The sequence below is a fragment of the Streptomyces sp. NPDC002742 genome (assembly GCF_042888885.1).
GTDB lineage: Bacteria > Actinomycetota > Actinomycetes > Streptomycetales > Streptomycetaceae > Streptomyces.
Genome location: NZ_JBIAQF010000001.1, coordinates 293,887 through 522,548 on the forward strand (window position 1 = coordinate 293,887; position 228,662 = coordinate 522,548).

The window sequence follows — 228,662 nt, forward strand, 5'->3', positions numbered from 1 at the left end:
CGCGACGGGCGGGGTGTAGGCCTAGGGGTGCCTCCCCGCGCCCCCGAGTGAAACTTTCGGGGGGGGGCCCGGCCCCGGCGCCCCCCCCCCCGGGCCGCCCCCCCCCCGCCCCGCCGAAGACTCGTCGGATTTCCGGTGTGCTCTGTGCCGGGTGCCGGGTGCCGGGTGGCGTCTGTCCGTTCCGGTCAGGCGCAGAGCACCCGGGCCTCGGGGGTGTACACCGGACCGCCGTTGGTGTTCGTGCTGTCGCTGAACTCGGCGTAGTAGTACGAGTAGAAGCCGATGTTGCCGTTGCAGCCGGAGTCGGCGGCGACCTGGAGGCCGAGCGTGACGGTTCGGCTCTCGCCGGGCGGGATGGTGGACCCGTAGTTCGGGCCGAGGTCGGTGGGGCCCGTACCCGAACACGGAACGCCGCCGGTGGCCGAGGCCAGGGTGCAGCCCGTGAAGGCGTACTTCAGGTCGGGACGCTGGGTTGTCAGCCAGGTCGGCTCGATCGTCTGGTAGACGAACCAGACGTCGTACGTCCTGTGGTTGGTGATCGTCATCGACAGGTTCACCGTGCCGCCGGGGAGGACCGTCGCGCTGTCCGTGGTGAACGTCAGGTCGGCCGGAGCCGGGTCGGTCGCGCTCGCGACGGGGGCCGGGCCGAACAGGGCGAGGGCGAACGCGAGGACGAAGGCGAGGGCGGGGGCGAGGCCGAGACGTCTCAGCTGTGTTGATCGCATGGCCCGGGAGGCTAGGCAAGCGGCGAAGGCACCGTCTGCCCGGGGGCGGACACGGAGGGTGACGTCCGGCCGGAAGCGGATGTCCCGTAGGGAGCGGGGAAGGGGTGGTGCGGAGCGGCCCTCTCCCCGGTTCCCGCACGGCGATGCGGAGTCGGAGAAACGGCGCGGTGGTGCGAGGCGGCATCGGACGGTCGCGCGGTCGTGCTCACTGCTATTGGCGGATACCGGACGCACGGCGCTCCGCACACCGCTCACCGGTGCACGGTCCGCTGCCGTCGAACCGGCCAATCCGGTCTTTTCAGGCCGAGCCCACGCTTTCCCCGGCTGTACCTCGTTGCCCGTCACGAACACCCGTGCGTGAACCGGGGGAACGTGGGCACCAGGAGTCGCAGACCGCTCGTGGATGCCTCCCCGGCAGCCGCGAGCTCTCGGCCCCGCCCGTGATTCCACTCCCCCCGGGACCGCGAGGCGGGGCCGCCGCGTCCTCTCCGGGCCGGATCCGCCGCGTTCTCTCGGGGCCGGATCCTGAGGTGGGCGCGGGGGTGAAGCCCCGTGGTGTCGACGCCCTCGAGGGGAATTCGAGGAATTTCCGGGGATCGGGTGTCGGCGGCCCGGAAAGGGACACCCGTCGGCCTTCAGCGGAAAACACACCGAGGAAAAGGTGACCGTGGTCCGGTCATCGAAGCGCGCACCCGCATACCCATGTGAACTGCGGCGCGCATCCGCGGACGAGTGGAGGACTTCTTCGTGAACGAGAACCTGTGGGGTTACGGACCGACCAGCGGTCACACGGCCGACGACGATCTCACCGGCTACCGGGTGGAAGCGACCGACGGTCACATCGGGAAGGTCGACAAGCACTCCGACGAGGTCGGTTCTCAGTACATCGTCGTCGACACGGGCGTCTGGATCTTCGGCAAGGAGGTTCTGCTGCCCGCCGGCACGATCACATCGATCAGCCACGAGGACAAGACCGTGCACGTCGCCCGGACCAAGGACGAGATCAAGTCGGCACCGGAATTCGACAAGGAAAAGCATCTCGGAGATCCGCATTACCGCGACCAGCTCGGCGGCCATTACGGCTCCGGCCACTGACGTGACGGGAACCGCCGGTTCCGCCCGTATTCCGGGCGGCACCGGCGGTTTTCGCCGCTGCCGGGCGCCATGGAAATGCGGCGCGCCACGATAAGGGACCCCGGCTGGACGGGGGAGACCAGCCGGGGCCGTTCATGCGGTGTGCGGAGGGCGGTCGCCGCCAGGCGAAGCCGCAACGGGGCTTCAGCCGGACGATCATCCCCGTGTGCTGTGGGGAGGCCCGGGGAACACTGTCCCCTCCGCGCCACACTCCATTGAACGGCCGACCGCCACGAATTGTTCCGCTGCTGGAGCTGCTGGAGCTGCTGGAGCTGCTGGAGCTGCTGGAGCTGCCAGGGCCGCCGGAGCTGCCGGAGCCGCCAAGGCACCCGGAGCCCCCGGGGCCCGCGCCGTGCGACGCACAGCCCCGGAGCCCGGAGCCCCCGGGGCCCGCGCCGTGCGACGCACAGCCCCGGAGCCCGGAGCCCGGAGCCCGGAGCCCGTAGCCCGCGGCATGCGGCATGCGGCACGCGGCACCGTCTTCCGGCGTGGCCCCGCATCCGCCCGGCGCGCCCGAGGGGAAGATCGGTTCGGGAGGGCGCGTGCGACGGCGCGGGGCCGTCGGCCCGCGCCCGGACCACCCCGGCGCGCTCACCGGCGCCCGGACGGACCGGCTGCTCGGAGGATGGTGCCCATGACCGCGAAACGCGGCGTGTCCGATGTCCTGGTCGTCGGCGGCGGGCTCGCCGGTCTGGCCTGTGCCCGCGATCTCGCCGGGTACGGTTTCGGAGTCCGCGTTCTCGAAGCGTCGGACGGAGTGGGCGGCCGGATGCGCTCCGACCCGCACGAAGGGTTCGTCGTCGACCGGGGCTTCCAGGTCTTCAACACGTCCTATCCGCAGGTCCGGCGCCGGCTCGCGCTGCGCGACCTGGGACTGCGGCCCTTCACGCCCGGCATCCTCGTTCACACGGAGGGCGGCCCGCTGCGCTTCAGCGACCCCACCCGAGGCCCACGACGCCTCGGCGACCTGCGTCCGGGGCGGCTCGCGGGAACCCGTGACCTGATCGCGCTGGCCGCCCTGTCCGGCCGGGACATGCTCGCTCCCGCACGATCGCTCAAGCGCGGGGAGGACCGTACGACACGTACCGCGCTGGCCGCGGCCGGATTCTCCGAGGAGTTCGTCGAGCGGTTCTTCCGGCCCTTCCTCTCGGGTGTCTTCCTGGAGGACCAGCTGGAGACCTCGGGCCGGGTGTTCCATCTCGTCTGGCGCAGCCTGCTGCGCGGCACCCTGTGCCTGCCCGGCGCCGGCATCGGGGCGGTGCCGCGTCTGCTGGCCGAGGCGCTGCCCCGGGACGCCGTACGCCTGGGTACCCCGGTCGCGCGGCTCACGGACGACGGGGTCGAACTGGACGCCGGAGACGAACTCGCCGCGCGGGTCGTGGTGGTGGCCACGGGGCCGGGCCCCGCCGCCCGTCTGCTGCCCGGGCTGGATCTTCCGCCCTACCGCGTCGTGACGACGTACTACCACGCCGCGACCCGTTCCCCGCTGGCCGAACCCATCCTGCTGACGGACACGAGGAGGCGTTTCCTCAATACCTGCGTACTGAGCGAGGTGGTCCGCGGCTACGCCCCGCCGGGGATGTCGCTGATCGCCACCTCGGTCCTCGGGCACGATCGGGAGGGCCGGGAGGTATGGCTGCGCGAGGCGCTCGCCGAGGTGTACGGCACCGACACGGCGGGCTGGGACCTGCTGACGGTCCGCACCGTTCCCGACGCCCTGCCGGCGATGCCGCCCCCGCAGCCCCTCTGCCGGACCGCCCGTGTGGCCCCGGGCCGCTATGTGTGCGGGGACCACCGGGCCACGGGCTCGGTGCAGGGTGCTCTGGCGTCGGGCGCCCGCGCGGCGCGCGAGGTCGCGAGCGATCTGGCGCGGTAGACGGGCCGCCGCGAAGCCCCCGTCTGGGGCGTGATCCGAACAACTGCCTCTAGGGCAGCGTCTGTTCGGTCCAGATCGTCTTGCCCTGTGCGGAGTAGCGGATGCCCCAGTTGTGGCTCATCTGCGCGCAGATGAACAGGCCGCGTCCGCCTTCGTCGACCGTGCGGGCGTGGCGCAGGCGCGGAGCCGCTCCGCCGGCGTCGTCGACCTCGCAGGTGAGTGTCGAGTCCTTGATGAGGCGCAACCGGATCGGTGGCGCTCCGTACCGCAGGGCGTTGGTCACCAGCTCGCTGACTATCAACTCGGTGGCGAAGGCGGTCTCTTCGCTCACGCGCCACATCCCGAGCCGTATTCGGGCGTGGTGCCGGGCTGCCGCGGCCGCGGCGGGGACGGAGTCCAGGGTCCAGGTGGCCACCTGATCCGGCGGAAAGGCGCGGGTGCGGGCCAGCAGGAGAAGGACATCGCGATGGCCCGAGGTGTCGCGCAACCTGTACAGAATGTCGTCCCGCACGTCCCGCAGCGGGCGGTCCAGCCGGCTCAGCGCTTCCCGCAGCGGGTTCGACCGGTCCCCGTCCGAGCCGTCGGAGACAGGGAACGACGTGGTCCGCAGTGCGAGAACGCTGCCGTCGGGCATGGGGACGGAGGCGGTGGCGAAGGGGGCTCCGTCCCGGCTGCCCAGGGCAGGGCCCGCGGGAATCTCCGGCATGTGCACGACACCACCGGGATGAGCGACGACGGGCGCGGGATGACCGGCGGAGGCCATGACGCAGATCCCGTGGAGCGGGTCGTGGACCGCGTAGACGCAGCTCGCGCTGAGCGGCTGCTGGTGCAGTGGATCGCTCGGTGGCAGGGCCGCCCGCTCGTGGGCGAGCCGTACGACCGCGTCGTTGAGGCGGGCGAGCAGTTCGTCGGGTTCCAGGTCGAGCGCGGCGAGCGAGTGGATCACCGTCCGGAGCTGCCCCATGGTGGTCGCGGCGTCGATGCCGCTCCCGCTGACCTCACCGATCGCCATGGCGGTGCGAGCGCCCGGCAGACCGAAGGCGTCGTACCACGTGCCCGCTCCCGCCGCGGCCGGGACGTGCAGCGGCGCGAATTCGATGGCTGTCTGCGAGGGAGGCTCCGGCGGCAGCAGGTGGCGTTGCAGAGCCGCCGCGACCGTGTGCTCGTGGGTGTAACGGCGGGCGTTGTCGAGACTGAGCGCGGTGTGCGTGGCCAGTTCGTGGGCGACGGAGACGTCGTTCTCGTCGAAGGCGTCGCTCGGCCGTACGCGGTAGAGGTTCAGGAGTCCGAGCACGGCGCCCCGCAGCGCCAGCGGGGCGGTGAGCAGCAGGCGGGCGCCGGAGGCGCGGATGGCGCGGGCCCGCTCCGGATCGGCGTCGAGCCAGGGGGTGCCGCTGTCCAGTGCGACGGCGCGCGGTTCGAGATCGCTGAGTACCTGTGAATACGGCGTCGGCGTCGGTAGGGCGCGTACGTCGCCCACGGGGTAGGCCTGCGCCATGAGTGAGGGCGTCCCGTTGCGGAAGGCGGCGCGGCGCAGCGGGATGTCCCGCCCGAGCGGGCTGAGGGGAGGATCCTCGCCCCGTACCACCGCGTCGACCACTTCGACCACCGCTATGTCGGCGAAGCCGGGCACCAGCGCGTCCACCAGTTCCTGGCAGGTCGTGACGACGTCCAGGCTTCGCCCCACCCGCTCCCGCACCGAACCGAGCGCCTCCAGGCGCCTCGTGGTCCGCATGGTCTGCGTGACCTCGGTCATGGAGACGACCAGGCCGCGCGCGTTGTTCAGCGGGAACGCCGAGAGCTTCGCGAAGCGTTCCGGCGACGAGTCGTCCAGTGGGCCGAGCCGTACGACGTAGTCGGTGACGGACGTGTCGCCGGTGAGTACGCCCCGCAGGACGCCTTCGAATTCCTGTCGACGCGAGGGACGGCACACATCGGCCACCGGGCGGTCGAGGGCCTTGTCCGCCTTGAGGTCGCACAGCGCGCAGGCCGCTTCGTTGACGCTGAGCACGCGCAACTCGGAGTCCAGGACGAAGAACGCCTCGTGCGTGTTGGCGCGCAGAATGTCGAACACCGCGGTCCGTGTGCCCTCGGGGGCCGCGCCGTCCGCTTCGAAGACACCCCACGCGACCGCGCCGTCGGAGAGCGGTACCACCTTGACGCGGAGATCGACCGGGTTTCCGCCGACGTCATGGATGACCAGGGGGCCGGATCCGGGTTGAGTGCCGGTGCCGGTGCCGGTGCCGGTGCCGGTGCCTGCGCCCGTGCCTGCGCCCGTGCCTTGCCCGGAGTCGCCGTTGCCGGAGTCGCTGGTGCCGGTGTCCCCGGTGCCGGTGTCCCCGGTGTCGGGCGCGACCATGGTCAGGGCCGTTCGTCCCACGGCCTCGGAGTCCGACCGCAGCCAGATCTCGCGGGCTCTGCGACTCCATCTGACGACGACGCCCGAGCCGTCCACGACCATCAGCGGAGTAGCACCAGTCACCGGAAATCACCTCTGCTGTGCGTCCGGCTGGGTACCCCCGCGTCATGGGACGACTTCGACGGCTGAATCACCGGAGGAGGTCTTCTCGCGAACCATGTCCTTTTTGGTCCGCAAAGTCATAATTCTACGGCGGGGCCGGGCCCGAGGGCGATGCGGCCGGGCGTGGCGGGCGCCGGAAGGCCATGTGGCCGGGCGTGAGGGCGACGTGGCCGGGCGTGCTGGCGAAGCTTCCCGCGCGTGCTCCGGGAACGGGGATACGCACTGAGACTCCCGTGTCACGCGCCGGGCGGTTGATCGCCTTCCTGGTGTTCCGGGGCGTTCGCGTCACCCGGGGGCAGCAGTGACCGCAGTGCCAAGTCGGTCAATTGGGCCTCCACGGCGGCCCGGTCCGGCATCACCGAGGTGCGCAGCGGGCGTCCGGCGAGCAGCGAGATCAGCCACCAGGCGGCGGTGTCCGCGCTGATGTCGTCGCGGATGTCACCGGCACTCTGTCCGCGGCGCAGCAAGCCCGCGAGGGCCTCGGCGAAGTTCTGGTGGATGTGCCGGGCCGCCTCGCCGAGGGCCGGGTCGTGGGCGAGGGCCGCCGCGTCGGCGAAGAGGAAACCGTGGGCGCCGCGCTGGTGGAAGCGGTCCATGTGGGCCGGGTCCAGGAAGGCGGCCAGCACTTCGGGGACCGGGCGTCCGGTGTCGGCGGCCTCGGTCAGCAGGGCGGTCACAGCGCTGGTCACATGGTCCAGGGCGGCCTGGTAGAGGGCCGACTTGGAGCCGAAGTTCTGGAAGACCACCGGTTCCGTGACCCCGACGCGCCGGGCGATGTCGGACACCTTGCCCCGCTCGTAGCCGGTCTCGGAGAAGACCTCGGTGGCCGCGGCCAGGATCGAGGCGCGCCGCTCGGCGGCGGGCATCCGGGTGCGGGTACGGGCCTTGCCCTGGCGGGCGGGGGTCTTCTCGGTGCCGGTCACACACGCCATCGTAGGCCCCTTGCGGGTTTTCTTAGTCGGGACTAAGTTGAGACCGTACTTAGTCATCGCTAAGTTAAGGAGTGTGGCCGCCATGTCCATCGGGCGTCTCATGCAGGGAAAACCGCACGCGGACACCCCAGGGGTGACGATCGGAGCCCCACGCACCTACGAACTGTGTGGCGCGTTCTGTTTCGCGGGTCGGCGGAACCGCGCCTTCTCCCGTCTGGCCGTGCTGAGCGGGGCCGAGACCGGGGACCGGGTGCTCGACGTGGGCTGTGGCACCGGGTACCTGACCCGGCGCATGGCCGCCGCCGTCGGACCGGAGGGGACGGTGACGGGAGTGGATCCGTCGCCCTCGGTGCTCGCCTACGCGCGGCGCAGGAACAGGGCCGGACGGGGCGCCGCGTGCACGTACCGGGAAGGGGTCGCGGAGGCCCTCGACCTGCCGGACGGGTCGTTCGACACCGTCGTCACCAGCTTGATGCTGCACCACCTGCCGGAAGAGCTCCGGCCGGCGGCCCTCTCGGAGATGTGGCGCGTCCTGCGGCCCGGCGGACGACTGCTGGTCGTCGAGTTCCGGCCGCCGAGGAGCGCCGTCGGGCGACATCTGGTGCACGGCGGCCTGGGGCACGCCATGTCCCACAACCGGACCGACCTGCTGGACGACTTCGTCACCGGCGCGGGCTTCGAGCTACGGGGGAGCGGCGACGTCCGCCCGTGGCTGACGTACGTCCAGGGCGTACGTCCGCTGCCCGAGAAGCCCAAGGAACCACTGGGTTAGGACCGGTCGGCCCGCGTGAGCGGCCGCCGCCCCGAACGCCCCGGCCGCGTGAACTCCCGCACACCGCCGGGGCGGACGACGACGACTAGTCCTTGGCCATGTCCGACTCGGCGGAACTCGCCGCGGACTCCGCGCCGTCGACCATCTTCTGCAGATGGGCGAGGTCCGTCGAGGCCGGGCCGGGCGAGGCGGGGGCGTTCGTGGCGTCGGTGGGGCCGCCGCACGCGGTCAGGAGCAGCGCGGTCGCGGCGAGGGCGAGGGCCAGGTTCCTTGCGCGCATCAGGAGTTGGCTCCGTTGTCGTGGCTCGCGCACCACTTGTTGACGTCCGCCAGGTCCTTCTGGCGGCCCTCCAGGGTCGGGACGAGTGAACGCCGGAAGGTGAGCCGGTCGTTGAGGTACGTCTCGATCTGCGTGTGCCCGGCGGACTTGGCGTTGGCCACGCGCTGTTCAAGACGGGCGACGGAGCCGCGCTGCGAGGCGTCCCCGTTCAGCCGCTCCAGAATGCGGTCGATCCGTTTGCCGATCTTCGGCGCGCGCTTGCAGATCGCCTTCGCGCCGTCACCCGTCGGCGCGCCCGACGGCTGCGACCCGCCGCCGTCGGCCGACGCGGCGCCCGCGGCGCCGAGCAGCGCGCCGACCGCCATCAGCGAGACGACGGTCGTCCTGGTCCTCGATGCCGCCGGCGTCCGCGTCCTCGACGTACTAGACATGCTGAACTCCTCTTCGTTCCGGGGGCGGTTGCCCGCACGTCCGGAAAGCTAGGAGTCCTCTTTGTGGAATTCTTGTGGCAGGACACCGGCGGTCGTGATCATCCAGTTGCGCTGCAGGGGGAGCGTCGCCTCCGTGTCGGCCCCGCCGCCCAGGAGCGGGAGCACGACCTCGAACCGGGTCCCCGTTCCCCCCGGCGCGTCGAGGACGCGGATACGGCCCCGGTGCAGGTCGATCTGCTGGGCGACCAGGGTGAGTCCGAGGCCCGAACCCGGACTGTCCGGGCGCCGCTCGAACCGTTCGAAGACCTCCGCGCGGCGCTCGGGCGCGATGCCCGGCCCCTGGTCGTCGACGAACAGGACGGCGTGGTCGCCGCTCGCGCGCAGCGTGACGCCGACGTGCGCGGGACGGCCGTCCGTACGGCCGCCGTGCACCAGCGCGTTGATCAGGAGATTGTCCAGGACCGTGCGCAGTCCGGGCTCCCAGCCGTACACCCGCAGCCCGGGCGGACAGTCCCCCGCGATGTGCGCGAGGGGATGACGCCGCCGCTGCTCCCGCACGCTCGCCTCGACCACGTCCGCGAGGTCCACCGGACCGAAGGCGTCCGCCTCGACCAGGTCACCGCGGCCGAGCTCGCGCAGCATGACCAACAGCCCCAGCAGCCGGGCGTGTTCGCGGTGCAGGTCGTCGAGGACCTCGTCGCGGTCGGGGGCGGGAAGGGCCGGATGCTCGCTGAGGATCTCCAGATTGGTCTGCATGCTCATCAGCGGGGTGCGCAGTTCGTGTGCGGCGGCCGAGGCGAAGGAACGGGCGGTGGCGAGCGCCTCCTCGGTCCTCGCGGCCTGTTCGTCGTAGCGGCTCAGGACGGTCTGGAGGGTGTGCGCCAGATCGTCGACCTCGGCGATCCGGGCCGGCGTGTGGTCGAGGCGGGCGGCGCTGGTCCGCGGATCCAGACCGCTCGCACTGTTCCGCAGCCGCCTGAGCGGCCGGCTCGCCCGCCCGGCCACCGCCCCCGCCAGCAGCCCGGACAACGGCGCGGCGAGCAGCGCCACCGACACCACGCGCCTGCGCACCAGGCGCAGTTGGGTGTCCGCGGCGGTGTCGGGCGCGAACAGCCAGAGCGTGCCGCGCACTCCGGGCCGCCCACCGGACACCCGCGTCGACAGAACCCGCCAGGTGTCCCCGCCCGCCCGCAGGGTGACCGGCACCGGCGTGCTCGCGGGAAGCGGCACTCCCTGCTCCGGCTGCGGGCCGCCCACGAAGGTCCCGCCGGGACCGGTCAGCCGTACACCGACGTCCAGAGCGGAGGTGAACAGCCGCCGCTCACGGGCCTGTTCCACCGCCGCCGACCGGTCGGCGGCGCTCGCGCGCAGCAGCCCGCGGGCGTCCTTCGCCACGGCCGCCGCGCTCTGCCGCAGGTGCGCGTCCTGCTGGTCGTGCAGATCGGCCGCGACCAGCCGCAGCAGCAGCCAGCCGGTGGCCAGCACCAGGATCGGCACGGTCGCGCCGACGGCGAGCGCGATGCGGGTGGAGAGCCTCATCGTCCGGCCTCCGGCCCGTCGTCACGCAGCACGAAGCCCACTCCTCGTACGGTGTGGATGATCCGGGGACGGCCCGGTGCCTCCAGCTTGCGTCGCAGGTAACTCACGAACGTGTCCACCGCGTCGGTGCGCACGTCGAAGTCGTAGCCCCAGACCCGGTCGAGGAGCTGATCACGGCTGAGCACGATGCCCGCGTTGCGCGCCAGGACGTGCAGCAGCTCGAACTCACGTCGTGTCAGCTCCAGTTGTCGCCCGTCCAGGCTGACAACGCGGGCCGAGGGATCCAGCGACAACCCGCCCACCCGTACGGTGTCGGTGTCTTTCGGCGGCCGGCGCCGCAACAGAGCCTGGAGCCGGAGCACCAACTCCTGCAGGGCGAACGGCTTCACCAGGTAGTCGTCCCCACCTGCCTGCAGCCCCGCGATCCGGTCAACGGTCTCGTCGAGCGCCGAGAGCATCAGGACCGGTACGTCGTTGTCCTCCGCGCGCAGCGTCCGGCACACCTCGATGCCGCTGAGGTCGGGCATCGAGATGTCCAGCACGATCGCGTCCGGCGGTGTCCGCCGGGCCACGGCCAGCGCGGGCCGGCCGCCGTCGGCGAGGTCCACCGTGAAACCGCCCAGTCGCAGACCGCGTTCGAGTGACCGTCGTATCGCCGCGTCGTCGTCGACGACAAGGATCCGGCCCCGATCTCCGCCCATCACCCACACCCCAGCTCGGAGGAACAGGCCGGTCGGCCGGCCTGTTTCGTCGCCCATGGTGCACCAGCCGCTTCGTCGACGGACTCGCGCGCTCCCCCTCCGTGGCGCCGCGGGCAGGCACGAAACGGTAACGAAGGACTTTGTGGCAGGTAAGGGGGCGACCTTGCGGCGTAATGTCCCGCATGTCCTGGGCGCTCGTGGGGGAGTGGCCCGGTGTGGGGAGGGGAGTGTCATGCCCGCCATGACGCGTGTTCGAAGAATGCCCGAGAACGGCCGAGTGCCCAAGAACGGCCGAGTGTCAAAGCCCAGACGAATGCCCAAGGGCATTCGAGGCCACGTCATCGCGGTGGTGTGCACGGGACTCCTGTGCGCTTCGCTGACCGGGTGCGGGAACGACGGCGCGGCAATGGCCGATGCGTCGACGGCCTCCGCGAGCACCCTGGAATCCGGCCCGCCGCCCCAAGCGGTCCGTACCCGCCCCGTCACCGTCATGTCACAGCCCCGTGCACGGGTGAACCACGGGAAGCCGCTCGGCGATCTCTAGCGGCGAGCGCCGGTGAGCGACCGGCGCCTGAACATCTCAATCGGGGGACTTCATGCAGTACGGGATTCACTTCGGGTCGCGTGTCCGCGGAGCCGCTCTGGCGATGGCGACCCTGTCGGCGGCCACACTTCTCATGACCGCGTGCCAGCCGGGCGCGGACGCCGCGGGCTCCACCGCTTCTCCGTCGGGCGGGACGGCCGGGCCGACGGCTTCGTCCGGGGACTCGTCGGGGGGCTCGTCGGCGGGCTCACCGACGCCGGCCACGTCGTCAGGCGGGGCGGGAAGCTCGGCCAAGCCCGCGGGCGGCTCCACTCCCAAGACGCCGGTTTCGGCGTCCGCCACCGCGACCCCGGCTCCGAGGACGAAGTCGTGTGCCGGGAAGTCCCTCAAGGCGTTCATGTACCAGGCCGATGTACGGCCCAAGGGCACCGGAACCGGCGCGGCGATCGTCGAGTTCACCAACATGTCCGGAGCGTCGTGTGCCGTCCAGGGGTATCCGACGGTGGCGGGGGCGGCCAACGGAACCCCCGAGAAGAACCACCCGCTGGCCGTGACCCCGACGGGCTCCGCGCCCGAGGTGGTGCTCGCACCCGCCGCGAAGGCCTGGGTCAAGGTGACGTTCGTCCAGGTCCAGGGTGAGGGCGACGGCTACTGCGTGTCCGGGGCGACGCCGGTCACCTACCCGACCCTGGTAGTGGCTCTCCCCTCCGGCGGAGCGCACCAACTGGCCCTGGAAGACGGCGTGTTGGCCGAGTGCGACGACACGGCGACGGTCACCGCCGTCACCGCGACGAAGCCTTCCTGACCACCACCGGGGTGCTGTCACCGCCGCGAGCCGGCGACCACACACCAGGAGCGGGACCGGAGCCGGCTGACCGCAGTCGGCTGACCGGTACCCCTGGACCGGTGCCGGGATCAGTACGGGGTCGGCATCGAGGGCCGGGGCCGGCCCCGCGCGGGCGAGCGGCAGCGGGCGGTGTCCGGAGAAGCCGTCCGTAGGCTGCCGGTAAGGAGCCGCGCCCTTCGTGGCACTGCGGGTGGGAACCGGAAGCACCGGCCCGGCCTGACCTATGGCACAGGCTCAGCCTGGACCTATGGCTCAGGTCGGGCCTCCTCGGCCGTATCGACCGGACGCCGACGTGGACCCGCTCGCGCTCGCGCTCACGCTGATCGGGGCCGTACGCGAGGTGTGGCCACGCCGGGGCGACGGGCTGCATGCCGTGTCTCGCGTGTCGCGTACGACCGCGTGCCGCGTGCCGCGTGCCGCGGGTCGGATGAGGCCTGTGGCGTGTCGCCTGCCACGTGCGGGGCCCGGGAATGCGGACGCCGGGTGTGCTGTTACAGCTCACGTAACTGATTGGCATGCGCGAGTCACGGCTCGCGTGTGGTGGGCGAAGGAGGGCCTCATGGCACGCAGTACCGCGCGCCCCGTCGTCACACTGAGGTCGACGGCCGGGACCGGCGCCACGTATGTGACGCGCAAGAACCGCGGGAACGACCCCGACCGGCTCGTCCTGCGGAAGTACGACCCGCTGGCGGGAAAGCACGTCGCGTTCCGGGAGGAGCGCTGACCCCACGCCGGGCGCACCTGGCAGGCGTACCCGGCGTATCGGCGAAAGTACCTGCCGTAACCGAGGAGGGAACAGCATGAGGACCGGCATTCACCCCGAATCGCGCCCGGTCGTCTTCCGGGACCGTGCCGCCGGCGTCGCCTTTCTGACGCGATCCACCGCGCACCCGGCCAGGACGATCGAGTGGGAGGACGGCGCCGTCCATCCGCTCATCGACGTCGAGATCTCGTCGGCGAGCCACCCGTTCTACACCGGGACCGAGCGGGTCCTGGACACCGCCGGCCGGGTGGAGCGCTTCGAGCGCCGTTACGGCCGCACGGCGTCGAACCGGCCCTGAACGCCGGAGCACGCCGAGTTCGGCAGGAGGAGAACAGAGCCATGAAGGTACGCAACTCACTGCGCTCACTGAAGACCAAGCCCGGGGCCCAGGTGGTCCGTAGGCGCGGCGTGGTCTTCGTCGTGAACAAGAAGAACCCGCGCCTCAAGGCCCGCCAGGGCTGACGGCGTATCAAGTGATGGACATCCGGTCCGGCCGGCGCCCCGCGCGCCGGCCGGCAGCACCATGATCAGCCCCGACACTCAGAAGCAGCGGCTCACCACGCCCCCGAACCCCATCCCGGGAGCCGGCTACGGCCTCGGCATCTCCGACGTCCAGAGATGGGGCGGACACAACCGCCCCTGGCGGGTCACGAGTCGCTGACCGTCTACTTCCCGCCGGCCAAGGCGACCCAAGTCGTGCTGCTGAACACCGACATCGACTACAAGGGTTCGGAGCCCGGCGCCCCCTTCGGAGACGCGATCACGAAGATCGTCACGCCGCAGCATGTCTTCAACCTGCCGGCGCAGCCCGCGGCTCACTGACGCGCCGGCCCGTCGGGAGTTACGATCACGATGGTGACGTGCCTCTTCTCCGCGGGCGACCGGTTTGCCCGAGGACGGCGGTGCGGTGGATGTGTTGGATCCGATGCGTGACGGTCGCGCCGGGCGAAGTACTCCGAAGGGAGCCGTTCGTGACCACGGCCAGGGACTTGTTCATCATCACGATGGACAAGGAGCCGGAACGTCCTGTCGGGCAGGGCGACCTGTCACTCGTCCTCGCCGGAGCGGAGGTGATCGATCTCGTCGCCGGCGAGGTCGTCACACTGGACGGTGACCGGATGGTGCCGGCGAGACAGCCGGCGACGGACGACCGTCTTCTGGGCGAGGCGGCGTCCTCGCTCGTGCGACAGGTCCCCTACGAGCGGGTCGAGGACTGGCTGTGGCGCAGGGGCCGCGACCTGTCGGCGGCCTATCAGAGCGATCTGGAGCAGGCGGGTCAGCTGACCCGGCAACGGCGGGGCCGACTGCCGTTCGGCGCCAACCGCGTGGAGCTGGTGGACTCACCGGCCCGCAGCCGGGCGATGCACCGCTGGGCCGCGGACGAGCCCGTCCTCGCCGCGCTCGCCGCGGTCGTCGGGATCCCCGCCGAGCAGACCGAGGACAGCCCGGCCGTCGAGGACGAGGCGGTGACGACCGTCCTGGTCGCCGTGCACGACGCGGTGATGGAACTGGAAGCCGTGCGCCAGCGCCGGGCCATCGAGAACGCGGCGTTCGCCAACATCTGGCGGGGCGCCTGACGGAACGCGTGCGGGCCGCGTGACGGAACTCCCGCGGGGCGCCCGGCAGATCCCGCGCGGGGCACCTGACGGAAAGCTGCGCGTGGGGCGGGTCCGACGCGGTACGCGTGGCCGGTCCGACAGCACGAGGAGCCGCTCCGACCGTACGGCAGCCGGTCCGACCGTATGGGGATCGGGTCCGACGGTACGAAGGCGGGCGGGCGCGAGTCGGTGAGGCGCGCGCCGCTTCGGATCGGCGGGCGCGCCGTTCCCTGCCCACAGGGGTCACCCGGAAGCCTCGCGGGCCCGTTCCTCGCTCTCGCGTGCTTCCTGGAGACGGGCGTCGACGCGTGGCGCCCGCCGGGACAGCAGCGAGTCCGTCACGCGCTGGAGGGTCTTGGACAGCGGATGTTTGTCCTGTCCCGATGATCCCTGCGCGGTACCCCGCACGGCGGACGCCGCGTCGCGGTACTCGGCCATCTCGGCGAGCGCCGCGTGGGCGAGTTCGGTCGCCTCGCGGTACAGGTCGCGCGACTTGGTCATGGCGTCGAGGGCTTCGGAGTACGAGGTCACCAGGGCGCGCGCGTGGGCGAGTTCCTCTTCGAGGGTCAGCAGGTGCCAGTCCTCGCGGAGCGCGGTGAGGACCGCCGCAGCGTCGTCCGGCAGCGGCCAGGGCAGCGCCGCGAACTGTACGATTTTGTCCAGGAGTTCCGTCGGTTCGGAGCCGTCGAGGAAGACACTGCGCACCCTGAAGGCCTGCTCGTCGAAGCCCACCCGGGCGGGTGTGCCGGACAGGATGACGGCCCCGCCACGCGGCACGGACGTCCCGAGGTCGCCGAGGGCCCAGTTGACCGCGTGGAACTGCTCGGGCGTGGCGCGGTGTTCCACGACGCGATGCCGCAGGGCGGGCGGCAGCAGCCGGGCCAGCGGCAGGCGGCCGTCGGCGTCGGGCGTCATGGCCTCGTGCACGACGACGTTGATGCTCCAGCTGCGCCGGGCGCTGTCCTTGATCAGGCGGCGCAGTGCCGCGTCGTCCTTCGGCAGCGGGTTGATGTCCTGGAGCCGCAGCCCGGCCGCGGCGTCACGATCCCAGGAGAAGTCGTCCTGCTCGGGCCAGAGCAGGGCGGCAGGGGAGGGCCACCCGGGATCCCAGGGCCGTTCCGCCTCGGCCGCAAGGGTCCAGCGCCGCTCGCCGTCCACCTCCTCACGTCCGTCGGTGACGAGCCTCGCCCGCACCGTGACGTCGTCGTCGACGAACCAGCGCGCCTCGAAGACGTGACCGTCCGGCGTCGCGGTGTTCTCCTTCTCCAGGAAGTCCTGGATCCGTGCGCTGTTCTTCAGTTCCCGCAGATGCTCCCGGAGAGCCTTCTGCGGAGCGGGGCCGCTATGGCGCCCGGCGGCCAGCCAGACTGTTTCCGGGGCGGTGGGACGGTCTGTGGAGGACTTCGGCATGAGTCACTTTGCTGGTGGGGTGTGGTGTGCCCTCCCAGTATGGTCACCTTTGGCCGCGAGCCGGGAGCCGAGGCCCCCTAGGATCACGGACCTCCGCCATCGAGTGACTATGCGCATTTCGTTGACGATTGGCCGTATTGAGGTCATTGCGAAGGATGTGAACGGGGCGCGTGTCGCTGAAGGGGCTCGCCGGATGGTCCCGGTGGCCGGGTTCCCGACATGCGCGTGGCCTGCGGTGACGGCGAGAGCGCCCGCCTGGTGCGCGGCCGGGACGGCGGGGTCCGCAAAGCGGGGAGAGGCACACGAAGCCAGGCGACAGTCGGTGACTTTTTGTCAAATGTCGCCAGTAGAAGGGTCACTGGTGATCACTCTGTGGCAGCGAAAGGGCGTACCTACCCCTTTCGGCGGTGTAGCTTCTACCCGTCAGTAGAGGCTTGAGCAAGGGTGGTTGTGTGGTTGCCTCTCCGCATGCCGAAAAGTTCGCCGCGTACCTTCGGATGCTGAAGGACCGCAGCGGCCGGGGTTACGACCGTCTCGGCAAGGAAGCGGGCGTCAGCGGTTCCAGTCTGCATCGGTACTGCTCCGGCCTCAGCGTTCCCGCGGACTACCGGGCGGTACACGCCTTCGCCAAGGTGTGCGGTGCCGGCGCGGAGGAACTTCGCGAACTCCACCGGCTGTGGGCGCTGGCGGACACCGACCGGGACGCACCGGCCGTGACCGCCAAGGACAACCCGGCACAGGCACCAGCGCCGGCACAGGCACAGACACAGACACCAGCTTCGGCGTCGGCTCCGGCTCCGGGTCCGGACGAACCTCTCATGCCCGCGCAGGCGAATCGCGGGCCCGACGAGCCCGTGGTGCACGCCCAGGCGAGCCCCGGACCGGACGACGTCACCCCGTCGGAGATCACCCCCGTCGAGACCGGGACACCGCGACGGCCCCGGGTGCCCGAGAAATGGTCCTCGCGGTTGGTGGTACTGGCCGCCGCGGTCACGGTGGTCCTGGTGGCCGGCTTCGTGTGGATGCCCGGCAGCGGCCCCCTCGGTGCCTCACCCGGGGAAGGCGACAGCCTGCTGTACTCCTCCGCCTGCAAGTCGGTGAGCATGGGGCAGCACGACGAGTGCGTGCGTGAGCTCCAGAAGCTGTTGGTGCGGGCGAAGGGCAGACTCGCCGTCGACGGGGACTTCGGTCCGGAGACCCTGCGCCAACTGACCGCGTTCCAGGTGCTGGCGGGAGTACCGGCCAGCAGTGCGGTCGACGAGGCCACCAAGGACGAGCTCGTCGCGCAGAAGGTGAGCATGTCGACCTGGTCGCAGGCCAGGGTGGCGAACCGGATCCGTGAGGTGTTCGTGGAGGATCCCGACGCCGCGGTGGCCATCGCCCGCTGTGCGTCGTTCCTCGACCCGCTGTGGGTGCTGCCCAACACCAACGGCAGCCGCAACTGGGGTGTGTTCCAGATCTCCGACGCCCGCCTGCGGGAGCTCGACGGCACGCCGCTGCGGGCGTTCGATCCGGAGTGGAACATCAAGGCGGCCCACCGGCTGTGGAGCGCCCGGCACGACTTCCACGACTGGCCCTCCTGCGGGGCGGCGTTGAAGGACGGACCGAAGAGCTGAGGCCCGGAGCCCCCGGGTACCGCCGCAGCGCTACCCGGGAGCTCCGGTTCCCGCCCCCGCCCCCGGCGGCGTCAGATCGTGCCGTCCTCCCACCACCAGGCGCGGCCGAGGCCGGCCCTGCTGTCGACGTGCTGGTGGTCGACCGTGGAACGTCACGTCGTGCACGTCGGTGTCATGGGCGTGGACCCGGCGCGCCGAGCGCGGCGACCAGGGACGCGCGTGCGAACCGCAGGGGCGTGGGAATCCTTCTCGGCAGGTCCCGGGTCACCGGTTGGCCAGCCGGTCCAGATCCGCCTGGGTGCCGTTGAACACGTCCCCGGTCGCCGGTGCCTGGATGCCCGGGAAGATCGCGGCGTCGGTGTACTGCCACATGGCCCAGGTCGTCGAGCCGTCCGGCAGTGGCGGCTGGGTGATCGACTGGCGGTAGTCCGCGAGTTGCAGCGGATACCGGGCGAAGGCCGTGGTCGAACCCAGGCAGTCGTCCAGGAAGGACTTCTGGGTGTAGATCATCGGGACGCGGCCGAAGGCGGATTCCACCCGGTCGAGCCAGGCCTTGGCGTCGGCCACCGTGCCGTAGGTGGGGCAGCGCCCACTGCCGTCGTCCATGCGTTCCAGGTCGAATATCGGCGGCAGGTCGCCCGCGCGCTGCCCGGTGTAGCCGGTCGTCCGCACCGCGGCGATGAACCGGTCGGCCTGCGCGGCACCCGTGTCGGACGACGTGCCCGTGTAGAAGTGGTAGGGCGCGACGGCCAGCCCTGCGGCCCAGGCCCCCTCGAGGTCGGCGGCGAGGTATTCGTCGGTGACGTTCATGCCCCGGGTGGCCTTGACCGTCGCGAACTCGGCACCCGAGGCCCGCACGGCCTTCCAGTCGATCGGCGCGCCGTCCGGGTGCTGGTACTTGGCCGTGTCCAGGCCGTCGATCGGATAGCCGACCGGGCGCGGTGGCGTGCAGTACGTGTTACGGCTGGACCAGTCCACCAATTTCGCCCAGGTGTTCGGGCCCACCACGCCGTCGGCGCTGAGGTCGGCGCATTGCTGCAGCTCGATGACCCGGGACGCGGTCCCGCCCCCGAAGTCTCCGTCGATCGTCAGCGGCGGATAGTGGAACGCGTCCATGGCCAGGTTCAGACGGCACTGCAACTCCTTGACCTCGGTGCCCTTCGCGCCCTGTTGCAGCGTCGGCCGCGCGTCGGTGTGGCCGCACACGGTCGTCTGCGCGGCGCTCGACGTGCCCTGGGTCGAGCAGGTGTGCGGGTGTGCGGCCCAGATGTTCAGCGCCGTCCAGGTCCCCGGGCCGAGCACACCGTCCGCTCCCAGGCCCGCGCACCGCTGGAACTCCTTGACGCGCGTCTCCGTCCCGGCCCCGAACGAGCCGTCCGCCGCGATCGGCGTGTACCGGCTCGGCTTCGTCGCCAGATTGAGTTCGCACTGCGCCTCGACCGCCGGGTCCCCCGTCGATCCCCGCTGCAGCGTGGGCTGTGCGCTCGTGTGCCCGCAGACCGCGACCGCCGCGGTGGCCGCGGATTCCGCCGCCTGTACCGCCGTCGGCCCGCACACGGGCAGGACCGCTGCCACGGCGAGGGTCAGACCCCGCAGGAGCGTCCTTCGTCCCATCTGTGTTCCCCCATCATGTGAGTCGCCGGGAACTCCCGGCAGCGCCATGTTGGCAGCGGCTGTCGCGAAGGCCGGATCCTCTTGCCCGGATTGGGACGCCGGGACGGTCGCACGTCTGTGACCTGCGGGGACGGATCACAGATGGGATGAACGCGGGATACGGGCGGTGGAGGCGGAGCTTGACGGGAGGTGCCCCGGGGGGCGGCTGCGCGTGCGGCGGATCCGGTGCGGCGCGGTCCCGTCCGGAGCGGCGGTCCGCGTTCCTCCGCGTCGGTGCGCACCGGTCCTTGCGCGGCCGGGGCGCACCGCGACGGGGTCAGCGGACGGGCAGTACGGCGGTGTGCTCCTCGCGCACGGCCTTCAGGGAGCGGGGGTCGAGACCGAGCAGGCTCAGGATGGTGGGGGCGATCTGCTTGGTCCGCACGCTCGCGGAGTCGCGTACGCCGTCCGGAACCGCGGCGCCGGACACGACCAGCGGGACGTCGAGGTCGTCGGAGTGGGCGCCGCCGTGCTCGGCGATCTTCTTGGTGCCGCCGGTGTAGACGACGCCGTACTGCGTGAGGCCGAAGATGTCCGGGACCCGGGCGTCACCGGCCGCGACGTGGAAGTAGCGGGCCGCGGCGCTCCCGGCGTGGACCTTGACGAGCCCGCTGCGGGTGAAGGCCTTGGGCGCGGCGTCGATGTCGGTGCCGGTGCCGCTTCGGGCGAGCAGGTACGCCTTGGCGAACTCGGTTGCGGCCTTGGAGCGGTCGGTCAGCCAGAGCAGCATCGCGTCGTCGTCCACGCTGTGCGCGACCAGGTCGCCCGCGGCCGGGTGGAGCTTTTTCCAGGCGGCGTCGAGGCCGTCCAGCAGCGGGCCGTCGTCGATCCGGGTGAGCGCGGCGGGGTCGGTGGGCGACTGGCCGTGCTTGGCGGAGAGGATGATCGTGGTGCTGCCGGTCAGATGGCGCTCGGAGATCTCCGAAGTCAGGGCGCCGATCCGCTCGTCGACGAAGTCCAGGTTCTTCGTCAGCAGCGGTCCGGGCACGTTCTTGGAGGTGTAGCCGCCCTTGAGGCCGTCGGAGGCGGGCAGCTTCTGCGCGGTGGACACCGACTGGAAGTTGAGGCCGAAGACCGCCGGGGTGCCGACCTTGTGGGAGCGGCCGTGGTCGTAGCCGTCGATCTCGTTGAGGACGGCCTTCACCTTGTAGCCGTCGTACTGCTCGGTGGCCAGGTTGTCCTTCGTCCAGTCGGTGCCTGCCGGGTAGCCGAGGGCGTCGCTGTTGATCTCGGGTGTGAACAGGTCCTGGATGCCGTTGCCCGAGGGCCCGTCGAGGATCTCGTACGCCGCGTGCTTGTCCGACCACGCGGTGCGCAGGCCCGCGCTGCGGGCGACCTCGAAGACGGTGTTCACCTTGAGGTACGAGTGCGGGTAGACCGGCTCGCAGGTCCTTGGGCCGACCGGCAGTTTCGAGGCGTCGATCAGGCTCGTCGGGTTGCCCGTCATCGACAGGATGCCGTCCGGCAGACCGGTGAGGCCCTGTCCGGCGTCGATGGAGGCCTGGTTCTTGTCCAGGCCCTCCGTGAGATTCACCTCGGCGCCGGGCTCGACGCCCGCGCAGGCCGTGGTTCCGGCCGGGAGCAGCGCGGCGTCGTAGGTGTCGTCGTAGTAGACGCCGGTGGTGCCGGGGCCGCCGCCTGTCGTCTGGGCGAGCATGCCGGGGAACGAGTCGGACGGCGTGGTGGTCCTGGCGTGGGTGTACTCCACGCCACCGGCCACCAGCCGCGCCAGGGCCGACCGCGGGTGCCGGGCGACGTACCAGGCGAGGTCCGACTGGTGCAGTCCGTCGACGGAGATCAGCAGTACGTGCCGGGTGTCGGCCCTGCCGTGGGAGGTGGCGAAGGCGGCGGGTTGGGCGACCGTCACCCCGGTCAGGACCCCGGTGGCGGTGAGAAAGACTGCTGCGGACCTGACGTGGCGTCTGGACATACGTGTCTCCCGGGCATTCAGGGTGAACTGCGAGTGGCGGACCCATCAGAGTCGTGCCCTGTGTACCGGAAACGGCGTATGTGTGAACCCGTACGGAATGGGCGGTCGGTTCTTCGCCAAGGAGGGCTGGATTTCCCCGCCCGTGGTTCTACGAGGAGAGCGGCCAGGGTGTCGTGGCGGGCCGAGTCGGCCGCGTCGCTGCACAGCGGCCCAAAGGCCTCTCCGTCAGCGGAAACTGTACGGAGGGAGCGGGCCGTCGAGCCGGAAGTCGAAGCCCTCGCCCATCTGGTGGGCGAGGCTCAACTCCGTTGCGAGGAACAGCTCGTCCTGCTCTTCGTTCACCAGGAAGGAGACGCTGAGGAAGTCCGCTCCGTCCGGCCGGGTGGAGTCGATCTCCCGGGCGAACGGGCGGAGCGCCTCGATCACTCCCGAAGCCAAGGCCTCCTGCCGTGCACGCGTTTCCACGGCGACCAGTTCGCGGAGCCGCGGAGCCGCGGTGGGGTCCGACGTGCCGTCGCGGACCCGGTCGTTGAGCCGTCGGGCCGCCTCCGACTCCGAGAGGATCTCACCCAGCAGCATCTCCTCGTCCTGCGACGCCTTGAGGTCGTACTCGACACAACCCTCCAACTGCCCCAGCCTGTCCGTGAACTCGTCCGCCCGCGCCTCCAGCGCCAACCGGACCGCTTCGTCGTCCGGGGCGCTGCAGCCGAATGTCAGCGGCAGTACCGTGCCGTCCGCCATCAGCCGCTTCTGGACCTCCTCATAGGCGCCGAACTCCCGTTGTCCGAGCGGCAGTTCCTCATCCGGCGCGTCACTCACCACCGCGCAGAGCGGGCCCGCGCTCACCGTGCGCAGCCGGGTGGGCGGTGTGCCGACGCCGTCGAGATCGCCGAGGCGTAGGGGATGGTCCTTGAAGGTGATCGAGTAGACGTGTACGGCCATGGCTCACTCCTCCGCGTGAGACGTGTTGCTCTCCCGCTGGGAGGAGTGCCGGGCCGGTCGCCGGCCTCGCGTGGATGTCTCCTCCTGGCCCCCGTCGCACCCCGGGCCCGCATCTCGCGGCGATCCCGGCCCGTCGGCACTCCTCGGAACCGCCTGGTCGACCGCCCCGGGATGACATACAGGGTTCCCTGGGGTGCGCCCCGTGCTCCCGATTCCACTTGGTGGCCGGTGAGGTAGGCCGGCATGGGCCGCGCTTTCCCGGAACACCGGTGCGTGACCGCCTGCGGCCCGCGGCGTCACCGTCACGGGGCCTCCCTTCACCGGCTGTGATGTCTCACGCCGGTCGACCTGCCCGTATGTCGACCTGCCCGTATGGGGAGCGGTGCCCGTCGTCGCCGGTCCGACGACCGGTCGGCGGGTTCCGCCGCCGCAGGGTGTCTCCGGTCGTGGCGGCGGACGCCACAACAGCGGACGCCACAACCCTGGGGGGAAACTCCCGATACCATCATATAGGCGCTATTTGTGCTACCGGGGATTGCGGACTCCGCATCCGGAGGCCGTCTCTTCGGAGCACGCCGGCCCGGGGGAGTCGCGGGCCGGCGTGCTCCGACGGCAACCGGATCCGTGCGGGGCACGCCAAGATCGTGTGTGTGATCCCTGAGCCACCGGATCCGATGATCGCCAGGTTTAGTCCTCCGCGCGGAGCCGTTCCACGGCGAGCCCTGTGAAGTGCCCGGCGACGGTGGGAGACCGGACCGACGCAGCCCGCGAAGAAGACCGGCGACCGGTGAACCTCGACCCGGACCCGGCGAGCCGCTCGAACCGGCCGAGTCCGTCGCCACCGCGGTCGGCGGGATGCCGAAGAGCCACGCTCAGTGCTTGGTCCAGCCGCGCACGCGCGCCGTGGTCTTCTCCGTCATCTCCTGGGCCTTGCCGCGCAGTTGCTCACGGCGCCCCGCTCTTTGCACCGACGTGTCGCCCAACGCCTTCCCGACGGACTCCTTCACCTTTCCCTTGAACTGCTTCGCCTTCGCGTTGCCCTTGAACATCGTCGTCGCCGTCCTCTCGGGGCGCTCCGTGCCGCGACGCGGCAGGCCACGCCTCTCCTCCTCACCGTGTGGCCTCGCGAACGGCATCGCAAACCGGCATGTCCGTCCGCGCCCGGCACCTCGCGGTGTGCGGCGGGGTTTCCCCGCGCGGCCGCGGGGGACCCGATACCGACAGCCCGGAGCCGTAGGAGAGGCCGGACCCGGCAGGGTCCGAACACAGAAGAAGCCGGGGTCGAGCAGAGAAGGAAGATGAAGAGCCGTGACCGCGGACATCGGTACCAGGACGACCACACGCCCCGAGACGGGATGGGCCATGGCGCGCCGTCGGCGAGAGAGCGGTCCGCGGACCTGTGTTCCGGCGACGGCCGACCGAACGGCCCGCACGGAGCGGTTCGCACCCGAGTGGAACATCGTGAGGGGTGAGGACTGACCAGCCGTCACCTCGGCTCCGTACGTCCGCCTCGGCTCCGTACGTCGCCTCGACTCCCTGTGTCCGCATGTCCGCCCCGGGTCCGAGCGCTGCCCGGTCGGTTGGGCTCAGTACCATCCACGGGTGTCCTGGATACGACGTCGTACGCGCAAGGAGAAGCCGCCGGCGAACCGGCTGCCCGACCTGGAGTTCCTCGCCCTGGTGAGGGCCGGGCTCGAAGAGTTCGCCCCCGGCGTCACGCAGGGAGCCCAGCTCAAGGGGAACTCGTTGATCAGCCCACAAGGTTGGGCCGTGGCTGTAGCCCCGCCGCACCACGGGGGCGGACACCACTACGACCTCGTCGCGCTACCGGACGTCGGCCTCCAGCCGGACGTGCCGTGCTTCATGGACTGCGTCGTGTCGATGTCCGCCGATCCACAGGACGCAGCGAACACGTGGGTGCAGACGACAGGCACCTGCCTGCTGGAACTCCTCGACCGCCGCGAGCACTTCGCGGACCACGCGGGCCCCGACGACGAGCGCGGCGTGCCCGGCTGGCACATGATCACGTCCGGCGCGGTCGGCCTCGGACGCGACGTCGACGAGAACCGGCGGCTGCAGGGCGCGCTGCTGGAAGCGAACGTGCTGCGCCGGATCGCGGACTCGTTCACTATGGACCTGGAATCGCCCTTCTTCAACGGCATCAAGGTCTTCTACGGCGGTAGCCCCGGCGCGATGCAGGCCGAGATCCGCGTCAACGGTGAGCGCCACGAGGCCGCTTCGGCGGCGATGGCGGCGCTCGGACTGCCCGAGCCGACGACGTTCACGGCAGTGCGGTTCTACGCGCTGCTGCTTCCGCTACCGACGGGCGGGGGCGAGCCGAGCTACCCGACGGCCCAGCTCGATCTCGCTCCCGCCTCCGTGCAACAACCAAATGCCCACGCCCATGGTGCCGCCTGCGACTGCGGCGGCCACCTCGACCCGGAGCACCCCGGCTTCGACCTGGCCCTGCCCCACCTGGTCGCCGAGCTCTCGGAGGAGGAGCGCAAGCGCCGGGTGGAGTCCGACACGGGCGCGATCATCATCGCGGAGGGCGTCGGCAACTTCCTCAAGGTCCGCCTCCCGATCCGTCTGGACGACGGACGCACGGTGGTCTACCTCGCCTGGGTCTACCTCCAGGCGGCCGTGATCGACGACTTCGTGCGGCGGGCCCACGACGACGACCTGGCCGGCCACCGCTTCGAAGGCCTGCTGTGCAACGCCATCGGTCCCTGGGGTGAGGACGTCCTGCGCGCACCCGTCGTCCTCGGCGGCCAACGGATCAACGAGGACGGCTCCGTCCGCCTCAGCGAGGTTCTGGAGTCCGGCCACCCCCTGCTCAGCAAGGTACTGAGCGAGACCTGGCCCGCCGCCCTCGTCCTCGGCGACCGCTTTCCCCGCTCGCCGTCAAGCTGAGGTGCCGGCAGGGGAAGCGGACCCGAGGGCGCGGAGCTCTACCCGGTAGGACGGGCGCTGGGCGCTCCGCAGCCACGGCAAGCACCCGCCGTGCACCCGACCGATCGAAGTGCAGAGAAAGATGCGGTGGACGGCCTTGCCCGAGTACGACATCCGGAACGCGAACAAGTAACAGGTGACCAGCTCGCCGGCCGGCTTGACCGTGACGTGCCCGGAGTCGACGTCGGCCTCGGCGCCTGGCCTGTGGGTCTGCGGGACGAACGCGTCAGCCACACCCTTGCAGGCCTCCAGCCGGATCTGCTGTCGGCGGGCCGCGACGTAGCCACGGACCCTGTAGGGGGCCGGCCGCCTATGACGCCAGGCCGCTCAGGACGGCGTGATCGACACCCTCCGCGAATTCCTGCGGGTCAGCACTAGGGAGCGGTGTCCGCCTCGGAGCGCAGTCGGCGGACCTCGTCCTGCGGGGGCCGGCGCACGTCCTCGTCCGGCATCCGCTCGGGCATGTCGTCGTCGGGAATCAGGTGGCCGGCCTCCTCCTCCGCGGAGGCCCCGCCGCCGCCGTCGGAGCCGACGTCCTCGGCGATCATGTCGTGCTCGGCGTCCTGGTGGGCGCCCTCGTCGAGGGCCAGGATCCGGTCCGCACGGTCCACACCCAGCTCGTCGTCCGGGGCTTCACCTTCACCGTCCTCCAGGCCGCCCGTGCCGTCGTCCTCGTCGGGCTCCTCCAGGGCCGGATCCGTCCGTTCCTCGGCCAGTTTCTCGTCCAGGCTCTCCCCTTCGCGCTGCTCGCGCGCCGTAGTGCCTCGATGGTCCACGGCGAGCGGGCGCTCGGGCGGCGACCACCCTTCGTCGAAGGGGTCCGAGCCCCGGTCCTCAAGGGTGTCCTCCGGGTCGAGGATGCCCTCGTCCTCGCGGACATCGGGGCCTCCCGGCTGGTAGACCTCATCACCCATGACGTCGTCCTCGCTCTGGCTGCCCAAGACGGGCGTGACCCTCCGGACGGATCGAAGTGTCATCGGCCCATGTATCCAGGCTGGCCCAGCCCACCCGTTCCGGCACGCCGGAGCCGCACGCGACCACGGAGGGTCACCGAGCGACCGGGTACTGATCCTCGACCTTCACGTTTGGCGCGGGCCGGACGGGTCACTCGATGTCTAGACACCCGAAGTCGATCGTGATGGGGAAGTGAGACATCGTGGGTGGCGAGCAGAAGGCCAAGGCCAAGATGGAGCAGGCCAAGGGCAAGACCAAGGAAGCGGCCGGACGTGCCGTCGGCAACGAGCGGATGACCGCCGAGGGCCGGGCCGAGAAGGCGAAGGGCGACGCGCGGCAGGCCAAGGAGAAGACGAAGGACGTCTTCAAGGGCTGACAGCCGACGCTCAGGGAGTCGGTGCGGTCGTTCGTCATTTCGACCGTACGGCGTGGGGTCCGTTCCGGAGAACGGGCCCCACGCCCATGTCCCCATAGGGGCTCGCGGTGGTCGTCCCGGTGGCCGTACTGGCGCGGATCGTGACCGAGGACCGGGTGTCGGCGGCGATCATCGTCGGTACCCTGCCGCGGACGGCGCCCGACCGCCCCTCGCGGTGAGCCGCGCTGTGAGGCCCCGTAACTCGGGGTGAGCCGCAGGATCTCGTGTTGCCGGATGCCCGCGCGGGCCGAGGATGGTGGGGGAGCGGTGGAGAGGAGCCCCTGGCGTGGGAGCGGACACGCACGCGGACGCACGCGGGGACAGGACGCCGGCGGCGGCCGAGGGCGCCGATCCGCGGCGATGGCGCGCCCTGTGGGTCACCCTGGCGGCCGGGTTCATGAGCCTGCTCGACGTCACCATCGTCGCGGTCGCCCTGCCCTCGATGCAGCGCGACCTGCACGCCACCGCCCCGTCCATCCAGTGGGTCGTCTCGGGCTACGCCCTCACCTTCGCGCTCGTTCTCGTGACGGCCGGACGCCTGGGCGACGCCGTGGGCCGCCGGCGGATCTTCCTGTCCGCGCTCGCCGCCTTCGTCCTGTGCAGTGCCGCGGCGGGCGCCGCCCCGACCATCGCTCTCCTCGTCCTGGCCCGGCTGGCGCAGGGCGCGGCCGCCGGCTGCCTCGCACCGCAGAACTCCGCCCTCATCCAGCAGATGTTCCGGGGAGCCGAGCGCGGCCGGGCCTTCGGGCTCTTCGGCGCCACGGTCGGTATCTCCAGCGCGGTGGGTCCGGTCATCGGCGGGCTGATCCTCATGCTCGCCGACGGGCCCCAGGGCTGGCGCTGGATCTTCTACGTGAACGTACCGGTCGGAGCCGTCGCCTTCCTGCTGGGCGCGCGTCTGCTGCCCAAGGTCGCACCGGGCCGCCGCGAACGACTGGACCTGCGGGGCGTTCTGCTGCTCGGCTGCGGTGTGCTCGCGGTGATGCTTCCACTGGTCCTCGCGGAGTCCGGCGGAATACGGAAGCTGTGGTGGCTCTTCCCGGTGGGGCTGGGCCTCCTCGTGGCGTTCGCGCGGTGGGAGCGACGGCTGGCGGCGGGCGGCGGTCAGCCGCTCCTGAATCCCCGCCTGGTGACGCGCACGCGGGGCTACGCGGCCGGGGCGGCCATCGCCGCCCTGTACTTCGTGGGGTTCAGCGGGGTGTGGCTGGTGTTCGCCCTCTACTACCAGAACGGTCAGGGCTACTCCCCCCTGCGCTCAGGACTCGCGGTGACCCCCTTCGCCATCGGTTCGGCCGCGGCGGCGGTGGTGGCCGGGCGGCTGGTGGAGCGGCTGGGCCGGCTGCTGACCGTCTGCGGTCTGGCGGCCGTCGCCGCCGGGCTGGGCGGAGCGGTGCTGGTGCTGGGCCTCGCTCCCGGCGACACCGCCCTGTGGTTCGCGGCTCCAGCCCTGTTCGTCGGGGGGCTGGGCAGCGGCTGCGTCATCTCGCCCAATGTCACGATGACACTGCGGGACGTGCCGGTGCGGATGGCGGGGGCGGCCGGTGGCGCGTTGCAGACGGCCCAACGGCTCGGCGGCGCCGTCGGTACGGCCGCGCTGCCGGGTCTGTTCTACGTGGTGCTCGGCACCGGCCGTCACGACTACCGTTCCGCCGTGGTGATCGCCATCGGCTCCGGGATCGTGTTCATCCTCGGCGCCCTCGGCCTCGCCGTTCACGACTGGCTGCGCGACCGCAGACCTCCACCCTGCCCACCTGAACCCTCGCACGGCCACACCCGCGCGAGTCGGCGCTGAGGGACGGCCCTCCGCGGGTCGATCCTCGGAGGACAGGTCCACCGGAACCGGCCGAGCAGCCGAACGACTCCGAGTCGCCGAATCACCGGGCAGCGGAGCGTTCGGGGCCCTCCGAGCGCACCCTTCTCCGCCAGGGGACATACCGATGCCGGGCCGTGCGCGTCGGCGATGGCAGCCGCGCTCACAGCCATCTCACAGGGTCGGAAAAGGTCTGACAGAGGCGAAGAACTCGCGGTAGGCAATGGTCAGTTCAAGCCGATGTTTTGTCGCCTCCATGACAAGACCATCGCCGGGATGTCACTCTGCTGTCGAACGTTCACGCTTCGTTCACACCCCCCGCCCGTCACCCCCGTCCGTCACCCCCCGCCCATCACCCTCATCGGCGCACCGTCCCGAGCTCACCGTCCCGAGCGCACCCTCCCGAGCTCACCCCCATCGGCGCACCCGCACCCTCGCGATTCGCACGCTCACGATCCGCCCCCTCACGATCCACGCGCCGCCGAGTCCGCGAGCGCTTTCGTGCGGGCACTTCCTGCGGCGCTCGTTCCAGCCCAGCTCCCCGCGGACCGGCCGTACCCCGCCGGTCCGGGCGCCCGGGGTCTCCACCCGGGCCACCCCCCGCAGAAGGAGATGACCTTGAACCGGCAACACCCTTCCGCCCGTAGGCGCGGACGCGCCGCTGCCCTCGCCCTCACCACCGCGAGCTCGTTACTGGCCCTCGCCGTCCAGCCGGGTTCCGCGTCCGCCGCCGTGGACCCCGTTCCCGGCAGGAGCGTTGCGAAGATCGTCGCCCAGCCCCGGTCCGGTGCCGCCCAGGTCCCGCTGTCGCCCGCCAGGCGTACCGCCCTCATCAGGAGCGCCGGAGCGGCCGTGGGCGCCACCGCGAAGCGGCTCGGACTCGGAGCGCGGGAGAAACTCGTCGTCAAGGACGTCGTCCAGGACGCGGACGGTACGACCCACACGCGGTACGAGCGCACCTTCGCCGGACTTCCGGTGGTCGGCGGTGACCTGGTCGAACACCTGAGGAACGGCCGCAGCACCGTGTCCGAGGCCAGTCGGTCCTCCATCGCCGTGCCGAGCGTCAAGCCGAGGACCACCGCCGCCGACGCCGCGGCGAAGGCACTCACGGCGGGCAGGAACGCGGCCGTCGGGCGAGCCCGGGTCGACGGGACACCCCGGCTCGTCGTCTGGGCCGCGGGCACCCGCCCGGTCCTGGCCTGGGAGTCCGTGATCGAGGGCTTCCAGCGTGACGGCACGCCGAGCGAGCTGCACGTCGTCACCGACGCGGCCACCGGCAAGGTCGCCTCCCGGTACGAGGGCGTGGACACCGGCACGGGCACGGGCCAGTACGTGGGCACGGTGCCGCTCTCCACCACTCCGGCCGGATCGACGTACCAACTGGTCGACGCGGACCGCGCGGGGCACCGCACCTACGACCTCAACCAGGGAACCTCCGGCACCGGAACCCTCTATACGGATGACAACGATGTCTGGGGCGACGGCACCCAGGGTGACCGGCAGACCGCCGGCGTCGACGTCGCCTACGGAGCTGCCGCGACCTGGGACTACTACAAGGACGTCTACGGCCGCAACGGCATCCGCAACGACGGTGTGGCCGCCTACAGCCGGGCCCACTACGGAAGCAACTACGTCAACGCCTTCTGGTCCGACAGCTGCTTCTGCATGACCTACGGCGACGGCTCCGGCAACGCCAAGCCGCTGACGGCGCTGGACGTGGCGGCCCACGAGATGAGCCACGGCGTCACCAGCGCCACCGCGAACCTGACGTACTCGGGAGAGTCCGGCGGCCTCAACGAGGCGACGTCCGACATCTTCGCCGCGGCGGTGGAGTTCCACGCGAACCTGGCCGCCGACGTCCCCGACTACCTCGTCGGCGAGAAGATCGACATCCGCGGCGACGGCACACCGCTGCGCTACATGGACAAGCCCTCAAGGGACGGCTCCTCCCGCGACTACTGGGACTCCTCGCTGGGCGGCATCGACGTCCACTACTCCTCGGGACCGGCGAACCACTTCTTCTACCTGCTCTCCGAGGGGAGCGGCCCGAAGACCGTCAACGGCGTGTCGTACGACAGCCCGACCCACGACGGCCTGCCGGTGACCGGAATCGGCATCGAGAACGCGGCCCGGATCTGGTACCGCGCGCTGACGACGTACATGACGTCGACGACCAACTACGCCGGTGCCCGGGTCGCCACCCTCCAGGCCGCGGCCGATCTCTTCGGGGCCTACAGCGGCACATATCTGGCCGTGGCCGACGCCTGGGCCGGCATCAACGTCGGCGACCGCGTCGCCCTGGGGGTCAACATCGCCCCGGTCGCCGACCAGACCTCGGGGGTCGGCCAGGAGGTGTCCCTCCAGGTGAACGCGTACACCACCAACACCGGCGCCGGCCTGACCTACACGGCCACCGGCCTTCCGGACGGCCTGGCCATCAGTGACACCGGGCTGATCTCCGGGGTCCCGACCACGATCGGGACCAGCGACACGACGGTCACGGTGACCGACGGCACCGGCGCGGCCGTGTCGGTGGCCTTCCAATGGCGGATCGCGTACATCTACGCCAACGCCACCCGCGTGGACATCCCCGATGTGGGACCGGCGGTCGAGTCGCCCATCACGATCACGGGCCGCCCCGGCAACGCCTCGGCGACCACCGAGGTCTACGTGAACATCGTCCACACCTACCGCGGTGATCTGAAGGTCGACCTCGTCGGCCCCGACGGCACCGTGTACTCGCTGCTGAACCGCAGCGGGGGCTCGGCCGACAACGTGGACCAGACGTTCACGGTGGACGCCTCGGCGCAGCCGGTCGACGGTACCTGGAAGCTGCGCGTCCAAGACCTCGCGTCGATCGACGTGGGCTACATCCAGCAGTGGCGGATCACGCCCTGACGCGGGACTGAACCGGGCCCGCCCGGACCGCCTTCGCGGTCCGGGCGGGCCCGCTGTTTGCGCCGAGTGCCCGCGGTCGTCCCGCCGTTGCGACGGCGGGCGTCCCCGGACGCTTTTCCGGACCAAGAGGTCGTCTCCAGCGGTACCTGGCGCAGGGCCCGGACGGCTTCGAGGGTTCGCCTGCCGTTGCCGGTGACGGGCTGCAACGTCGTCATTTGTGATCGCGCAGGAAGGTAGGGATCTCGTCGCGGGTCGGGGAGTTCGGCAGGGGTGCCGGCTTGTCCTGAAGGAACGCAGTGATGACGGCGGCGGCTCGGTCGTTGTTGTCGTCGAGGCCGTTCCACATGTGGTGTCCGACTCCTGGCATGTACTGGGTGCGTTGGACGGCGGGGTCATCGGCAAGGATGGCGGTCTCCCATTGACGGAGCTGGGAGGAGCACTCGGCGATCATCAGCATCGCGGGGGTCCGGGACTGCCTCAGTTGTGAGGCGATGGAGGGTGAATCCTTGACCGTCTGCTGGATACGGAGGCTGGCGGCGGGGCTGAAGGAGAAGTTCTGTGCGCTGTCCTCGGCGGGGATGCGGTGCGCGTCCCGCGCGCAGTAGGCGGATGCGGTGTCGCTGCCGAGGTCCGCGGCGGTGAAGGCGTTGTCGCCTTCGGCCTGTCCGATCAGTCCGGTGTCGGGGGTGAGGAGTCCGAGGCGCATGAGGCCGAATGCCACGGCGTACCGGGGGACGTGTGTCGATCGCGGTCCGGTCATGGCCGGCGCGAGGCCCCGTGCGGATTTTCGGCCCTTGTGCCCGGTGATGTGTGCCGTGGGGCCGTCCATGGGACCGGGCTCGGCGATGATCGCCCGGTGCAAGCGTGCGGCGACGCTCGGGTCGGCCAGGGCTCGGGTGAGCGTGGTCCCGCCTGAGGAGAATCCGAGGATGTCGACCCTGCCCTTGCTCAGGCGGTCGATGAAGGCGGCGAGGTCGCTGGCCGACCGGGAGATCGTGTACTGGCCCATGGGGAGCAGGTCGCTTCGTCCGCCACCGGCCTGTTCGTAGGCGTAGACGTCGTAACCCTGGCGTGCCAGGAGTTGCAGGAACCGGTGGTCGAGCACCGAGATGCCACGGACCGGTCCGCCGTTGAGGTACACGAACGGAATGGGATGCCGGGTGCCGGGGTTCGCGGGCGGGTAGTGATACACCGCGACCCGGCTGCCGGTGGACAGGCTCCAGTGCTGCGTAGTCACGAACGGCGGGGCGGGCGGGTACCGCCGGGCCGTCGGCACGGCCGGAACGCAGACCGCCGCCGTCAATGCTGCCGCGACAACCACCGGCAGGAACGGCACGAGCCGCGTCGGCCAAGTGCGGCGCCGACCCCGCCACGTGGCGAGGGCAGCCCCGGCTCCAAGGGTCGTCAACCATGCGGCGAGCCCCGAGCCTGCCCCGTCTGTGAGGACGATCAGTGCGAGAAAGGCGACGACCAGCATCGCGACGGCGGCCAGGGCCGGCAGTAAGCGTCCGGTGAAGCGGACGAGACGTATGGCGGATGTGAGCACGGCGGACCCCCAATTTCAGAACGCTGTTTCAAAACGACGTTATCAAAGACGGTAGGCTGCTGGTCGTGGGTAGGCCGAGAACAAACGACGAGGCCGTCAAAGAGCGGCTTGTGGTGTGCGCGACCGAGATGCTCGCCACCCGTCCGCGGGAGTTGCTCACGGTCCGCGCCGTGGCCGCTGCTGCCGAGGCGTCGACGACGGCGGTGTATTCCTTGTTCGGTGGTAAGGACGGGCTGATCGGTGCGGTGCGCGACAGGGCCGTCGCCGGCCTGTTCCAGGACCTGTCGGCGGCGCAGACCTCCGCGGACCCTCTCGCCGACCTCTACGCGCTGGCCGTCGCCTACCGTCGTTGGGGGCGCGGACACAGCCACCTGTACACGGTGCTGTTCGGTGGTGTGCAGTCCTTCGACCCGTCGGGGGAGGTCGGTGCCGGTGACCCGATCCGTCCACTCCTCGCGGCGATCGATCGCGCCTTGACGGCGTCCGTCCTCGTCGGTGAGGCAACGTCGATCGCCCTGTCGGTCTGGGCCACCCTGCACGGGCTGGTGACTCTCGAACTGGCCGGGGCCCTCGACGCCGCCACGGCCGAGGCCGCATTCCGATCGGCGATTCACGCCACGTTGCGCGGATGGACGACCCCGGCGGTGTTCCGCAGCCTTCGCCAAGCCGAACTCGCCCTTTGACGCGATCAGGGCCGGTATTCGGGCCCTCCTGGTCCCTGCTGGGGCGGGGGTGCGTGGTCGGTGAAGACCGGCATGCCAAGGTCGACCGGCTGCGGCCGACCATCGGTTGCAGATCGCTTGAGGCTGTTGAGCTTGGCCATCGCAGCGTCGAAACTGACCTGGAGCGGTCTCGATGACGGCCGAGGCCCGGAACGCCTCGTCCTCGGCCATGCTCTGGTTGATCCACGGCCTTGAAGTTGCCCGCACCGTCGCCGCGGCGGATCGGGCTCGGGCAGGCCCACTGGGCCCAGATCGGATCTTCGGGCCAGGTGCCTAGAAGACGTCTTCGGCGGTGAGCTGGTCGAGGTCGCGGCCGGTGCGCAGGATCCAAACCCTCCCGAGCCTTCAAGTCTTGACGGATCAGAGCGGCCTCCGGACCGTCCGTGACGACCCCCGTCCAGGTCAAACCCCATGAAGTGGCCACCAGCGGGGTCTCCGTGCGCACGAATTGAAGAAACTCGTGTCGCGGGGCTTGTCACCTTGATGGTTCATTACTTAAATCAAAGCGTGAACTAAGAGCGCCGGAAGGCCAGTTCATACCCCTCCCTCTCACATGGCAGAGCTGTGTCCTCAGCTCCCGATTCAGTGTGTCCGCTCCGCTCGTCACCCCACCCGCATGGAGTCACGGCATGAAACTCAGAACCCTGGGTGTCGCGCTGGCCGCAATGGCCGCGCTCATCACCCTGCCCTTGCAGAGACCGGCCGCCGCGGCCGATCTCCCGCTGTCCCAGGGCAAGACGGCCACGTCCTCCTCGGACGAGAACGGGGGCACTCCCGCCGCCTACGCCGTCGACGGCGACACCGCCACCCGGTGGTCGTCGGGCGCCACGGACACCCAGTGGCTCCAGGTCGACCTCGGCGCCACGGCCACGATCACCAAGGTCGTCCTCAACTGGGAGGCCGCGTACGGCAGTGACTACCGAGTCCAGACCTCCCCGGACGGCAGCACCTGGACCGACATCAAGACCGTGACCGGCGGCGACGGGGGCACCGACACCCTCGACGTCTCGGGCCAGGGCCGCTATGTGCGGATGTACGGCGTCCACCGTGCCACCCCGTACGGCTACTCCCTCTGGGAGTTCCAGGTCTTCGGCACCAGCGGCACCACCACGCCCGGGACCTGTGGCTCGGCCAACGCGGCCCAGGGCAAGGCGGCCACCGCCTCCTCCACCGAGAACGCGGCGAGCCCGGCCTCGGCGGCCTTCGACGGCAACACCGGAACGCGCTGGGCCAGCGCCTTCGCCGACCCGCAGTGGGTCCAGGTCGACCTGGGAGCCACCAGCGATCTGTGCCGGATCGACCTCAACTGGGAGGCGGCGTACGGCAAGGCCTTCCAGATCCAGGCCTCCGCGGACGGCCAGAACTGGACCGTCCTCAAGACCGTCACCGACGGCACCGGGGGCACCGCCTCCTACGACGTCTCCGGCCAGGGCCGCTACGTACGGATCTACGGGACGACCCGGGGCACCGCGTACGGGTACTCCCTGTGGGAGGTCGCCGTCCACACCGGTACGGGAACCGGCACCCCGCCCGTACAGGGCGGCGGAGACCTCGGGCCCAACGTCATCGTCGTGGACCCCTCGACGCCCGATCTGCAGGGCAAGTTCGACCAGGTCTTCGCCCAGCAGGAGTCGAACCAGTTCGGTTCCGCCCGCTACCAGTTCCTGATGAAGCCGGGCACGTACAACGGCATCAACGCCCAAGTCGGCTTCTACACCTCGATCTCGGGCCTCGGCCTCAACCCCGACGACACCCACATCAACGGCGACGTCACCGTCGACGCGGGCTGGTTCAACGGCAACGCCACCCAGAACTTCTGGCGTTCGGCGGAGAACCTGTCGATCACGCCCTCCAACGGCACCGACCGCTGGGCGGTGGCCCAGGCGGCCCCCTTCCGCCGTATCCACGTACAGGGCGGCCTGAACCTGTCCCCGAACGGCTACGGTTGGGCCTCCGGCGGCTACATCGCCGACTCCAAGATCGACGGCACGGTCGGTCCGTACTCGCAGCAGCAGTGGTACACCCGTGACAGTTCCGTCGGAGGCTGGACCAACGGCGTCTGGAACATGACCTTCACGGGCGTCCAGGGAGCGCCGGCGACGAACTTCGACTCCGGCCCGTACACCACCCTGGACACCACCCCGGTCTCCCGCGAGAAGCCCTTCCTGTACCTGGACGGCAGCGCCTACAAGGTGTTCGTGCCCTCCAAGCGCACCAACGCCCGCGGTGTCTCGTGGCCCAACACGGCCGGCACGTCGATCCCGCTCGACCAGTTCTACGTCGTCAAGCCCGGCGCGACCGCGGCGACCATCAACGCGGCGCTCGCCCAGGGCCTCAACCTGCTGTTCACCCCGGGGGTCTACCACCTCGACCAGACCATCAACGTGACCCGGGCCAACACCGTCGTCCTCGGCCTCGGGCTGGCGACCATCGTGCCGGACAACGGCGTCGACGCCATGCACGTGGCGGACGTGGACGGGGTCAGGCTCGCCGGATTCCTGATCGACGCGGGCCGCTCCAACTCCGGCACCCTGCTCCAGATCGGCCCGTCGGGCTCCTCCGCCGACCACTCCGCCAACCCCACCACCATGCAGGACGTGTTCGTCCGGATCGGCGGCGCGGGCCCCGGCCTCGCCACCAACTCGGTCGTGGTCAACAGCGACGACGTCGTGATCGACCACACCTGGCTCTGGCGCGCCGACCACGGCGAAGGTATCGGCTGGGACACCAACCGCGCCGACTACGGCCTCGTGGTCAACGGTGACGACGTCCTGGCGACCGGCCTGTTCGTCGAGCACTTCAACAAGTACGACGTGCTGTGGAACGGCGAGAACGGGCGCACGATCTTCTTCCAGAACGAGAAGGCGTACGACGTGCCCAACTCCGCCGCCATCACCCACGACGGCATCGTCGGATACGCGGCCTACAAGGTCGCCGACTCCGTGGCCGTGCACGAGGCATGGGGTCTGGGCAGCTACTGCAACTTCACCACGGACTCGTCGATCGTGCAGGCGCACGGCTTCCAGGTCCCGGTGAAGACCGGGGTCAAGCTGCACGACATCCTGGTGATCTCCCTGGGCGGCAAGGGCCAGTACGCCCACGTCGTCAACAACACCGGCGCGCCGACGTCGGGGACGGACACGGTCCCGTCGAAGGTCACGCAGTTCCCGTGAACCTGAACGGCGCCGACTGACAGGCACGCGGGTGCCGGGCTCCCCCTCTTCCGGGGGAGCCCGGCACCCGCAAGTCGTTTCGCGCCGGGCCAGGGGCTCTCCGGGGCCGTCGTCCGCTCAGGCGGAGCGGTGTCCGGAGCGGGAGCCCGACGCGGCTCCCGTCGTGTCGAGAGGCATGGCGTGAGCCCGCGGCGCTTCCTGATCGGGCGGTCCCGCCGGTTCCACCAGGGCGGCGTGGGCGAGGAGACGCCGGGCCAGTTCGCGCGCCTCGGCGGGAGTGAGAGAGGCCCACACCCCGTGCTCGTCGCCCTGGTCCGGTCCCACGTCCAGGGTGACGCGGCCGATCGGCCGGTCCGGCGTGGCCAGCCGCATCTCCTTCACGGAGATCCTGCGGCCGCAGGACGTCACCAGGGGCGACTCACCCGCCCCGGCCCCCCGAAGCAGCCGCTGTCCGGACGCCGTCATCGCTCTCACGCCTTTCCACGAATCGAGCCGCCGGGCGGTCCACCACACCCCGCGACACTCCGCCTCCCGGCACCTGCCGGGGTACTCGGATCAGCGTCGAGAGGTACGGGTTTGTTCCCGCCCGCGATCGTCACGCGCCCGCACAACGGGTCGCGCCGAGCCGCCTGTCGGGCCCGGGCGTCTCGAACGCGCGGCGGTGTCCACGCGTTTGACGGAACCGACGGCCGCGAGTCCGCCGCCGCGGGACACGCGGCCGGTGACCGGCCGGTTCAGCGGCGGGTGGAACCCTTGGCGCGCAGGGCCCCGAGGCGCTCCAGAAGCAGGCCCTCCCTGGTGGACCAGGGGGAGATCTCCACGCTCGTGGCCCGGCAGGCCTCCATCAGGGCCTCCGCGACCAGCGCCCCGGCCAGCGACTGCCCGGCCCGGTGACGCGAGATCCCGGGCAGCCGAGCGCGGCCCGTGGACCCGTTCTCGGCCAGCACGCCCACCGCGGCCCGTACGTCGTCAAGGGTCAGGCGCTGCGGGGCCCCGGAGCGGTCGCGGCCGGCGGTGGTGTAGCGGGCGAGCTGGGTGAAGGTCTTGGAGCAGGCCAGCACCCGCCCGTCGGGCTCGGCCCTCGGCAGGTCGGCCACCTCGGCGAGGCGGTCGCTCAGGTGGTCGCGCACCTCGGCCAGTCGCCGCTTCGAGGACACGGCCTCCCCGAGTTTCCAGTCACGGGTGACCGTTCGCGCGCCCAGCGGCAGGGACAGGGCCGTACACGGCTGCTCGGCCGTGCCTGACGCGATCTCCACGGTCCCGCCACCGATGTCCAGCACCAGCAGGGAACCGGCCCGCGCGCCCGCCCAACGGCGTGCGGCCACATAGGCCAGGCGGGCCTCCTCCTCGCCGGACAGCACCCGCAGCCGGGTGCCGGTGGCGCTGGCCACCTGGGCGAGGACCTCCTCGCGATTGGGGGCGTCGCGAATCACGGACGTGGCGAACGCGTAGACCTCCGGCAAGGGCTCCCGGTCCTCGGCGAGTGTTTCGGCCACCGCCCGCTGCACACTGCGTACGCCTGACTTGCGCAGACGCCCCTTCGCGTCGAGCGTCTCGTGCAGTTGGAGCCGTACCTTTCGGGACAGCACCGGTTCCATGTCCACCCCGGCGCGTCGCCGCGCCACGGTGAGGAGCGCGCTGTGACACCCGACGTCTAGTACACCTGCCTGCCGCACTGTGTTAACCACCCGTTTCCTTGCCGAAGGAGATTTGCGAACTCGCCATTGTCCCGCAGGCCGGCCGCATTGACGCGACACGATTTCGTTTCGGCTCTTCAGGGCGCTCTTCAGGGTGCCACGGCTGCTCCGCGTGGCTCCCTGCGGCGACTTCGCGCGATCGGCCGTGTTCCCCGCTGTCGCACGGGTGACGGTGCTCGGCGTCAGGTGACCGGGTGGCCCAGATCACTGTCCGGCGTGTCGGCCAGCGTCACCACGGCGGTGATCCGCTTGCCGACGGGTTCCCGGTGCATCTCGAAGGAGTGGCACACGGCCATGACTATTTCCAGCCCGTGCTGGCCGACCCGGCCCGCGTCGGCGGCCCGCGCCACCGGAAGGGTTGGGTCGGAATCCCAGACGGTCGCCTTCACGGCACCCTGGTCGACCTCCAGAGACAACAGGCAGGGTCCGGCCGCGTACTTGACCGCGTTGGTCACCAGTTCGCTGACGACCAGGGGCACCACGCCCATCACCCGTCCGGAGACGGGCAGCCCGGCGACCGCCTGCACCCGCGTCAGGAAGTCACGGGTGAACGCCCGCGCCTGGGCGATGCACGCGGAGTCACCGTCGTACGCGACTGATGCCTCGATCAGTGCACCCCGCTGTTCCTGCTGTCCCGCTTCGCTCACCCGTCGGCCCATACGATCCGTCCCGCATCCACGCTCTTCGACGTTCGGCGTCTGCCCCGAAAACGCCGCTTCACTCCACCCGGCCGCGTCATCGTTCGCCGGGGCCCGCCGCGGGTCCCGGCGCGGTCAGTCGGCGGCGATCGTCACGGTGACGGGGGTGCCGGCCTCCACGGTGCGGCTGACCGTGCAGAGCTTTTCGTGGGAGGTCTTGACGGCCCGGGGGAGGATCGCACGCGCGCGGTCCCCGGGTTCGCCGTCCGGGAACGCCACGGAGAAGGTGACCGCGAGGTCGGTCATCCGGTTTCCGAGCTCGTCGCCGATCTTGTTGCCGGTCACGGTCAGGGTGAACGTCGTGGGCTCGGCGTGGCGGGCGGTCGCGACATCGACGTCGGCGGCGGTGCAGCCCCCGATGGCGGCGAGCAGCAACTCGACCGGGGTGAACGCGTCCTCTCCCTCGGGATCGGAGCTCGTACCGAAGGCGATCGTCCCGCCGCGCGCGTTCGTCGCGGTGAAGTGCCCGGTACCGGTCCGCTCCACGGTGACGAGACGCAGGTTGTTGTCGGTCATGTCGCCGACCCTAGTATCGGGTCGCGGTACCCGCCTCGGATGCGCCTCGGCCGGTCACCGGCCGAGGCCACGCCGGCCGGGTCGTCCGCCGGCTGACGCGCGCGCCGGTCCACGAGGGGGAGTTCGCGCGACCCTCGACGGCCCGGGGAAGTCAGTCGGGTGGGTTCGGGCGGACGACGCCGAGGTCGTAGGCGAGGATGACGGCCTGGACGCGGTCGCGGGCTCCGACCTTCGCCAGGACACGGCCGACATGGGTCTTGACGGTGGATTCCGCCACGACCAGGCGCTCGGCGATCTCGCTGTTGCTCCAGCCCTCGCCGATGGCGACGAAGATCTCGTACTCCCGCTCGGTGAGGGCGCGTACGCGCGTGTCGTCCTGCGGTTTTCCCGTCACGGGATCGCGGGGGAGGTGCTTGGCGTAGGTGTCCAGGAGGCGGCGGGTCAGGGCGGGGGCGATCACCGCGTCGCCCGCGGCGACCGCGCGGATGCCGGCGAGCAGTTCCTCCGGATGGGCGTCCTTGAGGAGGAATCCGCTGGCTCCCGCGCGCAGCGCGGCGTAGGCGTACTCGTCCAGGTCGAACGTGGTCAGGATCAGGACGCGGGACCGGCCGCCGGACGCGACGACCCGACGGGTGGCCTCGATGCCGTCCATGCCCGGCATCCGTACGTCCATGAGGATCACGTCCGGGCGGAGTTCGGCCGCCCTGCGGACGGCGTCGCCCCCGTGGGACGCCTCCCCGACGACATCGGTGTCCGGCGTGCTCTCCAGGAGCATCCGAAAACCGAGGCGCTGAAGCGGCTGGTCGTCGACGATGAGCACACTGGTCATGCGGCACCCCCCGCGGCGGCCGACGGAGCGAGATCGGTCCCGCCCAGAGGGGTGAGGTCGAGGGTGGCCCGCAGCGTCCATCCGCCGTCGGGGGCGGGGCCCGCGACGACCGTCCCGTTGTAGAGGGCCGCGCGTTCTCTCATGCCGGGGATTCCGTGTCCTTCGTCGTCGTGCGGCCGGGAGCGGGAGGTGGCGGTACCCGGGCCGGTGTCGTGGACGTCGATGTGCAGCAGGGTGTCCTCGACGCTCACCTCGAGATCGACGCGGGTCTCGGGGCCCCCGTGCTTGAGGGCGTTGGTGAGAGCCTCCTGGACGATGCGGTAGACGGCCAGCTGGACGCCGCGGTCCAGGGTGCCCGGTTCGCCACTGCTGCGGTGGACGACGTGCGGGCCGGCGGCCCGTATCCGCTCGCACAGGCCGTCGATGTCCCCGATGCCCGGCTGAGGGCTCAGCTCGGGGGTGGCGGGAGTCTGGGTCTGCTCGCGCAGGACGCCGAGCAGGCGGCGCAGTTCGCCGAGTGCCTGCCGCCCGGTGTCACCGATGAGCAGCAGGGCCTGCTTGCCGCGTTCCGGCGCGAGGTCGGCCGCGTACGCGCCGCCGTCGGCGAGGGTGATGATGACGGAGAGGTTGTGACCGACGATGTCGTGCATCTCGCGGGCCACACGGGTGCGTTCGGCGGCGGCGGCCAGCTTGCTGCGCTGGTCGCGTTCGACCTCCAGCCGGGTCGCGCGGTCCCGCAGGACGGCGAGCTGGCCGCGCCGGATACGCACCGCCAGTCCGAGCGCGACGGCCGCCGTTATGGTGCTGAACAGGAAGAACAGCGCGTCCAGGACGTGCACGTCGGACGGCAGGCGCACGGCGACCAGCCCCAGCGCGCCGGCCGTGACCGCGCAGGCCACGGGCAGCCGTCGCAGCTCCCCGTGGAGCACGAGGCTGTAGAGGGCGATCAGTACGGCGACGTCCGCGCGCAGCCAGACGCCCAGCGCGAGCTGGAGGATGAACACCGCGGTGATCACGGCGAAGGCGAGGGACGGCCTTCTGCGCCGCCACAGCAGAGGAAGGACCAGTCCGGCCTGCAGCGCGAGCGTCCCCGGCCAGGGCAGGTGGGTGAACTGGGTGTCGAAGCCGTGGTGTCTGCCGTCGTCGTCGTGCACCAGGTCGGGCACGCAGAACAGCAGCGCCACGACGGCCGTCACCGCCGAGTCGAGGAGCCACGGACGCTTCCGGTCGCCCTGCTTGAGCCGACGGCCGAGACGGGACAGCGCACGGGCCAGCGGGTGGTTCCACGGCAGGTCGGCCTCGGCGAAAGGCCGGTCGTCCGCCGGTTCGGGCAGGGCGGTGTCGTCGATGTTCATGGGAGTCACCGGTCCGCGCTCATGGGTCTCACCTGTCCATTGTGGGTCCGGCCGCGTCCTCGTACGCGCCTCCCCGTGTCCTCGTACGGGCGTCACCGCGCGGCTCGGTCGTGACGCCCGGTGCCCGGACGGCACGACACCGGACCGGGTGAGTCCGGTCGGGTGCCGTGCCGGTCGCGCGGCGCGGTGCGCGGTGGGTCAGGCGTCCGAGCGGACGAGACGGTAGGCGGCACCCGCCAGGGCGAGCACGGTCCAGCCGAGGAAGACCACGAGCCCGGCGGTCGGCGACAGGGTGGTCGAGTCGTGGGTCAGCGCGAACATCGACTCGCCCGCGCTGCTCGGCAGGTACGGGCTGATGTTGTCCTGCCACGAGCTGGGCAGCAGCGAGATCAGACCGGGCACCAGCATCAGCGAGGCGACCAGGACCGAGATGCCACCGGCGACCGAGCGGAGCAGGGCGCCCAGCGCGGTGCCGATCACGCCGACCAGACCGAGGTAGAGGCCCGCGCCCAGCAGGCTGCGGACCACGCCGGCGTGGGACATGGTGAGGGCCGCGGGGGTGCCCGAGACGATGCCGCTGTCGATCGTGAACGCGACGAAGACACCGACGGTGGCGACGACGAGGGCGACCAGGCCGAACACCGAGGCCTTGGACCACAGCACCGGCAGGCGGCGGGGCACGGCGGCCAGCGTGGAACGGATCATGCCGGTGGAGTACTCACCCGCGGTGATCAGCACACCCAGCACGCCGAGGGCGAGCTGCGCGAAGTTCGTGCCGAACACGGAGAGGCTGAGCGCGGTGGCCGCGACGTCGTCGCGGTGCATGGGCCGGCCGGAGTTCAGCTCGGACTTGTAGTGCGCGGCGGCGATCACGCCGAACGCGACGAGGAACAGCAGTCCGAGGCCGAGGGTGATCCAGGTGGACCGCAGCGACCAGAGCTTGGCCCACTCGGAGCGCAGCACACGGCGGCCGGTGACCTTGTACGTCGGACGGGCCTCCCGCACCGGTGCGGGCGCGGGGCTGTCGGTGACGGTGACGGTGCTCATGCGGCCCTCCCGGAGGACTCGACGGTGGCGCTGGCGTGGTACTCGACGGCGTCGCGGGTCAGGTCCATGAACGCCTCTTCGAGAGAGACGGTCCGGGAACTGAGCTCGAACAGCGGGATGCCGTGCTCGGCGGCCTTGAGACCGATCGCGCGCGGGGTCAGACCCGTCACCTGGAGCTCTTCGGATCCGGCCGCACCGGTGATCTCGACGCCGGGACCGGCAAGCACCTCGCGCAGCCGGGCGGCCTGGTCGGTCGCCACGGTGACCGTGTCACCGCCGGCCTGCTGGATCAGCTCCCGCACGGTGGTGTCCGCCAGCAGCCGTCCTCGTCCTACGACGATCAGGTGGTCGGCGACCAGCGCCATCTCGCTCATCAGGTGCGAGGAGACGAAGACCGTACGGCCGTCCGCCGCGAGCCCGGTGAGCAGGTTGCGGATCCACAGCACGCCCTCGGGGTCCAGTCCGTTGACCGGTTCGTCGAGCATGATGGTGGCCGGGTCGCCGAGGAGTGCCGCCGCGATGCCGAGGCGCTGGCCCATGCCGAGGGAGAAGGCGCCAGCGCGCTTCTTGGCCACCGTCTGGAGGCCCGTCAGCTCGATGACCTCCTCCACCCGGCGGCGCGGAATGCCGTGGGTGTAGGCCTGAGCCATGAGGTGGTCGAACGCGGACCGGCCCGGGTGGATCGACTTGGCCTCGAGCAGCGCGCCGACTTCCTGGAGGGGCGCGGTGTGCTGGGCGTAGTGCTTGCCGTTGACCGTGACGCTGCCACCGGACGGCGCGTCCAGGCCGACGATCATGCGCATGGTCGTGGACTTGCCTGCGCCGTTCGGGCCCAGGAAGCCGGTGACGGTACCGGGCTTCACGACGAAGTCCAGCTGGTCCACCGCCGTCTTCTCCCCGTACCGCTTCGTCAGCTGATGTGCCTCGATCATCGATGTTCCCTTACGTTCGGGGGCAGGCCCCCCACCTGACTGCTCACCCTCAACGCTAGGAGGCCATTTCCCCGGATCCGTGGCACCTGGGAGCCGGGTTGCCGCGAGGCCCGTAGTACTCCGGTATCACTCGGCTCGGGCGCTCGGATGACAGGGCGGTCGAGCCCGGCGGTCACCGCCGGCCGTCGCCCGCGCCCGCGGCCGGGAAGTACCGATGATGGATCTCGCCGCCAAGGCCGTTATCATCCGATAGATATGTTTTCTTAATATTTCTTTCGTTCTGTGGCATTTCTCCCGGGGTGGTCGATGTCCCGCAAGCCCCCGACGGACGACGACGACGAGCTGCTGGCCAGGCTCGGGTCGCTGACCGCCCAGGCGCGTGAACGCGCGGAGTTCCAGCGCTCGCAGGTCGAGCTGGCCATCGCGCTGCAACGCGGCATGCTTCCCGGAGACATGCCGACCGCCCCGGGATTCGATGTGGCCGTCCAGTACGCGCCCGCCTGCTACGGCCTCAACGTGGGCGGGGACTGGTACGACGCGTTCAAGCTGCCGGACGACCGCATCGGCCTGTCCATAGGTGACGTGCAGGGCCACAACATCGAGGCCGCCGCGTTCATGGGGCAGGTCAGGGTCGGCCTGCGTGCGCTGGCCTCCGTCACGAGCGACCCGGGAGAGCTCCTCGCCCGGACCAACGACCTCATCCTCTCCATCGGCACCGACCTCTTCGCGACCTGCACCTTCATGCGGCTCGACCCGGCCACCGGCGTGCTGGAGAGCGCGCGGGCCGGACACATACCCTGCGTCTGGGCGACGGCGGACGGGAAGTCCGGCATCACCGAGGACGAAGGCGGGCCGCCGCTAGGCATCGAGGCGGGGATGCGGTACCCGGTGACCCGGCACCGGCTCACCACGGGCGGAGTCTTCGTCCTGTTGACCGACGGCGTCGTCGAGGGCCCGTCGATGACCGTCGACGAGGGGCTCGACCAGGTCGTACGGCTCGCCGGGATCGCGGCCGTCGCGGGCCTGTCGGCCGGTTCACTGGCCGCCGCGGTGATCAGGGGCGCGGAGAGCGTGGGACACGAGGACGACGCGGCCGTGCTCGTGGTCGGGCACGGCGCCCCCACCACCCGGTCGTAGGGAGGCGACCACTGCCTGGCCTCGGGGAGACAGGCGACCACTGTCCGGCCTCGGGGAGACAGACCACCCCTGTCCGGCCTCGGGGAGCCACGCATGTGCGGCTCTGTGGGAGGCCACGACAGTCCGGCCCTCGGGGCGTCACCATCGCTGGGTCCCAGGGGCTGCCCATCCGGCCCCAGGGCCGGATGCCGCTCGCCTCGCCTGCGGGGCCCCGGCGGTGTCTCATGGCTGTGTGGTGGCTACACACGAGCTGCGCCGACCGGCCGTCGCCGCTCTTCAGACGCTGGTGATCGCCGCCTGCTATTACGGAGCAGGGCGGCTGGGACTCCTGCGGCGCCTCTACGTCGAGGGAGCGGTGTTCACACCCATCTGGCCGCCCACCGGCGTGGCCGTCGCCGCCCTGCTGCTTCTGGGGATCAGATCGTGGCTCGGGATCGCGATCGGGGCCCTTCTGGTCGTGTTGTCCCTCTCCTCGTTCTCCTCGTTCCAGCTCTCCGCGATAGGCATCGTCGCGGGCAACACCGTTGCCCCGATCTGCGCCTACCTCCTGCTGAGATCGGTGCGTTTCCGTACCGATCTCAGCCGTTTGCGCGATGGCCTCGCCCTGGTGTTCCTGGCGGCCCTGGGCAGCATGATGATCAGTGCGACGGTCGATGTCGGCCTGCTGGTGCTCACCGGCAAACTCGCCCTGGGGGGCTTCTGGGCGGTCTGGCTGGCGTGGTGGGTGGGTGACGCGATGGGCGTCCTGATCATCACCCCGGTGCTCCTGATGCTGTACGCCGTCCGCGCGCCGCTGCGCCTGACCCGGTGGAAGGAGGCCGTCCTCCTGCTGGCCGCGGTCTGTGTGATGGTGCCGCTCGCCACGCGCAATTCCATCAGCCTGCTGTTCCTCGTCTATCCGCTGCTGATCTGGGCGGCGCTGCGTTTCGAGCTGCCGGGCAGTCTGGCGTGCGCGCTCTTCGCCTCCGTCATGGCCACGGTCGCGGCCACGGACGAGGTCGGTTCGTTCGACGGGCTGAGTCATACCGAGATCATGATCAAGCTGCAGGCCTTCAACGGAACCATGGCACTGACGGCGCTCCTCCTGTCCGCCGTGATCACCGAGCAGCGCAACACCAGACGTTCCGTGGAGCTGGCCTGCCAGGAGCTGGTGCAGGTGCTGGAACACCTGACCGCCGGGAATCCCACGCCCAGACCGCCTCCCCGGGACGAGGGCGGCCAGGGCTGAGGGCGGGGAGGGGCGAGGATCGCCGTCGCCGCGGGCCGCCCGCTCGCTCCGTCGCCGCCCGCTCCTGCGGGTGCCCGGCCGCTCTCCCGAGGGACGCGGCCCGGTGCCGCCTTCGATCGACGCCGCCTTCAGCCGACGCGACGGCTGCCGTGCCGCGGCGGAGCCCGGTGGGGAAAGATGGGACCACCAGCGAAGAACCACCGATGTGGAGGTGCGGGCACATGCAGCACGAGCGAGCGGGCCGTACGGCCGGTCCCGAGGACCTCGTCGACGTAGCCCGGTTGGTCACCGCGTACTACGCGCTCCACCCCGACCCGGCCGAACCCGGCCAGCGGGTCTCCTTCGGTACGTCCGGACACCGCGGCTCGTCCCTGGCGACCGCCTTCAACGAGGACCACATCGCCGCGACGAGCCAGGCCATCTGCGAATACCGCGAAGGCCAGGGCATCGACGGCCCGCTCTTCCTGGGCGCCGACAGCCATGCGCTCTCGGAGCCCGCGAAGGTCACCGCCCTGGAGGTGTTCGCGGCCAACGACGTGGCGGTGCTCCTCGACAGCGCGGACGGCTACACACCCACTCCGGCGGTGTCGCACGCCATCCTCACCCACAACCGCGGACGGTCCTCGGGCCTCGCGGACGGAGTGGTGGTCACCCCCTCCCACAATCCGCCGGCGGACGGCGGCTTCAAGTACAACCCGCCGAACGGCGGCCCGGCCGGCTCCGAGGCGACCTCCTGGATCCAGGACCGGGCCAACGAACTCATCAGGGACGGCCTCAAGGACGTACGGCGCGTCACCTACGCCAGGGCGCTCGCCGCTCCCGGCACCGGCCGTTACGACTTCCTCGGCACCTATGTGGCCGATCTGCCCCAGGTGCTGGATCTGGACGCGATCCGAGCGGCCGGCGTCCGCATCGGCGCCGACCCCCTGGGCGGGGCCTCGGTCGCCTACTGGGGGCGTATCGCCGAGCAGCACGCGCTCGACCTGACCGTGGTCAACCCGCTCACCGACCCCACCTGGCGGTTCATGACGCTGGACTGGGACGGCAAGATCCGGATGGACTGCTCGTCGCCCTACGCGATGGCCTCACTCATCGAGCGGCGCGACCGTTTCCAGATCTCGACGGGCAACGACGCCGACGCCGACCGCCACGGGATCGTCACCCCGGACGGCGGACTCATGAACCCCAACCACTACCTCGCCGCCGCCATCGCCTACCTCTACTCCCACCGGGAGCAGTGGCCCGCGGACACCGGGATCGGAAAGACCCTGGTGTCGTCGGGAATGATCGACCGGGTCGCCGCCGACCTCGGCCGTCAGCTGGTCGAGGTGCCCGTCGGATTCAAGTGGTTCGTGGACGGGCTGGTCGACGGTTCCATCGGATTCGGCGGCGAGGAGTCGGCGGGCGCGTCCTTCCTGCGCCGCGACGGCTCGGTCTGGACCACCGACAAGGACGGCATCATCCTGGCCCTGCTCGCCTCCGAGATCACGGGAGTCACCGGAAAGACGCCCTCCGAGCACTACGCCGGGCTCACCGAGCGCTTCGGCGAGCCCGCCTACGAGCGGATCGACGCCCCGGCGTCCCGCGACGAGAAGGCGCTCCTCGCCAAGCTCTCGCCCGCCCAGATCACCACCGACACCCTCGCCGGGGAAGCGGTCACCGCGGTCCTCACCGAGGCCCCGGGCAACGGCGCGCCCATCGGCGGGATCAAGGTGACCACCGAGAACGCCTGGTTCGCGGCCCGCCCGTCGGGTACGGAGGACGTCTACAAGATCTACGCGGAGTCGTTCCGAGGAACCGATCATCTCCGCCAGGTGCAGGACGAGGCGAAGGCGGTGGTCTCGGCGGCACTGTCCGGCTGAGACCACGCCGCCGGCGCCGTGGTCTCGTCGACACGGCGCCGGTACCGCCAGGGGGTGTCGTTCGGATCACCCAGGATCGGCCCGGCCGCCGGCCGCGGATCGCCCGATGCCGGACCGAGGGCGGACCGTCGTCGCCGACGGTGGTCGAACCGTCCCCGGAGGCCTCGCGAATCTCGGTGCCGGGCGGTTCGGCGGCATGATGGCCCGCATGCGCATCCGTATCGACGCCGTCGACCTGCCCGGCCTCACGTGCCCGGCCCCCGAGGGCCGCACCGTCTCGGCGTACGACAACATCCACGTGGCCGTGCAACGCCGCGACCGCCCGGCCGAACTGCTCGATCCCCAGCCGGGCGACGGCGTGTCCGCGACCTGGACCCTCGAATGCACCGCGGCACCCTCGCCGACGGGTATCGAGCTGAAGGGTCCCTATGTGCAGGACCGGCTGGGCCACCGGTTCATCTATCTGTCGTGGGGCACCGTCGACGAGGCGGGTGTCTTCAGCATGTTCCGCCGCGCCAAGCTCATGCTCGACGCCGTCCCGTCGGACGTGCTCGCCGCGGCCGCGCGCGAGGGTCTCCTCGTCGGGCACCTGGGCCTGACCGACGATTGCGGCAACCCCAGGTGCGCACGCGTCGTGCCGCCGCAGATCGAGTGGACCGCCGAACCCGCCGCGTAGCGCCTGCCCCGCCGCTCATGCGTCGGTGCGTCGGTGCGTCGGCCGACGATGTGCCCTCCGACATGGCGACACGTCGATGCCACCGTAGTTAGAACCTATAACGAAAGCTCTTGACGTTCACGCCTGCGAGTTATAGCTTCTAACTAAAGCGATAGTTGATAACTCACGCAGAGCGCAGTGGAGGTCGTCATGAACGCCGAAGGGCTCGTCGAGGTCGTCCTGCCGGGCAAGGTGGAGCCGGAAGGGCTGGAGATCCGGCACGGCGCCGTCCCGGTCGCGGGCCCCGGCCAGATCGTGATCCGGATGGAGGCGACCGGCGTCTCCTTCGCCGAGCAGCAGATGCGCCGCGGGCGGTACTACGACCAGCCGCCGTTCCCCTTCGTCCCCGGCTACGACCTGGTCGGCACGGTCCTCACCACCGGCCGGGGCGTCGACCCGGGGCTGGCCGGCACGCGGGTGGCCGCTCTCGTCAAGGTCGGCGGCTGGGCCAGCCATGTGCGCGTGGAGGCGGCGGACGCGGTGCCGGTGCCCGAGGGGATCGGGGCGGCGGAGGCGGAGACCTTGGTCGTCAACGGCATCACCGCCTGGCAGATGCTGCACCGCAAGGCGCGGGTCCGGGCCGGACAGACCGTCCTCGTGCACGGTGCCAACGGCGGTGTCGGCTCGGTCCTGGTCCAGCTCGCTCACGCGGCGGGCGCGAAGGTGATCGGTACGGCCTCCGCACGCCACCACGACGCCCTGCGGGCACAGGGCGTCACCCCCGTCGACTATCGCACCGAAGACGTCCCGGCACGCGTGCGAGAACTCGCCCCCGGCGGCGTCGACGCGGTCTTCGACCACGTCGGAGGCCGTAGCGCCGTCGACTCCTGGCACCTGCTCGCCCCCGGCGGCACGCTGGTCGCCTACGGCAGCGCCTCCACCCGCGACGACACGGGCTCCAAGCAGGGGCCCGTACTCAAGCTCCTCGGCCGGGTGTGGCTGTGGAACGCCCTGCCCAACGGCCGTCACGCGTACTTCTTCAACGTCTGGGCGGGCCGGGCCCTGTCCAAGAACCGCTTCCGGGCCCGGTTGCGCGCCGACCTCACGCAGGTGTTCACCGCCCTCCAGCGCGGTGAGGTCACCGCCCGCATCGCCGCCCAGCTGCCGTTGACCCGTGTCGCCGAGGCCCTTCGGCTGGCCGAGTCCGGCACCGTCGCCGGAAAGGTCGTCCTGAATCCGTAGTCGTCCTCGGCGACGGCAGTGCCGTCCGGGGTGCCGACGGCCTCGTGGCCTGGATCGGACAGACCCGTGCCCCGTTCCCGGACCTGCGCTTCGCGATGCAGGTCGCTCACCTGGTGGACGGCCGGTACGTGTCAGTGCGGTGGACGGCCACCGGCACCTACGCGGGCGGCTTCCCCGGAGCCAAGGCCGGCCCCGGCACCGAGGTCGTCTTCACCGGCACCGACACGCTCCGCATCAGTGACGGCAGGTTCGTCGAGTACTGGGTCGATTCCGACACCTTGCGGCTTCTCACCCAGCTCAAAGTCCTTTGAACCACGCCCCCGTTCCGAGGTGCCCGTGAACGGGTCGCCACGGGCTTGCCCGCGCGGGCCCGGCAGCCGCGTGTCAGTGTGGTTTCAGGGCCGCGTGGCCGCGAGATCATCAGGACTTCGGGCGCCAGGCCCTCAGACCGCCGAGCCGTCTGACCGACGAGGCAGAAAAGGAGACAGCGCGTGGAGGAGAGGGAATTCATCCAAGCGGTGTCGGAGCGCACGGGCCTGTCGCGACAGGAGTCGGCCGATCTGACGCGCGCCACGCTGGAGACGCTTGCCCACCGGCTCAGCGGGAGCAAGGACCGGACCCTGGCGCTGGAGCTCCCTGAAGGCCTGGCCGAAGCCGTTCAGCGAGGTGCCACCTCGGCCATCGAGGTCTTCGGCTACGACGAGACCGTACGGCGTGTAGCCGAACGCAACATGCTCAAGAAGGACGAGGCCGACAGCGGGGTACGCGCCGTGCTCGTGACGCTGCGCGAGGCGATCAGCGAGAAGGAGTTCGGCAACATGATGTCCCAGCTCGGAGCCGAGTTCTCCGACCCGGTCGAGGAATTCGTCGGCTGACTCGCCGGACTCTTCTCGCTGGGACACGATTCGGCGGGTGCGGCATCCGCGTCCGGCCGAGGTCGCCGGTCGAGACGGACAGCTCCGACGCCCCGCCGGGCGGACAGCCCCGCGGCCCCGCCCCGCCGCCTTCACCCGCCGTCTCCTCGCGGCAAGGGTCCGCGTCGCGGGCAGCGCGGCCAGTGGCCCACCCGGCAGTCCCGGCGCAGTGTGTGCCGGGACTGCCGGCACGTTGATCCCGGCCGCTGTGGCGCCCTGCCGTCCCAGCGGTCCATGGCCGGACACGGCCGTACCCGTCGGCGCCCCGCCGCACCCCCGATATCCTTCAGCTTCCTCCTCGTCTCCGAGTTCGGGTGCCCCCACCTGGAAGGGATCGCACCCGTGGAGTTCCGGCTGCTCGGCACGGTGTCGGTCGACACCCTCGTGGGACCGCTGCCACTCGGCCCGGCCAAACGCCGCAGCCTGCTCGCGGCGCTGCTGCTGTCGGTCAACACGCCTGTGCCGGTAGCCCGTCTGACGGACTGTCAGTGGGACGACGCACCGCCGCTGCACGCCCGTAGCGTCATCCAAGGGCATGTGTCGCGGCTGCGTGCCCTGCTGGCGGGCGCGGACGCCGCCGCCTACGGGGTCGAACTGGCCACACTCGGCGACTCGTACGCCCTGCGGTCGCCCGAAACCCTGCTGGATTCCCAGCGGTTCGAGGAACTGCTCGCGCTGGCCAGGAAGCAACAGGACGCGCACGACGCCGTGCTGATGCTCAGGGATGCCCTGTCCCTGTGGCAGGGGCCGGCCCTCGCCGGCGCGTTCCCCGGCCCGCCGCTTCAGGCCGCCGCGCACTCGCTGGAGGAATCACGGCTGGCGGCCGTCGAGCAACTGGCGAGCGCCTACACCGTGCTGGGAGAGCACGACCGAGCAGCGGCCACCCTGCGCACGGAAGCCGTCGTCCACCCCATGCGGGAGTCCTTGGCGGCGTCCCTGATGACCGCACTGTACCGGGCCGGGCGCCAGTCGGAGGCACTGGCCTGGTTCCACCGCACCAGGCGGCTGCTCGTCGACGAACTCGGCGTCGACCCGGGGCGTGAACTCGCCCAGGCGTACGCACTGATCCTGCGGGGCGACCCCCTCCAGCCGGGCGGACCGGACGCTTCGCCGGACCAGGGTGCCCCACCTGCCGAAGAGATACGCGACACGGCCGGCCAACGCCTTCCTCCGCAGGGGCCGAAGACCCGTAACGACGACGTCTCCGTTTCAACGCCCGGGCGCTCCGGGCCTGTTGCCCTCCCGCCTCTGGTCGGCCTGCCGTACCCCACGGATCTGCTGCCGCGGGCGCCCCGGGGTTTCCAGGGACGGGAGACCGAACTGGCCGCGCTCACCCGGGCCGCCGCAGCCGAGGCACCCGTCTGCCTGGTCACCGGGCTGCCGGGGGTGGGCAAGACCGCGCTCGCCGTGCAATGGGCCCACCGCAACGCCGACATGTTCCCGGACGGGCGGCTCTTCGCCGACCTGCGCGGGTTCAGCGACACCGGCGAGACCACTCTCACGGAGGTACTCCGTGAGTTCCTGCCGACGCTCGGCGTACCCCCGCGCCGCGTGCCCGAATCGCCGTCGGCCGCCGCCGCGCTCTTCCGTTCGCTGACCCACCGGCGCCGCCTTCTCGTCATCCTCGACAACGCCCGCGACTCCGCCACCGTCCGCGCGCTTCTTCCGGGCGGCGCCGACTGCGTCACTCTGGTCACCAGCCGGCACCGGCTGGACGGCCTCGTCGCCTCCGAGGCGGCCAGCGCCGTCCCGCTGGACAGTCTCGAACCAGGGGACGGCACCGCCCTGTTGGCCGGCGTCCTCGGCAGGGAGAGTGTTCTTGCCGAACCGATGGCGGCGCGCAGGCTCGCCGAACTGTGCGGCGGACTGCCTCTCGCCCTGCGCGTCACCGCCGCACGGCTTGCCGGACGCCCGCAGCGGACGCTCGCCGACCTCGCGGACGAACTCGCCGACGAACAGAACCGGCTGGCCTATCTCGACGTGGACGACACCAGTGTCTCCGCCGCCCTGCGCCTGACCGTGCAGCAACTCCCGCCCGACGCGCTGCATCAGTTCACCAGGCTCGGCCACCATCCCGGTTCGCACTTCGACCCCTTCACCGCCGCGGCACTGGCCGACACGGACCCGCTCGTCGCCGCCGCGGCGCTGGAACGCCTCGCCGCCGCCCACCTGGTGACCGAGACGGCACCCGGCCGGTGGGAACTCCACGATCTGGTACGCCTCTACGCCCGCACCCTCGATCCCGGAACCGGACGCGAATCCCTCACCGGCGTCCTCGACCACTACATCGCCACCGCGCTCGCCGCCGCCGACACCGCGCAGCCGGGGGGCGAGCCCTGCTTCACGCTGCCGGACGACTTCCATCGCCCCGCAGCCGTACGGGACTTCACCGACCGGGTGGCCGCCATGCACTGGCTGGCCACCGAACGCGAAGACCTGGCCCTGGCCGTCGCCGCGGCCCGAGCCGCCGGCCTCGACGACCGTGCGTGGCGCATCATCCTGCTCCAGTGGCCCCAAGTGGTGTGGCGGGTGAGGGACAACTGGGTCCCGCTGCTGAACATCGCGCTGGAATGCGCACGCGCGGAGCGTGACCCGTACGCCCAGTCACGTGTACTCACGCTGCTCGGCTGGGTGCTGAGCGAGGAAGGCCGGCCGACCGAGGCCCTCGCTCTGCTGGAACTCTCGCCACCACTCGCCCGGCAGGCAGGCGACCGGCTCGGCGAGGCGACCGCGCTGATCAACCTCGCAGTGGTCGAAGCCGCGCAGGGCGACCCGGCGGCCGCACTGGAGAACTGCACCCGGGCCATCGTGCTGGCCCGGGAGGAACGCGACGCCCACACCGAGATGCTCGCGCTCCAGCATCTCGCCCGGATACAACTCACCGCGAACCAGCCCCGAGAGGCGCTCCTGTCGGCTCGTACGGCACTCGATCTCGGCCCCGAACACGAGGAGGCGGCGCGCCGCGCGCTGCTGCTGACCATCTGCGGCGAGGCCCAACTGGCGCTCGGCGCGCACAGCGAGGGAATCCCGCTGCTCGACCGGGCCGCCGAAGAGGCCGAACGCGCCGGTTACGACGAGGGCGCCGTACAGGCACTGGCGGCGTTGCTGCGGGTGAACCCGGGGGCGGACTACCGCGAACGGTACGCGGAAGCGGTACGCCGGATCGCCGACGACGGCTGACATCCGTGTGCGCTCGGTCACGGCGCGGACGTCAGCGGCACGCCACCGCAACGTCAGCACGACGTGAGGGGCACACCCGACACTGATGCATGTCAGCAGTTCAGGGACGGCACGCCAGGTGACCGGGCGTTGGCCGCACTCATTCTCGGGGGATCCTTCGTGAGCACCATCCGTAACCGCACCACGCTTCTCGCCGCCACGACCACGGCCGTGTTCGCCCTGGCCCTCACCGCCTGCGGGCCGGACGGATCCGGCACGAGGTCGTCGGGCCCGGAGACCGGCAGCACCTCGCGGGCCGCCTCGCCGACGGCATCCGCCGAGAACGCCGGCGACACGACGGACGGCGGCGCCACCGGCGGTACGGCCGGTTCGAAGAACCCGACGGGTTCCGGATCGGCTTCGGATGCGAAGTCGGCTTCGGGTTCCGGCTCGGGTTCAGGGCCGGCGTCCGGCTCCACGCCCGCCTGCACCACCAAGGACGTTGCCATCAGCGCGGGCTACCAGGGCGGTCCGCCCTACACCCACATCGTCCTCACGGCCAAGAACACCTCGGGTCACAGCTGCCGGATGAACGGCTTCCCCGAGGTCCAGTTCCTGGAGAGCCACCGTGAGAACGTGCCCGCGGTCGCCAAGAGCAAGCCGGGCGCCCCCGTGGTCCTGTCCGCCGGGGCACCCGCCTACGCTCTCGTGAGGCTGTCGGACGGCGGAAAGGACGCGGACACCGAGCCTGTGTTCGCCTTCTCCGTGGGACTTCAGGGCAGCAGCGCGCCGGCCACCGTCAAGGCCCCGGGCGCCGAAGGCATCGCCGTCGACTCCACGAAGTGGGCCACCGGTTACTGGACCTTCGAACTCCGCAACGGAGCCGACGACTTCTAGTCACCGGAGCCCGTCACCCGCTCAAGGCCGCACGACCACGGTCGCCTCCACCCGCCCGAGGCCCGCCCGCCTCGGGCCACCGGATGCGACCGTACGTCGTGGGGGCGGACCGCGCGCCTACGGATCGGTGATGACGGTGCCGAGCCCGGCGGCTGGTGGGCCGGACCCGGGGTCCGGGACGGGTCCGGGACCGGTCGACGACGGGTGCGCGAACCTCAGGACCGCTCCTCGACGACCATCTCGCCCAGGAGGGACCAGTCGTCCTGGGGGATCTTCATGTTCACGATGCGCGGTGTCGCGACCAGGTGCCGGGGCAAGGTCTGCCGGGCGGCCTCGAAGTGCGCGGACTGGACGTGGGACGCTCCGGCCTCGTCGTCACGGAAGGCCTCTACCAGGACGTACTCCGTCGGGTCGTCGATGCTCCTGGACCAGTCGAACCAGAGACAGCCGGGCTCGGCGCGGGTGGCGGCGGTGAAGTCGGCGGTGATCTCAGGCCACTTCTCGGCGTCTTCGGGGCGGACACGGAACTTGACGGTAATGAAGATCATGAAGGCTCCTCAGGTGTGTGTCGAGCCATTCTGTGCCGTCCGCGGCGGTTGAACACCATGGGCCCGCGGGCCGACCGGGGGACCTCCACGGGGAGGTTCGTCCCGTCCGCCGGCGGACCCTGTCTCCGCGGCCCCGGCCCGGGTTCCCCGCATCCCCGGCGGGCGCGCGACGACAGCTACGGCACCTCGCTCGCCGCGTCGTCGGAGGGTCCGGACGCGTGGCCCGGACGCGCCTCGTGCGAAGACGGTCCTCCGCCGTGCGGCGCACCGCGTCCGACACCGCGCGCTGATCCACCGGGGGATGACGGACAAGCCTCAGTCGCGGTCGACCGCCGTGCAGACGCAGACCCTGTTTCCCTCCGGGTCGGCGAGGACCGTGTACGACGGGGAGTGGGAATCGTCGACCACCGTGCTCCCGGCGGCGACGGCCGCCCGAATGCGCGTCCCCGCCGCCTCGGGGGCCAGCCAGAGGTCCATGTGCCAGCGCTGGCGCGGGGTCCGGTGGGCATCGGCCCGCTGGAACCACACGCTGGGGACACGGTTCCTCGGGTCGAAGACCGTGTCGTGCACGGTGTTGCCGGCCTCTCCCGTGAGCAGCGCTGCCCAGAAGGGGCCCGCCACCGTGTCGTCGGCGGTGTCGAGGGCGACCTCCAGCTGTGTCACCTCTTCAGGGGCGGCCGTGAGCCCGTGCTCATGGGCCGGCAGCGTGATGACGCGGGCCAGTCCAAGGTCCTCCGGGGTGATCCAGCGGGCGCCGCTCCCGTCGACGGTGAACAGGCTCACGTCGACGAGACCGGGACCCAGCCTGATCTCCGGTACGTCATGTCCGGCGACGGCCGCCGCGTGCGCGACCGCGCTCACGAACGCGGCCCCCGAGGCCGTGTCGGGGGTCCGGTAGCGGGCGGCGAGGGGCTGAGCGAGCTTGCGCCAGTCGTTCAACCCGTTCGCGATCGATTCGAGGATCTCGCGGTTGCCGACCTTGTCCATGGGCCCATGCTTTCAGGCCGTCTCCCACGCCACGAAGCGGACAAGCCGCACGAAGGAACTGTTACGCGCCGGGGCGCTCACCTTTCCCGCCGGACGGCCCGGGTTCGGGCCGCTCGCCGGTGAGTTCGGGCTCCAGACCCTCGCCGACCGCGGTACGCGCCCGCCCCGCGTCGACACGCCACGCCTCGAAGGCCCAGGTGGTGAGCGCGACGACGGCCAGGCCGAGCAGCCAGCCGCCCACCACGTCACTGAACCAGTGCACGCCCAGGGCGACGCGGGTGAAGCCGACCCCGAGGACGCAGAGCACGGCGGCGTACCAGCACAGCGCTCGCCACGCGCGCGGCACCAGGGGCAGCAGGACCAGCAGGAGGACGGCGAACGAGGTGGTGGCGGTCATCGCGTGGCCCGAGGGGAAGGAGAAGCCGGGAGCCCGTGCCACCGGATCCTCCAGCGACGGACGTGCCCGCTCGACGACCGTCTTCACGAGGAGTCCGATGACTCCGCCGGCCACGGCTGTCACCGCGGACCAGGCGGCCAGCCGCCATGCCCGGCGGTACACCAGCCAGACGGTGAGCAGCGCGACAGCGGCACGCAGGGTGAGCGGATCCCAGACCCGGTCGGAGAGGAAGCGCAGGGTGCTTGTCCAGGCGGGATGGTCCAGGGCGACGCCGTGCAGCCGGCGGGCGGCACCCGTGTCCAGTCGGCGCAGGGGCCGCCATCGCCCCTCGACGAGGACGAGGAGCAGACCGAAGGGCACCGCCGCGATCGCCGCGACGGCGGCCGAGCCGAGGAGGCGGACGCCGAATCTGCGGTCGGCCACCCGGCGGCGACGCTCTTGCAGGCTCCGGACCGCGACGCGCGCCGTCATTCAGACTCCCGGATCGGGGCGGATCGGACCGGGGCGCCGCGCACGGGAGGCCTCCAACTGCGCGGCGAAGGACAGCCCGAGGAAGAGGGCTATCGAGGTCAGGTAGGCCCAGAGCAGCAGCGACATGAAGGCGCTGAGAGGGCCGTAGACCGTGTCGAAGGAGCCACTGACCCCGAGGTAGAGGCTCAGCAGCCAGGTCAGCGCCGTCCACAGCACCAGGTACACGGCGGCGCCGAAGGCCAGCCAGGTGTATCCGGGCTGCCGACGACGGGGCGAGCGACGGAAGATCGCGCTGGCCGAGAGGAGGGCGAGAAGCAGACCGAAGGGCCAACGCATGATGTCCCAGGCGGTCTTGGCGCCTCCGTCGAGGTGATAGACGGTCACGACCGAGGACGCCAGGTCGCCGCCGGCCACCATCAGGACGAATCCGAGGCCGAGTGGGATTCCCGCGCTCAGGGACATGACCAGACCGCGCAGATACTTCCGGTGGAAGACGCGGTCGCGCTCGTTCCCGTAGATCCGGTTGGCGCCGCGCTCTATCTGGCACATCGCCGTGGTCACGTTGACCAGGGAGAAGGCCAGGCCGAACCACAGGGCGACCTGTGCCCCGTCGCCCGCCGTGCGCCTGCTGCGGCGCAGCGCGTCGTCGACGACGTCGGCGCTCGGGCCCGCGGCGATCCGGCGGATCGTCAGTTCGGCGACCCTGCCGACGTCCTCGGTGTGCAGGGCCGAGGAGAGACCCACGAACGCGATGGCGAGGGGGATCAGGGCCAGGACCGTCTGCAGGGCGAGTGCGCGGGAGTGGCTGAACCCGTCGGCGTAGCGGAACCGGATGAACGCGTCGCGCAGCAGGGGCCAGCCGCCGTAGCGGCGCAGGGAGGCCAGTGCCTCGTCGGCGGAGAGCTCGTCCCCGGTCATCGCACGGGTCTCGGGGACCTTGGACGCGGTACCCATTCACTTCTCCCGGGAGGGCAGCAGGACGGTCAGCGCGCCGGGCTCGACCTCGGCGGTGAGGCGGCGGCCGTGGCCCACCGGATCCCCGTCGAGTTCCCGGGACTGAAGGGTGTCGAAGGTGAGTTCAGCGCGCCGGAAGGTGAAGAACTCCACGGGGACCGCGCGTCGGCCGGCGCCGTCGGCGGTGATGGTGTGCGCGGCCGACGGCCGGCGTGACTCGGCACGGCCTCTCAGGAGCGTCCGCGCGGCGCGCAGCCAGCCGATGGCGCCGCGGGGGTCGAGGACCAGAAGGTCGAGGAGGCCGTCGTCGGGACGGGCCTCGGGCAGCAGTGTCACCCCGCCCTGCACGGTTCCGACGTTGGCGACGAGCACCATACGGGCCGTGCGGCGGAAGGCGGGGGAACCGTCCAGCCGGACCGTCACGCGCATCCGGGGTGTCCTCAGCGTTCCGATCCCGGCCAGAGCGTAGGCCGGCCAGCCAAGGTGGGCCTTGGCGCGAGGATCGGCGTGCTCCATCATCGCGGCGTCGAGGCCCGCCCCGGCCATCGCGGCGAACCGGGTGGCGGTCAGGCCGTCGCCCTCGATGCTTCCCAGATCGAGCCGGTGCGGACCGCCGTCAAGAGCGGCGTCGAGCGCGGCGAGGGGGGAGAGCGGCAGACCGAGATTGCGTGCCAGCAGATTGCCGGTGCCGCAGGGGACGATGGCCAGGGGAACACCGCTTCCGGCCAGGGCGTCGGCGACGGCGCGGACGGTTCCGTCCCCACCGCAGACCACGACCAGTGCCGCGCCCTCGCGGACCGCGCGGTCCGTCTGTCCGGTCCCGGGGTCGTCCGCGGTGGTCTCCAGGAACACGGGGTCGCGGTGGCCGTGCCGTTCGAGGGACCGCCGCAGATCGTGGCGCGTGGGCTCGTGGGCCACCGTGGGATTGAGGATCACGACGGTCGTGCCGGGCCGGCGCTCACCGGCGGTCCGTCGGGCGGATACGCCGACCGCGGACGGCACCGCGGTCACGGACCGGTCGACGAGCAGGGCGCGGCCCACGATGAGCAGCGACAGCCCGCCGTTGGCGAGGCCGCCCAGGACGTCCGTGGGGTGATGCATGCCCCGGTAGAGCCGGGCGGCGCCCACGAGCAGCGGCAGGAGCAGCAGCAGTCCGGCCACGACCCTGCGCCACGGCCCGCGGATCCGGGACAGCGCGACCACCGCCAGCCCCGCGTAGAGGGCGGTCGCCGCCCCGGTGTGTCCGGAGGTGTAGCTGGAGGTGGGCGGCGAGGCGTCGAGGCGGTCCACGTCCGGCCGGTGCCGGTCCACCGACTCGGTGATGGCCAGGAAGACCAGCGACTGGAGCGATACGGCCACGGCGAGGAAGATCGCTTGGCGCCACATCGGCAGACGGGGTATCAGCAGCAGGCCGAGGCAGGCCAGAAGCGTGACGGTGATCACCGTGAGGGTGTTGCCGGCTTCCGAGGCGATGGACGACAGCGTGGTGAGGGTGCCGGTGCGGGCGCGTTCGAGGCCCTCGTTCACGGCGTCCTCGGCCGTCAGCGGCCACAGCCCGCGGGCGGGGCCGGTGATCAGGAGTCCGAGGCCCACCATCGACGCCGCCTGGCAGGCGGTCAGCGCGGCGACGCGTGCGGTGGTCCGGCCGGTGCCCCGGGGCAGCGCCGACGAGCGGGCGGGGCGCACGGCTTCGGTTCGGCCACCGGACCCTCCGGGTTCGGTTCGGCCACCGGACCCTCCGGCGGCTCTGTCCGGTACGGCGGTCGGCATCGGGACTCCCGGGGGCAGCGCGGTGTGGCCGGATTCCGCCCGGGCCGCGCTTCCTCCCGGGTCCACCGCCGTGTGCCCCGGAACGCCGCGGACAGGCCTGTCGTGGGCCTGGAGTCAGGGGAATGCCCTGTTTCTCGGGCGGAGCCCGGCTCCCGTCCGAAGAGCGGTCACCGGGCTCCGAGAGCCGGCTCAGCCGTGATAGGAGATGTAGCCGTTGCCGTCACGGTCGTTGGCCGACTTGGTGTACGAGTGGGCGTCGGCGCGGGCCCCGGACGACTTGTACAGGTAGATGCTGTCCTTGTCGTTGTTCCAGATGAAGTTGCAGTTCTGGCGGTAGACGACGTTGCCGGCGTCCGAGTCCGTGCCGTGCCCGCCGCGGAGCTTGATGTGGTCCCCGGGCTCGAGGTAGTGGTTCGCGGGGAAGGTGAACTTGTTGCCTACGGCGTCCTTGACGACGTAGCCCTTCAGGTTCACGGTCGTGCCGGACGAGTAGTTCTTGATCGTCAGGTACTCGTCTCTGCTGTTGCCGCTGGAGCAGTTGTTGGAGTCCCGGCCGGGCGCGTCGTACTGGACGCCCTTGATCTTCAGCGAGGACGAGTACTCCGTGGCCTGTGCCGGGGCCGTGGCGATGGCGGCGAGCGTGCCGGCAGCGGCGGCGGCGACAGCCAGGGCGTTGCGAATACGCATGAGGAATCCCCCCTCAGTGGTGCGGATGAAGCTCCAGGAGCATACCGATGGTGTGATCAGCGGATGGCGGAAATGTGTGGGACACGTAAACGCCCTGTTGAGGGGAGTGCCTCGTGCCGCCCGGCGGACGGACCCCGTCGATCGGCCGAGGGACCCGTCGTCGTGGTCGCCGACCTGCTGTGACTTCCCCCACCTCCTCTTGTCCCGGCAAGGAAGGCATACCTAAGTTCTGTCTCATGGCCCCACAGAATCCACCGCTCCCCGAAGGCCCCGGCGAGGCTGACACCCCGAACTCCCCGGGTGCCGGTCGGCCGGACGCCCCCGCGCTGTTCGAGTTCGCCGTCGACCTCACCGCTCAGGAGGTCCTGCGCCAGGCCCAGGTCCTGGCCGCCCTCGGTCCCGACTGGGACCCGATGGAGGTCATGCGCGAGGAGGAGGCGGCGTACGCCCTCCTGTACTCCGGTCTCGACGAGGAACAGCAGCGCGTGTACGACGGCCTGGTCGCGTCCGGCGTGCTTCCCCGGCGCGGAGACGGCAGTGCTGCCGCTTGACCCGCAGGCGGACATCGGGCGCCGTGCCTGGGTGACGTGTCCGAACTGCGCCGACAGCCACGGGTGCGCGTCGTGCGAGCAGCGGCGGTCCTGCTCCGACCACTGGCGCTACCTGCTCTCCACCACTGGGAGCCTGCTCCATCTGCAGTGTCCGTCGTGCACCCATGTCTGGGTCCACGAGACCGGATTCGGTGCCACGCGCTCCCTCTGGGACCGCATCGCGGGCGGCCGCCCCGGACGCTGACCGGCGGACAGGCGCCGCGGGCACCCGTCTTCGCCCACCCCCCAGGACCCGCGTGTCACGGCGGGGATATCCTCAAGGGCCCCAGGCGGGTCGAACCTGTCCGACGCGCCGCTGTGGGAAGATCGCAACCCCGCACGACAGCAGTCCGGGCCCGCGCACGCCATCGCTCGTAGATTCGACGACGCTCGCGGCCCACCGGTGGATGACGGACCGGCCCGCGCGGGTAAAGAAACTATGCGCACCAGCGCGAACATCCCACTGCCGAAGGACTGCCGGTCTTGGACCTCCCACACTCCGAATCTCCTGCCGCGCGACGTCCTGGACGCACCTGGACCGTCCGCATCTCCGGCCACAGCGACCGCACCGCGTCGGTCTCGTGCTCCTCTCCCTGCGCCATGCCGCCGCGGTCCCGTGACCTCGCCGCGCTGCGCCGCTTCGCCGAGGCCCACGTAGGGGCTCATGCCCGTGCGGCCACCGTGCACGCGGACGCCGCCTGCGCCTGCCGGCAGACGCAGTGCGCCTCGCACGAGGGCAGCCAGGTGCACTGCATGGGCAGTGTGCTGCTGGTGCTGCGCCATGATCCGGCCATTGCCCAGGTGTGGACCCTGATGGAAGTCTGCGCGGCCTGTGCCCCGTTGATGACCCACACCCGCGTCGTGGGCCGTGCCGTGCCCCGCACCCGCACGCCTTCCGCGCCCACCACGCCGCCGGCCACCGCCGGTGCCCCGGCGACCGCCCCCGCGGTCCCCGGCGGGTTCAGTGCCCCGAGCGGGCCCGGTTTCAACAGCGCGGACGCACCCCCGGCACCGTCACGTCGCCGCGCCGGCGGCCGTGGCCGTCCCCAGCCCCGGCAGGGCCGGCGGGACCAGGGCAGATCTCGCGGCTGACCCCGTCCCGGTCGGCTGACCGCGGGACCACCCGTGCCAGGCCGACGGTGGCCCCAGCCCGCTGACCACGGCCTGAGCGGTCGGCCGACCACGGATCACCGCGGGCGGCCGTGGTCCCACCGCGGCCGCCCGGGGCACGGCCGACTGTCGTCGACCGGACGTCGACGCGTCCTGGGCGAAGGTGAAGCCCAGGTCCCCTTCCGCCCCTCGGCGAGAGTGCGTCGTGCGCCGGTCCGACCGGCCGACGCCCGGACGGCCCGGCCGACGCCCGGACGGCCCGGCCGGCGTCCCCGTCCCTGCCCGGGGTTCCCGCCGGTCCGCACCCGGCCCGCGCGTGAGCGCCGTCGCCCACACCTCGGTCCGCGGTGGCCGGCGACGTGCCGAACGCGCATGTCGCTCGGGAGACGGCACAAGGACCGGTTCGGGGCGTTTTCGTGAACGGCATTGATTCGGTTGAGAGTTCATCATCGACTGAAAGCCGTTGCAGGATTTTGCGCAATTCTTTCAGGCGTTGCAGGGTGGCACCGCGCGGCGGCTTTGTGGCCGCCGCTCCGCCGACATGAAGGACGCCACCATGTTCCCCGCCAGCCGCTCCGTACCGTCCCGCCGGCTCAGGACGGTCCTGGGTCTGTCCGCCGCAGTTCTGGGCCTGTTGGGTGTGACCGGCGCACCCGCCGCTGCGCGAGACGCCGGCCGGGGTGCCCCCGCCGGCGATGTCGTCCGTGCGGCAGCCGTCGAGGACTGCGTCCACTACTACAGCGACTGGCGCTACACGACAGTCGTCAACGACTGCGACACCACCGTGGACGTCACCGTCGAGTACACCGACGGCCAGGGTGCCCCGTGCCGCACCCTGCTTCCCCGGGCCATCGCCACCTTCGCGGGCTACGGCCCCCAGCTCAACTACGTCACGGGCTTGAACACCTGCACGCCGGCGAGCGCCTGAGGTCCTCGCACCTGTGCCGACCCGGGTGACGGGCTCCTCCCCCCACCCGGGTCTCCGGTCCGTGCGGGCCAGGCGCCGTCACGCGGCGGGGCTGTCCAGGGGCCGCAGTTCGTCGGCGTACGAGACGGAGACGCGGCGCATCAGACCGTCCTCGGTGATGTCGTACTGCCCCAGGCGCCACAGCGGCGGCGAGTAGGCGTGCAGGGAGACCGCGTCGTCCGTGGCACCGGTGAGGCGGTGGATGTGGTCGGGGCCGAAGCAGAACGAGTCGCCCGCGCCGACGCCGACGGACAGGTGGCGGCCGCCGATACGGGGGTTGGACTCGGTCAGGGCGCCCTGGACCACGCGGACGGCACCCGAGGAGACGTCGTGGTCGTGCCAGCCGGTGTCGTTGCGCCGGGTCCAGCAGAGCAGCCAGACGTCGACGTACTCGTCGCGGTGCAGGCAGGCGTAGTGCCGCTCCTCGTGGGAGAAGGCGATCCGGTCGCGCCAGAGCTCGGGCCGGGCCGCGAGGTCGTCGACGAGCCGTCGGAGTTCGTGCTTGTCGAGCGTGCGGTCCGGCAGGGACGAGTACGTCACGGCGAGGTTCCCTTCCAGAGGTGGTCCGCCGGGCGGCTCAGGTGCGGCCGTACAGCAGACGGGCGGGGTTGACGGTGCGCAGGGCGTGGACGGCGGCGTCCGCCCCCAGGCCGGGGATGACGGGCCGCGCGTACGGGCGGTCGCTGCCACTGACGACGACATCGATGCCGACGGCCCGGACGAGGGCGTCCACGGCCCGCGTGCCGTAGGAGGAGGTGTCGTAGAAGACGCCGAAGTCGACCTCGCCGCGGCCGCCGCCCCGGGCCCTCAGCCGCTCGCCGTGCAGAGGGGCAAGGCCCGCGAGTGCGGCGAAACAGACACGCAGTCCCGGATGGCGGGCGCGGCCGAAGGCGCGGAACGCGAACCACGCGCCGTGCGACTGCTGTTGGTAGGGGACCAGGGCCGCCCACCAAGGCGGGGCCTGGGGGGCGGGCGGAGCCTTGCCAGGGTGGACGAACAAGGGCTTGTCCAGGCGGGTGAGGAGGTCGAGGAACGGGGCGTGGTCGCGCCAGCCCGCCGCGTCCAGCAGTGCGGTGGCCGGGAGTTGAAGACCCACGCAGCCCCGGCGCAGATCGCGCTCCACCGCCGCGGGGTCCGGCTCGCTCAGACAGGGGGAGGCCCACACGCCGAAGGGTGCCGGGAGGGCGAGCGCCCCTTCGTGGAAGGCGTTCAGCAGCGGCAGTGCTTCCTCCGCCGGCAGGTGCTCGATGCCCAGCGGGCTGGAGAGGGAGACCAGGGCGAGGTCGAGTGTGTCGGCGGCGGCCAGGCGCGTGCGGGCGTCGACGTCGTGGTCGGCAGGGTCCACCTCGTAGGGCGGCTCGCCCGCCAGGCGCAGCGTCCAGCCGTCGAGGTGCGGCGGTGTGGTGCGCGCACGCAGCAGATCGACGAAGTCGGGGGGCCAGATGTGCTGGTGGACGTCGATGGGCACCCTGAAGTCCTGAAGTCCTTGAGGAGTCCGTGCGGTGACCGTGCTGGGAATGTCATTGGTTAAGCGCTTCAGTGATGCGTTTAACTTAAGCGGTTGACAACAAGGCGTGTCAAGCATGGGCCCGCGATCCGGAAGCGGCCCGGTAGGCTTCCCGGCATGGTCAGGCCTCAGAAGCGCACCACCCTCAGGGAGGTGGCCGAGGCCACCGGCCTCTCCACCGCCGCCGTCTCCTACGCCCTGCGCGGCAAGCACGTCTCCAAGGAGACCGAGGAACGCGTACGCAAGGCCGCGGCCGAACTCGGCTACGAGGCCGACCCCATCGCCCGAGCCCTCGCCGGCGGCCGTACCAGCATGGTCGGCGTGCTCGCCGGAGATCTCCAGGACCTGTGGCAGCAGCAGCTCATGGCGGCCATCGGCCGGGAACTGCTGGCCGGCGACCGCTACGCGCTGATCCTGGACGCGGGCGGCGATCCCGACCGGGAGCTCGTCCTCGCCAAGCAGCTGCGCGATCAGCGTGTCGACGCGCTGGTGGTTTCCCCGGTGAACCCGGCGGCGGAGGCGTGGGCGGCGATCGCGGACGCGCTGCCGGTCGTCGCCGTGGGCGACTCGCTGAGCCGGGCGCGTACGGCCGGGCAGGTCATCTTCGACAACCGGGCCGGGATCGACGCCGTACTCGAGTATCTCCACGGTCTCGGCCACCGCCGGGTGACCGTCCTCACCCCGACCAGGCCGAGCACACCCGACCGGCCCGCCGACGTGTATGTGCGCGAGGCGGCGGACCGGATAGGACTGCGAGCCGAACTCGTGCCCTGCCCACAGGAGTTGGGTGCGGCGACCGTCGTCGCACGGCGGGTCCTCGAAGGTGACCGGCGCGCCACGGCCGTCTTCTGTTTCTCGGACTCGCTGGCGTACGGGGTGTACGCGGCTGCGGCGGAGGCGTCACTCGTCGTGGGGCGTGACGTCTCGGTGGTCGGCTTCGACGACCACCCCGTCTCGCGGGTCCTCACACCGCCGCTGACCACGGTGGGCTGGGGGCTGACGGAGATCGCCGCGGAGGCCGCCCGGTTGACCGCTTCCGCGATCGAGGGAAAGCGGGCGCGCAGAAAGCGGATCCTGTGCGCTCCGATGATGTGCGCGCGTGGATCCGCCGTGGCCGTCTGAAGGCCACGGCCGTGTCATGAGGCCACGGCCGTGTCATGGGCCGACCGACCGCCGGGCCAGGTCATGGGCAGTTGTACGTGAGCTCCGTCGAGACGGTTCGGCGCACGGGCGAGAGCAGACGCAGCTCGGCACGGGCTTCGTAGCGGCCGTTGCCCTGGAACGTCCACAACAGGTGCAGCCGAGCCTGTTTCTGACCACGCGTCATGTCCTCGTGCAGGACGTCCGAGGACGTGCCGTCGCTGCGGACCCAGCGGTACGCGAGGTCACCGGACCTGCCGTTGGTGGTGACCGTGCCCGTGATGTCGGCGGTCTCGTCGCATCCCGGGGAGGACGACGCGGCGGAGACCGCGACGGCGTCGACGGCGAGGGAGGGCGCGGAGCGGTGCCAGAGGAGGAAGGCGACGACGGCCAGCAGCACCACGGTGGGCAGCGCGTGTCTGCGCCAGGTCCGGCGACGTACCGGGACCGCCGCTGGAACAGCGGTGACCCGACGCATGGTGTCGGCGTTCACGCCGGGTCCGAAGCGCAGCAGGGTGCCCTCGACCCGGTCGGGATGTGTCTCCCCGGTCGTGGAATCCGGCAGTGCCACCGTCGCGGCCGTGGCACCCGACAGCGCCATCGTCGCCGTGTCCCCCGAGAGGGGAAGCGTGTCGGGATGGTCCGGCCGCTGGATCCAGTGGCTGGACAGCACGGTCGCGCTGTAGTCGTCGTCGGCGGAGTGTGCGCCCGCGGGGTTGGGGTGTTCGGTCATGAGAGGGAGCACCGCCGGGTCAGTAGCTGTTGGAAGGCGCCGCCGTCGGCGGAGGCCGGCTGGGTCCTGGCCTGGACCCCCCAGTAACAGCCCGCTCCCAGGAACGTGTGGTCGAGGGCGATGGTGTATTGGGTCGAACCACTGCGCTGGTATGTGTCCGCCGCGCTGTCCTGGGCCCCGGCCTGACCGCTGACCTCACCGGTGAACCACGCGACCGTGATGGTGACCGGTCCGGTTCCGTCGGTGGTGACGGTGGCCGTCGCCGCCGCGGTCGCCGTGCCCGTCTGCCGGAAACCGCTGAACGTGACGGACTTGACGTTGACGGTGATGGTGGGCGACGGGGAGGCCGTGGTGGGCTCGGCCGTTGTCGTCGCCGGTGCCGTCGGGGGCGCGACCGTGGCGGACGCGGAGCCGGTGGCGCTCGCGGACGCCGACGTCGGCGGTTGCGCGGTGGAGTCCGTGGCCGAGCCGGAAGGCGTGGGCGCGGGGGAGGTGGATGACGAGGGGGACGGCGTCGGCGACCCGGGGTCCGTCGTCGTCGTGGGGCCGCTGTCACCCGTCGGCTGCGCGCTGGTGGTGGCGAGTGCCTGGGCCGCCCTGCGCGGCGTGCCGAAGGCCGGAGCGTGCCGGTCGATGCCGTACGTCAGGAGGAGGGCCGCGACGAGCGCGGCGCCCGACACGAGCAGCGCGCGGAGGCTCGGCCGCCAGGCGCGGAGCCAGTCGGGGGTCCCGCCGAGGACCGTCCGCGCCGTGTCCGTGGCCCGGCGCGGAACGGAGGGGGCGGGGGAAAGCAGCAGCAGGGACAGTGCGGCGAGCGCCGCGAGCCGCCCGCGGCCGCGCTCCTCCCAGTCGGGGCCGTACGCGCCGCCGGCCGTGGCCTCGAGTTCCGCGACGAAGTCCTCGGCACGGGCGGGCCGTTGGTCGGGCGACTTGGCGAGGCCGCGCTGGACGAGGGAGCGCACCGGCTCGGGGACCTCGTCGGCGGGGATGGCCCCGTCCACGTGCTGGAGGGCGAGTTCGGCCAGGTTCTCGCCCGTGTAGGGCTTGCGGCCGGTCAGGCACTCGAAGAACGTCGCGGTCGCGGCGTACACGTCGGCGGCCGGTGAGGCGGGGGCGCCGGTCCACTGCTCGGGAGCCATGTACGACGGAGTGCCCGCGATGCCCGCGGTGGTGCCGTCGGTGGCGGCGATCCCGAAGTCGACGAGCTTCGACGTGCCGTCGTGACGGACGAGGACGTTCTCCGGTTTGTAGTCGCGGTGGACCACGCCGACGCGGTGGGCGTCGGCGAGGCCGAGCAGCGAGCCCTTGAGGAGGACCAGAGCGGCCTCCGGATCGAGCGGGGCCTCCCTGGTGAGCAGGGTCCGCAGCGACACGCCGTCCACCAGCTCCATCACGATGGCCGCGCCCTCCGGCCCCTCCACGTACTCGTAGAGGCCTGCCACGTGGTCGCTCCGCAGCCCGCCGAGCAGCCGGGCCTCCGCCCGGAACTCGTGCACGAAGCCCGGACGGGTACGCAGCGACTCGCTGAGGTACTTGACCGCGACCGGATGGCCGGTCTCCTCGTGAACCGCCAGCGCGACGCGCCCGCTCGCCCCCGAACCGAGCTCGCGGGACTCGGTGTAGCCCGGTACCGCCCATGTGCTCATGACCCATGCCTCCCCATGACGTGGGGCACGTGAGGTATTCGTTCCCCACGCGCTCCAGTCGCGTGCTGTGAGACACGATCGGGGCCGCTTCGGTTGCAGGCGTCGTCCGTACGGTCCGCGTACGAGGCCCCGTCCACCCCGTCGGCATACGAAGCCTCGTCCGCTTCCTCCGGACCGGCTCTCCCAAGAGGTATGCGCTACCCCAGCTCGGCGAGGTCCTCGGCACTCAGTTCGAGTGCTCCGGCGGCGATGTTCTCCTCCAGGTGGGCCAGGGAACCGGTACCGGGGATGAGGAGGATGCCGGGCGACCGGGCCAGCAGCCAGGCCAGCGCCACCTGGGGTGTGGTCGCGCGGTGGCGGGCGGCCACGGACTCCAGGTGTTCGGCGGTGACCGGCTGGAAGCCGCCCACCGGGAAGAAGGGGACGTAGGCGACGCCCGCTTCCGCGCAGGCGTCGACGAGGGGGTCGTCATCGCGCTGGGACAGGTTGTAGAGGTTCTGGACGCAGGCGATCGGCGCGATCTTGCGGGCCTCGGTGAACTCGTCGGCCGTGACGTTGGAAATTCCCAGATGCCGGATCAGGCCCTCGTCGCGCAGCGCCAGCAGGGCTTCCAGGGGTTCGGCCAAGGACGGCGCCCGGGTTCCGTCGACATCACCCAGCCGGAGGTTCACCACGTCCATCCGGTCCAGACCGAGCGAGTTGAGGTTCGCCTCGATGCCGCGGCGCAGATTGTCGGCCGTGAGGCCCGTCTTCCCGGCCGCGGGCAGGGCGATGTCGGAGCCCTCGACCAGCGCGCCCACCTTGGTCACGATCACCAGGTCGTCCGGGTAGGGGTGCAGCGCCTCCCGGATCAGCTCGTTCGCCGACACCCCGTCACGTGCGTAGTAGTACGAGGTGTCGATGTGGTTCACGCCGAGTTCCACGGCGCGGCGCAGAATCCCCAGCGCGGTGTCCCGGTCCGGCCGCTCGCCTCTCGGCCAGCCGGTCAGCTTCATCGCGCCGTAGCCGATTCGCGCGACGCCCAAGTCGCCGCCGAGTGCCCATTTTCCAGTCGTCACGGTGACCACCCTAGGCAGTCTCGGCCAGATCAGCCGGTCATTTCATCCAGGAGATGGCCTACCCAGGTGCCTTCGACGCCATGGCCCCGGGCCGATCACGAACCGGACCGGTCACGCGGATGGCGCCCACCCGTTCTGAGCGGCCGGTCGCCGGTACCCCGCCGGCTGCCCGCTCCCGTTCCGGACGGGGGGCCGAGACACCCGTCCGGCGCACGTCGGACGGCGTAGGGGCTCGGCCCGCGGGGCGCGACGCACCCGCGCGCGACGCACCCGCGCGAGCCACGCGTCCCGCGCGCCCGTGCGTCGTTCGGGGACAAGCCGGGGCGCACAGGGGACGCTGCTCCTGAGCAACCGACCCGTCGGGCCCGACGCCGGGTCATCCCGTGTCCCGGCCCGCACCGCCGCAGTCCCGCACGAAGGAGTCCCCCGTGACCGAGTCACCGTCGACCTCGGCAGCCGACGACGCGTTCCGCTTCGACGATCTGCGCGCGCTGTTCATCAACTGCACCCTCAAACCGGCACCCCAGCGGAGCCACACCCAGGGACTGGTCGACAAGAGCAGCGAGATCATGGAGGCGCAGGGAGTCACGGTCGAGGAGGTACGCGCCGTCGACCACGACATCGCGCCGGGCGTCTACCCGGACATGACCGAACACGGCTTCGCCACGGACGACTGGCCGGTCATTCAGGAGCGGGTGATGGCCGCCGACATCCTCGTCCTCGCCGGGCCGATCTGGGTCGGCGGAACACTCTGTCAACCGCGATCGCGTGCCATGATGGCCCGCCCCGAACGGAAGCCGAGTGATGTTCGACCAGCCCTACGTCGACCTCTACCTGCGCAAGTCGCGTGTGGTTCGCGATGAAGACCCCCGAGACCTGACCTCCATCCAGGCCCAGGAAGACAGTGGGCGGGCGTGGGCCGCCCGCGAGGGCTACCGCGTTCGCCACGTGTGGGTGGACAACCTGTCCGCGTGGAGTGACAATGAGCGCCCGGAATTCGACAAGGCCCTCGCCGCGGTTCTGGCCGGTGAGGTTCCCGGCCCTGTGGTGCGCCTACCCTGACCGCTTCACCCGCAAGGGGATCGACGACATCGGCCCGATCTTGGGCAAGGCCAGGGTCATCTTCGACTACGACGGCCTCGACAGCTCGATCGAGCGGGACCGCCGCTGGATCATCGACCGCGCGGAGCAGGCGCGCGAATACTCCATGCGGCTCTCCTACAACGTCAAGACCACGAAGGCGGCGAAGCGCGCGGGGCCAGTGGACCCAGGCCGCGCCGTACGGTCTTCGTGCCGACGCATCGAGGAAGCTCCACCACATACCCGACGAGTGGCGGATCGTGCGGCACATCGTCGAGAGCGTCGCACTGGGATTCGCCGAGCGCATGGTCGCGAAGGCACTCAACCGCGGTCCTGCGCCCGTCCCCGGGCCGGGTGGCGGTGCCTGGCAGGCCAACGCCATCTCCCGGATCCTCCACAACCCCGTCTACGAGGGCTGGCAGGTGGCCCTGCGGCGTGGGAACCCGAAGGGCCGCTTCCAGCCCTACCGCGACAACGAGGGCAACCTTGTCGGTGTCTTCGCCGAAGGCGTCGAACCGATCCCGGCAGACCTCATCGCCCGAGCTCGTCAGGTCGCGGCCGGCCACGCCTTCGCGACGCCGGAGCAGGCCGCTCGAATCGGCACGGTGACGCAGCTCCTCACGGACAGCGTCAACTGCAGGGGCTGCCGTGGAGGAGCCTCACCTGACTCGAAGAACTACCGTTGCTGGCGCGCGATCCAGGGCGTTCCGTGCGATGCCCCTGTTTCAGTCACTCGCTCGATCCTGGAGACGTACGTCACCGAGGCCTGGTTCACGAAGATGAACACGGCACAGCCCGACGACTCCATCCTGCAGATCGCCGCGGAGCGTTGGGCCGGACTCCAGCAGGAACCGGCGGACGCCGAGCGGATGGCGAAGGCCGTGGCGGCCCTGAAGGCTGCCGAAGCCGGTGTCGAGCGTCTCGCCAAGCAGCAGGCCGACGGCCTTTTCGACCCTCCCTTCGACACCCACCTTCCTCGCCTGCAGGTCGAGGCCCGGGCTGCTCTGGCGAAGGCGCGGAAGGAAGTGGCAGAGGCGACTCCGAAGAAGCTCGACGTCTCCTTCCTCATGGAGGACGAGACGATCCGAGCCGCCTGGGAGGAAGCCGGCCTCCCTCTTCGATGCGACCTTCTGCGGCTGTCGTTGCGGCGCGTGGTGGTGACCAAGGGACGGCGTGGATACAACGTCTTCGACGGTGATGAGCGCGTCGAGATCCACTGGCTCGACGCACCCGATCCGTGGGCGTCTGTGCTTTCTCCTGACGATCTGGATCAGGCAGCCTGACCACTGAGCGGGGGCGGGCCGTCACCCGGTGGCGGCTCGCTCCCTGCCGGCGTGACTAGGGATGTGTGCGGCGTATAGCCCTCTTCGACGGCCGGACCAAACCCGGACCTGTCCGGACCATGGAGGCCTTGCCCACGAGCCTCGGAGCCGTAGATGTCCGTATGCCCGCCCCCGCCCTCGCCTCGGCCGTATTGCCGATCGGCCCCCGACTCAGGGGCCGACCTTGCCGGGGTGCTCAGCCCGGCGTGTGCCCATGGTGCTCTCGCAGATGCCACGGGAACCTGGCACATCGGGGCTTCTGACAGTGAGATGACCTCACGCCTCGCTGCTCTGTTCGGAAAGCGGCCGGACCGTCTGACAGTGGGCTGCTCGTGCGGCCTCTGCGTCGACTCCGGGCTGACCGTGCTGCCGATCGTGATCGAGGACCCGGCGTCGATCACGGTCTGGATGGTCCGGCGCGGTGGCCGTCCGGTCGAGCACATCTGCGACGGCGGATACCGGGTGGTCCCAGCCGCCAAGGAGGGTGAGCTATGCGGCTGTCCGCGAACGATGGCAGAACGAAGGGCCGTGGCGCGGTCGGGGCTCGGCCCGAAGCCCGATATCACCGTGATCTTCCGGCTTGCCGATGCTCCCGAGGTCGGACGCTTCGCATTTCGGACGTCGTCGTGGGACCTCGCCGGCGAGCTGGAACGAGTCGTGGCGGCATCCAGCCCGACGGGCCTGCCCGGTCGCTTCCATCTACTCCTGACCACGGGCGAGTTCGTGGGCAAGGGCGGAGTCCGGGTGCGCTACGCACGATCTGGAATCGACTCCGGGTAGACAGCCTCGGCCGATGGGCCAGGCGATGTGCTGTCAGGCAACCGGCCCAGCTCCACGAGCGCCCGGGGAGACGGCCTGGTGAGCTGTACTGGGAGATCTCCGGGGCCTTCCCGGCCGGACTCCCGGACCGTATGGAGGAGGAATCCGTGCCGGACCCGACGACGTCGTACGCCGACCTGCGCGCCCTGGTAATCAACTGCACCCTGAAACGCTCTCCGGAGCGCAGCCACACCCAGGGCCTGATCGACGTCAGTACCGGCATCCTCGAGCGCCAGGGTGTCGAGGTCGAAGTCCTGCGCGCGGTGGACCTCGACATCGCGACGGGTGTCTGGCCGGACATGACCGAGCACGGGTGGGAGACCGACGAGTGGCCGGTGATCTACTCGAAGGTGATGGCTGCCGACATCCTGACCCTAGCGGGGCCTGTGTGGTTGGGAGATAACTCGTCAGTGATGAAAAGGGTGATCGAGCGGCTGTACGCATGCTCGTCGATCCTCAACGAAGATGGCCAGTACGCCTATTACGGGCGGGTCGGGGGCTGCCTGATCACCGGGAACGAAGACGGTGCGAAGCACTGCGCAATGAACGTGCTCTACAGCTTGCAGCACCTGGGTTACGTGATCCCGCCCCAGGCGGACGCCGGGTGGGTCGGAGAGGCCGGCCCTGGCCCGTCCTACCTCGACCCCGGCTCCGGCGGCCCAGAGAATGACTTCACCAACCGCAACACCACGTTCATGACGTGGAACCTGCTGCACCTCGCCCGGATGCTCAAGGACGCCAGCGGCATCCCGGCCCACGGCAACCAGCGGTCCGGGTGGGACGCCGGCTGCCGCTTCGACTTCGAGAACCCCGAGCACCGCTGAGATCGGCGCGGCCGACGACCTCGAGCGGACCCCGGGCCGACCGAGGCCAGGGCTGCCCTAGGCGTCGGCGCGGCGGGGCAGCTTCCAGCCCGGGCGGGGGAAGTGGCAGGTGTACCCGTTCGGGAACTTCTGCAGGTAGTCCTGGTGCTCGGGCTCGGCCTCCCAGAAGTCCCCGGCGGGGGTGACCTCGGTGACGACCTTGCCCGGCCACAGGCCCGAGGCGTCGACGTCGGCGATGGTGTCCTCGGCGACCCGCTTCTGATCGTCGGTGAGGTAGAAGATCCCCGAGCGGTAGCTGGTGCCGATGTCGTTGCCCTGGCGGTCCTTGGTGGACGGGTCGTGGATCTGGAAGAAGAACTCCAGCAGGGCCCGGAAGTCGGTCCGGGCGGGGTCGTAGACCACCTCGATGGCCTCGGCGTGGTCGCCGTGGTTGCGGTAGGTGGCGTTCGGGACCTCGCCGCCGGTGTAGCCCACGCGGGTGGACACCACCCCGGGCTGGCGGCGGAAGAGCTCCTCCATGCCCCAGAAACAACCCCCGGCGAGGATGGCCTTCTCGGTCGCCATGGTTCCACTCCCTCAGTGACGGACATCGGCTTTCGCTGCTACTGACAACCTACGAGGTCGCCGTATTCCTGTGCACGCGCCGGCCGCTCCTCGTCCGGGTTCCGTAAGGACGCAGGACCGGCCGGTTCAGGGCGTGAACGACGGTCGCGGGCGCAGGACGGCGTTGAGGGAGGTTGCCGCCGTCGCGTCAAACCCGGCCTGGCACGCGACTCCCAGCTGCTCCGCGACCTTGCGGATGTTGAGGTCGACCGTGCTCTCGGCCAGGGTGGCGAGTGCGTCGATCGCGGCGCGTGCCCGCAGGACGGCCGTGCCGACGAGGACGGCGCCGATGAGGGAGGCCGGCCACCAGCCGGTGGAGACGGTGACGAGCAGGTAGGCCGTTCCCCAGGCGGCGAGCCGACCGGCGTCGGCATAGCTGTCCCGAACGCCCTGGATGTCCTTGCGGGCCTCGCTGTCGGCGACCGCCCAGATGTGCGGCCAGATCTCCGCGAGTTCGACGTCGTAGCGTTGCCGGACCCGACCGATGGCGGTGGCCATGCGCTGGGCCGTCCAGGTCGGCCGGTCCGGTGGGCCGTCCGGGAAGAGCCGCTCCTGCTTCGCGCGCAGTCGGGCTTCGGTCGGACGACGACGGTTCGGCGGCGTCCCGTGGAGGTGGTCGTGAACGCGCTGGTCACGAGCCTCCTGGATGGCGCGGGTGAGGGTGGTCCAGCGACGGATGCGCCGATGGGTGAGCACCGTGACGTACCAGTGCGGCCAGTCCGGGATCCAGGCCCGTTCGAAGGTTCGGCCCGCCGAGGCCGCAGCTGCCCCGGCGGCGGTTGCGAGGGCGGTCACGAGCAGCACGACGGTGAGGAGTTCGGCCGGCTGCTTGTCTGCCTGCGCGCCGGCGAACGCGTTCAGGTAGGTGCGGAGGTACCGGAGGTCCACCGCGTGCCGGAAGCCCGAGTGTCGCGCGATCACCAGGCACATGACGAAGAGCAGGCCGGGGCCGAGCAGCAGCGCGGCCCAGCGCTCGGCGGCCTTCTTGGAGATTCCCAGGAGCAGTGTGGTCACGGTGTCACGGCAGGAGGGTGAGAGGGCGGTCGACCAGGGCGCAGCTGGCCGCGCTCTCCTCGGCACGGGGGCACCAGCGGACCGGGCAGACCCGCAGGGGTGGTGCCTCACGAGGGGTCCGGACTCCCGGCAGCGGGCTCCACGTCCGGTCCGGCCGGGTCAGACCGTGAAGACCGTAGGTGGTCGCCGCCGCGTCGAGCCGGTCGAGGAGGTCCGTCATCCTGTCCAACGGGCGGTCGCCCGAGGTCATCAGTTCGATCACCTGTCGGAGGAGGTCGTCTGCGCCAGCCGCCGTCAGCAGGTCGGCCAGTTGATCATTGCGGCCATACTCCCGGCAGAGCTTCTCCACCCGCTCGGCGAGTTCGGTCAGCGCGTCGTTCGAGCGTCGGCCCGTCGGGGTACCTGGCATACCATCAGTTTAGGCTAAAACGGTGGTAGTTGGTGCCTGCTGTGAGGGCTGGGGGCGGTCGGATGCGTGACGAGTTGGTGGCGAAGGTCTTCGCGAGACTGGGCGCTGCCCGGGGCGGTTCGGGCCGGGAGATACTGCTGTCGATGGACGCGTTGGCTGAGGTGGTGGCACTTCTGGGGCATCGTCGAAAGGGGCAGTTCGATCTGCAGGCCATCGGGCTCTCCGCCGGAATGTTCCTGGAACGCAGCCTGGTCGGACCTCCCGGACAGGACATGCTGGAGTTGGAGATAGCGGGCCAGTTGTTCGGACCGGTCTACGCCGTGACGCCGGATCTCGTCCCCGAGCAGATGAGCCGCGTCTACCGGGCCGGTCACGACCCCCTGGCGACCTTCTCCCGCCAGACCGGGTTCGTCACCGATCCCACGGTCTGGCTGGAGCTGCACGGCGGGCCGCTCCTGAGCTACGCCGACACGGGTGACCTCGCCACCCTGAGGCTCGCCGTCGACATTCTCGAGCTGGCCCTCGTGGCTGCCACTCCGGATCATCCCGAGCTGACCAGGGTGCTCAAGCAACTCCTCGTCGTCCTGAGTGTCCTGCGCGCGGCCTCTCACGAGCGGGACGTCTGCATGCGGGCCGTCGACGTGGGCGGCCTCGTGCACGTTCGTATGCGCCCCGAGGAGGCCGACCGTCCCTTGATGGACCACCACCATGACACGGCCATGTATGACTTGGCGGGGCGCGACAGGCTACGCGCGATGGCTTCGGGAGAGGTGGACCACCGCTTCGCCCTGATGAATGCGTTGATGCAGCTCGGCCTGCTGATTGATGAGGTCCAGCCACTGCTCAAGGCACTCGACCTGTACGGAGAGCTTCCGGAGGAGTTGAAGAGCCTGGCGGTCGGGCATCTGTCGGCCGTGCTGACGAGACTTCTGGCCTCCGGCCGGGGCGAGCGGGCCACCGCCGTGGCCCGCTGCCACGACCTCCTGGCCTCGTCGCCGCCGCACCGCCCGACCGAAACCGCCGTGCTCCTGGTCCTCTGCCAGGCGGCACTGGAGGATCTGGCCGAGGAGAGTGACATCGACGGACTCCGACGGGCCGTCGGACTGAGCCGGCGCCTGCTGACCGTGGCGCAGGACGGCGGCACACAGACTTTGGCGAGGATCTATCTGGCGGCCAAGCTGGGCAGGCTCGCCCAGCAGACCCATGACCTGGACCCGGCGCGGGAGGCGGTCGCGCTGGCACGCACCGCTGTCGAGTCCATTCAGCAATCGGATCCGGCGAAGGCGAGACTCGTCAGGATCGCACTTTCGGAGGCTCACCGGACCGTCTACGAGCTGACCGACGACCTGGAAGCACTGCACGAGGCGGTCCATGAGAGCAGGCTCGCGATCGAGGTCGTCAACGACGCCGATGCCGTTGCCGCCTCGGGGACCTATCTGAGCCATGCGAAGGCCGTTCATTACGACGGCGGCCGCCGCCAGAGCCCGGAGCTGCTGGAGGAAGCACTCACCTCCCTCAAGCGGGCCAATGAGTTCCCGGACCTCCCGGCGGCGCAGCGAATGGCGATCCTGCATCTGCTGACCAGGGTTCTGGGTGACATCTTCCGCCGCTCCCCGCACCGGTCGGTGGCGACGATCGACGAGGCCGTCGAGTACGGCGAACAGGCGCGGGCGCTGGTACCACCCGGCGGCCCGGAGGAGCCGATGGTGCTGTGCGAGCTGGCTCGTGTCCAGGTCCTGCGGGGCGTGGCCACGGGCGACGTCGAGCGGCTCCGGGCGGCGATCGGACTCGCCGAGCAGGTGCTGGCCCGCGCCGACGTCGCCATGCCCGGGACCCTGGTCGCCGCGGAACTGGAACGCGTCACGGCGCTGGGAAACTTGGCAAGGGTCACCAAAGACCCGAGCCATGCCCTGGAGGCGCGCGCCGGGTTCGACCGGGTGATCGACTCGCCGTACGCCCGGCTCGACGTCAGGACGACCGCGGCGGTGCTGCGCAGCCAGCTGCCGGCGCCGACAGCCGGCCGGACCCTGGACGACCTGGCGGAGATGATTGACCTCCGTCGGCTGAACGTCGCTTCCGGCCCGCTCCGGGCCGACCGTGAAAACGTCCTGCGCCGCTACCGCGGGTTCACCGGGCAGCTCATCGAGGCCGGGATCGCGGCCGAGGACCCGGTGCGGACAGTCGAGTTGATCGAGCGAAGCCGCGGCCTGCTGTCGCAGGACGTCATGACCGTCCACCCGGGTGCATCCGGAACAGACCCGTCACAGACCGCCGAACTGCTGCAGCTGACCGCCGCGTTGCGGGCCCTCGATCTCCGCGACAGTGCGACAGGGACGAGTTCCCGGCGTCGCGAGCTGGAACGGGACATTGCGCAGGAACGGCGAAGGCTGATGGACCGCTGGCGGAACCTGCACGCCACGGCCGCACCGGACGCGCAGCACTCCCTCGCCGATGCGGCGGCACAGGGCCCGATCGCCCTGATCGCCACCGGCGACGAAAAGGGGTACGCCGTCCTGGTCACCGCCGACGCCGACCGGCCCGTCCGCATCCTCGAACTGCCCGAACTGGCCCACGAGCCGACGCAGGAACGGGTGCTGACCTTCCTGACGGCCCGGCACTACGCGCTGACGGCCACCTACACCCTGCGGGTCCGCCTCCAGGCACAGGCAGCGGTGCGTGACACGTTGGCCTGGCTCTGGACGGCCGCCGCCGAGCCGATCCTCGCCGAGCTCGGGCTGGAACCCGTGTCCCAGGGCGGCGACTGGCCGCGCATGTGGTGGTGTCCGCTCGGATTCCTGAGCCACCTGCCCTGGCACGCGACCGGCAACGGGACTGCGGACGGCGTGCTCGACCGAGTGGTCTCCTCCTACACGACGAGTCTGCGCGCCTTGCACTTCGTACGGCAGATGCCGGAGAGCACCGGCCCGAGCCGGACGGTGATCGTCGCGCAGGCGCAGGCCCCCGCTACCGTCCCGCTGCGCGGCGTCGACACGGAGGTCGCCGCGATCCGGCACTGGCTGCCCGACGCGAGCCTGCTGACCGGGACCGAGGCGACGAAGCAGGCCTTCCTGGCGGCGCTGGAAAGCCACGCGAACGTCCACCTGGCCTGCCACGCGGTGACCGACATCCACTCTCCGGGCATGAGCCGACTCCTGCTCGCCGACCACGAGGGGAACCCGCTGACGATGGCCGAGCTCGCCGCGCTCCAACTGGCCGGCCGTGAGCTGGCGGTGTTGTCGGCCTGCAGTACCGCCGAGACCGGCTCGGACCTGACCGACGAAGGACTGCACCTGACTGGCGCCCTCCAACTCGCCGGATTCCGCCACGTCATCGGTGCGCTCTGGCCGGTCAGCGATGCGACGGCCGGGGAGATCTTCGACACCTTCTACTCCCACCTCACGGATGCGGGGAGTCGGGAACTCCGGGTCGAGACCTCCGCCCACGCGCTGCACCTCGCCGTCCGCCGGTTGCGCGAGCACTGTCCCGCGACGCCGACGGTCTGGGCCTCGTTCGTGCACACCGGAGCGTGATCGGGGTGGGCGACTTCGATTTCGGATCACTCCCCGGGACGGCGCTCGCCGTCCTCGCGACCACCGCCTGGTTGGCGCCCGACCGCATTCCGGTCGAGCTGCTCCCGTCGACGCCGGATCGCGATGCGGACCTGGCCGCGCTCGTCAGGGCCGGGCTGTTGACGCGAGGTTCGGACGGCACCTGCTCCGTCGCGCCCCGGGTCCAGCAGAAATTCCGCCGATTTCTCGGTGAGCGGTGGCAGTTCACCGCGATCGCAGGCATCGCCGGCTACCTCGGCGACCCCGGGGCTCCGGGCGAGACCGCGCGCTGCATCACACTCACCCCGCACCTGTCCGCCTGGCTGGGCTGCACCAGGGCCGAGGATCACGGCACGGACATCGCCCTTCTCCTCGAACGCATGATTGACATGCTGTTCGAAAGCGGGCTGTGGCGTGCAGCCTTGCCCCTGTGCGAGCGCGTCAACGAGGTGATCGAGCTGTGGTTCCCACCGGACTCACCGGCCAGCCGGCAGAGCAGGAGCAGGCTCGCGCGCGCCTGTTGTGAGGTGGGGCAGTACCGGCGTGCCGCCCGGATCTGGGAGGACCTCATCGCCGTCCAGGTGGAGATCAGCGGCGCAGGGCATCAGTTGGTGTCAGACCTGGAGACCGGGCTCGGCGAGACCCTCCTGGAGGCAGGTGACCACCGACGGGCACTGGAGGTCGTCGAACGGGTCGTCGCCGACCGGACGGCGAGCCTGGGAGCAGCGCACCGCGACACCCTGAGAGCCCGGAACAACATCGGAGTCGTCCACGACAGAGCGGGTCGCCGGGACGAGGCCGCGCGCGTGTGGGCCGCGCTTCTTCCGGAGTTCGAGTCGGCCCTGGGACCGGACGACCCCGACACCGTCCTGGTGAGGACGCGGTTGAAGAGCGCTCAGAGCGCTCAGGGAGGTGCGGACGGTCCGGCGGTCGAACCGGAGGAGCCGGCGCAGGCCCGGTCGGAGGAGGAGCTCACCGCGGAGGCGATCTTCGACGAGCTGGGTCGATGGCACGCGCTGCTGGCCGACCGAGACCCGGAGCCGGACTCGGACGCGGTCGAACCGGAGGTCCGGCATCTGCTCGAACGCGGCGAGGCCGCCCTCGGCGCCGGCCATCCTGCCGTTGTCGCAACTCGGCGGCTGCTGGCGATCGTCTACTTTCGGCAGGAACGGTGGGACGACGCGGTCGAGGAGGCCAGGGAGACGCTGGACACAGCAGACCGGTATCTGGGCCGGTCCGACGACCGCACCAAGAAGTCGGTGGCCCTCCTCATGGAGGCGCTGGTCCTGGCCGGGCGCTTCGACGCTCTCGAGCCCCTGCTGGAGGAGAGGCTCGAGGACGTGATCGAGCTCCTCGGCTTCGGCGATCCGCTGGTGCGCGCACTCGCCGCTCGCCGGGCGTTGGACGACCTGAAGCAGCCGCGGCTGTGGTGACCGCGAGTACCTCCTCGCCGTGCATCGGGCCGACGCTCAGGCGGCCTGCGTCGCGCGCACAGTGGCCGCCGACGGCATGAGGTGAGGGATGGTCAGGGCGGTGGTGGACTGCAGTGGATCGCTCGCAGCGGGCCCCCGGACGACGGACGGGTGAGAGCTGCCCGGCTGACGCGTCGCAGCCGCTACCGGCGACGACCTTCCGTCCCCTGAAGAGTAGATCTCGAAGTCCCACTCGAGTGCTTGGTGGCGTGGGTTCCGCTTCGCTGTCTCGCCCTCGACCTCCAGCGGCGAGCTGGTGGGACGCCATGACCGCAGGTGATTCGTGCATAGCGGTATCCAGGCGCGGACGCTGAGTCAGGTTCTTCCGATCATCCTCGCTGGTCAAGTAGGGTGCCAGAGTGTTCCGCCGATCTGGCTGGGTGACAACAGCTCGGTCACCAAACAGGTCGTCGAACGGCTCTACAGCGGCTCGGGACTGCTCAACTCGGCCGGGCAGTACGCCTATTACGGGCGGGTCGGCGGCTGTCTGATCACCGGCAACGAGGACGGCGTGAAGCACTGCGCGATGAACCTCCTCTACAGCCTCCAGCACCTCGGATACACCATTCCGCCGCAGGCCGACGCCGGCTGGATCGGTCCGGCGGGCCCCGGCCCGTCGTATCTCGACCCGGGTTCGGGCGGGCCCGAGAACGACTTCACCAACCGCAACACCACCTTCATGACCTGGAACCTGATGCACATGGCGGCCCTGCTGAAGCGGTCCGGTGGCATTCCGGCCCACGGCAACCAGCGTTCGCTATGGGACGCGGGCTGCAGTCCCGACGCCCCGAACCCCGACTACCGCTGAGTCACAGACTCCGCGCGGGCCAGTCCAGCAGCCGGGCGCCGATGACCGCGGTCTGCAGCGTGTAGCGCTGCGCGGGGTCGGCGGGATCGGCCCCGGTGAGCTGGTGGATGCGTTCCAGGCGGTACGTCAGGGCGCGCACGCTCAAGGAGAGGTGGCGGGCCGCCGCGGCGGCGACGCAGCCGGTGTCGAAGTACGCGGTGAGGGTGTCCAGGAGTGGCTGGGCGCCGCCGCGGGCGCCGGTGAGCGGGCCGAGCGCGGCGAGGACCAGGTCGGCCATCGCCTGGCGGTCCCGGGTGAGGACTGGGTAGACAAGCAGGTCGGCGGCGTGCAGCACGGGAGCGTCCAGGCCGAGCCGCTCGGCGAGTTCGAGAGTGTTCAGCGCCTCCTCGTAGGACTGGACGACCCCGCCGGGTCCGGGCTGGGGCCTGCCGACGGCCACCTGCCCGCCGTCGGTCGCCGCGTGCGCCTGCTTGGCGAAGTGGGTGAGGACGTCGTCCTGGTCGCCCGGTGCGACGCACAGCATCCTGCCGTCCTTCGTGGTGAACAGGATGTTGCGGTCGCCGAAGCGGGCGATGAGGGACTGTTCCACCCGGCGGGGGACGGGCGCCGACTCGTCGTAGGCCGTCGGGCCCTGTGCGACGGCGACGGCGTGCGCGTGGGAGAGCCGCAGACCGAAGCGTTCCGCACGCTCGGCGAGGCGGCCCAGGTCGCTGCGCCCGTAGAGGAGGTCGTCGATGAACTCGCGGCGCGCGGCCTCCTCCTTGCGTACGGCGAGGAACTGGGCCCGGCCGTAGCCCTCGGCGAATGCGTCGATGACCTGCTGGACGGCGGCGAGTGTGCAGTCGGCCGACCCCGGTGAGGCGGGCCAGGCGGCGCGGGTCGCGGAGAGGTGGGCACTGACGAGGGCGGGCAGTCCGTGACCGGCGTCGGCGGCCCGTTCGCCCAGGGCCCGCCGGGACTCGATCTCGTCCCGGGTGAGGCGCCTGCCGGTGACGGAGACATCGGACAGTATCCGGGCATAGCCCTCCAGATACTGCTCGGGTATCTGCCGATCCATCACATCGTCCCCCGGTTTCCTGACGGCCCGGTGACGACTTCTTGGCGGTGACCGGCACGCAGAGACTAAGCAACACTGCCGGGAACCGGCAATGCGCCTGTCACGCGACCCGATGCACGATGTGGCAGGGGAGCACGGCGGATGGTCCTGTGCCGGACACCGGCAGAGTCGGCGGTGGTCGGCACAGGACCGGAAGACACGCCGGTGCCGGCGGTGTCCGGCCGGTGGAGGCGCCGGTCTCAGGCCGCGGGCCAGTTCCGCAGCAGGGCGTCGAGGGCGTCCAGGACGCGCGACCAGCTCTCCTGCGAGTCGGGGGAGCTGTGGCTGAAACCTCCGCCGATCTCCAGGCTGACGTAGCCGTGGAAAACGCTGCCCAGCATCCGGACGGCATGGGTCTGATCCGGTTCCGTCAGGTGGTAACCGCGCAGGATCGCCCGCATCATCCGCGCGTGCTTGACGCCGGCGCTTGCCGCCGCGGTCTCCGGGTCGAGCCTGAGCTGCGCGGCGGCGTAGCGGCCGGGGTGTTCCCTGGCGTAGTCGCGGTAGACGTTCGCGAAGGCGGTCAGCGCGTCCTTGCCGGCCCGTCCGGCCAGTGCGGCGGCCCCTTGGTCGGCGAGTTCGTCCAGAGCGAGCAGGGCGATACGGGTCTTCAGGTCGTCGGAGTTCTTCAGGTGCGAGTACAGACTCGCGACCTTGACGTCGAACCGCCGGGCCAGCGCCGACACGGTCACCTGGTCGAAGCCGACCTCGTCGGCCAGCTCGGCCCCCGCCCGCGTCAGGCGCTCGGCGTTCAGTCCCGCGCGAACCATGGCCTTCCTCTCCCTCGACCTAGTCGATTATGCATTTGCCTAATACCTTTAGGCAAATTACCGTGAGCTTTATGAAGCCGTTGACCGAGCAAGAGATCCGCGCCGCGTTCGTGAACTGCACCAAGGGTGAGGCCAAGCGTCTGTCCGTCCCGCGCGACCTGGCCGACCGGCCCTGGGAGGACCTCGACTACCTCGGCTGGCGGGACCCGCAGGCGCCCGAACGGGCGTACATCGTGGCCGAACTGGACGGCGGCCCGAAGGCCCTCCAGCTCCGCTGCCCCAGTACGACCTCGGGCCAACTGCGGCGCAGCATGTGCTCGATGTGCGTGACCACCCACACCGGCGGTGTCTCCCTGATGGTCGCGCCCAAGGCGGGGAAGGCCGGACAGCAGGGCAACTCGGTCGGCGCCTATCTGTGCAGCGACCTCGCCTGCTCGCTGTACGTACGGGGGAAGAAGGACGCCGGCGTCGGAGGGCGGCTCCACGAGTCGCTGACCCTGGAGGAGAAGATCCAGCGGACCATGGCGAACCTCGCCGCGTTCATCGCCAAGGTGACGGCCTGAGGCGACTTTCCGGGTGTACGGCCGCCGAAGGCAGGACGAGTCGGTCCGTCGAAGCCCGTCACATGGCGCTCGGCCGCGGTGAGCCGGGCCGCCGGGATGTGCGGGATCCCGGCGCGGGACCGGATCGCCGTGTCGGCTGCGGGCCGCGGCGCGGACGCCGCGGCCGTGGCACCGGACTTCACCATGTTCTCGAAGGGGCGGAGGCCACCTACGGGAGAGGGCACATCAAGGTGTTCGGCGCGGAGCGGTGCCGGACACATGGGCGACTCTCGCGAGTGCCCCACCGTTTCGTCCACGGCCTCGGAGCGCGTGTCCGAGTCCCGTGCCAGGAAACGAGGTTGACCGGTTCAGTTGCCGGACGCCACTGCCTCCGACTCCGTCGGCCGGTCCGTGTTCGACGCCGACGCCGACGGCTCTTGAGCGCCGACGGCCGTGTAGAACACGGAACTTCCCTGCTTGGCGCGGTGGGCATGGCTCTTGGCCACGAGGTTCTCGAGCGTGGTCCGGACGACGTTGGTCTGGATGCGACGGTCGGGGTGTGTCTGGCCGAGCGCCGTGGACACCTCCGCGGCGGAGCGCGGTTCCCGCTGTTCCGTGAGGTAACGGCGGATGAGATCGATGAGTGTGGGCTGCGCCGAGGTGGCCTCGGCCGCGGGCTTCCTGGCCGCCGAGGTCCGCGCCGCCGTCTCCTTCGGGGCGTCGGCCTTCCTGGTCCGCTGGCGCTTTCCGTCGGCGGACTTGCCGGAAGTCTTCTGGCGGGGCACCGAGGACGGCGCCGCCGGCTCGGGTTCGGCCTCGATGGGCGCGCCCGTGACCTCCAGCGCCCGGTGCAGATTGGTGAGGACCGCGTGGTCGTGCCGCAGGGCGTTCAACTGCTCCTGCAGCGCGTCGATTTCCGCACCGACGCGCTCCTGCTCCTTGGCGTTGCGCTCCAGGTCGCCGACCACCTGAGCGGTGTACTGCGATGTCAGTTCGGTGGGAGTCTTGGTGTCGGGCACGATGGAGACCTCTCTTCGGTGCGCGGTCGCCACATGAACACACCGGGAAGGTGTCGCGGGGGCGGGCGTGTTCCTGCTGACCGGGCTGTGTGACTGGGCGGCCGCACTTGATGCGTATGCCCCGGCTTACAGATAGTACGGACACTGTTGGCCTGTTGTTCCCTTCGCGTGCTGGTTCGCCCCAAAGGGGAGCTCGGGTCGTGGTGCCGGATTGACTCCCACAGGTGTCGTCCGCGTTCCCCGCCGAGCGCGTGACATCCCGCTCGGACTCGTCGGCGGAGCATGCCTGGAGCGTCGCCGCGATGTCTCCGACGCGTTCGCCGCGGTGCCGACTGGGTGGGCGGCTTGCGGGTACCCGGCCGGTACGAGGGGGCACGGGCGAGTCGATCGGGAGCGAGGTCGGGCGATGGCGGTCAGGGCGATGGGCTGGGCACATTCGTTCCCGGTCTCCGGAGGGGTGAGCGCCGGGCGACGCTGGACCCGCGGACACCTGGAGTCCCTGGCCTGGACGGCCGAGGAACCCGAGACGGTGGACGCCGTCGTGCTGACGGTGTCCGAACTGCTCACGAACGCCCACATCCATGCTCACAGCGACGCGTCTCTCGTTCTCACCTGGGACGGCGACTGCCTGCACGTGAGTGTCCACGACGAGGACTCCACGCTGCCGCTCCAGCGCGATCCGGAACCGGGCGCGGTGTCCGGCCGCGGGGTCGGCATCGTGCGGATGCTCGCCGACGAGTGGGCCATGAAGTGTCAGCGGCACGGGAAAACGGTCACGGCGTGCTTCCGCCCGGCCGGCGCCCGACGGCGACAGCGCGGTGACGATGGCTGAGGCTCCCCGCTGTTCGTGGGCGGAGCGCGCGCGTGACGCTCGACGTGCCATGCCGACGGGATGGTAGGGCGCCACGAGACCGGTCCCGAGACCGGCACACAGACCGGCACACAGACCGGACCCGAGACCGGTCCCGAGACCGATCGGCCTCGGACAGGCGAGGCTCAGCCGTGCCGAACGGCGGAGAAGCTGTGTGTGCCCGCGCGCAGGCCGGAAACGGTGATCCGGCCGTCGGTGACCCGGACGTTGTCGCCGGCCGACGCCCGGTGCCCGCCCCAGAGCACGCGCCCGCCCGTTCGAACCGTCACATCACGACTGTCCGTCGGGATCGCGACCGCACCTCGGGTTCCCGCGGGCACATGCACGGTCAACGTGAAGACCGTAGCGCTGTTCTCCCACGAGACCTCCAAAGGTCCCTGAGGTGTGGGCAGTTGTCCTTGAGCCCAGGCGATGCCGCCGGGATGCGGCCGTACTTCCCAGGTTGCGTATCCGGGGGATGTCGGCACGGCGCCCAGCAGTTGGTGCGTCAACGCCGGGAGAACGCCCGTGGACCAGCCGTGCGCCATGCTGGTGTAGGCGCCCTCGTACAACGACCCGCCGGGACCGATGCCCTCCCAGTTCGTGATGCCGGGGTCGTGGCTGTCCATCCAGCCGTATGTGCGCCGGATCTGGTCGATGGCCGACTCCGCCCGGCCGGCCTCGAAGCGTGCCACTATCTCGGGGTACGAGGTGAAGGCGTACACACGCTGCGAGGCATCGCCGAAGATGGTGTCGTTGTCCATGAACGCGTTGCCGTAAGGCCGTTGTGTGGTGGCGTCGAGATGGGCGAGGGCCGAGGCGGCGCGTTCGCTGCCGGCGACCCCCGCCGTGATGGCGATCGAGTTGCCGTCCTGAGCGTGTCTGACCGGTCCTGTCGCGGAGTCGAGGTAGGCGCCTGCGGTCTCGTCCCAAAGATGGGCGTTGATGGCGTCCTTCACCGACGCGGCCCGCTGGGTCCAGCGGTTCGCATCGTCCGCACGGCCGAGCCAACGTGCCAGCAGCGCAGCGTCGTTGAGGGCCTGGACGTAGTGGGCGTTGTAGTAGGTGATGCGTCCGGTGCGGTCCAGGAAGGCGTAATCGCCGTATCCTCCAGTGCCGTTGAGGCCCTTGCTCAGGAGACCGGCGCTGTCGGTGACGCTCGGATACCAGGTGTCGAGCACCTTCAGCAGGTTCGGGTAGTAGCGGTTCGCGTAGGACCGGTCTCCCGTGTAGAGCACGTAGTCCCAACTGCAGGTCACCCACCAGAGCGGATAGTCGAACAGGGGCAGTGTGTAACCGGCGATGGAGGCGGGAGGGATCCAGCCGTCGGCCCGCTGATGGTCGGCCAGGTCGGCCAGGACGTTGCGTGCGGCGGCGGACGCGTCGTCATGTGTCAGGTAGAGGGTGCGTGCCGACACCGCCAGGTCACCGACGTAGGGGTCCCGGTCGCGCTTGGCGCCGTCGTGCAGCACCGGCTTGCCTTCGAGTGAAGGGCTCCAGGCGTTGCGCGGGTCGACGTCGTCCTGTCGGAAGGTGTCCGTGACCAGCTCATTGGTGTACGAGGCTCCGTACCAGTAGCGATTGAGGTCGTCGTCGGAGCACAGGAACCACCCCCGGTAGGTGCTGGGCGTGCCCAGGTAGGCGCTGAAGTCGAGGCCGACCGAGTCGATCTCGACCGTTCCCCACGGCTGGGCGGCGGGTGCGTCGCCCGCCAGCGCGTCGAGTGTGATCCTGAGATAGCGGAAGCCGTGCAGTCCGTCCGCGTAGACCTTGTCGCCCGCCTGATAGCCCTTGTGGTCGGTCCAGTCCGCGCCCGCGGCCGGTACGGCGAACTGGTCGGTTCCCCGGCCCGCCCCGCCGGACTGGTCGGAGCGGGTGAAGTCGGAGCGGTCGGTGAGGAACTGCAGGGTCTCGGAGAACGCGAGCCGCACACCGGGCGAGTTGTCCGACGCGGAGGTGAAGCGGACGCGCGGATATCCGACGACCACTTTGCCGAAGTCCACCGTGACACTGGGTGCCGTCACGGGTTCGACAGGCTCCGGCCACACCTCGTTGACCCGGGTGAAGGCCCCTCGCGGGGTGTCCTGGACACCGGTCACCGTGACGCGGACCTTGGTGGTGGACACCTTGGCCGCGAACGGCACGGCTCGCTGGATGACATCGTTGTCCGAGACGGTGGCGGCCGTCTGCCACGCGCCGTTCTGCCACACGTCGACCGTGAATCCGGTGGGGACACCGTCGCTGTTGGAGATCAGCGTGATGCCCGACAGTTCGCGCGCCGCCGGAAGTGTGATGGTGAGGGTGTCGGGAAACACGCCCAGTGTGTCGTCGTTCCAGAAGGTGCCCGGATCGCCGTCGATGGCGTTCTTGGCGTCGTAGGTGCGCGGTTGTCCGTCGTTGCCGTTGTTGCCCGCGTGAGCGGAGGACGCCTCGGCCACGGTGCCGTCCGGCCAGCGCGGGGCCGCCGCGGGCCGGGGGCGCCGCAGGACGGTCCGGGGGCCGCCGGGCCGCAACAGGCCGTCGGGGCTGCCGACGTCTCCGCCGGCGGCGATGACGCGCACGGGCTGTACCGCACGCGATGCCGGAGCCTGTACGTAGCGCTGCCAGCCTGTTCCCAGGCGGGGCGCGGACGAGGGGGCCGCCGTACGGGCCGAGACCTCGACGGCGGAGGCGGTCCCCGCGGCGGGAAGGCCCGTGGCGGACACGGCCAGGACGCCGGCCCCGGCGGCGATCACCGACCGCCGGGGGAGACCGGACTGCGGGGCGTTCTCGGAAGTGCTGTTCGACGGCATGGCGCCTCATTCCTCACTGATTGAAACGATTCAATCCTGGTGGGCGAGGTGACGTTATCTCAGGAGCGGGGCTGCGTACAGAGATTGGACGGGGCCCGGCTGCGCGGATCGATGGCCGTCGGGCCGAGCGGGTGCCGGCCCGGGTTCGCCGCCGAGCCGGAGTTCCGTCCGGCGGTCGACCCCACCGATCTCGCCCGATCCCACCCCATCCCATCCCACCCGATGCATCCGATCCATCCGATCCATCCGATCGGCGTCGGCCGGACGCTTGTGTGATCGCAGGCCTGAGCCGGCGACATGTCAGCCCAGCACCCCATGTACAGATATGTCGACGGAGAGCAGCTACCCGGCACCACGCGGCACGCCTTCATTCGGAACGGCGGCGGCTACTGCCTCACCGGCCTGGTCGTCCACGCCGACGGACGGACCTGGCCGACGGCTCCTGGAACTGATCGGTGGCCAACTCGTCGGCGGGGCGGCCGGCATCGGGTCGGCCCTGGGCCGACCGGCCTTGAACCGGAGGCCGTCTGCCGTGCCCTACCCGGCGGCCGCCACGACGCGTACGCGGTCGCTTTCCCGGCCGGAGAGGAACGACGACAGTTCCTGGCCCTGTCCGGCGACGGCGGCCCGTTCGGACGGGGACAAGGAGCGCAGCGGGGTGACGACCACGGTGTCCGCCTCCGTCTTCCAGGTCGCGGCCACCCGGCCGTCGAGCAGAACCGCGCGCTCGCCCGCGACGGAGAGCCCACGATGGGCGGTGTCGACGATGCGGCCGCGGTCCTGGTAGCCGAGGATCGCGTTGTCGAACGCGGGAAGGAACCGCACCGGGGCGGGTGTGTCGGGATCGGGGCGTGGCGCGTCGGGGAGGTCCAGCAGTTCCCGGCCCGACTCGTCGCGGAAGGTCACCAGTTCCTCCCGTACGGCGGCCACCGCGGCCGGCAGCCCGGCGAGGCCGCACCATGCGCGCAGGTCGGAGGACGTGGCGGGGCCGAAAGCGGCCAGGTACCGCCGGACCAGGGCCTGGCCGACCGGGTCGGAGCCGTCGGGGGCGGGCGGGTCCACGTCCTGGCCCAGCCAGCAGGAAAGGAGCACGTTGCGCACGCCCGCCCTGGTGCGCCACAGTCCGCGGGGCGGTGTCTGTGCGACCGGTACGAGTGCGGCGACCAGCATTTCGCCCAGGGCCCGCCGTCCTGGCGCGGGCCAGCGCGTGGCCAGTACGCGCACCATGTCGGCCGCCGTGCGCGCTTCGCCGTCGGCCATCAACGCCCTTCCAGCCGCGGCCAGTTCGTCGAGATCGACCCCGCTGAGTTCGCGGCGGTAGGTCCCGAGCACCTTCTGGCGCAGCATGGCGTCGTGGCGGTCTCGCCAGCCCCGGACGTCGTCTGCGGCGAGGAGGTGCACCGTGCGGCGCATGAGGTGGGTCCGCACCACGCCGCGCCGGATCAGCAGGTCGTCCAGGACCGCCGGGTCGAACGCGCGCAGTCGCGACCAGAGCCCGACGAACGGTTCCTGCGGTTCCTGGGCCTGCAGGCCGCACAGGTGCGTCACGGCTTCGAGGACCGGAACGTCCGCGCGGTCGAGCAGCAGCTGACGGGCGAGGGCCGCGCGGTTGAGCGCCCGGCCGCCGAGAACGGTCATCGTGTCACCGCGCGGCGCTCGCCAGGGGTGCGTGCCTGTCCGGAAGGGGGTGCGGAACGGCGTCCGCGGGGGCTGGTGTCCGGCGCGGACAGGGCGGCGCGCGGCACGGCCGTCGAGCTGCCGCGGTGACGGCTGCCGTCGGCGTGGTCGGCCCGTTTCCCATCGGGTATCGAGGCAGACGCGGTCGGTGTGGTCACGGTGATCGGGTCCTTCCGGTCGGTCGGGCTGTCCGGTGCGAGATCACCCTTGCAGGGGCAGAGGTCAGGATGTGTCCGCTGCTCGGGGACCGTATCGGAGCCGTGCCGGAACTCTCGAACCGTGAGTGGCGGCGCGTCTTCGAACCTGCCGCGCGGCGACCCGGACGGCATACTCGCCGGGCGTGGTCGTGACCCGCCGCCTATCTTGAATTGGTGAGTGGCTCCAGCGTTCCACCTGAGGGTGGGGATCGTGCAGACCAGCCGGCACACCGTCGAACCGACTACGCGGGCGCCATCTACGGCTCGATCCTGGCCGCCTCCGTGGTGGCCACGGCCGGAACCGGAGGGGAGTACCCACGGCTCCAGGCCGTCGCACTTCTGATGATCACCGGCCTGGTCTTCTGGGCGACCCACGTCTACGCACAGCTCGCGGGCGAGCGCATCGTCGGTCAGGTCTGGTCCTGGGGGGAGATCCGCCGGATCGGTGTGCACGAGTGGTCCATCGTCGAGGCCGCCACCCTTCCCGCCGCCGCCGTGGCCCTCAGCGCCGTGTTCGACATGAGTGTGAACACGGGCCTGTGGATCGCTCTGGGCATCGCGGTGGCCCAGCAGGTCATGTGGGCGTGCCTCGGAGCCGCCCGAGCGGGCGCCTCCCGCGGCCTCGTCATCGCCGAGGGCTTCGTGAACCTGGCCCTCGGACTGATCATCGTGGCGGCGAAGGTCGTCCTCAAGCACTGATGGCAGGGCCGCACGACGGTGTGGCCCACAGCCGTGTGCGGAGGTACGAGCGCCCGCGAGCCCGGATGACTCGTTAGCCTGGAGCGGAGGGGGAGGCTCGGGTGACGGCCCAGAGGAGGCCGGTATGGCTGATGTGACTTCTGAGGCCAGAGGGGACGACAGGACCCGGGGCGCGCCTGGTGGACCGCGTGGCGCGGGCACCCCTCGCTATCTGCCCATCGCCGACCACGGTCTGATCGGCGACCTGCGCAGCGCGGCTCTGGTCGGTACGGACGGCACCATCGACTGGTACTGCTGCCCGCGCTTCGACGCTCCCAGCGTTTTCGCCTCGATCCTGGACGCCGACCGCGGCGGCTCCTTCGAACTCGCCGCCGACGTCCCGGCGCGTACGAAGCAGTTCTATTTTCCTGACACGAATGTGCTGATCACGCGGTTCTTCGCGGACGACGGGGTCGGTGAGATCCAGGACTTCATGCCCGTCCTCGACGACTCGCGAGAGGCCGCGCGGCACCGTCTGATCCGCCGCGTGGTGTGTGTCCGCGGCACGCTGCCCTTCCGTGCGCGGGTCGCCCCCCGCTTCGAGTACGGGACGGTCCCGCACACCGCGCGCGTGGAGGCCGGCCAGGCCGTCTTCGCCTCGCCCGCGCTCAAGCTGGCCCTGACGTCCACGGTGCCGATCGAGGTCGCCGGACAGGACGTGTGGTCGCTGTTCAAGCTGCACGAGGGTGAGACCGCGGTCTTCGCCCTCGACCAGATCGACGACCAGGTGGGCCCGCGCTTCTGCGCCGTGACCGAGGCCGAGAGGGACTTCAACGCCACCGTGCGGTACTGGCGGCGCTGGCTGTCCCAGTCGCGGTACCGCGGCCGCTGGCGGGAGATGGTGCACCGGTCCGCCCTCACGCTGAAACTGCTCACGTACGCCCCCACCGGCGCCATCATCGCCGCGCCGACCACCAGTCTGCCCGAGCGAATCGGTGGCGAGCGCAACTGGGACTACCGCTATGTGTGGATCCGCGACGCCGCGTTCTGCGTGTACGCGATGCTCCGGCTGGGTTTCACCGACGAGGCCGAGGCCTTCATGGGCTTCCTCGCCGAGCACGTCCAGAGCGACATACCCGAGAACGTCGGACCGGACGGCCCGCTGCAGATCATGTACGGCATCGACGGGCGTCGTGACCTGCCCGAACGCGAGCTGGCACACCTGGAGGGGTACCGCGGATCCGCTCCCGTGCGTATCGGCAACGGCGCCGTCGGCCAGCTCCAGCTGGACATCTACGGAGCCCTGATCGACTGCCTCTACCTCTACGACAAGTGGGGCCAGCCCCTCTCCAGTGCCCACTGGGACACCGTCAGCGGGCTCGTCGACTGGGTGTGCGACAACTGGGACCAGCCGGACGAAGGCGTGTGGGAGACCCGCGGGGGCCGCAAACCCTTCCTCTACTCCCGGCTCATGTGCTGGGTGGCCATCGAACGGGCCATGCGGCTGGCCCAGCACCGCGGCCTGCCCGCCGACATCATCCGCTGGGGCGCGGCCCGCGACACGATCTACCGGCGGATCATGAGCCAGGGCTGGTCCACCGCACGCAACGCTTTCACCCAGACCGAGAACAGCGACATCCTCGACGCGTCGCTGCTGATGATGCCGCTCGGGAAGTTCATCTCCCCGACCGACCCGAAATGGCTCGCCACCCTCGACGCCCTGGGCGAGGACCTGGTCTCCGACTCACTGGTCTACCGCTACGACCCGCAGGCGAGCCCCGACGGCATCGAGGGCGAGGAGGGCACGTTCTCGATCTGCTCCTTCTGGTACGTCGAGGCGCTCACCCGCGCCGGCCGTCTCGACGAGGCCCGGCTCGCCTTCGAGAAGATGCTCACGTACGCCAACCACCTCGGCCTCTACGCGGAGGAGATCGGCCACACGGGTGAACAGTGCGGCAACTTCCCCCAGGCCTTCACGCACCTGGCCCTGATCAGCGCCGCCTTCAACCTCGACCGCAAGCTGGGTTGACCCCGTCCGGAGCGCGGCCGAACCTCCGGGGACCGCCGCGGAGAGCGATCCGCGTGCTCAGGGCGCGGTGAACAGGCCCGGGAAGCGGGGCGCGAGCCAGGGCTTGCGGCCCCGGACGAGGATGCGGCCGCGGACGATGGGGCCCACCTGTCCCTGGCGGCCGAGCGCCATCAGGAGGAAGGTGACCGGCTCGATGGAGATGGTGCAGTCCGGTCTGGCCGGTGGCTGCGGGGCGACGGTCAGTACGCCGTCGGCCAGTGTCACGCCGAACCGGCCGCCGCCCCACAACCGGATGTCGTAGCGGGCGTTCATCCCGGCCGTGCGGAGCGGATCGGTCACGCGTGGCATCGCAGTGAGCATGAACGGCAGGGTCAGCCGGACCCGGGCCCGGTCGAGCATGTGCGCCCGGCCGAGCGCGCGGGCGAGATCGTAGCCGTGGCCGAGCATGTGCGTGAGCAGATACGAGCCCAGCTCCTGGGGACTCATCGAGCCCAGGGGAGTGACGACGGTCCCCTCCGCCGCACCCTCGTCCAAGGCCCTCACACAGGCATCGGCGTGGTTGACGATCATCGCCGCCAAGGGTTCGGCCCGCCGCTCCCCGAACTCCGCCAGCGACCGCTCGTTGGCCTCGGCGAGGCTCTGCGGGGTGCCGTCTCCGTAGGGGCGCGCATGACCTGCCGCGAGCTCGGCCATCAGCCCGTTGGCCAGGGCCAGATGAGCCGCCGCCTCGCCGACACTCCACTCCGCCCCGGGAATGCGGCGTTCCATGTCGGCATCGGTCCGCAGCAACGCGGCGATCTCCTCGGCGGTCTCGTGTATCGCCGCACCCAGCCCTTCGGGCAGCGACCTCCGCATGTCCTGCCCAGCCACTGAGTCCACGTTGTCGCCTCTCCTGTGGGCCCCGCCGCCCCGGGCTGCGGGCAGACCGTGGTGCGGCGGGGCGCTGTTCGCTCACCGGGCGTACAGAAGACCAGGCAACGGGAGCAGCGACAAGACCCTGAGCAGGGAGAACGCGCGTCAAGGGCGGGTGATCGGGGGCAAAGCGGGCATTCGTTCCCGTGGTGATGGTGTGAGCGCGGCCGACGGTCACCGTGACGCGTCGCCGGGGACGCGGTGGAGGTGTTCATGGCGGCTCAGCCGTCCGTGCCGGCTGAGCCGAAGCAGGAACGGTTGTTCGTGGCCGGCAACCGCTGCCGCTCGGGTGATCAGGAGGTGGGTGGTACTCGGCGAGTGCCGTGAGCGGCACGGTTTGCCGGGGTCGCGATCTGGGCGGTCCTCAAGCCGGGGACTGCGGCAGGACCTGCTCGCCCTCACCCTTCGGTTCCTCGAAGTCGGTCAAGTAGCGGTGGAGCAACTCCTTGTTCACGGTGACGGAGTTGGCGCCTTCCGCGCCGTTGCGGACCTTGAGCCGGCGTTCCACCGTCGTCCGGTCGGCTTTGAGGTGGACCAGTTCCCAGCGGCAACCGTGGCTCTCGACCAGTGCCTTGTAGTCGTCACGGGCGGCGCGACTCCAGAAGCTGTAGTCCACCACCACGTCGCGTCCCGCGAGCATCAGCTCGACCAGTTCTTGCCGCTGCTCGGCGCGGACCTCCTCCTTGAGCCGGTCGAACGCCGCCGCTTCCAGCACCAGTCCGGCGTCGCGCCGCCCGAGTCGTCGCCAGACCGCCTCGTCGATCGAGAGCCGGACATGGCCACGGCGCACAAGTTCCATCGCGTAGGTGGTCTTGCCCGACCCAGGAAGACCGCACATCAGGACAACGGTGCCCACATGCTGCGTCACGGAGCCAGGGTACTGGCCATGCATCCTGATGTCGTCGTGCGCAGGGTGCGGATGAGATCTCCCCCGGCTTCGACATCTCGACGGGCGGTGAACCGGGCACCGGTCACGTCCCGGGCCCCCTGTAGTCAATGTCATCAAGGTGATTCCGGGAAAGGCGTGAAAACGGCCGGGACTCCGAGGGCCACTGCCAGGGCGATGCGCGAGGCCCTGTCGGCCGAGTGGCGCGTGCGCCGGCCTCGGGGTACGCGCTGAGGGGACGGCGCCGCCCGGAACGCGGGTGACGTCATCCCCTCAGGGTTACTGCTCGGCGCGAAGCCGGGAGCTGACGGAGCCGGACGGAGCACCCGTTGGGCACCCCGTCCGGAGCCGGTCAGGTGTCAGCAGGCGCCTTCGTCCTGCCACGGACCCCAGTCGACGCCGGTCGGCGTCTCGTTCTGGGTCCACCACTTGGCTTTCCAGTTGTGGTTGTTGTACGAAGCCTCGTTGCCGGCGGTGTAGACCGTGGTCGAATTCCAGGCCGCCTTGCAGCCGCCGCCAGGCGGCGTGGGCGTCGGGGTCGGAGTCGGCGTGGGCGTCGGGGTGGGTGTGCCGGTGGGCGGGGTCGCGCCGGCGAACTTCACCGAGTACTTCGCGAAGTCCCAGGAGTTCTGGGCCACGCTGGAGCAAGTGCCCGACGTACGGCCACCGTTGTCGGCGGGCGAGCACTGACGGTCCCGGTTGAGGGACCAGAAGGTGAAGCGGTCCATGTTGTGGCTGGTGGCGAAGTCCAGCACCGTCTGGAAGTCGGCCTGGGAGAAGTACTCGCCACTGTCGCTGCGGCCGTTCATGCCCGAGAAGCCCTCATGGGCGTACGCGGTCGCCTGGTCCCAGCCGAAGGTCGACTGGAGGATGGTGTTGAAGTTGGCGAGCGCGCTGGTCTGGGACGCGGCGCCGTTGAAGCCGCCGTCGAACGGCATGATGGAGAAGTTGTTCGGAGTGAAGCCCTGCGACTTCGCCTCCAGCAGCATCTGCTTGCCGAACCAGCCGGTTCCGTCCGCCGTTCCCGGCGTGGTGACGGACACGTACAGACCCGGGTTGTTCTGCTGAAGGATCTTGGCGGCGCCGATCTCGTTCTTGATGGCCGCCGTGTTCTCGTACTCCGGCTCCTCGAGGTCGAAGTCCACCGCGTGCAGACCGTACTTGGTGATGACCTGCTGGTACGCGGCAGCCGTGGCGGCCGGGTCCGAGCAGGTCTGGCCGAGCTTGGTGCCGCCGTAGCCGCCGATGGAGATGGAGACGTCGCCGCCCTTGGCGCGGATGGTGCTGATGACCGACTGCACGGCGGTGTCGGAGGAGACCGCTGCCGTCCCGCCCCAAGTGGGCGAGCATCCGCCGCCGTTGGGGGCGAGGACGAAGGCGAGCTGGAATGCCTTGAGACCGGTCGCGTCCATGATGGCGCCCGCGTCCGGCGGATCGTTGTCCAGCGGCATCAGGTAGGGGGCGGCGGCGTACCACCGGTTGCTGAGCGCGGTGGTCGCGCCCGAGGCGCTGCCCGCGACGAGCGCGGTCGTGCCGACCGCGGCCAGGCTGACGGCGGCCGCCGCGCCCAGACATGCGCGAAGACGTCTCACTGTGCCTCCAGAGGGGTGGGGGAGTCCCAGCTTCCGGTCTCTGTCGCGATCACGTCAACATGTTGGACTAGACCAGATAGGTCTTTGGACTAGACCAGGTGAACTCTTTACTCGGCCGCCGTTCCCTTCTCGTCGCTTGTGGGGCGCGAGGGGGCGATTCGCTCTTCACGGGCCCGGGTGCCCTTGCGTATTCGGGTACCGCTCTCGGTGCGGGCCGACTCCGACTGGCCTGTCCCGATGGGCCGTTGTCAGTACGGCAGACCCTCCGAAGCGGCGTGCAGGGCGGCGTGCATGCATGCGGCGAGATCCTCTTCCGAGACCTTCGCCTCGTCGGCGAAACGCACGGCGAAGTCCTCCGCCGCCGCGCGCAGCGCGCCGTTGATGGTGGCCGCGTGCACCTTCACCCGCAGATCGTCGGCGCTGCTGCCGGAGCGCCGGGCGAGGAGTTCGGTGAGGACGGGCAGGGCGTCGTCGTGTGCTTGGAGCCAGACGGCGCGCAGTGCCGGTTCGGTGGGGGTCATGCGGATCAGGTCGAGCACCGCCGGGTCGGCGGACGGCAGTCTCCCGTGCCGGCAGGAATGGGTGAGGAAGTCCAGCAGGCCGGTCTCCGGCGGCCAGTTCCGCAGCTGGTCCGTGGCGGCGTCGAGTCCCGCCGTGAGCAAGGGGCGTACGCAGCTCTCCTTGGTGGGGAAGTGGCGCCACAGGGTGCGGGTCGAGACGCCCACCGCCTCCGCGATCTGGTCCCCCGTGGTGCCGGTGACGCCCTGGGAGACGAACAGGCGGACGGCCTCTCGGGCGATGTCCAGGCGGAGAGCCTCCTTGCGCCGTTCGCCCAGTGACGGCCTCGCGGCCGCGGCGGCCGTCGTGGCCCTGTCTGCGGGTGCCGCATCGCGCACCGTCGCCCCACCGCCCCTGTCCCCTCGACCGCTGGCAGCATAGCGAGTCCCTCAGAAATGACGCATGCAGACATCTTGTCACTGAGTGACATCCACTCCTACTCTCCTGATGTGACTCGGGAGTAACTAACGGACGCCGCACGGAACTTCGGCGTCCGTCGCTGCCGAGGGCAGAAACAGGAACAGGGCAGCACAGGACAGTGCGAGCCGGACGTCACGGCGGAGCCACAGCCACGAGCACCGGGGCTGCGCCGTATACGGAACCCCAGGACATCCGCCCCGCCCGCCGTCGTACGACGTGTGAGCGGGCGCCGCACCACGCGCCGCCGGCCGACGGCGCGCGGGCGGCACCTTCGCCCTGCCCCCTCCGCGACACGGGCGGGTGCGGCCCCGTCCTGTCCACGTCCGTCTCCGGACGCTGCCCTGTTCCCCGCGCCGACCCGAATCCGCCGCCGGCAGTCCCGAGGCGGCGGCTCGGTCGGCACCTCAGCCAGAGCCGGCGTCACGCCATTGACGCCGTCGGCCGCCCGCACGACCCCCACGTTTTGACGAAGCAGGGAGTGAGCCGCATGGAACGACCCCACAGCGCCCATCAGCCGCAACCGGCGTCCAGCCGACGTCCCCGCGCGGAGCGGTCCTTGAGCTCCGCGCACGCCGGGCCCGCCGCACCGAACCGCGGCCGCCTCCTCGCCGCCGCACTCGGGGCGCTCGCCTGCCTGAGTGTCCAGGCGATCCCCGCCGCGGCCGCCGGCACGGACGACGTGGTCTCCCGAGGCGTGACCATTCCCGCGTTCTACACGCCGCCCGCGAGCCTCCCCTCGGCCAACGGCGCCCTGGTCCGCAGCGAACCCCTTCCGCTCGCGCTCAGCCTGCCCGGTCTCGACGGTCCGCTCCCCGGTACCGCGACCCGCCTGATGTACAGGTCCACCGACTCCAACGGGCAGCCCATGGCGGTGACCGGCGCCTACATCGAGCCGTCGGCCGCCTGGCGGGGCGGCGGCCCGCGACCCCTGGTGGCCGTGGCCCCCGGCACCATGGGCCAGGGCGACCAGTGCGCGGCCTCCATGGGTCTTCAGCACCCGATCACCCTGAACGGCGAGACGGTGTCCGTCGGATACGAGGACCTCGCGATCTACCGGCTCCTGGCCTCCGGCGCGGCGGTGGTCGTCACCGACTACGCCGGACTGGGAGCGACCGACCGGCTCCACACGTACGTCAACCGCCTCGACGGCGGCCACGCACTTCTCGACGCCGTCCGCGCGGCACGCGCGCTGACCGGGGCATCGGTCACCTCCGCCTCACCCGTCGGCCTGTTCGGCTACAGCCAGGGCGGCGGCGCCAGCGCGTCGGCGGCCGAACTACAGCCCTCCTACGCCCCGGACATCACGCTGGCCGGGACCTACTCCGGCGCGCCGCCCGCCAACCTCACCGACGTGATCAAGGGCATCGACGGCAGCGCCCTCGCCGGTGCCCTGGGCTGGTCCCTCAACGGCTTCCTGCAGTCCGACCCCGACCTGCGGGCCATCGCGGACGCCCACCTCAACGCCGCCGGGAAGGCGGCGCTGAACGACCTGTCCACGATGTGCGTCGGCGACGCGATCCTGGGATACGCGTTCAAGAAGAGCACGTCCTGGACGACGGACGGCGAGTCCGTCAGCGACATCGTCGCGAGCACACCGGCGCTGCGGGCCACGCTCGACAACCAGCGCATCGGGAACCTGAAGCCGACCAGTCCGGTACGCCTGGCCACCGGCATCCAGGACGACATCGTCCCGCATGCCCAGGCCCGCCAACTCGCCGTCGACTGGTGCCGCAAGGGCGCCGACATCACCTACGACGCCATCAACCTGCCGAACCTCGGCGACGGACTGCTCACCAACCACGTCGCGCCCCTCCTCACCGACCAGGGCGACGCCATCTCCTGGCTGACCGACCGCCTCTCCGGCAAGCGCACCACCTCCAACTGCTGGACGATGCCCCTGCAGCCCTGAGCCCGTGCCGCGGGCCCCGGAACGGACCCACCGCGCCGGGGCCCGCGGCGCACCAAGAACCGTCCGTCCGTGCGTGTCCGATCCGGGACCTTCCGCTGTCCCGGGACGACTGGGACCGGCCTCGCCTCACCCGTCAGGCCAAGGCGGCTCGGACGCGTGACGAGACCGGCCGCCGCCGCACCGGTTTTCCTGTCGGCGCACCTCCTCGCCGCGCCGGACTGCCCGACTCCACTTCCTCGCCGGGGAGTTGAGGCAGTGAAACGCCCGAACATGAGGCAACCCGCCTGCTTCGCCTTCCGTCCTCGTGGGACGGGGGAGCGCTTCGGGACCAACGGGGCGACGGGGGCGAATGCCGACCAGGAGGAGAAGAACCTTGTTCCGTGTCCGGCGAATAGGGATCGTCGCTGCGGTGTTACTCGCAGCGGTCGCAGGATCGCCAGGATCGACCCAGGCACAGCAGAACGCAGAAGGCTCCGCACGGTCCGCGGTACCCGCGTCGGCCGCGGACTCCGAAGGCCGACTTCCCGCCGGGTGGAGCGTCGCCGGCGAGGGAGCGGCGCGACAACTGGTGTGGCGCGCGGACGCCCCGGTGCCCATCAGTGATTCAGGCGTCTCGTTCTACGCCGGGGACCGGTTCCTCGGCCGGCCCGTCGGCGAGCCGGACGGCCGCTCCTTCCGGCTCACGCTGGGCGCGGCGCAACTGGGGCAGCCGTCGGACCTCCAGGCACGGACCGGCGAACGGCGCCTGGACGCGGCGGACACCGAGCGAAACCGGCCCGCCGGGCAACGGCCCGGACTCACGGCCCGCCCCTCGACCAGGCTTCCGGCCAACGCGGTCGATCCCGGGAAGCCGGGCACCTACCGGACGGTCACCGGCGACTACGCGCTCGCCTCGATCCGCCTGCCCGGCTTCCCCCGTCCCGTCGAGATGCGCGCCGTGGTGGTCGCGCCCACGAACGCCCCCGGACACCGTCCACTGGCCCTGTTCCTGCACGGCCGCCACGCCACCTGCTACACCGGTCACGGCGACGAGACCGGCGGCGAATGGCCCTGCCCCGCCGGTTCGAAACCGATCCCGAGCCACCGCGGCTACCTCGTCGACCAGAAGCTGCTGGCCTCGCAGGGCTATGTGACCGTGTCGATCGCCGCCAACGGCGTCAACGGACAGGACTACGCGGCGGAGGACGGCGGCGCACAGGCCAGGTCGTCCCTGGTGCGACAGCACTTGGCCCGCTGGGCGGACTGGGCGGAACACCCGGCCTCGGCTCCCGCGATCGTACGGCGGGCGGCCACCGCCGACCTGTCCCGCGTCCTTCTGGTCGGCCACTCGCGCGGCGGCGAAGGCGTGAACCGGGCCGCGCTGGACAGCCTCTACCCCGCTCCGGCCGGCCAGGACGGCTACCGCGGGCCGGTGCGCTGGCACATCCGGGGAACCGTACTGATCGGCCCCACCATCTTCGGCCAGAACCCGGCGCCCGACGTACCGTCGGTGACGATCCTGCCCGGCTGCGACGGCGATGTGTCCGACCTCCAGGGCGAGATGTACGTGGACGCGACGCGCGGGGTCAGCCGTGGTGCCGCCCTGCACAGTGCCGTCTACATGGTCGGCGCCGACCACAACTTCTTCAACAGCGAGTGGACACCCGGCCAGGCCCAGGCACCGGCCGAGGACGACTTCTGGAGCGGGGACCAGCGGGACCCGGTGTGCTCGCCGGGCACCGCGACGAGATTGACGGCCCGTCAGCAACAGGCCGCCGGCGCGACCTACATCGCCGCCGCAGCACGGCTGTTCGTGGCCGGTGACGACCGCGTACGGCCGCTGCTCGACGGTTCGGGCCGCCGCGCACCCTCCGCCGGCCCCGCGAGGGTTCTCACCCACGCGGTCGGCGCACGCCGCGCTCCCGCGTTCCTCCCTGACGGACCTGTCTCCGTCGACGGCGGCCGCCTCTGCCAGGAGGTGGACGAGAACGAGTCCGCGGCCTGCCTCGGCTCCGGCACGAACGGCGTCTCGCCGCACTTCGCCGCCTGGGAGACCTCCAAGGAGCCGGGCCGGCGCGCCGTGGCAATGCGGTGGACGGCCGCCGGCTCCACGGCCCGGGTCCGCTCGGCGAGGCCGGTCTCGATCGCGGGCTCCCAGGCGCTGGCCATGCGCCTGATCGTTCCGCCGAACACCAGGGACACGCGGCTCGACATCGCCCTGACCGACGCCGTCGGCCACCGGGCGACCCTCGGGCGCGTCCACCTCGACGGCCTCCCCGGAACCGGCCGCACCGCCTCCCACTGGGGTCAGGAGGTCCGGCTGCCCCTGACAGCAGCCACCCGGGCGGGAGTCGACCTGCACCGGGTGACGGCCCTGGAGATCGTCCCGCGCACCCGGTCCGGACAGGCGTGGCTCATCGACTCGTGGGGATGGCGCGCCGGAACCCCCGCCGTCCGGGCCGCGGCCCTGGCGCGCGTCGACATCGGCCGGCTGACCGTCAAGGAGGGCGACACGGGCGTCCGGACCTACCACGTGCCGGTGCGGGTCTCCGGGCACGGGAGCGGCACGGTCCGCCTGTTCGTCGCCGATCCGGAAACGGGCCGGACCACCTGGCGTGAGGTGGCCGTACGACCCGGCGGCCGGAGCCCTGAGGTGAAGGTGGAGGTCCGGGGCAACACACGCTTCGGCTACGACGTGTCGCACGACATCTTCGTGAAGGCGGTCCGCGGCGCGGTGGTCGGCGCCCACCGGGGCGGTGTCACAGCCCTGAACGACGATCCGGCGCCCACCCTCACGGTGACCCCGGCCTCCGCCCGCGCCGCCGAGGGCCGGAGCCTGACCTGGCGGTTGTCCCTCTCCGCGGCCGCCGACGCGGACATCGTGGCCGACATCGCCGTCCTGCCGGCCACCGGCGGCGCCGAACTGTCCACCACCGACGTCGATCCACAGTGGCTGCGGGAGAACTCCGGCAAGGAACCGCTGCCGTCACGGCCGCTGTCCCAGGTGAGCGGGCTCCTCCTCTTCGCCGAGGTCCCGGCCGGCCGGACGAGCACCGAGATCACCATCCCCACCGTCGCGGACACCGTGGCCGAGCCCGAGGAGGCGGTGCGGCTGCGCCCGACCGTCTACGACGGGAGTGGCACGCCGCACGACGGGCCGGAGTTCACCGGCACGGTGTACGACCCCGCGTAGTCCGCCGCCGACCCGCGCGCCGACCGGACCCGGACCATCGGACCGGACCTTGGCCGGCGCGCGGGACCGGCATCGTCGGCGTCGACGTACGAACGGCTGCTTCTCGCCCACCACTCGGGCAGTTCTGGTCTGCCTCTCGTCCGCTTCTCGCCGGAGGTGAGGTCCTCCGGAGGGCGGCTGGGCCGCGCCCGTCGCCGATGAGCATTGTCGGGAACCACCCGAAGGGTCGTTCTCCGACGCTGACTTCCCACGCGAGTCATCGACCGTGCTCCTCTGCGGGTTCGTGATCGCGGCCCTGAGCGTCGGCGGACGATCGTTCGCCGACCCCCAGGCTCGCGCGTCGCGTGAACGCGATGCGGTAGGCACTGGGTGTGAGTCCGGCTCGTCCTGAGAGGTGCCGGCGCAGCGAGTCGGTGGTTGCGAGGCCGCTGAAGCGGGCGACCTGGTCCATGGGCAGATCCGTGGTCTCCAGCAGTTCCTGTGCTCGGCCGACCCGCTGGTGGAGGAGCCACTGCAAGGGGCTGAGGCCGGTCTCCGCGTGGAATTTTCGCGTCAGCGTGCGGACGCTGGTGCGGGCATGGGCGGCGAGGGCAGCACGCGTAAGCGGTTCGTGCAGTCTTTCGAGTGCCCATGAGCGAGTGTCGGCCAGCGAGGTGCCGTTCTCGGGTGGCAGCGGTGTTTCGATGAACTGGGCCTGCCCTCCGGGGCGCACGGGTGCCGCTACGACCAGACGGGCGACGGCGTTGGCTGCCGCGGCGCCGTAGTCGGCGCGTACCAGGTGCAGGCACAGGTCGATGCCGGCGGAGAGTCCGGCGGAGGTCAGCACGTTGCCGTCCTCGATGTACAGCGCGTCGGGTCTCAGGTCGACGTCGGGGAAGCGGCCGCGGAACTCGTCGGACCTCGCCCAGTAGGTGGTGGCGCGGCGGCCGTCGAGCAGTCCTGCCCGGGCGAGGACGAACGCCCCGGTGCAGATCGAGGCGAGGCGCTTGCCCGCGGCCGACGCGCGCCGCAGCACTTCCAGTACGCGGGGGTCGATGTCCTCTCGGGCACCGGTTCCGGTGACGATGACGGTGTCGGCGACTGCCTCCAGCCCGCTCGAGATGGTGATCTCCAGGCTGCCGTTGGTGGCGACGGGTCCCGGCTGAGCCGTGCAGATGCGCACCTCGTAACCAGGGTGGCCGTCCACGGACGTCTCGCCCAGCACCAGCTCGGGGATGGACAGGTCGAACGTGGTAGCCGGGGGGACGGCGATGACGGCAACTCGATGCATGGCCCGAAGCTCCGGATGTTTGGCATTCGGGCCACTATCTTACGGATCACTCCGCGCGCAGGGTGGTGAGAGCGGCGCCGGACTTGTTGGTCGAGTGGCCCGCTCCACCTCAATGACCAGGAGAGAACGCGTGTCCTTGCACGTCATCGTCGGTGCCGGAGCCACCGGATCGGCCACCGCCCGTTTGCTGGCCGACTCCGGTGAGCAGGTCCGCCTCATCACCCGCCGCGGCATCGGGCCGACACATCCGCAGATCGAACGTATCGCCGCCGATGCCACCGACATCGCCCGGCTTGTCGAACTGGCCACTGGGGCGGCCGTCTTGTTCAACTGCGCCATGCCGCCGTACGACCGCTGGCCGGCCGAGTTCCCACCCATGGCCGCCGCGCTGCTGGCTGCGGCCGAACGCACCGGATCGGACTACGTCATGCTCGGGAACACCTACGGGTACGGGCCGATCGACGGTCCCGTCACCGAGGACCTGCCCATGGCACCCACCAGCCAGAAGGGAATCGTCCGGTCGCGAATGTGGCTCGACGCCCGCGCCGCCCACGCCGCGGGCCGGGTGCGGGTGACCGAGGTCCGCGCCAACGACTACCTCGGCGCCGGCGCGTATTCGCCGTTCACGCTGATGGTGGGGGCACGGGTGCTGGCCGGCTCGCCCGTCTCCTACCCGGGAGACCTCGATGCACCGCACAGCTGGTCCTACACCGGGGACGTGGCGCGTACCCTCGTCGCCGCCGCCCGGCACGACGAATCCTGGGGCCGAGCCTGGCACGTGCCCTCCGTGTCGGAGGCGTCGGTGCGCCAACTGGCCACGCACCTCGCGGAGGCGGCCGACGCGCCACCCCCGCGGCTTCACCACATGACCATCCAAGAACTCCAGGACATCGGGCGCACCGATTCGGTCATGGCCGAGTTTCCCGAGATGCTGTATCTGTACGACCGGCCCAACTTCCTCGACGCGTCATCGACCGCGAAGACCTTGGACGTAGCGCCCACCCCGCTCGACGACGTCCTCGCGGAGATGGTCTCGGAGCATGCCCGGTCCGTGCGCTGAAGGCTGGTCCGTCCGTGCCGTCCGGACCGGCTCCGCTCCGGCCTCGACGGTGACGAACTCCGGAACCGGGTGTCCGGGCTGGGACCACCGGGCCTCGGCGGCGCACCGGCTGCAGCGGAGTGGGCGTGGCCGCCGAACCCCGTGAGCGTGCCTGGTAGTAGTAGGTCTGGCCGGGTTCCAGATCCGTCAGCTCCACCGTGTGGTGGGCGGTACGACGACCTTCGGAGGCGGTGTGGTTCAACCGGGCGGGATGGGTCCCGTAGACGACCTCACCCTCGGTCGCGACCGGAAGCATCCGGCCTTGCCCGTTGCCGGTGGCGGGTGTTCCGGTGAACCAGGTGATGACGGCGCGGTCCTGCAGGAGAGTGACCAGCTCCAGGTGCACGGCGGATACGGTGTCGGGTGAGCGGGTTGTGCGCGCGGGTGCCGTACGGCGCGGGACGACGGCGGGGAAACGTCGGCGTTGCATGCCGGCTGGGTGCCCACCCGTTCCCCGAACCGAAGCCCGAGGCCGGACGCCCGTGGTCCGCCCGGTAGTGAACTCTCTGGCGCACCGGCCCGCTTGACGGGCGGGCCGGTGCGGTCGGGTCACGCGGTGTGCAGTGTGAGCCCGTAGCGGCTCAGGATCTCGTTCACCGGCTGGTACCAGGTCTCGCCTCCGCTGCTGCAGTTGCCCCAGCCCCCGGAGGTGACACCCTGTGCCTGGTCACCACTGATGAACGAGCCTCCGGAGTCGCCGGGTTCGGCGCAGACACTCGTCTTGGTCATCTGGTGCACCGCGCCCTGGCTGTAGTTGACGGTCTCGTTCTTCGCGAGCACGTTGCCGCAGTGCCAGTGCGACGTCGATCCCGAGCGGCAGATCGACGCGCCGATGGGGGCCTCGCCCGAGCCTCGGACGAGCTGGTCGGACACGGTGCCCCAGCCGAGGACCACGGGAACGGTCCACCAGCCGCTGCCCACGTTGACCCATGCGTAGTCGTTGTCCGGGAACGAGGAGCCCTGGAAGTTGCCGATGTAGCTGTGGTCCCAGCCGCTGACTCCGGCACCCGGCTGCGCGCAGTGGCCCGCGGTGACGAAGCCGCCGTACACCGAGAAGCCTATGGAGCAGCGGACGTTGCCGGTGTAGTAGGGGTCTCCGCCCACCGTGCCGGCCGCGAACGTCCTCGGTGCCTTGTCGGTCTGCCGCACCAGGACGGGACCGGATGTGCGGGCACGGGCGACGAATGCCCGGACATCGTTGTCATCCCTGTGTGCTGAGACCACGTCGATGACGACCGAGCCGGCCTTGGGGTCGACGTGCCAACTGCCCACGCCGGCCGGTGCGTCGAGCGCGTCGATGCGTGCCATCGTGGCGTCGAGCTGCCGCTGACTGTGTTTGACGAGGGTGACCCGGGCGCCGGTCGCCTCCACGGCCTCGCGCGAGGCGGTTCTGGTGAGGGCCACGACGAGCCGACCGCTCTCGGCGTCGAACCAGGAGCCGCCGTACGAGGTGCCGGCCGCGCGCCGGGCGGAGCGCTCGACGCCGCGTGCCGTTGTCTCGTCGGCGAGTCTGGCGGTCGCCTGCCGCTCGGTGAGTCCGAGGTCGTGCCGCATGGCCGAGATCAGTGCGGAGGAGGCGGGTGCCCGGGACGAAGTGGCGGTGAGGGGGGCTTCGTCGGCCGCGGCCTGGGTGAGTCCGAGCGTCGCGGCACTGACGAGCAGGCCGGCGGACAGGGCTATGCGTAGAACTGTGGTGCGTCTCAAGGGAGTTGCCTTTCGTCGATCCGATGGTCGGTGAGTGGGGCGAAGGGCAGGAGAGAGCGCTCTCAGAGTTGCGTGAACGAGGGTAGTGGGTGGTCGTGACTAGGTCCATACCAATGCGCGGGCCCCTCGCGCTGCCTGTTCCGGGAGTCCGAGGGCTCTCGCCTCGCGGCCGGGAGGGCGAGGGCTCTTCCGTGGCGGAGGCGGGGACGGAGGTGCACGTGGAGGGGGGTGGAGGCGGAGGCGGGGACGGAGGTGCGCGTGGAGGGGGTGGAGGCGGAGGCGTGCGTGGCCGTGGAGTCGGAAGGGAAGGTGTGCGTGGGGGTGGAGGCGGGGCGTGTGCCGGAAACCGCTGCCGGGTCGCCTTCCGTGTGCCCGCGCCGGTGAACCCTGGATCGACTTTTGGTGTCACATTCAGTCAACGTCCGGTGGCACTCCGACCGGTTCTCCGCGATCTTGAGGCCGAGGGTGAACAGCGTCTGATCACTGTCGTGTTGGCAGTAGGCTCAACCTGCTGCGGCGCCCCGATGATCACTCCTGCTCGGTAGGGCATTGACTCGTGGCGATCGACGAAATCCCAACGGCGTGAGGATGAAGCACAAGTGCTGATAGCGGGGCGGTATCGGCTGCACACCACTCTCGGGCGGGGCGCGATGGGGGAGGTGTGGCGGGCCTACGACGAGATGATCGGCCGGTCCGTGGCCGTCAAACTGCTTCTCTCCCAGGACGCCGACCCGACCGCCGCGGCCCGGTTCCGTCTGGAGGCCCAGACCGCGGGCCTGCTGAACCATCCTCATGTGGTCGGCGTCCTGGACTTCGGGTCGTACGAGAACCGGCTCTTCCTCGTGATGGAACTCGTCGAGGGCGACAGTCTCGCCCGTGTCCTGGCCGGTGCCGGGACGCTTCCCGTCGAACGGGTCGCGCGGATCGCGGCACAGGCTGCCGCCGGGCTCGCCGCCGCTCATCAACAAGGCATCGTGCACCGGGACATCAAGCCGGGGAATCTGCTCCTGGACGCCGAAGGGAGTGTCAAGATCGGCGACTTCGGGATCGCCCGCTTCCTGGACGACCCGGCGGGAGGCCTGACCGCGACGGGACAGATCGTCGGCACCAGTCTGTACCTGGCTCCCGAGCGTGCCCTGGGCAAGACCGCCGGGCCGCCGTCCGACATGTACTCGCTCGGCTGCGTCCTGTACCAACTCCTCACCGGTCGGCCGCCGTTCCAGGCGGGCAGCCCCGTGGCGGTTCTCCATCACCACCTCGACACCGCCCCCACGCCGCCCCGGGAGCTCGGTGCGGACCTGCCGCCCGCCTTCGAGAACTACCTGCTCGGCCTTCTCGCCAAGCAGCCCGAGGACCGGCCCACCGCGCCCCAGGCGGCCGCCTGGTACGGCACGGGCGCCTGGCAGGGACGTCCCGAGCCGCTCCCGGCGGCGATGCCGGAGCCCGGGCGTCACCGGCAGGACCTCAGGGCCGCAGGTCCCGCGACCACGTACGCCCTGCCGTCGGTGGCGAGGGACACCGGCGGTGGCCACCGCTCGCGCCGCCGCCGGCGCCCGGGTGTCGGTGAGCTCCTCGCTGATCGGCGAAGAGCCGTGGGTGCCGCCGCCGGAGCGGTGGTCTTCCTTCTCGCGGTGCTCGTGGGTGTGGCGTGGTTCTCGCCCGACAGCAGCTCCGCGCAGACCCCGCAGCCCGGCTCGACCGGCGCGGTGAACACGTCCTCTCCCACGGCCACGGCGCCGGGCAGCGCTCCCGCGGGTCCATGACCGGACGGCCGAAGGCCGATGCGGGCGAGGACGGGCCGGAGTCCGGCGCGGGTGCGTGCGGCTCGTTCTGGACCTCCTGCCCGCGGCCTTCGACACCCTCACCCGAAGCGGGGCGGGAGCGAGGGCGGGAGGGGGGCGAGGGCGGGAGGGGGAGCCGAATCCGAAGCGTCGAATCGGACGCGCGGGCTGCGGGTACCGGATATTCGCGATATCACTTCATACGGGTCTTCGGGGTGGCATACGTCAGGCTGCCGCGAACGGTGTTCTTGTGGTAACTCCCCTTTATTTGTAGGGAGTTCGTCAATCTGGCACATGTGAGACGTGACGCTTTCGTGCCACCGTCCGCTGTTCCCACCGCGGGTCCGGGGCCGATAGAAAGCGCTCCATGATCTCCCGCATACCTCCCCGCCGGAGCAGCCGCAGGGCACTCGCGGCAGCGGTCGGTACCCTCGCAGTTCTGACAACCCTGGCCTTGCCGCCCGGCGTCGCGACGGCTGATGCGTCATCAGAAGCCGGACCGGCCAAGCCCGTTGCCGCCCCCGGCGCCGGACAACAGACCGTCACCCTCCTCACCGGTGACGTCGTGCGCGTCTCCGACCTCGGCGGCGGCAAGCAGACCGCCGACGTGACCCGGCCGCCCGGCGCCCTCGGCGGCGTGCGCACCGAGACCGTCGGCGGCGACCTGTACGTCTACCCGGACGAGGTGATGCCGTACCTGGCCGCCAACCGCCTCGACCGGCGGCTGTTCGACGTCACCTCCCTCATCGAGCAGGGCTACGACGACGCCCACAGCACGGGCATCCCGCTGATCCTGAGCTACGGCGCCAAGTCCGCGCCCGCCGCCCGCACCGCGCCGACCGGCACCACCCGGGTGCGCTCGCTGCCCGCCATCCACGCGACATCCGTCCGCGCCGCCAAGAAGCAGACCCGGAAGCTGTGGAAGTCCGTCGCGCCCGCGACGTCCGCCACCGGCACCTCCGTCGGCGCGAATTCCCTCACCGGAGCGGCCTCCACTTCTCCCCGGCTCGGCGACGGCCTGTCCAAGATCTGGCTGGACGGCCGCGTCAAGGCGACGCTGAAGGACAGCACCGCGCAGATCGGCGCGCCCGACGCCTGGGGCAAGGGCCTGGACGGCAACGGCGTCAAGGTCGCGGTCCTGGACACCGGTGCCGACCTCAACCACCCCGACCTGAACGGCCGGATCGGCGAGTCACAGAGCTTCGTGCCCGACGAGACCGTCCAGGACGGCCACGGCCACGGCACTCACACCGCCTCCACCGTCGGCGGCAGCGGAGCCGCCTCCGACGGCGCCGAGAAGGGCGTGGCGCCCGGCGCCGACCTGATGATCGGCAAGGTGCTCTCGAACGACGGCTACGGCCAGGACTCCTGGATCATCGCCGGCATGGAGTGGGCCGTCGACCACGGCGCGCGCGTCATCAGCATGAGCCTGGGCTCCTCGGATCCGTCCGACGGCACCGACCCGATGAGCCAGACGGTCAACAAGCTCACCGAGGAGAGCGGCGCGCTCTTCGTCATCGCGGCCGGCAACTACAGCAGCGAGGCGAGCATGGGCACCCCCGGCGTCGCCGACGAGGCGCTGACCGTCGCCGCCGTGGACGCCAACGACAAGCGCGCGTCCTTCTCCTCGCAGGGCCCGCGCCTGAACGACTACGCCCTCAAGCCCGACATCTCCGCCCCGGGCGTGGCCGTCCTTGCGGCCAAGGCGGGCGGCAGCGCCGCGACCGGCTGGTACCAGTCGATGAGCGGTACCTCCATGGCGACCCCGCATGTCGCGGGCGCCGCGGCGATCCTCGCCCAGGAGCACCCGGACTGGAAGGCGCGGCAGCTCAAGGACGCGCTGATGAGCACGTCCAAGGCACTGCCCGCCTACACGACGTACCAGGTGGGTTCCGGCCGCGTCGACGTAGCCGCCACCACCGCCGCCACGGTCACCGCGACCGGCTCGGCGTACTTCGGCATCGACTCCTGGCCGCACAGCGACAGCACTCCGCTCGACCGCACGGTGACGTACACCAACACCGGTGACTCCGACGTCGAGCTGCACCTGGCGCTGAACGCCTCCGTCGCGGGCGGCCCGTACGACACCGACCCGACCGCGGGCAAGGGCACCCCGGCCCCCGACGGGATGTTCGCCCTCTCCGCCGGCACCGTGACCGTGCCCGCGCACGGCACCGCGACGGTCACCGCGACCGCCAAGCCGGACCTGGGCGCCGACGGCCGCCGCTACCTCGGCCAGATCACCGCCACGGACGGTACCGGCGCCACGCTCACCCGCACCCAGGTGGGCCTGTACCGGGAGGACACCCGCCACACCCTGCACATCACCCTGGAGGACCGTTCCGGCAAGCCGGCCGCGGGCTGGGTCGAGATCCAGCGCCTCGGCAGCACCGAGGACCCGTACAGCGTGACCATCGGCGACAGCGGCAAGCTCGACCTTCGCATGCGCGAGGGCACCTACAGCCTGCTGACGTACCAGGACGTGCCCGGCAGCCACGGCCCCGACTCGCTCGGCATGGCGCTGATGGGCGACCCGGAGGTCGTCCTCGACCAGGACCGGGACGTCGATCTCGACGCGAGCCGCACCCGTGAGGTCACCGCGCAGGTCCCGCGCCGGACCGAGGACCGGGCACTGTCCATGAACTGGTACCGCGCGGACGGCCAGGCGGCCAACTCGTACGGCGTGGGCGTCGTGGAGGTGCAGTACCTGCTCGCCTCCACCTACGACAGCATGTTCGTGCTGCCCACCCGCAAGACGACCCAGGGCACCTTTGAGTACGAGACCCGCTGGCGCAAGGCCCTCCCGCTGCTCACCGTCACCGACGACGGCAGGCCCGTCCAGGTCATCACCCAGGCAAACTCCGCGCGGTACGACGGGCACAAGCGCCTGCAAGCGGTGGACGCGGGCACCGGCACCGCCGCCGAGTACGCCGGGCTGAACGTCAAGGGCAAGGCCGTGCTGGTGACCCGCTCGGACGCGCTCACCGGCGCGCAGCGGGCGCAGGCGGCGGCCGACGCCGGGGCAGCGCTGCTGCTCGTGGTCAACGACGAGCCGGGCAAGCTGATCCAGTCCGTCGGCACCTCCGCCGGCGACAGCGCCGTGCCCGTGTTCTCCGTGACCGCCCGCAACGGGGCCACGCTGATCGCCGACGCCAGGCGCGGCCGGCTGCGGCTGGAGGTCGAGGGTGTGCCCAACTCCCCGTACGTGTACGACCTGTCCGACCCGCACCCCGGCCAGATCCCGTCCACCGGGCTGGCCTACCGTCCCCGTGCGTCCGAACTGGCCACGGTGGAGATGCGGTTCCACGGCGCCACCGCCACGACGAGCGGCGAGTGGCGGTCGGGCTTCCGTCCGTACCGCAAGTACGGCTCCGGGTACCTGCTGCGCCAGGACATGCCCGGCACCCGCACCGACTACGTCTCGGCGCAGGAGGGGACGCAGTGGGTGGAGAGCCAGGGCACCGGGCCGGGGCTGCTCCTGTCGAGCCAGAGCACGCGCACCACGTACAAGCCCGGCTCGTTCCAGGTCCGCAACTGGTTCAAGCCGGTGACGCGCCCCGCCAACGGCGGCACCTACTGGTGGTCGCAGCGGCAGAAGACCTCGCTCGCGTTCAACATCCAGCCCTGGTCCGACAGCGGTGACGGCCACGGCGGCGTCATCCAGACCAGTGGTCCGGCGAAGGTCAGCCTGAAGGTCTACCAGGACGGCACCCTGATCAAGACCTCCAACTCGTCGGCCGCCAACTTCGTCTACCCGCCGACCGTCCCGTCGGTCTACACCCTCGACATGACCGCCGATCGCGACGCGGCCACGTACCGCCTGTCCCCCCACACCCACACGGTGTGGAACGTCAAGTCCGACCCGGTCACCGACCCGACGGTGATCGCCCGGGTGGCGGTGCTGCAGATGGACTACGGCGTGGACACCGACCTGGCGGGCGACGCTCGTGGCGGCCGCCAGACGCTCCGGCTCACCCCGCATCACCTTGACGGCGCGGCGGGCGCCGGGAAGATCCAGGGCGCGACACTGTCGGTCTCCTACGACGACGGCGCGACCTGGACCCCGGTCGAGACGAAGGGCAAGTCCGGTACCTGGACGGCCTGTTACGACGCGCCGCACCACGGCTATGTGTCGCTCAAGGCCGAAGGCTGGGACGACGCGGGCAACCGCATCACCCAGGAGGTGATCCGCGCCTACGGTCTGAAGTAGTCCGCATACGGAGGCTGCCGTCCCGAGTCGTCGTGTCGCCCACCCGCGGGCGACCGACGGGGCGACAGCCTCCGTTCGCGTTCCTCCGGACCTCCGCTCGTCAATGCGAGGGTGATCACCCGGTGTTCCGGAGTCCGCGCTGTCCGGGCAACCAGTTCGGGCGCTCGGGCGTCCTCTGGTTGAGGATCCCCGGAGGGGAGGCGCGGATGGGGCTGGTGCGCACACTGCTGCCGTTGTCCCGGGCGGCGGCCCGGCTGAGCACAGGTCCGGGGGGTCGGCTGCACGGCGCCGCGCTGATGCGCTGCGTCATCCCCCACTGGGTGCTGTTGCGGCCTCCGTCGCCGCAGCGGCGGCTGGCCTGGGCCGAGGAGGCGGTGGCCGTGTACCGGGCGTTCGTCGAGACGGCGGCCCCCCGGCCGCGAGACCGGGACGACCTGGCCCGCGGCCTGGTCCAGCACGGCTACGCGCTGCAGCTCGTCGGCCGCTGGGCGGAGTCCTGCGCGGCGATGGACGCGTCACTGGCCGTACCGGGCGCGCGGTGGTCACCGGCGCAGCGGGCGTTCCTGCTCCTTCTTCGGGCGCAGGCGCAGTTCAACCTGGCCCGACCGGACGACGCACTCGGCCCGGCGGAAGAGTGCGTGGCCGCCTGCCGCCGGCTCGTTCCCGCCCGCCGGGATCGTGCCTTCGGCGGTCTGCCGAGGGCGTTGCGCACGTACGCGCTGGTGTTGGCCGCCCTGGATCGTACCGAGGAGTCCGTGGCCGTCTACGAGGAGTGCGCCGGGCTGCTGCGGACCGTGCCGATATGGGAACTGGGCGGCGTGGCGATGCTGCGGGTGCTCGTACTGGGCGAACTGACCAACCGGTTGCGGGCGTCGGGCCGGTACGAGGAAGCGCTGTCCGTCGGGCCGGAGGCGAGGGAGGTCATGGACCCGATCTTCCTGTGGGCCCTGCCCGACGCCGCACGGTCTTCGCGTGTACGGCTTCTCACGGACCTGGCCCGTTGTCTGGAGGCCACCGGAGAGCTGCCGTCGGCGCGGACGACCGCGGAAGAAGCCGTCGCCGAGGCCCGGAACCTGGCAGGCCGGGACCGAGGGTCCGGGGAGCGGTCGCTGATCACGGCGCTCGACTGTCTTGCCGACGAGTTCGGTGAACTGGGTGAGCCGACAGCCGAGTTGAACGCGCGTCGGGAAGCGGCCGACCTCTGCACCGCCCTCGCCGCCGAGCGACCTGAAGCCTACGACTCCCTCCTCGCCGTCTGCCTGGAGCGGCTGGCCGACTGTCACGAGACGGCGGGTGACCTTCCCGCGGCAGTGCGGGCGAGCGAGCGTGGCGTGGCCGCGTACCGGCGCGCCGCGGATCTCGACCCGCCCGCCCATGAGCCGCGGCTCGCCCGCAGCCTGGCGAACTCGAGCCGTCTCCGGGGTGACGACGGAGACCTCGACGGCGCGATCGGGGACGCCCGGGAGGCGGTCGCCCTCACCCGCCGGCTGGCCGAGTCCGACTGGCTCGCCCACCACGCCCCGACAGCCCGCCGTCTCCGGTTGCTCGGCCGTGCCCTCCGCCGCAACGGCGACCACGCGGCGGCTGTCGCCTGCTACGAGGAGTCGGAGACCATCCTGGCGGACGCCTCGGCGGATCCCGGGACCGACCGGCACGCCGCCGACCTCGGTGGCACCCATATCGGCCTCGCCCGCTCACTCGAGGCGGCGGCCGACGCCCACCTGGCCGACGGCCGTACCGACGACGCGGTCCTCGCGCTGCGCTCCCTGCTGGCTCTCACCCGACGCACCGACAGGTCGGACGTCCACGTCTGCTGCATGGCCGCCTTCGCCCAGGCCCTCGCGGAGCACCGGGACACGGTCGTACCGGCCTGGAGACGAGAGACCGGTGAGGACTTCCCGACGTTCGTGTACCGCTGGTCCGAAGCGGGGAGCGAGCACCGCCGCCAGGGAGGAAACCGAACTCCGGTGGCCGATCGGGCGGATCCACGACAGAGCGGACGGATGTGACTCCGAAAGCGGAACGCTCCTTCTTAAGTCCGGGTTAAACGCGTCTTAAGGAACCGTGGGCGCCGCTCGCTTCCACAAGTAACCGCAGCTCAGGGCGATTTGACGTGCCCGGCTGTCAGTTGGCCTCTCAACAACTCGTGCGTAGCATCGGGGCCCACCGGTGCCGTCCGTCGCTGACCGGAGAGCGCTCTCATCGATGCGCTCTCATCGCCCGCACAGCGGGCGCGGGCCGGAGTACGAGTTCACCCCCCCCACAGACAAGGTGTGTTCAGCCATGGCTGCTCATCGCGCACGTCGATGGTCCCTCGGAGGGCTGGCGCTGCTGCTCGCCACGGGCGTCGCCGGTGGCGTCCTCCTCACCACCACGGGTCCCGCCGCGAACCAGGCCCACGCCGCCCCGGTCGTACAGACCTGGTCCGACGAATTCGACGGGGCCGCCGGAAGCGCCCCGAACTCCGCCAAGTGGACCTTGGAGACCGGTGGTTCGGGCAACGGCAACCACGAGCTGCAGTACTACACGAACAGCTCCGACAACGCCGCCCTCGACGGGAACGGCCACCTGGTCGTCACCGCGCGCAAGAACAGCGACGGCGGACTCCAGTGCTGGAACGGAACCTGCCAGTACACGTCCGCCCGGCTCAACACCGCACGGACCTTCACCCAGGCGTACGGCCGGTTCGAGGCCCGCATCAAGGTGCCGCGCGGACAGGGGGTCTGGCCCGCCTTCTGGATGCTGGGCGACAACCTGGGCAGCGCGGGCTGGCCGAACAGCGGCGAGATCGACGTGATGGAGAACGTCGGCAAGGAACCCGGCACGGTGCACGGGACCATCCACGGCCCGGGATACTCCGGTGCCGGCGGCATCGGCGCCGCGTACACCCTGCCGGGCGGCAAGGCCTTCGCGGACGACTTCCACGTCTTCGCCGTCGACTGGAGCCCCACCGCCGTCACCTGGTCCGTGGACGGGCAGACGTACGAGACCCGCACGCCGTCCGACGTGAACGGCAACAAGTGGGTCTACGACCACCCGTTCTTCGTCATCCTGAACCTCGCGGTCGGCGGTGACTGGCCCGGCAGCCCGGATTCCGGCACCTCCTTCCCGCAGACCATGACCGTCGACTATGTGCGGGTCTCCGCCACGAACACGTCCCAGTCCACCACCGGGACCGGCGCCCTTAAGGGCATCGGTGGCATGTGCGTCGACGTGGCGGGCGCGTCCAGTGCCGACGGGACGCCGATCCAGCTCCACGGCTGCAACGGGGCCGACGCCCAGAAGTGGACCGTGGGCAGCGACGGCACCGTACGAGCCCTGGGCAAGTGCCTGGACGTGCGCGCCGCCTCCACCGAGAACGGAGCCGCGGTTCAGCTCTACACCTGCAACGGCACGAAGGCCCAGCAGTGGACCCTCACCTCCGCCGGTGATCTGACGAACACCGGCGCGGACAAGTGCCTCGACGCCAAGGACGGTTCCTCGGCCGACGGCACCCGGCTGCAGATCTGGACCTGCGGCGGAACGGCCAACCAGAAGTGGACGCTCGCCTGACCGGCCGGCCTTCGGATCGACTCGCCCGACCGGCCGGCCTCCGGATCCACTGGCCCGGCCGGCCACCCTCCAGTGCGTCGGCCGACCACCCTCCAGTGCGTCGGCCGTCCCTCCCGCCGCCTGCCGCTTCCTTCCCCCCCCCCACGCCTTCTCAGGGCACAAGCACCAAGGAGTACACGCCACATGACACCTCGTCACCAGCGCGACCTGACCCGCCGCAAGATGCTGTTCGCCCTCGGCGGCGCGGCCGTGGCCGCACCCGCCATCGCGGCGATCGCGCCCTACGCCATGGCCGGGACGACGGACGCCGCCCCCAAGGCCGCCGGCTCGCTCCCGCTGACGATCGTCAACAACAGCGGCTCGTTCGGCAACGCGTCGGTGTACGTGTACATCGTCGGCAACCAGGACGGCCAGCAGGTGCGCGTCACCCAGGACGGCACCCTGGCGCCGATCTCCCTCTCGGACAACGGCGCGGACGGGTTCACCGACTACGCGCTCACGCTGGCCGGGAGCGGGGAGACGCAGCTCAGCCTCCCGCACATGTCCGGCCGCATCTATGTGTCACTGGGCGCGAAGCTGAAGTTCAAGGCGGTCAAGGACGGAAACGGAAATGCGGCTCTCCAGTACCCGGCCGGCTGGGTCACCTCGGACCCCAGCTTCGCGGTCCTGCACGACTGTGCCGAGTTCACCTACAACTCCGCCGGCATGTTCTGCAACACGACCATGGTCGACATGTTCAGCGTGCCCATGAGCATCCGGCTGAAGGGGGACAAGGAGCAGACCACGGGCACCGTCCGCGACGGCGGGCGGGCCGCAGCCTTCGCCGCGGTGAAGCAGGTGGAGGACTTCGCGCCCCTGGTGGTGGACGACGTCCGCGTCATCGCCCCGGGCCACGGCCTCGACTCCGGCCTCTTCGCCAAGGACTACTTCGCCCCGTACATCGACGAAGTGTGGAGCACGTACACCGGCAAGGACCTGACGGTCACCACCAGCGCGGGCACGTTCACCGGCCGGGTGCGCGCGGACAGGTTCACCTTCGACGGACCCGCCGCCGTCTCGTTCGCCAAGCCCTCCACCCGTGACGTCCTGTTCTGCGACGGCGGCCTCGCCGCGCCGAACGACGGCACCACCGGCCCGGTGGCCGCTGTCCTCGGCGCGGGCTTCAACCGCTCCACACTGCTCAGCAACCCGGCCCAGCCGACCACCTCCGCGGCCGACTTCTACCGGACCGACCTCACCAACCACTACTCCAAAGCCATTCACGCGGCCACCGAGGACGGCAAGGCCTACGGCTTCGCCTTCGACGACGTCGCCGACTTCGCGTCCTTCATCCAGGACACCGCGCCCACGGCGATCCGCCTCACGCTGACGCCGTTCTAGGGTGCCCGCGCCCTGCCCGTCGCGGGCAGGGCGCGGAACCGGCGGCGAGCGCCGGGGAGAGGATCAGGATCCGTCCTTGGAGAGCAGGTGGGGTGCGTGCGTCGCCACCGCCGACATGACCTGCCGCTTCGACGGGTTCACCATCGAGGTGCCCGCGACCGTCACGGTCGGGACGGTCTCGTTGCCGTCCGCGACCGAGCGGACGAAGGCGGCTGCCCCGGGGTCCTTCCAGATGTTCTTCTCGGTGTACCGCAACCGGCTGAAGCGCAGCCGCAGGCGCAGTTTCATGCAGTACGGGCACAGCGGCCGCCAGTAGACGACCACGCCCTCGTCGTTCCCGGTCACGGATCTCCCCCTTGATCGTCACGGTGCTTCGGGCAGCGTAGAGGAGCGGCCGGGCGGTGCCCAGGGCGTCCGGGAGCCGAGCCGGGCCGGCCGAAGGGAAGGCCGCGGCACGGGGCGCGTCGGTCCGTTTCGGCCGGGGATATCGATGCGGACCGGTACTCCGGTCGCGCGCCACTGGTGAGCGAATATGGTGGAACCCTGGCAAATCGGAATGCATGGGCGGTTAACGGTCTACGGAAGTGTCATGGGAGCATCGCTGGGCGGACATGGCCGACCGGGGTCGGAGCTGGACGAGGCCGTGCTCAGGGCGCTCTTCTCCGAGTCGACCGTGGGCCTGCACGTCCTCGACACGCAGCTTCGCCTGGTGCGGTTCAACACGGCGGCCCGCTATGTCCGGGCGTTCGCCCTGGAGGAGGCCCTGGGCCGTCACCCGAGGGAGTGGGCCGGTGATTTCTACACCGGGTCCTACGAGTCGACGGTGCTCGAAGTGCTGGACACCGGTGTGCCGGCTCTGGACGTGGAGGTGCGCGGCCATCTGGGTCCCGACCAGCCCGAGATCGTCCTGTCGGTCTCCTGCTTCCGCCTGGAGGACACGGCCGGCGGTGTCATGGGGGTGGCGACGGCGGTCGTGGACATCACCGAGCGGAAACGGGCGGCGGCGCGCCTGGCCCTGCTGGAGAGGGCGAGCGGGCGCATCGGCACGACACTGGACATCTTCCGTACGGCGCAGGAGTTCGCCGACGAGATGGTGCCCGCGCTGGCCGACACGGTGGTGATCGAGGTTCTTGACTCCGTCCTGCGGGGCGAGGTGTCCGCGCCGGGCACCGTGATGGAGTTCGGGGCGATGCGGTGCACGGGCCGTCGGTCCGTCGTTCCGGAGGCCGAGCGGTACCTTCCCTCCATCGGCGAGGCGATCGGCCTGTCCTCGGCGACCCCCTTCGCCCAGTGTCTGTCGGACCTCCAGCCACGCATGATCGAGCACTTGAACCCGGACGCGGGGTGGTTGCCGCGAGAACCCGTGCGGGGGCGCCGCATGATCGAGGCGGGGGCGCATTCGGTCCTCGTACTGCCACTGGCGGCCCGCGGCTCCGTGGTCGGGGTCGCACACTGCTACCGGGACCGTACCCCGCACGCCTTCGATGACGGCGAGCTCGCGCTCGCGGCCGAACTCGCCGACCGGGTGGCACTGTGCCTGGACAACGCCCGGCTGTACACCAGGGAGCGATCGGCCGCCCGCGTCCTCCAGCTCAGTCTGCGACCGGCCCGGATCTCCGGCCACACCGCGGTGGAGACCGCCTACAGCTACTGTCCGCTCGGCGCCGGCGGAGACTGGTTCGACGTGATCCCGCTGTCCGGAGCGCGGGTGGCCCTGGTGACGGGCGACACCGAGGGCAGGGGCCTGAGGGCCGCCGCCACCATGGGTGAGGTGAGGGCCGCGATCAGCGCGCTGGCCGTGCTCGACCTGGCACCCGACGAGGTCCTGGAACGGCTGCACGCCCTGGTGACCCGCCTCCGCGGAGAACGGCCCCGTGAGCCGGACGCCCCGGCCGACGACGAGGTCGAGGACACGACCTGTCTCTACCTCGTCTACAGCCCCGTCACCCGCCTCTGCGCGGTGGCGAGTGCCGGGCATCCGCCTCCCGTGCTGGCCCTGCCCGACGGGACCGTCGAGTACGCCGTGGCGCCGACCGGGCCGTCGCTGGGCCGTGGTCTGGCGAAGTACGGCACGGCCGAGTTCGAGGTCGCGGAGGGCAGCATCCTCCTGATGTCCAACACCGCCATGCTGCGTGCCGTCTCGCAGGACCCCCACGAGCAGCTGGTCCGGATCCGCGGTGCGTTGCTGCCGGCCGACCGGCCCCTGCAGAAGATCTGTGACGAGGTGCTCTACCGGCTGACGCCGGACCAAGCGGAGAACGACGCCGTCCTGCTGCTGGCCCGTACCCGCTCCCTGGGACCGGATCAGGTCGCGTCGTGGACCCTGCCCAACCACCCCGCGGCCGTCGCCGAGGCGCGCGACCGCGCCGAGCGCGCACTCACGGACTGGGGCCTGGAACAGCACGCCTTCCCCACCACCCTGGTGGTCAGCGAACTCGTCACCAACGCGGTCCGTTACTCGGACGGTCCCATCGGAGTACGCCTCATCCTCGACGGCTCCGTCGTCGTCTGCGAGGTGACCGACGACAGCAGCACCGCGCCACACCTGAGGCACGCCGAGGAGGTCGACGAGGGCGGCCGGGGCCTCTATCTGACCTGGCAGGTCAGCCGCCGCTGGGGAACCCGCCCCGAGGCCCGCGGCAAGACGATCTGGGCGGAGGTCGCCCTGTCCGAGGACGGCTGAGAACGCGAGGCCCCCTTGCCCGCGGGTGCGGTGGGTACCCGGGACAGGTCGCCCTGCTGAGGGAGGCGCCCGGCCAGGACCGGCTGCGACGGCCGACCGGGTGGCATGACACGCGTCCCCCGGCCGGACGCCGCCGCCGGGCCGTGTCGTCCATCCCCGCCGGGCCGGCCGTCCGTTACGCTCGCAACGCCATACCAGGCCCCTAATACACGGAGGACAGGACGGCGGGGATCAATCGCGAGCGCCTCGTCAGGACGCTGACGTTCTGGCTGCGGCCCGCCTTCGCGTTGCGGGTCATCAACCGCTTCCAGAAGATCGTGGGTTTCGACCGCTCCATGGCCCTGGCGTCCAGCGCGCTCACCGCGACCATCCCGCTCACGATTCTCTGCGGCGCGGTGCTGAGCAGCTTCTCGGACTACGACGCCGCCGAGCGGATCATCCAGCGGTACGGCCTCACCGGACAGGGCGCCCAGGCGGTCAGGTCACTCCTCGCCCCTGCCGAGGGCACCAGCGCGAGCGTGGGTGTTTTCGGAAGCGTGTTCCTGGTCATCTCCGTGCTGAGCTTCGCGCGCGCCACGCAGCGCCTGTTCGAACAGACATGGGAACTGACCCCGCTCAGCGTCCGCAACACGAAGAACGGCCTGTGGTGGATCCTCGGGCTCGGCGGCTACGCGGCGGTCACCGGGTGGCTCCACGCGGTCCTCGGGGGGAGCAAGTTCGGACTGGTGGCTTCGGTGTGCGAGATCCCGGTGAGTGTCGCCTTCCTGGTCTGGAGCGGCTGGGACCTGTCCGCGAAGCGGATCCCCTGGCGCGACCTGCTGCCGTTCGGTATCACGGCGGCCGTGCTGACCGCGCTCTACTCCGTGGGCGCGACCGTCTACCTCCCGCGGCTCTTCAACTCCTACGCATCACGCTACGGTGCGGTCGGTGCCGTGTTCGCGATGATCTCGGCGCTCTTCGCCGCGATGTTCGTCATCGTCGCCTCGGCGGCCCTCGGACGCGAGATGCGCGACGAACTCACCCGGATCCGCGGCGGCGACCGCCCCTCGGACGACGAGGTCCGCCGCCAGTGGGACAGCGTGGTCGAACAGACCAGGTCGCGCTGGCGCACCACACGCGAACAGGTCTCCTCCCATCGCCGCGCCAAGGACTCCAAGAAGCCGTAGGGCTACTTCGCGCGGGCGACGAGCAGGGCGACGTCGTCGTGGTCGTCGGAGTTGCGCAGGCCGTACAGCAGAAGGTCGCAGATCTCCTCCAGGGGGCGGCCCGGTTCGTCGAGGAAGCCGAGGAGGACGTTCAGGCGGTCGTCGATGGGATGCAGCCGGGTCTCGACCAGGCCGTCCGTATAGAGGACGAGCAGGTCGTCGGGGGCGAATTCCACCGTGGTGGTCTCGAACGGGATGCCGCCGACGCCGAGGGGGGCGCCCGACGGCAGGTCCAGCAGTTCGGCGGCGTCGCCGGGACGGGCCAGAGCGGGCGGCATGTGTCCGGCGTTGGCGATGCGGCACTGCCTGTTGTGGGGGTCGTACACGGCGTAGATGCAGGTGACGATGTAGTGCTCCAGGTCGCACGTGATCTTGTCGAGGTGGTGGAGCACATCGCCGGGGTCGAGGTCCAGGTCGGCGTAGGCGCACGTGGCGGTGCGCAGCCTGCCCATGGTGGCGGCGGCGTCGATGCCGTTGCCCATGACGTCGCCGACGACCAGCGCGGTCCGGTCGTCGGCCAGCGGAATGACGTCGTACCAGTCGCCGCCGACCTCGCTGGTGGCCTGGGCGGGCTGGTAGCGGGACGCGACCTCCAGACCGGTGAGGTGGGGCGGATGATCGGGCAGCAGACTGCGCTGGAGGGTGACGGCGGTGTTGCGCACGCTCTGGAACCACCGGGCGTTGTCGATGGCCACCGCGGCACGGGTGGCCAGCTCACTGGCCAGGACGACATCGTCGTCGTCGAAGGGGAGCGGGTTGCGGGTGCGCTTGAGGTCGAGGGCGCCGAGTACCTCACCGTGCGCGATCAGCGGAACGGCGAGATACGAGTGGACACCGGCCTGTGCCAGGAGGGCCGTACCCTCGGCGTCGCGGGCGATGCGCGGCAGATCGTGCTCGCCGACGTGCCGCACCAGGACAGGCCTGCCGGTGTGCACGCACAGGGTCACCAGGCGGTCACCGTCGTACGCGGCCATTTCACCGGGAGGGTCGGCGGCGCGCAGCGCCACGGTGGGGTAGGACGCCTTCAGCGCGAGAGAGCGGAAGAACTCCGGGCCGCTGTCCGGCCTGCGCTTGCGACGGCAGGCCAGGACGGAGTCGAGGACGTCCACCGCGACCACGTCGGCCAGCTCGGGGGCGGCGATCTCGGCCAGTTCGCGAGCGGTCTGCTCCACCTCCAGGGTGGTGCCGACCCGGGTGGAGGCGCTGGCGATGAGCGCGAGGCGACGCCGCGCCCGGTCCGCCTCGGCGGCGGCGCGATGGCGTTCGGTGACGTCGACGACCGAGGCGGCCGCGCCCAGCACCCGTCCGCCCGCGTCCTCCAGCCGGTAGAAGGACAGGGACCAGGCGTGCTCGTGGTCGGGATCGGTCGGCGGGCGGCCCACGTGGTACTGGTCGAGCAGGGGTGTGCCCGTGGTGAGCACCTGACGCAACGCCGACTCGACGGTGTCCACGTCGGGGAAAGGCAGCGTCTCCCGCAGATGACGGCCGACATGGTCCTCGGCGGGGATGCCGTCGATCCGCTCCAGCGCCGGGTTGACCATGAGATAGCGCAGTTCGGGGTCCATCAGGGCCAGACCGATCGGAGACTGGTTGATCAGCTGTTCGCACAGGGCGAGATCGGTCTCCACCCGCTGGAGCATGGTGTGGTCGGCCGCGATACCGAGGGCGTAGACCTCCCCGCGATCGTCGAGGAGCCGCATGTTGCGGAACTCCATCAGACGGGTGCTGCCGTCCTTGTGCCGGATGGGGAAGGCACCGGCCCAACTTCGCCCCGTCTCCAGCACATCGGCGAACAGCTCGGTCACGGACTGCATGTGCTCGGGATGGATGATCAGACGCGCCGCGTACTTGCCGAGAGCCTCTTCGGCCGAATAGCCGATGAGATCCTCTGCCTGAGGGGTCCAGAAGACGATGCGTCCCTCGGCGTCGAGGACCATCGCGGCCACGCTGAGCACATCGAGCAGGCCGGTCGGCCGGGAAGCGTCGGGCTCGTAGCCTCCACTGTCGGACTGCGAGGAATCGGCTGTCATCCCTGGCCCTCCTCCACCGGCCGCGGCGCGGTGTGCCCGGCTCCGTCGCCGTCGCCGCGCACCTGTGTGCCGACCCCGGCCCTTCCATGCTGCGCCCTGCCCCCGGCCTTGCCCACTCCAGAGCGGCGGGTTGGCATGTTCAGGGCCAGGGGGCGGGTGCCGTGCGGCGCCGGCCGGGTCCGGTGATCATCCGCCGGGCCGTGCACATCGGACGGACAAGCAGGAACATGGTCGTGGGTAAAGGATGAGAGCTTCATGGTTTCTGCGCAGGAAGGTTCCGACGCGCCCGCGTCCGAAGGACCGGGCGATCCCTTCGACGCGTCCACCGACGCGGCGGCGGTGGTGTCCGGCGACGGGGTGGTGCTGGGCTGGACCCGGGGTGCCGAATCGCTCCTCGGCTACCCGGCGGCCGAGATGGCCGGCACCTCGGCCGCGCAGCTGCTCGCGCTGCCCAGGGACCCGGTGCGGGTGGCGGGTGTCGCGGAGCGGTGCCGCGCGGGAATGGGCTGGAGCGGCCTCATCCCCGTACGGCACCGCGACGGCCGGCGCATCGACGTGGACCTGCGCGTCTCCGCGTCCTTCCGCATGGGCGAGAGCGAGTGCTTCCTGCTCTCGGCACGGGACCGGAGACGGCAGTGGACGGTGGGCCCGGCCTTCATCGACGGATTCCTGACCCGCTCACCGGTCGGCATGGCCGTGCTGGACCTGCAGCTGCGCTACGTCTGGATGAACGAAACGCTGGAACACCTGGGCGGTGTGCCCCGCGAACAGCGGCTCGGGCGCCGGCTGACCGAACTGCTGCCGGGGCTGCAGGCGGAGACCATCGAGGGGCTGATGCACAAGGTCCTGGCGACCGGCGAGCCCGTGATCGACTACGAATACCTGGGATGGAGCTGGGCCGACCCGCATCGCCGGCACGCCTATTCCACCTCGTTCTTCCCGCTGCTGGGCGTCGACAACTCGTACACCGGTGTGTGTTACATGGTCCTGGACGTCACCGAGCGGTGGAACGCCCGGCAGCTCCTGTCGCTGGTCAACGAGGCCGGGACCACCATCGGCAGGACCCTCGACGTCATGCGGACGGCGCAGGAGCTCGCGGACTTCGCCGTTCCGCGCTTCGCGGACTTCGTCATCGTCGACCTCCTGGAATCCGTCCTCAGCACCGAGGGGCACGGAGCCTGGCTGTCGGACGCGGGACCGGCGCCCGCCAAGCCGATGATGCGCCGCGCGGGTATGAGCTCGGTGCGGGAGGGCTGCCCGGAGGCCGTGGCCCGGATCGGGGACCGGGCGGACTTCCTCCCGCCACCCCACGACGTGCACCTGCTCACCAACGGTGAGCCCGTCCTCGTCCAGGTCCTCGACCCGGACGACGACCTGTGGATCGCCGAGGAGCCCGCGAGAGCGGAAAGCATCCGCCGGTACGGGCTGCACTCCCTCATCTCCGTGCCGATGCGGGCGCGCAACACCGCCCTCGGCCTCACCACGTTCGTACGGTCCATCAATCCGGTCTCGTTCCAGCCCGACGACGTCCTGCTGGCACGCGAGGTGGTGGCACGCGCGGCGCTGTGCGTCGACAACGCCCGCCGCTACACCCGCGAACACACGGCGGCGGTCACCCTCCAGCGCAGTCTGCTGCCGCACGCCCTGACCGGCGGGACAGCGCTGGAGATCGCCTCGTCCTATCTGCCGGCGGACCCGAGCGGCGGGGTCGGCGGCGACTGGTTCGACGTGATTCCGCTGTCCGGCGCCCGTGTCGGCCTGGTCGTCGGCGACGTGGTCGGCCACGGCATCACCGCGGCCGCCACCATGGGCCGGCTGCGCACCGCGGTGCAGACCCTCGCCGACATGGAGATGCCCCCCGACGAACTGCTGGCCCACCTGGACGACCTCGTGCTCCGGCTGAGCGAGGAGCGGACCCACGAGCAGGAGGCCGACCGGAGCACGACCGAGTCCTTCCTCGGAGCGACCTGTCTGTACGCCGTCTACGATCCCGTCACCAGACGCTGCACGATGGCCCGCGCCGGACATCCGCCCCCGGTCGTCGTCGCCCCCGACGGGCAGGTCACCTTTCCGGAGCTGCCCGCCGGCCCCCCGCTCGGGCTCGGCGGGATGGCGTTCGAGAGCCATGAACTGGAACTCGCCGAGAACAGCCTGATCGGTCTCTACACCGACGGACTCGTCGAGGGCGGCCACTACGACATGGAACTCGGCATGGCACGCCTCGGGGAACTGCTGGCCCGGTCGGACCCCGACCTCGAATCGCTGTGCTCGGACGTCGTACGGCAGCTCGTACCCGTGCCCCAGCCCGACGACATCGCCCTGCTCCTGGCGCGCACGCACACCCTGGGAGACGACCACGTCGTCTCGTGGGAGGTGCCGGTGGACCCGGCAGCCGTCTCCGACATGCGGGCCCGTGCCACACGCGTCGTCGAATCCTGGGGTCTCGGGGAACTGACCATGACGACGGAACTCATCGTGAGCGAACTGGTCACCAACGCGATCCGCTACGCCGAACCGCCCATTCGGCTGCGGATGCTCTGCGACACCCGGCTGACCTGCGAGGTCTCCGACGCCAGCAGTACCGCCCCACGGCTCAGACACGCCCGGAGCATGGACGAAGGCGGCCGCGGTCTCTTTCTGGTGGCGCAACTCGCCCATCGATGGGGCGCCCGCCACTCGGCGGAGGGAAAGGTCATCTGGGCCGAACAGGAGATTCCGTGAGCGGCCGGACCCCTGGGGCGGGCTGCTCCGGGCGGGGCGTCCCCGGCTCAGCCGAGGCCGGCCTCCGGCCGGTCCGCCCGGCCGGGACCGCCGTCCGGCTCGCAGGGATCGACGCCATGGCTTTCGCACCAGGAACGGTACGCGGCGACCGCTGTGGGAAGCGTGGGGAAGATCCGGTCCTCGCCGACGGACGCGCTCAGCCCGTAGGCGTCCAGCTCGTCGCGCAGATCCTGCTTGACCCGGGCCATCGCGAACTCGATCCCGCGTCCCCCGAGTTCCCGCCGCAGCTCGTCCAGCGAGTCCAGCGCGGTGATGTCCACCTCCACATTGGCCTCCGCGTTGAGGACGAACCAACGGACCGGGACCTCCTGTTCGGCCACCGCGCCCAGGGCGCTGCGCCGGAAGTCCTCCGCGTTGGCGAAGAACAGCGGAGAGTCGTAGCGGTAGACCAGCAGACCGGGGATCACCCGGGCCTCGGGGAAGTCGTCGACGTCGTGCATGCCCGCCATGCCCGGCACCAGTCCCTGGACCGCGTCGTGCGGGCGCGCCACCCTGCTCAACAGCTCGGCGACCGACAGACCCACGGCCACCAGCACCCCGTACAGGATGTCGAGGGCGAGGACGCCGACCAGACAGCCGAGAGCCAGCAGCAGTTCCCGGGCCCGGAAGGACGCCAGCCGCCGGAAGCCGGCCAGGTCGATCATCCGGATCGCGGCGTAGACGACCAGCGCACCCAGGACGGCCTTGGGGGTGTTGGTGAGCAGCGGGCTCAGGAACAGCAGGACGGCCAGCACGGAAACCCCGGCCGTGAGCCCGTACGCCTGGGAGTGCGCGCCCGTGGACTGCGCTAGTGCCGTACGGCTGGCGCTGCTGCTCACCGGGAAGCCCTGAAGGGTGCCGGCGCCGAGGTTCACGGCGCCCAGGGCCAGCAACTCCTGGTTCGCGTCCAGCGCCGTACCGCCGTCGTCGGTCGTGAAGGCCCGCGCGGTCAGGATGAAGTCGGTGTAGCCGACGAGCAGGACACCGAGGGCGGGCAGCAGCAGTTGGGGCAGGTTCCCGAGACCGGGCAGTTCCGGGCGGGGCAGCCCGGCCGGAATCTCCCCGATCACCGCGAGGCCGTGGTCCTGGAGGTCGAACACCGCGACCACGGCCGTGCCGAGGACGAGGGCGAGCAACGGCCCCGGGATCCTCCAGCGGAAGCGCGTGGCCAGGTACAGGAAGACCAGCGTCACCGCGCTGAAGATCACCGTCATGGGATGGATCTCGTCCAGGTTCCCGAAGAACGAGGCCAGCTTGGGGAAGAACCCCGAACCGTCCGTCGGGACGCCGGTGAGCTTGGTGAGCTGATCCACCATCATGATCAGTGCCACGCCCGCGAGATACCCGATCAGTACGGGCCGGGAGAGCAGGTCCGCCACGAATCCCAGCCGCGCCGCCCACGCGACGAGACACATCAGACCCACCGCGAAGGCGAGCGCGGACGCCAGGACCGCGTACCGCGCCGGATCGCCGCCGGCGAGCGGCCCCACCACCGTCGCGGTCATCAGCGCCGTCGTCGACTCGGGCCCCACCGACAGAAGCCGGGACGAGCCGAGGAGGGCGTACAGCACGATGGCGGGCAGGATCGCCCACAGACCCACGACGGGTGGCAGCCCCGCGACACTGGCGTACGCCATGACCTGCGGCACCAGATAGGCGGCGACCGTGACCCCGGCCAGCAGGTCCCCGCGCAGCCAGCTCCGCCGGTACCCCCTGAGCACGGCGAGGCCGGGGACCGCCGGCACAGCGCGACGCCAGCCTTCGCCTGGGGTGCCGGGGTGCTTCGACACGGCTGTCCTTCGGGTAGGTCCGCGCCGGACGGGCACGGACAGGGGCCCGCGTACTCAGTCGGTGCGCTGCGCCCTGCGGGCCAGGAGCTTACCCACCTCCCACAGGACCAGGAGTGCGACGGCGGACAGCAGGGCCCAGCCGAACTGCCGCAGATCGATCCGGGTGGTGCCCAGGATGCGACGGAACCCGTCCATCTGGGTCACCAGGACCGCCAGGACGAACTGGGCCAGTGCCGTCCAGTTCATCTGCTTGCTGTCGAACGTGCTCGTCGTCAGTACCGAGTCCGTCTCGCTGCGGCATTCGAACGCGGCCACGATCAGGCAGAGCGCGAACGCCGTGAACGCCATCGAACTGCCGATGTGGACGCTGTCGAAGCGGGATTCGCCCAGCTTGATCAGCCCGAGCAGGATGAGTGTGATCGCCAGCCCGCTGAGGCAGACCGTCACCATCACGGGCCGGGTCAGCACTGTCTCCCCCCGGGGACGCGGCCTGCGCCGCATGAGCCCCGCGCTCTCCTTGTCGAAGCCGAGCGCGAAGCCGAACGAGGCGTTGACCACGAAGTGGATCCACAACACCTGCGGCGGGGTGAAGGGTTCACCGGCCGCGATGTTGAAGACGGTCGCCCCGAGGAAGGTCAGGACGAAGGTGACCAGCAGCAGGAGCACGAAGCGGATGTACTTGGTGAGGTTGTCGTAGAGATTGCGGCCCTGTTCCACGGCGTAGACGATCGTCGCGAAGTTGTCGTCGGACAGGATCATCCGCGCCGCGTTCTTCGCCACGTCCGTGCCGCTGCCCATGGCGATACCGATGTCGGCGGACTTGATGGCGGGAGCGTCGTTGACGCCGTCGCCGGTCATCGCGACGACATCGCCCTTCTTCTTGAGCGTGGCCGCCAGCAGCACCTTGTGCTCCGGGGCGACCCGTCCCACCACACCGATGTCGTCGATGCGGGCGAGCTGCTCGTGCTCCGGCAGCGCGGCGAACTCCGCGCCGAGGACGGCCTCGCCGGGGATCCCGAGCTGCCGGGCGATGGCGGCACCGGTGGTGACGTCGTCCCCGGTCACCATGCGGACCCGGATGTGGGCGGCCTGGGCGCTGGCCACGGCGGCCCGGGACTCCTCGCGGGGCGGGTCGACCATCCCGACCAGACTGGTCATCCGCAGGCCGGTGACATAGCCGAGCAGATCACCGCCGGGATCGAAGTCGGCCGGGTCCAGATCCCGGCTGGCCGCCGCCATCACCCGGCGTCCCTCGCCGCCCATGCGTTCGGCCTGTTCATCGGCGCGCCGGCCGAGCTCCTCGTCCCAGGGAACGGTCGCGCCGCCCGAGAGCGCGGTGGCCGCGCGGGCCGTCACCGCCGGAGCCGCTCCCTTGACGAAACAGCGCACCACCGGCCGGCCCAGGGCGTCGACCGCGGAGTTGAAGGTGGCCATCAGCTTGTAGCCCGGGTCGAAGGGCAGTGTGGCGAGACGCGGCAGCCGCTCGTGCGTGGCGTCGATGTCCAGCCCGGCCTTGTGGGCCAGTACCAGGAACGCGCCTTCCGTGGGATCGCCCACGACCTCGCCGTCCACCAGCCTGGCGTCGTTCGCCACGAGGTACGGCAGGATCGCGTCCTCGATGCTCGCGGAGGAACCCGCGGCGTGCTGGATCCTTCCGTCGAGGCCGTAGCCCGTGCCCGAGACCGTGTACCGGTCGGTGGGGGTCACGATCTCCACGGCCGTCATCTGGTTCATGGTCAGGGTGCCGGTCTTGTCCGAGTTGATCGCCGACGTGAACGCCAGGGTCTCGACGGACGGCAGTTCCTTCACGATCGCGTTGCGCTTCGCCAGATTGAGACTGCCGACGGACAGGATCGCCTGGGTCACCGTGGGCAGGGCCTCGGGAATGGCGGCGATGGCCAGCGAGACCGCGCTGACGAACAGGGCGTCCCAGGGCTGGTCGCGGCGGTACCCGAGCGCGAACATCACGATCATGGTCAGGCCCGCGGCGGCCGTGATCCACAGCGTCAGCGTGTCGAGCTCCTTGGTGAGCGGCGCCTCCTCCCTCTCGGTCGCCGACAGCATCTCCGAGATCTTTCCGAGCTCGGTGCCCTCACCCGTCCCGGTGACGACCACGACACCGCTGCCGTGGGTGACCGGGGTGTGCATGAACGCCATGTTCGACTGATCCCCCGGGCCCAGCAGGACCTTCGGCAGGGTCTCGGCGTCCTTGGTGGCGGGAACGCTCTCGCCGGTGAGCGCCGACTCGTCGATCTGCAACGCGTGGGCTTCGACGATCCGTCCGTCCGCCGGAACCTGGTCGCCGGCGGTGATGTGGACGACATCGCCCACGACCAGCTGCTCCGCCGGGATCTCCGACTCGGTTCCGTCACGTCTGACCCGGGCCGTCGCCGTCAGCATGGACTGGAGCGCGTTCATCGCGCTCTCGGCTTTCCCTTCCTGCCGCAGACCCACGACCGCGTTCAGCAGGGTCAGCAGGACGAGCAGGATCGCGGTGGTCCACTCGGCGATCGCCAGCGAGACGACCGCGGCCACCAGGAGGACCACCTGCATATAGCTGCGGTACTGCTCGACGAACCGCCGCCACGCCGGCTTCGGCTTCTCCTCCGGCAGCGTGTTCGGCCCGTTCTCGGCGAGCAGTTCGGCGACCCGGGCCGCGGTGAGTCCGGACGCGGGATCGACACCGAAGGCCGACGCGACGTCCTGCGGAGCACGCGCGTACCAGAGCTCCGGAGCAACGCGCTCCGGAGCCTTTGGGCCGCTCGACTGCATCCCCATCTCAGCTCTCCGATCTGGATCCGGTCCGCCTCCCTCCACCGAGGGACCTCGAGCGACCTACTTCCGCTTGCCCTTCCCGGTCGGCGATGCCGCGCCGGGCGCCTGCCGCCCCCTCGCCTTCTGGCCGCTCCGTCGCTCTCCGCCGCCTGCTTCGGGCACCGGGTGACCTGCCGCGTACGGATCGGCCGGCGCACCCTCAGGAGCGTCGGCCTCCAGTTCCCGCCTCGCGGCCCGGAGGTCCTTGCGCGCCTCCTTGCCCACCACCGGGTAAGCGGGGTCGATGTCCATGAGCGTGTGAGCCAGCACCGCCGCGGTGGAGATGCGCGCGAACCACTTCCGGTCCGCCGGGACGACGTACCAGGGCGCCCACGGCGTACTCGTCCGCGACAGCATCTCGGAGAACGCGTCCTGGTATTCGTCCCACCGCCTCCGCTCCCGCACGTCGGCGGCGGAGAACTTCCAGTTCCGCTCCGGCAGGTCGAGCCGCTTCATGAAACGCGTGCGCTGTTCCTCCTTGGACAGGTTCAGGAAGATCTTCACGACCTTGAACCCGTTGTCCGTCAGGTAGCGCTCCCAGTCGTTGATGGCCCGGTACCGGCGATCCCAGATGTCCTTCCGGCGCGCGTCCGGCGGCAGCCGCTGGCGGTCGAGGACCTCGGGGTGCACCCGGACGACCAGCACCTCCTCGTAGTGCGAACGGTTGAAGATCGCGATGTCGCCACGCGCGGGCAGCTTCTTGGCGTACCGCCACAGGTAGTCGTGGTCGAGCTCCTCGGCGGAGGGCTGCTTGAAGCTGCTCACCTTGACGCCCTGCGGGTTCACCCCGCTCATTACGTGCCGGATCGTGCCGTCCTTGCCCCCGGCGTCGAGCGCCTGAAGACAGAGCAGTACGCCGTACGTGTCCTGGGCCGCCAGGCGTTCCTGGTACTCGGCGAGCAGGGACACGCCCGTGCGCAGCAGCTCCACCCCCTGCTTCTTCTTCAGACCGCCCTTGTACCGGGGGTCGAAGTCCTCGCCCAGGTCCACCCGCGATCCCGGTTCGACCCGCAGTGGCTCGATGAGCCTCGCGACGCGTTCGGCCCTGGCATCCGTCATGACGACCCGCCTCTTTTCCTGTCACGGTGAGCACCGCGCGGTCACGAGCGCTCACCGACACCGCCCAGGTCGGACGCGGGCGCGGGCCGGAGTCTGGCGGGGATCCACCGGCCGAGCAGCGAAGGGCGTCCCGGGCTCTCGGCCCGCCGCTCCGCCGTTCCCGCCGGTGCAGGACGCTCGGCGGTCGCGTCGCCGACGGCGCTCGGGGCGTGGGTGGTCCCGTCGTCGTGCTGGGCGCCGAGCAGCGCCCGGACCCGGCGTTCGACCAGGATCGGGACGTACGTCCTGACCTTCGCCTGCTGGAACGAACCGCGGGCCGTCGTGACCACTTCGTCCACGACGGACGGGTCCACCGAGGGGTACGCGGCCTTCAGCCTCGTGGCCAGGTGCAGGAGGGCGACCGCCTCGTCCTGGCGGGCGGCCCTGTGACCCGCTGGGCCTGTCGCCGCGAGGCTGCCCGCGGGCGGGGCGGGAGCGCGGCTCGCTTCCCGAGGTGCGCTGTTCTCGTCGGCCGTGGATGCCGGCTCGTCCGTCTTCATCGCTCAACCACCCGCGCGCTCGCAGGACTCGAGCCTCAAGGGGCGGAGACCGCAGGGTCAACGGTTCCGATCCGACCGCCCCGAGACGGCTCGACGGCCGGGTACGAGGCCGTCCCCCTCATTCTGGGACCGCCCGGTCGAATCCGCCTCACGGACGGTGCGCTCCCGCCGGTGCCTGCCCCTCGCGGGAGCGGCCGTCGCGACCGGCCGCTCGCGGGACGGCGCCAGGGCCGTACCCGCGTGGCGGCCGGTCCCGCGAGGGGCCGGGCGACGGCTCGTGGCCGCGGTGCCCGCGGAGGCCTGATCGCTCGCGGAGGTCAGGTCGCCCGCGGAGGTCAGGTGGTGCGCAGGGTCCGCTGGGCGAGTCGGTACGCGGGAAGCATCTCCGTGTGCTCCCCGGTGTCCAGTCCGCCGAGGTGCACGACGACCGGGCCTCGATCGGTGGTGACGGCGAAGGCGGATTCCTTCTTCGACTCCTGGAGGGCCTCACTCGTGTAGACGTACTCCACCTCGGTCCCGGACAGACCGCCCGCGTCGAACGCGCGGTAGACCGCCTTGCCCGCGCCGTGCTCGGCGGCGACGAAGGCCTTGAGTACGGTGGCCGCGTCAGCGGCGCCCGGCTTTCCGGTCCAGACCCGGAGGTAGCCGATGTTCCCGGCGGGCTTGGCGTCGATCTCGCAGACGAGGGTGACCGGGCCCTGCCGGAAGAGCGGATCCGTGACGTCCCTGGTGCCGTCGGCTTTGATCGGGGCCTGCGCCGCCGCGTCGATGGACTGCGGCTTCCAGTCCTCGGCCGTGTCGAAGCTGACCGGCAGTTCGCAGGCCGAGCCCGCGGGACCGAGTGTGCCGCCGCTCTTGGCGGCCGTGGCCGTGCCGGTGGCACCGGAAGCCCGGTCCGTGGACTTCGCGCTCGTGCCCGCCTTCGGACTCCCGTCGGCGGCCGTCGAACAGCCGGTCGCCACGACGGTCGCCAAGGCCACGTACACCGCCCCGCGCCACCCGCCCCGTATTCCTGCAGCCATGATGTGCTCCCCCTGTGGTCCAGTGATCACAATGTAACGGGGGCACGGCTGATGGGTGTGGGGCGGGTGGTACGGGTCAGACCGCGGACCCGGGAAGCAGCGCCCGTCATGTCGGGGCCTGGACTGGCAATCCGTCATGGGCGTTCAGCTGGAGTGCGGTTGGCTCGAATCGCACCATGGTGCGGGCAGGACACATGTCATGTCTGCCTGCGCGCTGTTGAGGCTCCCGGTGGGCGTGCGGAGGGTCAGCCGAAGGCCTTGACCGCCTGGTAGTAGGTCCAGGCCGTGCTGTCGCACGAGACCTTCGTGGCGCCGCTGTAGTTGGCGCAGACCCGCTCCAGGTCCGCGTAAAGGCCGCTGTCGAGACGCGCCTTGTTGGCGTCGAAGGTGCCGGCGGCCTTGTAGTTGCGGTAGCCGAAGTCGTGGCGGGCGCACGAGGTGGCGAAGGGGAAGCCGAACGGGTTGTCCGGCGACGTGGAACAGTAGTCGGTGGACCAGTCGAACGCATACGCTGACCAGGCGGCTTGGTTGGCGCGAGCGGCGACCCAGAGGTTGTAGCTCGACGCGCTGGTCTGGGTCCAACTGGACAGGACCTGGGGCTTGTCGGCAGGGGCGGCGCTAGCGGCTGTAGCGGTCGCCGTGATGGTTGCCAGAGCCATGGCCGAGGCGGCAAGGCCGGTGGCGAGTCTTCGGTGCATCCCACACCTCCATGAGGCTGCGACCCGCCCATCGGGCTGCAGGTTCATGACAAGGATGATCGGCATCGCGGCCCTCCTTGCATAGTGCTTGAACCCCAACAATCAATTAATTCCGTGGAGTTGATGGGGTGCGTTTCATGTCTGCGACCACCATGGCCGACTATGGCTGGATGTGTTCCCTGGGGCTTTGGTGGCGCCACTCCGCGAGTGTGACAACGGGGGGTTGACATGACAACGAGGGGTTGTCAGTCTGAGGGTATGGGGAACACGAAGGATCTCTCATCGCATCAGCCGACTCTCAGCCGCATCAAGGAGGTACGGGCGCAGGCCATCCACCATGCGCGCCTGGCCCGGCAGTTCGCTGTCGAGAGGCGTGAGCTGATGCAGGGCCTCATCGACCAGGGGGTGTCGCAGGCGGACATCGCGCGGGAACTCGGCGTGACGCGGCAGGCCATTCAGAAGATGCTGGCCTGCTGAGGGCTGTCCCGGGCGCGGCGGATTCGTTCGGCCCTCCGCCGACCGGGACGGGCGCCCGGCACAGGTCGAGCGCGTCGCCATGCCGCACGCCCCAAGGGGTCGACATCCGGCGTGACCGGATCGGTCCGCATCCGGACCCGATGAGGTCTGTCGCCGTGGTGCGCGGGCCGGTCAGAGTAGGTGCATGACCCGAGCACTGATCGTCATCGACGTCCAGGAATCCTTCCGCGCCCGCCCCCTGTGGGAGACCATCTCCAACCCGAAGATCACCGACCAGGTGGGCCGGCTCGTCGGACTCGCCCGCAGCGCCGGCGACACGGTGGTGTGGGTTCTGCACTCGGAGCCCGGCAGCGGCGACGTGTTCGACCCCGCCCTCGGCCAGGTCCGGCTGATGGACGAGCTCCGGCGCCAGGACGGGGAACCGCTGATCCACAAGACCTCGCACAACGCCTTCACCACCACCAACCTGCAGCAGCTCCTCACCGAACGCGGTGTCCGCGAGCTCACTGTCTGTGGTATCCGCACGGAGCAGTGCGTGGAGACCACCACGCGCCTCGCGAGCGACCTCGGCTACCGGGTCACCTTCGTCTCCGACGCCACCGCGACCAACCCCATCCCGCACCGTGACGCCCCGGCCGACCAGAGCGTGGCGGAACTGCTCGCCGACCCCCGCACCCTGAGTGCCGAGGAAGTCATCAGGCGCACCGAGTACGCCCTGGCCGGGCGCTTCGCCACCATCGCCACGGTCGATGATCTGGAGACCGCGGCCGCGTCTCGGGCATGATGACCGGATCGTGAGCCACATCGTCTTCTTCCTGGTGCCCGGAGTCCATCTGCTGGACCTGGCAGGACCCGCGCAGGTCTTCTCCACGGCCGCCGACTTCGGGCACCCCTACACCCTCGACTACGTCGCCGAGCAGCCGCGGATCCCCACCGCCCAAGGGCTGCCACTGGTCACCCGGCTCGACTGGCCGGAGCTCGGCCCCGCGGATCTGATCGTCGTCCCCGGCTGGCGGGCGCTCACCCTGACCGACGGCCCCCGTATCGGCGAGGCCACTCTGCGGGTCCTCCGGAAGCATCACGCCAGGGGCGGCACCGTAGCGAGCGTCTGCGCGGGAGCCGACGCGCTCGGCCGGGCCGGGCTGCTCGACGGCCGCCGTTGCACCACGCACCACGACGTCCAGGACGACCTGGCCCGCCGCTACCCCCGGGCGGCAGTGGTCCGCGACGTCCTGTACACCGAGGACGACCGGGTGGTCACCTCGGCGGGCATCGCCAGTGGGATCGATCTCGCCCTGCACCTGATCGCCACCCGGCACGGCCCGGCCGTGGGCGCGCAGGTCGCACGGGACATGGTGGTCTACGCGCGACGTAACGGCCACGAACCCCAGGCCAGCGCGATGCTCCGGTACCGGTCCCACCTGGACGACACCGTGCACCGCGCGCAGGACCTGCTCGACGCCCGCTTCGACCGGCCGGTGCCCCTGCCGGAGCTTTCGGCGGCCCTGGGCGTGAGCGAGCGCACCCTCACCCGCCTCTTCACCCGCGCGACCGACGGCCTCACACCGCTGCGCTATCAGCAGGCCCTGCGTCTGGAGCGCGCCGAGCACCTCATCAGTCACGGCGTCACCGTCGACGCCGCCGCCCGCGCGGTGGGCTTCGAAGACGCCCGCATGCTGCGTCGCCTGCGGGCCCGCGCGACCTGAACCGCGTCGAGCGGGCCTCACGGGAGCGGCCGCACGAGCGGGTCTCAGGTCTCCTGGCCCGCTCCCGTGAGCGTCGCCCGCTGGCGCGCGGCGTGTACGGCCGCGGTCAGCGAGGCGATGTCGTAGGCGCCGTAGTGACGGAGGCCGTTGACGAAGAACGTCGGAGTGCCCGAGACACCGCTGAGGTCGGCAGACTCGACGTCCATGGCCACCCGGGCCGCGCTCGCCCCGTCCCGCAGGTCCTCGCGGAAGCGGCCGCTGTCGAGGCCGAGGCGAGTGGCGTACCGGAACAGGTCCTTCGGCCCGAGATCGCCCTGGTGTCCCATGAGGAGATCGTGCATCTCCCAATAGCGGTTCTGGCGGGCCGCGGCCTCGGCGGCCTGTGCGGCGAGCTGCGCGTTGGGGTGCACGTCGGTGAGCGGAAGATGGCGCCATACGTAGCGGACGTCGCCGAAGTCCACGAGCAGTTCGCGCACCACGGTCTCGGCCAGACCGCAGTAGGGACACTCGAAGTCGCCGTACTCCACGAGGGTCACGGGCGCGTCGAGCGGCCCGCGCACATGGTCGCGCTCCACGTCGACGGGTTCGCTGAGATCGACGATGCTCTGGCCGGTGCCCAGCAGGGCCCGAGCGCGGGAGCGTCCGGTGAGGGCACCGATCAACAGGGTGACGGCCCAGGTGAGGACGAACGAGCCCGCGACCGCGGCCAGGATGCCGACCTTCGCCTGTGCCAGACGGTCGCCGGTGAAGGCCAGCGACGCGATCAGGAGGGCCACGGTGAAGCCCACACCGGCCAGTGTGCCCCCCGCGGTGATCGCACCCCAGCCCACGGGCGGGTGAAGACGCCCCCGGGCCGCGCGCGTGGTGAGCCAGGTGCCGCCGATGATGCCGACGGGCTTGCCGAGCAGGTAGCCGAAGAGGATGCCGAGGGTGACCGGTGAGGTGAAGGCGTCGGCGAGCTGACCGGCGCTCAGGGTGATTCCGGCGTTGGCGAGGGCGAAGAGCGGCACGATCACGAAACTGGTCCAGGGATGGAACATCTGCTGGAGCCGCTCGTTCGGGGAGAGCGTCGAGGCGAGACCGCGCCGCACCGTGCGCTCCAGCTCCGGGGTCGGCTGCTCGCGGAAACGCCGGAACAGCCGGCTGGCGTGTTCCAGATCGCTGCGCTCCGCCGTGTACGCGTAGGTCATCATGCCCATCGCGAGCCCCGTCACCACCGGGTCGATGCCCGACTTCAGGAGTGCCACCCAGATCGCCACACCCAGCACGCCGTACACGGAGGGAATCCGCGCGCCGATCGTTCGCCGGAGCAGCAGGACGACCACGAACAGTCCGAGTGCCGTCAGCAGCGCGGGCAGCGAGATGGTGTCGCTGTAGGCGACGACGACGACGGCCAGGGCCAGGAAGTCGTCCACCACGGCGACGGTGAGCATGAAGACGCGCAGATTGGTGGGCAGCCGTGAACCGAAGACGGCGAGTATGCCGAGTGCGAACGCGGTGTCCGTCGACATCGCGGCACCCCAGCCGTGCGCCGCGGAGCCATGGCCCGAAGTGATGGCCAGGTACACGACGACGGGGACGATCATGCCGAACAGGCCCGCCGACAGCGGCAGGGTGACCCGGCGGCGTTCTCGCAGCTCGCCCAGGTCGAACTCGCGGCGCGCCTCCAGGCCCACGACGAAGAAGAACAGCGTCATCAGGCCGCTGTTCACCCAGTCGCGCAGGTCCATCGACACTCCGCCCGACCCGATACGGATCGACAGCTCGGTGCCCCAGACCGTCTCGTACGAGTCGGCACCGATGTTGGCCCAGGCCAGCGCCATCAGAGCGGCGGCGAGCAGCACGGCGGCGCTGCCGGTCTCCGTCCGCAGAAACGCGCGCAACGGACTGCGAGCGCGCCGGCCGCACTGAGTCTGGCCTGACAGGGGCGACGTATCGGATGGCATGGTCACCCTCCGATTCTCGCCCCGGACCGGATACTTCCCCAGACGGCGGGGGACCGGACCGACGCCGACGCCGGGGAACCGGACGGATCAGGATTCGAGAAGCGCCGACGACCGGGCTTCACCTAGCGTGGCGCGTGGACTCCGTCACATCACATCAACCGGCACCGTCGGTGACGTACGCCGTGGACGGTGGACACGACCGCGCGGACGGAGTCGGCGAACGAGTACCCGGCGTCGCGCGCGAAGCTGGTTGGATCGAGGCAGGCGATGCCGGCGGCGACCGTGAAGGCGGCCGCGCCCGACAGATGGAGACACGATGAGCAAGGCCACGAGGACGGACACGCGGCCGCCCGCGCCGCACGATGCCGACAGCCACGATCTGATCCGCGTGCTCGGCGCGCGGGAGAACAATCTCAAGGACGTCAGCATCGAGATCCCCAAGCGCCGGCTGACGGTGTTCACCGGTGTGTCCGGCTCGGGCAAGAGCTCGCTGGTGTTCAACACGATCGCCGCCGAGTCGCAGCGGCTGATCAACGAGACCTACAGCAGTTTCGTGCAGGGATTCATGCCCACCCTCGCGAGGCCCGAGGTCGACGTCCTCGAAGGCCTGACCACCGCCATCATCGTCGACCAGCAGCGGATGGGTGCCGACCCGCGCTCCACGGTCGGCACCGCCACCGACGCCAACGCGATGCTGCGCATCCTCTTCAGCCGGCTCGGCAAGCCGCACATCGGCCCGCCCAGCGCGTACGCCTTCAACGTCCCCTCGGTCACGGCGAGCGGGGCCATCACCGTCGAGCGCGGTGCCAAGAAGGCGGTGAAGGCGACCTTCAACCGCACCGGCGGCATGTGCGTGCGCTGCGAAGGCCGGGGCGCCGTCTCCGACATCGACCTCACGCAGCTCTACGACGACTCCAAGTCGCTCGACGACGGCGCGATCACCATCCCCGGCTACGGCTCGGACGGCTGGAACATGCGGCTCTACAAGGAGTCGGGCTTCGTCGACCCGGGCAAGCCGATCCGCAAGTACACGAAGAAGGAGCTGCACGACTTCCTCCACCACGAGCCGGTCAGGATGAAGATCGCGGGCATCAACATGACCTACGAGGGTCTGATCCCGCGGATCCAGAAGTCGATGCTCTCCAAGGACAAGGAGGCGATGCAGCCGCACATCCGGGCGTTCGTGGACCGGGCCGTCACCTTCACCCCCTGTCCCGAGTGCGACGGCACCCGGCTCAGCGAGGGCGCCCGTTCGTCGAAGATCAAGCGGATCAGCATCGCCGACGCCTGCGCGATGCAGATCAGCGACCTGGCCGACTGGGTGCGCGGTCTGGACGAGCCCTCGGTGGCACCGCTGCTCTCCGCGCTCCAGCAGACGCTCGACTCGTTCGTGGAGATCGGCCTCGGCTACCTCGCCCTGGACCGGCCGGCGGGCACGCTGTCCGGCGGTGAGGCGCAGCGCGTCAAGATGATCCGTCATCTCGGCTCCTCGCTCACCGACGTCACCTACGTCTTCGACGAGCCCACGGCGGGCCTGCACCCGCATGACATCCAGCGGATGAACGACCTGCTGCTGCGGCTGCGCGACAAGGGCAACACCGTGCTCGTCGTGGAGCACAAGCCGGAGACGATCGTGATCGCCGACCACGTCGTCGACCTCGGACCCGGCGCCGGTACGGGCGGCGGCTCCGTCTGCTTCGAGGGCACGGTCGAGGAACTGCGGACCGGCGGCACCGTCACCGGCCGCCACTTCGACGACCGTGCCTCGGTCAAGGAGTCGCTGCGGAAGCCCACCGGCACGCTGGAGATCCGCGGCGCGTCGGCCAACAACCTGCGCGATGTCGACGTCGACATCCCGCTCGGGGTGCTGGTCGTCGTCACCGGCGTCGCCGGGTCCGGCAAGAGCTCGCTCGTGCACGGGTCCATCCCGGCCGGCGAGGGTGTCGTGTCGGTCGACCAGGCACCGATCCGTGGTTCGCGGCGGAGCAACCCGGCGACGTACACCGGTCTGCTCGACCCGATCCGCAAGGCCTTCGCGAAGGCCAACGACGTGAAGCCGGCGCTGTTCAGCGCCAACTCCGAAGGCGCCTGCCCCACCTGCAACGGCGCGGGGGTCATCTACACGGACCTGGCGATGATGGCCGGCGTCGCCACCACCTGCGAGGACTGCGAGGGCAAGCGGTTCGACGCGTCGGTCCTGGAATACCACCTCGGCGGCCGTGACATCAGCGAGGTGCTCGCGATGTCGGTGGACGAGGCCGAGGAGTTCTTCGGCGCCGGTGAGGCGCACACACCGGCCGCGCAGCGCATCCTCGGGCGGCTCGCCGATGTCGGGCTCGGCTATCTCACCCTCGGACAGCCGCTCACCACACTCTCCGGTGGCGAGCGACAGCGGCTCAAGCTCGCCACGCACCTGGGCGACAAGGGCGGGGTCTACGTCCTCGACGAGCCGACCACCGGCCTGCACCTCGCCGATGTGGAGCAGTTGCTCGGTCTGCTCGACCGGATCGTCGACTCGGGCAAGTCGGTCATCGTCGTCGAGCACCACCAGGCGGTCATGGCGCACGCCGACTGGATCATCGACCTCGGTCCCGGAGCCGGTCACGACGGCGGCCGGCTCGTCTTCGAGGGCACGCCGGCCGACCTCGTCGCCGCCCGCTCCACCCTCACCGGCGAACACCTCGCGGCCTACGTCGGCACCTGACCGAAGCCCGCGCGGGCACGTGGGACGAGTTCCGGCCACCGGGTCGAACTCGTCCCACCCGCCCGGCACCCCCGCTCGGCACCGGCACCCCGCTCGGCACCGGCACCTGACAACCGGCACCGGCACCGGCACCCGACACGACATCCGAATCCCCTCGGACGGACGGACGGATGGATGGATGGACGGCCCGACCCCGGCACCGGTCCGATCCGGAGTCGAGAAGCGTCGGACGCCGCCGAACGGAGCCTGCCCTGACCGCAGGTGGCGACCCGCCGGCGGGACCGGCCCGGGTCAGGACGGGCACCGCCGGACCCACCGGGCTCCGCGCGCGCCGCGCCCGAAATGCACCTACGGTTGACGCACAGAGCGGCGCCCGCGGACAGCGACTCCTTCCGCCTCCAGCGCCCCCGTCAGCACATCAGGAGGCCGGCCGCCATGACCACAGCATCCGAAACCCCCGTCCTGGACACCCTCGCCGCCATGACCGTCGACTCCCTCGAGCGGTGCGGACTGCCCACGGACCAGCTCCTTCTCACCCGCATCGCGGCGCTCGCGGCCTCGGACGCGCCGCCCATCTCCTACCTCGCGCACATCGACCCCGCCATCAAGGCCGACCTGACGATGGCCCAGGTGCAGGACGTCCTGGTGGCCATCGCTCCCATCGTGGGTACGGCCCGTGTCATGACGGCGGCGGGCAACATCACGGCGGCGTTCGGTATGGCGATCGCCGTGGCCGAAGCGGAGATCGAGACGGAGGCCGCCGCCGGGGGCGGGAGTTGAGGGCGAGCGCCAATTGGTGCTGAACCGGTTTGTATCGGCAGGGTCAGCTAGGTCAGGTAGCTGTAGGCCGCATGAGTCGCCTGGGGGCCCTTGTTGGTGGCCGAGGGGCGGGGTGCCCGGCTGATGTCCTCAACTCGGCTTTCTCCCGCGCGACTTCGCCACCACTGTGGATCCGCGGAACCATCCGGGCACCCCGCTCTCCCCGTCCCCGCCCTCCCCCTTGTCCTCATGCCCTCATGCCCTCATGGCCTCATGGCCTCATGGCCTCATGGCCGGATGAGCGTCACCTCGCGACGGTGGGAGTCCTGGACCTCGGGGGACCAGTCGCCGGTGCAGTAGACGGACACCTCGCTCATGGAGCCGTCGCGTACGTCGGCCCGGAGCAGTTCGCGGCAGTACCAGATGCCGTCGGCGCTCTCCCAGCGTTCCTCGAACTCGATGACGATGCCGGTCCCCGTGACGTCGGCACGGTGGCGTGGCACGGTGCCGAGGAAGGGGTGGCTGGTTCGGCGCAGGGCCACGAGGTTGTCACGGCCGGATGTCTGGAGCCGCCACTGGGGCAGGCTGAGGTCCACGAACACATCGTCCGTGAAGAGTCCGGCGGGGGCGCTGTTCGTCTGCACGAACTCCACGAAGAGCTCCGCGAGTTCCTTGGCCCGGCGGGCGTCGAGGGCGCTCATGACGGTGCCTCCGCGAGATTGCGGCCGATGGTCCGCATGGTGCGGTCCAGTTCGGTGGTGGGGCTGAACTCGACGACCTCGGTGCCCGCGAAGAGGAGGGGCAGGTGGCCCGGTGCGCCGTAGTAGGCGTCTCCGGCGTGGAAGACCTCGTCGTGGTCGACGTACCGGAACACGATCTTTCCGGAGATCACCTGGCCCCAGTGCGGGCACTGGCACCGGTCCTGGGGCAGCCCCCTGAAGAGCGGCGCCGGATCCATGTCCGCCTTCATGGTCTCGTACGAGACGGTGTACGGGCCGACCTCGGCGTACCGGCCCTCGATCACCGGCTCGTCGACTTTGAGCTCCGCCTCCGCCTTGGCTGTGCGTGGCATGACGTCCTGCCCTTCGTTCCGCGGCCGTACCCGGTTTCGCACGGCGCCTTCACCCATGAGGCGTGAGGTCGGACGGCACGGTGTGAGGTGGTGGCTCACCGGCGTCGATCGCATGCCCGGTGGCCCGGTGGCCGGTGGTCCGGTGGTCCGTCCCCGGACTCACAGGCGCCAGGCGGGTGGGTTCTCGGGCTCGTAGACACAGAGGGTGCCCGTCCGCACGGCGGTCCCCAGGTGGCGTCCGAGCTCCGGGTGGACCGCCGCGACCCGGCGTACGGCGGCGCGGACGCGTGCCGTGACGGCCGTGCGGGCACGTTCCGCGGGGGAACCGGCGCGGCGGACGTGGCCGCCGATGCCGTACGCGGCGGACAGCTGACGGACGAGCGCGTCCTTCTCCTCCGCGATCCGGCGCGACCGTACGGCGTCCCCGGCCGCGTCGGCGTCCTCGGCCTCCTCCTCCAGCTCCCGCAGCCGTCGCCGGTACGCGGCGCGCGCGGTGGCGTCGATCGCCTCGCCCAGGTCACCGGGAGGGTGCAGATCCGTGGTGCCCGTGTCACCGGCGACGGCGGTGGCACCGGGTGTCGCCAGATCGACCGCCGGGACCGGGGTGCCCGGCCGCCCGAGGAGCACGGCGATGTCGTGCAGCCCCTTGCTGTCGGGAAGGCGGACCTCCCGGCCGGCGTAGACCAGATGCCACAGCGGGCCTTCGCGGCGGAAGAGAGGTGCGGGCAGGGGAGAATCCGGCTGCTGCGCAGCGGCCCCGGGCCGCCCCGCGGTGGGGCGGCCCGAGTCCGGGAGCGCGGCATCTGTGGGGCGGGCCGGGGCGGCGGGCGGCGCGTCGGCGGAGACCGGGCGTCGCGCGTCGTCGCTCATGGCGTCCCGCGCCGAGACGCTGTCGCCGCGGGACGCCGTCGGTGCCGGAACAACTGTCCCGGTTCCGCTCTGCTGAATACTTCCCGCCCCCATCGCCCCCATCGCCCCCATCGTCCCTGCCGTCTCCTCCGCGATCCGCTCGGCGAGTGCGACCGCTCCGGCCTCCATGGCGGCCCGCACGGCGCGGTCACGGTGGTGGCGGGCTGTTCGGTCGTCACCCACGGACCGGGCCAGGAGGGCCAGATGACGGTCGACCGGGCCTCGGATCGCCGCGCCGATGCCCTCCACCACGAAGAGGCCCGCGTACGGTGCCAACGCGTCGTAGAGCACGGGCGCGGAGGGGTGGGTGCCCACCGCGCCGACGGTCTCCGCGGCCTGGGCCGTCATCGGCAGCCACTCGCTGTCCCGAGGAGCCCGCACGAGCGACGGCAGCACCGCCGCCAGGCGCCGCGAAGCCTCCTCCAGTCGGCCCAGCTGCGCGGCGAGCAGGCCCAGCGTGACGCGTGGCCACACGCCCGGCATCCGCTCCAACGGCGCCCGGTCGCGGAGCTGTCGCAATTTGTCCCGGTCGCCGGTCTCGGCGTAGAGACACCAGCGCTGTGTCTCCGCGAGCAGCGCGGCGTTGGTGCTGCCCGCCGCGCGGCCCAAGGTCTCCACCTCTTCGAGCGCGGCGGCGCAGTCGTCGTAGCGTCCCTCCATCAGGGCCCGGGTGCCGCGCCACAGCGGTACGTACCACGCGTACAGCGGTTGCCGCAGCGGCCGGGCCGTCGTTTCGTACGCGGCCGCCTGGGCGTTGGCCTCGGCGAACGAGCCCGTCTCCATCAGCGCGACCAACCGCAGCCGTCGGCCGAGGAGTTCGAGGGCGAGTTCGCGCCGGGAACGGGCCACGGCGATGATCTCCTGGGACCAGCCGAGGCGGTCACGGCAGTGGTCGGGGCCGGGCCGGGCGTCACACAGGGCCGCGAGCGCAGGTCCGAGGGTCGCCGGGTCGCCGACCTGACGGGCCGTGGCCACAGCCTCCTTCGCGAGAGCGACCCGGTGTTCCTCCGGTTCGAGCAGAGCCGCTGCCAGGGAGAGCCGGGCCGTGACAGCGGCCCGCAGCGCGGCATGCGCCGTATCACCCGCGAGGGCGGAACGCGCCTCGCCGAGCAGATCGACCTGCTCACGATCTGCCACATCGACCTCGAAGCCGACGGGACCCGTGCCAAGTCCCAGCGCTGCCCGCGCGATCAGGTCGGGGCGCCCTGCGCGGCGGGCGAGCGAAGCGGCGCGCAGCAGGGCGGAACGGGCTGCCGTCCAATCGCCGGACCCGAGCCGCGCCGCCCCGAGCCCGAGCAGCACCTCGACGTGTTCCTCGGCGTCATCGAGACCCTGATCCGCGCCGTCGCCACCCTCGATGTTCCCGAGGGTCCCTCCGGCCCTGGCATCGGCGTCGGCCCTGGCATCGGCGTCGGCACCGGACCTGGCGCGGGGACCGGCGCCAGGTCCGGGACCGAGATCGGCTCCGGCTCCGGCTCCGGGACCGGCACCGAAGCCGTCCCCGGCTTCCTCCGAGGCGCCGGCGCCCCCGGTCGCGTACGCCCGCGCGGCTCTCTCGTACCAGCGCGCCGCCTCCTCGAAGGCGAGAAGCGCCGCGGCACGGTCGGCGGCCTCCCGGCAGTATCCGGCGGCCTCGCGCGCGTGCTCCGGGCCGGAGAGCAGGAGGTGGTGGGCGACCTCGGCGGGCCCGGTGTCGCGGCCGCGCCGGGCGTAGCCGGCCAGAACGGCGGCCACCGTGTGGTGCAGCCGGGCCCGCTCACCGGGCGACGGCCTCCCGGACAGGGCCTCGCGCAGGAGGTCGTGCCGGAAACGGCCCTCGTTCGCCCCGGCCTCCGCCAGGAGTCCTGCTCCGGCCGCCTCCCCGAGCAGTGCGCGCACCTCGTCGAGGGGCACGGCGGCGGCATCGGCGAGCACGTCGAGCCGGAACCGTGTTCCCAGCAGGGAGGCGATGTCCAGCAACCGTGCGGCGCGGGGCGAGAGTTCGGCGGAACGGGCGCGGACCGCGTCCCGCACCTGGACGGAGACGGCCGTCGCCGGGGCGTCGGAAGTGGGACCACCGAGGCCACCACCCGCCCGGAGGAGCTCCGTTACGAAGAACGCGTCACCGCCCGTGTACCGGGCCAGGGCGCGCACGGCCGAAGGCGCGGGCGCGTCGCCCGTGGCGGCGTTGAGGAGAGCCGCCACGTCCTGCTCCCGGAGCGGTCCCACGGGCAGCGCGCGGCCGCGGCGCAGCAGCTGAGTGCGGGCCCAGGCGCGGTCGTGCCAGGCGGTGTCGTCGTCGCGGGCCGTGGCCAGCAGGAGGACCCGGGCACCACGCACGGCGTCCGAGGTCTCCAGGAGCAGTCGAAGGGATGAGGCGTCGGCCGCGTGCACGTCGTCGAGGACCAGCATCAGGGGCCGCTGCCGTGCCACCGTCGTCAGGACCTCGGTGACGTCCCCGGCCATTTCCAGCCGCGCCGCTTCCGGGTGCGCGTCCCGGTCGGTGTCCGTCCGCCCGTCTGCCGCGGACCCGGCCATCAGTGCCCGCAACGAGGGTGACGCGGCGACCAGCCGGGCACAGCGCACGTCGTCCACGACGAGTTCGCGCAGCAGCCGCGACCAAGGCGTCAGCGCGTGTTCGACGGTGTCCGGCGCGCACCACGTCCACACCGTGCGGAAGTCCACGGCGCGGGCGGCGGCCTCCTCGGCGAGGCGGGTCTTTCCCGCTCCGGCCGCCCCTGTCAGGGTGACGAGTCCGCCCCTGCCGATGACGGCGCGCTCGCCCGCCTCTCGGAGCTCGCCGAGGACGTCCTCACGTCCCACGAACGGGAAACCCGTCACCATGGCAGTCCTCGTCGGTCCTTCGGGGCGACCGTCCTTGTCGCTCCGAGCCGTTCTCTCGCCGCTCCGCCCTCCTCGTAGAGCGTAGGCACGGGACACGAACGCCGCGAGGCACGGACACGCCGGTGCGGCGGACCCGCGGACCGGCACCGGCATACGGCGAGGCGTCGGCCACGGCGTACGGGCGAGGCGTCCGCATCCCGTGCCGGGGTTTTAGGCCGGCCCGTTCCGGCGATCGGGACGGACGAGGGCCCCGCCGCCGGGCTGTTTCGCCGGGCGGCGCATGATCGCCTGCGTTGTCGGTCAATTGCTCGGCAGGGAGAGTTCCCGCGCGGACGTCGCGGACGTCGCGGACGTCGCGGACGTCGCGGACGTCGCGGACGTCGCGGACGTCGCGGACGTTGCGGACGTTGCGGACGTCGCCTCGATGGTGCACGGCGCCGCCTGCGAGAGCGCGGTCGCGCCGGCCCACGCGGACGGCGACGCCGACGAGTTGCTCGACGTCACGCTGCGCCGGTTCCGTCAGCTCTTCTCGTCCTTCGCCAAGGCCGACTGACAGGTTCCCGCCCGCCGCCGATGCTCACCGGTACCCGTCCGCGACGTCGAAGACACGGGCGCCGACCGGTCCCGGGGCCACGTGACGCAGGTATGCGCGAACGGAGGGCGCGCTCGGCCCGTTGTTCGGGTGCTTGTGGGATGGCGGGGGCGGATGCCGGGTCCGGACGTCGGAAGCCGGAAGCCGGATGTCGCCGACTCGCCGCGTGGCGTGCGGGGACGGGCGACGGAGATCGCGGTTCGGACGAGGCGAACACGCTGCTTCAGCCCGGCATCGCCGCCCGGTAGGGGCGGAAGAACGCGCGGAGTTCCTCCGCGTAGAGCTCGGGTTCCTCGAAGGCGGCGAAGTGGCCGCCGCGGGCCGGCTCGGTGAACCGCGCGAGGTTCGTCGTGCGCTCGAGCCAGGCGCGCGGCGGGCGGACCACGTCGCCGGAGAAGATCGAGAAGCCGGACGGCACCTCGACCCGGCGGGCGAGCTGCGCGGGCGGGATCGCGCCGTTCGCGCGGTACATGCGCATCGACGAGCCGATCGTCCCCGTGAGCCAGTAGATCGTCACGTTCGTGAGGATCTCGTCCTTGGTGAAGGACCGTTCGATGTCGCCGTCGCAGTCGCTCCACGACCGGAGCTTCTCGACGATCCAGGCGGCGAGCCCGGCCGGCGAGTCGGTGAGCCCCACGGCGGCGGTCTGGGGTTTGGTGCGGTGCATGGCTGCGTACGCCCCCTCGGTACCGCCCCAGGCCGCGGCGCTCTCCATCCAGGCGCGCTCCTCGGGTGTCAGGTCGGCGGGGTCCCCGGTGAACACGGGGAGACCCCCGTCCGTGCGGTGGACCGCCACGACACGGTCGGGGTGATCGAGCGCGAGGTAGCGGCTCACATGGCTGCCGAGGTCACCGCCGGCCGCGCCGAACCGCTCGTATCCGAGGACGCTCATGAGTTCGGCCCACAGACCGGCGACGGCGATGGAGTCGAGCGGCGGGCCGGTGGGGCGGTCGGAGTACCCGTAGCCGGGGTTGTCGGGCACGATCACATCGAACGCGTCGGCGGGATCGCCCCCGTGCGCGCCGGGATCGGTCAGCAGCGGGATCACCTTCGTGTAACGCCAGAACGAATCGGGCCAGCCATGGCTGAGCACCAGCGGCAGGACCCGCCCGGACGGCGCGACGGCTCGGGCGTGCACGAAGTGGATCCCGAGATCCCCGAGCTCGACGCGGAAGCGGGGGAGCCGCGCGAGCGCCGCCTCCCGCGCCGGCCAGTCGAACCCGTCGGACCAGTACGCGACGAGCTCCCGGAGGTAGCCGACGTCGGTCCCGAGCGACCAACCGGCGTCTTCGGGGGTGTCCGGCCAGCGTGTCATGCGCAGCCGTGAGCGGAGGTCTTCGAGTGCCGTCGGGGCGGTCCGCGGAGTGAACGGCTCGGGGCGACGCGCGACATCAGGCATGAGCCGCATCCTAGGGAGCGGGCCCTGCTTCTTCTCGAACGCGCTGAGCAGGCGTGGCGCCCAGGTGCGGCCTCGCGTCTCCGGCCGGCCTCAACCGACGTCCGTGGCGCGAGCGGTGCGCTCGGAACGGCCGGTCACCTGGCGCTGTCGGTCCACGTCCTCAGCCGGGGCACGACCGGCGTACCGCCCGGCGCCGCCTTCCGGCGCCGAGGCCCGGCGCGGGACCCGCCCACCGGGCTCAACCGGCCCGGTCCCCGTACGCGGTCCTGCTGGCCTCGATCTCCGCGATGTGCTCGATCGCCCAGCCTGCCAGCGCGAGGGCCGGCGGGATCAGGCTCTGCCCGGTGGGGGTCAGCGCGTACTCGACGCGGGGCGGGACCTCCGCGTACGCCGTCCGGGACACCAGGCCGTCGCGCTCCAGGTTCCGCAGGGTCAGCGTGAGCATCCGCTGCGAGATGCCGGGTATCTGCCGCTGGAGGTCGGTGAAACGCAGGCGCCCCTGCTCGAGGGTCGTCACGATCAGCAGCGTCCACTTGTCGCAGATCCGGTCGAGGACGGCGCGGATCGTCCGCCCGCCGTCCCCGCGGATCATGCAGGTGTGCTCGTACTGCGACATGACAACTCCCTGTGGGTAGCGCACAACCATGTGCCTTTTGTAAGCCCTCCGGCAGTGACTCATCATGAGGCAACTTACGCCTGGTAACTATTGTGCAGGGGGTCCCCATGGACGTCGCCTACTGGATCGTCGCAGCGCTGCTGGCGGCGTTCTACCTCTACGCCGGAGGCATCAAGATCCTGCAGAGCCAGGAGCGGCTTCAGCCAATGATGGGGTGGGTCGATCGCGTGCCCATGCCGGTCGTCCGGCTCATCGGGACGCTGGAGGTGCTGGGCGCGGCAGGTCTGATCCTGCCACCGCTCACCGGCATCGCGCCCGGACTCGCCGTCGCCGCGGCGACGGGCCTGGTGCTGATCCAGGTCGGCGGAATCGCTGTCCACGTCTCTCGCGGCGAGACACGGACGATCGGCCTCAACATCGTCCTGCTGGTGGCCGCGGTGGCGGCCGTCTGGCTGGGGACCACCTGGCTCTGACCGGTCCGCCGCACACGAGGCCATGAACACGAGGCCATGAACCCGACGCCGTGCCCACGGCGCCGTGCACACGAGGCCATGCGCGCGGCGCCGTGCGCACCACGCCGCCCACGCAACGTCGCGCACACCCCGTCCCACCCAACGCAAAGGGCGGGAGCCCGGCACGAGGTGCCGACTCCCGCCCCGGAACGCGACCGCTCAGGTGCGGTAGGCGTAGTACGCGGCGTTCGGGTACGACGCGATGATGCTCGCCAACGACCTGTTGTAGGTGTTGGTGGAGTGGTACGAAACGTACGGCAGGCCCTGCGGGCTGCGGTACGTGACGATCATCGTGTGGTCCTTGGACCCGTCCTTGTTGAAGTCCACCTGCACGACGTCACCGACGTCCGCCTGGTAGACGTTGGCAAGGCTGGTGACCCGCTTGGAGGACAGCGCGAACCACGAGAACTCGTTGACACCGACGAACGAGTCCGACTGGATCTCGGAGTTGCCGAACCACTTGTGGAAGTCGGTCCCGTCACCGGGAACGTGCTTCCAGCCGCCGGCCTTCAGGGTCTGGCTGACGAAGTTCGTGCAGTCGCCGCCGGCACCCTCCCCGTTGAAGTTCGGGTAGGCCGGGTTGTAGTTGTTCCAGTACTTCGCCGCGTACGCCGCCATGGCCTTGTAGTCGTAGCCGGTGGCCGAGAAGTTCTTCGGCTTGGCCGGCGCCGGCTGCGTGATCGCGGCGCGGGTGGCGGAAGGCGGGGTGTTGGCACCGGTCATCGGCGTGGCCACGAGCTTGGTGGTCGCGACCTGGTTGACCGCGAGCCCCTCGTCCGTGTCCTTGATGTCGGTGAGCTGCCAGTCGCCCTTGCGGTCGGCCTTGAACGTCAGCGTGTGGTGCGCCTCGAAGCCGGTGGTCTTCGGCTCGGTGCCCTTGGCCTTGTCGTAGGCCAGCGCCGTCGTCTCGGTGACGTCGACAGTGGCGTGACGGCCCTTCACCACCGTACGGTCCAGCGACACGGTCGTGTTGGCCGAGCGGTACTTCTCGCCGAGCTCCGCCAGACGGGCCTTGCGGCTCTCCAGCTTCGCCAGCGCGGACTTCTCGGCACGCGACTGGGTCGAGGACAGCCGAACGTCGCCGGAGAACCGGGACGTCTTCTGCTTCGTTCCGTCGTTGTCCACCAGGGCGTCGGTACGGTCGGTGAAGACCGCGTCCGCGAGCCGCTGGAAGGTGGCCTTGGTCGACGCGTCCACCTTGGGGTCGGCGGTGACGCTCGCCGCGCCCGCGGACCAGTTGGGCAGCAGGGCTGCGCCGGCGACGACCGAGGCGGCCGCCGCCCCGACTATGGTTGCGCGTTGCCGCTTACGGCTCAGTTTCCTTGATTTCAATGGTGTTCCCCTCTACGCCGGTATTCGATACCGGAGCCGCATCCTCGCACGGCGTGTGTGGCTCCTGTGAAGGGGGTTGCCGAAGCGGTATCGAGGTGAGACGGCGGAAAGCCGCAGCTCCGCGTTCTAAAGGGCAATCCCGGCAACCGGCCCTGCCCGCTGGAACCGGCCGTCGTTTCCAGAGCTGTCAGGCCGGAAGCGGTGGCCCTTGGCCGGTCCCGGTGAGGAAGCGTCACCTGCGGTTGCGAGGAGGCGGACTGGGAGAACAGGTGCTCCGTCAGACCGTTGGTCCGGACCGTTGGGGTAGACCGCTCCGTCAGACCGTTGGGGTAGACCGCTCCGCCGGACGGTTGGGTCAGACCGCTCCGTCAGGCCGCTCCGTCCGGTGTTCGAGCAGGTGGCGAGATGGGCCCGGCGCGAGTGGCCGGCGCGAGCGACCGTCCGCCAGTACGTCGAAAGGTCATGATCCGCACGCCCCACGTACCCTCTTCACCGTGGCAGCTTCCCCCTTGTACCGCGTCGCCGTTCTCGTGCTCGAGGGTGCCAAACCGCTCGATGTCGGTATTGCCGCGCAGGTGTTCACAACCCGGGCGAGCATGCCGTACGAGGTGCGGGTGTGCGGCGCGGAACCCGGACTCGTGACCGGTGGCGACGGCCTGTCGTACCACGTCGCCCACGGCCTCGAACAACTCGCCTGGGCCGACATCGTGTTCGTGCCCGGCTACCGGTCTCCGGACCGCGAGGACCCGCCGCGGGCCGTCGGTGAAGCACTGATCGCGGCCCATGAGAGGGGCGCGCGGCTCGCCGCCATCTCCACGGGTGCCTTCGCGCTCGCCGCCACGGGGCTGCTCGACGGCAAGCGTGCCACGACCCACTGGCACTACACGCGGGCGCTCGCCGCGAAACACCCGCTCATCAAGGTCGACGAGAACGTCCTCTTCGTCGACGAGGGGAGTGTGCTCACGTCGGCCGGCGCCGCCTCGGGGATCGACCTGTGCCTGCACATCCTGCGCGGCGACCTCGGAGTGGCCGCGTCGAACCATGCGGCCCGGCGCCTGGTCGCGGCCCCCTACCGCAGTGGCGGCCAGGCGCAGTACGTGCCGCGCAGCGTGCCCGAACCCCTCGGTGAACGGTTCGCCGCCACCCGCGAATGGGCGTTGCACCGGCTCGGCGAACCTCTCTCCCTCGAAGCGCTCGCCCAACACGCGGCAGTCTCACCGCGGACCTTCTCGCGGCGCTTCGCCGACGACACCGGATACACGCCGATGCAATGGGTCATGCGGGCCCGCATCGACATGGCCCGCGAACTCCTGGAGCGTTCGCAATGGAGCGTCGAGCGGATCGCCGCGAGCGTGGGTCTCGGCACCGGTGCCAATCTGCGGCTGCACTTCCAGCGGATCCTCGGCACCACTCCGAGCGAATACCGGCGCACCTTCACGCAGGGCGAATAGCCGACCGGGGCGGAGCCCGCCACGCGGTGGCGGGATCCTTGCGGACCCTGGCGATCTCGCCGCTGTCACGGTCCGATGCCGCGCGCGAACCTGGGAGGGAGCCGAAGGGACACCACTCATGACTCGTATCGCCATCAATGGATTTGGCCGCATCGGACGCAATGTGCTGCGCGCGCTGCTCGAACGCGACACCGACCTGGAGGTCGTCGCGGTCAACGACCTGACCGAGCCCGCCACGCTCGCGCGGCTGCTCGCCTACGACTCGACGGCCGGCCGGCTCGGTCGCCCGGTGACCGTCGACGGGGACACCCTCGTCGTCGACGGCAGGCGCATCAAGGTACTGGCCGAGCGCGAACCGGGGCAGCTGCCCTGGGCCGAGCTCGCCGTCGACGTCGTACTGGAGGCCACCGGCCGTTTCACCTCGGCCAAGGCGGCCGGGGCCCACCTCGACGCCGGTGCGAAGAAGGTCCTCGTCAGCGCGCCGGCGGAGGGCGCCGATGTGACACTCGCGTTCGGCGTCAACAACGACGCCTACGACCCGGCCGCGCACACGATCGTCTCGAACGCCTCGTGCACGACCAACGCGCTCGCGCCCCTGGCCGCGGTGCTCGACGAACTCGCCGGGATCGAGCACGGCTTCATGACGACGGTGCACGCCTACACCCAGGAACAGAACCTTCAGGACGGTCCGCACCGTGACGCCCGCCGCGCCCGCGCCGCCGCCGTCAACATCGTGCCGACCACGACCGGCGCCGCGAAGGCGATCGGCCTGGTGCTGCCGAACCTCGACGGCAAACTGTCGGGCGACTCGATCCGGGTGCCGGTTCCGGTGGGCTCGATCGTCGAGCTCAACACCACCGTGGCCCGCGATGTGACACGCGACGACGTCCTCGCGGCCTACCGCGCCGCGGCGGACGGGCCGCTCGCGGGCGTTCTCGAGTACTCGGAGGACGCGCTGGTGTCGTCGGACATCACCGGCAACCCCGCCTCGGCGATCTTCGACTCGGCCCTCACCCGTGTCGACGGCCGTCACGTCAAGGTGGTCGCCTGGTACGACAACGAGTGGGGCTTCTCCAACCGGGTCATCGACACGCTCGGGCTTCTCGCGGCCGGCTGAGCCGACGCCAAGATGAGGGGGTCGTCCGACCGGGGCATCGGGCGGCCCCTGAACCGTGCGCCGACCGTCGTGCGGCAGGATGGGTGCATGAGCGTAGTCAAGATCAACGTATTGACCGTGCCGGCCGAACAGCGGGAGACGCTGGAGAAGCGCTTCGCCTCCCGCGCCCACGCCGTCGAGGGTTCCGACGGATTCGAGTGGTTCGAGCTGCTCCGGCCCGTCGAAGGCACCGACAGCTACCTCGTCTACACCCGCTGGCGTGACGAGGAGTCCTTCCAGGCCTGGATGGAGGGCCCGATGAAGGCGGCCCACCAGGGCGGTGAAGCGCAGGGCGGCGAGCGTCCCAGGCCTGCGGCGAGCGGGTCCACGCTGTGGTCCTTCGAGGTCGTGCAGCAGGCGGCGCCGACCAGGCCGTAGACGGATCGTCGCGCGAACGGCCGGCGGCGCCCGAGCGCCGCGGGCCGGTAGCGCCGTGTCCACGGGGTGTTGAGTCATCCACGTATCCGATGGTCCTGACCGGCCGGATGTCGGTCACGGGACGCCGGCTTCGAACAGGACGTAGCCGGCGTAGGAGCCCGAGGCGAGTGCCGCGATGGCGAGGACCGTGCACAGGACCGGCGTGCTGAGCCGGCGCATGGCGGTGGCACAGGGGATGAGAAGGGGGAAGGCCGGGAGCAGGTAGCGGGAGACGTTGCCGAAGATCTGCTGGCTTCCCAGGACCAGTGCGATCGTCAGAAGGGTGTACACGGTCAGGACGAGTGGTGGGCGCAGCCGGAACAACAGGGGCAGGACGATCAGGGCCAGCAGGACGGTGCCGGCGGCGATGACGTCCTCGAAGGGACAGGCGTAGAGGTAGTCGTAGTGGCCGACCATGAGTGACGCGAACACCTTGAAGGTGTGCCGCCCGTAGTCGAATGTGTGGGCCCAGGCGCCGTCCTGCAGTTTGAAGTACCCGCTGTAGTCGCCCATTCGGTAGCCCACCCAGCCCAGATAGCCGGCCAGGCCGACAGGGGCGATCGCGACGGCCGCCAGCGGGCGCAGGACCGCGTCCCGGCGTCCCGACGCGTCCGGGCGGGGGAGGCTTCCCGGGCGGCGCGGCGCGCGCCGGAGCCGCAGCAGTTCCGCCAGCGCGGCGAGGGTGAGTGCCGCGATCAGCGCGGTGGCCGTCGGCCGGGTGAGGCCCGCGGCGCAGGTCAGGAGACCGGCGGTGAGCCAGTTCCGGCGCATGACGGCGTAGCAGGCCCAGGCGGCGAGGGCGATGTACAGGGATTCCGAGTAGCCGGACCACTCCATGCCCGAGCCGGGCCACACGGCCCAGAGCCCGGCGGCGGCGAGCCCGGCCCGGCGGCCGCTGATCCGGGCTGTCACGGCGTGGACGGCCAGTGCGGCCACGAACGAGGCGGCGACGGAGACCACCAGGCCGGCACCGAGCAGACCGAGCCCGGTGCAGGACGAGACCAGGCGCATCAGGGCCGGGTACAGCGGGAAGAACGCGGCGGAGTTGCCCTCAAGGGTGATCAGGCCGGTGGCACCGGGCACCGGTACGAGGGCGGGGTGGTAGCCGTGCGCGGCGATCTGCTGGTACCACCAGCCGTCCCAGGTGGCCAGGACGTCCCAGGTGTGGGCGCCGCCCCCGAAGCGGGGGTTCTTCCCGCGGAAGTCTCCGGAGGAGTCCAGCAGGTACATGAAGACGCAGAAGCCGATGAGCTTCATCGTGCCGTACAGGGCCAGGACCGGGCCGTGCCGCCGTGCCGCCGCCCGGCACAGCCGTGCCCACCGGGCGCGGGTGCCTTCGAGGGTGCCTTCGCGGGCCGGGGTGCCGGTGAGCGCACCGGAGGAGAGCGGGGCGGCTCCCCGCGCTTCGGAGCACGCGCCCCGGGCCGGGCTCGTGCCGCCCGGACGTTTGACGGTGGGCCAACTGGCTGCGGTGCGAGGCCTGTTTCCCTGCCGCGTCAGGGGGTTCGCGGGGCCGGGGTCGTTCATCGCGGCTCGCTTCCCGTGTCGTCGCCGTGGGCGTCGGCGGTGAACACCCAGGTGCGCAGGAGCAGGAAACGCAGCAGTGTCGCCGCCAGGTTGGCCGTGACGAGGACGATGATCTCGACGGTCCGTCCGGGTCTGTGTGTCCAGCGGTGCAGCGCGGCCAGTGACCCGCCGGTGAGCGCGAGGCCGAGGCCGAACACGGCAAGTCCCTTGGCCTGGTGGCGCAGTGCGCCACCCCGGCCGCGCAGGCCGAAGGTGAGCCGTCGGTTCGCGGCCGTGTTGGCGACGGCGCAGACCAGCAGCGCCCAGGCGTTGGCGGCCTGCGGCCCGGTCATCGGACGCAGCGCCGCGTAGAGGAGGACGTACCCGATCGTGCTCACCGCGCCCACGGCACCGAAGCGCAGCGACTGAGCGGTCAGGGAGGCCCGCGGCTCACCCTCGGAGGTGCGCCCCAGCCGTGCCGTCGGGAGCGTGCCACGGGCCAGCGCGTGGCCGACTCTCGCGATGCCGCGCAGGTCGGCCACGGCGGTGGAGACCAGGTCGACCCGGCTGTCGGGGTCGTCCACCCAGTCGACCGGTACCTCGTGGATACGCAGCCCGGCGCGTTCGGCGATCACCAGCAGCTCGGTGTCGAAGAACCATCCCGAGTCCTCCACCAGGGGCAGCAGACGCTCGGCGACATCGCGGCGGACGGCCTTGAAGCCGCACTGCGCGTCGGAGAAGCCGACGGCGAGGGTGGAACGCAACAGGGCGTTGTAGCAACGGGAGATGATCTCCCGTCGGGGCCCCCGGGTCACCCGGGAGCCGCGGGCCAGCCGGGAGCCGATGGCGATGTCGGAGTGCCCGGATATCAGCGGGGCGACCAGTGGCAGGAGCGCGTTCAGCTCGGTGGACAGGTCGACGTCCAGATACGCGAGCACCGGCGCCTTCGAGCCCGACCACGCGGTCCGCAGGGCTCGGCCGCGCCCCTTCTCGTCGAGTCGTATCCACCGGGCCTCGGGCAGGTCGGCGGCCAGCCGGGCGGCGATTCGCGGGGTGGCGTCGGTGCTGGCGTTGTCGGCGACCGTGATGCGGAAGGGGTACGGGAACGTCTCGCGCAGGTGGGCGTGCAGGCGCCGGACACTCGGCTCCAGGTCGGTCTCCTCGTTGAACACGGGGACGACCACGTCCAGGACGGGTTCGGTGTGGTCCGCCGGCAACGGAAGGCGGACGGGCAGGCGGTCGTCGAGTGTGTGCTCAGCGGGCAGGTGGTCATCCGGCGTGCCCTCGACAGGCGGCCGTTTTCCGGGTTTTCGCTCCATGGGCAGTCCCCTTTCGAGGTCCTTGAAGTTCTCGAAGCCCTCGAAGCCCGGAGAGGCGGACCGCAATGCCTTCGTCATGATTCGTCCTGTTCTGTGCGCTGTCGCCAGGCAGGCCGAAGGCGTTCACGGCCGAACCGCGCTGACGGAGTGGGGATGTGGGTGGTGTGCGGACAGGGGGTGTGGCGGCCGGGCGGTGGCGGGCGGGAACCTGTCCGGGGGCCGAGCCGGTTCGCGGGAGCGGACCGGCGGAGGTCGTGCCGGAGTTATCGGCTGTCGGTCGCTCCGGCGGACGGCGACGAACGGTCGAGGCTCGAAGTCGACGAGCTCGATGAGCTCGACGAGCTCGACGGGGTCTCGCTCGGCGTCACCGGCGCGGTGGCGGGTGCGCTGGTCGTCGCGGTCCCCCCGGGGGCGGAGCTGACGGAGGACGAACTCCCTGTCGGGGTCGCCGTGTCGGGCGGACCGGAGGATCCGGCGGTGTTCTCGGCCGTGGCGGTGGCCGACCCGGTGGGAGTTCCGCCAGGGGGCGAGGTCGGTGACTGGGTGGCGTACGGGGAGGCGGGGCTGGTCGCGGGCCGCGGCACGGGGCCCAGCGGCATGTCGTGCTCCGGGGTGTGCGGCAGCAGGAACAGGCCGAGGCTGACCCCGGCGACAGCCAGGACGCAGCTCGCGGCCTTCTGTGCCGCGCGGACCCGGCGGCGGACGCGCACACCGTCGCGGAGGCTGTTCTGCTGCGCGGGCTCGAAGGGGGTGTGTTCCTGGGCGTCGCGCATCATTCGCGCCAACTCCCGCTCGAAGTGATCCATGCTCTCCTTCACCCCACCGGCTCGATGACATCCGCCAGGATCTGGCGCAGCCGCGCCACACCGCGTGACGCGTGGGAACGGGCGGTGCCCAATGGGCAGCCCAGGACCTCCGCGACCTGCCTTTCGGGCAGATCCTGGTAGTAGCGCAGCACCACTGCCGCCCGCTGCCGGGGCGGCAGCTGGGCGAGGGCCGCTTCGAGCCGCGACCGTTCCACCACGGCCGCGGACTCGTCCCCCGTGTGCGCCAGGTCCGGCAGTGCCTCCACGGGGCGTTCGCCCCACCACCGTCGTCGTGCGGAGCGGGCGGCGGCGCGTGCCAGCACCTTCCGTACGTACGCTTCGGGCGCCTCGTCGGCGACCTTCGCCCAGACGAACCATAGTTTGACCAGGGCTTCCTGGAGCAGATCCTCGGCGCGGTGCCGGTCACCCGCGCAGAGCAGCCGGGCGAGGTGGAACAACGCCGACCAACGGGCCGCGACGAACGCGTCGAAGCCGTCGATCCCTTCGGCTCTTGTCTGTTCCATCCGCACCGTCCCCGCCCTTGCCGCCTTCGTACACCTGGGGAAAGACGCTGAGGGGTGCCTCGCTATGCACCTGAGGCGGGTGATCTGGGTCACGCGGGGCGTGCGTCCGTGCCGCATACGAGGGCGGCCCGCTGTGGGAGTTGGGCCACCGCCCCCGTGTCCAGCCTGACCTTGAACGACTTCATCGTCCGATTTCGGGGACGCTGCTCCCGTACCGTCCCGTCCGCACCACTCGTACCGTCCCGTCCGCACCACCCGAGCCGTCCTCGGCACAGGACCCTGGCTGCGGCTACGCGTGAGCCGAGCAGCTCATCGATGGACTTCTCGCGGACCGAACCGGCGCGCGGTGGATGAGAGTTGAACAAGCGGAGGGCGATCAAACTCTGGTCCGGCGGCCTACCGGCCGGTATACAGACCAGGTTGGGTCTGCCGGGCAGGAGCCGTCCGGCCTGCCGCGGCGCCACGAACCCTGGTGCGCCGCGGGAAGCCGGTTCCCGTTCAGCAGGCCGTCATGGCTTCAGGGAGGGGCAGGATGAACCATCACACGCGCCCGGACAATGGCGTCCCGGGACGACGGGGCGCCATGGCGCTGGGGGCCGCGCTGAGCAGCTGTGTCCTCGTCGCCGGCGTCGCGGCGGCGACGCCCGCCGCGGCGGGCGAAGGGCACACACCGCATGGCGTGGACTACGTCGCGCTCGGCGACTCGTACACGTCCGGCCCTTTGATCCCTCAGCAGGTCGACGCGAACTGCGCGCGGTCCGACCACAATTATCCCTCGATCACCGCTGCCGTACGCAAGGTCGCCTCGTTCACGGACGTCAGCTGCTCCGGCGCGAAGACCGACGAGATGTGGAAGGCGCAGGGGACCAACGGACCCCAGCTGAACGCGGTGAAGCGCGACACGGACCTGGTGACCCTGCAGATCGGCGGCAACGACATGGGGTTCGGCCCCATAATCGCCACCTGCGCCGGGCTCAGTTCGAAGGACCTCGCGGGTAATCCCTGTCAGCAGTACTACGGCGCCGCGGGATACGACCAACTCACCCTGAACATCCTCCAAACGGCTCCCAAGGTCGCCCGGGTGCTGCGCGAGATCCACGCCAGGGCTCCGCACGCCCGGGTGGTCGTCGTCGGCTACCCCGACCTCCTGCCCGACGACGGCAGCGGCTGCTATCCGACCGTTCCGTTCGCCGCGAAGGACTTCCCCTATCTGCGGGACACCGGCAAACGGCTGAACCTGATGCTGCGCGCCGTGGCGCTGTTGAACCGGGCCGAGTACGTGGACACCTACGGGCCGACCGTGGGCCACGACATGTGCAAGGCGCCCGCCGATCGCTGGATCGAGCCGCTGCGCCCGACCTCGCCCGCCGCTCCGGCCCACCCCAACGCCAAGGGTCAGGAAGCCATGGCGCGCGCGGTGTTGGCGCACCTGGGTCAACGAGCCCGGCACCACTGACCGTTCCGGTCGTGACGCCCGGCGCGTGAGCGCCCCTGTCGGCGAGCGCCCGTGCGCTCGCCGACAGGCTTTCCCGGGCCGCGGCTCAGCCGCCTTTGCCGACGGCCACGCGTGCGTCAGGGAGTCGGAACCTCGTCCACGAACGCGGTGCCGGCGCCGCGGTAGGCGGCCACCTTCGAGGCCACCTGGGCCGGGGTGAGGACCTGGTCCTTGACGTGCAGGACGTAGTCGACCTGTTCGTCGTACGCGCGGGCCGCGGTCGAGGTCTGTCCTGCGAGGTCGATCAGCCACTGGTTGAAGTTGATCGACATAGGCCGCTCGGGCAGGTACTGGGCGTCGTGGGTGCCGAAGAGCTGGCCGTCGATGTAGTACTTGATGCTGCTGTTGTCGATGGTGAGCACCAGGTCGTGCCATCCGGCGTAGCTCTGGCGTGCCTCGGTGTGCTGGTTGACGGCCTGCCAGGGATCCGGGTTGTACGTCTCCCAGGAGGTCGTGTAGAGGATGTTGCCCGACTCGCCCCAGCCGCCGTTGGGCAGGTACTCGAAGTCGTACTCGGCGTAGTCGTCGGCCATCGGCGCCGTGAGGTCGTTGATGGTGAAGAACGTCTGCACCAGGTGATCGCCGTCCGGGCCGGACTCGGGAGCATCGGCGAACTTCACCCGCGCCGCGTAGGTGCCGTTCTTGAACTTCATGCTCTTGGAGACGACTTCGGTCTGCCGGGTGGATTCCGCGGTGCCCGAGGTGGACGTCCGCAGGTTCATCACCGAGTTGCCGGACACGGTGGGGAAGGTGACCTTGGAGGGGTCCCAGGTCGCGCCGGGGACGCCGGGGCCGCCGGAGTTGGAGCGGACGTTCCAGCCGTGCGCGGAGATCGCGGGGTCGGTGTACGACGAGTAGGTGAAGTCGTCGAACAGGGACTGGCCGCCACCGGGCGGATCCGTCGGCGGATCGGTGGGGTCGGTCGGATCAGTGGGGTCGTTGCCCTCCGGTGCCGTGCCCCACACCGTGGCTCCGGCGAGCTGGGCGGTGACCTTGTTCCAGTCCGCGTACGAGGTCTGCGCCCCGTTGAAGGAGTAGTCGTCCGCCTGGTTCACGGACTGCCAGCTGGACTGGTAGAAGCGCAGCTGCATGTCGCCGGTGTCCGTGCCCGGTGCCAGTGTGCCGGCCGCGGAGGTGAAGCCGATCTCCAGGTAGCGGTCCGCGGTCGCGGTGGGATGAGTCAGGGTGCCGAACGTGCCGGTGACGTTCGCGCATCCCTTCACCGCCCAGGAACAGGCGAAGCGATAGGTGGTGCTCGCGGAATCCGCCTTGAAGTAGTAGCGGATCTTCACCTGGCTCAACTGCACAGCTGCGGAGCCGGTGTTGCGCACCTTGAACCAGGGCTCGCTCTGGTCCGCGGTGGCACCGCTCGCGCTGGTGCGGTACTGGACGGCGAGACCTCCGGCCGCGGCGGCGGGGGCGGACATCGGAACGGCGACCAGGGCGGTGCCGCCCAGGAGTGCCGACAGGGCGAGCGCCACGCGACGGCGGCCCGTGGGGGGACGGTTTCTCATGTGAGTTCCTTCCGGTGGGCTCCCGCCGACCGCGGGAGGTGGGGGTGCTCAGGAACACGAGAGGACATTCCGTGCTTGACCAGTTGGCCGATCGGGTTTACCAGTTGACGTCGCCTGAAAGTGGCATAGACCATTGCGCCCGTCAACCCCCTTGTATCAAAGGGGACTTGCTCGGATCGGGACAGGCCGGGTTACCTGTGCAGTGAAGCCGCTTTACTTCGATCCCTTGACCAGCAGACCAGTTAGGGTCAGAGGCCATACCAGTTGGCCGGTACCGACGACGAACGAGAGTCCTGCATGGAGATCGATCCCGCCGCCTCCCGCGCGGTACTCAAGCGTGAAAGAGTCCGCGACACGATCCTGGAACTCATCGAGGAGCGCCGCCCCGGAGACGCCATTCCCTCCGAGCGTGCTCTCTGCGCCCAACTCGGGGTTTCCCGGCCCACTTTGCGTGCAGCGGTGGACCAACTCGTGGTCGCCGGGCTGCTGGTGCGTGAGCACGGGCGAGGCATGTTCGTGGCCGCCGAGAAGATCACCCAGGAACTGGTTCCGGACCGGCAGACGTTCAGTCTGCCCCAGGCCGCGGGTACCTGGACCAGCAGACTCCTGGAATTCAGCACGCTGTCCGCCGGTGCCCGGGTGGGCCGCCGGCTGCGCATCTCGCCGGCTGCCGAAATCCGGTACGTGGCGCGGCTCCGGCTGGTCGACGGCTCGCCCATGGCCATCGAGTACCTGCACGTCCCGGCCGACCTGGTACCGGACCTGACCAGTGACGAACTGGAGAACGGCGACCTGTACGAGCATCTCGGTGAACGGCACGGAATCCAGGTCAGTGAGGCGGTCCAGTCGATCGAGCCCACGGTGGTGACCCGCGACGAGGCGGGCCTGCTCGACGTGCCGGAGCTGTCCCCGGCCCTGCTGTTCGAGCGCCTCACCTCGGACGCCCTGGGCCGACCGGTGGAGTACGTCCACTCGATCTACCGCGGAGACCGCTACAGGATCGTCTCCCGGCTGGCGCTCGGCCCGCGGTCCGGGCACCCGTCGCCCCGCGACGGGCACCACCCCGGTATCCCGCCGGGAGACTTCCTGCCGGGCGAACCCGTCACCTTCTCCACCCGCGGAGTGGTGGCCGGCGGCCTCTTCGGACCCGCCGGCGGACGAGGCGAGGGCGGCCCCGCAAGGTGACAGAGAGGGCCCGCGACGTGACAGCGGCAAAGGGCCGCCCCTCTCACCTGCTCCCGGTCGATCCCCAGGCCGACTCCCGGACGATCCCCTCACCGGCTCCAGGACGATCCCCTCACAGCCGTTCACCGTCACCCGGCCGAGCCGTTCACCGGCTCCAGGCCGGCGGGCGCTTCTCGGTGAACGCCCGGGCGCCCTCGGTGGCGGCACCGGTGGTGAAGACGGGCGTGCTCAGCGGATCCTGGACGGTGTAGGCGGTGTGGTCGTCGAGGCCGCGGGTGTCCTGGACGATCCGCTTCGTGATGTGGACGGCGTCGCGGGAGTGGGCCTGGACGCGTTCGGCCAGGGCGAGTGCCGCGTCGAGGGCTCCGCCTTCACGGGTGAGCCGGTTGACGAGCCCGTACCGGGCCGCGTCCGGAGCGGGCAGGGCGATCGCGGTCAGCAGCATCTCCATGGCCACGTGGTAGGGGAGACGGACGGCCCCACCCTCGGCCGCCACGAGCCCCCGGGCGACCTCGGGCAAGGCGAAGAACGCGGTGTCGGATGCGGTGATGAGGTCGCAGGCGAGGGCGAGTTCGAAGCCGCCGGCGACGGCCGCGCCCTCGACGGCGGCGACGAGCGGCTTGCGGATGCGGGCGCGGGTCAGTCCGGCGAGCCCGCGGTCGGCGACAAGCGGAACGCCTTCTTCGGGGAAGGCCTTGAGGTCCATGCCCGAACAGAAGTGGCCGCCCGCTCCGGTGAGGATGCCGACGGACAAGGACGGGTCGGACTCCAGGCGGGTGAGGGCCGAGTCCAGGGAGACCGCCAGCGCCCGGTCGACGGCGTTACGGACGCGGGGCCTGTTGAGGGTGATGAGCAGGACGCCGGGGCGTGGTTCGGCCGTCGTCACTGCGGGGTCATGGCTGTCCATACGGTGTACTCCTGGGCGAGGGGGTGTTCGCAAGGAAGGGCGGGCGCGGCGGGTGGACGGGGGCAGGCAGGCGGGCGGGTGCGCGGGTGAACCGGGTCGCCCGGCGGGTGCGCGGGCTCGCGGGCCGCGCACCCGTGGGAAAGGTGCGGTCAGATCCGTACGACGGGCAGCGCGGCGAGTCCGCGCATCACCCGGGCCGGTCGCCAGGGGAGTTCGTCGTCGGGTTTGGCCAACTGCACCTGACCCAGACGCTGGAGCAGGAGCGGGAAGGCGACGGCACCTTCGAGCCGGGCCAGGGCGGCGCCGATGCAGAAGTGGGGGCCGTAGCCGAAGGCGAGATGGTCATTGGGCGTTCGGCCCACATCCAGCCGGTCGGCGTCCGGGAAACGGGCCTCGTCGCGGTTGGCGGAGCCGATCAGGAGACTGACGATGTCCCCCTCGCGGATCGACTGACCGTGCAGGCCGATCGGTTCGGCGGCGCACCGGAACGTCGCGTCCCGCACCGGGGAGTCGTAGCGCAGCAGTTCCTCGACCGCTGTGCCGACGAGTTCCGGGCCGGCTTCCGGTCCTGTGAGCCGGGCGGCCTGGTCCGGGTTCCGGAGCAGCGCGAGCATGCCGTTGCCGATGAGGTTCATGGTGGTGTCGTGGCCGACCAGCAGCAGGAGGTAAGCGGTCGAGCGCAACTCCTCCTCGCTCATGGCGCCGCTGTGGTCGCCGGCCCGTACCAGCGCGCCCAGCAGGTCGACTCCACTGCTCTCACCGCTGGTTCGTTTGCCGGCGATCAGACGGTCGAGAAGGGCATGCAGATCGTTCTCCACCTGGGCCGGATCCCGTCCCGGAGCGGGCGCGATCGTGGCCATGAGTGTGTCCCGGGTCGCCGCGTCGTCGAGTTCCTCGGGGACGCCGAGGATCGCGCAGATCATCCGGAAGGTGAGGGGCGCCGCGAACGCCGCGATCACGTCGATGTGGGTGTCGTGCTCGATCCGGTCCAGCAGGCGGCTGGCGGTGTCCGCGATGAAGGGCTCCAACCGGGCGATACGGCGGGGCACGAACGCCGCGTTCACCAGGGTCCGCAGACGGGTGTGGTCCGGGGGGTCGGCGTGCACCAGATGCCGGTTCAGGCCGGCCGGCCCCGGGAGATAGCCGGGAACCCGGCCCGGGTCCTTGCTCAGCCGCCCGTCGGTCAACAGGGCTCGCACGTCCGCGTAGCGGGAGATCTGCCACACGGTGGGCCGACCGGGCCTGCGGTCCGCGTGAGCGGGTGCGTGCCGGCGCAGCCAGGTGAAGTAGGGGTAGGGATCCCGCACCCGCGTGGCCGGCAGGTCAGGGGGCGGGGAGGGTGTGTGGGGAGCGGGCACGCCGGCTCCGGACTCGGTGATCGGAACGGACACCGCGCCAACGCCGGGACGTGACCGAAAGATACGGAAACCGTCGAGATTCCGCGTGACAGGAGGGCAGGATCGCCCCGACGGGTCAGTCCGTCCGGGGGGTTCGGGGGCGGTGTTCGTCCGACGCGACGGAGCTTGACCCCTCGGCTAGTGTGATGTGGACGACATGCTCATTCCGGTTATTTCGTGCTGCCGACCGCTCCGCCGACTCTCGTGCGTCCGCCGCCCGTTCGTGGCGTGGCAGGAACGCCTTGAGCGCTGTCGCGGGGATTGACTGTGCACGGTCGGCGCCGTCGCCGGCGCGGGTACCGGCATCGCGTGAAGCTGGAATTCCCGGACCAGACGCGAGAGGAACCACCCATGCCCTTCGCCACCGCCAAGGACGGCACGCAGATCTTCTACAAGGACTGGGGATCGGGCCGGCCGGTCGTCTTCTCCCACGGCTGGCCGCTGACCGCGGACGCCTGGGACGCCCAGATGAAGGTGATGGCGGACAACGGCTTCCGGGCCGTCGCCCACGACCGGCGCGGTGGCGGACGCTCCGGCCAGACCTGGGACGGCAACGACCTCGACACGTATGCCGACGACCTGGCGGCGGTCATCGAGGCGCTCGACCTCCGGGACGTCATCCTGGTCGGCCACTCGACGGGTGGCGGTGAGGTCACCCGCTACATCGGCCGGCACGGCACCGGCCGGGTGGCCAAGGCGGTCCTGGTAGGCGCGATCCCGCCGCTCATGCTCAAGACGGACGAGAACCCCGAGGGGCTGCCGATCGATGTCTTCGACGAGATCCGCAAGGGCGTGGAGACCGACCGGTCGCAGTTCTACAAGGACCTCAGCGGCCCGTTCTACGGGGCCAACCGTGACGGATCGACCGTCACCCAGGGGACGCGGGACGAGTTCTGGCTCTGGAGCATGACAGTGGGCATCAAGGGCGCCTACGACTGCGTCAAGGCGTTCTCCGAGACCGACCTCACCGAAGACCTCAAGAAGATCGACGTACCCACCCTCATCGTGCACGGCGACGACGACCAGATCGTTCCCATCGTGGCTTCCGGCGACAAGTCCTCGAAGCTCGTGAAGGACGTGGTCTACAAGGTGTACCCGGGCGCTCCCCACGGCCTCGCCATGGTGCCCAGGTTCGCCGAGGTGTTCAACGCCGACCTCCTGGAATTCGCGCGCGGTTGAACCAACGGCCTCCTGGCAGGATGCGGGAGGCCGACCCACCAGACCGAACAAGCGGTCCGGCGCTGAGAGACGCCCGGACCGCTTGTTCGGCTCGTGCCCGGCGCGGACAGGCGCGCTGGAGATCCGGTGGCGGTCCGTCGCACGCGGCGCGGCTCCTTCGAGCGCGACGGACCGCGGCACATTCGTAGTGTCCCGGAGGCATAGTCGATACGCTTCCTGTGGGGGAACACCCATGCGGATGGGGGACGCTCATGGCGTATCGGAGACCGGTGCGCCTGTGCTGCGGCGCCTTAGCCACGGGGCTGCCTGCTGGCCTACGCGGCGAGCGGCCGGCCGCCGTTCGGCACCGGCGCGGCGGACGCCCTGCTCTACCGGACGGTCCACGACGAACCCGACCTGGCCGGCATCGACGCGGAGGAGGACACGGACGACGACGGTCTGCCGGCACTGCTGCGCAGGTGTCTGGCGAAGGATCCGGCGGACCGCCCGACGGCCGGGCAGTTCGGCACCGCGCCAAGCTGGGCCGGCCGGTCTACCCCCGGGTGATCCCGGCCGACACCGAGGACGTGCGACCCGTCGTCGCCGACATGCTGCGGGCCGGGATCGGCTCCTTCATCTACGCCGGAGACGCGCGGGGCGGGGCCCGGCCCGCGCGCTGGCCGCGAGGGGGTTCGACGGGCCGCGGCTCACCCCGCAGGCCGTGATCGATCCGATGTTTCTGAAGGAGGCGGGAAACGCGGCCGAGGGATGGTTGCTGACGGCCTCCTTCGTCGACGCCTCCGCCGTGCCGGCCGCGGCGGCCTTCACCGCCGCCTTCCGCAAGCGGTACGGAGCCGAGCCCGGCCACTACGCCGCCGAGGCGTACGACACCGTCAACCTCGTCGTCCAGGAGATGGTGAAGGCCACGAAGGGCGGACAGCCCCCGAAACGAAAGGAGTTGGTGGGCCTGCTGCGCAAGAGCCACTACAACGGCATCACCAAGGACTTCTCCTTCAAGCCGGCGGACGGCACGTTCGCCGGCTGGGGTGTCTTCCTGTACCAGGTCGAGGCCGGCCGGTTCCGTTTCCTCGGCGCCGCCCCCTCCCAGGTGTAGCGGTGAGCGACGCGCACGCGCGGGAGCACGCGGGAGTGCGGGCGCTGAAGCCGGGGGATTCGCCGTTCGTCGGCGGCTACCGCCTGCTCGGGCGGCTCGGCGCGGGCGGTATGGGCGTGGTCTATCTGGCCCGCTCGACGGGCGGGGCGCTGGTCGCGCTGAAGGTGATCCGCGCCGAGTACGCGTCCGATCACGACTTCAGGGCCCGGTTCCGGCGCGAGGCCGAGGCGGCGGCCGGGCTCAGCGGGCGATGGGTCGTACCGGTCACCGCGGCGGCTCCGCAGGACCCCGAGCCCTGGCTGGCCACCGCCTTCGTACCGGGACCGTCACTGGCCGAGGCCGTCGCGCTGCACGGGCCACTGCCCGACCGGACCGTGCGCGTCCTCGGCGCCCGGCTGGCGGAAGCGCTCAGACGACAGGTCGGCCAGCCGCACCAGCTGGCAGATCGTCAAGGACCTGGCGACGATCCCACCTTCCAACGGCACCACGACCACCCATGTCGTGCTCGCGGACAGCGAGGACTTCGACACGGTCGCCGCAGCCGTGCTCGCCGACAAGGCGGAGGCCGTGGTCTACGGCGGTTCCTCACCGCACCGTGCCGCGCGGTGCGCCCGCGCGCTGGAACAGGCCGGTTTCCGGGGCACGCGGATGGGACCGGAACCGATCCTGGAGGCCGCCTTCATCGAGGAGGCGGGCCGGGCGGCCGAGGGCTGGGTGATCTGCACGTCGTACGTCGACCCGGACGAAATACCCGCCGCGGCACGCTTTGTGACGGCGTACGAGAAGCGCTTCGGCGTACGCACCGTCGAGCGCTTCGCCGTCGAGGCCTACGACGCGCTGAACTTCGTCGCTCAGGGCCTTCGTGAGCTGGGCAGCGCCGGGGTCGAGCGGGGCGCCATGGTGCGCAGACTCCGTACGTCCACCTACAGGGGACTGGCCAAGACCATCCAATTCGACACGGTAACCGGCGAGTTCCACTGGCTGAACGGCCTCTTCCTGTACCGCGTACGGAACGGTAGCCCGCACTTCCTGGGCCGCTACGACCAGCTCACGAAGGCCTGATACGGGGCCTGCCTCGCGGTCCCGCTCAGCCGCGCGCCTCGGCCGCCGGCAGACGCCCCGCACCGCCGGCCGGGCCGCCTCAGTCCGTCAGTCGCGCGAGGGCCAGTGCGTGGGCGCGGTCGAGGGCGTCTGCGGCGGCGCAGGCGATGTCCGGCTGCACGCCGGTGCCCTCCCAGTTGGTGCCGGAGACGGGGTTGACCGCACGGCCGACCGGAATGGTGGCTTCCAGGTGTGGGTGCACGGTCCACCCGTCACGTGGGTGCGCCCCGCCGCCGGTGCGTTCGCCGACGACAACGGCCCGGCCGAGCTGCTGCAGGTCGTACGCGAGTTCCTCGGCGGCCGAGAAGGTGCGGCCGCTGGTCAGCACGTACAACGGCTTGGTGCCGCCGAAGCGGGCGCCGGACACGTGCCCGGGGCTCCAGGACTGCTCGCGGCGGTCGCCGTCCCGCCAGTACATGGTGTTGAGGTGGGTGCGCGCGTCCAGCAGGTGACCGCAGACGAAGGCGACCGTGTCCGGGTCACCGCCCAGGCTGCCGCGAAGGTCCACGATCAGCGCTCGGGCAGGTGAGGCCAGAGCGAGCGCGGCCCCCAGCGGCTCGGCCGCCCACTCCAGCGGAAACAGCGCCGGCGCCAGCTCGACCACGGCCACCCCGCCCTCGAGCGACTCCACCCGGGGTGCGCCGCCCAGCGAGGCGTCGAAGTCCCGGCGCATCGCCGCCAGAGCGGCCGCACCCTGCTCCTGAGGTACCGGGTCGGCGTGGTACTTCAGTCTCAAGTGCCTGTCGCCGTTGACGGATTGCAGGTCCTCGGTGACCAGCCGGCCGAGCTCTTCGGCGCTGTCGACGTCGTAGGCCCCCTCGGCGAGGCGCTGTCGCAACAGGCCCGCGAGCTGCTCGGCGGTGTCCGGGAAGACGTAGTGCTCGGTCAGGAGCCGGGCCGTCTCGTCGATGACAGGGGCGGTCCGTAACTGCGTAGAAGTTGTCATGGCAGGGAGTAGAGCATCGCCCTTGCGGAAGCGTCAAGAGAGTTAGACACTTTCGGAATGCACGATCAGCCTCCCCCTCCGCAGCCGCCCGAGGAGCTCCAGGAGATCGGTGCGCCCGAGCAGTTCGCGGCGCTCGCCCATCCCCTGCGTCAGCGGCTCCTCTTCGTCCTCGGTCACCGGCCCGCCACCATCAGCCAACTCGCGGCGCACCTCGACGCGAGGAAGGGCAACGTGGCCCACCACCTCAAAGTGCTGCGGGAAGCCGGGCTGGTCCACATCACCGAGACCCGCCGGGTTCGTGGCGGAACCGAGCACTACTACCAGCGCACGGCCCGCCGCATGGTCGTCGCCGAACCCCGGGCGGACGGCACGGCGGCGATGCTGGCGGCGGTCGCCCAGGAACTGCAACGCTCGCCCGTGGAAGTCCTTTTGACGCTGCGTCACCTTCGGCTCGGCCCCGCGAAGGCACAACAGCTCGCCGAGACCCTCGCCCGGCTGGTCGACGAATCCGGGGAGGACGGAGAGGATCAGCCCATGCACAGCGTGCTGGTGACGCTGTATCAGCAGGCAGGCGGGCCGGCCGGCACCGACAATTCCTCCTGACCGAGGCGTCACCGGTCCTCGCCTCAGGCCGGTCGGCGTTCGCGGCCGGTGGGTCGCCGTCGGCCGGGTCCTCTGGGCGAGTTGCTCCCGTACGTGGCGGCGGGCCTCACCCGCGGCCTCCGGCCCCTCCGGCAGAGCCCAGGAAGCCATCTGCCGGTCGGCCACGGTGTGCAGACGGGCGATCAGCAGGGCGGCGTCGTCGGCGGTGGGGCCACCCGGCAGCAGGCCCGCGGTGACCGTGTCGCACAGGGTCTCCAGATCGGGGCAGCAGGCTTCGCCGGGGAGCGGGCCGGCGAGCTGGGCCATGCCCTGGTCGATCTCCCGGTGCGAGGACTCCACGAGCCCGTCGGTGTAGAGGACCAGAAGACTGTCCGCCGACAGCTTCAGTTCCGTCGTCTCGAAGGGAGGGAACGCGGCGCCCAGGGGAGGATTGACGGCGACCTCGGGGAAGTAGGCGCTGCCGTCGGGCCGGACGACGAGCGGCGGCGGATGCCCCGCCCGCACCATGGTGCACGATCCGTCGGTGGAGTCGTACAGCGCGTACAGGCAGGTCGCGTACGCGTGCTCGCCGAGGCCCCCCACGATGTCGTTGAGGTGGCCCATGATCTCGTCGGGGGGCAGTTCCAGGGCTGCCGGCGTGTGTACCGCGGTGCGCAGACGGCCCGTGGCCGCGGCCTCGGACAGACCGTGGCCCATCACGTCACCGATGACCGGGGCCACCTGGCCCGCGGACAGCGGGATCAGGTCGTACCAGTCCCCGCCCACGTCGGAGGTGTGCCCGGCCGGCAGATATCTCGCCGCGGCGGTGACCTCGGGCACGGTGGGCAGACTCAGGGGCAGCAGAGCCTGCTGGAGTTCCTCGGAGCGGGTGAGCTCGGCGTCGTAGAGGAGCGGGTGAGCTCGGCGTCGTAGAGCCGTGCTCTCTCCAGGGCGTGTGCCACGAGCGCGCTGATGGTGGTGAGGAGCGTGCGTTCCTCGGAGGTGAGGTCCCGTGCGGTGTCGAAGGCGATGACACACACGCCGAAGGTGTGGCCGGAGACCGTCAACGGGAGGAAGGCCCAGGCCTCCATGCTGCTCGGAGGCCGGTTGCCGCCGTCGGGGAAGTCCGTCCTTCGCGGGGCCGTGCCAGCTGAGCCGAGCCGAGCCGAGCCGAGCCGAGCCGAACCGTGCCGAGCGGCGTCGAGCCGGGCCGCCGGTGAGCAGGGCCGCGCCGCGGCGCGGCACGGTACGGCTCAATCCGCGCGTGTCCCGGTTGCGGGGCGCGGTGCGCGACACCACGCTGGCCAGAACGGCCGATTGATCGGCGGCTCGGGACGGGGCGCCCGTTTCCCTGTGGTCGTGCGGCCGTCCGGGCACGGGCACATGTGGTGGGTGGTCCCGAGGACGGGAGGAGGGTGGCGCACAGGTGAACGCCGGATCGCGTCGTCCTCACCGGCGGCCGGGCGAGCCCGCCACGGGTCGCGGCGGGCGTCGGCTGCGGTACGTCGTGGGGAATCGTTCCTCCCGTGGCGCCTGGGCGGTCACGAAGGCGCGTACGGCCGGATCGGAGGTGCGGCGCGGCACCGGGGAGCACCCGGGGGAGCACCTGAGTGTCCCGGTGAACCACGGGCTGCGGGTGGCCGCCGCCCACGCGTGGCGGCTCCTCGTCGTCGGGGTGGTCGTGTACGTGATCTTCGCCCTTCTGGGCAGGTTGCAGCTGGTCGCCGTGGCCCTGTTCCTCGCGCTGGTCGTGACGGCGGTCCTGCGTCCCCTCGCCGATCTGCTGGCGCGCCGCATGCCCAGGACCGTGGCGGTGATCGTGAGCATCCTCGGAAGCCTTCTGCTGGTGCTGGGCGTGATAGCGCTGGTCGGCCGCGTCGTGGCGGGCGAGTCGGGGCAGCTGGGCCATGAGTTCGCCGGTGGGCTGGGGCGGATCGAGCGCTGGCTGGAGGGTTCTCCCTTTCATCTGAGCCACGCGGTCATGTCGAATCTCCAGGGCAAGGTGGCCGCCTTCGTCTCCGACCACCGTTCCGTACTGATCAGCAGCGCGCTCAGCGGTGCCGGCCGCGCGGTGGAGTTCGTCACGGGACTGGTGCTCGCCCTGTTCTGCTCGCTGTTCTTCATCCGTTCCGGGGACAAGTTCTGGCGCTGGTTCCAGGAGTTGATGCCACAGGGCGCACGGGATCGGTGGGACCGCGGTGGGCGGGCGGCCTGGCGGACCTTCGCCGGCTACACACGCGGCATCATCATCGTGGCGGCCACCAACGCCATTCTCGTCGGAATCGCCCTCTACGTGCTGGGCGTTCCGTTGGCTCTGCCCCTCACGCTGCTGGAGTTCTTCGCCGCGTTCATCCCCCTGGTGGGCTCGCCCGTCGCACTCGGCGTGGCCACGGTCGTCGCGCTGGCCACCAAGGGGCCCGTCGTCGCGATCATCGTGCTCGCCCTGATCGTCGTCATCGGCCAGCTGGAAGGTCACGTACTGCATCCGCTCGTCCTGAGCTGGGCGGTCCGGCTTCACCCCGTGGTCGTGGCCCTCTCCGTCATCGCCGGAAGCATCCTGGCCGGGGTGACCGGCGCAGTCGTGGCCGTACCGATGGTGTCGGTCGCCTGGTCCGTGATCTCCGAGCTGCGCGCACGCCCCGAGCCCGAGCCCTCCGGGCCCTCACCCGGTCACGCCTCCGCTCCATCCGAACCGCGCTCCGAACCGCGCTCCGAACGGCACTCCGAACCGCACTCCGAGCCGAACGGCCCAGCCCGGACCGGGGAACCGTAGTGGGCCGAGGAACCACCGGCCCACCGGATCACCACACGTCGGCAGCCGTCCTATTGCTGCATCCTGGGTCTCAGTGAAGAGATCCAACAGGGGGTGCTGGATGTGGTCAGTGTTGTCAACGGGCGGGGGAGCGGTTCGACTGGTACTCCGACATCGTCTCGCGTGAAGTGATGCCCGCCGCGCTCAGCAGCGAGCGGCCCGCCGAATTCCATGGCGAGGCCGCGGTGCTGGACCTGGGGGAGATCCGTGTGTCGAGGTTCTCCTTGTCGCCCCTGCGCTCTCGGCGCACGGCCGCGATGATCCGGCGTGGCGACCCGGAGCAGTACCAGCTGGCCCTTCTGCGCAAGGGAGTCACGTCGCTGTCGCAGCACCGGAGCGAGTGCACCGTCGGAACCGGCGACCTCATGCTCTGGGACACCTCGCGCCCCTCCTGCAACCAGATGCCCGCCACGGGCGGCCAGGTGCAGGCGACGATCCTGCTGCTGCCCCGGAACATCATGCCGCTGCGCACCCAGCGCCTCGACCAGGTGCTGGCCCGCCGCATCCCCGGCGACCGGGGCATGGCCGCAGTCCTGTCGTCCTTCATGACCGCGCTGGAAGACCACGGCGCCGAATGCGGTCCGGACGAGCTGCGTCGTCTCGGCACGGTCGCCGTCGACCTCGCGACGGCTTGTCTGGCCCAGCACCTGGACACCGAGGATCAGCTTCCCGCCGAAGTCCGGACGCAGGCGCTGGTGCGGCGGATCCGGGCCTTCATCGAGCACAATCTCGGCGACCCGGAGCTGGATCCGTCGGCGGTCGCAGCCCACCACCACATATCGGTGCGCACTCTGCACCAGCTCTTTCACGACCAGGGCGAGAGCGTCCGCGCCCGAATACGCCGACGCCGCCTCGAGCAGTGCCGCAGCGACCTCGCCGACCCCGGTCTCCGCGCCCGCCACGTGAGCGCCATCGCCGCCCGCTGGGGCTTCAGCGGTCCGGTGGTCTTCAGCCGTTCCTTCCGTGAGGCGTACGGACTCAGCCCTACCGAGTTCCGAGCGCTGTGCGCGAGAGCCCGGCCCCGGTCCGCGACCGGCGGAAGCGCGGTTCGGCCGGCGACTGCCACGCGCACGAGCAGGCCGTCCTGGGGGATGCCACCCGAGGCGCTCACGGAGGCGATGGCGCCCACTGGCCTCAGCGCGTGAACCGGGAAGTCATCCTGGTTCACGCGCTCCGCCGGCCTTGAGCATTCCGACGATCAGCGCATCCGTCCGCGGGCCGGCGACTGCCCGCGGACGGATGTTCCGGATGACGTCAGCAGCCGTTGTTGATCGCCTTGGTGCCGACGTGGAGGACGCCGTTCGAGTTCATGTCGACGGTCGAGCCCCCACCCCCCTTGGTGTTCGAGGCCCAGACCACACCGCCGCTGCTGTTGTAGACGACGAAGTTGCCATCCGTCTGGTAGACCGCCCAGTTGTTGGCCATCGAGCCGGCGACGTCGACGGGCCCACAAGGGCCGGGACCCGGCCTCCTCGCGTCCCGTTTCGTAAGGTGTCGAGCGCTTGCGGCTGCCTGCCGGGGAGTTGGCATCTGATCACCGCCGACAAGTGACGTAGATCATGGCCTGAATCTCGCCTTGTTGTCCGGAATCGCCGGTCTCAAATGGATCATGGAATCGGCGGAGCGATCTTATGATGATGCGTCAAATCGCAGTAACTGTACTTAAGGTGGCCTATTCATGCGGATCTCCATCGTCCAGAAGTCGCTCGCCGTCGCGACCGCTTCGATCGCCCTCGCCATCGGATTCACGGGAAGCGCCAGCGCCGCCGCCTACGATGGGCAGGACCCGATCTCCAGCGGTTGCGCGAACACCGCCATCACGGCGAAGTCGAGCGGGATCTACGTCGGCAGCACCCAGGTCGGCACGATCGAACTGCGCTACAGCACCTCCTGCCGCACCGTCTGGGCGCGCGTGCGCTCGACCGGTCCCTACGGGCGCGCCACCATTACGCGCACCTCGAACTGGGACTGGGACAGCTGCGCCAGTCTGTCGTGGAACTCCTCCATGGGGCAGTACTCCTGCTACACCCCGATGCTGAACGACGCGGGCGTCGAGTCCTACGCCACCGGCTCCGCCTCGGCGTCCAACGGCTACAACTCGGGCGACGTGGAAACCGGCCGCTACTGATCCCGAGCCGTGTGCCGCCGTCCGTCGCAGCTGGACGGCCCTGTCCCACCGATCAACGCAACGAACATCAAAAGGACTTCAGGGATGAACCTCAAGAAGATCGTCGGCGCTGCCGTCAGCGCGATCATGCTCGCGGGTGTCGGGACCGTCGCCACCGCCACGACCGCCTCGGCGGGTGGCAACTGCTACATGGTCCAGTGGTACAACTCGAACCTGGCCCCGCACGGTTACTGGGTTCCCGACCACAACCTCTCGTACTCCCCCGGCAATCAGGACGGCTGCGTCATCATCCTGCAGCAGGAACTGAACCAGGCCTACGGGGCCGGCCTCGCCACGGACGGCTACTTCGGCCAGAACACCCTGAACTGGGTCCGACGGTTCCAGGGTGACTTCCACTGCGCCGGTGGCGTCGACGGCATCGTCGGGCACAACACCTTCAGCTGCCTGGACTGGGTCACCGGCAACTACCAGGCTTCCTGAAGGCCCATGCGGCCGAGCTCCTGACCCCGCACCGCCGGGGCCAGGAGCTTCGCTCCGCGGATCTGCGTCGCAGACAGCGCCGGTGTCGGCGGGGTTGCTCCGCAACGGTGCAGGCCTCAGACGCGGCGGGCGGCGACGCGCTCGGGGGTGGGCCAGCGGACCTCGGACACCCAGCCGAGGCGTTCGAGGACGCGGATGACGGCGGCCGACGGGTCGATCTGGCCGCGGTCCACGCCGTGCCGGGCGCTCGTGGGGTCGGCGTGGTGGAGGTTGTGCCAGCTCTCGCCGAACGACAGCAGGGCCAGCGGCCACAGGTTGGTGGCCCGGTCGTGGCGCCTGGTGTGGAACGGGCGTTCGCCGATCATGTGGCACAGCGAGTTGACGCTCCAGGTCACGTGATGGAGCAGCGCGATGCGGACGAGTCCCGCCCACAGAAGGGCGGTTACGCCGTACACCCAGGTGCCGCCGATCGCCCAGCCCAGCCCGAACGGCAGGGCCAGGGTGAGGACGCACAGTGCCGGGAAGGCTCGTGCGACGGCCCGCATGTCGCGGTCGGCGAGCAGGTCGGGGGCGTAACGCTCCGGCGGTGTGCGGTCGTTGCGGAACAGCCAGCCGATGTGTGCGTGGAACAGCCCGCGCAACTGGCCGCGCAGATGGGTGCCGTAGCGGTACGGCGAGTGCGGATCGCCGGGCCGGTCGGTGAAGGCGTGATGGCGGCGGTGCGTGGCGACCCAGTCGATGACGTCACCTTGGAAACTCAGCGAACCGGCCACCGCGAGCGAGATGCGCACCGGGCGTACGGCCCGGTAGCCGCCGTGGGTCAGACCGCGGTGGAAGCCGACGGTGACGCCGAGGCCGGTGACCGTGTAGAGGACGGCGGCGAGCACCAGGTCGACGGGATGGACTAGGCGTCCCCACAGCAGCCACCCCGCCAGGCCGAGCGTCACGAACGGCAGGACGACGATCATCGTCGTCACCGTCACGTACACCCGCTCCCCGCCGTCGCGCGCGGGGAGCGGTCCTTCCGGTGGGAAGGGGGACGTTCCGTCGTAGACCTGGGGCGGCGAGGTACCGCTCGACGGAACCGCCGTCGCGGAGGTGCCGGACACGGATGGCATAGGGAACTCCTGGGCCTCGGTGCGGGTGGCGCGCCGGGGTCAGGAGGCTGCCCCTGTGATGGGAAATCGTGAGCTGGACCGGTCCGGACAGCGGCGTATGAAGCGTCCTCGCTCCTTTCACCCTACGTCGGCACTGTCCGCAGGGAGGTGGGCCTGACCGCGCGACCGCCGCGGCCGCGACCAGGTCCATGAGGAGGCATCCATGGCATGGGCCAGGACCCTGAGGAGGCCCCAGCGACCGGGGACCGTCGTCAGGAGGCCTCCACGGCCGCCTTGATCCGCCGGCCGAACGCGTCCGCGTCCTTGCGGGCCGCACTCAGCGCCAAGCTCACCAGGAGCTTCCCGATGCCATGGCCCTCAAGCACGTTGTAGATCCGGACAAGCGTTGTGCGGTCGCCGGTGGACTCGAGGTCGTAGCCGCCCTCGTCCGCCGTGACCGTGTTCTTCGAGACTTCCGTCCAGCGGATCCGGCGGGGCGCCTCGAACTCGGTGATCCGGAACTTCCGGGCCGTCTTCATGCCGGCGTCCTTGACCGTACTGGTGAAGATCGTGCCCACTGCCGTCGGCCCCTCCGGCGTCTTCGTGATCGCCTGCACCCTGGGGCTGAACTCGGGGTCGTTCGTGCCGGCGGCGAGGTAGGCGAAAACCTCCTCGATGGGGCGGTTGATCTCGGTTGTCGCCTCGAACTGACCGGACACGGTTCCTCCTGTGCTGCGATCACGGACCGCCCGCTGAGGGCGCGCGGATCTGCCGCGCGTGCTCAGCCTAGGGGGCGGGAGTCCCACTGGCGCGTCGCACGGACCCATTCGTACGGTGACCGGCACACGGAATGGAAGGAGCGAGGGGTCGGGGAGCGGAAGGATCATCGGGGGAGCGGAAGGAAACAGGAGAAGGGCTGGGCGATGTGCGTTCGTACCGCCGCACCTGGGCCCCGCACGTTCAGCGGTCGAAGCTGTCGGTCAGGCGCACGGTGTAACCGTCCTCTTCCATCAGGACGACGGTGACACCGAAGGGGTTGGGATGGTCCAGTTCCATGGGGGTGAAGGCGTAGTCGACGGCGGCCTGAACCGGCGGCGGAAGTTCGCCGCCCGGCTGGGGCGCGGGAGCCGGCCTCCAGTCGAGGACGGCGGTGGACTCCGGCGCGCCCTCGGAGCCGGCGGACGAGAACCCCTCGGTGTAGGGGAACTGGTGCAGCACATGACCGTCCGGGGTGGCCTGGACCAGGTTCAGACAGGGGGCGGGGCCGATGACGGGCAGTTCACACGTGGTGGCGACGTCATTCGTTTCCCAGGCGAGGACGATCTCGTCCGCGCAGGCCGCCGCGGCGATGTTCGACAGTGCCGCGATGCCGGTGAGCGCGTCGGCCCCGGGCTTGGTCGGGCGGACCCAGATCAACCCGACCAGCTCGCCTCGCACGAGCGGCATGATGACCGGCCGGGGCGCCGCGCCCTCGCGTACTCCGTTGACGTAGGTGCTCTTCATCGAGCCGACCAGCGTGTCCCACGTGCGTGTGTCCACGGAAGCCCCCTTTGCCGCTGTTGCCTTCGATCACCTGTGACCCTGTCACGCGGGGCGTCGCCGTGTCAGGGGGATGTCCGGCACGCGACCCCTTCGGCCGCTTGGGCGACGGGGCGGCCGCGCTGTCCGCCGGCATCCGCACGGCCGGGCTCGTCGTGTTCACCGTGGTGGAGCCTGCACCCGCTCGCCGTGGTTGAGCCTGCACCCGCGAAGCACTGACCCGCGGGCGCGGGCGGTGCCCGCTGAGCGGCCGACCGTCGCGCCTTATTCAACCGGTTGGTTGACCGAGGGGCGGGCCGGCCGTAGGGTTATTCAACCGACTGGTTGATTACGTGAGGTGAGAGGTGGCGGACGACCGGCTGTCCCGGGTGTTCTCCGCCCTGGCCGACCCGACCCGGCGCGACATCGTGGCCAGGCTGGCCACGGGGGATGCCACGGTCAACGAACTGGCGGAGCCCTACGACGTGACCGTGCAAGCCGTGTCCAAGCACATCAGGGTGCTGGAGGACGCCGGTCTGATCAGTCGCAGCAGGGACGCTCAGCGTCGGCCCTGCCACCTCGAGGGCGAGGTCCTCGACCTGATGACGAAATGGATCGAACGCTACCGCCGCGAGGCGGAGGACCGTTTCCGTCGGCTCGATGCCGTCCTCGAAAAGATGGAGGAACAGTCGGTGAAGGGCCACTCGGCGAAGAAGGCGGCATCGTGAGCACCGCGGGCGCGGGCGCGAGCACGGGCGATCGGCACGAGACGCGGATCGTGGCCGACCCGGCGCTGCCCACCATCCTCATCATCCGGGAGTTCGACGCCTCCCCGGAGCGAGTGTTCAGGGCGTACACCGATCCCGATCTCGTCGTCCAGTGGCTCGGCCCGCGCCGGCTCACGATGCGGATCGACGTGTACGAGGCGCGCAGCGGCGGCTCGTACCGCTATGTCCATCGCGAGGCCGACGGGACGGAGTACGGCTTCCGGGGCGTGTTCCACGAGGTGCGCCGCGACGAGCGCATCGTGCAGACCTTCGCCTACGACGGCTTCCCGGACGGCGTCAGCCTGGAGACCACCGTCTTCGAGGACCTCGGCGGTCGCACCCGGGTCACCACGACATCCCTCATGGGCTCCATGGAGGCCCGCGACGCGATGATCAGAAGCGGTATGCGGCGCGGCGTCCGCGAAGGCCACGAACGCCTTGACGAACTGCTCGGCGACGGCCGCGGCGGGAACACAGGATGACGGACGAGACGGAAGGCACGAGATCATGACGAACGCAGCCGAAGAGCACCGAACCGTCGCGGGGGTCTTCACGGACCGCGTGCGCGGAGTGCGGCCCGGGGCATGGGACAACCCCGCGCCGTGCGAGGGCTGGGTCGCCCGGGACGTGGTGCGCCACCTCGTCGAGTGGTTCCCGGACTTCGTGAAGGCGGGCGCCGGAGTCGAACTGCCGAAAGGCCCGTCGGTGGACGACGACCCGGTGAAGGCCTGGACGGTGCACAGCGACGGAGTGCAGGCCCTCCTCGACGATCCGGCCACGGCGCACAGGACGCTGTCGAACCCGCACGTCGGAGAGGTCCCGCTGGACCAGGCGGTCGACCGCTTCTACACCTCCGACGTCTTCATGCACACCTGGGACCTGGCGCGGGCCAGCGGCCAGGAGGAGCGCCTCGACCCCGGCAAATGCGCCCAGTTGCTCGACGGGATGCTGCCGCTCGACGATGTGCTGCGCGCGAGCGGGCAGTACGGTCCACGCGTGGAGGTCCCCGGAACCGCTGACGTGCAGACCCGCTTGCTCGCCTTCATCGGACGCGAGCCCTGAGCGACGTGACCGTCCTGAGCGAGATGACCGACCTGTTCGCCGTTCGGCCTGGTCACCCCCTAGCCGCCTGATTGGCCTCCGGGCCGGATCACCCCCGGCCGGATCACCCCCGGCAGGATCACCACCGTCTCGGTTCACGGTCCGGCCGGTTCACCGCCGGGTACGGGCCGTGGCATCGCGGGCGGCTTCCGGGTCCGATCCGCCGCCCCGGACGGCAGGCGGCGGCTCGTCCGTACCGCTCCCGCCGATCGCCGTCAGCTCGGCCGCGAGCGTCTGCAGCCAGCTGTCGATGTCGACCAGCGCGGGCAGTACGGCGGCTGGGGTCACGGAGACGACCTCGGGGGGTAGAGAGATCGGCCGTGCCCGTACGCCACCCGGCGGGAACGCGGCCGCCCGGTCCATCGCCGCGGTCAGTTGTCCGACCGACTCCCGCGCCCACCGGACCGCGTCGGGCGGCGCCGGACCGTACGCCTGCCGGGGCAGCCAATGGGAACCGACCTCCGCGTGGGTGGCGCAGTTGAGCGCCAGATGCCAGTCGGGTCCGCCGCCGACGGAATCCCTGCCACCCTCCGTCCGGTACTGCGCGTAGGCGCCCTCCGCGATGCGGAGCCGGTGCCTGGTCAGCCGCAGCGCCTCCTCCGCCGTACCGCCCCGAAGCGGCGGATCCCCCGATGCGCCGGACGCGCCGGATGTGCCGGACGCGCAGACCGCGGATACCACGGTGTCCTGCACCAGGGGCCCCACCGCGCGCAGCAGCTCCGCCACACTGCGTCGGACCTCGCCGCGGGCTCCGGCCGGCCAGGCGAGCACGCCGCACGTCAGCCCGATCGCGCAGCCCGCCAGGACGTCGAGCAGCCGTGTCTCCGCCAGCCGCCAGGTGGCCGGAGCGAGCTGACTGAAGGCGGCGGAGACGACCAGGGTGAACAGCCCCTGCGCCCAAGCCGGTCCCGCGATCGGCCCCACGGAGAAGGCCACGAACATCGCCGGCACCAGCACGACGGCGTACACGTTGACGGTGCCGCCCGCCTCGAAGATCAGCACCCCGGCGGCCAGCGCGCCCAACAGCGTGCCGACCGCCGCCGAGCGCACGGTGGACCAGGTGGCGCCCGCGGTCGTGCGGCCCAGCGTCAGCACGGCCAGCAGCACCCAGAAGCCGTGCGAGAGCTCCAGCGCCCCGGCCACGAGACGGGCCGCGCCGAGCCCCAGGGCCGTGCGTACGGCGTTCTGGAACAGGACCGAGCGCAAGGTGAGATTGCCGGTCAGACGCAGAGCCAGGAGCCGGGCCGTGGGGGGCTCCGCGTACCAGAACTGCTCGGCCGGCAGTCCCGCCGAGTCGCGACGCCCCCCGATCGCCACGGCCACCGCGGCCTGAACCGTCAGAGCCGAGGCCGCAGTGGTCAGCAGGTCTGACCGGCACTCCAGCAGCCGCTGCGACGCTTTGGCGTCCGTGTCGAGCCCGGTCCCGGGCGGACGTCTGCGTACGGCGACGAAGTCGGCGACCATCTCCTCCAGGGCCTCGGCCCCCGGAACGGCGCGCGCGCCACGGAGGGCTTCCGCCGTCGCGGAGCATCCAGCCGCGACACCGCGCAGCAGCGCCTCGGAGGGTGGATCCCCGGCCGTCGCGGACTCCGGCCGCTCGGCCGTCCGGGCCAGCTGGTCCAGCACACGCCGTGTCGCGGCTCCCGCCTGTGCCAGTCCGCGGTCGGTACGGCCTGCACCGGTCGGTCGGGAAGCCGGTGGTGCCTGCGACAGGCGCAAGGACAGTCCCACCTCGCGCAGGCGCCGCGCCCGCTCGGGACCGTGACGGTGGCCCTGAGCCGCCGCGCGCGCCGAAGCGGCCGCCAGATCGAGGGCGGCGGCGATCCGCGCGCGGTACGGCTGAACGGGTGGGGCGGGCAGCAGGAGCAGCTCGCACAGGACCAGCAGGGCGCCACCCGCGAGCAGGCCGGCGAGCCGCTGCGGCAGGGTGTCCGGCGCGTACGGCGGGAAACACGCGAGCACGTAGAAGAGCAGCAGTCCCGGGACGGCACTCGCCGCCGCCGGTCCGTACGCCGCGGCGAAGGAGACGCTGAAGCCGATCACCAGCATCCCCGCGACGGCGGAGGCGGTCGTGACGGCGAGAGCGGTGCCGAGGGCTGTCAGCGCCACGGCGACCGGCAGCACGAACAGGACGGTACGCGCCCGGTCCCGGCCGCCGCCGGGGATCGGTGAGAGGACACCGAGGGCGATCGGCGCGAAGAGGGCGTAGACCGCGACGACCGGTTGGTCCAGCAGGTAGAGGGCCGCGTAGAAGCCCGCGGCGGACGCGACCGTGACACGCGCGGACTGCCGCGCGGCCCGTACGCGACCGGGGGAGGGGGGCCGCTTCGGCATGTGCGCTTCCTTCCCCGACGCCTCCCCGGGCCCGTCCCCGCCGTAGGTCCATTGTCGGCCGGGACCGGTACACGGGCAGCACGACTTTCGCGGGCCCGGTCCCTGTCCGGGCAACCGGGGCACCGAGCGGCCGGCAACCCGAGCCGGAGCGGGCGGTCGGCGCACTCCCGTGCCCGGTGGAGCCCAGGCCTCGTACGACGGACTCCCGGTCTACGACTTTGCCGCGCGCTTTCCGGAACAGCCTCGGCTTCCCGCACGGCCGGCCAAGGGCTCTGCCCGGTCGGACGAGGGTTTCGATCGGGTCGGCCGACGGCTCCGCCCATCGGACGACGGCCTCGTTCCGGCCGATGGTTCCCATCCGGCCGTGGGTCTGCCGTGATGATGGCCGCAACAGCGATGCGTGGTAAGGGAGTTGTGCGATTCGGGGCCGAGGGGCGCCCGGATGAGCGTCCGGCCCACGAAACGGTCCGCAAGCGCGTCGTCACCCGGCAGGACAGAGCACACCGTCTGGTCAGGGGTTTCTCTATCCAGGACGCGGGTCAGGACATAACATCCGGACGGGAACTCACCCAAAGGGCCTACTGGGGAAGCCTGCTGGGGTTCGAACCCGACCCCCGACGACGTGTGACATCTCCGCCTGCTCAAACGTTCAGTCCCGCACGAAGGAACCATCAGTGAGCGAAGCCGGATCCTCCGGAAGAGTCCAGCCTGCTCATGCCGGCGATCCCTCCCGTATAGGTCCGTACCGGATCGTCGGCCGTCTCGGCGCCGGAGGCATGGGTACCGTCCATGCCGGAGTAGCCCCTGACGGAACGCGCGTGGCGGTGAAGGTGATTCACCCCAACCAGGCCCAAGAACCCGAATTCAGGGCCCGTTTCAGGCGCGAAGTGGAATTGTCCTCCCGTGTCACCGGCCCGTATCTGATCCCCCTGCTCGCCGCTGACGCGAACGCCGAAGACCCATGGCTGGCCACCGAATACGTCGCCGGACCGACGCTCGACCAGCAGGTGCTCGCGCAAGGACGGCTCGCCGGAGCGAGCCTGTACGCTTTCGCGGCCGCCACCGCGCGGGCGTTGGCCGCCGTCCACGCCGTCGGCGTGGTGCACCGCGACGTGAAACCGCAGAACGTCATCCTCACGCCTTCAGGCCCCTGCGTCCTGGACTTCGGAATCGCGCATGCCGCCGACGGCACCAGTGTCACCCGTACCGGAGTCATGACCGGCACCCCCGGCTGGATCAGCCCCGAGCAGTACCGCACGGGGGCCACCGGGCCCGCGGGCGACATGTTCGCCTGGGGAGCGCTCGTGGCCTACGCGGCCACCGGAAGAACGCCTTTCGGGACCGGCACTCCCGACGTGGTCGCGTTCCGCGTGATGTCGGGTGCTCCCGACCTGGACGGTGTCCCCGCGCCCCTGCGCGGGATCGTGGAGCGAGCACTCGCCAAGGAGGCCGGGGACCGTCCCCCGGCCGCCGACGCAGCTGAGGAGTGCTTCGAACTCCTGGGTTCCCAGGTCACCCAAGTGATGCGCGCGGACATGTTGTTCACGCGGGCCGAGGACATGGTCACGGCAGTCTGGGACCCACCCCACGCGAACGATCTGGAGTGGCCGCAGCCCCCGAGGCGTCCACGAAGACCATGGGCGGGCATGACCGTTGTCGCGGCGGCGGTCATCGGGGGCCTGGTCGGCGGAGTGGTGGCCCTGGCGCCCGGCAGGACGGAGGGCAGCCGGCACCGAACCTCGAGCGCCGCGTCCGCTCCCGCTCACTCGGCGACCGGGTCCCCGCAGCCGTCCGTGTCCACGGCGGGCACGGCGGCGGAGCGGAGGCGGGACGCGAGCGACGGTTCGGCGAGTGCGGTGAGCTGGGCCGAGGCGCGGTCGGCACGGGGCGAGGGCGAGCACGATGTGGCGCGCGCCGTCCTGCACGACCAAGGTGTTCTCGTCCAGGAACTGGGCGGCGGCGTCGACTTCGCTCCGAACGCCGTGCGGTTCCACGCGTCGCGCAAAGAGGTCTACCTCTCGTACCGGCTCTCCTCCGACGAACAGGGAACGATGTACGCGGAGACGAAGGTCGCCGGATCGATGTGCCGGACGCTGAGGGATGTCGTTCTGCGGCTGCACCCGGAACTGCCGTACCGCACCTACGTCATGGTGAAGGAGGCTACGGGCCGCGAACCGCAGGTGACCTGGGACGACGACTTTCTCAGCAACGCGCAGTGCGCGTCGGCCGCCGACGACGACACGGGACAGGCCTCCGGCGCCGGTCTGGGCTGGGAGCCGGACGAACAGGGCCTCGGCCAGGCCATGATCCCCAGTACCGACAGCGACGAGATCGACGTCGCGGACCGGGCGACCAGGAAACTCATCGAGCGGACCAACGGGATGCGCAGGACGCTCGGCACCGATCGCCCGCTCGGCAACGCGGAACTCAAGATGGGCTTCGACCCGGGAGACTCGGCGATGTACGTGTGGTCGGACTACGGCACATGGAACCAGGGGCAGATCGAGGCCTGGGCGGACATGGCGGCGGGCGAGGCATGCCGGGCTCTGGTGAAGCAGAAGGACAGCGCGGGTGACGCATGGCCGTACTCCCGCTATGCCGTGGCGCAGATGGGCGGCTCCCACTACCTGATGATCCGTTGGGGTACGGCCGACACGTCGGCCGACTGCCCGGCCTGATCGAGGCCGGACAGAGGACCGTCCGAGGACCGCCCGAGGGCCGCCCGAACGTGACCGGGGTTGACCCTCGACCTTGTCGAGGGCTCAGGGTCGCAGGTGTGGAGAGCGAGATGCGCAGCATTGGTGAGATGGCCGGGGCCAGCGGACTGAGCGTGAGCGCCCTGCGGTTCTACGACCGTGGTGGTGTGCTGGTCCCCGCCTGGGTGGATCCGGTGAGCGGCTACCGCTGGTACGGCCCCGAGCAACTCGGCGAAGCCCGGTTGCTGGCCCGGTTGCGCCGGGCGGGCATGCCGTTGGCGGACATCCGCCTGGTGCTCGCCGGCTGGTTCAGCGAGGACACCGACCTGGTACGCAAGCTGCTCGCGACGCATGTGCGCCGTCTTGAGGCGGGACTGTCCGATGCCCGCAACGAGTTCTCCACGCTCCGAGCACTCCTCGAACGCAGGGAGAAACCCATGCCTTTGCCCCGTACCCACGCCGTCAGCCTGTCCGTCTCCGCGCCGGAACTCGCCGACGCGCTGGACGCGGTCCGTTTCGCCGCCAGTACCGACCCGGAACTGCCGATGCTCGGCGGTCTCCTCTTCGACATCGAAGGACAGACACTCGACGTCGTGGCCACCGACCGGTACCGGATGGCCGTCGCGCGGGCCGCCACCAGCGGGCACGCCGAAACCCGCGTGCAGATCATCGTCCCGTCCCCGCTCGCCGACGCCATGCGGGCTCTGCTCGGCGGCGAGGAATCCGTCCGCATCGCCGTCGACGGCGACCGAGTGACGCTGGAGACGGGAGACCGGCAGACGGCCGGCCAGTGTCTCGGCCACGACTTCCCCGACTACCGCCGCCTGGTCAACTTGCCGGCCGGTCAGCGCGCGCTGGTCGACGTTGCGACGTTCCAGGAGGCGGTGGAGACCGGTCCCGTCCGCACGCGTGAAGTGAGCGGGCCGGACGAGACGGCCGCCGACCTCAGCCTTCTCAAGGTGACGGCCGACGGGGCGGTGACGATCGGCGTGGACGGTGACGACGACCAGAGCCTGGTCGCCGTGAACCGCGAGTTCCTGCTGCACGCGCTCGCCGCCGGAGCCCGGGACCGACTGATCCTGGAGATCGGCGCTCCTGCCGCGCCCATCGCGATCCGACGGCCCGACGACGAGGACACGTTCTCGATCTTGATGCCGTTCCGTCTGGAGAACTGAGCAGAGCACCCGCGCCCCTGCCGCTCCCTCCTGGTCGGTCCAGGACCCGGCGGCGGTAGAGCGGTGGCGGCCGCCCGGTGCCGAGGTGCGGGCTTCCCCCTGCGTCAACCGGCGGGGCAGGGGGAAGCCCCGTCGGTGACCGACGGGGTGTCGGTGACCGGTCCCGCTCCGACCGTCAGGGACCTCGGGACGCACGAGCGCCCCGGCGAAGGGCATCCCGGCGCGTGGGGCGTACGTCATCCGCTCGCCGGTGACGGCTGCGTCGATGTTGGGCGGGTTCGCGTCATGCCGCTGACCGTCGGGTCCGTGCCGAGTTCTGGCGAGCTCCGGGGCGAGTCGCTTCGGCTACCTTTTCTGTTCCGTGGTGTGCTGCTCGAAGCCCTGGCTCGTCGGCAGCAGGTACCGCAACTGCGTGTACCGCTGAGCGCAGGCCGTTCGCGCGATGGCCTCGGCGACCGCGTCGGCGAGGGAGTGGGACGACTCGCTGAGCAGCGTACGGGCCTTGTCGGTGAGCGCCACCTCGACGCCGCGACGGTCGCCGCATGCGGAGTTCTTGGTGATCAGTCCCGCGTGCTGCAGGCAGGCCACCTGGTAGGTCAGCCGGGTCTTGGGGCGGCCCAGCAGTTCCGCGATCCGTGTCATCCGCAGGCTGGAGCCGGGCTGGTCGGCGAGCAGGCACAGCAGCAGGAACTCGTCGTGCGAGATCCCGGTCGCGTCCTTCACCCGCGAGCGGAGCTGCTGTTCGATCGTGCCGGCCGCGGCCAGCAGCTGCATCCAGGAGCGCAGTTCGGCGGGCAGGAGCCCGGTGTCGTCCGATGGCTCGCGCTCGGGCTGATCGGCGGGGGCGGAAGAGTCGGCCATGGTGTCACAGTCTAACGGTTGTCCATTTTTGGATAACCGGCTAGCGTGCGACGAGTCATCCAAATTTGGACTACTGGGCTGCGGTCCCGGCACTCGGGTCGCGGATGCGGCTTCCCCGGTCCCGTCCTCAACTCTTCTGGAGAACCTCCATGACCGTCGTCATCGAAACCGGCTCCTGGCAGCTGGATCCCGCCCGCTCCACCGTGGCCATCGCGCATCGGACGATGTGGGGCCTGGTGACGGTGAAGGGCGCCTTCGGCAGCGTCACGGGCCAGGGTGAGACAAGGCCCGACGGGACCGCCCACGGGGTTGTCAGCGTGGACACGGCGACTCTGGACACGAGGAACGCGAAGCGGGACGCGCACCTGCGCGGCAGTGACTTCTTCGACACCGAGAACCACCCGACTCTCACATTCGCCGTCGACGGAGCAGCGGTGCCCCAGGGCGACACCGCCGAGATCGTCGGCCGGCTGACCGTCCGGGGTGTCGGCGGCCCGCAGACCGTCACCGCCCGCGTCACCGCGTCGAGTGACGACGCGATCGGCCTCGCCATGGAGTTCACCGTGGACCGGGAGCAGTTCGGGATGGTCTGGAATCAGCTGGGTATGATCCGCGGCCTGACCACGGTCACCGCGACGCTCACCTTCGCTCGCGCGGTCGTCCGGGACGCCGATCTGCTCGCCCCCTGACCCGGCCGCGTCCGCGCCGTTCCCGCACCACACCGTGAACGATCACGAGCCGGTGAGTCCGGCTGCGGCACTCCTGGCCGGCCGACGAAGGCGCCTCCGGGAGCCGCGTCTGCCGTCGGGGGCCGTTTTGGCGAGGACCGAGCGGACGCCGCGAAACTCGGTGCGGAAGCTCGGCGGGTCGCCGAGGGCGAGGCCGGGCAGGGCGTTTCTGGCCTGGTGCCCGTCGGGGCCCGCGGCGGCTATTGGGGGCTTTCCGGTCGGAGCAGGGGCGGGTGCAGGGCGGTGGCCGCGCCGGCGCGGTACAGCGCGGCGGGTTTGCCGCGGCCGCCGGTCAGACGGGCGCCGCCGGGGACGGCCTGCACGAAGCCGGGGGTGGCGAGCACCTTGCGGCGGAAGTTGGGGCGGTCGAGGCCGGTGTCCCAGACGGTCTCGTAGACGGCCTGCAACTCGCCGAGGGTGAACTCGGGCGGGCAGAAGCCGGTGGCCAGGCAGGTGTACTCCAGCCTCGCCCGGACCTGTTCGCGGGCATCGGCGAGGATGCGGTCGTGATCGAACGCGAGGGCGGCGGCCTCGGCCTCGGCGAGCGGCACCCAGCGGGCCTGGGCGGCGTCCCCGCCGGCCACGGGTTCGGGCAGATCGGGGACGAGGGCGGCGAAGGCCACGGAGACCACCCGCATCCTGGGGTCGCGGTCCGGGTCGCTGTAGGTGCGCACCTGCTCCAGGTGCACGCCGTCCACCAGGAACTCCGGCAGGCCGGTCTCCTCGGCGAGTTCGCGGCGGGCGGCCTCCTCGGCCGACTCGCGGGGCAGCAGGAAGCCGCCGGGCAGCGCCCAGGCGCCCGCGTGGGGTTCCTGGCCGCGCCGGATCAGCAGCACGTGCAGGGCGGTGGCGCGCACGGTGAGCACGGCGAGGTCCACGGTCACCGCGAACGGCTCGTACGCCGACGGGTCGTACGGGGCGGCGGCCGTCACCGGTGTTCCGGGAGCGGGTCGTTGAAGTGCCAGCCCTCGGCGAGGAGGCCGTCCACCGCCGCCACGGCGGTGCGCAGCCGTTCCTCGGGGCTGCCCGTGATCAGCAGGAACCGGCGGCCGGTGCGCTCCAGTTCCTCCCGGAACCGGCCGGTCATCCACGGGCGCAGGTGCGGGCCGTCGCGCAGACCGTCGTCCTCGAAGGGGACACCCTCGTGGTCGGTGAGCAGGTAGAGGTGGCGCGGGGTGCGGGCGGCGACGGCCGCCACCTCCGGGCTGGGCGCGCCGAGGTAGCGCTCGTGCCAGATCGCGGTGGCGAAGGAGTCGGTGTCGCAGAAGAGCACGGGGGAGCCGCCGCCGGCCGCCCGCTGTTCGTCGGCGTCCTGGCGGCGGGCTATGACGGGGAACTCCTCGGAGGTGAACTCGACCTCCGCCCAGTCGGCTCCGGGGTCGGCGGCCCGCAGGGCGGCGAGCTTCTCCTCGCTGTACGCGCGCCCGTACTCGGGCACCCAGTGGGTGTCGGACCAGACGCCGCCGCGCGCACGGAAGTGGGCCGTCAGCGCCCGGGAGAGGGTGGTGGTGCCGGTGGACTCGGCGCCGAGGACGACCACGCGCCGGGCGAGGGCGGCGCGTACCCCCGGACCGAGGAACTCCCAGCAGCCGACCGGGTCCTTGCGCACGGCCGTGCCGGAGACGGGGTACGCGATGCGGTCGGAGTCCACGCGGACCTCGGCCGCACCGAACCGGCGGGCCAACTCGGTGCCGTAGGACTCGGAGGTGAACACGGCGTCCACCGGTTCCGGAACGGCCGTCCGGAAGATTGTCATGTGGGCGTCCCACACCGCGGGGTCGTGCAGGTCGACCGGGTGGTCGTCGACGGCGCCGACGACCTCGGCCTCCGGGTGGGCCTCGCGCATCCACGCGACCCGGTCGGTGAGCGATACCGACTCCACGGAGGCGGCGCAGACCAGGACGGTCAGCCGGTCGCACTGCGCGAGGGCGGTGCGGACGAGGTGATGGTGGCCTGCGTGCGGCGGATAGAACTTGCCGAGCACCAAGCCGTGTCGGTACGGGCGGGCGCCGGCGCTCACGCGGTCACCGCCGTGGCGGGGCGGGAGACGGCGGCCGGGAGGGCGCGCCGCCAGCCGAGGAGGCCGGCCACGCACAGGCAGAGGAAGCCGACGTACAGCAGGGAGGTCAGGTACAGGCCCTTGTAGGCGTACAGCGGGATGTAGACCAGGTCGGCGGCGATCCACAGCCACCAGGACTCCAGCAGCTTGCGGCACTGGCCGTAGGTGGCCGTCAGGGAGAGGGCGGTGGTGAGCGCGTCCCAGAAGGGGACGGTGGAGTCGGTGACCCGGTCCAGCAGCAGGGTGAGGGCGGCGGTGGCCAGCACTCCGGCAGCGGTGAGCCAGGCCCACTCGGCACCCGTGGTCCGGCGCACCGGGAGGGCGCCCGCGGTCGCGGGTCCGCGGTCGTGGGCCCAGGTCCACCAGCCGTAGGCGGCAAGCGCGATGAAGACGACCTGGAGGCCGGCGTCGGCGTACAGGCCGGCCTGCAGGAAGAGCACGATGAAGAAGACGTTGTTGGCGATGCCGACGGGCCAGTTGGCGATGTGCTGGCGGGTCACCAGCCAGACGCAGACGGCGCCGGTGGCGAAGCCGAGCGCTTCGGTCCAGCTGAGGTTCCAGTTCACAGGCGCGACTCCTTAATAGTCTTCGTGACTATAAATAGCGCGGCGGGTGGAAGGCAAGGGAGAAACCCGTGGCGCCTGGGGCGCCGCCGCCGGGTCAACACGCATGGGCTGATGTCGTGTTGGTCGATGCATGCCGACGGCTGTGACGGTGAGCGGGTTCCGCGGCCGTGGGAACGGCTTCCGCGGGGCCTGCTGTCGACGGGCGCCGCCCTGTCGTCGAAGACGGGGACCAGGATCGAGCGATCGGGGCCATGCGATAACGTCACGGAAGTTCGGTCGAACACCGCTGACCACGGCGCAGGCCGGAACGGCGAATTGCCGGTACCGCAAGGGGGAACGGGGAATGTCTGACACCGCATCAGCGGAAGTGTTCGGCGGGCGCGTGCTTGAGTGGCACAGCGAGGAGGGCTGGGGAGTCCTTGCTTCCGATGCCCTCCCGGACAGGGTGTGGGCACATTTCTCGATGATCCGGGCCGAAGGCTTCCGCGAGCTGATCGCCGGCCAGTCCGTCACTTTCTCGGCTGAGCAGGCCGAACAGGACGACTACCACTGGCGTGCCGTGTCCGTCTGGCCTTGAGCCGGAGGCGACGCCCACTCGCCGTCCTGGGAATCAAATATCCACGAACCTCGCTATGCCGAAGTCCTGGTGCTTACGTGACGACGGAACGGCATCCCGCCAGGGCTCTGCCCACGCGCCTACTCGCCCGGCGGAACTCGAACGAAGCCCGGCCCTCCTCAGGTCTCTGCACCGCGGGCCCCTGCCGACTCGGATGCTGTTGGTAACTGGTTCAGTGCGGCGCCCAGGGCCTCGACTGCATCGCCCGGCGGAGGTCGGCGCGGGCCTGCTCGTGGTTGCCTCTTGGGCAGGCCGTTGTTGTGTGCCATGAGGATCAGCGGAGCCGGTGCGGCGGATTCAGGCGTCCACAGGGTGCCGGGGATCTCGCCGAGGGTGAATGCGCGCTCGATGACGCCGTCGTCGAGGCGCCGTTCGGAAGTGAACTGCATGGTCGTGCCCTTCGGGAGCGCTGCTGAAAAGCGCTCCCGGACGACCTATCGCCCGACCGCGACCCCGGAGGAGAGCACCCATGTCGATACTGTGTTCACGGGTACCACCTCCTCGTTCTCTCGCACGGCTTCCGGAAACGTATCAGCGGTCGCCGTAACCGACAAACGGGCTTTGCGCGGGCTCCGTGGCCGGATGCCGCGGAGTCGGTTCCCGGCAACGCGGCTTCCCGAGGTGAGGCCCTACGGCGGCGGGGAGTCCTCTCCATGTTCGGCGTCAGCGTCAGCGACCCCGCGATGGCGGTTGGCGGCGTAGGCGGCGGTGCCTCGTGCGGTGCCCGCCATGACAAGCTGTGCTTTCCACTGCCCAGTCCCAGGAGGTCACCATGACCGCAGAGTCTCCATCGCCCGAGGAGCCGGTTGACGGCGAGAGCGGGTCCCTCTCGCCCGACGATGACCTCCAGAACGACTTGAAGCGCAAGTTTCGGGAGGCCCTGGCGCGCAAGCGAGGTATGCAGGCGGACGTCAATGACCCCACCGCGAGGACCAACACGTCGAAGGTCCACGGCGCGCACGGCCCGGCCGCCAGTCAGCGGTCGTTCCGTCGAAAGAGCGGCGGCTGATCCCACGACGGCCGCAAGACCGGACCGGGCAGCGTCAGGCGATGTCTGGCGCTGCCCAGTTGGGCCGCGACGAACGATGCCTGCGTTTGTCCGGCGTCGCCACGGACGCCACCTGACGGCCGCGACCCCCACGGGCGGTGGTTCAGGGACCCAGGGACCACCGCGGGGCCGGCTCCGCGTACCGCTAGGCGGACTTCCTCGAAGAGCGGAGCCGCAGGGTGCGCCGCGCATTGTGTCCCCCCGCCGCCTCCTTCTGGTTCGCCGCTCACACCCATCTCGCCGATCCGAGTGACCGTCACTTCCTCGGTCGTGCGGCAGAACGCCGACGCGCGACGCCTGATCCGGGAGGCCGACTGGATCGGGCGCCTGTTCCGTGTCGCCTTCGCCGAGTGCCTTGAAGTCGCCACGTGGTGCCCGCTTCCGGGACCTCGTCAGGAGGGCCGCGTCGAGGGCGGGGGCGGTGGGTGTCGTGGCGGCGAGGGCGTCGTAGCGACGGGGGGTAGCGACGGGGTCGCCCGGTGAAGAGGCGCGGCGCGTCTTTCTGCGGCCGGGTCGGACCGGAAGGGTGTTACTCACTTTCGGGTGACGAGTGGGTGGGCTGCGGTGACGCGAGATATGCCCGTGTATGGGCTGGATCCGGCAGGAGCACGGGAGTTGATGCTGGCAGTCCATCACTTTTCAGCTTTCCGTAGTTAAAGGCCCCATACAGGTGCCTGTAACTGATATGTCCGTAATTGGTAACAGCGGTCGAGTGTCGCTCATCTCGGGCGGCGACGTGGAGCAACTTATGAGTCCTCGGCCACCGGGCCGGGACTCGCACAGGGTCGCACCGTGCGGTTCCCCGTAGTGGGGTGCTCGCACGGGGTGTGCCGGCTCTCGAACCTTGAGGAGCATTCATGTCCGTTTCCACGTCTGTCACGGCCCGCCGTGTGGCGGCCGCGGCCATCGCGGCAGGTGCGCTGGTCGGCTCGGCCGCCGTGTCCGCCTCGGCCGCGGAGCCGCGCTTCGAGCGCACGCACGTCGCCATCAGCAGGGTCCAGAGCGACGCGCCGGGCTTTGACGACCGCTCCAGCCGTTCCTTGAACGCTGAGTGGGTGGAAATCACCAACTCCGCATCCCGCGGAGTGAACCTGAATGGCTGGACGCTGTCGGACAGGGACGGCAACCGCTACACCTTCGACCACTACCGCCTGGCCGGCCGTTCCACCGTCCGGATCCACACGGGCTACGGCCGCGACACCAGCCGTGACCTCTACCAGGACCGCCGCAACGAGGTGTGGGACAACCACTCCGACGTCGCCACACTGCGGACCGACCGCGGCCGCTTCGTCGACAGCGTCTCCTGGGGTCGGCACCACGACCGTGACCACGGCCGCGATGACCACCGCGGTCAGGGCGACCACCGTGACCACGGCCGCGACGACCACCGCGGTCAGGGCGACCACCGTGACCACGGCCGCGACGACCACCGCGGTCAGGGCGACCACCGTGACCACGGCCGCGACGACCACCGCGGTCAGGGTGACCACCGTGACCATGGCCGCGACGACCACCGCGGTCAGGGTGACCACCGTGACCACGGCCGCGACGACCACCGCGGTCAGGGCGACCACCGTGACCACGACCGCGGGCAGGGCCGTGACCACGACCGCGGCCAGGGTGACGACCGCGGTCAGGGCCAAGGCCAGGGTCAGGGCCACGGCCAGGGGCAGGGCCAGGGCCAGGGGCAGGGCCAAGGCCAGGGCCACGGCCAGGGCCACGGCCCGCTCCACGGTCTCATCGGTCACTGAACACCCTCTGAAGACGAGACCGTTCAGGGGGTACGCGGGTCGCATCCGGTCAGGACGTGGAGGTGACCGGCTGTAGTCCCGGGCCCGATCGGACCCGGTGAACGCCACGGACCCGCAGGACGGCATCGCCGCACGAGACCCGCACCGCACGGTGCGGGTCTTCTGCGTGCGAGGACGAGGACGAGAACGAGAACGCGCGAGCCCGGCGGCGCGCAGCGCCACCGCCGGGTGGTTCGGGTTGGCGGGTTGGCGCGCCGTCGCGCGTACGGCCCGAGAGGTCCCTCCGGCGTACAGTCGACCGTCGGAGCGCCGCCGTGACGTGACGCCTGGGCGCCGGACCCGGGCGACGGCGGCGGTGGAAGGTCGATCGCATGGCCGGACCCAACTCGCACGACGACGCGGATGCGCCGAACCCGTGGCAGCGGCTCGATGACCTGTACGCCGTACGGCCGCCGTGGGAGATCGGGCATCCGCAGCCGGTCTTTCTCGACCTGGCTCGGTCCGGCGCCATCCGGGGACGGGTACTCGACGTCGGCTGCGGTACGGGGGAGCACGTACTCATGTGTGCCGACCTCGGCCTCGAAGCCACCGGTGTCGATCTCGCGGCCACCGCGCTGGCGGCCGCGCGGGACAAGGCACAGCGGCGTGGCGCCGCCGTACGGTTCCTCCACCACGACGCACGGCGGCTGACGGAACTGGGAGAGCAGTTCGACACCGTGCTGGACTCCGGCCTGTTCCACCTGCTCGATCCGGAGGACCGCGCCGCGTTCACCGACGGGCTGCGGGACGTACTGCGCCCCGGAGGACGCTACTTCATGCTGTGCTTCAGCGACCGGCAGCCCAGGACCGGGGCCACAGGGCCGCACCGGCTGACGAGGGACGACGTCACGGCCGCGTTCGCAGACTCGCTGCGGATCGATTCCATCGAGCCGGCCACCATCGAGATCACCCTGGACCCGGCGGGCATCCGGGCCTGGCGGGTCGCCATGACGAGGGAATGACAGCGCTTGCGCGACGCCACGGCCGGTCGACTGGCAGCCAGCCAGCCAGCCAGTCGACCGGCCCGCCCTTCCCGCCCGCGACGGCCGGTCCTTTCCATTGGCGAGAATCGGCCCTTCCCACCGGTGAGGGGCGGGCCTTCCCGGCGCGTCCGGCCCCCCACGCGTCCGGCCCACGGCGACCGGGTCCGCAAACCGCACGGATGACCCGGGGCCGGTCCGCATCCGGACCGGCCCCGGCCTTCACAGCACCCGGCGTCTGCGTCCCAGCCAGGTCTGCGCGATGACGACGACGGCAAGGAAGGCGCCGCTGACGACCTGTTGGTAGGCGGAGTCCAGGGAGCCGATCTGGTTGATGACGTTCTGGATGACCTTCAGCAGCAGCACACCGACCAGTGAGCCACTGATGAATCCGAACCCTCCGGTGAGCAGCGTGCCGCCGATGACGACCGCGGAGATCGCCTCCAGCTCCATACCGGAACCGAGGATCGTCACGCCCGACGCCAGCCACGCCGCGTTGAGCGCTCCGGCGAGTCCCGCGCACAGTCCGGAGAGCGTGTAGACGGAGATCTTCGTACGGGCCACGGGGGCGCCCATCAGGGCCGCCGCGTCCTCGTTCCCGCCGACCGCGTAGACGTACTGCCCGAACCGGGTGCGCCGGAGGACGACCGCGCCGAGCACGAACAGCGCCACGGTGATCCACACGGGCACGCCGACACCGAGCAGCGCGCCCTGTCCGAGCTTCGCGAAGAACGACTCCTTGTCCACGAGATACGTTTTCGAGCCCTCGTCGGTGACGGAGAGCAGGATGCCCCGGGCCCCCAGCATCGAGGCCAGCGTGACGATGAACGGAGCCAGTCGCGAACGGGCGATCAACAGGCCGTTGACCAGACCGATCAGCCCGCAGACGGCCAGCGGCAGCAGCAGAGCGACGACCGTTCCGTACTGGGACCCCCAGGCCGCCACCACGCCGCCGAGCGCGAAGAGCGAGCCCACCGACAGATCGATGCCGCCGGTGACGATGACGAAGGTCATGCCGAGCGCGACCACGGCGAGGAACGCCGAGGAGAGCGCCATGTTCTCCAGGTTGTCGCCGGTCAGGAAGGTGTCGAAGCTGAGGGACGCGGCGATCATCGCGACGACCAGGGTGACCAGCGCGCCGTGTTGCTGGGCGAGGGCGCTGAGCCGTTCGGAGCGCCCGGCGCCGGACGGTTCTTCCTCGGCCGTGTTCTTCGCGCGCACCGGAGTTTCCACGTCGGTCGTCATCGCTTTCCTCGTTCCCGTGCCGCGTAGACGGCGAGGACGATCACCGCGGCCTGGGCGATCTGGGTCCACGACGGCGGCAGATCGTGCTTGATGAGCGTGGTGGTGAGCAACTGGATGAGGACGGCGCCGGCGACCGTGCCCCCGATGCGGACCCGGCCTCCGCTCAGCGGGGTGCCGCCGACCACGACCGCGGTGATCGCGGACAGTTCCATCAGGTTGCCGAGCGAGGTCGGGTCGCTCGCGGTGAGGCGGGCGGTGGCCAGCACGCCCGCGACGGCCGCGAGGACGCCGGAGCAGACGTACACCAGGATCAGTACGCGGCGCACCGGCAGCCCGGCGAGCCGGGCCGCCGGGCGGCTGTCTCCGATGGCGAGGAGCTGGCGGCCGAAGGTCGTACGGCGCACGGCGAATGCGACCAGCAGGGCGAGGGCGGCGGCGATCAGTACGACGTAGGGGATGCCAAGGAGATCGCCCGAGCCGAGCTTCGCCATGGCCGGGTCGTGTACGTCCTTGAGCTGGGGGAGGAGCACCAGGGCCAGCCCCCGCCCGGCGACCATCAGGGCGAGTGTCGCGACGATGGGCTGGACTCCGACGAACGCGATGAGGGACCCGTTCGCGACGCCGATCACGGCGCCGCCGACGAGGGCGATCAGGATGGCGACGCCGGGCCCGTAGCCGAGGTAGAGGGACAGGAGCGAGGTGGACAGGGCCATCACCGAGCCCACCGCCAGGTCGACGCCCTCGCTGCCGATGGCCAGTGCCATGCCGAGCGCCACGATCAGGACGGGGGCGACCTGGACCGCCTGGGTGCGGAAGTTCTCGGTGGACAGGAAGTGCGGTGTGAAGACGGTGTTCACCAGGAAGAGGGCCACGACGCCCAGGTAGACGCCGTATTCCTGGAGCAGGCCCAGCAGCCGGTCGCGGTCGGCTGTCACCCGGCCGAGTGTCAGGTCAGTCATCGTGGCCTCCCGGGCCGGTGCTCGTGCCGGTGGCCGTGGCGGGTGCGGTGGCGGCGGGCGTGGCGGGTGCGGTGGCGATGGCGCGCATCAGCCGGTCCTCGGTGACGGCGTCGCCGGTGAGTTCCTCGACGACCGCGCCGTCCTTGAGGACGATCACCCGGTCGCTGCCCTCGATCAGTTCCTCGGGATCGGAGGAGATGAGCAGGACGCCGAGTCCGTCGTCGGCCAGTTCGTCGATCAGCTTCTGCACCTCCGCCTTGGCGCCGACATCGATGCCCCGGGTGGGTTCGTCGAGGAGCAGGACCTTGGGCTGCATGGCCAGCCAGCGGGCCAGCAGTACCTTCTGCTGGTTGCCGCCGGACAGTTCGCCCACCTTCTGGTGAGGGCTCGCCGCCTTGATGCGCAGCCGTTTCATGAAGGTGTTGACGATCCGGTCGATGCGCGCCTCGTCGACCAGGCCGAAGCGTGAGAGGCCGGGCAGCGCGGCGAGCGCGATGTTCTCGCGGACCGAGAGGCCCGGCACGATCCCCTCGGCCTTGCGGTCCTCGGGGAGCAGACTGATGCCGGCGCGGATCGCGGCGGGCGTCGAGCCGGTGCGCACCCGGACGCCCGCCACCACCACCCGCCCGGAGTCGGTGGGCAGCGCGCCCGCGATGGCCTTGGCCGTCTCGGTGCGGCCCGAACCGAGCAGCCCGCCGAGCCCTACCACCTCGCCGGGCCGTACCGAGACGGATACGTCGTTCAATTGGTGATGAACAGTCAGACCCTGTGCCTCCAGGATCGGTTCGGCCTCGGTGTCGTGACTTCCCGCGAACTTGGTCAGGCCCTCCTGCCGTACGTCCGCGATCTCCCTGCCCAGCATCAGCGCCACGAGCCTCAGCCGGTCGAGTTCGGCGATCCGGCCCGTGTGCACCACCAAGCCGTCGCGCAGCACGGTGACGGCGTCGCAGATCTCGTACAGCTCGTCGAGCCGGTGGCTGACGTAGATCACCGCGATGCCCCGCTCGCGCAGCATCCGGATCACCCCGAACAGGGTCCGCACCTCGCGCGGTTCGAGCGAGGAGGTCGGTTCGTCCATGACGACCACGCGGGCTTCGACGGAGACGGCGCGGGCGAGGGCCACCATCTGCTGGGCGCCCACGCCGAGTTCACGCAGCGGTCGGCGCACGTCGACCCGCAGACCGAGGTCGCGCAGAGCCTCGTCGGCCTGCTGGTGCATGCGCCGGAAGTCGATCAGGCCGAGCCGGCCCCGGGGTTCGCGGCCGAGGAAGAGATTGCGGGCCACGCTCATCAGCGGGACGAGGTTGACCTCCTGGTAGATGGTGGAGATGCCCGCGTGCTGCGCCTGGAGCGGATTGGCGAAGCGGACCGGGGCACCGTCGTACGTCAACTCGCCCTCGTCGGCCTGGTAGACGCCGGTGAGGACCTTGATGAGGGTCGACTTGCCCGCGCCGTTCTCTCCGATGAGCGCGTGCACCTCCCCGGCGCGGGCGGCGAAGTCCACGGAGGACAGGGCCTTCACGCCGGGGAAGGTCTTCGACAGGCCGGTCACTGACAACATGTCAGAAGGCCTTGCCCAGGTCGGACTTGGCGTTGTCCTTGGTGTACGCGCTGTCCTGGATGATGATGTCCTGGGAGACCTTCGCGCCCTGGGTGAAGGTGTCCAGGGTCTGGAAGGCGAGCGGCCCGAAGCGCGGGTTGGACTCGATGACGCCGTCGATCCAGCCGTCGACGATGCCCTGGACGGCGTTGCGGGTTCCGTCGATCGTCACGATCTTCACCGCGCCCGGCTTCTTGCCGGCTCCCTTGAGGGCGTTGACCGCGCCGAGTCCCATCTCGTCGTTCTCGGCGTAGATCCCGGTGATGCCGGGCTTGGACTGGATGAGGTTCTCGGTGACCGACTGGCCCTTCTCCCGGGCGAACTCACCGGTCTGCCTGAAGACGATCTTGAGGTCGGGCGCCTTCTCCTTGATGCGTTCCTCGAAGCCCTTGGTGCGTTCGGTCGTCACGTTGTTGCCCGCGGCGCCGAGCAGGATGGCGATGTCGCCCTTGCCGCCGGTCGCCTCGATCATCCGGTCCGCGGCCCGCTTGCCCTGCTCGACGAAGTCGGAGCCGATGAAGCTCACGTAGTCCTTGCAGGCGGTGGCGTTGATCTTACGGTCGATGGTGATGATCGGGATGTGCTTGGCGGACGCCGAGCGCAGGACGGGTTCCCAGCCGTCGGAGTTGAGCGGCGCGATCACGAGGAGGTCGGCGCCCTTGGCGATGAGGTCCTGGACGTCGCTGATCTGCTTGGAGAACTGCGACTGCGCGTTTGCCGTCAGCAGTTTCACGCCCCGCTTGTCCGCCTCGGCCTTGATCGACGCGGTCTCGGCGATCCGGAAGGGGTTGGCCTCCTTCTCGGACTGGGAGAAGCCGACGGTGGCGGACTTCAGGTCGATCTTCTTGGCGCCGTAGGCGTCGATGGCGCAGGTCGGCCCCGAGCCCGTGGACGGCGAGGCGACGACCTGCCCCCCGTCGCCCTGGGCGGCGGAGCTCTTGTCGTTGCCGGCGGTGTCGCTCTCCGACTTTGCGCAACCGGAGACGAGCGCGAGGCCCGTGATGAGGCCGGTGGCGAGGAGGGTCCTGGCGGAGGTGCGATGACGTGGTGCGATCGGCTTCATGGAGTCCCCAAACGGCGCGGCCCCGGCGCTGAGAGCGCTCCCGGGGATGATCGGCTCTTGCGGTCAACTCGGTGTACACGTCGTTCCGGGGAGGTTTTTACATCGTTGGAAGAAGCCTGTAAAGCCTTCTGTCCGAAATCTCGTCAGCGCCGCCCCAGCGTGCTCTCGCGCTCAACGAGTCTGAAATCCGCGGTCAGTTCACGTCCACCGGGCTCTGTCCGGCCCGACAGACTGCGCAACAGGGAGGCCACCGCCATCCGCGCGATGGCCTGCTTGTCCGGCGAGATCGTCGTCAGCGTGACCGCTCCGAACCGCCCCTCCTCGATGTCGTCGAAGCCGACCACCGCCACGTCCCACGGAACCCGCAGGCCACGCTCGTGCAGCACCCGCATCGCGCCGATCGCGACCAGGTCGTTGTACGCGAAAACGGCGTCCGGACGTACCCCGGAATCAAGCAGCCGGGCCATCGCCCGCGCGCCCTCGTCGCGGCTCCAGCCGCCGACCGGCACCACCAGTTCATCGGGCGCGGGCACCCCGGCCTCCGTCAACTCCTCGCGCCAGCCCGCCAGTCGCAGATGCGCCGGCCGGTTGGCCGAATCCGTGCGGGCCCCCAGGTAGGCGATCCGCGAGCGCCCGCGGCTCAGCAGATGGCGTACGGCACTGCGCGCGGCCGCCACGTTGTCGATCGCGATGTGGTCGTAGGGCACTTCGTACTCCCGCTCGCCGAGCAGCACGAGCGGCACGTCGTCGGTGCGCGAGCGCAGGTCCTCGTCCTCCAGCTCCAGCGGGCTGAGGATCAGACCGTCGATGACGTTGGCCCGAAAACCCTGGCTCACCAGCACCTCCTGCTCGCGGTCGCCGCGTGTGTGGTCCAGGAGGACGGTGAACTCGTGCTCGGCGGCGGCGTCGATGACGGCCCCCGCCAGCTCCGCGAAGTACGGGTTGCCCAGCTCGGGGATGGCGAGCGCGATGATGCCCGTGCGCCCTTTGCGCAGGTGGCGCGCCGTGAGATTCGGCCGGTAGCCCAGCTTGTCGATGGCCTCCTGCACCCGCGCCCGCATGGCCGGGGTGACGTGCGGATAGTTGTTCACGACGTTCGAAACCGTCTTGATCGAGACGCCGGCGTGCTCCGCGACGTCCTTCAGGCTGACCCGCAAGGGATCTCCTCTTCATCGATGTGCGCCTCTGTCACCTGGGCGTTTGTCATGGCCCTGGACAGAGGCCGGGACCCGTGCTGTGATGCCAACTCCCGTTCCTTCCAACGTTGTACAGACTGAAGCAACGAGCCGCCACCCTTCCTCAGCCAAGGAGGATCCGTGCGCATCAGAAGCCCCAGAAACCTCAGAACCCAACTGGCACTCCTGCTCATCGCGGTACTCGGCCTCGCGGGACTCACCGCCGCCCCGGCCGCCACGGCCGCCGACGACCCCGTGGAAGTCCACGGTCTGAAGGGCGAGTACTACACCCAGACGGCCCCCGGCGCCTTCGACTTCCACGAGCTGAAGGCCACCGGATTGGACACCAACCTCGACTTCGACAATCTGGAGCCGCGACTGGCCTTCGCCACCGGGCAGTCGGACGACGTCAACGTCCGCTGGACCGGCCGGATCGTCCCCGAGAAGACCGGCGCCCACACGTTCTCGATCATCGGCGACAACGGCTTCCGGCTGTGGGTCGACGGACACCTCGCCATCGACCACTGGGTCGACGACTGGGACCGCGAACAGACCTCCCAGTCCATCGACTTGACCGCCGGACAGGCCTACGACATCAAGGTCGAGTACTTCGAGCACTTCGGCGGCTCCAACCTCCATCTGCGCTGGACCCCGCCCGGCGGCTCCAAGACGGCCGTCCCGCAGTCGGCTCTCCGGCTGCCCGACGGATACGCCTACGACGGCGCCATCGCCACCACCGTCCAGGGCGACGGCCGTACGCTGCGCCTGGACTTCGCCCAGCCGCTCACCGCGCCCCCGGCCGGTCTCACCGACCACGTCGAAGCCGTCATCGGCGGCGCCAAGTGGCCCCTGACCACGGCCACATTGGACCCCGCCGACCCCAAGTCCCTGATCGTCGGCCTGAAGGAACCCGTCGTCGGCAACCGGACAGGCACGGCCAAAGGCACCGCGGACCTCCGCTACGACGGCAAGGGCGGCCTCTCCGGGACCAACGGCAACGTTGTCAACGCCTTCTGGAGCAGCGGCCCCAACCGCTCCACCCACCAACTGCGCACGAAGTGGGCGGACGACGTCGGCCCCCGCAACGCCCACCCCGAGTACCCCCGGCCCCAGCTCACCCGGGCCGACTGGCGCAACCTGAACGGCTCATGGCAGTTCGCCGCCGCCAAGGCAGGAGAGCAGCCCCCGGTCGGGAAGAAGCTCGCCGAGAAGATCCTCGTGCCCTACCCCGTGGAGTCCCAGCTCTCCGGCATCGAACGCCACGAGGACCGCATGTGGTACCGGCGCACCTTCACCGTCCCGTCCGACTGGAAAGTCGGCAGGGGCAAGCGCCTCCAGCTCAACTTCGGCGCCGTCGACTGGCGGGCCGAGGTCTTTGTCAACGGCACCCAGGTCGCCGAACACCAGGGCGGCTACGACAAGTTCAGCGCCGACGTCACCGCCGCGCTGAAGCCCGGCCGCCGCACCCAGGAACTGATCGTCGGCGTCTACGACCCGACCGACGCGCAGGGCGGCGAGAACCCGCCGGTCGGCAAGCAGCGGCTCGACCCCAGCGGCATCTGGTACACCCCGTCCTCCGGAATCTGGCAGACGGTCTGGATGGAGCCGGTCGCCGCCGCCCATGTCGACTCGCTCAAGCTGACGCCCGACGTCAAGAACAGCCGGCTCACCGTCGAGCCGCAGGGCATCCGGAACGGAGTACCGGTCACCGCGACCGCGTACGCCGGACACCGCAAGGTCGCCACCGTGCGGGGCCGCACCGGGCAGCCGCTCGTCCTGAAGATCACCGACCCGCACCTCTGGTCACCCGACGACCCCTTCCTCTACGACCTCAAGGTGACCGTCGGCGCCGACCACGTCGGCAGCTACTTCGGAATGCGGTCGATCGCCGTCGAGCAGGTGAACGGAACCCCGCGCACCGTCCTCAACGGCAAACCCGTCTTCATGATGGCCACCCTCGACCAGGGCTTCTGGCCCGACGGCCTCTACACCGCACCCACCGACCAAGCCCTCGCGTACGACCTGAAGATGCACAAGGAGATGGGCTTCAACGCGGTCCGCAAACACATCAAGGTGGAACCCGACCGCTGGTTCTACTGGGCGGACCGCCTCGGCCTGATGGTCTGGCAGGACATGCCCGCCATGACCGCCGGCGTCGATCCGAACGCCGCTTCCCGCGCCGAGTACGAGCGTGAGATGAAGCAGATGATCGACGAGCACATCAGCAGCCCGTCGGTCGTCATGTGGGTGACCTTCAACGAGGGCTGGGGCCAGTACGACGAGGCCCGCATCGCCGACCAGGCCAAGTCCTGGGACCCGACGCGCCTCATCAACTCCATGTCGGGCATCAACCTCGGCGTGGACGGCGGCACCGGCGACATCATCGACGAGCACGGCTACCCGAGCCCCGCGCTGCCACCGAACCCGGACGGGAAGAGAGCCCTGGTCAGCGGCGAGTACGGCGGCCTCGGACTCGCCGTACCCGGACACGCCTGGTCCGTCCAGCAGTCGTACGTGGACGTCGACCCCTCGACGTACACCGACAACTACCTGGCCCGGCTGGACGAGGTGCGCAAGCTCGCCTGCAAGGGCGGCAACGGCGCCGTCTACACCCAGATCTCGGACGTGGAAGGAGAACTGAACGGGCTGATCACGTACGACCGCAGCGTGGTCAAGCCCGACGTGGCCCGGCTGAAGGCAGCCCATGACGCGCTGATCCACGACGCGTCACAGGCGACCCCGGCGGGCTGCTCCTGACGACGAGGCGCCCGGCACACGCCTCCCCGCTGTTCCGCGCGCGCCTCGCCCCGGCCCGCTGACGGGTCGTCGGCCGGTCCGCCCTCCCCGCGAAGGGAGGGCGGACCAGCCCCGGTACGGCACTCACCCGCGGGGCGTCGGGCGTCCGGATCGCGGGCACCCGCGCCGTGGTCTCCCGGGTTCCGTCCGGCGGCACGGCGGGCCGGACCACGGCGGCCCACGCCGTTACTGTCGGCGCCATGGACGGTGACAGCCAAGGGTGGCGCCAGTGTTTGCTCAGTGGGGCGGTGTTCGCCGTCTGCATGGCCGGCACCACGCTGCCGACTCCCCTCTACGGCCTCTACCAGGAGAAGTTCGGATTCTCCGAGCTGACGGTCACCGTCGTGTACGCCGTGTACGCCTTCGGGGTCATCGGCGTGCTGCTGCTCGCGGGCAACGCCTCGGACTCGGTGGGCAGGCGGCCGGTACTCCTGTGGGGCCTCGGATTCGCGGCGGCCAGCGCCGTCTGCTTCCTGTGCGCCACCGGGCTGGGATGGCTCTACGTGGGGCGGCTGCTGTCGGGCCTGTCCGCCGGCCTGTTCACCGGGGCCGCCACGGCGTACGTGATGGAGCTGGCACCGCCGGGCGGCGCCGCGCGGGCCACCTTCGTCGCGACGGCCGCCAACATGGGCGGACTCGGCTGCGGTCCCCTGCTCGCCGGGCTGCTCGCGCAGTACGCGCCCTGGCCGCTGTACCTGCCGTTCGCCGTCCACCTCGCCCTGGTGGCCTGCTCGGTCGCCGTCCTGCTGCGGCTCCCCGAGACCGTACGGGAACGCCGGCCGCTGAGCACCGTACGACCGCAACGGCCCGGCCTGCCCCCACAGGTGCGGCCGGTGTTCGGCCCACCCGCGATCGCCGCGTTCGTGGGGTTCGCCCTGTTCGGGGTCTTCACTTCGGTCAGTCCGTCGTTCCTCGCCAAGTCCCTCGACGTGCACAACCACGCCGTAAGCGGACTGGTCGTCGCACTCGCCTTCTTCGCCTCGACCGCCGGGCAGCTCGCCGTCGGCCGGGTCGGAGTGGGGCGGTCGCTCCCCCTGGGCTGCGCCGCTCTCCTCGGCGGTCTCGCACTGCTCGCGGGCGCGCTGCGCTGGGACCTTCTGGTCCTCGTGGTGCTGAGCGCGATCGTCGGCGGAGGCGGCCAGGGCCTGGCGTTCCGCGCCGCGTTGGCCACCGTGGCGCAGGCGTCTCCCGAGCATCAGCGCGCGGCGGTGATCTCCACCCTGTTCGTGGTCGCCTACGCGGGCATCTCGGTGCCGGTGATCGGAGTGGGCGTGCTGGTGGGCCCGATCGGCCTGGAGGGCGCGGGGCTCGTGTTCATCGCCTGCATGGCCGTCCTGGCGTCGATCGCGGGCGTCTACCTCCTCCGGCGGCCGACCTCGGTGGGGGCTTAGGGCAGGCTCAGGGCGTGTCGGGAGTGGATCACCGGCAGGACTCGGCGGTCCGGGACCGCTCACTCGGCGGTCGACCTGGTGCGAGGACTGATGGCGAATCCGGGAACGGCCGACTGGCCAAGGTCGATGCCGTCAACGCGGAGCTCATGCGGGGGGCCTGAAAACCGGGCCGGAGCCGGTGCGGGGGCCTGGCCTCGAACCGTGAATGTTCACGCGGCGCAGGTCAGTTGCGGATTTCACGGTGTGCGGGCAACTGATTATGATCTTGGCCATGTCTGTGCAGAACTCGAATTCCGACAGAGCCCTGTCGCGCAAGCAGCGCCTCCAGGAGAAGCAGCGCCGTCAGTTGGCGGTGGTCGACACCGTGGACAAGGCCGAGGCCAAGGTCCGCAAGGCCGAGGTCGAGGTGGCCATGGCCGTCGCCGAGGCGGTGCAGGTGTTCGGCGGCGTGCAGGAGGCGTCGGAGGGGCTCGACATGCCGATCCAGACGGTTCAGCGCTTCCTCGGCATGGCACAGGACGAAGCGGTGAGCGCCGGCGACGTCGTCGAGTCCGTGGGCGGATCCTGACCCTGGCATTGACGGCGGGCCCTGGTGAACCAGTCCGCCAGCACGGCGATCTCATCCGTCCGTAGTCGGCGAAGAGGGTCGACAGCCGCTCGTGGACAGGGCCATAGATCTCGAGAACGCGTTCTTGAGCGGTCCCTTCCATGACCACCTACACGCGTCGGCGGTCGCCCGGGTCCGCGGTACGCCGGATGTAGCCGGCCTTCTCCAGGCGGTTCTGCACTCCCGTCACCGCTCTCGTGGTCAGCCTGGCCCGTTCCGCGAGATCGCCCGCGACCAGTGACTCGCCGGCCGTCGACGCCTCCTGGGGCAAACCGAGCGGTCCTCGTCCGGCCTCCCAGTGGGGCCGGCATGTCAGGGACCTGACCGCCCGGGACGGTCACGGCGACTGCCGCGGCTGCCGACTCGCGGGGTGTCTCGTCGGCAGGTTGAGGAGCGTCCTGCCGAGACCGCGGTCGCCGACGCCTGAGCGGAGCCGGTGCCTGGCGGCCCCCGGGGTCAGGGCGTCTCCCGGGCCAAGGGATCCCCGCGGCCTCGGCAACTTCCTGACCTCGGTAGCCTCCCGATCCCGCCTAGCTCAGCGGCTCGTAGAACGGCCGGTCCGGCGTGGAGGCGCCCGCCATGACGTCCTCGCCCCGCAGGTATGCCAACAGCCAGTCGCTGAACGCCATTTCGTAGAGGACGAACTCTCCACTGTCCATCTCCTGCACGCCTACGGCCCATGGCGCCGAGGGCTCGTGCGGTATGCGCAGGAAGACCGTCTCCGCCGTCGCGCCCGTCGCGACCGGCAGCAGCTCCCCGGGGCGAGATCCCGCGCCGCCGGGAAGGAACTCCGCCGAATCCTCCTCCAGCCAGAACTCCATCGACTCCTTGATTTCTTCGCCGAGGTTCCTGGTTGGGTGGCCAGGGTGATGGAGGTACAGTCCGCCGCTGATCAGGACGGGCCCGTAGGCGTCGGCCATGGCCCGGAAATCGGCGGGGAAGGCGACCCCGAGTTCCCGCTCCAGGCGCGTCCAGGGAGCGGGATCGGGCCAATGGAAACCGGGTTCGCCCAGTAGCGTCTTGATCTCCTCGAGTGTTGCCATGGCCTCCCCTTACCGGCACGGGTGTGATCACGGGATCATCCCATTCCCGGCAGTGGCCGGAATCGGGCCCCGTCGTCGCCCGGCCCTCGCACGTCAGGCGGTCTCGGATTCTCGGGTGATCGCCAGCAGTGCCATGTCGTCGGCCCTCCGGCCGCCCGTGTGCTGGTGCACGTCGGCCATCAGGGCGTCGAGGAGGGCGTCCGGACGGGCGTACCGCAACAGGTCGGACCTGTCGGCCGGCTCGTAGAACTCGCCTTTCGCGTCTCGGGCTTCCGTGAGTCCGTCGGTGTAGAGCAGCAGTGTGGCGCCCTTCGGGAACGTCACCGTGTCGATGTGCTCCGGACCGGCGGCGAGAGCGGTCAGGCCCAGGGGCAGCGCAGGCCGGCTGGGTTCGACATACCGCACGGCGTCCGGCAGCAACAGCAGGGGTGCGGGGTGACCGCGGTTGACGAGTCGGACCTTGTTCCCGTGCCGGGGGAACTCCGCGACCACGCTGGTGATGAACCCTTCGAGTTCGGTCACGCCCCCGGACTGCTCTAGCTCGAGGGCAATGGCTCGCTCCAGCCGTTCCACGAGCGCGGTGAGGCTGGGTTCCTGCAGGGCCGCCTCACGGAAGGTGCCGATGCTGTCCGCGACGGCCCTGACCGCGTTCAGACCCTTGCCGCGCACGTCGCCGATCACGCAGCGCACACCGAACGGCGTATCGACCACCGCGTAGAGATCTCCGCCGATCTGCGCGTCCGACTGCGCGGCCTCATAGCGGGCGGCGAACCGCAGCGACCCGCTCGCCTTCGGCGGGTCGCGCAGGACGGCCCGCTGGACGGTGGCGGAGATGTCGCGAGCCGACTGGAGTTGTGTGTGCAGGTGATGGAGGAGGCGGTTGAGGAAGACCGAGATCACCGCCACCGTCGCGACCATGGACAGTTCGCTGTACTGGGTGGCGGTCCCATGGAAGCCGAAATAGCCGAACATGGCCAGGTCGAGGAGGAACGCCGCCACCCCGGTGACGACGGTGCCGCGCAGGGACAGCAACGGAGCGGCCGTGAGGATCGAGGCCGCGTAGAGAGCCGCGGCACTGACAGTGGGCGGCGTGACGAAATCGATCACCACGGCCGCGCACAGCAGAACCACCGGCAGCAGGGGCCTCCACCCTCCCAGCCGCTGCCACACCGTCAGCCCGGGCACGCGCTGCTCCAGACGTCGACTGATCTCCAGGCTGCTCAGATTATGGGCTGACCGTCCGCCAGGCCACCCCATCTCCCTGCGGCTCGCACGCCACGTGACGGCTATGACCCGAACGCCGCACACCGGAGAGACACGCGGCGAGTGATCCGGCGACGGGTGCCGCCCGCGTGGGGCCGGCAGCCCACGGGCCGCGGGCCGCCCGGCAACTCCCGACTTCGCTCCCCGTGGCGTCCCGGCAGCCTGAACAACGCAGCATCCGGTACGGACGAAGAGGGGATCCGGTGGCTCGCCGCACTCGCGGGAGCGGAGCTGGCGTGCGGCGGCGAGGTTCGCGGCCCATCGGGAGTCCTGTGACCGGGGCGCGTCCGGTACGGCTCGCCCTGCCGGGCTCTGTGTCGCCCTGCCTTTCGCCGGGCCGCGGGTGAACTGGATCGGTCTTGATTCGTCTGAGAGCCCGCCGGGGGTTGGGCTGTGTTGCCGCAAGCGTGATCACGCGGCGTCTCTCCCCGGGGCCGGTGCCTCCGGGGCGCGTCACAGCGCGAACGCCGGGACCCCGGGGGTACGGTCACACCGCGCACCCCTCGTGCCCGCGAGGGGTGCCGTGGGCGGCGGTGTGAGGGCCGGCCCGATCAGCGGCATGACGGCCGCCGGCATCTCTGCCTCGCTTGCGGTCCCGTCCACGATCAGGTCGGCGGCTGCCCGGGTGGGTGCGACGTGGGCTGCGTGGCGGTCCCTGCCGGTCTGCAGATAGTCCGGCGCCACGTCCAAGAAGATCTCCCACAGCCCGTCCGGCACCAGCCGCTCAATCATGTCCATGCCCTGAGCCACGAGCTACCGCCGATCAAGACGTCGTCTCAGCTGACGAGGGTCGCCTTGGGGCGTACGACGCAGAACTCGTTCCCCTCGGGATCGGTCAGTACGATCCACGACTCCTCACCGCTCTGTCCCACCTCCGCCCTGCGGGCCCCGAGCGCCAGGACGCGTTCGATCTCCCCCTCCCGGTCCTCGGCCGCGGAGGTCAGATCGAGGTGCAGCCGGTTCTTGACGACCTTGCCCTCCGTCACCGGCATGAAGCAGATGCCCACCGGCGCCGTCTCGTCCGGCCCGATCACGACCTCCCGCTCCCGCTCGGAGAGGATCCGCCAGCGCAGCACCTCGGCCCAGAACCGGGCCAGCGAGGGGAGGTCGTGCGCGTCGATGACGATGTGGTGCAACGAAAGGGGCATGCAGTCAATCTGCCCCGATTCCGCGGGAGTGGCAGCGCCGGAAGGCTGTCAGGGCGGCATCCGGCGGACGGCCGGGGCCGTACGACCGTACGTGCGGCCCCGGAGGCCTCCCCGGGCGGCGCCTACTCCCCGCCCGACCGGAAGTAGTGCCCCTTGTCGAGGTCCCCGATCAGACCCGGCCCGGTCGGGTGCCATCCCAGCAGCTCGCGGGTCCGCGCGCTGGAGGCCGGGCTGTCGAGGCCGATGAATCCCGACAGCCACGTGAAGTGCTCGGCCCCTTCCTCGGCGGGGACGGAGCGGACGGGCACGTCGAGGTGGCGGCCGATGACCTCGGCGACCGAGCGGAGCGGTACGCCGTCCTCGGCGCTCGCGTGGAGCACCGATCCCGCCGGCGCGCCTTCCAGGGCGAGGCGGAAGAGGCGGGCGACGTCGTCGCGGTGCGCGGCCGGCCAGCGCTGCGTGCCGTCGCCGATGTGACCGGCGACGCCCTTGTCGCGGGCGATGGCGATCAGGGCCGCCATGAAGCCGCCGTCACCCTCGCCGTGCACGGTCGGGGGGAGTCGTACGACGGACGAGCGGACGTTCCGGTCGGCGAGCGCGAGGGTCGCGTGGGCGGTGCCCATCCGGGTCCGCGGGCCGCCCGGCAGATGTGCGGACACCTCGTCCGGCGTCCGTCCGTCCGCCTCGGTGCTCACGCGGCCCGGTGCCAGTCCGACCAGCCCCGACGCGATGACCAACGGCCGTCCGGAACCCGCCAGGGACTCGCCGAAGGCCTCGACGGCGCTGCGGTCCGCGTCCGCCGCGTCCTGGAAACCGCCCGAGAAGGCGATGTCGTGCTTGAACGCGAGGTGGATCACGCCGTCCGACGCCGCGGCCGTCTCGCGCAGGACGTCGAGGTCGTCGAGGGTGCCGGACACCGTGTCCGCCCCGGCCTTCGTGAGGGCCGCGGCCGAGGCGTCCGAGCGGGCGAGCCCGACGACCTGATGTCCGGCGCCGATGAGCTCGGGTACCAGTGCGGAGCCGATCCATCCGGATGCCCCGGTGACGAAAACACGCATGAGAAAGCCTCCAGTCCGGGGTCGCCCTCGCGCCGGGAGGGCGGGTCGGGGCGACCCGGCGATGTCAGTAGCTGTCATCAAACGTAGCACTCGATGTCAGTGACTGTCATCGAAGTGCCGCTCCCGATGTCAGTCACTGCCGTCGAGTACGATGCCAAGCATGGGTCGATGGCAGCCGGACGCGGGAGGCCGCCTCGCGCGGGCGGCACTGGAGCTCTATGTCGAGCGAGGCTTCGACCGCACCTCGGTGGCGGAGATCGCCGAGCGGGCGGGGCTGACGGAGCGGACGTTCTTCCGGCACTACGCGGACAAGCGCGAGGTGCTCTTCGCGGGCTCGAGCGAGTTGCGGGACGTGCTCGCCGGTGCCGTGGCGCAGGCCCCGGAGTCCGCCACCCCGCTCGATGCCGTGGCGGTGGCCCTCGACGGCGCCGCGGCCGTGCTGGAGGCACGCGAGGAGCACGCCCGGCAGCGGCAGTCCGTCATCGACGCCAACACCGAGTTGCAGGAACGCGAGCTGATCAAACTCGCGTCGCTGTCCGCGACGCTCAGTGACGCGCTGCGGCAGCGTGGTGTCGACGAGACCTCCGCAGGGCTCGCCGCGGAGGTGGGGATCGCCGTCTTCAAGATCGCCTTCCGGCGCTGGGTGGACCGGACCGAGGAAAAGGAACTGGCCCAGTTCATACGGGAGTCACTGGCCGGCCTGAGGGCAGTGACCGCGGACGCGTGACGCCCCTCCCGGACCGGCTTGAAGTCGGGCCCGGGCAAAGGCGGTTCAGTCCCGTCCCCAGGTGACAGCCACCTCACACCGAAGGTGCGCCGGAAAGGCCCCGAGCCCGCGACCGTGAACGCCGAACAATTGGCGCGCGCCGCGAAGGGCTCCCGCAGTACGGTCTGGCGATGGACGAAGCGGATGGATACTTCGGCGAGCGAGTTGCCGCGGCCTACGACCAGTCGTCGGGGGAGATGTTCGAGCCCGGCGTCATCGACGCGACGGCCGACTTCCTGGCGGACCTGGCCGCCGGCGGCCAGGCCCTCGAGCTGGGCATCGGGACGGGACGCGTCGCGGTCCCGCTGGCGCGACGCGGAGTCCCGGTCCACGGCATCGACCTGTCACGGGCGATGGTCGCCCGGCTGCGCGCCAAGCCGGAGGGTGACGCGATCGACGTCACGATCGGTGACTTCGCGACGACGAGGGTGGACGGGACGTTCTCCGTCGCCTACCTGGTCTTCAACACGATCATGAACCTCACGACGCAGGAGGAACAGGTCGCGTGCTTCCGCAACGCGGCGGCCCACCTGGAGCCCGGGGGCTGCTTCGTCATCGAGGTGGCGATCCCCGAACTGCGCAGACTCCCGGCGGGCCAGAACGTCGTGCCCTTCCAAGTGAGCCCCACACGATGGGCGTTCGACATCTACGACGTCGCCACCCAGGCGACAAGTTCGAACTACGTCGAGGTCGTCGACGGCCGCGGCGAGTACCGATCGATCCCGTTCAGGTATGTGTGGCCGTCGGAACTCGACCTGATGGCCCGGCTCGCCGGCCTGCGACTGCGCGAGCGATGGGACGGCTGGACCCGGGCCTCCTTCACGAGCGAGAGCCGCCGGCATGTCTCGGTCTGGGAGAAACCCGCCCCCTGACCGCGAAACAGGCCGGGCGGTCCGAGGGGTGCGTCCTCAGGGCCGGAGCACGATCTTGCCGTGGGTCCGCCGCAGTTCCAGCTCCCGGAACGCGTCCCGGACCCGCTCCAGCGGGTACGTCCGGGCGATCGGCACCTCCAGATCTCCGCGAGCCGCGAGCCGGGCCAGTTCGCCGACCACCACCGCGCAGGCCGCCGCGCCCTCGCCGTACGTGTGTGCGCCGACCCGGGCCGCCGCCTCCCAGTCGCGGATCGTGTTGATCCGACCGGGCCGCACGCCCAACTCCACGGCCAGGTCCACATATCCGTCGCCGAACGTGTCGATGAACGCGTGGACCGTCCCGCCCGCGGCCTCCCGGATCCGCACGGCTGCACCTTCGCCGTAGTGGACCGGGACGACCCCCTGCTCCTTCAACCAGGCGTGGTTCCGCTCGCTCGCCAGCCCGATCACCGTGGCGCCGCGCCGCCGGGCGAGCTGCACGGCCAGGGCCCCGACGCCACCCGCCGCACCGGACACGACGACCGTGTCGGCCGGTCCGGGGTCCACCGCGAACACGGTGGCGTACGCGGTCGTACCGGCCACGTACAACGACCCGGCCGCATCCCAGGAAAGACCCTTCGGACGCGAGGTCAGCTTCACGTCCTCGACCACGACGAACTCCGCGTGGCTCGCCCTGTTGTGGGTGAAGCCCAGGACCTCGTCGCCCACCGCGAAGCCGCGCACCTGGGGACCGGCCTCCACCACGACACCGGCCAGATCGCTGCCCTGCCCGGAGGGGAACGCCGCCGGCCAGCGTCCGTGCCGCGCGCCCTCGCGGATCATCGCCTCGCCGGGCTGGATCCCGGCCGCGCGGACCTCGACGAGCACCTCCCCGGGTCCGGGCGTCGGCCGCTCCACCTCCTCCACCCGCAGCACATCGATCCCGCCGTACTCGTGGAACCGCACCGCCTTCATCGCGTGATCACCGTTCTTCCTCGTTCGGTCGGGCCTTGGACAGCGAGGGCTCGGAACGGTCACACAGCGACCGTGCCACGGCACACAACACCTCAGGGCCGGAGGTGTGTTCCCGGGGTCAACGCTCAGAGGAAGTGTTCACCGACCTTCCGAGTGGCCCTGGACATGCGTTCGTTGAACGGGTGCATCGGATGGTGCCGCCCTGCCATGCTGGGCTTCCGCACACCGAGGGGACTTCATGTCAACGGACCACGACACGGCCCTGTTCGCCGAGCGGCCGTGGTTCGCGGCCAACGAAGTCCTGGCGTTCGTGGTGGAGCTTGTCGCGCTGGCGTGTCTGAGCTGGTGGGGATTCACCACCGGTCACAGCCGGTTGACCCACATCCTGCTCGGCGTGGGGGTGCCCCTGTCGGCCATCGCGCTCTGGTCGTTGTTCGCGGCGCCGAAGGCGCGCCTGCGACCCGGGCTGCCCCTCGTGCTTCTCGTCAAGGCAGTGGTGCTGGGCGGTGGCGCGGCGGCCGTGTACGGAGTGGGGCATCCCGTTGCCGCCGTGGTCATGGCGGTCGTCGTGGTCGCGAACACGGCGGTGGCCGAAACCCTTCGCCGTACCGTGCCCGGCCGGGAGACGGTATCGGAGGGCACGGCCGGTTCATCGGAGTCGGACTGAGGCACAGGAACGGGGGGTGGGCCCACCGAAGCGGGCCCAGGGTGTCGAGAAGGGGATTCAGGCCTGGAACTCGGTGAGATCGATGGCGTGGATGTTGAGCGGGAAGCCGTGGACGGGGTGCGTCGCTTCGCCGTCCAGCTTCATGCCGAGCTTGCGGACGACGTTCTCCGAGGCCTCGTTGCCCATCCGGTTGATGCTGATGACGCGGTCGAGGCCGCGGTCCTGGAGCGCGAACTCCAGCGTGGCGTGGGCGGCTTCGGACGCGTAGCCCTGGCCCCAGAACTGTGAGCCGAACCGCCAGCTGATCGCCACGGCGGGCATGACCTCGGGCAGGTACTCGGGCACGGACAGTCCCGCGAAGCCGGCCATCTCGCCCGAGCCCAGCAGTTCGACGGCGAAGAGACCGAAGCCTTCCTCGTCCCATTCGTCTTCCCACTGCTCGATCGCCTCGGCCGTGGCCTCCAGGTCGAGGACCGACCCGTCGTCGATCCAGCGCATGACGTCGGGGTCCGCGTTGATGTCCGCCATCGGGGCGAGGTCGTCGTCGTACCAGCGGCGGAGGAGGAGGCGGGGGGTGCGGATCTCGGTCATGACACCCATCCTGCCTTACCGGCGAAGTACCGGCTGGTGGAAGGGGGTGGCGACGCATCGCTTCGGGGTGCGCCCGGGAAGCGGGACCGGCCCGGAGCGGCATCCTGCCGTGATTCACCCCCCAGCGGAACCGCGGCGCTGGTTCCTTCGCCCGGCGGCGGCGACGTCACGCATGGCCAGCAGGAAACGTCGTACCGTGGCCAGATCCTTCTCGTCGAACGTACGCATCGACGCCACCATCTCGTTGATCAGCGGCCCGAAGAACGACCAGCCCAGAGTGACGGCCCGGTCCGTGACGGTGATCCGAACCCGTCGGCGGTCGTGGGTGTCCCGCTCCCGGCGGACGAGCTCCAGACGTTCCAGCCTGTCGACCAGGGCCGTGGTCGATGCCGAGTTCACCCCGAGCCGCGCACCGAGCCACCCGGGCGTGGCGGGGGTGTCGGCCCGTGCGGCATCCAGCAGGTGGATCAGCGCACGCACATCCGTGGGGTGCAGCCCGTGGAGTCCGGCGAACTCGGCGGCGAAGAGATCCAGTTCCATGGTGACGGCTCGTAGCAGATGGACCAGTTGCAGGTCCGGTTCCCGATCGTCCACGCTGTCCCTCCCGGCGATATTATCTCGTTCATCGAGATTATCGTTGGTCGAGTAATCATAGGCGGCGATCATGAGTGACGAGGCGGCGTTCCTCTCGGCGTACGACTCCGTTCTGCAGCAGTGGCCCGTGGAGGTCGACAGCGTCGACGTGCCGTCTCGCTACGGCAGTACCCGGGTCCATGTCAGCGGTCCGAAGAACGGCACCCCGCTCGTGCTGCTGCCCGGTGGCGGGACCACCTCCGTGGTGTGGTTCGCCAACGTGGGTGCCCTGTCCGTCGGTCATAGGGTGTACGCCCCGGACCTGATGGGCGACATAGGGCGCAGCGTGCACGACGGAGCGCCTCTGCGCGGAGCCGAGGACCTCATGACCTGGCTCGACACGCTCTTCGACGAGTTGCGTCTCGACGGCGCGCACCTGTGCGGCCACTCCTACGGCGCCTGGATCGCCCTGAACTACGCGCTGCGCGCACCCCGGCGGATCGGCCGCCTCGCGTTGCTGGACCCCACCAACTGCTTCGCCGGCATGAGCGTCCGATATGTCCTGCGCGCACTGCCGATGCTGCTCGGACCCACCGCCGAACGCGTGGAGGCCTTCCACCGGTGGGAAACGGGCCGTACCCCCGAGAATCCCACCTGGCAGGCGTTCCTGGGAAGCACGGCGGGCGCACGCCGGTCGAAGGTCGTCGCCATGCGACGCCCCAGGCCGGAGGAGCTGAGGTCCTGCGCCGTTCCGGCCCTGGTGCTCCTGGCCGGGCGCAGCCGCGCCCACAACGCACGGAGGGCGGCCGCAGGGGCCCGGCGGCTCATGCCCGGGGCGCGTGTCGACCTCCTTTCGAACGCCTCCCACCACTCCCTCCCCACGGAACAACCGGCCGAGCTCAATCGTCTGCTCACGCAGTTCCTGACCTGAACCGTTCAACCGTCAGCGGGCCGCCGGGCAGGGCCGCGCGGCCCGCCAGGCCGGAACGGGCCATTGTTTTGGACCTGTCGACCGGGGCAACCGGCCGTCATGGAGACGAATGACGGCACGGACGAAGTGATCGAGACCCAGGGGGACGAGCATCACGTCGTCCTCAGCGCCGACACCAACGGCGACGGACGCACCGACGTCTGGATGACCGACACCACAGGTGACGGCAAGGCCGATCTCTACCAGTTCGACACCACCGGTGACGGGGAGATCGACCTGACGATGGTCGAACGAGCCGACGAGCCGGGTGTCGACCGGGTCGTGGTCGAGGGCGACGGTGGCCACCCGATGGAGACCTGAGCCTTCGTCACGGATTCCGGCCGCGTCGCGAAACCGGCCTTGCCTCCCACTCCCCGATGCTCCCTGCGGGCACGCGCTGTCGGCTGCGCGGCACCGGGCTTACGAGGTGCCCGTCAGCGGACGCAGCACCGTTGCGCCGGCGCGCAGGATCGCGGACACGGGTGGTCCCACCCACCGGGTCAGTTCGCGCGGCAACGCGGGGTCCAGCTCGATCGTCACTCGGACGTATCGCGTGTGCAGCCGTGCCACCTTGGCGTGGCGGGGTGCGGCCGCGTCCGGTTCCCGCTGCAGGGCGGCTCGGTAGGTGTCCTTGCGCTGATTCACTTCGTGTCCTGACGCTTGATGAGCTCGTCCGCGAGGTCCATGTACGCGGATCCCTTGACCTCGACAGGGCTGCCGAACGACTGGGAGTACAGGTCGAGTCGGGGGATGTGGGTGGACAACACGTCGAAGCCGCGCTCGGTGAGCGCTTCGCGGGCGTCGGCGTCGGGACCGGTACGCGTGGCGTCGGGACGGTTCGTGCGGTTCAGCAGTACGGCGGAGCGGGCGGGGCGGGCGCGCAGGGACTGGACGTCGCCCATCTCGCCGCCGATGGGCGCCATGCGGTCCAGTTCGATGGGGGACGGGGTCACCGGCACGATCCACTCGCTCGCGTACCTCATGACGCTGCGGGCGATGTGGGCGTGGTCCTCCATCTGCGGGGCGTCGAACACCACGGCCTGCCGGTCACCGAGGAAGTCGTTCACGCGCCGGTGCACGTCGCCCACCGGGAGGGAGAACACGGGGAACGGGAAGCCTCCCGCCAGTTCGCTCCAGCGCAGCGCCGATGACGCGGGGTCGCTGTCCACCAGCAGCGGTGAGAAGCCCGACTCGTGCAGGGCGTGGGCCAACCACACCGCGCTCGTCGTCTTGCCCACTCCGGGTTTCAGGTTCACAAAGGCATAGCTCATCGACACAAGGAGCCACGCTAGTGACCGCGTGGGACCGGCGGCCGCCCACGCGGGCGTACCGTCCCGTCGTTCACCCTGCGGCGCCGGTGAATCATCCCAATGGGCCAACACGGTGTGCCCCTCCCCGCGTGAGCCTCCCACGACGTGGCGTCCCGGGCGAAGCCGCCGAAGCGGCCGCCGAAGCGGCCGCCGAAGCGGCCGTCGAGGCGGCTCCCGGCCGAGGCGGTGAGCGGGTGCCGGGGCGGCCGCGACCGCAGCCGTGGTGTCAACTTCGTGGCGTGTCACCGGGGTTGACGTCATGGCCCGGCTCGACCAGCCGGGCCAGGTTGGCCAACGCCATGCGCGTGCCGGTCTCGTTGTCGGCGGCGGGTACCGCGTCCGGCACGCCCTCGTGCACGATGACCACCTCGGTGCCGCCGTCCGTCTCGGCCAGCTCCGTCGTCATGGTCATCTCTCCGCGGAGTCCGGGATCGGCCGTCTCGAACTCGACCACCTCGACGACCCGTTCGTCCGGGACGAGCTCCACGAAGCGGCCGTGGTACGTGTCGGTCCGCGCCTCCGACTTGCCCGTCGCGTCCGGTGCCTCATGCGTGAGTGAGACCCGGAAGGCGCCGCCCTCGCGGGCGTCGAACTCGTGCACCTCGCCGCGCATACCCGTCGGCACCCGCCATCTCGCGACAGCGGTGGCGTCCAGCAGTGCCCGGTAGATCTCCGCTCGCGAGGCGTTCACCCGCCGCGAGACGCGCGTCGTATACACGCCTTTCAGGCTACACAGCGGGGACGCTGACGGAGGGTCAGGCCGGGCGGGCCGCTCTCCCCGAGCCCCCGCGCGACCCCTTGACGAGGTTGGTTCAGACCTTTAGCGTCACGGCAGGTGAGTTCACGGTTGAGCTCATCGTTCAGCTATGTGAACGTCGCCTTCCCCGCCGTCTGCATCCGCTCCACCAGACGAAAGGCCGTGACCGTCATGTTGAACACTCGACCACGTACCCGAACATCAGCCGAACGCGGCGGGAGGCTTCTGGCGACGGCCACCGTCGCGGGCGTCATCGCCGTGGCCACCGTCCTCGGCGCCTCCAGCGCCGGCGCCGCAGACCCGAAGGTCGCGCCCGGCGGCAACTTCGACCTGTCCGTCTGGCAGCTCCAGGAGCCCGTGGGCTCCCCGGGCTCGCCCACCACCATCTCCTCCGCCCGGCTGCAGGGGGCGAACGGCTACCAGGACGCGTACTTCTACACGGACACCCGCGACGGCGCCATGACTTTCTGGGCGCCCGAGAAGGGCGTCACGACGCCCAACTCCTCCTACGCCCGCTCCGAACTGCGGGAGATGAACCGCAGCGGCAGCGCGGCGGACTGGTCGCTCGGCGGCAGCCACCGGCTGAGTGCGACGCTGCGCGTGGTGTCGGTGACGTCCAACGTGTGTGTCGGCCAGATCCACCTCGGCTCCGGAGGATCGTCCACCAAACCCCTGGTGGAGCTGTACTACCGCTCCAGCGGCGACATCGTCGCCGGCACCGAGAACTCGCCGTCCGGCGGACAGACGACCCATACGGTGGGACATGTGGCGGTCGGCAAGACGTGGACCTACACGATCGCCGTCTCCGGCGGCAACACCATCGACCTGACCGTCAACGGCAGCACCACGCACTACGCGATTCCGTCGTCGTTCTTCCCGTACAAGCAGTACTTCAAGGCCGGCTCGTACAACCAGTCGTCCTCCGACAGCACCACGAAGGGGGCGCGAGTCGCCTTCTACGGTCTGAACGTCTCGCACGGCTGACAGGTCGTCGCACGCGACAGAGGGGTGAGCACGGCGAAGGCGCCGCGCTCACCCCTCTGTCGACGGAACGTCCGGTCAGAGCGACGTCATGACGTGCTTGATCCGGGTGTAGTCCTCGAAGCCGTACGCGGAGAGGTCCTTGCCGTAGCCGGACCGCTTGAACCCGCCGTGCGGCATCTCGGCGACCAGCGCCATGTGGGTGTTGATCCACACACAGCCGAAGTCGAGGTTCTTCGACATCCGCATCGCCCGCGCGTGGTCCCTGGTCCACACCGAGGAGGCCAGCGCGTAGTCGACGCCGTTGGCGTACGCGACGGCCTGGTCCTCGTCCGTGAACGACTGGACGGTCATGACCGGGCCGAAGACCTCGTTCTGGACGATCTCGTCGTCCTGCTTCAGGCCCGAGACGACGGTGGGGGCGTAGAAGTAGCCCTTGTCGCCCACCCGGTGGCCGCCCGCCTCGACCCTCGCGTGCTCGGGCAGCCGCTCGATGAAGCCGCTGACCTGGGCGAGCTGGTTCGCGTTGTTGAGCGGTCCGTACAGGACGTCCCCGTCGTCCGGCTGCCCGGTCTTCGTCCCGGCCGCGGCCTCGGCGAGGGCGGCGACGAACTCGTCGTGGACCGACTCGTGGACCAGGACGCGGGTCGCGGCCGTGCAGTCCTGACCGGCGTTGAAGAAGCCGCCGACCACCAGGTCCTCGACCGCCTTCGCCAGGTCGGCGTCCTCGAAGACCACGGCCGGGGCCTTGCCGCCGAGCTCCAGGTGGACCCGCTTGACGTCCTTGGCGGCGCTCTGCGCGACCTGGATGCCCGCGCGCACCGAACCGGTGATGGAGGCCATCGCCGGGGTCGGGTGCTCCACCATCAGCCGACCGGTCTCGCGGTCGCCGCAGACCACGTTGAAAATGCCCTGGGGCAGGCCCAGCTCCGCCAGGACTCCGCCGATGATCTCCGCGATCAGCACCGTGGAGGCCGGGGTGGTGTCCGAGGGCTTGAGGACGACCGCGTTGCCCGCCGCGAGCGCGGGGGCGAACTTCCACACGGCCATCAGCAGGGGGTAGTTCCACGGCGCGACCTGAGCGCACACACCGACCGGCTCACGGCGGATGATCGAGGTCATCCCCTCCATGTACTCGCCGGCCGAGCGGCCCTCCAGCATCCGGGCCGCGCCCGCGAAGAAGCGGACCTGGTCGATCGCCGGGCCGAGCTCCTCGCTGAGGGTGAGGTGCAGCGGCTTGCCGGTGTCCCGGCTCTCCGCGGCGACCAGCTCCTCGGCCCGTGCCTCCATCGCGTCGGCGATCTTCAGCAGGGCGCGCTGCCGCACGGACGGGGTCGCGTCGCGCCAGACGGGGAACGCCGCGGCCGCGGCGGCCATCGCCGCGTCGACCTCGGCCCCGCCCGAGAGCGGGGAGGTCGCGTAGACGTCACCGGTGGTGGGGTCCACCACATCGAGCGTCCGGCCGTCGGCGGCGTCCGCGAAGGCACCGTCGATGTAGTTGCGGAACGTGCTGCTCATGGAACGTCTCTCCTGGTCAGGCGGCGGTACGGGGGGACAGGTGCTCGTGGACGGCGAGCCAGGTGCCGTCCGCGGAGCGGGCGAAGACGATGGTCTCCCGCTCGTGGACCGTCTCCTCGTCGGCGTTGGTGGCGACCCGGGTCTCCACGTCGTGGCTGAACACGGCCGTGTCGCCGAAGGGCTGGACCAGCTGTGCGGACGAGGTGCAGCCGAGGACGCGGAAACCGTCCTCTTCCACCCACTGCTGCCACAGGGCGCGGTACTCGGCCGTGGAGCCGAGCCGCCGCGGGGTGGTGTGGAAGACGAACGTCGCGTCCGGGGCGAAGGCGCCGAAGTAGTCGTCGAGGCGGCCCTCGGCGAACGCGGCGACGAGCGCGTCCGCGGCGGACCGGACTTCCTTGACGGTGGTGGTGCTCATGCGCTGCTCCTGGTCAGGGGCGCCCGGCGGTCAGGACCGGGCGCCCGGTCGGTGGTGTCGGTGACGGTGAGGGATCAGAGCGCCGCGGCGGGCTCGGGGGTCTTCTCCTCGGTGTCACCGGTGATCGGCGTGATGTCGGCGTCGGACGCCGGGACGAAGCGGGGTCCGGCCGGACCGAACACGGCGCGCGGCTCGGGGAACACGACGAGCGCGGCGAGGTAGAGGACGACCGCCAGGGCGAGACCCACCGGCAGCGAGATGTCCGCGCCGTTCGCGAGGTTGCCCAGCGGGCCGACGAACTGGCCCGGCAGGTTGGTGAAGAGGAGCGCCACCACCGCACTGACGATCCAGGTGCCCATGCCGCGCCAGTTCCAGCCGTGCGCGAACCAGTAGCGGCCACCGCGCTGACGGCGGTTGAAGACCTGCAGCGCCTCGGCGTCGTACCAGCCGCGCCGGGTGACGTAGCCGAGCGCCATGACGACCATCCACGGTGCGGTGCAGGTGATGATCAGCGTGGCGAAGGTGGAGATGGACTGCGTGAGGTTGAGCGCGAAGCGGCCGAGGAAGATGAATCCGATGGACAGGACACCGATGAAGAAGGTGGCCTGGACGCGGTTGAAGCGCGGGAAGACGCTGGCGAAGTCCAGCCCCGTTCCGTAGAGGGACGTCGTGCCGGTCGACAGGCCACCGATCAGGGCGATCAGGCAGAGCGGCAGGAAGTACCAGCCGGGGGAGATGGCCAGCAGTCCGCCCACGTAGTTCGGGGCGGCCGGGTCGACGTACTTCGCGGCCTTCGTCGCGATGATCGACGCCGTGGCCAGGCCGAAGACGAAGGGCAGCAGGGTGGCGATCTGGGCGAGGAACGCGGCGCCCATCACGCGGCGGCGCGGGGTGTTCGCGGGGATGTAGCGGGACCAGTCACCCAGGAACGCGCCGAAGGAGACCGGGTTGGAGAGCACGATCAGCGCGGCGCCGATGAACGACGGCCAGAACAGCGCGTCGTGCGTCGAGGCGAAGGCGCCCGCGTAACCGGGGTCGAAGTCACCCGCGAAGGCGAAGGCGCCGAGCACGAAGAGGGCCGAGGCCGCCAGCACCGCGATCTTGTTGACCAGCAGCATGAAGCGGAAGCCGTAGACGCACACGACGAGCACGAGTCCGCCGAAGATCGCGTACGCGATGCCGTAGGTGACGTCCGACTCGGGGACGTGGACCAGCCGGTGCGCGCCGCCGACGAGCGCGTCTCCCGAGGACCACACCGAGATCGAGAAGAACGCGATGGCGGTGAGCAGCGAGAGGAAGGAACCGACGACCCGGCCGTGCACGCCCAGGTGCGCGGAGGAGGAGACCGCGTTGTTCGTGCCGTTGGCGGGGCCGAACAGTGCCATCGGGGCCAGCAGGAGCGCGCCCGCGACCAGGCCGAGGACGGTCGCCGCGAGCCCCTGCCAGAAGGAGAGCCCGAAGAGGATCGGGAACGCGCCCAGCACACAGGTCGCGAAGGTGTTGGCGCCGCCGAAGGCGAGCCGGAACAGGTCGATCGGCCGGGCCGTACGGTCCTCGTCCGGGATTCGCTCGACGCCATATGTCTCGATTTCGGTGACCGAGGTCGTCACGGGCCCTCCAATGTCAGTTAGTGCACCGTTCAAACGGTGGCTTCCACAGTGTGAGGCGCCCGGTGACCTGCGACAATGGTGTCGATCACAGATGAGTACGATGTCTTTTGTGGCCAGCGACAAACTCACCATCGGGGACCTGCTCTCCTCCCCGGCGCTCCAGCTCTCCCTGAAGGCCGGGGGCGGCGGTCTGGACCGGTCCGTGTCCTGGGCGCACGCCAGCGAGCTCGTCGACCCGACGCCATGGCTCCTGGGAGCCGAGCTGATCATGACGGCGGGCCTGGCGATCCCGCGTACCGCCGCCGAGCAGCGCGCGTACCTGGAGCGGCTGGACGACGCCGGGGCGTCCGGTCTCGCGCTCTCCGCGCAGCTGCACATGCCGCCGCTGCACGACGCGTTCTTCGAGGCTGCGGACGAGCGGGGCTTCCCGGTCGTCGAGGTGCCGCTCGCGGTCCCCTTCATCGCGGTCGCCCAGGAGGTCGCGGCCTCGGCCCAGGAGGAAGCGCGGCACCGGCTGGGCGCGCAGCTCCAGGTGTTCGGCGCGCTGCGCTGGCTGGTCACCGAGAACCTCGACACACCGACACTCCTGCGCCGCCTCGAAGGGCTGTCGGGCTACGACGTGTTCCTCTGCACACCCCAGGGCCGCCCGCTCCTGCCCGGAGTCCCCGTGCCGGATGCCGCCGTCCTGCCCGCGTCCGTCGACGCCCCGCCGACGATCCCCGGCGGATTCGTGCTTCCCGTTCCCGCGCCCGGCGGCCCCGCGGGCTTCCTCGTCGCGTACGAGCGCGCGGGCGCCCGGCCCGCGGGACTCGCCGTCGTCCAGCACATCGCCACCGTCGCGGCGCTGCGGCTCGCGATGGTCCGCAACCAGCGCGAGACGCTGCGCCGCGAGGGAGCGGAGACGTTCGCCGAACTGCTGCAGGAGGTGCTCGACCCGGAGGCGGCGCGCCGCCGGCTCGCCCGGCACGCGATCGAGGGCGACACCGTTCTCCTCATCGTGCGCCGCACCACCGACGAGGCACTGCTGCGCTGCCTGGGAGACCGGCCTCATCTGCTGCTCACCCGGGGCGAGGACCACTACGTCCTCGGGGCACCGGAACTGGCGGCGGCCGTCGGTGAACTCCCGGCCGCGGCGGCCGGGGCCAGCCGTCCCTTCCTGCCGGGCGCCGCGCTGAAGGTCGCGCAGCGCGAGGCGCTCTGGGCGGTGTCCAAAGCCGTCGAGTCGGGCCGGCCCGTCGTGCACTACGGCGACGACGGGGCGGGCCGCTGGCTGCCCGACGACCCCGCCGTCCTGGCCGCCCTGGTCGAGCATGTGCTCGGCGACGTCCTTCGCTACGACGAGACCCATGACTCGCGGCTCCTGGTCTCCGCCCGCACCTGGATGGAGCGCGACCGCCGCACCGAGACGGCCGCCGCGGCGCTCCACATCCACCCCAACACCCTCGCCTACCGGCTGCGACGCTTCGGCGCTCTCGCCGACCGTGATCTGACGTCGACCGGGGCCCTGGCCGAGGTCTGGCTGGCGATCCAGGCAGCGGGAGCGCTGGGCCTCACCGACTGATCGGATGCCTGAGCGCCCCTGAGCGGGCCCGTCCCGTTCGAGCACCCGCCCGCGGCACCCGGCGTCGCCGCGCACCGGACGCGTCACTCACTCGCGTCGCCGCGCGGCGGCCTCGACCAGCCGCCGGATGTCGGCGAGATCGGCCTCGAACTCGGCGGTGAGGTCGACGGGCAGGCCCAGCCACGGCCCGAGTGCGCGGTGGCCGGGGAGTTCGCTGTCCGGGAGGTGGCCGCGACGGCTGCGCGGGTCGAGGTCGCCGGGGGTGAAGCGGCCCGCGGCCTCGGAGGCGGCGAATCCGATGACGAAGGTGCTGATCAGGCGTTCCAGCCGGGGAACCTCGGGCGCGGGAACCCCGGCCTCGATGAGGGCGCTGTAGATGATGTCCACCGCGCGCACGGCGTCCGGGGTGACGGCGGGCCGCGAAAAGAGGAGATGTGCGGCCCAGGGGTGATGCTGGGTCACCTTCCGGCAGGCGTGCGCGAGGGCATCGAGCCGTGCGTGCCAGGTCTGCTGCTCGGGCGGATCCGGTGGCAGCAGCGCGGCGAGCAGACGTCCGACCATGCCGTCCAGCAACGCCGCCTTGTCCTTGACGTGCCGGTACAGCGCCATCGGTGTCACGCCGACGCGATCGGCCACCGTGCGCATCGAGACCGCGTCGACGCCGTGCTCGTCGGCGATGGCCAGTGCCGCGTCCAGGATCTCTTCCCGCCTGCCACTCATGGGTCTACAGTGTAGACGTCTACGGCGTATACGTGTACGCCGTACACGTCATGGAGGACGGATGTTGATCGCAGAGGGACTGGTGAAGCGCTACGGCCCGTGTCGCACGCTCGACGGCTTCGACCTGACGGTCCCGGCGGGTGAGATCGTGGGCCTGATCGGTCACAACGGTGCAGGCAAGACGACATTCGTCGAGATCGCCGCCGGTCTCGTACGTCCTGATGCGGGCCGGATCACCATCGCGACGCTCGACGCACTGCGTGCCGGCCGGGCCGCACGGCGGCTCCTCGGCGTGGCTCCACAGGAACTCGCTCTGTACGGCACCGCCACCGTGCGGGAGAACGTGCGGCTGTTCGCCGGGCTCGCGGGGCTGCGCGGACGTCATCGGGACGCGGAGATCGCCCGGGTCCTGGAGGAGCTCCGCCTGACGGCCGTGACGGACCGGACCGTCGGCGCTCTGTCCGGTGGCCAGCGGCGCCGGGTCCAGGCGGCCACCGCGATGGTCGGCTCACCGCCGCTCCTGCTCCTGGACGAGCCGACCGCCGGAGCTGATCCGGAGACCCGCTCGGCTCTGCTGAGCGCCGTCAGGGCTCGCGCCCAGGCGGGCGCCGCCGTCGTCTACACGACCCACTACCTGCCGGAACTGGTCGATCTCGACGCCACGCTGGCTCTCGCGCGGGCCGGGCGGATCATCGCGCGCGGCACCCAGGAAGAGCTCACCCGCCACCTGCCCGGCGAACTCAGGGTGACGTTCGCAGACCCGGCCGAACCCGAGCTGCGCCGGCCGACCACGGACCCCGGTGCCGATCTGGCGGCCCTGCTCGCGTCCGGTCGTACACCCGTGTCCGTCGACGTACGCCGCCCCGGACTGGACGACCTGTACCGGTCGATGGAGATCGTGGCGGCCGGGAGCAAGTCGACGACCGAGCGGGGGGCGGAGCACCGTGACGCCGCCTGAGTCCGCCGCCCGCCTGGGCGTGCTGGTCCGCCACAACGTCCTGCTCATGGCGGGAGAACCCGGACCGGTACTGAGCCGGATGATCCTGCCGCTCGTCTTCATCACGCTGCTGCGCCCGCTCTACCTGGCCGGCCAAGGCCGTACGGCCGGAACGGAACAAGCGGTCGTCGGCACCCTGGTCACCTTCTCGCTGCTCGCCCTCGGCATCTGCGGCAGCGCGATCCTGACCGAACGGCTCGGCCGCACGTGGGACCGCCTGCGCGGAACCGCCCTGCATCCCGCGGAACTGCTCGCGGGCAAGGCCGTCCCCGTCTTCGCGGCCCTGCTCGCCCAGCAGTTCCTCGTCCTGGGCTTCGGTGTGTACGTCTTCGGTCTGCCCGTTCCGCACCCGTTCCTGCTGTTGGGTGTTCTGCTCAGCTGGAGCTTCGCGCTGCTCGGACTCGGCACGCTGCTCGGCGTGCTCGTCCGCAGCATGGGTGCCCTCTCGGCCGCCTACGACATCGGCGGCATGCTGCTGAGCAGTGTCGGCGGCGCACTCGTCCCGCTGGCCGCTCTGCCGGTGTGGGTCTCGGACGTGGCCCCGGCCTCGCCCGGTTACTGGGCGGTCCGCGGCCTGTACGGCGCTCTCGCCGGTGACGCGTGCACCGTCGCGGTGGCCTGCGGAGTGCTTCTCGGCGTGGCACTGGTCAGCGGCGCCGTGGCCTCGGTCCGACTGCGGGGCCGCGGCGGTCGGCTGGTGGCGCTCTAGGTGATTGACTCCTTGAACTCCCTTGTCCGGTCCTGGAGTTCAAGGTCGTCGACCGGATCGGGCGGGGCGGTCAGTCGGGTCGGCGCAGGCCCGCGATGAGGAGCCCGACCAGCCGTCGCGCGTCGTAGCGGGGGTCGTTGTGGGCGCCGATGCAGAGGTTGCCGACGCCGCGCATGAGTTCGTAGGCCGTCACGCCGGGGCGGATCTCGCCGGAGTCGGCCGCGGCGTCGAGGAGTTGGGCGCAGACGGGGACGAGGCGGTCGATGAAGTAGGTGTGCAGGGCGTCGAAGGCCGTGTTGTCGGGCTGCAGAACGGCGGCGAGTCCGTGCTTGGTGACGAGGAAGTCGACGAAGAGGTCGATCCACTGGGCCAGCGCGGAATGAGGGGAGGCGCAGTCCCTCAGCAGGACCGGCCCCGCCTCGGCGCACGCTTCGACCTGGTGCCGGTAGACGGCGACGATGAGATCCGCCCGCGTCGGGAAGTGCCGGTAGATCGTGGCCGTCCCGACGCCGGCCCGGGCCGCGATGTCGCGTACGGGTGCCTCCACGCCGGACGTGGCGAAGACCGCGGCGGCCGCGTCGAGGAGCGTCTCCTGGTTGCGCCGGGCGTCGGCCCGCCTGGGCCGGGCCGTCTGCCGCGCGGCCCTCTCGTCGCTGTCGCTCATCGCATCCTTTCCTCCATGGCCGAGCCATCAAACGGAACACCGTTCCGTATCGCCTTGCTAAGCGGGACGGTGTTCCGTATCGTGAAACGGGACGGCGTTCCGTTTGTTCATGATGGCAGATCAGGGACCCGACAACCAATCCGCGCTGCCATCTCGCCTCACCCTCGACGGAGGAGACACGATCATGCAGTACCGCACCTTGGGCCGCACCGGTGTGCAGGTCAGCACCCTCGCGCTCGGCGCGATGAACTTCGGCAGGATCGGGCGCACCACCCAGGACGAGGCCACCGCCATCGTCGACGCCGCTCTCGACGGCGGGATCAACCTCATCGACACCGCCGACATGTACGGCGAAGGCGAGTCGGAGGAGATGGTCGGCAAAGCCATCGCCGGCCGCCGCGACGACATCGTGCTCGCCACGAAGGCGGGCATGCCGATGGGTGACGAGCGCAACCACCGGGGCGCTTCGCGCCGCTGGCTGGTCACCGAGCTGGACAACAGTCTGCGCCGGCTCGGTGTCGACCACGTCGATCTCTACCAGATCCACCGCTGGGACCCGGGCACGGGTGACGAGGAGACGCTGTCGGCCCTGACCGACCTGCAACGCGCGGGAAAGATCCGCTACTTCGGCTCCTCGACCTTCCCCGCGTACCGCATGGTGCAGGCCCAATGGGCCGCCCGCGAGCATCACTTGAGGCCCTACGTCACCGAACAGCCCAGCTACTCGATCCTGCAACGGGGGATCGAGGCCCATGTCCTGCCCGTGAGCGAGGAGTACGGGCTCGGTGTCCTGGTGTGGAGCCCGTTGGCCTCCGGCTGGCTGTCGGGCGCGGTCCGTGCGGGCCGGGAGATCACCACCAGCCGCTCCAGGCTGATGCCACAACGCTTCGACATCACCATCCCCGCCAACCGGGCCAGGCTCGACGCCGTCGAGAAACTGGCCGACCTCGCCGACGGGGCCGGCCTGACCATGATCCAGCTCGCGCTCGGATTCGTGACGGCGCATCCCGCCGTCACGAGCGCGCTCATCGGCCCCCGCACGCCGGAACACCTGTACGCGCAGCTCGCCGCGGCCGACACCGTGCTCCCCGCCGACGTCCTCGACGCGATCGACGCGATCGTCGCCCCCGGCACGGACCTCGCCGCCCACGAGAAGTTCGACACTCCGCCCGCGCTCCTCGACCCGTCACTGCGACGCCGCTGAGCCTCCGGAGACAGCCCTCCTCGTATTCGCCCGCAGCTCGCGAGACGGCGGGCATCGCGCGGATGCCTCGCGAGGGACTGCTCGTTCTCCATCGGCGGAGGTGTGCCTCCGCCCGGTACCCCGCCGTTGGTCCACTTCGGGCGGTCCAGGTGCCCGTGCGGACCGGAGAGTCGGTACGGCGGGTTCGTGCCGGGGCCTCAAGGGAATGCCTACGCGCAGGCGTTCGAACGGTTTCACCGACGTTCCATCTGTGGGCGGGGGCAACGGCGATGAGAACACCAGGGGCGATGTGGGACGGGTGGCGCTCACGGAGGTACGAGGCCAGGCGCAGGGTGCGCGACGCCGGGGAGTGGGAACGGGCGACCGGCCACAAGGACTGGGGCGACGACCGGATCGGTACCGCCCTGACGGCCGTGCTCGACCTGCGTGAGTCCCTCGATGCCCGGCGCCTGTCGGCACTTCGCCCCGGCGTCGAACTGGGCGTGACGGAGGTCAAGGAGGCCTGGGCCGGGATGGACGGGGGACCCTACGCCTTCACGCTGAACCTCCTCGAACGTCTCCGTGACGCGCGACTCGTCACCATCGCCCCGGCCGACGACGGCAGGATGCGGGTCACCGTCCCCGAAGGACTGCACGACCGTCTGAGGTCACGCTGGCCGGCGGACGAGGAGGCCGAGTGGCACGAGCGCCTCCTCGGCAATGCCCGGGTACTGGCGCAACCCGGCGGCACCTGGCTGGATCTGCCCCTTCTGGCCGGGTACTGGTGGCGGAACCTGGTGTGGCACATGTGGCACTGCGATCCCGGGAAGGCCGCGGCGCTGCTCGGGGATCCGCGTTGGCAGATCGCCAGGATCCAGCGCTTCGAGGTGCGGGGACTGCTGGCCGACCTGACGCTGGTCGACTCCCCGTCGGCGAGGGTCACCGCTTCGACGATCGACGAGGTCATCGGCGGCCTGGATCCCGACGCACCCCACGATCCGGGGGAGTTGGCCCAGGATCTGCTGCGCGCCCTGGGCCACGCCGGACAGGCCGCCGCCGTCCGGCAACCGCAAGGGCTGCACGCGGTGCTGCAACTACCGCGGTTCACGCAGGACTTCGCCATGTCGCCGGACAACACCTGGCTGGTGGCGGTCGGTCGGGACAAGCACATCAGGATCTACGACGTGGCGACCCGGGCCGTTCGCCGGGTGATCCCGGCACAGCCGGAGGTGGGTTACCACTGCGCCGTGGCTCCGGACTGCAGCTTCGTCATGACCCGGTCCGCCGGTGAGGGCGCGCGG

The 228,662-nt window shown here is 70.8% G+C and carries 196 protein-coding genes and 9 pseudogenes (1 of these 205 running past the window's edge); 100 read left to right on the forward strand and 105 right to left on the reverse strand.

The window, feature by feature from the left end; genetic code table 11:
• Nucleotides 1-185: 185 nt before the first annotated feature.
• Complete coding sequence (locus ACFYW8_RS01270; protein WP_389065581.1) at nt 186-725, reverse strand: hypothetical protein; 540 nt, start codon at nt 723-725, stop codon at nt 186-188.
• Nucleotides 726-1,472: 747 nt separating this feature from the next.
• Between ACFYW8_RS01270 and ACFYW8_RS01275 the strand changes: the two genes are divergently transcribed.
• Entirely contained in the window at nt 1,473-1,820 is a 348-nt protein-coding gene (locus ACFYW8_RS01275) for a PRC-barrel domain containing protein (RefSeq protein WP_365873555.1), read from the forward strand.
• Nucleotides 1,821-2,493: 673 nt separating this feature from the next.
• Nucleotides 2,494-3,735: an NAD(P)/FAD-dependent oxidoreductase gene (locus tag ACFYW8_RS01280; protein WP_389065587.1), complete on the forward strand. Its 1,242-nt coding sequence runs from the start codon at nt 2,494-2,496 to the stop codon at nt 3,733-3,735.
• Between the two features lie 49 nt (nt 3,736-3,784).
• Here the strand turns inward: ACFYW8_RS01280 and ACFYW8_RS01285 are convergent, their stop codons facing one another.
• Complete coding sequence (locus tag ACFYW8_RS01285) at nt 3,785-6,217, reverse strand: SpoIIE family protein phosphatase (RefSeq protein ID WP_389065592.1); 2,433 nt, start codon at nt 6,215-6,217, stop codon at nt 3,785-3,787.
• A gap of 275 nt (nt 6,218-6,492) precedes the next feature.
• Nucleotides 6,493-7,179: a TetR/AcrR family transcriptional regulator gene (locus ACFYW8_RS01290; RefSeq protein ID WP_389065596.1), complete on the reverse strand. Its 687-nt coding sequence runs from the start codon at nt 7,177-7,179 to the stop codon at nt 6,493-6,495.
• 91 nt (nt 7,180-7,270) lie between these two features.
• On the opposite strand from ACFYW8_RS01290, the gene ACFYW8_RS01295 reads away from it, so the two are divergent.
• The gene (locus tag ACFYW8_RS01295) at nt 7,271-7,960 is read left to right on the forward strand and encodes a class I SAM-dependent methyltransferase (protein ID WP_389065600.1); all 690 of its coding nucleotides are present in this window, start codon (nt 7,271-7,273) and stop codon (nt 7,958-7,960) included.
• 85 nt (nt 7,961-8,045) lie between these two features.
• On the opposite strand, the gene ACFYW8_RS01300 is transcribed toward ACFYW8_RS01295, so the two are convergent.
• The 5 genes from ACFYW8_RS01300 to ACFYW8_RS01320 all read right to left on the reverse strand — a co-directional run bounded on the left by ACFYW8_RS01300 (nt 8,046) and on the right by ACFYW8_RS01320 (nt 11,854).
• Entirely contained in the window at nt 8,046-8,240 is a 195-nt protein-coding gene (locus tag ACFYW8_RS01300) for a hypothetical protein (protein WP_389065606.1), read from the reverse strand.
• Nucleotides 8,240-8,671: a hypothetical protein gene (locus ACFYW8_RS01305; protein ID WP_389065611.1), complete on the reverse strand. Its 432-nt coding sequence runs from the start codon at nt 8,669-8,671 to the stop codon at nt 8,240-8,242. Before ACFYW8_RS01305 ends, ACFYW8_RS01300 begins: the two co-directional genes overlap by 1 nt.
• A gap of 48 nt (nt 8,672-8,719) precedes the next feature.
• Entirely contained in the window at nt 8,720-10,210 is a 1,491-nt protein-coding gene (locus tag ACFYW8_RS01310) for a sensor histidine kinase (RefSeq protein WP_389065615.1), read from the reverse strand.
• Nucleotides 10,207-10,911 carry a response regulator transcription factor gene (locus ACFYW8_RS01315; protein ID WP_389065619.1) on the reverse strand — a complete coding sequence of 235 codons (705 nt, stop codon included), beginning with the start codon at nt 10,909-10,911 and terminating at the stop codon, nt 10,207-10,209. Before ACFYW8_RS01315 ends, ACFYW8_RS01310 begins: the two co-directional genes overlap by 4 nt.
• Before the next feature lie 610 nt (nt 10,912-11,521).
• A complete protein-coding gene (locus ACFYW8_RS01320) occupies nt 11,522-11,854 on the reverse strand; it encodes a hypothetical protein (RefSeq protein WP_389065623.1) in 333 nt (110 codons plus the stop codon).
• On the opposite strand from ACFYW8_RS01320, the gene ACFYW8_RS01325 reads away from it, so the two are divergent.
• The 6 genes from ACFYW8_RS01325 (at nt 11,853) to ACFYW8_RS01350 (ending at nt 14,642) form a co-directional block, all read left to right on the forward strand.
• Nucleotides 11,853-12,260: a DUF4232 domain-containing protein gene (locus ACFYW8_RS01325; protein ID WP_365873575.1), complete on the forward strand. Its 408-nt coding sequence runs from the start codon at nt 11,853-11,855 to the stop codon at nt 12,258-12,260. The genes ACFYW8_RS01320 and ACFYW8_RS01325 overlap by 2 nt on opposite strands.
• Nucleotides 12,261-12,861: 601 nt before the next feature.
• On the forward strand, nt 12,862-13,026 hold the full coding sequence (gene rpmG, locus ACFYW8_RS01330) for a 50S ribosomal protein L33 (protein WP_261706245.1): 165 nt from the start codon (nt 12,862-12,864) through the stop codon (nt 13,024-13,026).
• 76 nt (nt 13,027-13,102) lie between these two features.
• On the forward strand, nt 13,103-13,363 hold the full coding sequence (locus ACFYW8_RS01335; protein WP_389065630.1) for a type B 50S ribosomal protein L31: 261 nt from the start codon (nt 13,103-13,105) through the stop codon (nt 13,361-13,363).
• 41 nt (nt 13,364-13,404) lie between these two features.
• Entirely contained in the window at nt 13,405-13,527 is a 123-nt protein-coding gene (gene ykgO / locus ACFYW8_RS01340; protein WP_355856900.1) for a type B 50S ribosomal protein L36, read from the forward strand.
• 156 nt (nt 13,528-13,683) lie between these two features.
• On the forward strand, nt 13,684-13,887 hold the full coding sequence (locus ACFYW8_RS01345) for a hypothetical protein (RefSeq protein ID WP_389065638.1): 204 nt from the start codon (nt 13,684-13,686) through the stop codon (nt 13,885-13,887).
• A 149-nt stretch (nt 13,888-14,036) separates the two neighbouring features.
• Entirely contained in the window at nt 14,037-14,642 is a 606-nt protein-coding gene (locus ACFYW8_RS01350) for a GPP34 family phosphoprotein (RefSeq protein ID WP_365873582.1), read from the forward strand.
• A 264-nt stretch (nt 14,643-14,906) separates the two neighbouring features.
• Here ACFYW8_RS01350 and ACFYW8_RS01355 read toward each other — a convergent pair whose 3' ends face one another.
• The gene (locus ACFYW8_RS01355) at nt 14,907-16,073 is read right to left on the reverse strand and encodes a hypothetical protein (protein ID WP_389065646.1); all 1,167 of its coding nucleotides are present in this window, start codon (nt 16,071-16,073) and stop codon (nt 14,907-14,909) included.
• Nucleotides 16,074-16,525: 452 nt separating this feature from the next.
• Here ACFYW8_RS01355 and ACFYW8_RS01360 point away from each other — a divergent pair, with 452 nt between their 5' ends.
• Nucleotides 16,526-17,689 (forward strand): helix-turn-helix domain-containing protein, encoded by a 1,164-nt coding sequence (locus ACFYW8_RS01360; RefSeq protein WP_389065650.1) that lies wholly within the window; start codon nt 16,526-16,528, stop codon nt 17,687-17,689.
• A 264-nt stretch (nt 17,690-17,953) separates the two neighbouring features.
• On the opposite strand, the gene ACFYW8_RS01365 is transcribed toward ACFYW8_RS01360, so the two are convergent.
• The 4 genes from ACFYW8_RS01365 to ACFYW8_RS01380 all read right to left on the reverse strand — a co-directional run bounded on the left by ACFYW8_RS01365 (nt 17,954) and on the right by ACFYW8_RS01380 (nt 23,263).
• A complete protein-coding gene (locus ACFYW8_RS01365) occupies nt 17,954-19,303 on the reverse strand; it encodes a GH25 family lysozyme (RefSeq protein ID WP_389065654.1) in 1,350 nt (449 codons plus the stop codon).
• A gap of 316 nt (nt 19,304-19,619) precedes the next feature.
• Nucleotides 19,620-21,272, reverse strand: coding sequence for an alkaline phosphatase family protein (locus tag ACFYW8_RS01370; protein ID WP_389065658.1), 1,653 nt, complete (start codon nt 21,270-21,272; stop codon nt 19,620-19,622).
• 225 nt (nt 21,273-21,497) lie between these two features.
• On the reverse strand, nt 21,498-22,214 hold the full coding sequence (locus tag ACFYW8_RS01375; RefSeq protein WP_389065662.1) for a GvpL/GvpF family gas vesicle protein: 717 nt from the start codon (nt 22,212-22,214) through the stop codon (nt 21,498-21,500).
• Between the two features lie 872 nt (nt 22,215-23,086).
• Nucleotides 23,087-23,263 (reverse strand): CsbD family protein, encoded by a 177-nt coding sequence (locus ACFYW8_RS01380; protein WP_365873594.1) that lies wholly within the window; start codon nt 23,261-23,263, stop codon nt 23,087-23,089.
• Between the two features lie 553 nt (nt 23,264-23,816).
• On the opposite strand from ACFYW8_RS01380, the gene ACFYW8_RS01385 reads away from it, so the two are divergent.
• Nucleotides 23,817-25,127 carry a DUF6348 family protein gene (locus tag ACFYW8_RS01385; RefSeq protein ID WP_389065670.1) on the forward strand — a complete coding sequence of 437 codons (1,311 nt, stop codon included), beginning with the start codon at nt 23,817-23,819 and terminating at the stop codon, nt 25,125-25,127.
• Between the two features lie 503 nt (nt 25,128-25,630).
• Here the strand turns inward: ACFYW8_RS01385 and ACFYW8_RS01390 are convergent.
• A pseudogene (locus ACFYW8_RS01390) lies at nt 25,631-26,143 on the reverse strand (DUF5709 domain-containing protein); the annotation flags it as partial.
• Between the two features lie 179 nt (nt 26,144-26,322).
• Between ACFYW8_RS01390 and ACFYW8_RS01395 the strand changes: the two are divergent.
• The 3 genes from ACFYW8_RS01395 to ACFYW8_RS01405 all read left to right on the forward strand — a co-directional run bounded on the left by ACFYW8_RS01395 (nt 26,323) and on the right by ACFYW8_RS01405 (nt 31,243).
• Nucleotides 26,323-26,496 carry a CsbD family protein gene (locus tag ACFYW8_RS01395; RefSeq protein ID WP_261706029.1) on the forward strand — a complete coding sequence of 58 codons (174 nt, stop codon included), beginning with the start codon at nt 26,323-26,325 and terminating at the stop codon, nt 26,494-26,496.
• Nucleotides 26,497-26,788: 292 nt separating this feature from the next.
• A complete protein-coding gene (locus ACFYW8_RS01400; RefSeq protein WP_389065677.1) occupies nt 26,789-28,327 on the forward strand; it encodes an MFS transporter in 1,539 nt (512 codons plus the stop codon).
• Between the two features lie 630 nt (nt 28,328-28,957).
• Nucleotides 28,958-31,243 (forward strand): M4 family metallopeptidase, encoded by a 2,286-nt coding sequence (locus ACFYW8_RS01405; protein ID WP_389065681.1) that lies wholly within the window; start codon nt 28,958-28,960, stop codon nt 31,241-31,243.
• Nucleotides 31,244-31,454: 211 nt separating this feature from the next.
• On the opposite strand, the gene ACFYW8_RS01410 is transcribed toward ACFYW8_RS01405, so the two are convergent.
• Nucleotides 31,455-32,789, reverse strand: coding sequence for an alpha/beta fold hydrolase (locus tag ACFYW8_RS01410; protein WP_389065686.1), 1,335 nt, complete (start codon nt 32,787-32,789; stop codon nt 31,455-31,457).
• Nucleotides 32,790-32,854: 65 nt separating this feature from the next.
• Here ACFYW8_RS01410 and ACFYW8_RS01415 point away from each other — a divergent pair, with 65 nt between their 5' ends.
• On the forward strand, nt 32,855-33,472 hold the full coding sequence (locus ACFYW8_RS01415; protein ID WP_389065691.1) for a TetR-like C-terminal domain-containing protein: 618 nt from the start codon (nt 32,855-32,857) through the stop codon (nt 33,470-33,472).
• A gap of 668 nt (nt 33,473-34,140) precedes the next feature.
• Entirely contained in the window at nt 34,141-36,684 is a 2,544-nt protein-coding gene (locus ACFYW8_RS01420; RefSeq protein ID WP_389065695.1) for a discoidin domain-containing protein, read from the forward strand.
• 117 nt (nt 36,685-36,801) lie between these two features.
• On the opposite strand, the gene ACFYW8_RS01425 is transcribed toward ACFYW8_RS01420, so the two are convergent.
• The 8 genes from ACFYW8_RS01425 to ACFYW8_RS01460 form a co-directional block, all read right to left on the reverse strand.
• The gene (locus ACFYW8_RS01425; RefSeq protein ID WP_389065699.1) at nt 36,802-37,149 is read right to left on the reverse strand and encodes a hypothetical protein; all 348 of its coding nucleotides are present in this window, start codon (nt 37,147-37,149) and stop codon (nt 36,802-36,804) included.
• A 269-nt stretch (nt 37,150-37,418) separates the two neighbouring features.
• Nucleotides 37,419-38,309 (reverse strand): Ppx/GppA phosphatase family protein, encoded by an 891-nt coding sequence (locus ACFYW8_RS01430; RefSeq protein WP_389065703.1) that lies wholly within the window; start codon nt 38,307-38,309, stop codon nt 37,419-37,421.
• A 254-nt stretch (nt 38,310-38,563) separates the two neighbouring features.
• Complete coding sequence (locus tag ACFYW8_RS01435; RefSeq protein ID WP_365873613.1) at nt 38,564-39,040, reverse strand: ATP-binding protein; 477 nt, start codon at nt 39,038-39,040, stop codon at nt 38,564-38,566.
• Between the two features lie 114 nt (nt 39,041-39,154).
• The gene (locus ACFYW8_RS01440; protein ID WP_365873615.1) at nt 39,155-39,595 is read right to left on the reverse strand and encodes an OsmC family protein; all 441 of its coding nucleotides are present in this window, start codon (nt 39,593-39,595) and stop codon (nt 39,155-39,157) included.
• Nucleotides 39,596-39,746: 151 nt separating this feature from the next.
• Nucleotides 39,747-40,424 (reverse strand): response regulator transcription factor, encoded by a 678-nt coding sequence (locus tag ACFYW8_RS01445; RefSeq protein WP_365873617.1) that lies wholly within the window; start codon nt 40,422-40,424, stop codon nt 39,747-39,749.
• Nucleotides 40,421-41,779: a sensor histidine kinase gene (locus ACFYW8_RS01450; RefSeq protein WP_389065713.1), complete on the reverse strand. Its 1,359-nt coding sequence runs from the start codon at nt 41,777-41,779 to the stop codon at nt 40,421-40,423. The genes ACFYW8_RS01445 and ACFYW8_RS01450 overlap by 4 nt, the downstream gene beginning before the upstream one ends.
• A 198-nt stretch (nt 41,780-41,977) precedes the next feature.
• The gene (locus ACFYW8_RS01455; protein ID WP_365873621.1) at nt 41,978-42,826 is read right to left on the reverse strand and encodes an ABC transporter permease; all 849 of its coding nucleotides are present in this window, start codon (nt 42,824-42,826) and stop codon (nt 41,978-41,980) included.
• On the reverse strand, nt 42,823-43,758 hold the full coding sequence (locus ACFYW8_RS01460; protein WP_365873623.1) for an ATP-binding cassette domain-containing protein: 936 nt from the start codon (nt 43,756-43,758) through the stop codon (nt 42,823-42,825). The genes ACFYW8_RS01455 and ACFYW8_RS01460 overlap by 4 nt, the downstream gene beginning before the upstream one ends.
• A 306-nt stretch (nt 43,759-44,064) precedes the next feature.
• On the opposite strand from ACFYW8_RS01460, the gene ACFYW8_RS01465 reads away from it, so the two are divergent.
• The 9 genes and pseudogenes from ACFYW8_RS01465 (at nt 44,065) to ACFYW8_RS01505 (ending at nt 54,852) form a co-directional block, all read left to right on the forward strand.
• Nucleotides 44,065-44,895 (forward strand): PP2C family protein-serine/threonine phosphatase, encoded by an 831-nt coding sequence (locus ACFYW8_RS01465; protein WP_389065721.1) that lies wholly within the window; start codon nt 44,065-44,067, stop codon nt 44,893-44,895.
• Between the two features lie 232 nt (nt 44,896-45,127).
• A complete protein-coding gene (locus ACFYW8_RS01470) occupies nt 45,128-46,123 on the forward strand; it encodes an MASE1 domain-containing protein (protein WP_389065725.1) in 996 nt (331 codons plus the stop codon).
• A 221-nt stretch (nt 46,124-46,344) separates the two neighbouring features.
• Nucleotides 46,345-47,985, forward strand: a complete 1,641-nt coding sequence (gene pgm, locus ACFYW8_RS01475; protein ID WP_389065730.1) for a phosphoglucomutase (alpha-D-glucose-1,6-bisphosphate-dependent) — start codon at nt 46,345-46,347, stop codon at nt 47,983-47,985.
• 208 nt (nt 47,986-48,193) lie between these two features.
• The gene (locus tag ACFYW8_RS01480) at nt 48,194-48,661 is read left to right on the forward strand and encodes a DUF5990 family protein (RefSeq protein WP_389065734.1); all 468 of its coding nucleotides are present in this window, start codon (nt 48,194-48,196) and stop codon (nt 48,659-48,661) included.
• A gap of 189 nt (nt 48,662-48,850) precedes the next feature.
• Entirely contained in the window at nt 48,851-49,882 is a 1,032-nt protein-coding gene (locus ACFYW8_RS01485; protein WP_389065738.1) for a medium chain dehydrogenase/reductase family protein, read from the forward strand.
• A 35-nt stretch (nt 49,883-49,917) separates the two neighbouring features.
• Nucleotides 49,918-50,193 (forward strand): annotated as a pseudogene (locus tag ACFYW8_RS01490) (ester cyclase); the annotation flags it as partial.
• A gap of 180 nt (nt 50,194-50,373) precedes the next feature.
• Nucleotides 50,374-50,757 carry a DUF2267 domain-containing protein gene (locus tag ACFYW8_RS01495; RefSeq protein ID WP_365873636.1) on the forward strand — a complete coding sequence of 128 codons (384 nt, stop codon included), beginning with the start codon at nt 50,374-50,376 and terminating at the stop codon, nt 50,755-50,757.
• 381 nt (nt 50,758-51,138) lie between these two features.
• On the forward strand, nt 51,139-53,976 hold the full coding sequence (locus tag ACFYW8_RS01500; RefSeq protein WP_389065745.1) for a BTAD domain-containing putative transcriptional regulator: 2,838 nt from the start codon (nt 51,139-51,141) through the stop codon (nt 53,974-53,976).
• A gap of 159 nt (nt 53,977-54,135) precedes the next feature.
• A complete protein-coding gene (locus ACFYW8_RS01505) occupies nt 54,136-54,852 on the forward strand; it encodes a DUF4232 domain-containing protein (RefSeq protein WP_389065749.1) in 717 nt (238 codons plus the stop codon).
• A gap of 215 nt (nt 54,853-55,067) precedes the next feature.
• Here the strand turns inward: ACFYW8_RS01505 and ACFYW8_RS01510 are convergent, their stop codons facing one another.
• The 6 genes from ACFYW8_RS01510 to ACFYW8_RS01535 form a co-directional block, all read right to left on the reverse strand.
• Nucleotides 55,068-55,400, reverse strand: a complete 333-nt coding sequence (locus tag ACFYW8_RS01510) for a putative quinol monooxygenase (RefSeq protein ID WP_365873642.1) — start codon at nt 55,398-55,400, stop codon at nt 55,068-55,070.
• 315 nt (nt 55,401-55,715) lie between these two features.
• The gene (locus ACFYW8_RS01515; protein ID WP_389065755.1) at nt 55,716-56,387 is read right to left on the reverse strand and encodes a VOC family protein; all 672 of its coding nucleotides are present in this window, start codon (nt 56,385-56,387) and stop codon (nt 55,716-55,718) included.
• A gap of 61 nt (nt 56,388-56,448) precedes the next feature.
• Nucleotides 56,449-57,255, reverse strand: a complete 807-nt coding sequence (locus tag ACFYW8_RS01520; RefSeq protein ID WP_389065759.1) for a phosphatase PAP2 family protein — start codon at nt 57,253-57,255, stop codon at nt 56,449-56,451.
• Complete coding sequence (locus ACFYW8_RS01525) at nt 57,256-58,209, reverse strand: YihY/virulence factor BrkB family protein (RefSeq protein ID WP_389065763.1); 954 nt, start codon at nt 58,207-58,209, stop codon at nt 57,256-57,258. It lies immediately after the preceding gene.
• Nucleotides 58,210-59,979 carry a diacylglycerol kinase family protein gene (locus tag ACFYW8_RS01530; RefSeq protein WP_389065768.1) on the reverse strand — a complete coding sequence of 590 codons (1,770 nt, stop codon included), beginning with the start codon at nt 59,977-59,979 and terminating at the stop codon, nt 58,210-58,212.
• Between the two features lie 189 nt (nt 59,980-60,168).
• Nucleotides 60,169-60,666 carry a lamin tail domain-containing protein gene (locus tag ACFYW8_RS01535; protein WP_389065773.1) on the reverse strand — a complete coding sequence of 166 codons (498 nt, stop codon included), beginning with the start codon at nt 60,664-60,666 and terminating at the stop codon, nt 60,169-60,171.
• Between the two features lie 236 nt (nt 60,667-60,902).
• Between ACFYW8_RS01535 and ACFYW8_RS01540 the strand changes: the two genes are divergently transcribed.
• The 4 genes from ACFYW8_RS01540 to ACFYW8_RS01555 all read left to right on the forward strand — a co-directional run bounded on the left by ACFYW8_RS01540 (nt 60,903) and on the right by ACFYW8_RS01555 (nt 63,294).
• Nucleotides 60,903-61,217 (forward strand): DUF6400 family protein, encoded by a 315-nt coding sequence (locus ACFYW8_RS01540; protein WP_389065778.1) that lies wholly within the window; start codon nt 60,903-60,905, stop codon nt 61,215-61,217.
• Nucleotides 61,204-61,461 (forward strand): hypothetical protein, encoded by a 258-nt coding sequence (locus tag ACFYW8_RS01545; protein ID WP_365873656.1) that lies wholly within the window; start codon nt 61,204-61,206, stop codon nt 61,459-61,461. The genes ACFYW8_RS01540 and ACFYW8_RS01545 overlap by 14 nt, the downstream gene beginning before the upstream one ends.
• A gap of 395 nt (nt 61,462-61,856) precedes the next feature.
• Nucleotides 61,857-62,348: a hypothetical protein gene (locus ACFYW8_RS01550; protein ID WP_389065783.1), complete on the forward strand. Its 492-nt coding sequence runs from the start codon at nt 61,857-61,859 to the stop codon at nt 62,346-62,348.
• A gap of 574 nt (nt 62,349-62,922) precedes the next feature.
• On the forward strand, nt 62,923-63,294 hold the full coding sequence (locus tag ACFYW8_RS01555) for an alpha-amylase (RefSeq protein WP_389065786.1): 372 nt from the start codon (nt 62,923-62,925) through the stop codon (nt 63,292-63,294).
• Nucleotides 63,295-63,372: 78 nt separating this feature from the next.
• On the opposite strand, the gene ACFYW8_RS01560 is transcribed toward ACFYW8_RS01555, so the two are convergent.
• Both ACFYW8_RS01560 and ACFYW8_RS01565 read right to left on the reverse strand, forming a co-directional pair.
• Nucleotides 63,373-63,873 carry a cysteine dioxygenase gene (locus ACFYW8_RS01560; protein ID WP_389065789.1) on the reverse strand — a complete coding sequence of 167 codons (501 nt, stop codon included), beginning with the start codon at nt 63,871-63,873 and terminating at the stop codon, nt 63,373-63,375.
• Between the two features lie 37 nt (nt 63,874-63,910).
• Nucleotides 63,911-64,801, reverse strand: a complete 891-nt coding sequence (locus tag ACFYW8_RS01565; protein ID WP_389065793.1) for an amidohydrolase — start codon at nt 64,799-64,801, stop codon at nt 63,911-63,913.
• A gap of 156 nt (nt 64,802-64,957) precedes the next feature.
• Here ACFYW8_RS01565 and ACFYW8_RS01570 point away from each other — a divergent pair, with 156 nt between their 5' ends.
• Nucleotides 64,958-65,962, forward strand: coding sequence for a LacI family DNA-binding transcriptional regulator (locus ACFYW8_RS01570; protein ID WP_389065798.1), 1,005 nt, complete (start codon nt 64,958-64,960; stop codon nt 65,960-65,962).
• 61 nt (nt 65,963-66,023) lie between these two features.
• Here the strand turns inward: ACFYW8_RS01570 and ACFYW8_RS01575 are convergent, their stop codons facing one another.
• The 3 genes from ACFYW8_RS01575 to ACFYW8_RS01585 all read right to left on the reverse strand — a co-directional run bounded on the left by ACFYW8_RS01575 (nt 66,024) and on the right by ACFYW8_RS01585 (nt 69,417).
• Nucleotides 66,024-66,713 (reverse strand): hypothetical protein, encoded by a 690-nt coding sequence (locus tag ACFYW8_RS01575; RefSeq protein ID WP_365873662.1) that lies wholly within the window; start codon nt 66,711-66,713, stop codon nt 66,024-66,026.
• Nucleotides 66,710-68,359 carry a serine/threonine-protein kinase gene (locus tag ACFYW8_RS01580; protein WP_365873664.1) on the reverse strand — a complete coding sequence of 550 codons (1,650 nt, stop codon included), beginning with the start codon at nt 68,357-68,359 and terminating at the stop codon, nt 66,710-66,712. Before ACFYW8_RS01580 ends, ACFYW8_RS01575 begins: the two co-directional genes overlap by 4 nt.
• A 197-nt stretch (nt 68,360-68,556) precedes the next feature.
• Nucleotides 68,557-69,417: an oxidoreductase gene (locus ACFYW8_RS01585; protein ID WP_389065806.1), complete on the reverse strand. Its 861-nt coding sequence runs from the start codon at nt 69,415-69,417 to the stop codon at nt 68,557-68,559.
• A gap of 428 nt (nt 69,418-69,845) precedes the next feature.
• On the opposite strand from ACFYW8_RS01585, the pseudogene ACFYW8_RS01590 reads away from it, so the two are divergent.
• The 5 genes and pseudogenes from ACFYW8_RS01590 to ACFYW8_RS01610 form a co-directional block, all read left to right on the forward strand.
• A pseudogene (locus tag ACFYW8_RS01590) lies at nt 69,846-70,160 on the forward strand (flavodoxin family protein); the annotation flags it as partial.
• 61 nt (nt 70,161-70,221) lie between these two features.
• Nucleotides 70,222-70,479 (forward strand): recombinase family protein, encoded by a 258-nt coding sequence (locus tag ACFYW8_RS01595; RefSeq protein ID WP_389065810.1) that lies wholly within the window; start codon nt 70,222-70,224, stop codon nt 70,477-70,479.
• A gap of 257 nt (nt 70,480-70,736) precedes the next feature.
• Nucleotides 70,737-71,780: a recombinase family protein gene (locus ACFYW8_RS01600; RefSeq protein ID WP_389066577.1), complete on the forward strand. Its 1,044-nt coding sequence runs from the start codon at nt 70,737-70,739 to the stop codon at nt 71,778-71,780.
• 402 nt (nt 71,781-72,182) lie between these two features.
• Entirely contained in the window at nt 72,183-72,599 is a 417-nt protein-coding gene (locus tag ACFYW8_RS01605; protein ID WP_389065816.1) for a hypothetical protein, read from the forward strand.
• Between the two features lie 131 nt (nt 72,600-72,730).
• A complete protein-coding gene (locus tag ACFYW8_RS01610; protein ID WP_389065819.1) occupies nt 72,731-73,462 on the forward strand; it encodes a flavodoxin family protein in 732 nt (243 codons plus the stop codon).
• Nucleotides 73,463-73,519: 57 nt separating this feature from the next.
• Here the strand turns inward: ACFYW8_RS01610 and msrA are convergent, their stop codons facing one another.
• From msrA to ACFYW8_RS01625, 3 genes are all read right to left on the reverse strand, one after another.
• The gene (msrA, locus tag ACFYW8_RS01615; protein WP_389065824.1) at nt 73,520-74,026 is read right to left on the reverse strand and encodes a peptide-methionine (S)-S-oxide reductase MsrA; all 507 of its coding nucleotides are present in this window, start codon (nt 74,024-74,026) and stop codon (nt 73,520-73,522) included.
• A 126-nt stretch (nt 74,027-74,152) separates the two neighbouring features.
• Nucleotides 74,153-75,079, reverse strand: a complete 927-nt coding sequence (locus ACFYW8_RS01620; protein ID WP_389065830.1) for a hypothetical protein — start codon at nt 75,077-75,079, stop codon at nt 74,153-74,155.
• Nucleotides 75,080-75,083: 4 nt separating this feature from the next.
• Entirely contained in the window at nt 75,084-75,488 is a 405-nt protein-coding gene (locus tag ACFYW8_RS01625; protein WP_389065834.1) for a hypothetical protein, read from the reverse strand.
• Nucleotides 75,489-75,550: 62 nt separating this feature from the next.
• On the opposite strand from ACFYW8_RS01625, the gene ACFYW8_RS01630 reads away from it, so the two are divergent.
• The 3 genes and pseudogenes from ACFYW8_RS01630 to ACFYW8_RS01640 all read left to right on the forward strand — a co-directional run.
• Nucleotides 75,551-79,018, forward strand: coding sequence for a CHAT domain-containing protein (locus tag ACFYW8_RS01630; RefSeq protein WP_389065839.1), 3,468 nt, complete (start codon nt 75,551-75,553; stop codon nt 79,016-79,018).
• Between the two features lie 5 nt (nt 79,019-79,023).
• Nucleotides 79,024-80,469, forward strand: a complete 1,446-nt coding sequence (locus tag ACFYW8_RS01635; RefSeq protein WP_389065842.1) for a tetratricopeptide repeat protein — start codon at nt 79,024-79,026, stop codon at nt 80,467-80,469.
• Between the two features lie 406 nt (nt 80,470-80,875).
• Nucleotides 80,876-81,316, forward strand: a pseudogene (locus ACFYW8_RS01640) (flavodoxin family protein); the annotation flags it as partial.
• Nucleotide 81,317: 1 nt separating this feature from the next.
• On the opposite strand, the gene ACFYW8_RS01645 reads toward ACFYW8_RS01640, so the two are convergent.
• Nucleotides 81,318-82,376 (reverse strand): PucR family transcriptional regulator, encoded by a 1,059-nt coding sequence (locus tag ACFYW8_RS01645; protein ID WP_389065846.1) that lies wholly within the window; start codon nt 82,374-82,376, stop codon nt 81,318-81,320.
• A gap of 236 nt (nt 82,377-82,612) precedes the next feature.
• Nucleotides 82,613-83,182: a WHG domain-containing protein gene (locus ACFYW8_RS01650; protein ID WP_365873673.1), complete on the reverse strand. Its 570-nt coding sequence runs from the start codon at nt 83,180-83,182 to the stop codon at nt 82,613-82,615.
• Nucleotides 83,183-83,253: 71 nt separating this feature from the next.
• Here ACFYW8_RS01650 and ACFYW8_RS01655 point away from each other — a divergent pair, with 71 nt between their 5' ends.
• Complete coding sequence (locus ACFYW8_RS01655) at nt 83,254-83,745, forward strand: FBP domain-containing protein (RefSeq protein WP_365873675.1); 492 nt, start codon at nt 83,254-83,256, stop codon at nt 83,743-83,745.
• 347 nt (nt 83,746-84,092) lie between these two features.
• Here ACFYW8_RS01655 and ACFYW8_RS01660 read toward each other — a convergent pair whose 3' ends face one another.
• Nucleotides 84,093-84,743, reverse strand: coding sequence for a hypothetical protein (locus ACFYW8_RS01660; RefSeq protein WP_389065855.1), 651 nt, complete (start codon nt 84,741-84,743; stop codon nt 84,093-84,095).
• A 406-nt stretch (nt 84,744-85,149) separates the two neighbouring features.
• Here ACFYW8_RS01660 and ACFYW8_RS01665 point away from each other — a divergent pair, with 406 nt between their 5' ends.
• Entirely contained in the window at nt 85,150-85,575 is a 426-nt protein-coding gene (locus tag ACFYW8_RS01665) for an ATP-binding protein (protein WP_389065859.1), read from the forward strand.
• Nucleotides 85,576-85,739: 164 nt separating this feature from the next.
• Here ACFYW8_RS01665 and ACFYW8_RS01670 read toward each other — a convergent pair whose 3' ends face one another.
• Both ACFYW8_RS01670 and ACFYW8_RS01675 read right to left on the reverse strand, forming a co-directional pair.
• The gene (locus tag ACFYW8_RS01670; RefSeq protein WP_389065862.1) at nt 85,740-88,385 is read right to left on the reverse strand and encodes an alpha-L-rhamnosidase C-terminal domain-containing protein; all 2,646 of its coding nucleotides are present in this window, start codon (nt 88,383-88,385) and stop codon (nt 85,740-85,742) included.
• A gap of 537 nt (nt 88,386-88,922) precedes the next feature.
• A complete protein-coding gene (locus ACFYW8_RS01675; RefSeq protein WP_389065867.1) occupies nt 88,923-90,023 on the reverse strand; it encodes a winged helix DNA-binding domain-containing protein in 1,101 nt (366 codons plus the stop codon).
• Nucleotides 90,024-90,433: 410 nt separating this feature from the next.
• On the opposite strand from ACFYW8_RS01675, the gene ACFYW8_RS01680 reads away from it, so the two are divergent.
• Both ACFYW8_RS01680 and ACFYW8_RS01685 read left to right on the forward strand, forming a co-directional pair.
• Complete coding sequence (locus tag ACFYW8_RS01680) at nt 90,434-90,958, forward strand: hypothetical protein (RefSeq protein ID WP_389065871.1); 525 nt, start codon at nt 90,434-90,436, stop codon at nt 90,956-90,958.
• A 124-nt stretch (nt 90,959-91,082) separates the two neighbouring features.
• Nucleotides 91,083-92,966, forward strand: a complete 1,884-nt coding sequence (locus tag ACFYW8_RS01685; RefSeq protein WP_389065875.1) for a glycoside hydrolase family 15 protein — start codon at nt 91,083-91,085, stop codon at nt 92,964-92,966.
• A gap of 57 nt (nt 92,967-93,023) precedes the next feature.
• Here ACFYW8_RS01685 and ACFYW8_RS01690 read toward each other — a convergent pair whose 3' ends face one another.
• The 4 genes from ACFYW8_RS01690 to ACFYW8_RS01705 form a co-directional block, all read right to left on the reverse strand.
• Complete coding sequence (locus ACFYW8_RS01690) at nt 93,024-93,845, reverse strand: maleylpyruvate isomerase family mycothiol-dependent enzyme (protein ID WP_389065879.1); 822 nt, start codon at nt 93,843-93,845, stop codon at nt 93,024-93,026.
• 397 nt (nt 93,846-94,242) lie between these two features.
• Nucleotides 94,243-94,746 carry an AAA family ATPase gene (locus ACFYW8_RS01695; RefSeq protein ID WP_389065882.1) on the reverse strand — a complete coding sequence of 168 codons (504 nt, stop codon included), beginning with the start codon at nt 94,744-94,746 and terminating at the stop codon, nt 94,243-94,245.
• A gap of 377 nt (nt 94,747-95,123) precedes the next feature.
• Entirely contained in the window at nt 95,124-96,356 is a 1,233-nt protein-coding gene (locus ACFYW8_RS01700) for a chitinase (RefSeq protein WP_389065887.1), read from the reverse strand.
• A 248-nt stretch (nt 96,357-96,604) separates the two neighbouring features.
• Nucleotides 96,605-97,252 (reverse strand): TetR family transcriptional regulator, encoded by a 648-nt coding sequence (locus ACFYW8_RS01705; RefSeq protein ID WP_389065890.1) that lies wholly within the window; start codon nt 97,250-97,252, stop codon nt 96,605-96,607.
• A 569-nt stretch (nt 97,253-97,821) separates the two neighbouring features.
• Between ACFYW8_RS01705 and ACFYW8_RS01710 the strand changes: the two genes are divergently transcribed.
• Nucleotides 97,822-99,243 carry a lipase family protein gene (locus ACFYW8_RS01710; protein ID WP_389065894.1) on the forward strand — a complete coding sequence of 474 codons (1,422 nt, stop codon included), beginning with the start codon at nt 97,822-97,824 and terminating at the stop codon, nt 99,241-99,243.
• A 373-nt stretch (nt 99,244-99,616) separates the two neighbouring features.
• The gene (locus tag ACFYW8_RS01715; protein ID WP_389065899.1) at nt 99,617-102,415 is read left to right on the forward strand and encodes a hypothetical protein; all 2,799 of its coding nucleotides are present in this window, start codon (nt 99,617-99,619) and stop codon (nt 102,413-102,415) included.
• A 256-nt stretch (nt 102,416-102,671) separates the two neighbouring features.
• Here ACFYW8_RS01715 and ACFYW8_RS01720 read toward each other — a convergent pair whose 3' ends face one another.
• Nucleotides 102,672-103,685, reverse strand: coding sequence for a GlxA family transcriptional regulator (locus ACFYW8_RS01720; protein ID WP_389065903.1), 1,014 nt, complete (start codon nt 103,683-103,685; stop codon nt 102,672-102,674).
• 130 nt (nt 103,686-103,815) lie between these two features.
• Between ACFYW8_RS01720 and ACFYW8_RS01725 the strand changes: the two genes are divergently transcribed.
• Complete coding sequence (locus ACFYW8_RS01725) at nt 103,816-104,745, forward strand: NAD-dependent epimerase/dehydratase family protein (protein WP_389065906.1); 930 nt, start codon at nt 103,816-103,818, stop codon at nt 104,743-104,745.
• 145 nt (nt 104,746-104,890) lie between these two features.
• Here the strand turns inward: ACFYW8_RS01725 and ACFYW8_RS01730 are convergent.
• A pseudogene (locus tag ACFYW8_RS01730) lies at nt 104,891-105,214 on the reverse strand (fibronectin type III domain-containing protein); the annotation flags it as partial.
• 119 nt (nt 105,215-105,333) lie between these two features.
• Nucleotides 105,334-106,488: a S1 family peptidase gene (locus ACFYW8_RS01735; protein WP_389065910.1), complete on the reverse strand. Its 1,155-nt coding sequence runs from the start codon at nt 106,486-106,488 to the stop codon at nt 105,334-105,336.
• Between the two features lie 599 nt (nt 106,489-107,087).
• On the opposite strand from ACFYW8_RS01735, the gene ACFYW8_RS01740 reads away from it, so the two are divergent.
• The 5 genes from ACFYW8_RS01740 (at nt 107,088) to ACFYW8_RS01760 (ending at nt 117,411) form a co-directional block, all read left to right on the forward strand.
• Nucleotides 107,088-108,251: a serine/threonine-protein kinase gene (locus tag ACFYW8_RS01740; protein WP_389065913.1), complete on the forward strand. Its 1,164-nt coding sequence runs from the start codon at nt 107,088-107,090 to the stop codon at nt 108,249-108,251.
• A 385-nt stretch (nt 108,252-108,636) separates the two neighbouring features.
• Nucleotides 108,637-112,479: a S8 family serine peptidase gene (locus ACFYW8_RS01745; protein ID WP_389065917.1), complete on the forward strand. Its 3,843-nt coding sequence runs from the start codon at nt 108,637-108,639 to the stop codon at nt 112,477-112,479.
• Nucleotides 112,480-112,685: 206 nt separating this feature from the next.
• Nucleotides 112,686-114,488: a hypothetical protein gene (locus ACFYW8_RS01750; RefSeq protein ID WP_389065921.1), complete on the forward strand. Its 1,803-nt coding sequence runs from the start codon at nt 112,686-112,688 to the stop codon at nt 114,486-114,488.
• Nucleotides 114,489-114,762: 274 nt separating this feature from the next.
• Nucleotides 114,763-116,031 carry a family 16 glycosylhydrolase gene (locus ACFYW8_RS01755; protein WP_389065926.1) on the forward strand — a complete coding sequence of 423 codons (1,269 nt, stop codon included), beginning with the start codon at nt 114,763-114,765 and terminating at the stop codon, nt 116,029-116,031.
• A gap of 183 nt (nt 116,032-116,214) precedes the next feature.
• Nucleotides 116,215-117,411: a beta-1,3-glucanase family protein gene (locus ACFYW8_RS01760; RefSeq protein ID WP_389065931.1), complete on the forward strand. Its 1,197-nt coding sequence runs from the start codon at nt 116,215-116,217 to the stop codon at nt 117,409-117,411.
• A 63-nt stretch (nt 117,412-117,474) separates the two neighbouring features.
• On the opposite strand, the gene ACFYW8_RS01765 is transcribed toward ACFYW8_RS01760, so the two are convergent.
• A complete protein-coding gene (locus ACFYW8_RS01765) occupies nt 117,475-117,756 on the reverse strand; it encodes a glutaredoxin domain-containing protein (RefSeq protein WP_365873706.1) in 282 nt (93 codons plus the stop codon).
• 244 nt (nt 117,757-118,000) lie between these two features.
• On the opposite strand from ACFYW8_RS01765, the gene ACFYW8_RS01770 reads away from it, so the two are divergent.
• Both ACFYW8_RS01770 and ACFYW8_RS01775 read left to right on the forward strand, forming a co-directional pair.
• Nucleotides 118,001-120,094, forward strand: a complete 2,094-nt coding sequence (locus ACFYW8_RS01770) for a SpoIIE family protein phosphatase (protein WP_389065936.1) — start codon at nt 118,001-118,003, stop codon at nt 120,092-120,094.
• 287 nt (nt 120,095-120,381) lie between these two features.
• Nucleotides 120,382-121,260, forward strand: coding sequence for a YhjD/YihY/BrkB family envelope integrity protein (locus ACFYW8_RS01775; RefSeq protein ID WP_389065941.1), 879 nt, complete (start codon nt 120,382-120,384; stop codon nt 121,258-121,260).
• Between the two features lie 2 nt (nt 121,261-121,262).
• On the opposite strand, the gene ACFYW8_RS01780 is transcribed toward ACFYW8_RS01775, so the two are convergent.
• Nucleotides 121,263-123,329 (reverse strand): SpoIIE family protein phosphatase, encoded by a 2,067-nt coding sequence (locus ACFYW8_RS01780; RefSeq protein WP_389065945.1) that lies wholly within the window; start codon nt 123,327-123,329, stop codon nt 121,263-121,265.
• Between the two features lie 255 nt (nt 123,330-123,584).
• On the opposite strand from ACFYW8_RS01780, the gene ACFYW8_RS01785 reads away from it, so the two are divergent.
• Complete coding sequence (locus tag ACFYW8_RS01785; protein ID WP_365873714.1) at nt 123,585-126,050, forward strand: SpoIIE family protein phosphatase; 2,466 nt, start codon at nt 123,585-123,587, stop codon at nt 126,048-126,050.
• A 47-nt stretch (nt 126,051-126,097) separates the two neighbouring features.
• Here the strand turns inward: ACFYW8_RS01785 and ACFYW8_RS01790 are convergent, their stop codons facing one another.
• The 6 genes from ACFYW8_RS01790 to ACFYW8_RS01815 form a co-directional block, all read right to left on the reverse strand.
• Nucleotides 126,098-127,879, reverse strand: a complete 1,782-nt coding sequence (locus ACFYW8_RS01790) for a SulP family inorganic anion transporter (protein ID WP_389065951.1) — start codon at nt 127,877-127,879, stop codon at nt 126,098-126,100.
• A 54-nt stretch (nt 127,880-127,933) separates the two neighbouring features.
• Nucleotides 127,934-130,651, reverse strand: a complete 2,718-nt coding sequence (locus ACFYW8_RS01795) for a cation-translocating P-type ATPase (RefSeq protein ID WP_389066582.1) — start codon at nt 130,649-130,651, stop codon at nt 127,934-127,936.
• A 63-nt stretch (nt 130,652-130,714) separates the two neighbouring features.
• Nucleotides 130,715-131,752 (reverse strand): polyphosphate kinase 2 family protein, encoded by a 1,038-nt coding sequence (locus tag ACFYW8_RS01800; protein WP_389065955.1) that lies wholly within the window; start codon nt 131,750-131,752, stop codon nt 130,715-130,717.
• Nucleotides 131,753-131,793: 41 nt separating this feature from the next.
• The gene (locus ACFYW8_RS01805; protein WP_389065958.1) at nt 131,794-132,291 is read right to left on the reverse strand and encodes a three-helix bundle dimerization domain-containing protein; all 498 of its coding nucleotides are present in this window, start codon (nt 132,289-132,291) and stop codon (nt 131,794-131,796) included.
• Between the two features lie 335 nt (nt 132,292-132,626).
• Nucleotides 132,627-133,313: a lipoprotein gene (locus ACFYW8_RS01810; protein WP_389065962.1), complete on the reverse strand. Its 687-nt coding sequence runs from the start codon at nt 133,311-133,313 to the stop codon at nt 132,627-132,629.
• Between the two features lie 245 nt (nt 133,314-133,558).
• Nucleotides 133,559-134,011 carry a phospholipase gene (locus ACFYW8_RS01815; protein ID WP_365873726.1) on the reverse strand — a complete coding sequence of 151 codons (453 nt, stop codon included), beginning with the start codon at nt 134,009-134,011 and terminating at the stop codon, nt 133,559-133,561.
• A 258-nt stretch (nt 134,012-134,269) separates the two neighbouring features.
• On the opposite strand from ACFYW8_RS01815, the gene ACFYW8_RS01820 reads away from it, so the two are divergent.
• From ACFYW8_RS01820 to ACFYW8_RS01830, 3 genes are all read left to right on the forward strand, one after another.
• Nucleotides 134,270-134,488, forward strand: a complete 219-nt coding sequence (locus tag ACFYW8_RS01820) for a hypothetical protein (protein ID WP_365873728.1) — start codon at nt 134,270-134,272, stop codon at nt 134,486-134,488.
• A 184-nt stretch (nt 134,489-134,672) separates the two neighbouring features.
• On the forward strand, nt 134,673-135,272 hold the full coding sequence (locus tag ACFYW8_RS01825; RefSeq protein ID WP_365873730.1) for an isochorismatase family protein: 600 nt from the start codon (nt 134,673-134,675) through the stop codon (nt 135,270-135,272).
• A gap of 10 nt (nt 135,273-135,282) precedes the next feature.
• Nucleotides 135,283-136,194, forward strand: coding sequence for a GlxA family transcriptional regulator (locus tag ACFYW8_RS01830; RefSeq protein WP_389065974.1), 912 nt, complete (start codon nt 135,283-135,285; stop codon nt 136,192-136,194).
• A gap of 44 nt (nt 136,195-136,238) precedes the next feature.
• Here the strand turns inward: ACFYW8_RS01830 and nhaA are convergent, their stop codons facing one another.
• The gene (gene nhaA / locus ACFYW8_RS01835; protein ID WP_389066587.1) at nt 136,239-138,140 is read right to left on the reverse strand and encodes a Na+/H+ antiporter NhaA; all 1,902 of its coding nucleotides are present in this window, start codon (nt 138,138-138,140) and stop codon (nt 136,239-136,241) included.
• A gap of 316 nt (nt 138,141-138,456) precedes the next feature.
• On the opposite strand from nhaA, the gene ACFYW8_RS01840 reads away from it, so the two are divergent.
• Both ACFYW8_RS01840 and ACFYW8_RS01845 read left to right on the forward strand, forming a co-directional pair.
• Complete coding sequence (locus ACFYW8_RS01840; RefSeq protein WP_389065978.1) at nt 138,457-140,844, forward strand: ATP-binding cassette domain-containing protein; 2,388 nt, start codon at nt 138,457-138,459, stop codon at nt 140,842-140,844.
• Between the two features lie 435 nt (nt 140,845-141,279).
• A complete protein-coding gene (locus ACFYW8_RS01845) occupies nt 141,280-141,624 on the forward strand; it encodes a carboxymuconolactone decarboxylase (RefSeq protein WP_389065983.1) in 345 nt (114 codons plus the stop codon).
• Between the two features lie 266 nt (nt 141,625-141,890).
• Here ACFYW8_RS01845 and ACFYW8_RS01850 read toward each other — a convergent pair whose 3' ends face one another.
• The 3 genes from ACFYW8_RS01850 to ACFYW8_RS01860 all read right to left on the reverse strand — a co-directional run bounded on the left by ACFYW8_RS01850 (nt 141,891) and on the right by ACFYW8_RS01860 (nt 146,407).
• Nucleotides 141,891-142,304: a hypothetical protein gene (locus ACFYW8_RS01850; RefSeq protein WP_365873740.1), complete on the reverse strand. Its 414-nt coding sequence runs from the start codon at nt 142,302-142,304 to the stop codon at nt 141,891-141,893.
• Nucleotides 142,301-142,675, reverse strand: a complete 375-nt coding sequence (locus ACFYW8_RS01855; protein ID WP_365873742.1) for a hypothetical protein — start codon at nt 142,673-142,675, stop codon at nt 142,301-142,303. Before ACFYW8_RS01855 ends, ACFYW8_RS01850 begins: the two co-directional genes overlap by 4 nt.
• Nucleotides 142,676-142,834: 159 nt before the next feature.
• Nucleotides 142,835-146,407 (reverse strand): ATP-binding protein, encoded by a 3,573-nt coding sequence (locus ACFYW8_RS01860; protein WP_389065991.1) that lies wholly within the window; start codon nt 146,405-146,407, stop codon nt 142,835-142,837.
• A gap of 280 nt (nt 146,408-146,687) precedes the next feature.
• Here ACFYW8_RS01860 and ACFYW8_RS01865 point away from each other — a divergent pair, with 280 nt between their 5' ends.
• Complete coding sequence (locus tag ACFYW8_RS01865) at nt 146,688-146,960, forward strand: hypothetical protein (RefSeq protein ID WP_389065995.1); 273 nt, start codon at nt 146,688-146,690, stop codon at nt 146,958-146,960.
• A gap of 262 nt (nt 146,961-147,222) precedes the next feature.
• Here ACFYW8_RS01865 and ACFYW8_RS01870 read toward each other — a convergent pair whose 3' ends face one another.
• Nucleotides 147,223-148,398, reverse strand: a complete 1,176-nt coding sequence (locus ACFYW8_RS01870) for an epoxide hydrolase family protein (protein ID WP_389066000.1) — start codon at nt 148,396-148,398, stop codon at nt 147,223-147,225.
• 238 nt (nt 148,399-148,636) lie between these two features.
• Entirely contained in the window at nt 148,637-149,014 is a 378-nt protein-coding gene (locus ACFYW8_RS01875) for a helix-turn-helix domain-containing protein (RefSeq protein ID WP_365873750.1), read from the reverse strand.
• Nucleotides 149,015-149,121: 107 nt separating this feature from the next.
• Between ACFYW8_RS01875 and ACFYW8_RS01880 the strand changes: the two genes are divergently transcribed.
• Entirely contained in the window at nt 149,122-149,487 is a 366-nt protein-coding gene (locus tag ACFYW8_RS01880) for a DoxX family protein (protein WP_389066006.1), read from the forward strand.
• A 198-nt stretch (nt 149,488-149,685) separates the two neighbouring features.
• Here the strand turns inward: ACFYW8_RS01880 and ACFYW8_RS01885 are convergent, their stop codons facing one another.
• Nucleotides 149,686-150,858, reverse strand: coding sequence for an amidase domain-containing protein (locus ACFYW8_RS01885; RefSeq protein WP_365873754.1), 1,173 nt, complete (start codon nt 150,856-150,858; stop codon nt 149,686-149,688).
• 494 nt (nt 150,859-151,352) lie between these two features.
• On the opposite strand from ACFYW8_RS01885, the gene ACFYW8_RS01890 reads away from it, so the two are divergent.
• From ACFYW8_RS01890 to ACFYW8_RS01900, 3 genes are all read left to right on the forward strand, one after another.
• Nucleotides 151,353-152,309: a GlxA family transcriptional regulator gene (locus ACFYW8_RS01890; protein ID WP_389066013.1), complete on the forward strand. Its 957-nt coding sequence runs from the start codon at nt 151,353-151,355 to the stop codon at nt 152,307-152,309.
• A 118-nt stretch (nt 152,310-152,427) separates the two neighbouring features.
• Nucleotides 152,428-153,426 carry a type I glyceraldehyde-3-phosphate dehydrogenase gene (gene gap / locus ACFYW8_RS01895; RefSeq protein WP_365873758.1) on the forward strand — a complete coding sequence of 333 codons (999 nt, stop codon included), beginning with the start codon at nt 152,428-152,430 and terminating at the stop codon, nt 153,424-153,426.
• A gap of 87 nt (nt 153,427-153,513) precedes the next feature.
• The gene (locus ACFYW8_RS01900; protein ID WP_365873760.1) at nt 153,514-153,843 is read left to right on the forward strand and encodes an antibiotic biosynthesis monooxygenase; all 330 of its coding nucleotides are present in this window, start codon (nt 153,514-153,516) and stop codon (nt 153,841-153,843) included.
• Between the two features lie 114 nt (nt 153,844-153,957).
• Here ACFYW8_RS01900 and ACFYW8_RS01905 read toward each other — a convergent pair whose 3' ends face one another.
• From ACFYW8_RS01905 to ACFYW8_RS01920, 4 genes are all read right to left on the reverse strand, one after another.
• Complete coding sequence (locus tag ACFYW8_RS01905) at nt 153,958-155,139, reverse strand: hypothetical protein (protein ID WP_389066591.1); 1,182 nt, start codon at nt 155,137-155,139, stop codon at nt 153,958-153,960.
• A gap of 266 nt (nt 155,140-155,405) precedes the next feature.
• Nucleotides 155,406-156,605, reverse strand: coding sequence for a glycosyltransferase (locus tag ACFYW8_RS01910; protein WP_389066595.1), 1,200 nt, complete (start codon nt 156,603-156,605; stop codon nt 155,406-155,408).
• 365 nt (nt 156,606-156,970) lie between these two features.
• Nucleotides 156,971-157,513, reverse strand: coding sequence for a hypothetical protein (locus tag ACFYW8_RS01915; protein WP_389066018.1), 543 nt, complete (start codon nt 157,511-157,513; stop codon nt 156,971-156,973).
• A gap of 8 nt (nt 157,514-157,521) precedes the next feature.
• Nucleotides 157,522-158,037 carry a SigE family RNA polymerase sigma factor gene (locus ACFYW8_RS01920; RefSeq protein WP_365873764.1) on the reverse strand — a complete coding sequence of 172 codons (516 nt, stop codon included), beginning with the start codon at nt 158,035-158,037 and terminating at the stop codon, nt 157,522-157,524.
• A 532-nt stretch (nt 158,038-158,569) separates the two neighbouring features.
• Here ACFYW8_RS01920 and ACFYW8_RS01925 point away from each other — a divergent pair.
• Complete coding sequence (locus tag ACFYW8_RS01925; protein ID WP_389066026.1) at nt 158,570-159,493, forward strand: SGNH/GDSL hydrolase family protein; 924 nt, start codon at nt 158,570-158,572, stop codon at nt 159,491-159,493.
• 116 nt (nt 159,494-159,609) lie between these two features.
• Here the strand turns inward: ACFYW8_RS01925 and ACFYW8_RS01930 are convergent, their stop codons facing one another.
• Nucleotides 159,610-161,046, reverse strand: a complete 1,437-nt coding sequence (locus ACFYW8_RS01930) for a cellulose binding domain-containing protein (RefSeq protein ID WP_365873768.1) — start codon at nt 161,044-161,046, stop codon at nt 159,610-159,612.
• 297 nt (nt 161,047-161,343) lie between these two features.
• On the opposite strand from ACFYW8_RS01930, the gene ACFYW8_RS01935 reads away from it, so the two are divergent.
• Complete coding sequence (locus ACFYW8_RS01935; RefSeq protein WP_389066033.1) at nt 161,344-162,231, forward strand: GntR family transcriptional regulator; 888 nt, start codon at nt 161,344-161,346, stop codon at nt 162,229-162,231.
• Between the two features lie 145 nt (nt 162,232-162,376).
• Here the strand turns inward: ACFYW8_RS01935 and ACFYW8_RS01940 are convergent, their stop codons facing one another.
• Nucleotides 162,377-163,138: a crotonase/enoyl-CoA hydratase family protein gene (locus ACFYW8_RS01940; protein WP_389066036.1), complete on the reverse strand. Its 762-nt coding sequence runs from the start codon at nt 163,136-163,138 to the stop codon at nt 162,377-162,379.
• A gap of 149 nt (nt 163,139-163,287) precedes the next feature.
• Entirely contained in the window at nt 163,288-164,496 is a 1,209-nt protein-coding gene (locus tag ACFYW8_RS01945; RefSeq protein ID WP_389066039.1) for a cytochrome P450, read from the reverse strand.
• Nucleotides 164,497-164,886: 390 nt separating this feature from the next.
• On the opposite strand from ACFYW8_RS01945, the gene ACFYW8_RS01950 reads away from it, so the two are divergent.
• The 6 genes and pseudogenes from ACFYW8_RS01950 (at nt 164,887) to ACFYW8_RS01975 (ending at nt 167,869) form a co-directional block, all read left to right on the forward strand.
• A complete protein-coding gene (locus ACFYW8_RS01950) occupies nt 164,887-165,714 on the forward strand; it encodes an alpha/beta fold hydrolase (protein WP_389066043.1) in 828 nt (275 codons plus the stop codon).
• Nucleotides 165,715-166,014: 300 nt separating this feature from the next.
• A pseudogene (locus ACFYW8_RS01955) lies at nt 166,015-166,224 on the forward strand (hypothetical protein); the annotation flags it as partial.
• Nucleotides 166,173-166,418: a hypothetical protein gene (locus ACFYW8_RS01960; RefSeq protein WP_389066048.1), complete on the forward strand. Its 246-nt coding sequence runs from the start codon at nt 166,173-166,175 to the stop codon at nt 166,416-166,418. The pseudogene ACFYW8_RS01955 and the gene ACFYW8_RS01960, both read left to right, overlap by 52 nt.
• Nucleotides 166,415-166,807 (forward strand): ABC transporter substrate-binding protein, encoded by a 393-nt coding sequence (locus ACFYW8_RS01965; RefSeq protein WP_389066053.1) that lies wholly within the window; start codon nt 166,415-166,417, stop codon nt 166,805-166,807. The genes ACFYW8_RS01960 and ACFYW8_RS01965 overlap by 4 nt, the downstream gene beginning before the upstream one ends.
• 35 nt (nt 166,808-166,842) lie before the next feature.
• A pseudogene (locus tag ACFYW8_RS01970) lies at nt 166,843-167,217 on the forward strand (serine/threonine protein kinase); the annotation flags it as partial.
• A 91-nt stretch (nt 167,218-167,308) separates the two neighbouring features.
• Nucleotides 167,309-167,869 (forward strand): ABC transporter substrate-binding protein, encoded by a 561-nt coding sequence (locus tag ACFYW8_RS01975; protein WP_389066057.1) that lies wholly within the window; start codon nt 167,309-167,311, stop codon nt 167,867-167,869.
• Between the two features lie 79 nt (nt 167,870-167,948).
• Here ACFYW8_RS01975 and ACFYW8_RS01980 read toward each other — a convergent pair whose 3' ends face one another.
• Complete coding sequence (locus ACFYW8_RS01980; RefSeq protein ID WP_389066062.1) at nt 167,949-168,854, reverse strand: S41 family peptidase; 906 nt, start codon at nt 168,852-168,854, stop codon at nt 167,949-167,951.
• A 57-nt stretch (nt 168,855-168,911) separates the two neighbouring features.
• On the opposite strand from ACFYW8_RS01980, the gene ACFYW8_RS01985 reads away from it, so the two are divergent.
• A complete protein-coding gene (locus ACFYW8_RS01985; RefSeq protein ID WP_389066066.1) occupies nt 168,912-169,457 on the forward strand; it encodes an ArsR/SmtB family transcription factor in 546 nt (181 codons plus the stop codon).
• A 75-nt stretch (nt 169,458-169,532) separates the two neighbouring features.
• On the opposite strand, the pseudogene ACFYW8_RS01990 reads toward ACFYW8_RS01985, so the two are convergent.
• Nucleotides 169,533-170,575: pseudogene (locus ACFYW8_RS01990) on the reverse strand (PP2C family protein-serine/threonine phosphatase); the annotation flags it as partial.
• Nucleotides 170,576-170,862: 287 nt separating this feature from the next.
• Here ACFYW8_RS01990 and ACFYW8_RS01995 point away from each other — a divergent pair.
• Together ACFYW8_RS01995 and ACFYW8_RS02000 are read left to right on the forward strand one after the other, a co-directional pair.
• On the forward strand, nt 170,863-172,209 hold the full coding sequence (locus tag ACFYW8_RS01995; RefSeq protein ID WP_389066068.1) for an AI-2E family transporter: 1,347 nt from the start codon (nt 170,863-170,865) through the stop codon (nt 172,207-172,209).
• 170 nt (nt 172,210-172,379) lie between these two features.
• Nucleotides 172,380-173,393: a helix-turn-helix domain-containing protein gene (locus tag ACFYW8_RS02000; protein ID WP_389066072.1), complete on the forward strand. Its 1,014-nt coding sequence runs from the start codon at nt 172,380-172,382 to the stop codon at nt 173,391-173,393.
• Between the two features lie 109 nt (nt 173,394-173,502).
• Here the strand turns inward: ACFYW8_RS02000 and ACFYW8_RS02005 are convergent, their stop codons facing one another.
• The gene (locus ACFYW8_RS02005) at nt 173,503-173,673 is read right to left on the reverse strand and encodes a hypothetical protein (protein ID WP_389066075.1); all 171 of its coding nucleotides are present in this window, start codon (nt 173,671-173,673) and stop codon (nt 173,503-173,505) included.
• Nucleotides 173,674-173,926: 253 nt separating this feature from the next.
• Between ACFYW8_RS02005 and ACFYW8_RS02010 the strand changes: the two genes are divergently transcribed.
• Together ACFYW8_RS02010 and ACFYW8_RS02015 are read left to right on the forward strand one after the other, a co-directional pair.
• Nucleotides 173,927-174,376 (forward strand): DUF2690 domain-containing protein, encoded by a 450-nt coding sequence (locus tag ACFYW8_RS02010; RefSeq protein WP_389066080.1) that lies wholly within the window; start codon nt 173,927-173,929, stop codon nt 174,374-174,376.
• An 84-nt stretch (nt 174,377-174,460) separates the two neighbouring features.
• Nucleotides 174,461-174,856, forward strand: a complete 396-nt coding sequence (locus tag ACFYW8_RS02015) for a peptidoglycan-binding protein (protein ID WP_389066084.1) — start codon at nt 174,461-174,463, stop codon at nt 174,854-174,856.
• 116 nt (nt 174,857-174,972) lie between these two features.
• Here the strand turns inward: ACFYW8_RS02015 and ACFYW8_RS02020 are convergent, their stop codons facing one another.
• The 3 genes from ACFYW8_RS02020 to ACFYW8_RS02030 all read right to left on the reverse strand — a co-directional run bounded on the left by ACFYW8_RS02020 (nt 174,973) and on the right by ACFYW8_RS02030 (nt 177,492).
• Entirely contained in the window at nt 174,973-175,974 is a 1,002-nt protein-coding gene (locus tag ACFYW8_RS02020) for an acyl-CoA desaturase (RefSeq protein WP_389066088.1), read from the reverse strand.
• A gap of 251 nt (nt 175,975-176,225) precedes the next feature.
• A complete protein-coding gene (locus ACFYW8_RS02025) occupies nt 176,226-176,672 on the reverse strand; it encodes an SRPBCC family protein (protein WP_389066092.1) in 447 nt (148 codons plus the stop codon).
• A 241-nt stretch (nt 176,673-176,913) separates the two neighbouring features.
• Nucleotides 176,914-177,492, reverse strand: coding sequence for a hypothetical protein (locus ACFYW8_RS02030; RefSeq protein WP_389066097.1), 579 nt, complete (start codon nt 177,490-177,492; stop codon nt 176,914-176,916).
• Between the two features lie 344 nt (nt 177,493-177,836).
• Between ACFYW8_RS02030 and ACFYW8_RS02035 the strand changes: the two genes are divergently transcribed.
• The 3 genes from ACFYW8_RS02035 to ACFYW8_RS02045 are packed head-to-tail and all read left to right on the forward strand — an operon-like array spanning nt 177,837 to nt 179,300.
• On the forward strand, nt 177,837-178,199 hold the full coding sequence (locus ACFYW8_RS02035; RefSeq protein WP_389066101.1) for an ArsR/SmtB family transcription factor: 363 nt from the start codon (nt 177,837-177,839) through the stop codon (nt 178,197-178,199).
• Complete coding sequence (locus tag ACFYW8_RS02040) at nt 178,196-178,720, forward strand: SRPBCC family protein (RefSeq protein ID WP_389066104.1); 525 nt, start codon at nt 178,196-178,198, stop codon at nt 178,718-178,720. The genes ACFYW8_RS02035 and ACFYW8_RS02040 overlap by 4 nt, the downstream gene beginning before the upstream one ends.
• 25 nt (nt 178,721-178,745) lie before the next feature.
• Nucleotides 178,746-179,300 (forward strand): TIGR03086 family metal-binding protein, encoded by a 555-nt coding sequence (locus ACFYW8_RS02045; protein WP_365877481.1) that lies wholly within the window; start codon nt 178,746-178,748, stop codon nt 179,298-179,300.
• A gap of 150 nt (nt 179,301-179,450) precedes the next feature.
• On the opposite strand, the gene ACFYW8_RS02050 is transcribed toward ACFYW8_RS02045, so the two are convergent.
• Complete coding sequence (locus tag ACFYW8_RS02050) at nt 179,451-181,673, reverse strand: FUSC family protein (protein ID WP_389066112.1); 2,223 nt, start codon at nt 181,671-181,673, stop codon at nt 179,451-179,453.
• A gap of 674 nt (nt 181,674-182,347) precedes the next feature.
• Between ACFYW8_RS02050 and ACFYW8_RS02055 the strand changes: the two genes are divergently transcribed.
• Together ACFYW8_RS02055 and ACFYW8_RS02060 are read left to right on the forward strand one after the other, a co-directional pair.
• Nucleotides 182,348-184,351 (forward strand): serine/threonine-protein kinase, encoded by a 2,004-nt coding sequence (locus ACFYW8_RS02055; RefSeq protein ID WP_389066115.1) that lies wholly within the window; start codon nt 182,348-182,350, stop codon nt 184,349-184,351.
• Between the two features lie 110 nt (nt 184,352-184,461).
• A complete protein-coding gene (locus ACFYW8_RS02060) occupies nt 184,462-185,544 on the forward strand; it encodes a MerR family transcriptional regulator (RefSeq protein ID WP_389066120.1) in 1,083 nt (360 codons plus the stop codon).
• Between the two features lie 345 nt (nt 185,545-185,889).
• Here the strand turns inward: ACFYW8_RS02060 and ACFYW8_RS02065 are convergent, their stop codons facing one another.
• Nucleotides 185,890-186,405, reverse strand: a complete 516-nt coding sequence (locus tag ACFYW8_RS02065; protein WP_365877472.1) for a MarR family transcriptional regulator — start codon at nt 186,403-186,405, stop codon at nt 185,890-185,892.
• Nucleotides 186,406-186,554: 149 nt separating this feature from the next.
• Here ACFYW8_RS02065 and ACFYW8_RS02070 point away from each other — a divergent pair, with 149 nt between their 5' ends.
• Nucleotides 186,555-187,094 carry a YceI family protein gene (locus tag ACFYW8_RS02070; RefSeq protein ID WP_389066126.1) on the forward strand — a complete coding sequence of 180 codons (540 nt, stop codon included), beginning with the start codon at nt 186,555-186,557 and terminating at the stop codon, nt 187,092-187,094.
• A 239-nt stretch (nt 187,095-187,333) separates the two neighbouring features.
• Here ACFYW8_RS02070 and ACFYW8_RS02075 read toward each other — a convergent pair whose 3' ends face one another.
• The 3 genes from ACFYW8_RS02075 to pnuC are packed head-to-tail and all read right to left on the reverse strand — an operon-like array spanning nt 187,334 to nt 189,758.
• Nucleotides 187,334-188,065 carry an NUDIX domain-containing protein gene (locus ACFYW8_RS02075; protein WP_389066131.1) on the reverse strand — a complete coding sequence of 244 codons (732 nt, stop codon included), beginning with the start codon at nt 188,063-188,065 and terminating at the stop codon, nt 187,334-187,336.
• Entirely contained in the window at nt 188,062-189,153 is a 1,092-nt protein-coding gene (locus tag ACFYW8_RS02080) for an AAA family ATPase (protein WP_389066134.1), read from the reverse strand. The genes ACFYW8_RS02075 and ACFYW8_RS02080 overlap by 4 nt, the downstream gene beginning before the upstream one ends.
• Nucleotides 189,150-189,758: a nicotinamide riboside transporter PnuC gene (gene pnuC, locus ACFYW8_RS02085; protein WP_389066140.1), complete on the reverse strand. Its 609-nt coding sequence runs from the start codon at nt 189,756-189,758 to the stop codon at nt 189,150-189,152. The genes ACFYW8_RS02080 and pnuC overlap by 4 nt, the downstream gene beginning before the upstream one ends.
• A gap of 343 nt (nt 189,759-190,101) precedes the next feature.
• Here pnuC and ACFYW8_RS02090 point away from each other — a divergent pair, with 343 nt between their 5' ends.
• The gene (locus ACFYW8_RS02090) at nt 190,102-190,335 is read left to right on the forward strand and encodes a cold-shock protein (protein WP_389066144.1); all 234 of its coding nucleotides are present in this window, start codon (nt 190,102-190,104) and stop codon (nt 190,333-190,335) included.
• 269 nt (nt 190,336-190,604) lie between these two features.
• On the opposite strand, the pseudogene ACFYW8_RS02095 reads toward ACFYW8_RS02090, so the two are convergent.
• Nucleotides 190,605-190,763: pseudogene (locus ACFYW8_RS02095) on the reverse strand (alpha/beta hydrolase); the annotation flags it as partial.
• A gap of 383 nt (nt 190,764-191,146) precedes the next feature.
• Here ACFYW8_RS02095 and ACFYW8_RS02100 point away from each other — a divergent pair.
• The 3 genes from ACFYW8_RS02100 (at nt 191,147) to ACFYW8_RS02110 (ending at nt 194,174) form a co-directional block, all read left to right on the forward strand.
• Nucleotides 191,147-191,383 (forward strand): DUF5302 domain-containing protein, encoded by a 237-nt coding sequence (locus ACFYW8_RS02100; RefSeq protein ID WP_365877460.1) that lies wholly within the window; start codon nt 191,147-191,149, stop codon nt 191,381-191,383.
• 896 nt (nt 191,384-192,279) lie between these two features.
• Nucleotides 192,280-193,173, forward strand: a complete 894-nt coding sequence (locus tag ACFYW8_RS02105) for a lamin tail domain-containing protein (protein WP_389066149.1) — start codon at nt 192,280-192,282, stop codon at nt 193,171-193,173.
• Nucleotides 193,174-193,544: 371 nt separating this feature from the next.
• Nucleotides 193,545-194,174 (forward strand): class I SAM-dependent methyltransferase, encoded by a 630-nt coding sequence (locus tag ACFYW8_RS02110; protein WP_389066153.1) that lies wholly within the window; start codon nt 193,545-193,547, stop codon nt 194,172-194,174.
• A gap of 240 nt (nt 194,175-194,414) precedes the next feature.
• Here the strand turns inward: ACFYW8_RS02110 and ACFYW8_RS02115 are convergent, their stop codons facing one another.
• The 5 genes from ACFYW8_RS02115 to ACFYW8_RS02135 form a co-directional block, all read right to left on the reverse strand.
• Nucleotides 194,415-195,437: an ABC transporter permease gene (locus tag ACFYW8_RS02115; RefSeq protein ID WP_389066157.1), complete on the reverse strand. Its 1,023-nt coding sequence runs from the start codon at nt 195,435-195,437 to the stop codon at nt 194,415-194,417.
• Nucleotides 195,434-196,396, reverse strand: coding sequence for an ABC transporter permease (locus tag ACFYW8_RS02120; RefSeq protein WP_365877451.1), 963 nt, complete (start codon nt 196,394-196,396; stop codon nt 195,434-195,436). Before ACFYW8_RS02120 ends, ACFYW8_RS02115 begins: the two co-directional genes overlap by 4 nt.
• The gene (locus ACFYW8_RS02125; RefSeq protein WP_389066164.1) at nt 196,389-197,957 is read right to left on the reverse strand and encodes a sugar ABC transporter ATP-binding protein; all 1,569 of its coding nucleotides are present in this window, start codon (nt 197,955-197,957) and stop codon (nt 196,389-196,391) included. The genes ACFYW8_RS02120 and ACFYW8_RS02125 overlap by 8 nt, the downstream gene beginning before the upstream one ends.
• 1 nt (nt 197,958) lies before the next feature.
• A complete protein-coding gene (locus ACFYW8_RS02130) occupies nt 197,959-199,059 on the reverse strand; it encodes an ABC transporter substrate-binding protein (RefSeq protein WP_389066167.1) in 1,101 nt (366 codons plus the stop codon).
• A 143-nt stretch (nt 199,060-199,202) separates the two neighbouring features.
• Complete coding sequence (locus ACFYW8_RS02135; protein WP_365877445.1) at nt 199,203-200,216, reverse strand: LacI family DNA-binding transcriptional regulator; 1,014 nt, start codon at nt 200,214-200,216, stop codon at nt 199,203-199,205.
• Between the two features lie 165 nt (nt 200,217-200,381).
• Between ACFYW8_RS02135 and ACFYW8_RS02140 the strand changes: the two genes are divergently transcribed.
• From ACFYW8_RS02140 to ACFYW8_RS02150, 3 genes are all read left to right on the forward strand, one after another.
• Nucleotides 200,382-202,991, forward strand: coding sequence for a PA14 domain-containing protein (locus ACFYW8_RS02140; protein ID WP_389066599.1), 2,610 nt, complete (start codon nt 200,382-200,384; stop codon nt 202,989-202,991).
• A gap of 239 nt (nt 202,992-203,230) precedes the next feature.
• The gene (locus tag ACFYW8_RS02145) at nt 203,231-204,421 is read left to right on the forward strand and encodes an MFS transporter (protein WP_365877443.1); all 1,191 of its coding nucleotides are present in this window, start codon (nt 203,231-203,233) and stop codon (nt 204,419-204,421) included.
• Nucleotides 204,422-204,692: 271 nt separating this feature from the next.
• Complete coding sequence (locus tag ACFYW8_RS02150; protein WP_365877441.1) at nt 204,693-204,989, forward strand: hypothetical protein; 297 nt, start codon at nt 204,693-204,695, stop codon at nt 204,987-204,989.
• A gap of 148 nt (nt 204,990-205,137) precedes the next feature.
• Here the strand turns inward: ACFYW8_RS02150 and ACFYW8_RS02155 are convergent, their stop codons facing one another.
• The 6 genes from ACFYW8_RS02155 to ACFYW8_RS02180 form a co-directional block, all read right to left on the reverse strand.
• Nucleotides 205,138-205,299, reverse strand: a complete 162-nt coding sequence (locus tag ACFYW8_RS02155; protein WP_389066176.1) for a MarR family transcriptional regulator — start codon at nt 205,297-205,299, stop codon at nt 205,138-205,140.
• A gap of 259 nt (nt 205,300-205,558) precedes the next feature.
• Complete coding sequence (locus ACFYW8_RS02160; RefSeq protein ID WP_389066180.1) at nt 205,559-206,071, reverse strand: SMI1/KNR4 family protein; 513 nt, start codon at nt 206,069-206,071, stop codon at nt 205,559-205,561.
• Between the two features lie 93 nt (nt 206,072-206,164).
• Entirely contained in the window at nt 206,165-207,256 is a 1,092-nt protein-coding gene (locus tag ACFYW8_RS02165) for a PP2C family protein-serine/threonine phosphatase (RefSeq protein ID WP_389066185.1), read from the reverse strand.
• Nucleotides 207,257-207,787: 531 nt separating this feature from the next.
• Entirely contained in the window at nt 207,788-208,072 is a 285-nt protein-coding gene (locus ACFYW8_RS02170) for a hypothetical protein (protein ID WP_389066188.1), read from the reverse strand.
• A gap of 38 nt (nt 208,073-208,110) precedes the next feature.
• The gene (locus tag ACFYW8_RS02175) at nt 208,111-208,482 is read right to left on the reverse strand and encodes a VOC family protein (RefSeq protein ID WP_389066192.1); all 372 of its coding nucleotides are present in this window, start codon (nt 208,480-208,482) and stop codon (nt 208,111-208,113) included.
• Between the two features lie 122 nt (nt 208,483-208,604).
• Nucleotides 208,605-209,540 (reverse strand): SDR family oxidoreductase, encoded by a 936-nt coding sequence (locus ACFYW8_RS02180; RefSeq protein ID WP_389066195.1) that lies wholly within the window; start codon nt 209,538-209,540, stop codon nt 208,605-208,607.
• A 160-nt stretch (nt 209,541-209,700) separates the two neighbouring features.
• Here ACFYW8_RS02180 and ACFYW8_RS02185 point away from each other — a divergent pair, with 160 nt between their 5' ends.
• Both ACFYW8_RS02185 and ACFYW8_RS02190 read left to right on the forward strand, forming a co-directional pair.
• Nucleotides 209,701-210,267 (forward strand): TetR family transcriptional regulator, encoded by a 567-nt coding sequence (locus ACFYW8_RS02185; protein WP_389066199.1) that lies wholly within the window; start codon nt 209,701-209,703, stop codon nt 210,265-210,267.
• Between the two features lie 170 nt (nt 210,268-210,437).
• The gene (locus ACFYW8_RS02190; RefSeq protein ID WP_389066204.1) at nt 210,438-211,178 is read left to right on the forward strand and encodes a class I SAM-dependent DNA methyltransferase; all 741 of its coding nucleotides are present in this window, start codon (nt 210,438-210,440) and stop codon (nt 211,176-211,178) included.
• A 36-nt stretch (nt 211,179-211,214) separates the two neighbouring features.
• Here the strand turns inward: ACFYW8_RS02190 and ACFYW8_RS02195 are convergent, their stop codons facing one another.
• Complete coding sequence (locus ACFYW8_RS02195; RefSeq protein WP_389066208.1) at nt 211,215-212,132, reverse strand: NADP-dependent oxidoreductase; 918 nt, start codon at nt 212,130-212,132, stop codon at nt 211,215-211,217.
• 238 nt (nt 212,133-212,370) lie between these two features.
• Here ACFYW8_RS02195 and ACFYW8_RS02200 point away from each other — a divergent pair, with 238 nt between their 5' ends.
• A complete protein-coding gene (locus ACFYW8_RS02200) occupies nt 212,371-212,799 on the forward strand; it encodes a YrdB family protein (protein WP_389066212.1) in 429 nt (142 codons plus the stop codon).
• 57 nt (nt 212,800-212,856) lie between these two features.
• Here the strand turns inward: ACFYW8_RS02200 and ACFYW8_RS02205 are convergent, their stop codons facing one another.
• Nucleotides 212,857-213,390 carry a GNAT family N-acetyltransferase gene (locus ACFYW8_RS02205; RefSeq protein WP_365877420.1) on the reverse strand — a complete coding sequence of 178 codons (534 nt, stop codon included), beginning with the start codon at nt 213,388-213,390 and terminating at the stop codon, nt 212,857-212,859.
• Nucleotides 213,391-213,504: 114 nt separating this feature from the next.
• Nucleotides 213,505-213,930 (reverse strand): MarR family winged helix-turn-helix transcriptional regulator, encoded by a 426-nt coding sequence (locus ACFYW8_RS02210; protein WP_389066604.1) that lies wholly within the window; start codon nt 213,928-213,930, stop codon nt 213,505-213,507.
• Nucleotides 213,931-214,054: 124 nt separating this feature from the next.
• On the opposite strand from ACFYW8_RS02210, the gene ACFYW8_RS02215 reads away from it, so the two are divergent.
• Nucleotides 214,055-214,894: an alpha/beta fold hydrolase gene (locus ACFYW8_RS02215; protein WP_389066218.1), complete on the forward strand. Its 840-nt coding sequence runs from the start codon at nt 214,055-214,057 to the stop codon at nt 214,892-214,894.
• A 99-nt stretch (nt 214,895-214,993) separates the two neighbouring features.
• Complete coding sequence (locus ACFYW8_RS02220) at nt 214,994-215,254, forward strand: hypothetical protein (RefSeq protein ID WP_261705160.1); 261 nt, start codon at nt 214,994-214,996, stop codon at nt 215,252-215,254.
• Nucleotides 215,255-215,353: 99 nt separating this feature from the next.
• On the opposite strand, the gene ACFYW8_RS02225 is transcribed toward ACFYW8_RS02220, so the two are convergent.
• From ACFYW8_RS02225 to ACFYW8_RS02235, 3 genes are all read right to left on the reverse strand, one after another.
• Entirely contained in the window at nt 215,354-215,578 is a 225-nt protein-coding gene (locus ACFYW8_RS02225; protein WP_365877416.1) for a hypothetical protein, read from the reverse strand.
• The gene (locus ACFYW8_RS02230; RefSeq protein WP_389066228.1) at nt 215,575-216,189 is read right to left on the reverse strand and encodes a hypothetical protein; all 615 of its coding nucleotides are present in this window, start codon (nt 216,187-216,189) and stop codon (nt 215,575-215,577) included. The genes ACFYW8_RS02225 and ACFYW8_RS02230 overlap by 4 nt, the downstream gene beginning before the upstream one ends.
• A 280-nt stretch (nt 216,190-216,469) precedes the next feature.
• A complete protein-coding gene (locus tag ACFYW8_RS02235; RefSeq protein WP_389066232.1) occupies nt 216,470-216,961 on the reverse strand; it encodes an SRPBCC domain-containing protein in 492 nt (163 codons plus the stop codon).
• A gap of 210 nt (nt 216,962-217,171) precedes the next feature.
• Between ACFYW8_RS02235 and ACFYW8_RS02240 the strand changes: the two genes are divergently transcribed.
• Entirely contained in the window at nt 217,172-217,984 is an 813-nt protein-coding gene (locus ACFYW8_RS02240; protein ID WP_389066608.1) for a polysaccharide lyase family 7 protein, read from the forward strand.
• 75 nt (nt 217,985-218,059) lie between these two features.
• On the opposite strand, the gene ACFYW8_RS02245 is transcribed toward ACFYW8_RS02240, so the two are convergent.
• From ACFYW8_RS02245 to ACFYW8_RS02255, 3 genes are all read right to left on the reverse strand, one after another.
• Nucleotides 218,060-219,499: a gamma-aminobutyraldehyde dehydrogenase gene (locus ACFYW8_RS02245; protein ID WP_389066234.1), complete on the reverse strand. Its 1,440-nt coding sequence runs from the start codon at nt 219,497-219,499 to the stop codon at nt 218,060-218,062.
• Nucleotides 219,500-219,515: 16 nt separating this feature from the next.
• A complete protein-coding gene (locus ACFYW8_RS02250) occupies nt 219,516-219,917 on the reverse strand; it encodes a YybH family protein (protein WP_389066238.1) in 402 nt (133 codons plus the stop codon).
• Between the two features lie 74 nt (nt 219,918-219,991).
• Entirely contained in the window at nt 219,992-221,527 is a 1,536-nt protein-coding gene (locus tag ACFYW8_RS02255) for a purine-cytosine permease family protein (protein WP_389066241.1), read from the reverse strand.
• A gap of 100 nt (nt 221,528-221,627) precedes the next feature.
• Between ACFYW8_RS02255 and ACFYW8_RS02260 the strand changes: the two genes are divergently transcribed.
• Nucleotides 221,628-223,088, forward strand: a complete 1,461-nt coding sequence (locus ACFYW8_RS02260; RefSeq protein WP_389066613.1) for a PucR family transcriptional regulator — start codon at nt 221,628-221,630, stop codon at nt 223,086-223,088.
• 87 nt (nt 223,089-223,175) lie between these two features.
• On the opposite strand, the gene ACFYW8_RS02265 is transcribed toward ACFYW8_RS02260, so the two are convergent.
• A complete protein-coding gene (locus ACFYW8_RS02265; protein ID WP_389066244.1) occupies nt 223,176-223,808 on the reverse strand; it encodes a TetR/AcrR family transcriptional regulator in 633 nt (210 codons plus the stop codon).
• A gap of 61 nt (nt 223,809-223,869) precedes the next feature.
• On the opposite strand from ACFYW8_RS02265, the gene ACFYW8_RS02270 reads away from it, so the two are divergent.
• A complete protein-coding gene (locus tag ACFYW8_RS02270; protein WP_389066248.1) occupies nt 223,870-224,766 on the forward strand; it encodes an ABC transporter ATP-binding protein in 897 nt (298 codons plus the stop codon).
• A complete protein-coding gene (locus ACFYW8_RS02275) occupies nt 224,753-225,514 on the forward strand; it encodes an ABC transporter permease (RefSeq protein WP_389066252.1) in 762 nt (253 codons plus the stop codon). Before ACFYW8_RS02270 ends, ACFYW8_RS02275 begins: the two co-directional genes overlap by 14 nt.
• Nucleotides 225,515-225,584: 70 nt before the next feature.
• On the opposite strand, the gene ACFYW8_RS02280 is transcribed toward ACFYW8_RS02275, so the two are convergent.
• A complete protein-coding gene (locus ACFYW8_RS02280) occupies nt 225,585-226,178 on the reverse strand; it encodes a TetR/AcrR family transcriptional regulator (protein ID WP_389066255.1) in 594 nt (197 codons plus the stop codon).
• A gap of 184 nt (nt 226,179-226,362) precedes the next feature.
• Between ACFYW8_RS02280 and ACFYW8_RS02285 the strand changes: the two genes are divergently transcribed.
• Together ACFYW8_RS02285 and ACFYW8_RS02290 are read left to right on the forward strand one after the other, a co-directional pair.
• Nucleotides 226,363-227,382, forward strand: a complete 1,020-nt coding sequence (locus tag ACFYW8_RS02285) for an aldo/keto reductase (RefSeq protein WP_389066259.1) — start codon at nt 226,363-226,365, stop codon at nt 227,380-227,382.
• A 269-nt stretch (nt 227,383-227,651) separates the two neighbouring features.
• A protein-coding gene (locus tag ACFYW8_RS02290; RefSeq protein WP_389066262.1) for a WD40 repeat domain-containing protein crosses the window boundary here: on the forward strand, nt 227,652-228,662 show its 5' portion. 624 nt of this gene lie beyond the right edge of the window; 1,011 of the gene's 1,635 nt are visible here — the first part of the coding sequence; its start codon is at nt 227,652-227,654; its stop codon lies beyond the right edge, outside the window.

Bases quoted from the DNA above. Each gene is read 5' to 3' on its own strand.
- ACFYW8_RS01270 (WP_389065581.1), bottom strand. From the start codon at position 725: ATGCGATCAACACAGCTGAGACGTCTCGGCCTCGCCCCCGCCCTCGCC.
- ACFYW8_RS01280 (WP_389065587.1), top strand. From the start codon at position 2,494: ATGACCGCGAAACGCGGCGTGTCCGATGTCCTGGTCGTCGGCGGCGGG.
- ACFYW8_RS01295 (WP_389065600.1), top strand. From the start codon at position 7,271: ATGTCCATCGGGCGTCTCATGCAGGGAAAACCGCACGCGGACACCCCA.
- ACFYW8_RS01300 (WP_389065606.1), bottom strand. From the start codon at position 8,240: ATGCGCGCAAGGAACCTGGCCCTCGCCCTCGCCGCGACCGCGCTGCTC.
- ACFYW8_RS01305 (WP_389065611.1), bottom strand. From the start codon at position 8,671: ATGTCTAGTACGTCGAGGACGCGGACGCCGGCGGCATCGAGGACCAGG.
- ACFYW8_RS01310 (WP_389065615.1), bottom strand. From the start codon at position 10,210: ATGAGGCTCTCCACCCGCATCGCGCTCGCCGTCGGCGCGACCGTGCCG.
- ACFYW8_RS01315 (WP_389065619.1), bottom strand. From the start codon at position 10,911: ATGGGCGGAGATCGGGGCCGGATCCTTGTCGTCGACGACGACGCGGCG.
- ACFYW8_RS01325 (WP_365873575.1), top strand. From the start codon at position 11,853: ATGTACCAGGCCGATGTACGGCCCAAGGGCACCGGAACCGGCGCGGCG.
- ACFYW8_RS01320 (WP_389065623.1), bottom strand. From the start codon at position 11,854: ATGAACGCCTTGAGGGACTTCCCGGCACACGACTTCGTCCTCGGAGCC.
- rpmG (WP_261706245.1), top strand. From the start codon at position 12,862: ATGGCACGCAGTACCGCGCGCCCCGTCGTCACACTGAGGTCGACGGCC.
- ACFYW8_RS01335 (WP_389065630.1), top strand. From the start codon at position 13,103: ATGAGGACCGGCATTCACCCCGAATCGCGCCCGGTCGTCTTCCGGGAC.
- ykgO (WP_355856900.1), top strand. From the start codon at position 13,405: ATGAAGGTACGCAACTCACTGCGCTCACTGAAGACCAAGCCCGGGGCC.
- ACFYW8_RS01345 (WP_389065638.1), top strand. From the start codon at position 13,684: ATGGGGCGGACACAACCGCCCCTGGCGGGTCACGAGTCGCTGACCGTC.
- ACFYW8_RS01355 (WP_389065646.1), bottom strand. From the start codon at position 16,073: ATGCCGAAGTCCTCCACAGACCGTCCCACCGCCCCGGAAACAGTCTGG.
- ACFYW8_RS01365 (WP_389065654.1), bottom strand. From the start codon at position 19,303: ATGGGACGAAGGACGCTCCTGCGGGGTCTGACCCTCGCCGTGGCAGCG.
- ACFYW8_RS01370 (WP_389065658.1), bottom strand. From the start codon at position 21,272: ATGTCCAGACGCCACGTCAGGTCCGCAGCAGTCTTTCTCACCGCCACC.
- ACFYW8_RS01375 (WP_389065662.1), bottom strand. From the start codon at position 22,214: ATGGCCGTACACGTCTACTCGATCACCTTCAAGGACCATCCCCTACGC.
- ACFYW8_RS01380 (WP_365873594.1), bottom strand. From the start codon at position 23,263: ATGTTCAAGGGCAACGCGAAGGCGAAGCAGTTCAAGGGAAAGGTGAAG.
- ACFYW8_RS01400 (WP_389065677.1), top strand. From the start codon at position 26,789: ATGGTGGGGGAGCGGTGGAGAGGAGCCCCTGGCGTGGGAGCGGACACG.
- ACFYW8_RS01405 (WP_389065681.1), top strand. From the start codon at position 28,958: ATGACCTTGAACCGGCAACACCCTTCCGCCCGTAGGCGCGGACGCGCC.
- ACFYW8_RS01420 (WP_389065695.1), top strand. From the start codon at position 34,141: ATGAAACTCAGAACCCTGGGTGTCGCGCTGGCCGCAATGGCCGCGCTC.
- ACFYW8_RS01425 (WP_389065699.1), bottom strand. From the start codon at position 37,149: ATGACGGCGTCCGGACAGCGGCTGCTTCGGGGGGCCGGGGCGGGTGAG.
- ACFYW8_RS01435 (WP_365873613.1), bottom strand. From the start codon at position 39,040: ATGGGCCGACGGGTGAGCGAAGCGGGACAGCAGGAACAGCGGGGTGCA.
- ACFYW8_RS01440 (WP_365873615.1), bottom strand. From the start codon at position 39,595: ATGACCGACAACAACCTGCGTCTCGTCACCGTGGAGCGGACCGGTACC.
- ACFYW8_RS01445 (WP_365873617.1), bottom strand. From the start codon at position 40,424: ATGACCAGTGTGCTCATCGTCGACGACCAGCCGCTTCAGCGCCTCGGT.
- ACFYW8_RS01450 (WP_389065713.1), bottom strand. From the start codon at position 41,779: ATGAACATCGACGACACCGCCCTGCCCGAACCGGCGGACGACCGGCCT.
- ACFYW8_RS01455 (WP_365873621.1), bottom strand. From the start codon at position 42,826: ATGAGCACCGTCACCGTCACCGACAGCCCCGCGCCCGCACCGGTGCGG.
- ACFYW8_RS01460 (WP_365873623.1), bottom strand. From the start codon at position 43,758: ATGATCGAGGCACATCAGCTGACGAAGCGGTACGGGGAGAAGACGGCG.
- ACFYW8_RS01465 (WP_389065721.1), top strand. From the start codon at position 44,065: ATGTCCCGCAAGCCCCCGACGGACGACGACGACGAGCTGCTGGCCAGG.
- pgm (WP_389065730.1), top strand. From the start codon at position 46,345: ATGCAGCACGAGCGAGCGGGCCGTACGGCCGGTCCCGAGGACCTCGTC.
- ACFYW8_RS01480 (WP_389065734.1), top strand. From the start codon at position 48,194: ATGCGCATCCGTATCGACGCCGTCGACCTGCCCGGCCTCACGTGCCCG.
- ACFYW8_RS01485 (WP_389065738.1), top strand. From the start codon at position 48,851: ATGAACGCCGAAGGGCTCGTCGAGGTCGTCCTGCCGGGCAAGGTGGAG.
- ACFYW8_RS01510 (WP_365873642.1), bottom strand. From the start codon at position 55,400: ATGATCTTCATTACCGTCAAGTTCCGTGTCCGCCCCGAAGACGCCGAG.
- ACFYW8_RS01515 (WP_389065755.1), bottom strand. From the start codon at position 56,387: ATGGACAAGGTCGGCAACCGCGAGATCCTCGAATCGATCGCGAACGGG.
- ACFYW8_RS01520 (WP_389065759.1), bottom strand. From the start codon at position 57,255: ATGACGGCGCGCGTCGCGGTCCGGAGCCTGCAAGAGCGTCGCCGCCGG.
- ACFYW8_RS01525 (WP_389065763.1), bottom strand. From the start codon at position 58,209: ATGGGTACCGCGTCCAAGGTCCCCGAGACCCGTGCGATGACCGGGGAC.
- ACFYW8_RS01530 (WP_389065768.1), bottom strand. From the start codon at position 59,979: ATGCCGACCGCCGTACCGGACAGAGCCGCCGGAGGGTCCGGTGGCCGA.
- ACFYW8_RS01535 (WP_389065773.1), bottom strand. From the start codon at position 60,666: ATGCGTATTCGCAACGCCCTGGCTGTCGCCGCCGCCGCTGCCGGCACG.
- ACFYW8_RS01540 (WP_389065778.1), top strand. From the start codon at position 60,903: ATGGCCCCACAGAATCCACCGCTCCCCGAAGGCCCCGGCGAGGCTGAC.
- ACFYW8_RS01550 (WP_389065783.1), top strand. From the start codon at position 61,857: ATGCCGCCGCGGTCCCGTGACCTCGCCGCGCTGCGCCGCTTCGCCGAG.
- ACFYW8_RS01555 (WP_389065786.1), top strand. From the start codon at position 62,923: ATGTTCCCCGCCAGCCGCTCCGTACCGTCCCGCCGGCTCAGGACGGTC.
- ACFYW8_RS01570 (WP_389065798.1), top strand. From the start codon at position 64,958: ATGGTCAGGCCTCAGAAGCGCACCACCCTCAGGGAGGTGGCCGAGGCC.
- ACFYW8_RS01575 (WP_365873662.1), bottom strand. From the start codon at position 66,713: ATGACCGAACACCCCAACCCCGCGGGCGCACACTCCGCCGACGACGAC.
- ACFYW8_RS01580 (WP_365873664.1), bottom strand. From the start codon at position 68,359: ATGAGCACATGGGCGGTACCGGGCTACACCGAGTCCCGCGAGCTCGGT.
- ACFYW8_RS01595 (WP_389065810.1), top strand. From the start codon at position 70,222: ATGTTCGACCAGCCCTACGTCGACCTCTACCTGCGCAAGTCGCGTGTG.
- ACFYW8_RS01610 (WP_389065819.1), top strand. From the start codon at position 72,731: ATGGAGGAGGAATCCGTGCCGGACCCGACGACGTCGTACGCCGACCTG.
- msrA (WP_389065824.1), bottom strand. From the start codon at position 74,026: ATGGCGACCGAGAAGGCCATCCTCGCCGGGGGTTGTTTCTGGGGCATG.
- ACFYW8_RS01625 (WP_389065834.1), bottom strand. From the start codon at position 75,488: ATGCCAGGTACCCCGACGGGCCGACGCTCGAACGACGCGCTGACCGAA.
- ACFYW8_RS01630 (WP_389065839.1), top strand. From the start codon at position 75,551: ATGCGTGACGAGTTGGTGGCGAAGGTCTTCGCGAGACTGGGCGCTGCC.
- ACFYW8_RS01650 (WP_365873673.1), bottom strand. From the start codon at position 83,182: ATGGTTCGCGCGGGACTGAACGCCGAGCGCCTGACGCGGGCGGGGGCC.
- ACFYW8_RS01655 (WP_365873675.1), top strand. From the start codon at position 83,254: ATGAAGCCGTTGACCGAGCAAGAGATCCGCGCCGCGTTCGTGAACTGC.
- ACFYW8_RS01665 (WP_389065859.1), top strand. From the start codon at position 85,150: ATGGCGGTCAGGGCGATGGGCTGGGCACATTCGTTCCCGGTCTCCGGA.
- ACFYW8_RS01670 (WP_389065862.1), bottom strand. From the start codon at position 88,385: ATGCCGTCGAACAGCACTTCCGAGAACGCCCCGCAGTCCGGTCTCCCC.
- ACFYW8_RS01675 (WP_389065867.1), bottom strand. From the start codon at position 90,023: ATGACCGTTCTCGGCGGCCGGGCGCTCAACCGCGCGGCCCTCGCCCGT.
- ACFYW8_RS01685 (WP_389065875.1), top strand. From the start codon at position 91,083: ATGGCTGATGTGACTTCTGAGGCCAGAGGGGACGACAGGACCCGGGGC.
- ACFYW8_RS01710 (WP_389065894.1), top strand. From the start codon at position 97,822: ATGGAACGACCCCACAGCGCCCATCAGCCGCAACCGGCGTCCAGCCGA.
- ACFYW8_RS01720 (WP_389065903.1), bottom strand. From the start codon at position 103,685: ATGCATCGAGTTGCCGTCATCGCCGTCCCCCCGGCTACCACGTTCGAC.
- ACFYW8_RS01745 (WP_389065917.1), top strand. From the start codon at position 108,637: ATGATCTCCCGCATACCTCCCCGCCGGAGCAGCCGCAGGGCACTCGCG.
- ACFYW8_RS01750 (WP_389065921.1), top strand. From the start codon at position 112,686: ATGGGGCTGGTGCGCACACTGCTGCCGTTGTCCCGGGCGGCGGCCCGG.
- ACFYW8_RS01755 (WP_389065926.1), top strand. From the start codon at position 114,763: ATGGCTGCTCATCGCGCACGTCGATGGTCCCTCGGAGGGCTGGCGCTG.
- ACFYW8_RS01760 (WP_389065931.1), top strand. From the start codon at position 116,215: ATGACACCTCGTCACCAGCGCGACCTGACCCGCCGCAAGATGCTGTTC.
- ACFYW8_RS01770 (WP_389065936.1), top strand. From the start codon at position 118,001: ATGGGAGCATCGCTGGGCGGACATGGCCGACCGGGGTCGGAGCTGGAC.
- ACFYW8_RS01780 (WP_389065945.1), bottom strand. From the start codon at position 123,329: ATGACAGCCGATTCCTCGCAGTCCGACAGTGGAGGCTACGAGCCCGAC.
- ACFYW8_RS01785 (WP_365873714.1), top strand. From the start codon at position 123,585: ATGGTTTCTGCGCAGGAAGGTTCCGACGCGCCCGCGTCCGAAGGACCG.
- ACFYW8_RS01795 (WP_389066582.1), bottom strand. From the start codon at position 130,651: ATGCAGTCGAGCGGCCCAAAGGCTCCGGAGCGCGTTGCTCCGGAGCTC.
- ACFYW8_RS01800 (WP_389065955.1), bottom strand. From the start codon at position 131,752: ATGACGGATGCCAGGGCCGAACGCGTCGCGAGGCTCATCGAGCCACTG.
- ACFYW8_RS01805 (WP_389065958.1), bottom strand. From the start codon at position 132,291: ATGAAGACGGACGAGCCGGCATCCACGGCCGACGAGAACAGCGCACCT.
- ACFYW8_RS01810 (WP_389065962.1), bottom strand. From the start codon at position 133,313: ATGGCTGCAGGAATACGGGGCGGGTGGCGCGGGGCGGTGTACGTGGCC.
- ACFYW8_RS01815 (WP_365873726.1), bottom strand. From the start codon at position 134,011: ATGCACCGAAGACTCGCCACCGGCCTTGCCGCCTCGGCCATGGCTCTG.
- ACFYW8_RS01820 (WP_365873728.1), top strand. From the start codon at position 134,270: ATGGGGAACACGAAGGATCTCTCATCGCATCAGCCGACTCTCAGCCGC.
- ACFYW8_RS01825 (WP_365873730.1), top strand. From the start codon at position 134,673: ATGACCCGAGCACTGATCGTCATCGACGTCCAGGAATCCTTCCGCGCC.
- nhaA (WP_389066587.1), bottom strand. From the start codon at position 138,140: ATGCCATCCGATACGTCGCCCCTGTCAGGCCAGACTCAGTGCGGCCGG.
- ACFYW8_RS01840 (WP_389065978.1), top strand. From the start codon at position 138,457: ATGAGCAAGGCCACGAGGACGGACACGCGGCCGCCCGCGCCGCACGAT.
- ACFYW8_RS01845 (WP_389065983.1), top strand. From the start codon at position 141,280: ATGACCACAGCATCCGAAACCCCCGTCCTGGACACCCTCGCCGCCATG.
- ACFYW8_RS01850 (WP_365873740.1), bottom strand. From the start codon at position 142,304: ATGAGCGCCCTCGACGCCCGCCGGGCCAAGGAACTCGCGGAGCTCTTC.
- ACFYW8_RS01855 (WP_365873742.1), bottom strand. From the start codon at position 142,675: ATGCCACGCACAGCCAAGGCGGAGGCGGAGCTCAAAGTCGACGAGCCG.
- ACFYW8_RS01860 (WP_389065991.1), bottom strand. From the start codon at position 146,407: ATGGTGACGGGTTTCCCGTTCGTGGGACGTGAGGACGTCCTCGGCGAG.
- ACFYW8_RS01865 (WP_389065995.1), top strand. From the start codon at position 146,688: ATGATCGCCTGCGTTGTCGGTCAATTGCTCGGCAGGGAGAGTTCCCGC.
- ACFYW8_RS01870 (WP_389066000.1), bottom strand. From the start codon at position 148,398: ATGCCTGATGTCGCGCGTCGCCCCGAGCCGTTCACTCCGCGGACCGCC.
- ACFYW8_RS01875 (WP_365873750.1), bottom strand. From the start codon at position 149,014: ATGTCGCAGTACGAGCACACCTGCATGATCCGCGGGGACGGCGGGCGG.
- ACFYW8_RS01880 (WP_389066006.1), top strand. From the start codon at position 149,122: ATGGACGTCGCCTACTGGATCGTCGCAGCGCTGCTGGCGGCGTTCTAC.
- gap (WP_365873758.1), top strand. From the start codon at position 152,428: ATGACTCGTATCGCCATCAATGGATTTGGCCGCATCGGACGCAATGTG.
- ACFYW8_RS01900 (WP_365873760.1), top strand. From the start codon at position 153,514: ATGAGCGTAGTCAAGATCAACGTATTGACCGTGCCGGCCGAACAGCGG.
- ACFYW8_RS01905 (WP_389066591.1), bottom strand. From the start codon at position 155,139: ATGAAGCTCATCGGCTTCTGCGTCTTCATGTACCTGCTGGACTCCTCC.
- ACFYW8_RS01915 (WP_389066018.1), bottom strand. From the start codon at position 157,513: ATGGATCACTTCGAGCGGGAGTTGGCGCGAATGATGCGCGACGCCCAG.
- ACFYW8_RS01920 (WP_365873764.1), bottom strand. From the start codon at position 158,037: ATGGAACAGACAAGAGCCGAAGGGATCGACGGCTTCGACGCGTTCGTC.
- ACFYW8_RS01925 (WP_389066026.1), top strand. From the start codon at position 158,570: ATGAACCATCACACGCGCCCGGACAATGGCGTCCCGGGACGACGGGGC.
- ACFYW8_RS01930 (WP_365873768.1), bottom strand. From the start codon at position 161,046: ATGAGAAACCGTCCCCCCACGGGCCGCCGTCGCGTGGCGCTCGCCCTG.
- ACFYW8_RS01935 (WP_389066033.1), top strand. From the start codon at position 161,344: ATGGAGATCGATCCCGCCGCCTCCCGCGCGGTACTCAAGCGTGAAAGA.
- ACFYW8_RS01940 (WP_389066036.1), bottom strand. From the start codon at position 163,138: ATGGACAGCCATGACCCCGCAGTGACGACGGCCGAACCACGCCCCGGC.
- ACFYW8_RS01950 (WP_389066043.1), top strand. From the start codon at position 164,887: ATGCCCTTCGCCACCGCCAAGGACGGCACGCAGATCTTCTACAAGGAC.
- ACFYW8_RS01980 (WP_389066062.1), bottom strand. From the start codon at position 168,854: ATGACAACTTCTACGCAGTTACGGACCGCCCCTGTCATCGACGAGACG.
- ACFYW8_RS01985 (WP_389066066.1), top strand. From the start codon at position 168,912: ATGCACGATCAGCCTCCCCCTCCGCAGCCGCCCGAGGAGCTCCAGGAG.
- ACFYW8_RS02000 (WP_389066072.1), top strand. From the start codon at position 172,380: ATGCCCGCCGCGCTCAGCAGCGAGCGGCCCGCCGAATTCCATGGCGAG.
- ACFYW8_RS02005 (WP_389066075.1), bottom strand. From the start codon at position 173,673: ATGGCCAACAACTGGGCGGTCTACCAGACGGATGGCAACTTCGTCGTC.
- ACFYW8_RS02010 (WP_389066080.1), top strand. From the start codon at position 173,927: ATGCGGATCTCCATCGTCCAGAAGTCGCTCGCCGTCGCGACCGCTTCG.
- ACFYW8_RS02015 (WP_389066084.1), top strand. From the start codon at position 174,461: ATGAACCTCAAGAAGATCGTCGGCGCTGCCGTCAGCGCGATCATGCTC.
- ACFYW8_RS02020 (WP_389066088.1), bottom strand. From the start codon at position 175,974: ATGCCATCCGTGTCCGGCACCTCCGCGACGGCGGTTCCGTCGAGCGGT.
- ACFYW8_RS02045 (WP_365877481.1), top strand. From the start codon at position 178,746: ATGACGAACGCAGCCGAAGAGCACCGAACCGTCGCGGGGGTCTTCACG.
- ACFYW8_RS02050 (WP_389066112.1), bottom strand. From the start codon at position 181,673: ATGCCGAAGCGGCCCCCCTCCCCCGGTCGCGTACGGGCCGCGCGGCAG.
- ACFYW8_RS02060 (WP_389066120.1), top strand. From the start codon at position 184,462: ATGCGCAGCATTGGTGAGATGGCCGGGGCCAGCGGACTGAGCGTGAGC.
- ACFYW8_RS02065 (WP_365877472.1), bottom strand. From the start codon at position 186,405: ATGGCCGACTCTTCCGCCCCCGCCGATCAGCCCGAGCGCGAGCCATCG.
- ACFYW8_RS02070 (WP_389066126.1), top strand. From the start codon at position 186,555: ATGACCGTCGTCATCGAAACCGGCTCCTGGCAGCTGGATCCCGCCCGC.
- ACFYW8_RS02090 (WP_389066144.1), top strand. From the start codon at position 190,102: ATGTCTGACACCGCATCAGCGGAAGTGTTCGGCGGGCGCGTGCTTGAG.
- ACFYW8_RS02100 (WP_365877460.1), top strand. From the start codon at position 191,147: ATGACCGCAGAGTCTCCATCGCCCGAGGAGCCGGTTGACGGCGAGAGC.
- ACFYW8_RS02105 (WP_389066149.1), top strand. From the start codon at position 192,280: ATGTCCGTTTCCACGTCTGTCACGGCCCGCCGTGTGGCGGCCGCGGCC.
- ACFYW8_RS02110 (WP_389066153.1), top strand. From the start codon at position 193,545: ATGGCCGGACCCAACTCGCACGACGACGCGGATGCGCCGAACCCGTGG.
- ACFYW8_RS02115 (WP_389066157.1), bottom strand. From the start codon at position 195,437: ATGACGACCGACGTGGAAACTCCGGTGCGCGCGAAGAACACGGCCGAG.
- ACFYW8_RS02120 (WP_365877451.1), bottom strand. From the start codon at position 196,396: ATGACTGACCTGACACTCGGCCGGGTGACAGCCGACCGCGACCGGCTG.
- ACFYW8_RS02125 (WP_389066164.1), bottom strand. From the start codon at position 197,957: ATGTTGTCAGTGACCGGCCTGTCGAAGACCTTCCCCGGCGTGAAGGCC.
- ACFYW8_RS02130 (WP_389066167.1), bottom strand. From the start codon at position 199,059: ATGAAGCCGATCGCACCACGTCATCGCACCTCCGCCAGGACCCTCCTC.
- ACFYW8_RS02145 (WP_365877443.1), top strand. From the start codon at position 203,231: ATGGACGGTGACAGCCAAGGGTGGCGCCAGTGTTTGCTCAGTGGGGCG.
- ACFYW8_RS02150 (WP_365877441.1), top strand. From the start codon at position 204,693: ATGTCTGTGCAGAACTCGAATTCCGACAGAGCCCTGTCGCGCAAGCAG.
- ACFYW8_RS02160 (WP_389066180.1), bottom strand. From the start codon at position 206,071: ATGGCAACACTCGAGGAGATCAAGACGCTACTGGGCGAACCCGGTTTC.
- ACFYW8_RS02170 (WP_389066188.1), bottom strand. From the start codon at position 208,072: ATGGACATGATTGAGCGGCTGGTGCCGGACGGGCTGTGGGAGATCTTC.
- ACFYW8_RS02175 (WP_389066192.1), bottom strand. From the start codon at position 208,482: ATGCCCCTTTCGTTGCACCACATCGTCATCGACGCGCACGACCTCCCC.
- ACFYW8_RS02180 (WP_389066195.1), bottom strand. From the start codon at position 209,540: ATGCGTGTTTTCGTCACCGGGGCATCCGGATGGATCGGCTCCGCACTG.
- ACFYW8_RS02185 (WP_389066199.1), top strand. From the start codon at position 209,701: ATGGGTCGATGGCAGCCGGACGCGGGAGGCCGCCTCGCGCGGGCGGCA.
- ACFYW8_RS02190 (WP_389066204.1), top strand. From the start codon at position 210,438: ATGGACGAAGCGGATGGATACTTCGGCGAGCGAGTTGCCGCGGCCTAC.
- ACFYW8_RS02195 (WP_389066208.1), bottom strand. From the start codon at position 212,132: ATGAAGGCGGTGCGGTTCCACGAGTACGGCGGGATCGATGTGCTGCGG.
- ACFYW8_RS02200 (WP_389066212.1), top strand. From the start codon at position 212,371: ATGTCAACGGACCACGACACGGCCCTGTTCGCCGAGCGGCCGTGGTTC.
- ACFYW8_RS02205 (WP_365877420.1), bottom strand. From the start codon at position 213,390: ATGACCGAGATCCGCACCCCCCGCCTCCTCCTCCGCCGCTGGTACGAC.
- ACFYW8_RS02210 (WP_389066604.1), bottom strand. From the start codon at position 213,930: ATGGAACTGGATCTCTTCGCCGCCGAGTTCGCCGGACTCCACGGGCTG.
- ACFYW8_RS02215 (WP_389066218.1), top strand. From the start codon at position 214,055: ATGAGTGACGAGGCGGCGTTCCTCTCGGCGTACGACTCCGTTCTGCAG.
- ACFYW8_RS02220 (WP_261705160.1), top strand. From the start codon at position 214,994: ATGGAGACGAATGACGGCACGGACGAAGTGATCGAGACCCAGGGGGAC.
- ACFYW8_RS02240 (WP_389066608.1), top strand. From the start codon at position 217,172: ATGTTGAACACTCGACCACGTACCCGAACATCAGCCGAACGCGGCGGG.
- ACFYW8_RS02245 (WP_389066234.1), bottom strand. From the start codon at position 219,499: ATGAGCAGCACGTTCCGCAACTACATCGACGGTGCCTTCGCGGACGCC.
- ACFYW8_RS02250 (WP_389066238.1), bottom strand. From the start codon at position 219,917: ATGAGCACCACCACCGTCAAGGAAGTCCGGTCCGCCGCGGACGCGCTC.
- ACFYW8_RS02260 (WP_389066613.1), top strand. From the start codon at position 221,628: ATGTCTTTTGTGGCCAGCGACAAACTCACCATCGGGGACCTGCTCTCC.
- ACFYW8_RS02265 (WP_389066244.1), bottom strand. From the start codon at position 223,808: ATGAGTGGCAGGCGGGAAGAGATCCTGGACGCGGCACTGGCCATCGCC.
- ACFYW8_RS02270 (WP_389066248.1), top strand. From the start codon at position 223,870: ATGTTGATCGCAGAGGGACTGGTGAAGCGCTACGGCCCGTGTCGCACG.
- ACFYW8_RS02280 (WP_389066255.1), bottom strand. From the start codon at position 226,178: ATGAGCGACAGCGACGAGAGGGCCGCGCGGCAGACGGCCCGGCCCAGG.
- ACFYW8_RS02285 (WP_389066259.1), top strand. From the start codon at position 226,363: ATGCAGTACCGCACCTTGGGCCGCACCGGTGTGCAGGTCAGCACCCTC.